This is a genomic window from Phytobacter diazotrophicus, from assembly GCF_052061655.1.
In the GTDB taxonomy this organism is placed as follows: Bacteria; Pseudomonadota; Gammaproteobacteria; order Enterobacterales; family Enterobacteriaceae; genus Phytobacter; species Phytobacter diazotrophicus.
This window is the reverse complement of sequence record NZ_CM125428.1, coordinates 228693-459378: the sequence shown is the minus strand read 5'-3', so window position 1 is coordinate 459378 and position 230686 is coordinate 228693. Positions and strand designations below refer to the sequence as shown.

Below are 230686 nucleotides of genomic sequence, written 5' to 3'. Positions count from 1 at the left end.
GATGTTGCAGGGTTCGTTCATTTCACACATGAATACGCTCGTGGTGCCTGGCGGCAAAATGGGGTTAGCAATGGAGCTGATCATGACACCGCTGGTCCAACGGCTGATGGAAGGGAAGAAGATTCAATAGGCCTCCAGCCGACACAACTTCTGCCTCCCTCTGAAGCCCCGGTAAACGCAGCGCCACCGGGGAATGTGTCGGATACGCGACGCTTATCCGACCTGTGTTCTCAGGCCTCAATCACCTCATATGAATGCGTGATTTTCACCGCTTTCTCCAGCATTAATGCCACGGAGCAATACTTCTCGGCAGAGAGATCCACCGCGCGCGATACCGCCGCCTCTTTTAGCTCTTTGCCGGTCACGATAAAGTGCAAATTGATATGCGTAAACAGACGCGGAGCCTCTTCACGACGCTCTGATGTCAGCTTCACTTCGCAATCTTTCACATCGTGGCGGCCTTTTTGCAGAATAGAGACAACATCGATAGCGCTGCATCCCCCTGCGGCCATCAGCACCATTTCCATCGGGCTTGGGGCTTTGTCGCCTGAGTTACCATCCATCAGGATCTGGTGCCCGGACGCAGACTCGCCAAGGAACGTTAAACCTTCTACCCATTTCACACGAGCTTGCATTTTTAATTCACTCCGGAGTTACAATTTTCTTTACAGATTACGCGCACATAAGAAAACTCGCAACGGAAGGCGACCTGCGTCAAGCTGAAGCGAGACACCAGGAGACAGGCGTTAAAAGCTATGCTAAAACAATCACGATGCTACAGTGATACATTGACGTTATGCATGTATGCAGAGGACATCACATATTACAGGCCGCAGGCATGTCTGACGGTCCACTTCCCAGGTATGGGGAAGATAGATTGCAACCCCGGACGCGATATGTGAATCCAGCGTCTGGAGCCAGCTTATAACAGAGGATAACCGCGCATGGTGCTTGGCAAACCGCAAACAGACCCGACTCTCGAATGGTTCTTGTCTCATTGCCACATTCATAAGTACCCGTCGAAGAGCACGCTGATTCACCAGGGTGAAAAAGCGGAAACGTTGTATTACATCGTCAAAGGCTCAGTGGCTGTGCTAATCAAGGATGAAGAAGGTAAAGAGATGATCCTCTCTTACCTTAACCAGGGAGATTTTATCGGTGAACTGGGTCTGTTCGAAGAGGGTCAGGAGCGCAGTGCATGGGTACGCGCTAAAACCGCTTGTGAAGTGGCCGAAATCTCCTACAAAAAATTCCGCCAGTTAATTCAGGTGAACCCGGATATTCTGATGCGTTTGTCTTCCCAGATGGCGCGTCGCCTGCAGGTCACCTCGGAAAAAGTCGGTAACCTCGCCTTCCTTGATGTAACGGGCCGTATCGCACAGACGCTGCTGAATCTGGCGAAACAACCGGATGCAATGACCCACCCGGACGGTATGCAAATTAAAATTACCCGCCAGGAAATTGGTCAGATCGTTGGCTGTTCCCGCGAAACCGTCGGCCGTATCCTGAAAATGCTGGAAGATCAAAACCTGATCTCCGCACACGGTAAAACCATTGTCGTGTACGGTACACGTTAATTCTCAAGCGGCGCATCGCCCTTAACGATGCGCCGTTTTTGTCTCTCTTCCCCATGTGGCGCAGGCTGATTTATCACCCCGAAATCAACTATGCACTGCGACAAACGCTGGTGTTATGCCTCCCTGTGACCGTGGGTCTGATCGCGGGTCGTCTCGATCTTGGTCTGCTGTTTTCTCTCGTTCCCGCCTGCTGCAATATTGCCGGTCTGGATACTCTGCATAAACGTTTCTTCAAACGCGTCATTATCGGCGGCACGCTCTTTGCGGGCAGTAGCCTCACGGTACAGCTATTACTGACGCAAAATATTCCGCTACCGCTGATTCTGAGCGGATTAACGCTCTTGCTCGGCGTCACAGCAGAAATCAGCGCATTACACGGGCGGCTTCTACCCGCCTCGCTCATTGCCGCCATCTTTACTCTCAGCCTCGCCGGTAACATGCCCATCTGGGAGCCGTTGCTGATTTATGGGCTGGGTACCCTGTGGTACGGCGCATTTAACGCCTTCTGGTTCTGGTTGTGGCGAGAGCAACCGCTGCGTGAATCCTTGAGCCTGCTGTATCGCCAACTGGCAGACTATTGCGAAGCGAAATACAGTTTACTGACGCAGCACGTCGATCCAGAAAAAGCTCTTCCGCCACTCCTGGCACGCCAGCAAAAGGCGGTGGATATGATTAGCCAGTGTTACCAACAACTGCATATGCTGGCGGCAAATAACAACAACGACTACAAGCGGTTACGCCGCGTCTTCCAGGTGGCGCTGGACTTACAGGAACATATTGCCGTCAGTCTCCACCAACCGCAGGAAGTGCAGGAGCTGGTCGAACGCAGCCATGCCGAGGAAGTTATCCGCTGGAATGCGCAAACCGTTGCCGCGCGGTTACGGGTCATAGCCGATGATATTCTTTATCACCGCTACCCCAAACGCTTCAATATGGATAAACAGATTGGCGCGCTGGAGAAAATTGCCCGCCAGCACCCGGATAACCCGGTTGGGCAGTTTTGCGCCTGGCATTTCAGTCAGATAGCCCGGGTTTTGCGTACCCAGCGCCCGCTCTATGTCCGTGATCTGATGGCGGAGAAGCAGCGCCGTTTGCCCCTGATCCCGGCCCTCAAAAGTTATCTGTCGTTGAAATCCTCCGCCTTACGTAATGCGGCACGCATTAGCGTCATGCTCAGTATTGCCAGCCTGATGGGTAGCGCGCTCCATCTGCCTAAACCTTACTGGATCATGATGACGGTGATGTTTGTTACGCAAAACGGTTATGGGGCGACACGCGTGCGCATCCTGCACCGGGCGGCAGGCACCATGGCCGGGCTGATCATTGCCGGCGCGACGCTGCACTACCACGTACCGGAAGGCTTCACGCTCACCGCGATGCTGATCGTCACGCTGGTTAGCTATCTGATTATCCGCAAAAGCTACGGCTGGGCGATGGTGGGTTTTACCCTCACCGCAGTCTATACGCTCCAGTTGCTTACACTGAATGGCGACCAGTTTATTGTTGCCCGTCTTATCGATACGTTGATCGGCTGCCTGATTGCTTTTGGTGGCATGGTCTGGCTGTGGCCTCAATGGCAAAGTGGTCTGTTGCGAAAAAATGCTCATGACGCGCTGGAAACTTACCAGGATGCCATTCGGCTGATCCTGAGCGATGATCCCCAGGCGACGCCGCTGGCCTGGCAGCGCATGCGGGTAAACCAGGCGCATAACGCGCTCTTTAACTCGCTTAATCAGGCCATGCAGGAGCCGGGTTTTGATACGCGTTATCTGGCAGACATGAAGCTGTGGGTCACGCACAGTCAGTTTATTGTCGAACATATTAATGCAATGACCACGCTGGCGCGGGAGCACACCATGCTCACGCCGGACCTGGCCCAGCGTTACCTGCAGTCCTGCGAAATTGCCCTGCAACGTTGTCAGCAACGGCTGGAGTATGATGGTCCGGGAAGTTCAGGAGATGTGAATATTCTGGAGGCGCCGGAGAGCATGACGCATGGCCCAATGAGCACGCTGGAGCAACATCTGCAACGGATACTGGGGCATCTGAACACCATGCACACCATTTCGTCGGTGGCATGGCGTCAGCGCCCACATCACGGCATCTGGTTAAATCGCCGCTTGCGCTCTTAAGGGTTAACCACTTTGGCTACTGCTTTGGCAAAGCGCAGCATACCTTCTGCGATATCGTTCTCTTCAATGATAAGCGACGGCGCAAAACGCATTACGTCAGGACCGGCATTAAGCACCATCAGCCCTTCATTTGCCGCCGCGTAGAGGAAATCACGCGCACGGCCTTTGTACTGCGGTTTCAGTTCCGCGCCAACCAACAGACCCATGCCGCGAATTTCGCTGAACAGGTCGTACTGCGCGTTAATGTCTTCAAGATGCTTAACGAACAGTTCGCGTTTCGCATTGACGCCATTTAAGACCTCTGGCGTATTAATGATGTCGAATGCCGCACCAGCAACAGCACAGGCCAACGGGTTACCGCCGTAGGTTGAACCGTGGGACCCCGGATGGAACGCGCTGGCGATCTCCTGAGTGGTGAGCATGGCGCTTACCGGGAAACCACCGCCGAGCGCTTTGGCGCTGGTCAGGATATCGGGGGTGACACCATAGTGCATGTAGGCGAAGAGATCGCCGCTGCGCCCCATTCCACACTGCACTTCATCAAACACCAGCAGCGCTTTGTGTTCATCGCACAGCTCACGCAAGCCCTGTAAAAACTCTGGCGTTGCCGCCGTCACCCCGCCTTCCCCCTGAATCGGTTCAACCACGACCGCACAGGTATGATCGTCCATGACCGCTTTTACCGCATGCAGGTCGTTATAGGGCACATGAATGATATCCGCCGGTTTCGGGCCGAAGCCGTCCGAGTATTTCGGCTGACCGCCCACGGTCACGGTGAACAGCGAACGGCCATGGAACGCGTTGTGGAAAGCGATGATTTTGGTTTTATGCGGACTGTGGCGGGTAGATGCATAATAACGCGCCAGTTTGAATGCCGTTTCGTTAGCCTCGGTGCCGGAGTTCATAAACACCACGCGCTCGGCGAAGGTGGCGTCGATCAGCTTACGCGCCAGGCGTAGTGCGGGTTCATTCGTAAACACGTTGCTGATATGCCACAGCGTTTCGCCCTGTGTTTTTAACGCTTCCACCAGCGCCGGATGGCAATGCCCCAGCGCGGTAACGGCGATACCACCCGCAAAATCAACGTACTCTTTACCCTGCTGATCCCACACGCGGCTACCTTTTCCTTTCACCGGAATAAATTCGGCCGGTGCGAAAATTGGTAGAATGACTTCGTCAAATGTTGCGCGCGTGATTGCACCCTGCTGAGTTGCCATGTAACCCCACCCTTTTTAAACAAGAAGTAGAAGTGAAAATATAATCACGAAATATGCATAAAAAATCACTCAATGGCAACTAAAAATCGGCGCGATGCAAAAAGTTATTCAATAACGCATGTCCCTGCTCGCTAAGAATACTTTCCGGGTGAAACTGCACGCCTTCCAGATCCCACTGACGATGGCGAATCCCCATGATCTCTTGCGTCTCGCTCCAGGCGGTCACCTCAAAGCAATCCGGTAATGAAGGCGGATCGATCAACAAAGAGTGGTAGCGCGTGACGGTTAACGGATTATTCAGGCCGCGAAAAACGCCCAGCCCGGTATGGGTTATCGGAGAGGTTTTCCCGTGCATAACCTGTTGCGCCCGGATAATGCGGGCGCCAAAGACCTGGGCGATGGCCTGGTGACCGAGGCAGACGCCGAGAATCGGCAACGAGCCAGCATAGTGGCGAATAACCTCCAGAGAGATACCCGATTCATCCGGCGTGCAGGGGCCTGGGGATATCACGATCTTTTTGGGGGCCATAATCGCAATATCCGCCAGGGTGATCTCATCATTACGCCTGACCTCGACCTGAGCCCCCAGTTCGCAAAAGTACTGATACAGGTTCCAGGTAAAAGAGTCGTAATTATCAATAAGCAGGATCATGGCGGCCTCATCATTTTAAGCCGCCCTATTCTACTCAGTTTCGACGGCTTCGCTTACCACTTTGCCGAAGATCTCGCACAGCGGTTTTAGGTCACCCATCGCCCCGGCCTGGTTCGCTTTACTCCAGTTTTCCGGGTCGACGCCACGCCAGTCCAGTCGGTATCCGGCATGCAGCGCAAGCTGCTCAAAGAAAATCCGTTGGGCAATGCCATTGCCAATACGAAATGGGTGCAGCACATTGATTTCACAGTAGTAATGCGCCAGTCGCTCAATAAATTCTTCCTTCCCAAGCTCCTGTAGCCACTCTTCGTCTTCAAGCGACTGCATTAACGCATTCCCCTCTTTTTCGATGTATTCGAAATGGCAGAAACGCGTATCTCCCTGATAGATATCCACTTCGCGTACCTGTCCCGCCCAGTCGAAGACATCCTGGTAAATATGACGGTGAATGGCGCACAGATGTGGCAGCCCACGGGCCAGCGGACCCAGTTCCAGCGTGGCGGCACGTAACGCCGTGAGCTCCCATGCCGCCTGTTCCAGCCGTTGCGCCTCGCGAATACCCAACCTGTTGCGCATAACATTGAGGCCAGAGTAGAAGTAAGGATCGCGACCGTCGCCGAATTTATCGCTCATAGTGCCTCCTTAGCTCTTCGATACGCGCCAGCGCTTCATCGGCTGTAAGCGTTACCAGCGGGCTTTCAACGCCTTCAAGACGCCTGCTGGCCTGAAAATTGACATTACGGTCTTGCTCCCAGAGACGGGATTTTTGTCGGTCGGTGAGTTTTTTGGTCATAACGCCTCCCTGATGTCTCGCTCATGTGCCACAAGTATAAGCAGCAATTTCGCGTCACGCAGGGAGGAGAACGCGCACAGACCGGGCGGCCCGTGCGAAAAAAAGATTATGGCAGTACTTTAGCAGAGAGGATAACAACCGGTTTTGTCGGCACATTCTGGTAAGGACCGACGTCGTGGGTTGGAACCTGAGAAATCTTGTCGGCGACATCCATCCCTTTGACAACTTTACCAAATACCGCATAGCCAAAATCACGTTGGCCGTGGTCCAGGAAGGCGTTATCAGCGACGTTAATGAAGAACTGGCTGGTGGCGCTGTCTTTATCTGCGGTACGGGCCATGGAGATGGTGCCGCGCGTATTGCGTAAACCGTTATCTGCTTCGTTTTTAATGGGCGGGTTAGGCTGTTTTTGCTGCATTTGCTCAGTAAAACCGCCACCCTGAACCATAAAACCCGGAATCACGCGGTGAAACGTGGTGTTGTTATAAAAACCGTTATTCACATAATCCACAAAGTTTTTCACCGACACGGGGGCTTTCTGACTGTTCAGCTCCAGTTCGATGTTGCCGGCTGACGTGGTGAGCAGAACATGGGGATCACCTTTTGCCGCCAGTGCGGAAGAGGAGATTGCAGAAAGGGCACAAACAGCCGCAATTGCCGCCAGAGTCGATTTAACCATGAGGTTTCCTTAACGAAATACAGGTAAGAAAGCGAGTGGCTTGATTCTAAAGAGCACTCCGCCACCAGGCCAGCCTTTTACTTAATTTTACGCAATTGAAACATATGTTACGCAGGCTGACCACGCATTGTGTGGTCATTCTGCTATCAGCTTCACTCACTCTTGCGATGAAACGCCACTTCTTCACCGCCGCTGTCCGTCTGAATCCAGGTTTGCGCAGGTTGCGTGGTAGCAATCACCCGCCCCTGGCGAATGGACCAGCGCACCGGCGACTGACATCGCACCGCGTCAAAACCACTCTCAACCGGCAAAATGATCATATTCGCCGGGTTACCCGGCTCAATACCGTAATCATCCAGACCAAAGGTTCTGGCGCTATTATCGGTAATTAACCGCAGGCCATCGTCGATTTGCTGATACCCCATCAACTGGCAAACATGCAGACCCATATGCAGCACCTGCAACATATTGCCCGTGCCGAGTGGATACCAGGGATCAAAGACATCATCATGGCCGAAGCAGACGTTAATCCCGGCGGCCAGCATCTCCTTCACGCGGGTGATCCCACGCCGCTTCGGATAATCATCAAAACGCCCCTGCAGATGGATATTCACCAGCGGATTGGCGACAAAGTTGATACCTGAGAGTTTCAGCAAGCGGAAAAGGCGAGAAGTATAGGCGCCGTTATAAGAGTGCATCGCCGTCGTGTGGCTGGCGGTAACGCGCGATCCCATTTCCATTTTCAGCGCCAGCGCGGCTACCGTTTCGACAAACCTCGACTGTTCGTCATCGATCTCGTCACAGTGAATATCCAGTGGTCGGTCATATTTCTGCGCCAGTTCAAAGGCGATATGCAGTGATTCCACCCCATACTCGCGAGTAAATTCAAAATGGGGAATCGCCCCTACCACATCCGCGCCAAGCTGTAAGGCCTCTTCCAGCAACGCTGCGCCGTTGGGGTAAGACAAGATACCCTCTTGCGGGAAGGCGACGATTTGCAGGTCTATCCAGGGGGCGACTTCCTGCTTCACTTCCAGCATTGCTTTGAGCGCTGTCAGCGTCGGGTCGGAGACATCGACATGGGTGCGTACATGCTGAATACCGTTCGCCATTTGCCATTTTAACGTCTGCCAGGCGCGCTTTTTCACATCATCATGGCTGAGTAATGCTTTGCGTTCCGCCCAGCGTTCAATCCCCTCAAATAGCGTTCCCGACTGATTCCAGTTTGGCTCGCCTGCGGTTTGGGTAGTATCCAGGTGAATGTGCGGTTCAATAAACGGCGGCAGCGCCAGCCCGCCCCTGGCATTTAAGACTTCATAACTTTCATGCTGTGGGGCGCTCATCGGGGTGATGTCACCGAAGTGGCCCTTCTCAATCGCGATTTGCCATAGCCCTTTTCGCCCAGGTAAATGAACGTTCTGAACCAGCCAAAGTGGTGTTGCCGTCATGCTTCTACCCCCTGGTTATCACTGAAACGTTGTTTCAGGCAATTGCCATAAATTCACATCTTTTTTTGTACACAATTTCCACAATTCTGAAAAGCCTGACAGATCCGCGACTTATAAAAAACCATCAAAATCAATTATCTACCCATTAAGTGGTAGGTGAAGATGTATTTGACCTGCATCAATAAGTGCCAGGGCTGAATCGTTAAGGTAGGCAGTAATAGAAAAGAAATCGAGGCAAAAATGAGCAAAGTCAAACTCGCTATAATCGGTAACGGCATGGTCGGCCACCGTTTTATTGAGGATCTCCTCGATAAAGCAGATGCCAGCCAGTTCGATATTACCGTTTTTTGTGAAGAACCCCGTAAAGCCTACGATCGCGTTCACCTGTCTTCCTACTTTTCGCATCATACTGCGGAAGAACTGTCGCTGGTACGTGAAGGTTACTACGAAAAGCACGGCGTTAATGTTCTCGTTGGCGAACGTGCGATTACCATCAACCGCCAGGAGAAAGTGATCCACTCCAGCGCCGGTCGTACCGTCTATTATGACAAACTGATCATGGCGACTGGCTCTTACCCGTGGATCCCGCCCATTAAAGGCTCCGAAACCCAGGATTGCTTTGTTTACCGCACCATTGAAGACCTCAACGCCATCGAGTCCTGCGCTCGTCGCAGCAAACGTGGTGCAGTGGTCGGCGGTGGCCTGCTCGGTCTGGAAGCCGCCGGCGCACTGAAAAACCTCGGCGTTGAAACACACGTTATTGAATTTGCTCCCATGCTGATGGCTGAACAGCTCGATCAGATGGGTGGTGAACAGCTTAAACGCAAGATAGAAAGCATGGGCGTGCGTGTGCACACCAGCAAAAACACCAAAGAGATCGTCCAGGAAGGGACAAACGCGCGTAAAACCATGCGCTTTGCCGACGGTACCGAGCTGGAAGTCGACTTTATCGTCTTCTCAACCGGTATTCGCCCGCGCGACAAACTGGCGACCCAATGTGGGCTGGATGTCGCGCAGCGTGGCGGTATCGTGATTAACGACACCTGTCAGACCTCTGACCCGGATATCTACGCGATTGGCGAATGTGCGAGCTGGAATAGCCATGTGTACGGTCTGGTCGCACCGGGCTACAAAATGGCGCAGGTCGCCGTGGATCATATCCTCGGCAATGCTAACGCCTTTGCGGGTGCAGACATGAGCGCCAAGCTGAAACTGCTGGGCGTGGACGTTGGCGGTATCGGCGATGCGCATGGTCGCACGCCGGGCGCTCGCAGCTACGTTTACCTCGACGAAAGCAAAGAAGTCTACAAACGCCTTATCGTTAGCCCTGACAACAAAACCCTGCTCGGCGCGGTACTGGTGGGTGACACCAGCGACTTCGGCAACCTGTTGCAACTGGTGCTGAACGCTATTGAACTACCGGAAAACCCGGATGCCTTGATCCTGCCAGCACACGCCAGCAGCGGCAAACCGTCTATCGGCGTGGATAAACTACCGGACAGCGCACAAATCTGTTCCTGCTTCGACGTCACCAAAGGCATGCTGGTCGCCGCCATCAACAAAGGCTGCCACACCGTTGCCGCACTGAAAGCAGAAACCAAAGCCGGTACTGGCTGCGGTGGCTGTATTCCGCTGGTCACCCAGGTGCTGAACGCCGAGCTGGCGAAGCAGGGCATCGAAGTCACCAATAACCTGTGTGAACACTTCGCCTACTCTCGTCAGGAGCTGTATCACCTGATTCGCGTTGAAGGCATTAAATCTTTCGACGAATTGCTGGCGAAATATGGCAAAGGCTACGGTTGTGAGGTGTGTAAACCGACCGTGGGTTCTCTGCTGGCCTCCTGCTGGAACGAATACATTCTGAAACCGCAGCACACGCCGCTGCAGGATACCAACGACAACTTCCTGGCAAACATCCAAAAAGACGGCACCTACTCCGTTATCCCGCGATCTGCCGGTGGCGAAATCACCCCGGAAGGGCTGATGGAAGTAGGCCGTATCGCCCGCGAATTTAATCTTTACACCAAAATCACCGGCTCGCAGCGTATTGGCCTGTTTGGTGCGCAAAAAGACGATCTGCCGGAAATCTGGCGTCAGTTGATTGAAGCAGGCTTCGAAACGGGTCACGCGTATGCTAAAGCGCTGCGAATGGCGAAAACCTGCGTCGGCAGCACCTGGTGCCGCTACGGCGTGGGCGACAGCGTGGGCTTCGGCGTTGAGCTGGAAAACCGCTACAAAGGCATCCGCACTCCGCACAAAATGAAGTTTGGCGTTTCCGGCTGTACCCGTGAATGTGCCGAAGCACAGGGTAAAGATGTAGGCATTATCGCTACTGAAAAAGGCTGGAACTTGTATGTTTGCGGCAACGGTGGGATGAAACCACGCCATGCGGATTTGCTGGCGGCGGATCTCGACCGTGAAACCCTGCTCAAATACCTCGACCGTTTCATGATGTTCTATATCCGCACGGCCGACAAACTGACCCGTACGGCCTCCTGGCTGGATAATCTGGAAGGCGGCATCGCTTACCTCAAAAGCGTCATCATCGACAACAAACTGGGTCTGAACGACCAGCTTGAAGCCGAAATGGCGCGCCTGCGCGACGCTGTTATCTGCGAATGGACAGAAACCGTCAACAACCCGCAGGCACAGGTTCGCTTCAAACACTTTATCAACAGTGACAAACGCGACCCGAACGTTCAGGTTGTGGCAGAACGCGAGCAACATCGTCCGGCAACGCCATATGAACGTATCCCGGTCAAAATGGTGGAGGAAACCGTATGAGCCAGTGGAACACTATCTGCAAAATTGACGATATCGTCCCGGCAACCGGCGTCTGTGCCCTGCTGAATGGCAAACAGGTGGCCATTTTCCGCCCGCGCCACGATGACCAGGTTTACGCGATCAGCAATATCGACCCGTTCTTTCAGGCAAGCGTGCTGTCGCGCGGCCTGATTGCCGAGCACAACGGGGAGTTGTGGGTCGCCAGCCCGCTGAAAAAACAGCGTTTCCGCCTGCGTGACGGCATGTGCCTTGAAGATGAAAGCCGCTCTGTCGACCATTTCGACGCGCGGGTTAAAGACGGTGTGGTGCAACTTAAAGCGTAATTTTCAGTGGGGGTGCAATGCCCCCGCTTTTTAAACCTTTTTCTTTTTTAACTTTGGGTAATCAACGCTATGTTTACAGACACCATTAATAAGTGTGCGGCTAACGCTGCACGCATTGCACGCCTCTCGACAAATAATCCTGTGGGTTTCTGGATAAGCTCCGCTATGGCTGGCGCTTATGTGGGCTTAGGGATTATTTTGATTTTTACCCTCGGTAACTTACTTGACCCGTCAGTGCGTCCGCTAGTGATGGGCGCAACGTTCGGTATCGCCTTAACACTGGTTATCATCGCAGGGTCCGAACTCTTTACCGGCCATACCATGTTCCTGACTCTCGGTGTGAAAGCAGGCACTATCACCCAGGGCCAGATGTGGACCATTCTGCCGCAAACCTGGCTGGGTAATCTGTTAGGTTCCGTTCTGGTTGCGCTGCTGTATAACTGGGGTGGCGGTAGCTTACTGCCGCTGGATACCAGCCTTGTGCATACCGTTGCACTGGCCAAAACCAACGCGCCCGCAGGCGTGCTGTTCTTTAAAGGCGCGCTGTGTAACTGGCTGGTTTGCCTGTCAATCTGGATGGCGATTCGTACCGAAGGCGCCGCAAAATTCCTCGCTATCTGGTGGTGTCTGCTGGCCTTTATCGCCTCTGGCTACGAGCACTCCGTTGCCAACATGACGCTGTTTGCCCTCTCGTGGTTTGGTCACCACAGCGAAGCGTATACCCTCTCTGGAATTGGTCATAACCTGTTGTGGGTAACCCTGGGCAATACTTTCTCCGGTGCCGTGTTTATGGGCCTGGGTTACTGGTATGCTACGCCGAAAGCGGAGCGTCCGTCTGCAACCCAGACAGCGAAGAGCCAACCAATAACAACCCATTAATAAAGACACAAATAATTCGAGTTGCAGGCAACGCACCTGCGGCTCGCAGAATGATGTGTATTTGAGGTGATGTCGTGGACCATTTACCCATTTTTTGTCAATTACGCGACCGCGCCTGCCTGCTGGTAGGCGGCGGGGATGTTGCCGAACGTAAAGCCCGACTTTTGATGGATGCTGGTGCACGGCTTACCGTTAACTCACTCACCTTCGTTCCCCAGTTTCATGTGTGGGCGAACGAAGGGATGCTGACGCTGGTAGAAGGCGGTTTCGACGAGCGCCTGCTCGACCCTTGCTGGCTGGTGATTGCCGCGACCGATGATGAAGCGGTTAACCAACGGGTCAGCGACGCGGCGGAATCCCGCCGTATCTTCTGTAACGTGGTGGATGCGCCGAAGCAGGCGAGCTTCATCATGCCCTCGATTATTGACCGTTCTCCATTGATGGTTGCCGTCTCTTCCGGCGGTACCTCTCCGGTGCTGGCGCGTCTGCTGCGTGAAAAACTTGAATCGGTTCTTCCCCAGCATCTTGGGTACGTTGCCAGCTATGCTGGCAAATTGCGTCGCCGCGTAAAAGAGCACTTTGCCAGCGTTGCCGAACGCCGACGCTTCTGGGAAAAACTGTTTGTTAATGACCGTCTCGCACAGTCGCTGGCAAATCAGGATTCTCCGGCTGTTGAAGCCATTACCGGGCAACTGCTTGCCGAGCCGCTGGATCATCGTGGCGAAGTGGTGCTGGTCGGCGCAGGCCCGGGCGATGCCGGTTTGTTGACGCTCAAAGGACTGCAACAGATCCAGCAAGCCGATGTGGTGGTGTATGACCGCCTGGTCTCAGATGAAATCATGAATCTGGTACGTCGCGATGCCGACCGGGTGTTTGTTGGCAAACGCGCGGGTTATCACTGTGTGCCGCAGGAAGAGATTAATCAGATTCTGCTGCACGAAGCGCAACAGGGCAAACGTGTAGTGCGCCTGAAAGGGGGCGATCCGTTTATCTTCGGACGCGGCGGTGAAGAGCTGGAAACCCTGTGCCATGCAGGTATTCCCTTTTCGGTTGTCCCAGGCATTACCGCAGCCTCAGGGTGTTCTGCTTACTCCGGCATTCCGTTAACCCACAGGGATTATGCCCAGAGCGTACGCCTGGTCACGGGGCATTTAAAAACCGGCGGCGAACTGGACTGGGCAAATCTGGCGGCAGAAAAACAGACGCTAGTCTTCTATATGGGGCTGAACCAGGCGGCGACCATTCAGGAAAAATTGATTGAGCACGGCATGCAGGCAGATATGCCCGTCGCGCTGGTAGAAAACGGTACCTCGGTAAAACAGCGTGTCGTCAGCGGAGTTTTGACGGAGCTGGGTGAACTGGCCCGGCAGGTCGAAAGCCCGGCGCTTATCATCGTTGGCCGCGTCGTCGCCCTGCGCGACAAGCTAAAGTGGTTTTAACATTTCCTTCCACAGGTTAGTCATTTCACAGAGGTAGATACTGTGAACGTCTTCAACCTTATTAGTCACGGCTGACTCATTTCCCCACATGACAACCACAGCGACATCTTTGTGCCCCATGGCGCAGAGCGTACAGCGAGGGGGTTGAGTCCCCGCTGAAATCGGTGAGACGAAGACCCGATGACAAGGGCAGGCCGCCAGGGATGGCGGACTGAGGTTTGTCGAGACAGGACGTCGAGTCAAACCGACCGCAGGCAGCGGGACGGGAGGCGAACGCAGTGCGAAGCACCGATTTTTTGCGGGGCCGCGGGGATTGTAAAGGGGAACGCGGTGTTCCCCTTTACCCGTTCACGTGTTCGGGAGGTCCATTTCGCCATGAACATAAGGGGAACGGAACCCTCCTCCTGTGCCGCATATTCCCCTTACCCCGTCCCTCTCCTGGGGGAGAGGGAGAAAACCGGTCGTAACCCGGATAGGCGCTTGCGCCGCATCCGGGCGTCCCGGCAGCCCAACTCCATAATTCCGGAACGCACCCGGATTATTTAAATATTAAAATCAATAAATTAAACATCATATAGCGTCACGATTGCTCTCTCGTCGCAAATTTGTGATCTCTCTCGCCAATACAATTCATCATGTGTTGTTATATTGATTATGTGTCGTCATATACTGAAATAAGCCGTTGGCTGTCGGCGGATTTCAGGCGACACCCTTTTGACCCTACATACAACATTCTAAGAAAGGTATTGATATGGAAAGCCAGGAACTTCAACGCAAGCTCGGCTTCTGGGCCGTGCTCGCTATCGCCGTCGGGACAACCGTCGGTTCCGGTATTTTCGTTTCAGTGGGAGAAGTTGCAAAAGCGGCAGGATCGCCGTGGTTAACCGTACTCGCCTTTGTGATTGGCGGTCTGATCGTCATTCCACAAATGTGTGTCTACGCCGAACTCTCAACCGCCTACCCTGAAAACGGCGCGGATTATATTTATCTGAAAAATGCGGGCAGCCGTCCGCTGGCCTTTCTCTCCGGCTGGGCCAGCTTCTGGGCCAACGATGCCCCCTCATTATCGATTATGGCGCTCGCGGTGGTCAGTAATCTCGGCTTCCTGATGCCGCTCGATCCGCTCACCGGCAAGCTGGTGGCAACGACGTTAATCATCCTGTTTATGCTGCTGCATCTGCGCTCCGTTGAGGGCGGCGCCGCCTTCCAGACGCTGATCACCATCGCCAAGATTATTCCCTTCACCATCGTTATCGGCATTGGCATTTTCTGGTTCAAAACCGACAACTTCGCCGCGCCAGAAACTACGGCCACCGTTACTGCGGCCTCCGGCATTATGGCACTGCTGGCGGGCGTATCGGCCACCAGTTGGTCTTATACCGGTATGGCCTCCATCTGCTATATGACCGGCGAAATCAAAAACCCCGGCAAGACCATGCCGCGCGCATTGATTGGCTCCTGCCTGCTGGTTCTGGTGCTCTACTCCCTGCTAGCGCTGGTTATTTCCGGTCTGATGCCTTTTGAAAAACTGGCGGCCTCCGAAACGCCCATCTCCGACGCCCTGACCTATATTCCGGCGCTGGGCAGCATGGCGGGTATCTTCGTGGCGATCACTGCGATGATCGTTATTCTTGGCTCGCTTTCCAGTTGCGTGATGTACCAGCCGCGTCTGGAGTATGCGATGGCGAAGGACAAGCTATTTTTCAAATGCTTCGCCCATGTTCACCCGAAATACAACACCCCGGATGTATCAATTATTTTGCAGGGAGCGCTCGGGATCTTCTTCATCTTCGTCTCCGATCTGACCAGCCTGCTTGGCTACTTCACGCTGGTGATGTGCTTCAAAAACACCCTCACCTTCGGCTCGATTATCTGGTGTCGCAAACGCGACGACTACAAACCGCTCTGGCGCACACCTCTGTTTGGCCTGATGACGTTCCTTGCCATCTGCTCAAGCCTGATCCTCGTCGCCTCTACCTTTGTCTGGGCGCCTATTCCTGGTCTGATCTGCGCCCTGATCGTTATCGCCACCGGTCTGCCCGCTTATGCCTTCTGGAAAAAGCGCAATCGTCGGCTGGCCGCACTTTCGTAAACCCGTCTGGAGAAACGTTACATGTTGGATATTGATAAAAGCACCGTGGATTTCCTGGTTACCGAAAATATGGTGTCGGAAGTGGAGAAAGTTCTGCAACAGGATGTTCCCCGCGTTCACGGCATCGTTGATGAAATGCTGCGTCGCGGCATTGACCGGATCTATTTCGTGGCCTGTGGCTCGCCGCTCAATGCTGCGCAAACGGCGAAGCATCTTGCGGATCGTTATTCCGATTTACAGGTTTACGCGATGTCTGGCTGGGAGTTTTGCGATAACACCCCGCACCGCCTGGACAACCGCTGCGCGGTGATAGGGGTATCGGATTACGGCAAAACCGAAGAGGTCATTAAAGCGCTGGAGCTAGGGCGCGCCTGTGGCGCACTGACCGCTGCCTTTACTAAAAAACCGGACAGCCCGATCACCGTCCCGGTGGAGTATGTTGTGGACTACCAGGCCGACTGCATCTGGGAAATCCATCTGCTGCTCTGCTACAGCGTGGTACTGGAGATGGTGACCCGCCTCGCGCCGCATGCGGAAATCGGCAAAATCAAAACCGATCTGCAGAAACTGCCGCAGGCACTGGGCTACCTGGTGCGTAACTGGGAAGAGAAAGGTCGTCAGCTTGGCGAGCAGGCAAGCTCATGGCCGATGATCTACACCGTTTCCGCCGGCCCGCTGCGCCCGCTGGGCTACAAGGAAGGGATTGTCACCCTGATGGAGTTTACGTGGACACACGGCTCGGTTATTGAGAGCGGGGAATTCCGCCACGGCCCACTTGAAGTGGTGGAGCCTGGCGTCCCCTTCCTGTTCCTGCTCGGCAATGACGAAAGCCGCCACACCACTGAGCGTGCCATCCGCTTCGTCAAAGAGCGTACCGATAACGTCATTGTGATTGATTACGCCGACATTGCCCAGGGCCTGCACCCATGGCTGGCACCCTTCTTGATGTTCGTGCCAATGGAGTGGCTCTGCTACTACCTGTCGATTTACAAAGATCACAACCCAGATGATCGTCGCTATTACGGCGGCCTTGTGGAGTATTGATTTCGCTATCCGGCCCGACCGGGCCGGTTTTCCTTAAAAGGAGCAGAGCAATGAAAACAGGCATGTTTACCTGCGGTCACCAGCGTTTACCGGTGGAAGAGGCGTTTCGCGACGCGCATGAGCTGGGCTATGACGGTATCGAATTGTGGGGCGGGCGTCCCCACGCTTTCGCCCCCGATTTGAAAGCGGGCGGGATTAAGCAAATCAAAGCACTCGCCCGCACATACCAGTTGCCCATTATCGGCTACACGCCAGAGACCAACGGCTACCCGTGGAATATGATGCTGGGCGATGAACGGATGCGCCGCGAAAGCCTGGATATGATCAAACTGGCGATGGATATGGCCAAAGAGATGGGCGCAGGCTTCACATTGATTTCCGCTGCCCATGCCGGCTATCTGACCACACCGGATGTTATCTGGCAGCGTCTGGCCGATAACCTGCACGAACTGTGCGAGTATGCGCAGGACGTTGAAATGGATCTGGTGCTCGAACCGCTTACGCCCTATGAGTCCAATGTGGTCTGCAATGCCAATGACGTACTACGCGCTTTCTCGCTTGTCCCCTCGCCACGCCTGTACAGCATGATTGATATCTGCGCCCCCTGGGTGCAAAGCGAACCGGTGATGAGTTACTTCAATAAGTTGGGGAATAAACTTCGCCATTTGCATATCGTCGACAGCGACGGCGCAAGCGACAGCCACTACATCCCCGGTGAAGGCAAAATGCCGCTGCGGGAGCTGATGCGCGACGTTATCACCAGCGGCTACAACGGTTATTGCACGATCGAGCTGGTGACCATGTACATGAACGAGCCGCGTCTCTTTGCCCGTCAGGCGCTGGAGCGCTTTCGCGCGTTGCTGCCGGAGGAAAGCGCATGAAACGGCTGGCGACCATTGGCGATAACTGTGTCGACATCTATCCGCATCTCGGTAAAGCCTTTTCCGGCGGCAATGCGGTGAATGTAGCGGTTTACAGCACCCGTTACGGCATGCAGCCTGGCTGCGTGACATGGGTTGGCGAAGACGACTATGGTCGGATGTTAAAGGACGACCTGGCAAAGATGGGGGTCGACACCAGCCATGTGCATGTCAAACGCGGCGTCACCGCGCAAACGCAGGTAGAGCTGAAAGGTAATGATCGGGTGCTGGGCGACTATACCGAAGGTGTCATGGCAGATTTCACTCTGCAGGAGAGTGATTTTGCCTGGCTTGATGGCTATGACATTATTCACTCCGCTATCTGGGGCCACGCTGAAAGCGCCTTTCCCCGGCTATATGCGGCGGGCAAGCTGACGGCTTTTGACTTTGCCGATAAATGGGACAGCCCGCTCTGGCAAACCCTGCCGCCGCATCTCGATTTTGCCTTCGCCTCGGCGCCGCAGGAGGACACGGCGTTAAGGGAGCGTATGCAGGCGATAGTTGCGCACGGCGCAGGCATCGCTGTCGTCACGTTGGGTGAAAATGGCAGCATCGCCTGGGATGGCGAGCAGTTTTACCGCCAGGCCGCGGCTTGCGTTGATGTCATCGATACCATGGGCGCAGGGGACTCGTTTATTGCAGGCTTCCTCTGCGCTGTGGCCTGCGGCAGGCCGCTGACTGTGGCGATGGAGCAGGGTACATTCAGCGCGGCGCGTACCATTCAATACCATGGCGCATGGTAATACTGTGCTGGCATGAGCCGCATCATGCCAGCGCTCTGTTACTCGCTGATAAACAACCCTATAATTCCCCTATTCCATTCTTTTCAGGGTTGAGCCATGCCAGCTACGGACCGCTATTCTCACCAACTGCTCTACGCCACGGTTCGCCAGCGCCTGCTGGATGACATTGCCCAGGGCGTCTACAAAGCCGGACAACAGATCCCCACCGAAAGTGAACTGTGCGCGCAGTACAACGTCAGCAGGATCACGATCCGCAAGGCCATAAGCGATCTGGTGGCAGATGGGGTGTTGATTCGCTGGCAGGGGAAAGGAACGTTTGTACAAAGCCAGAAGGTGGAAAATGCCTTGCTGACCGTCAGCGGCTTTACCGATTTTGGCGTCTCGCAGGGCAAACCGACGAAAGAAAAGGTGATTGAACAGGCGCGTATCTCTGCCGCGCCGTTTTGCGAAAAGCTGAACATTCCGGGTAATAGCGAAGTTTTCCACTTAAGCCGGGTGATGTATCTGGACAAGGAACCGCTATTTATCGACAGCTCATGGATCCCGCTGTCACGCTATCCGCAATTTGACGCGTATTACAGCGAGGGAGAATCAACCTATCAGCTATTTCAAAAACATTTTGACACGCGGGTAGTGAGCGACAAAAAGACGATCGATATTTTCGCCGCTACCCGTTCACAGGTGCAGTGGCTTAAGTGCGAACTGGGCGAGCCGCTGTTTCGCATCAGCAAAATCGCCTTCGATCAAAACAGTAAACCAGTCCATGTTTCCGAGCTTTTCTGCCGCGCGAACCGTATTACGCTAACGATTGATAACCAGCACGCGTAGCCAGAACATCCCGGATGCGGCGTAAAGACGCCTTATCCGGGCTTGTATTATTAAAAAATCCAGAGATAACCGGCCAGTTCTCTCTGGTGGTGGTCCGGATGCCGTATCCGGGCTCAGACTTTGAGTCTGTATCGTAGATCCCCGCACCGGACCACCGTTATCCACAAGTGATAAACCGAACAGTATCATGGACCGGATTACCCGGTACCCCGCATTTGCAAGGAGGGTTACACTATGGAGCACGAACTTCACTTTATCGGCATTGATGTTGCCAAAGCTAAACTCGATGTCGATATGTTGCGGCCTGATGGCCGTCACCGCAGCAAAAAATTTGCCAACACCCCCGGAGGGCATGACGAGCTCGTCAGCTGGTTGCAGGGACATCAGGTCAGCAATGCCCATATCTGCATGGAAGCGACCGGGACGTATATGGAAGATGTCGCCGCTCATCTCTCTGACGCAGGATATCAGGTCTCTGTTATCAATCCGATGCTCAGCAAAGCGTTCGTTCAGAGCCAGGGAATACGCAGCAAAACCGATACGGTGGATGCCCGCCAGCTGGCATATTTTTGCCGGGAGAAACGCCCGGCGATATGGGAAGCCCCCATCCGGTTGAACGTGCCCTGCGGGCGCTGGTGCTGCGGCATCAGGCGCTGACAGAGATGCATGTACAGGAGCAGAACCGGCGGGAAAGCGCGCGTGAGGTTCAGTTGCCGAGCATAGACATGCATCTGCTGTGGCTGGAGACGGAACTGAAACGTCTTGAAAAACAGATAAAAGACCTGACGGATGATGACCCGGATATGAAACAGCGGCGCAAACTGCTGGACAGTATCCCGGGCATAGGCCCGAAAACCGCAGCGGTGCTGCTGGCTTATGTGGGACTGAAAGACAGGTTCAGGGAGGCGAGGCAGTTCGCGGCGTATGCAGGTCTGACGCCCCGGCAACATGAATCAGGCAGCAGTATCAGGCGGGTGAGCAGGATGAGTAAACTGGGCCATGCGTCGCTGCGTCGTGCGCTGTACATGCCAGCGATGGTGACGCTGTACAAAACGGAATGGGGTCGGGTGTTCAGGGAACGGCTGGAGAAGAACGGGAAGAATGCGAAGCTGATAATCGGGGCGATGATGAGGAAACTGGCGCAGGTTGCCTATGGCGTCCTGAAGTCAGGACGCCCGTTCGATGCCACGTTACATCAGGGAAATGCTTGCGCGGCATAACAGTATCTACCTTATGGTTAGGGTGAAGGGTTCGTAGACTTACGGCTTCGCCACGAACCCAATAGCTTCGTAGACTTTTTTCAGCGTTTCAGACGCACGGGCGCTGGCTTTTTCCGCGCCCTCTTTCATGATCTTCTGCAAAAACGCTTCGTCATCGCGATAGCGGTGATAACGCGCCTGCAGCTCCGTCAACATACCGGACACGGCGTCCGCGACTTCGCCTTTCAGATGACCATACATTTTACCTTCGAAGTGCTGCTCAAGTTCCGGAATGCTCTGGCCGGTTACGGCAGAGAGAATATCCAGCAGGTTAGAAACGCCCGCTTTGTTCTGAATGTCGTAGCGCACGACCGGTGGCTCGTCACCGTCGGTCATCGCACGTTTGATTTTCTTCACCACTGATTTCGGATCTTCCAGCAGGCCGATAACGTTATTGCGGTTATCGTCAGACTTGGACATTTTCTTCGTCGGTTCCAGCAGGGACATCACGCGCGCGCCGGATTTCGGAATGAACGGCTCCGGCACTTTGAAGACGTCGCCGTAGATCGCGTTAAAACGCTGGGCGATGTCGCGGCTCAGCTCCAGGTGCTGTTTCTGGTCTTCGCCGACCGGAACCTGATTGGTCTGGTACAGCAGAATATCCGCCGCCATCAGTACCGGATAATCGAACAGACCGGCGTTAATGTTTTCGGAGTAACGCGCTGATTTATCCTTGAACTGGGTCATACGGCTCAGTTCGCCGAAATAGGTGTAGCAGTTCAGCGCCCATCCCAACTGTGCATGTTCCGGCACGTGTGACTGAACGAAAATGGTACTTTTCTCAGGATCGATACCGCATGCCAGATAGAGCGCCAGCGTGTCCAGGGTCGCTTTGCGCAGTTTTTCAGGATCCTGACGCGCGGTGATGGCATGCAGGTCAACGATGCAATAGATGCAATGGTAGTCATCCTGCATGTTTACCCACTGACGCAGCGCACCCATGTAGTTACCAATGGTCAATTCACCTGAAGGCTGTGCGCCACTAAATACGATGGGTTTAGTCATGTTTCACGTCCTGATTTTCACTGTGCGGGAGCCCGAGTGCGGGCAGTAGTTCGTTGAAGCGGTCATACACGTAGTCCGGCTCACTCAATGTAATGGCTTCGCCGTAATTGTAACCATAGGTCATGCCGACAGAGCAACAGCCAGCAGCCTGGGCGGCGAGAATATCATTACGAGAATCGCCAACGAACAGCAATTCGTTCGGCGCCAGACCCAGCTTTTCCGCCACCAACAGCAGCGGTTCCGGATGCGGCTTTTTGTTTTTCACGTCGTCACCACCGATGACCACGCTGAAATAGTGCGCAATACCCAGCGTTTCAAGGAGCGGAGCAACAAATGGCGTAGGCTTGTTGGTGACCAGCGCCAGCGGGAAACCTTTTTCGTGCAGTGCAGCCAGCGTATGGGCCACATCAGGGAACAGAAAACTGCCCTCTTCCACCGACTCAGCGTAGTAGCGGTCAAACAGCTTACGCAGCATCACGGCCTGCTCTTCCTGAGGAATATCCGCATGGTTAATCGCCGGTTTACCGGACGCAGCGCGTTGCGCGTTGCGCTCCTGCAGCGACCAGGTCAGAGCGCGTGACATCAGCACATCTGCGCCATTACCAATCCAGGTGATGACCCGATCTTCACCCGCCTGAGGCAGTTCCAGCGCATATAATGCGTTATCTACCGCTGCCGCCAGCCCCGGCGCGCTGTCCACCAGCGTACCGTCGAGGTCAAAGGCTATCCCACGAATTACCTGCATTTTATCCATGACTTACCTTTGCCAATTCACTGCGCATTTCATCAATGACTTTTTTGTAATCCGGCTGATCAAAAATCGCCGAGCCCGCCACAAACATATCTGCACCTGCGGCAGCTATTTCAGCGATGTTGCTGACCTTCACACCGCCATCCACTTCCAGGCGAATATCCAAACCGGATTCATCAATCCGACGGCGTACTTCGCGCAGTTTATCAAGCGTATGTGGAATGAAGGATTGACCGCCGAAGCCCGGGTTCACTGACATTAGCAAAATGACATCCAGCTTATCCATGACATAATCCAGATAACTCAGCGGCGTGGCAGGGTTAAATACCAGACCGGCTTTACAGCCGTTCTCTTTGATCAATTGCAGCGTACGATCAACATGCTCAGAAGCTTCCGGATGGAACGTAATAATGCTTGCCCCGGCGGCGGCGAAATCCGGCACCAGACGATCAACCGGTTTCACCATCAGATGCACGTCAATCGGCGCCGTAATACCGTACTTACGCAACGATTTCAGTACCATCGGTCCAATGGTCAGGTTCGGTACATAGTGATTGTCCATTACATCGAAGTGAACCACATCCGCACCGGCAGCCAGCGCACTGGCAGTGTCCTCACCCAGACGGGCAAAATCAGCCGACAGAATCGAGGGGGCGATCAAATACTGTGTCATCCGCATCTCCTTGAGAAGAATCTACATTCATTTTACAGGGTGTAGACAAACGCATTTCTGACGGCGAAGCCGCACTGGCTCAGACAGTTGCCGGGCGATAGAGCGCCAGCAGTTCATCCACCTTTTTACGTGTCCCACCGTTGCTGCTGATACTGCGTCGTACTTTCACAACGTGCAGTTTCGCCTGGCTATACCACTCACGCGTCAGCGCGGTGTCGTGGTTGGAAATCAGTACCGGGATCCGGTTATTCACGAGGCTCTCGGCAATGGCCGCCAGATGGGCCTGTTGCTCCAGGGTAAAGCTATTCGTATGGTACGCCGTAAAGTTCGCCGTGGCTGAGAGCGGAGCATAAGGCGGATCGCAATAGACCACCGAATTCGCATCCGCACGCGCCATGCTCTCGGCATAGGATTCGCAATAGAAGAAGGCATTTTGCGCCTTTTCCGCGAAATGGTACAACTCAGCTTCCGGGAAGTACGGTTTTTTGTAGCGGCCAAAGGGTACGTTAAATTCGCCGCGCAGATTGTAACGACACAGGCCGTTATAGCCATGGCGGTTAAGGTACAAGAATAACAGCGCGCGCCGGAAAAGATCCTGGCTCTGGTTAAACTCAGTGCGCAACTGATAATAAGTTTCCGACTGGTTCGTCGCAGGCGTAAAGAGCTCCCGTGCACCCTGAACATATTCATCCGCGCGTTCTTTGACGATGTTATAAAGGCCAATCAGATCGCTGTTGATATCTGCAAGAATGTAACGGGAAAATGAAGTATTGAGAAATACCGAGCCAGCACCAACGAAGGGTTCGATCAGGCATTCGCCTTTTGGCAAATGTCGTTCAATATCGGCAAGCAGAGGGTACTTTCCCCCTGCCCATTTCAGAAAAGCGCGATTTTTTTTCATGCTGGATGATTGATTACACTCTCTCCGGCTGTGGAGACAGCTCCGACAGCATCCTGCGCTTTATACACGTTATCATTCAGGCAAGGCCTGGGTGGCCTGCCTGAATGATGTTGTGACGTGAAATTATTTCAGGTCGGCCTGTACCTGATGAATAGGCTTGGCCCACGGGTTCTTAGCCTGAACATCTGATGGCAGTGCAGCAACGGCGCGTTTTGCATCATCCTTAGAGGCATACACACCGCTGACCAATACATACCACGGCTGGCCATTACGTGTTGTCTGATAAACCACGAAGTTTTTCAGATTTTCTTTTTTGGCCCAGGCATTCAGGTTGTTGTAATTAGAAGAACTGCTCAACTGCAGCGTGTAATGGTCGGCGGGCGCAGATTTCAGTGAGCCCACGTTACCCGTCGCCACGCTCGCGCTGGCTGCAGGTGCAGCAGCAGTAGCTGCCGGTGCCGCAGGTGCAGTCGTGCTGGTTGTCGCTTTCGGCGTCGTCGCGGCCACGGTCGGCGCTTTGACCGGCTCAGAGGCAACAACTTTCGGTTGCGCCGCCGGAGCCTGAACAACGGCTTTCGGCTCTGCCTTCACCACCGGCGGTTTAACCTGCTGCTGTGGTTTCGGTTCGACAACCGCTTGTTTGTGTTCCGGGCGAGTCGTTGCCGTATGGTTTTCTGCGGTTGCTGCGGTATGAGTCGGATTGCCGCCGCCATTACGTACTGGCGCAACGGTTGCAGGTTCCGTCGGCAGCGTGCTGTTTGCCACTGCGTTGTTGATCTGCGCCTGGTTTTGCGGCGAAGTGAGCGCGTTGTTCAAATCACCCTGCACTTCAAGACGCTGCTGGGCACCTGTGGTTGCAGGTGCCTGGCTTTGAGAAGGCGTAGAGGAGATGGGCGGCAGGGAAATATCCTGCGCTCCATTACCATTGCCCGTCGTCGGCTGTGCAGCACCCGCAGTTTGTTCTGCAGAGGTGGTGCCCGGCGCAGGCTGAGTGGCATTAGCCTGATCGGCAGCACCACCGTTCCCCGAAAGGTCGATGTTTTTGCTGCCAGATGAACTCTGTTGGGCCGTACTGTTGCTGGAAGGGGCTTTCAATGCGGAACCGATGCCGACAATCAGCAGCAGCAGCACCAGAACTCCGACCCCCATCATCACGTACTGACGTGATGCAGGTTTTGCGGCGGCTTTTTTACGCTTACGTGGGCGACGCTCTGCGCGCTCCTCGTCCAGTGAGTTTTCTTCCGCTTCATAATCTTCTTCTGCGTATTCTTCGCGATCATCGCGCGTCTTACGTGTTCTCGAAGGGCGACGCTCGTCAGCATCAAGTTCAACATCATCAAAATTGATCTGCGGCTCATCAACACGTTCAGAAGATTGACGAGAACGACCAGTACGACGATCGCTGGGATCGGGTTTCAGCTCGTCTTCTGGTTTGAATTCATCCATTTAACACCCCACTCAAAGGCTCATGCTAACAACAATTGCATTCGCCCGAAGTTAAACGCCACGCACGCGCAGCAAGACCTTTCTAATAAATTACGCCTGCTGACAATCAGCAATAGCGCCAAGTACAACGTCTTGTGACACTCCGCCACGAACTTCGCTTTTCCCTATTGCCAGCGGGAGCACCAAACGTAGCTCGCCGGCCAGAACTTTTTTGTCACGCAGCATGTGCGGGATATATGCCTGTGCGGTCATTTCCTTCGGTCCATGAACCGGCAGACCTGCGCGCTCAAGCAGGGTAATAATGCGTTGGGTATCATCTTTACTGAACTGCCCAAGACGCTCGGAGGCACGTGCTGCCATCACCATTCCAGCAGCGACAGCTTCACCATGCAACCAGTTGCCGTAACCCATCTCGGCTTCAATGGCATGCCCAAAGGTATGCCCCAAATTCAGTAAAGCACGTAAGCCTGTTTCCCGCTCGTCAGCCGCCACAACTTCGGCTTTCAGCTCACAACAACGGCGAATACAGTACGCCATTGCCGGGCCATCCAGACGCAACAGCGCGTCCAGATTTTGCTCAAGCCAGTCAAAAAATGCGCCATCAAGGATGATGCCGTATTTGATAACTTCGGCGAGACCAGAGGAAAGTTCACGCGCAGGCAGCGTTTTCAGGCAGTCGAGATCCACCACCACCGAGGCTGGCTGATAGAACGCGCCAATCATGTTTTTGCCCAGTGGATGGTTTACCGCCGTTTTGCCGCCAACAGAAGAGTCGACCTGCGAAAGCAACGTTGTGGGGACCTGAATGAAACGCACGCCACGCTGATAGCTGGCTGCGGCAAAACCGGTCAGATCGCCCACCACACCGCCACCCAGCGCGACAAGCGTTGTGTCACGACCGTGCGGTTTTTGCAAAAGCGCAGTGAAAACCGAGTCCAGTACCGTCAGGCTTTTATACTGCTCACCATCGGGTAAAACCACGCTATCGACTTTGATACCGGCCGTTTCAAGTACATGGCGAATCTTGTCGAGATAGAGTGGAGCCAGCGTTTCATTGGTGACCAGCATGACCTGGTCACCGGATTTCAGGGGCGAGAAGGAAGCTGGATCGTCGAACAAACCAGCCGCGATGGTGATAGGGTAACTACGATCCCCGAGAGTGACTGTGATCCTCTCCATGACGCGACATCCACCTTATTTGCTTAAACCCGCAGGCCTGTGTATTACGCCAGAATTAGTTGCTTTCCAGCATGTGAATAATCTGGTTTGCGACGACTTTCGCGCTCTGATCGTCTGTGCGAATGGTAACGTCGGCAATCTCTTCATACAGCGGATTGCGTTCATCAGCCAGCGCTTCCAGCACTTCACGCGGCGGCGTTTCCACCTGTAAAAGCGGACGTTTTTTGTCACGTTGAGTACGAGCCAGCTGCTTCTCGATAGTGGTTTCCAGATAAACCACTACGCCACGGGCGGAGAGACGATTACGGGTTTCGCGAGACTTCACAGAGCCACCACCGGTTGCCAGTACAATTCCCTGTTTTTCCGTTAGCTCGTTAATGATTTTTTCTTCGCGATCGCGGAAACCTTCTTCACCTTCTACATCGAAGACCCAGCCCACATCAGCTCCGGTTCGTTTCTCAATCTCTTGATCAGAATCGTAAAATTCCATATTGAGTTGTTGAGCTAACTGACGCCCAATAGTGCTTTTGCCGGCACCCATAGGCCCAACCAGAAAGATATTGCGTTTCTCTGCCATTTTTTCGGTACTACTAAGACTATTCGTTGATGATAAATCCGCTCCGTAGACACCGTGCGAAGCCGGACATGAACTGAAACCTCATATGCGATAGTGCGAGAGTCAGACCAAAAATTATCTCAGTACTGAGACTGGTTTGGCAACTGAATAAATTGCCGACCAGACGTTAACACTACTTATGGTAAGACGGAGATAGCTGACGCTCAAATCGGTACTCCTTGTAAGCTAAATCATCTCTCACGTCAAACACCTGTAGCGAGTTAGGCAGAAAAAGCGATACAGAATATGTATCGATCAACGAACTGGCACGAGCCTTGGTGTAATAAAGACCACCAGTTCACGGCGCTCATTATCTTTACCATCATGACGAAACAGTCGGCCAAACCAGGGTATCCCCCCTAAAATTGGTACACTGTCGGAACCGAGCTTGTTCTTTTGTGAGAAAATGCCTCCCAGCGCCAGGGTATCACCGCTTTTTATTTCGACCTGGGTTTCAATCTCCTGTTTATCAATCGCCAGTACCTCGCCATCAGCCTGCTGGAGCACCTGGCCCGGCATGTTCTGGGTAATACGCAACTTGAGACGCACACGGCTATCAGGCAGCACGGTCGGCGTCACCTCCATACCCAGCACCGCTTCTTTAAACTCCACCGACGTTGCACCGCTTTCGCCGCTGGAGACCTGGTACGGGATTTCGCTGCCTTGTTTAATGCTGGCAGGCTGCATGTGAGAGGCCAGTAATCGTGGACTGGCGATGATCTCCAGTTGCTGTTTTTGTTCCAGTGCGGATAACTCAATATCCAACAACCGCCCGTTAATACTGCCGATATTAAAACCAACCCGGGTGCTGGCACTTTCAACCGACAGATCGCTTGAAAGCGATGACACCTGCCCGCGTTTTCCGGGCTTTGTCGCCTCCCCCAGCCCCCACTTCACGCCAAGTTCACGCAGGCTCTTTTCATTTATGGTGACAATGTGTGCGGCCAGTTCAACCTGTTCAACGGGCAAATCCATCTGCGCAACCCACTTTTCCAGTACGTTAAGCGAGGCCTTATGATCGCGAAGCAACAGCCGGTTGAGCCGATTGTCTACCGTGATCGTTCCTTTTGGCCCAAGGAGCTTTTCGCCAGCCTTTGCCAACTCACTGGCCTGCGCATAACGCAGCGTCAGGCTACGCTCTTCCAGCGGCAGACTCTGTTTTTGCTTTTCCAGCGCCGCCTCACGCGCATCGTACTGTTGCTGTTGCCAGCTTGCAGAATGCACATACAGGATGTTGCCCTCTCTGCGTAGTGTCAGCCCTGCGCTGGCAATCACCGTGTTCAGTGCCTGCTTCCAGGGAACATCGACAAGATGCAAGGAGAGAGTCCCGCTGACGTCCGGCGAGATCACCAGATTATGTTTTTCCTGCCCGGCAAGCGCCTGTAGGACCTGGGTGACGGGAACATCATCCACCATTAATGTCACGGGGGCGGGTGTTGCCGCGCTCGCCGCCAGGCTACTGAGGCAAAGAGCCACCACTGCTGTTCTTTTCATGCTGAGATCCTTCTCGTTTCCAGCGCCAGTGCGCGGGTTCACAGCCTTCCCCTGTCGCGATGCGCATCTCTTCTTTATTAAATTCCACCACGCGCCAGCCTCCCGCAAGCGTTTCCCCCTTCTGCACGCGTCGCCATCTCCCGGCGGGATCGCGCACAATCCCTGTCGCGGCCTGAGACCTGCTTACCACGCCCTGGTAATGCCAAAGCGCAAGCTGGCTGACCATGCAGCGATCGGGAGGCGGCTTGAAAGGATCACGCATACCCGCCAGCATTAGCACCAGCAAACATGACGCTGCGATGCGTTTAGCCACCATCATCGCTCTCCACATGGAGCACAAAACGCAGCGCCTCGTCCTGCGCGGTGATGGAAAAAGCAGGCGCGAGCATTTGCCGTTCGGCAAGCCAGGAAAACGTCCGGGGAATCGATACCCACTGCGCCTCCAGCACCATCTCGCCCCCCCGATGGGCAGGACGCCAGCCAATCAGTTGGGCATCAGGAGTATGAAAATCCAGCGGTGAAAAAACCTTTGGGATATCTGCTTGAGAATGCGCTATCACCGGTGGTTTAAGGGCCAGGATCTCTGGCCAGCTTTCCTGCAATGCCGCCTGCTGCACAAGGCGCTGTTGCTCCCGTGCCGTTTGTTCACGCGTTATGGGCTGAATCTGCCACCACCACACCGCAAGCAGGAGAAAAACCATAAGCAACAATCCGTACCCGGCACGGGTTACGGGCGAGAGGGCGTACCAGAGATCAAGGCTGCGCGGCATGCTCATCTTCCTTATTAAGCTGATAGTGAAACTGCCAGCGCCCTTGCGCATCTCGCCCGGTCGAACCGGTTTGGCGAAGACGAAAACCGGCTGTGGTGTCCAGCGCCTTTTCCAGTTCGCTTAATGACTGAAACGTTCTGGCAATCCCCGACACGCTGAGTTGCCCTTGCTGAAAATGCATCTCCGTAAGCCAGGCGCTGTCGGGCATTTTTTCCGCCAGTTCTGCCAGCCGCTGCTGCCATTGACGGGTCTGGTTGTGCCGCTGCATTCTGGCCTGCTGTTTTAACCACGACAGGTGTTGCGCCTGGAAATGCGGCTGTTTTGCCTTTAGCGCTGACAGCATCTGCGCGTCAGATTGCAGCCACAACGTAGCGACCTGCTTGTCCTGGCCCGCCTTTACCTGAAACACCAGGGTAATCAGCGCCATCAGGCCCACAGCATACGCCAGCAGTTGCCCCCAAAAGCGCCGACATGCCTGTTGTCGCTGCTCTCGCCAGGGCAGCAGGTTGATCATTTGTTCCATTAGCGAACCGCTCCCAGGGCCAGGCCAATCGCTACTGCGAAACGCATGCCATTTGGCGGTAAAGGCGGTTGCCGCTGCACAAGGACGCTCCAGGGGTCAAACTCGGGCGTTGCCGCGGTGCATAGCGCAATATCGGCAATGTCCAGCCCGAGGCTTGCGCTTAGCTCGCTTACAGTGGGCTGATCTTCGTGCGACCGACGCCCCCATCCGGTGCGCGTTGCCCACAGCCATTGCGCGTCGCCTTCCCAAATAAGACAACGTGCCGGAGGCGGCAAAAAAGGGACAAGATGCTGTAACGCGCAGGCATCAGGAGTCAGGGAGGTCAAATTCAGGTGCAGAGAGGTTGCCAGTTCCAGCATTTCGGCCACGTCTTTATGCTGCGCCGCCGTCACGCTATAGGCCTGCGCCAGTGAATCTTCGGTATAGTCGAAACGCAAATCTGCCGCTGCCATTTCAAGTTCACGCGCCATGGCGTGAGAAACCCAGCTTGCCAGTTCGTTTTCCCGCAAGGCCATTGCCGGGCGGGGGAGCTTACGCTGCAATGTGCGCGCTGCCGGAAATGCCAGCCGTACCCGGTGGCGCTGCGGTAACGATTTTCGCCACGGTAAGAGCGTGGTCAACAACTGTTGTGGCGCCTTAAGCTGCCCGTTTTCAACTGTGCCCAATGGTAACGGGATGTGCCACCAACGGCGTAGCGCCCACCCTGTTCTGCCTGGGGTTAATGCGACGCTGAAAACGCTATCTTGCTGAATATGCAGTCCAATCTGCCAGTGCCCGAATGCCATAAATCGCGACCTCCTTATCGCCAGGAAAGATGACGGCTATATCAATGCATCAGGCTTGCATTTATACTACCGCGCGGTTGTTTATAAACTGCCCAAATGAAACTAAATGGGAATCCTCCGGTGAAGTTCGTAAAGTATTTATTGATCCTTGCAGTGTGTTGCATTCTGCTGGGAGCAGGCTCGATTTATGGGTTGTACAAATTCATTGAGCCGCAGCTACCTGACGTCGCGACGCTGAAAGACGTGCGACTACAAATCCCGATGCAGGTCTATAGCGCCGACGGCGAATTGATTGCGCAGTACGGTGAAAAACGTCGTATTCCGCTGACGCTGAATCAGATTCCGCCTGAAATGGTGAAAGCGTTTGTTGCCACAGAAGACAGCCGCTTCTATGAACACCATGGCGTTGATCCGGTGGGGATTTTCCGTGCGGCCAGCGTAGCGCTTTTCTCTGGTCACGCCTCACAGGGCGCCAGCACCATCACGCAACAGCTCGCACGTAACTTCTTCCTGAGTCCGGAACGCACGCTGATGCGTAAAATCAAGGAAGTGTTCCTGGCTATCCGCATCGAGCAGTTATTGAATAAAGACGAGATCCTCGAGCTTTACCTCAATAAGATTTACCTCGGTTATCGTGCTTATGGTGTGGGTGCGGCGGCACAGGTCTACTTTGGCAAACCCGTCGACCAGCTCACCCTGAGTGAGATGGCGGTCATTGCCGGGTTGCCCAAAGCGCCATCCACCTTTAACCCGCTCTATTCGCTTGACCGCGCAACGGCTCGTCGTAATGTTGTGCTGGCCCGTATGCTGAGCGAGGGCTACATCAGCCAGACGCAGTATGACCAGGCGCGTGGCGAAGCCATTGATGCGGATTACCATGCGCCGGAAATTGCCTTCTCGGCGCCGTACCTCTCAGAAATGGTGCGTCAGGAGATGGTGAATCGCTACGGCGATAAAGCATACGAAGACGGTTATCGTGTTTACACTACCATCACCCGTAAAGTGCAGTTGGCGGCGCAGGATGCCGTGCGCAATAACGTGATGGACTACGATATGCGCCACGGTTATCGCGGCCCGTCGAATGTGCTGTGGAAACCGGGCGAAAGCGCCTGGGACAGTAAAAAAATCACCGACACCCTAAAAGCGTTGCCGACCTATGGGCCGCTGGAGCCTGCTGTCGTGACGGCCGCCAATGCGCAAGAAGCCACCGCGATGCTGGGCGACGGGACCTCCGTATCACTGCATATGGACGGAATGCGCTGGGCACGCCCTTATCGTTCCGACACCGCACAGGGCCCAACCCCACGCAAAGTGACCGATGTGGTGCTGGCAGGTCAGCAAATTTGGGTGCGCATGGTAAATGAAGGCTGGTGGCTGGCCCAGGTGCCGGATGTTAACTCTGCCCTGGTCTCCATCAACCCGCACGACGGTGCCGTACTGGCGCTGGTTGGCGGCTTTGATTTCAATCAGAGCAAATTTAACCGCGCCACTCAGGCGCTGCGTCAGGTTGGCTCTAACATCAAACCATTCCTTTATACCGCGGCGATGGACAAAGGCCTGACGCTGGCCAGTATCCTGAACGATGTTCCTATCTCCCGTTGGGATGCAGGGGCGGGTTCCGACTGGCGTCCGAAAAACTCGCCAGATGAGTATGCCGGGCCAATTCGCCTGCGTCAGGGACTGGGGCAGTCGAAGAACGTGGTGATGGTACGCGCTATGCGTGCAATGGGGGTCGATTACGCCGCCGAGTATTTACAGCGATTCGGTTTCCCGGCACAAAACATCGTGCACACGGAGTCGCTGGCGCTGGGTTCCGCGTCGTTCACGCCCATGCAGGTAGCCCGCGGCTATTCGGTCATGGCGAACGGCGGATTCCTCATCGATCCGTACTTCATTACCAAAATTGAAAACGATCAGGGTAATGTCCTGTTCGAAACCCGGCCGAAGGTTGCCTGCGCGGAGTGTAATATCCCGGTAATTTATGGGGATACACCGAAGTCAGACGTGCTGGAAAACAAAGATATGGAAAACGTCGCTATCTCTCAGGAGCAGCAGAATCCTTCCATACCGATGCCGCAACTGGAGCAAGCCAATCAGGATCTGGTGGTGAAGAGCGGTGGTCAGGAGTATGCACCGCACGTGATCAGTACGCCGCTATCGTTTTTAATCAAGAGCGCGCTCAACAGTAATATCTTCGGTGAACCAGGCTGGCAAGGAACAGGCTGGCGCGCAGGCCGCGATCTCAAACGTAATGATATCGGTGGTAAAACCGGGACCACCAACAGCTCGAAAGATGCCTGGTTCTCCGGTTATGGTCCGGGCGTAGTGACGTCGGTCTGGATCGGTTTTGATGATCACCGTCGCGATCTGGGGCGCACCTCCGCGTCGGGCGCTATCAAAGATCAGATCTCGGGTTACGAAGGCGGCGCGAAGAGTGCGCAGCCAGCATGGGATGCTTACATGCAGGTTGTTCTTAATGGCGTACCGGAGCAACCGCTCACGCCACCGCCAGGAATAGTGACGGTAAATATCGACCGGAGTACAGGGCAACTGGCAAGTGGAGGCAGCAGCCGTCAGGAGTATTTTATTGACGGGACGCAGCCGACACAGCAGGCCGTGCACGAAGTGGGAACCACCATTATTGATAATGGCGAGACGCACGAATTGTTCTGATAAAAGCCTGCCTGGGCTTCCCGGATGGGACGCAAAAACGTTTTATCCGGGCTGGCCGCAGTTCTGACAGACATAAAAAAAGCGCTTACGCGCTTTTTTTATAACCTGCCCTGCCCTTTAAGCCACTCTCTTAACAAGAACAGCGCGCTTACATTGCGGGCCTCATTGAAATCAGGCTCTTCCAGTAAGTCCATTAAATGGGCCAGTGGCCAACGCACCTGCGGTAACGGCTCTGGCTCATCACCGGGCAACGACTCAGGGTATAAATCCTCAGCAACCATAATATTCATTTTGCTGGAGAAATAAGACGGAGCCATGCTGAGTTTTTTCAGGAATGTTAATTCCTTCGCGCCAAAACCCACCTCTTCTTTAAGCTCGCGGTTGGCCGCCTCATACATATTTTCACCGGGATCGATCAATCCCTTGGAAAATCCCAGCTCATAAGATTCGGTACCCACAGCATATTCGCGAATGAGAATGATATGATCGTCTACAATAGGCACAATCATCACCGCTTCACGTGACGAGGGACGCATACGTTCATAGACACGACGTACGCCGTTGCTGAATTCCAGGTCCACACTTTCGACGTTAAAAAGTCGTGAAGACGCGACGGTTTCAACGTTAAGAATGGTGGGTTTTTGCAATGATTCGCTCATTATTATCGGTCTTTCCAGAGATTACTGGCATTATTGTGCGACATGCGACACTGTTTCGGCAATGTTCTTCGCGCCTCATTTACATTCCTGTAACTTAGCAGAAGCTATTTCCCAAATAAACCTAAAAGTCAAGAGGTTGAAATAAAACTAAGAATTTGCTGATATTCGCTCTATTGTGGCTTTGCTACTATTTTGCATGTTGTCAGGCGCTCACCTATTAGACTAACGATTTGCCCGATAACGCTCCAGCCATATTCATTGAATTTACGGGAAAGGGTGCAACTGACTACACCTGCTAGTAAAAGTAAGATGGGGAAAGCATGAGCACCATTTTGATTTATTTCGCTGCTATGCTGGCCTGCGTATGCCTTGTTGGGTGGTTTTACAAAGCGCGATCGCAAAGACGATACCGCCTGCCACATCTGCAAGCTTTCGCTGGCGCGACAACCCGCAAATTAACTCCTGATGAGCGCAGCGCTGTTGAAAGCTATCTGGAATCGCTCTCCCGTACCCGTCAGGTACCGGGCCCGACCGGTGCGACGGCTGCCCCGATCTCCCTCACGCTCAACGCACAAAGTAATACCGTCATCAGCGTCACCCGTGCGATCACCCGCTACGGGATTACGACCGATGCCCCGAACAAATGGCGCTACTATCTCGATTCTGTCGAAGTCCATCTGCCGCCATTCTGGGAGCAGTATATCAATGACGAAAACAGCGTTGAGCTTATCCGTACCGACACTCTGCCGCTGGTCATTTCGCTAAATGGCCACGCCCTGAATGAATTCCGTCCGGAAGAACACAGCCTGGTGCCAGAACAGGTTCCCTCGTCGCACTCAGCTATCCGCGGCGAAGAGACGGAGCAAATTGAGCTACTTAATATTCGCCGTGAAACGGTGGAAGAGTATGCGCTGAGCCGCCCGGACGGCATGCGCGAGGCGTTACTGATTTCAACATCGTTTTTACTGTTCTTTTTCTGCCTGGTCGCCCCGGACGTGTTTGTCCCGTGGCTTGCTGGTGCCGGAATTATGCTGCTTGCGGCCGGGCTCTGGGGCATCTTCGCACCACCCGCGCAAACTGCGCTGCGCGAAATCCACTGCCTGCGCGGCACGCCCAAACGGTGGGGGCTTTTTGGTGAGAACAATCAGGAACAGATCAACAATATCTCGTTAGGCATTATTGACCTTATCTACCCAAAACACTGGCAACCTTTTATCGCCCAGGATCTGGGGCAACAAAGCGATATTGATATCTATCTCGATCGTCACGTGGTTCGACAGGGGCGCTTTTTATCGCTGCATGATGAGGTCAAGAACTTCCCCCTCCAGCATTGGGTGCGTAGCGCCGTGATATCAGCCGGGGCGATGCTGGTTCTGATTATGCTGCTGATGTGGGTTCCACTGGATATGCCCATCAAGTTTACCCTTTCATGGATTAAAGGGGCGCAGACCATCGAAGCGACGAAAGTTAGTCAGCTTGAAGCAGCTGGGCTGCGTATCGGTGACTCGCTAAAGATTCACGGCACCGGCATGTGTAGCATCCATTCGTCAAGCAACTGGAGCGCTCGCCAAAGTTCGCCTTTTGCGCCGTTCGACTGTTCACAAATTATCTGGAACGATGCGCCGCCGCTTCCCTTGCCGGAATCAGAAACCGTCACCAAAGCGACAGCACTGGTGGAAGCCGTCAACCGCCAGTTGCATCCAAAACAGGATGATGGCTCTCGCGTTAGCCCGGCACTGCGTACGGCAATCCAAAAATCAGGCATGGTCTTACTGGATGATTTTTCTGAGATTGTGCTGAAAACGCAGGATCTCTGTTCAGCAGAGGACGACTGTCTGCGGCTTAAAAACGCGCTGGTTAACCTGGGGAACAGTAAAGACTGGGATACGCTGACGTCGCGCGCCAGCGCGGGCAAACTCACCGGCGTGAATGTGTTGCTGCGCCCGGTCAGCGCAGAATCGCTGGATAACCTGGTCACCACCTCCACCGCGCCCTTTATTTTGCGCGAAACAACCCGCGCGGCACAGGCGCTTAACAGCCCGGCACCTGGCGGCTTTCTGATTGTGAGTGAAGAAGGTAGCGAGCTGGTAGATCAGCCCTACCCTGGCGTCTCGTTGTATGACTATCCGGCTGCCGAACAGTGGGCAGAGTTCCAGCGTCTGGCGGGAATGCTGATGCAAACTCCCTTCACCGCCGAGGGTATCATCACCAATATTTCGACTGACGCCAACGGTACTCGTCATATCAGCCTGCACCGTATGCCAAATAGCACAACGGGACTCTGGCGCTACGTCAGCACTGCGCTTCTGCTTCTGGCAATGATTGTCTGCTGCGTTTATAACGGCGTCCAGGCGCTGCGCCGCTACCATCGAAACCGCACGCGTCTGGCTGAAATTCAGCAATACTACGAAAACTGCCTGAATCCCGGGCTTATCCCCGCACCTGATAGCCTGACCTGATAAATGTCATGCGCGCCGGGTATGCTAACCTGTCGCGCATCGTTATTTCTGGCTGGAGTTTCTTATGCATTTTGATATCGACTGGCAGAACGTGGATACCGTTCTGCTGGACATGGACGGTACGCTGCTCGATCTCGCCTTTGATAATTATTTCTGGCAAAAACTGGTGCCGGAGACATTTGGCGCAAAGCAGGGCATTTCACCCGCAGAGGCTCAGGCCATTCTTCGTCAGGAATATCATGCCGTTCAGCATACGCTAAACTGGTATTGTCTGGATTACTGGAGCGAACGCTTAGGGCTGGATATCTGCGCGATGACAACGCAGCAGGGGCCGCGCGCCATACTGCGTGAAGATACTGTCCCTTTTCTTGATGCGCTGCAAAAAAGTGGTAAGCGGCGCATTCTGTTGACCAATGCGCATCCGCATAATCTCGCGGTGAAACTTGAGCACACCGGTCTGGCATCACACCTTGATTTATTACTTTCCACCCACACATTTGGTTATCCGAAAGAGGATCAGCGTTTGTGGCAAGCCGTGGCGCAAGAGACCGGCTTAAACGCCGACAGAACGCTGTTCATTGATGACAGCGAACCCATTCTGGATGCCGCCGCAAAATTTGGCATTCGTTACTGCCTGGGCGTAACCAACCCGGATTCAGGTCTGGCGGAGAAAAGCTATTTACGTCATCCCGGCATGAACGACTATCGCCACCTGATTCCCTCGCTGAGCGTGAAGGAGGGGTAATGAAAGAACAGTCAGCACCTGACGTTCGCCTCGATAAATGGCTGTGGGCAGCGCGTTTCTATAAAACACGCGCCTTAGCCCGCGAGATGATCGAAGGCGGCAAAGTGCATTACAACGGTCAGCGCAGCAAGCCGAGTAAAATCGTCGAACTGAATGCCACGCTGACGCTCAGGCAGGGCAATGACGAACGTACGGTGATTATTAAAGCTATTACCGAACAACGCCGCCCCGCCGCAGAAGCCGTCGAAATGTATGAAGAGACTGCGGAAAGCGTAGCGAAGCGCGAAAAAATGGCGCTGGCACGGAAGATGAATGCGCTTACAATGCCGCACCCCGATCGCCGTCCGGATAAAAAAGAACGCCGCGACCTGATGAAATTTAAATATGGTGACAGCGAGTAACGCGCACCCGCAAGAGAGAAAACTATGGCTCAACATGACCAATTACACCGTTACCTGTTCGAGAACTATGCCGTACGCGGTGAACTGGTAACCGTCTCCGAAACCTGGAAGCAGATCCTGGAAAACCATAGCTATCCGCAGCCAGTGAAAAACATTCTCGGCGAGTTGCTGGTCGCGACCAGCCTGCTGACTGCCACCCTGAAATTTGCGGGCGATATTACCGTTCAGCTACAGGGCGATGGCCCAATGAGCCTGGCTGTCATCAACGGTAACAACCGTCAACAGATGCGTGGTGTCGCGCGCGTACAGGGCGACATTGCTGACGATGCCGATCTGAAAACGCTGGTTGGCAATGGCTATCTGGTCATTACCATAACACCAGAAGAAGGTGAACGTTATCAGGGCGTCGTCGGTCTGGAAGGCGATACGCTGGCAGCGTGTCTGGAAGACTACTTCTTGCGTTCCGAACAACTGCCGACCCGCTTGTTCATTCGTACAGGCGATGTGGAGGGTGCACCGGCCGCAGGCGGTATGTTGCTGCAGGTTTTACCCGCTCAGGATACCCAGGCGGTGGATTTTGAACACCTGGCAACGCTGACTGAAACGATCAAAGCAGAAGAGCTGCTTACGCTTCCGGCGCAGGATGTTCTGTGGCGTTTGTACCACGAAGAAGAAGTCACCCTGTACGACCCGCAGGATGTGGAATTCAAATGCACCTGTTCTCGTGAACGCTGTGCTGGCGCATTAAAAACCCTGCCAGATGAAGAAGTTGACAGCATTATTGCCGAAGAGGGCGAGATCGACATGCATTGCGATTACTGCGGTAATCACTATCTGTTCAACGCCATGGACATTGCTGAAATTCGTAACAACGCCTCGCCTGCCGACCCGCAGGTCCACTAAGACCTTCCTTAATCGTCAGCAAAAGCGCCACCTTAACGGTGGCGCTTTTGCATAGCACGTCACGTTTCCGTTAAAATGTTTTCTGAAAGCCTTACGTAATTTACTTTCATGAAAGCGATTACAGTCACAAAGCTGCCGTTAAAAATATCGCTTTACGTCGCTTTAGTGACATTTTCTCGATTATTCTGGCTATTATTGCCAGAAACTGTGTCGCCACGTGACCCATGTCACAGCGTTTTCCGCGTTCCTGGGCTTGTCGAGATACGTAAATCTATGAGCCCCGTCGCGGTCAGGGAATGAGCAACAACCCTACAATTTCAGGCAGTACATATTGGCTAAGGAGTAGTGACATGCGCGTTAACGTTTTAACCCCGCAAGATCTCAAGGCTTATGGTATCAACGATGTTCAGGATATCGTCTATAACCCCGACTACGATACGCTGTATCAGGAAGAGCTCCGTCCAGACCTGGAAGGATACGAGCGCGGAGTATTGACGAATTCTGGTGCTGTCGCCGTCGACACCGGTATTTTTACCGGCCGTTCGCCGAAAGATAAGTATATTGTCCGTGATGACACCACCCGAGACACCGTCTGGTGGTCTGATAAAGGCAAAGGCAAGAACGACAACAAACCGCTCTCGCCCGAAGTCTGGCAACACTTGAAAGGGCTGGTGACGCAACAACTCTCCGGTAAACGTCTGTTTATTATCGACGCCTTTTGTGGCGCCAATGCGGATACCCGTCTCTCCGTTCGCTTCATCACAGAAGTTGCCTGGCAGGCGCACTTTGTGAAGAACATGTTTATCCGTCCGACAAATGAAGAACTCGCTGAGTTTAAACCTGATTTTATTGTCATGAACGGGGCGAAATGCACAAACCCGTTATGGAAAGAACAGGGATTGAATTCAGAGAACTTCGTTGCGTTCAACCTGACTGAACGCATTCAGTTGATTGGCGGTACCTGGTACGGCGGCGAAATGAAAAAAGGGATGTTCTCGATGATGAACTACCTGCTGCCGCTGAAAGGCATCGCATCAATGCACTGCTCGGCAAACGTCGGCGAGAAAGGCGATGTCGCCGTTTTCTTTGGCCTGTCAGGTACCGGGAAAACAACCCTTTCTACCGATCCGAAACGCCGCCTGATTGGCGATGATGAGCATGGCTGGGACGACGACGGCGTCTTCAACTTCGAAGGGGGTTGCTACGCCAAAACCATCCGACTGTCAGAGGAAGCGGAACCGGATATTTTCCACGCCATCCGTCGGGATGCTCTGCTGGAAAACGTGAGCGTACGCGCCGACGGCAGCATCGATTATGACGATGCCTCGAAAACAGAAAATACCCGAGTGTCGTACCCGATCTACCACATCGACAACATCGTTAAGCCCGTTTCAAAAGCCGGGCATGCAACAAAAGTTATCTTCCTGACCGCAGACGCGTTCGGCGTGCTGCCGCCTGTTTCCCGCCTTACCGCAAGCCAGACGCAGTATCACTTCTTGTCAGGCTTTACGGCTAAACTGGCGGGCACAGAACGTGGCGTAACCGAGCCTACGCCAACTTTCTCCGCCTGCTTTGGCGCAGCATTCCTGTCGCTGCACCCTACGCAGTACGCAGAGGTCCTGGTGAAACGTATGCAGGCCGTCGGTGCGCAGGCATATCTGGTGAATACCGGCTGGAACGGGACCGGCAAACGCATCTCCATTAAAGATACGCGCGCGATTATCGATGCGATTCTGAATGGCGAACTGGATAACGCCGAGACCTTCACCCTGCCGATGTTTAACCTGGCTATCCCCACAACATTGCCCGGCGTGGAGACAAAAATCCTCGACCCGCGTAATACTTACGCATCGCCGGAACAGTGGCAGGAGAAAGCAACGCAACTGGCTAAACTGTTCGTCAGTAACTTTGAGAAGTATACGGATACCCCTGCGGGTGCCGCACTGGTGAGCGCCGGACCGAAGCTGTAATTTTCCAACGCAAGCCAAACAAAACCCGCCTTCAATTCACTGAAGGCGGGTTTTCTGTTAGTTCTCTTTGCCCGGCGTGTTCAGGCGAGTAATGGGAATCGGCAGCCATGCACGGATCGACAAGCCTCCCCGCTCACTGGTACCAAGCTCAAGCAAACCGTTGTGGTTATCGACAATACGCTGAACAATCGCCAGCCCAAGACCCGTACCGCTGGTGCTACGCGCACTGTCGCCACGGACAAACGGCTGGAACAGATGTTTGCGCTGCTCCGGCTTGATGCCAGGACCGTCATCCTCCACCTGGAACCAGGCGCGATTAAGCTCTGTACCGCTACTGACCTTGATCCAGCCATTACCGTACCGGGCAGCATTCACCACCATATTGGCAACGGCACGCTTGATCGAAAGCGGGTGCATACGAACCAGAATTTCGCTGTCATTAAGCGCTGTATCAATTTCACGCTCATAGCCACTCTCGGCCGCCACCACTTCGCCCAGGACCGCGTTTAAATCGGCGATTTCCATCGGCATCTCCTGCCCGGTTCGCAGGTAGTCGATAAACTGCTCGATGATGGCGTTACACTCTTCGATATCTTTATTGATCGATTCCGCAAGGTAGCCATCTTCTTCGGCCATCATCTCTGTGGCCAGACGAATACGCGTCAACGGCGTACGCAAATCGTGGCTCACTCCGGCCATCAACAGGGTACGGTCATCCGCCAGTTGCTTGACCCCTGACGCCATCTGGTTAAACGCGCGCGTCACAGAACGTACTTCGGAGGCACCATATTCACGCAGCGGCGGCGGAATATGTCCTTTGCCCACTTTTAGCGCGGCATGTTCCAGGTCGACCAGCGGTCGGTTCTGTATTCGGATAAACAGCCATGCGCCCCCTATCGCCAGAAGCATAATAGCCAGCGTGTAGCGGAACAGCGGGGAGAAATCGCCCTGATGAATTTCCGTCAACGGCACGCGTACCCAAATATTGGGCGACAGCCAGGTTTTCAACCAGACAACCGGCGAGCTCTTGTTAACCTCAACGCGCACTTCCGTTGGGCCACCCAGTTGCTGCGCCATCTGCTGGCTTAAAAATTCATAGTGCTGTGCCCAACGCAGGCCTGCGTCTTCTGCGGCTTCATTGGAATAGAGTGAGATACCGAGTTCGCGATAAATTTCACGGCGAAATGCCGGAGGAACCACCAGTTGTGTGCCGTCCTCCAGTTGCAGTTTATCAGTCATCAACATACGAACTTCGTAGGCGAGAACCTTATTAAACTGCTGGAGGCTGGGCAAAATCGCGAAATTCAGCACCACGAGGTAGGTCGTCACAAGGCTGACGAACAGCAATGTGACGATCAACAACAGCGTGCGGGCAAAAGAACTGCGCGGTGAGAAGCGCATTCGCCTCATGCTTTAGAACCGTCCGGCACAAAGACGTAGCCCAGACCCCAAACGGTCTGAATGTAACGTGGGTGAGCCGGATCCTCTTCCACCATGCGACGCAGGCGGGAGATTTGCACGTCGATAGAACGCTCCATTGCGGAGTATTCACGACCACGCGCCAGATTCATCAGCTTATCGCGCGACAGCGGCTCACGCGGATGGCTCACCAGCGCTTTCAGCACGGCGAACTCACCGCTGGTCAGCGGCATCGGCTCATCTTCGCGGAACATCTCACGGGTACCGAGGTTCAGCTTGAACTTACCAAATGCGATAACCGCTTCTTCCTGCGAAGGCGCACCGGGCAGTTCATTTGCCTGACGACGCAGTACCGCACGGATACGCGCCAGCAGTTCACGCGGGTTGAACGGTTTTGGAATGTAGTCATCAGCACCGATTTCGAGGCCAACGATACGGTCAACTTCTTCCCCTTTCGCCGTCACCATAATGATCGGCATCGGGTTACTCTGGCTACGCAGGCGGCGACAGATGGACAGGCCATCTTCACCCGGCAGCATTAAGTCGAGAACCATCAAGTGGAATGATTCGCGGGTTAACAGGCGGTCCATTTGCTCCGCGTTAGCGACGCTACGAACCTGGAAGCCCTGCTCGGTAAGATAACGCTCAAGCAGCGCGCGCAGGCGCATATCGTCATCCACTACCAGAATCTTATAATTCTCTTGCATTGTTTTTACTCCCAAAGGTTCCGACAATTATGAATACGTATTCTAAAAAAGTGCGCGTCGAGGACCAGCTAAATCTGGTATAAATTCTAGTCGAAATTGTTACAAAGCATATTTAACAGTAGCTTATATGCACATTGCATCACAGAAATGATGATTAATCCGCACCTTAAGGGGCGGTGATTTGTAAAGAAATCAGAGAAAAAAGAAGGCCATGAAATGAAAACGCCCCTGATCACCCGAGAAGGCTACGACAAGCTGAAACAGGAACTGGATTTTCTCTGGCGTCAGGAGCGCCCGGAAGTCACCAAAAAAGTCACCTGGGCGGCGAGCCTCGGCGATCGCAGTGAAAATGCCGACTACCAGTACAACAAAAAGCGCCTGCGTGAAATAGACCGCCGCGTTCGCTATCTGACAAAGTGCCTGGAAAACCTGAAAATTGTCGATTACTCACCGCAACAGGAAGGCAAAGTCTTCTTCGGCGCGTGGGTGGAAATCGAAAATGACGATGGCAACACATTGCGTTTTCGCATTGTCGGTTACGACGAAATTTTTGGTCGCAAAGACTACATCTCCATCGACTCGCCAATGGCGCGCGCGCTGCTGAAAAAAGAGGTCGGTGATGTCGCAGTGGTGCAGACGCCCGCCGGGGAAGCCACCTGGTATGTTAATGAAATCGAGTATGTAAAGTAACGCACCAGGAACTATCCGGTAGCCCCCGGCGCGACTGGCATTTTTCTGTCTCAGTCCGTATAACTATCCCCTGATTTTGTTCAGAAGATGATATTGAAATGATGAATGATTCGCTCTGCCGCATTATTGCGGGTGAACTTCAGGCCAGAGCCGAACAGGTAGAAGCTGCCGTTCGCCTGCTTGATGAAGGGAACACCGTGCCGTTTATCGCGCGTTATCGTAAAGAAGTCACCGGCGGTCTGGATGACACGCAGCTGCGTAATCTGGAAACCCGCCTGGGGTATTTACGTGAACTCGAAGAACGCCGCCAGGCCATCCTGAAGTCGATTGGCGAGCAGGGCAAGCTCACCGATGAATTGAGCAAAGCCATCAACGGTACGCTCAGTAAAACCGAACTCGAAGATTTGTATTTACCGTACAAACCCAAGCGCCGCACCCGTGGGCAAATCGCCATTGAAGCAGGCCTTGAGCCGCTGGCGGATTTGCTATGGAACGAGCCTTCACACGACCCGGAAAGCGAAGCTGCAAAATATATCGATGCCGACAAAGGCGTTGCCGATGCCAAAGCAGCACTGGATGGCGCACGCTACATCCTGATGGAGCGCTTTGCAGAAGATGCGCAGTTGCTGGCGAAAGTGCGTGATTATCTGTGGAAAAACGCCCATCTGGTCGCCGCCGTAGTGAGCGGCAAAGAAGAGGAAGGCGCAAAATTCCGCGATTATTTCGATCACCATGAGCCGATTTCCACCGTGCCGTCACACCGCGCGCTGGCCATGTTCCGTGGCCGCAACGAAGGGGTATTGCAGCTCTCACTGAATGCCGATCCGCAGTTTGATGAGCCGCCAAAAGAGAGCCATTGCGAGCAAATTATTCAGGATCACCTTGGCCTGCGGCTGAATAATGCGCCGGCAGATAGCTGGCGCAAAGGCGTTGTCAGTTGGACGTGGCGCATTAAGGTGCTGATGCACCTGGAAACCGAACTGATGGGGACCGTGCGTGAACGTGCGGAAGATGAAGCGATCAACGTCTTCGCCCGTAACCTGCATGACCTGCTGATGGCCGCACCCGCTGGCCTGCGCGCGACGATGGGTCTCGATCCGGGTCTGCGTACCGGCGTGAAAGTCGCCGTTGTCGACGGCACGGGTAAGCTGGTCGCCACTGACACCATTTACCCACATACCGGCCAGGCAGCAAAAGCCGCCGTGGTGGTCGCCGCGCTGTGTGAAAAACACAATGTTGAACTGGTCGCTATCGGCAACGGAACGGCATCGCGTGAAACCGAACGTTTCTTCCTGGACGTGCAGAAACAGTTCCCAAAAGTCACCGCACAGAAAGTGATCGTCAGCGAGGCCGGGGCGTCGGTCTATTCCGCCTCTGAGCTGGCGGCGCTGGAATTCCCCGATCTGGACGTTTCCCTGCGTGGCGCGGTGTCAATCGCCCGTCGTTTGCAGGATCCGCTGGCAGAGCTGGTGAAAATCGATCCGAAATCCATCGGCGTGGGCCAGTATCAGCACGACGTCAGCCAGACGCAACTGGCGCGTAAACTGGACGCGGTCGTCGAAGACTGCGTGAACGCCGTTGGCGTGGACCTGAACACCGCGTCTGTTCCCCTGCTGACTCGCGTTGCCGGTTTAACCCGCATGATGGCGCAAAATATTGTCGCCTGGCGCGATGAGAATGGTCAGTTCCAGAATCGCCAGCAACTATTAAAAGTCAGCCGACTGGGGCCAAAAGCCTTTGAGCAGTGCGCGGGCTTCCTGCGTATCAACCACGGCGACAACCCGTTGGATGCCTCTACCGTGCACCCGGAAGCGTACCCGGTTGTGGAACGTATTCTGGCGGCGACAGAGCAGTCTCTGCGCGATCTGATGGGCAACAGTAGCGGTCTTAAGTCACTGAAAGCGTCCGACTTTACCGACGAGCGTTTCGGGGTACCGACCGTGACTGACATCATCAAAGAGCTGGAAAAACCAGGCCGTGACCCGCGCCCGGAGTTCAAAACCGCCCAGTTTGCTGACGGTGTTGAAACGATGAATGACCTGCTGCCAGGCATGGTGCTTGAAGGTGCGGTGACCAACGTTACCAACTTCGGTGCGTTTGTGGATATCGGCGTGCATCAGGATGGCCTGGTACATATCTCTTCGCTTGCCGATAAATTTGTTGAAGATCCGCATACCGTCGTGAAAGCGGGGGACATCGTCAAAGTAAAAGTGCTGGAAGTGGACCTGCAACGCAAACGTATTGCGCTGACCATGCGCCTTGATGAGCAGCCGGGAGACAGCAATTCACGGCGTGGTAATGGCGGCGCTCGCGAGGCAGGCAACCGCCCTGCCGCCCGTCCGGCCAAACCGCGCGGGCGCGAGTCGCAGCCTGCTGGCAACAGCGCCATGATGGATGCGCTGGCGGCCGCCATGGGCAAAAAACGTTAAACCCTTCGCCCTCTCTTTCGGGAGAGGGTACTCCCTCTTCCAGATGTTCAAATCTAAACAAACAGGTGTACTGCGTTATTTCTTACCTGCCAGTAACTCTTTGAATAATCTCCGGATTAATTTTCAAAATTATTAACTAATTTTATATTAGTTATATTTTAGTTAATAAAACCGCCTCATAACTCTTTATTATTTAAACTTTATTCTTATTATTAATTTAACCTTAAGTCCGGGTAATAAATTAAATATCCATTCACTGTTTCTTATTTGTTATTGCAAACGGGAAAGGCAAAACAACATAAATTTTGAGCCATATCAACAATGGCTCGGATTGTGGTTCCGCTTTGCGTAATATCGCGGTTTAATAGTGATGATAAAAACTATTCTCATTATCATTGTATGAGTGGAGTGACACTCATTGCTGTGCTGGCTAACTAACTGGTTTCATGCGCTTTACTGGCGCATGGTGGGAATGTTGTTTGCGATACAGATAAGTAGGTCCTATGCAATTCTCTCCTGACAGTGCGTGGAAAATAACGGGGTTCTCTCGCGACATTAGCCCTGCGTGGCGCCAGAAACTCCTCTCATTAGGCATGTTGCCCGGCTCATCCTTTAATGTCGTGCGCGTAGCCCCCCTTGGTGATCCTATTCACATTGAAACCCGACGCGTTAATCTGGTCTTGCGTAAGAAAGATCTCGCGTTTCTGGAACTGGAAGCCGTTTCCCGCTAATGGCCCGGCCATGAAAGAGAGAGAAGAACAATGAAAAAATTGACCGTGGGATTAATTGGTAATCCTAATTCCGGCAAGACCACATTATTCAATCAGTTAACTGGCGCGCGCCAGCGCGTGGGGAACTGGGCGGGTGTCACGGTTGAGCGCAAAGAGGGGCAATTCTCTACCACCCACCATCAGGTTACGCTGGTCGATTTGCCCGGTACCTACTCCCTGACCACTATCTCGTCACAGACCTCACTGGATGAGCAAATTGCCTGTCACTACATTCTGAGCGGCGATGCGGACATCCTGATTAACGTCGTGGATGCCTCAAACCTCGAGCGCAACCTCTATCTCACGTTGCAGTTGCTGGAACTGGGCATCCCCTGCGTGGTGGCGCTGAATATGCTGGATATTGCCGAGAAGCAAAAAGTCCGCATTGATATCGACGCCCTCTCCGCTCGCCTCGGCTGCCCGGTTATTCCGCTGGTGTCCACCCGTGGCCGCGGTATCGACGCGTTAAAAATCGCGCTTGATCGTCATCAGAAAAATAAACAAATCGAGCTTGTCCACTATGCCCAGCCGCTTTCGCGTGAAGCCGATGTACTGGCGCAAGGCATGGCCGCGGATATGCCCATCCAACAACGTCGCTGGCTGGGCCTGCAAATGCTGGAAGGCGATATCTACAGCCGCGCTTACGCTGGCGATGCCGCCCACAAGCTGGATATTTCACTGGCACGCCTGCAGGATGAAATCGACGATCCCGCACTGCACATTGCCGATGCCCGTTATCAAACCATTGCCGCCATTTGCGAGGCGGTCAGTAACACCCTGACGGCGGAATCCAGCCAGTTTACGGCAGCCGTTGACCGAATCATTCTGAACCGCTTCCTTGGCTTACCGATTTTCCTGTTTGTGATGTACCTGATGTTCCTGCTCGCCATTAACATCGGTGGCGCATTACAGCCGATTTTTGATGCGGGTTCAGTGGCGATTTTCGTCCACGGTATCCAGTGGCTGGGCTATACGCTGCATTTCCCGGAATGGCTGACCGTTTTCCTGGCTCAGGGGCTGGGCGGTGGTATCAACACGGTGCTACCGCTGGTACCGCAAATCGGCATGATGTACCTGTTCCTCTCATTCCTTGAAGATTCCGGCTATATGGCACGTGCGGCCTTCGTCATGGACCGTTTGATGCAGGCGCTGGGGCTGCCGGGTAAATCCTTCGTGCCGCTGATTGTCGGCTTTGGCTGCAATGTTCCCTCGGTGATGGGGGCCAGAACCCTGGATGCGCCACGTGAACGGCTGATGACCATGATGATGGCGCCGTTTATGTCCTGCGGCGCGCGTCTGGCCATTTTCGCTGTATTCGCGGCGGCCTTCTTCGGCCAGCAGGGGGCGTTACTGGTCTTTTCGCTATACGTGCTGGGCATTGTGATGGCAATCCTTACCGGCCTGATGCTCAAACACACCATCATGCGTGGCGAAGCGTCACCGTTCATTATGGAACTACCGGTCTACCACGTGCCGCATCTGAAAAGTCTGGTGCTGCAGACCTGGCAGCGTCTGAAAGGGTTTGTGCTGCGGGCCGGTAAAGTCATTGTGATCGTGAGCATTTTCCTCAGTGCTCTCAATAGTTTCTCTTTGAGCGGTAAAACGGTCGATAACATTAACGATTCTGCGCTGGCGTCAGTAAGCCGCGTCTTTACCCCCATACTGGAACCGATTGGCGTGCACGGTGACCACTGGCAGGCGACCGTTGGCCTGGTGACGGGGGCAATGGCGAAAGAAGTGGTAGTCGGGACGCTCAACTCACTTTATACCGCCGAACACATTCAGAAAGCGGAATTTAATCCCGCAGAATACAACCTCCCTGACGAACTTCTCGCCGCACTCAACGAGACCTGGAGCAGCCTGAAAAACACCTTCAGTCTGAGCGTACTGGCCAACCCTATTGAAGCCAGCAAGGGCGACGGTGAGATGGCAGAAGGCACTATGGGCGTGATGAGTGAGAAATTCGGCAGCGCCGCTGCGGCCTACAGCTACCTGATTTTCGTCCTGCTCTACACCCCGTGCATATCCGTAATGGGCGCCATTGCCCGTGAATCGAGCCGTGGCTGGATGGGGTTCTCCGTGCTGTGGGGGCTGAATATCGCCTATTCACTTGCCACGCTGTTCTATCAGACCGTGAGTTTTGATGAACACCCGGTTTACAGCCTCACCTGTATTCTCGCGGTGATCTTGTTCAATGTCATCGTGATTGGCGGTCTGCGTCGCGCCAGAAGTCGCGTGGATGTGAATCTACTGGCCAGTCGCAAAACCGTCGCCAGTTGTTGTGAAAGCCCGGCGGGTGATTGCCACTAAGGACACGAAAAATGGCATCGTTAATTGAGGTTCGCGATATGCTTGCTTTACAGGGTCGGATGGAAATCAGCCAGCTCTGTAACGCGCTGCATCTTTCCCGGCCAATGGCCGATGCCATGCTGACGCGCATGGAAGCCATGGGCAAAGCAGTACGTATTCAGGAAGAGGCGGACGGCTGTCTGAGCGGCGAGTGCAAACAATGCCCGGAAGGAAAATCGGCCTGTCAGCGTGAATGGTGGTCACTGACAGGATGTTGATAGCGGGTCAGGCGACCCGCTCATAACATTACTTATAGACATCCGCCGTAGCATGGATGTCTTTTTCATTCTTCTCGCCGCTGGTAACAACGAAATATTTGCCGCCCAGCTCATCCGCTTTTTTCGACAGCTCTTTTTTCGCGTCCATGGGTGCCGAGGTATCAGACGTGGTAATCGTCCCCACTTTTGTCAGATTCATACCCGCGACCTTATCTTTTTCGAGTTCCTGCGCCGCCATAACGCCAAACGACAGGGAGCCAATCACCAGAGATGCAACAATACCTGTAACAAGTTTCATAGACTTGATTCTCCTCGGTTTTTTAGATTGTGATGCTGCGGTAAAAAAGATAAGCCAACCGCAGCAACGTTCTGAGTATTGTCGTGAAACAGCATTTTTTCCAGGCGGCGCAATAATTACACGTCGAAACTATTAAATTCCGTCAATGCACTGCAGAAATCGTCCGGGTGAGAAATAAAAGGCGCATGAGCTGCTTTAGGAAAGATCAGCGACTGGCTTTGTGGCCAGCGCGCATCCAGTGCGGCAACAATTTTGCGCGGCACCAGCCCATCTAATCGCCCGTAAAGTCGCAAGAAGGGAATTTCCAGCCCTGACAGTGCATCGCGCAGATCTTCTGTTTTGAGGATCTCCAGCCCACCGTTCAGCACCTCTGCTGAGGGCATCGGTAACGACAATACCGCCTGCTTGAGCTGACGCGCATCCTGACGGGCTGTCTCCGTACCCATCGTCTGCAGAGCCAGGAAGCGCTCTACCGTACGTTGAAAATCCTCGCTGAGCTGTCGCTGGAAACCGGCCAGCACATCCGGTTTGATACCAGGCCATTCATCCTGCGCGCCAAAACAAGGGGATGAGGCGACCGTCACCAGTCCGCTAACACGCTCAGGCGCAAGAAGCGCAATCTTGCTTGCGACAAGCCCGCCGAGGCTCCAGCCCAGCCATACAGCGCGCTGCGGTGCCTGTGCCAACACGCGCTCCGCCATCTCTCGCAATGTCATTGCCGAAAATGCGCGACTGCGACCATATCCCGGCAGGTCCACCAGATGCAGTGTAAATTGCGAGCTTAGTTGCGGCACAATGCAATCCCAAACCTGCGCGTTCAGCCCCCATCCGTGCAGCAGCACAAGATGGCAATTTCCTTCGCCTTTGGTTTCCCACCAGATGTTGTTCATCAGTTATCGTTCTCTTTCTTAAAACAGGGAGGGTGAACATGCTAACAGCGCCGGGCTTGTGCTGGCTATGTCGAATGCCGCTGGCGGTAGCGCACTGGGGCTTGTGTTCCTGCTGCACTCGGGCGGTGGTAGCACCCCTGTCCGTTTGTCCAGCCTGTGGTTTGCCTGCCGCGAGCCGGACACTGCCTTGCGGCAGGTGCCTGCAAAAACCGCCGCCGTGGCAATGTCTGGTGGCGGTCAGCGATTACGCATTGCCATTGAGTATGCTGGTGCATCAGTTCAAATTCGTGCGACGACCCGAAATGGCAAATGCGCTGGCCCGGCTGCTGGTACTGGCAGTCATCAACGCACGCAGAACAACACGGTGGCAGAAGCCCGATATGCTTATCAGCGTACCGCTTTATCGGCATCGCCAGTGGCGCAGAGGATATAACCAAAGTGATCTGCTCTGTCGTGCCCTTGCCCACTGGTTATGCTGTCGCTATGAACCGGGCGCCATTGTCCGCATTCGGGCAACGTCCATTCAGCATCATCTCAGCGCCCGGCTACGCAAACGCAACCTGAAAAATGCCTTTCGCCTTGAATTGCCCGTCCAGGGACTCCATATGGTTATCGTGGATGATGTCGTTACGACCGGCAGCACCGTCGCGGAAATAAGTCGGTTGCTCCTGCGCAACGGCGCGGCGTCTGTTCAGGTATGGTGCCTTTGTCGAACCTTGTAGACCCTCGATGATGGGCGTATTATAACCAAGTAAAATAGTCAACTATTAGGCCATTGCTATGATCCGTATCTCTGATGCTGCGCAAGCGCATTTTGCTAAACTGCTGGCAAATCAGGAAGAAGGGACACAAATCCGTGTATTTGTGATTAACCCAGGCACACCAAACGCTGAATGCGGCGTCTCTTATTGTCCGCCAGATGCAGTGGAAGCAACTGACACCGCCCTGAAATTTGAACAACTGACCGCCTATGTCGATGAGTTAAGTGCACCGTACCTGGAAGATGCGGAAATTGATTTTGTCACCGATCAGTTGGGCTCCCAGCTCACCCTGAAAGCACCAAACGCGAAGATGCGTAAAGTGTCCGAAGACGCGCCGCTGATGGAACGTGTTGAGTATCTGCTGCAATCGCAGATCAACCCGCAACTGGCAGGTCACGGTGGCCGCGTCACGCTGATGGAAATTACGGATGAAGGCTATGCCATCCTCCAGTTTGGCGGCGGTTGTAACGGCTGTTCAATGGTGGATGTAACGCTGAAAGAAGGGATCGAAAAGCAGTTGCTTAACGAATTCCCGGAACTGAAAGGCGTACGCGATCTTACCGAACACCAGCGCGGCGAGCACTCCTACTACTAAGCTGCCTCTTATCCGATGCTCTCCCGATGCGGGAGAGCATGTTACCTGTATCTTTCCCCGCCATATCGCGCCTCTTTTTTGCACTCATTTCCAGCCTGGAATATGACCGGTATCTCACTTCGTAAATTTTGACCCGCAGGGTGATTCTCTTTTCACGAATGTTACCCGTATCATCTGTGCCAGTACCAAAAATATAAAAACATCCAGCTATCCTTTTAAAAAGTGGATGTAAGGCATATCGGTACTCCAGCGCTTCGTTTTTACAGGGCTAAAACCTGCAATAACCGCTGAAAACTGACGTTACCCATAACAAATTAAGGCCAGGTAAATCATGCCATTAGTCATCGTTGCTATCGGTGTAGTCTTGTTGTTGTTATTAATGATCCGCTTCAAATTGAACGGATTTATCGCTCTGATCCTGGTGGCACTCGCCGTCGGTATGATGCAGGGCATGCCTCTGGACGCAGTTATCAAATCTATCAAAGCCGGTGTGGGCGGAACGCTGGGCAGCCTTGCGCTGATCATGGGCTTCGGTGCCATGTTGGGTAAACTGCTGGCGGACTGCGGCGGCGCACAACGCATCGCCACAACGCTGATTGCAAAATTTGGCGAAAAACACATTCAGTGGGCCGTCGTACTGACCGGCTTTACCGTGGGTTTTGCGCTGTTCTATGAAGTGGGCTTCGTCCTGTTACTGCCGCTGGTTTTCACTATCGCTGCCGCAGCCCGTATCCCGCTGCTGTATGTGGGTGTCCCGATGGCGGCCGCGCTTTCCGTTACCCACGGTTTCCTGCCTCCACACCCTGGCCCGACCGCAATCGCTACCATTTTCCATGCGGACATGGGTAAAACGCTACTCTACGGTACGCTGCTCGGTATCCCGACAGTGATTCTGGCCGGCCCGGTCTATGCCCGTTTCCTGAAAGGCATCGACAAGCCGATTCCGGAAGGCCTGTATAATAAGAAAACCTTTACCGAAGAAGAAATGCCGGGCTTTGGCGTCAGCGTCTGGACCTCTCTGGTACCGGTGGTACTGATGGCGCTGCGTGCGGTTGCAGAGATGCTGCTGCCGAAAGGCCATGCGATTCTCCCTTACGCTGAGTTCTTCGGCGATCCGGTGATGGCGACCCTCATTGCGGTACTGATTGCCGTTTTCACCTTCGGCCTGAACCGTGGTCGTTCCATGGACGACATCAACGAAACGCTGACCAGCTCAATCAAAATCATTGCCATGATGCTGTTGATCATCGGCGGTGGCGGCGCATTCAAGCAGGTTCTGGTAGATAGCGGCGTGGATAAATACATCGCTTCGCTGATGCACGAAACCAATATTTCGCCAATCTTTATGGCGTGGTCAATTGCCGCCGTACTGCGTATCGCGCTGGGTTCTGCCACCGTTGCAGCCATTACCGCAGGCGGGATTGTTGCGCCGCTGATTGCCACCACTGGCGTGAGCCCTGAGCTGATGGTTATCGCGGTTGGTTCCGGTAGCGTGATTTTCTCTCACGTGAACGATCCAGGCTTCTGGCTGTTCAAGGAGTACTTCAACCTGACCATCGGGGAAACCATGAAGTCCTGGTCCGCACTGGAGACCATTATCTCTGTCTGCGGTCTGGTTGGCTGCCTGCTGCTGGGAATGGTGGTGTAAGCTCTACCGTTCAACTGGCTGTTAAAAGGAGAACCCGCCGGATGGCGGGTTCTTTGTATTTACTTCTTTACTTCTTTCCTGCCGCTTTCCGGCGTTTATCCAGGTCTTTAATCAGCTTGTTGACGTTCTCATCGGCAAACATTTTTTCCAGTGACACGGCGAGCTTACGCCGCCAGTTTTTGTACTGGTAGCTGGTGCCCGGAATGTTCACCGGTCCGGCCATATCCAGCCAGTCTTCCGGCTGCAGCCCCAGCAACGCACTATTACTGTCAGCGATATAGCGTTGCATACCACGATTCAGTACCGCACTCATCGGCATACGTGAGGCTTTATGCCCCACCCGTTTTGGCAAACAGCCATGGGCATGAAGCGCATCCAGCAGCCCCTGTTTTGCCAGTTCGCGATCGAGATACAGCCCACGTAGCACCACTTCATCCGGGTACAGACCCAGCGTTTTACCGAGCGTCAGGTCACCACTTTCCCAGTATCCCCGCAGCGTCGGCAAATCATGAGTGGTCGCCACCGCCATTGACTGGGCCGGGTAAGCTTTAGGGGCACGGTAACGCTTCTCGTGGTCATTTTCAAAATAGAGGACTTTGTAGGAGTAAACGCCGCTGTCACGCAGCTTGCTTACGATCTCCACCGGCACCGTCCCCAAATCTTCGCCAATGACCATGCACTGATGACGCTGACTTTCCAGCGCGAGGATCGACAATAGATCGTCCACCGGGTACTGCACATACGCTCCGTGATCCGCCGTTTCGCCATACGGGATCCACCACAGACGCAGCATCGACATCACATGATCGATACGCAGCGCGCCACAGCTTTTCATATTGGCGCGCAGCAGCTCAATAAAGGGTTCGTAAGCGCGCGCGGCGATAATGTGCGGGTCCATCGGCGGCAACCCCCAGTTTTGCCCCAGCGGGCCGAGAATATCCGGCGGTGCCCCCACAGAGGCTTTCAGGCAGTACAACTCACGATCGCACCAGGTTTCCGAACCGCCTTCGGCAACGCCCACGGCGAGATCCCGGTACAACCCAATGGGCATATTGTGACCCTGGCTCTCCTGCCAGCACTCGGCAAATTGCGTATACGCCAGCCACTGCAACCACAGGTAAAAGTTCACTTCATCGGCATGACTGTCGCAAAAGGCTTTAACCGCCGGGCTGTCGGTTGACTGAAAACCTTCCGGCCAGGCAGGCCAGCCCCAACGTAGCGGATCTTCTTTCACCTGGTTGGCATGTAGCGCATCAAATGCCGCCTGCCAGTACAGACTTTCCCCCTCTTCCTTCACGAAGGCGTGAAACGCAGCGCGCAAATCGTCATCATCTTTACGCTGTGAAAACTGCACCCAGGCCAGGCGTAATGCCGCCAGTTTGAGGGCGGTCACACCTGCGTAATCGACAAACTCCGCGTCGCGAGCGGCATCCAGCGCCTTGCGCGTCGTAGGGAGTTTCCACCACGCCTGCGCCTCTTTGCTCAACTGAAAATCTTCTACCGCATTAACATCGATATAAATGATATTCAGCCAGCGGCGAGAGGAAGGACTGTAGGGGCTGGCGCTTTCCGGGTTGGCCGGATAGAGGGCGTGAATAGGGTTCAGGCCGATAAACGCGCCACCGCGCTGCCCCACCTCGCCCAGCATGACTTTCAGATCGCCAAAATCGCCGATTCCCCAGTTACGCTCAGAACGCAAGGTATAAAGCTGTACACACGCCCCCCAGAGCTTTTTCCCTTCCAGCAGCGCCTGCGGTTCATAGCAGCGCTTTGGGGTAACAATTAAGCGACAATGCCAGCTCTGCTCACTTTGACGCAGCGTCAGGGTGTGATACCCCTGCGGCAACTTCGTTGGTAGGGTGAGGTTTTTCCCTGCGTCGACCAGACCTTTATGCTGCTGACCGTCTTCGGTAGTGATTATCCAGTTGAAAGTACCGTTTCCCTCAATCGGCAATGACTTCTTCTTTCCCTGGGTGTGCACCAGCACATTTGGGACCGGCGTTACCGCGACAGGTGTCGCGGTAACAGCGTGCATAGCGTCAAGCAAACGTCGTTTGGTTTCCGCACCAATAGACTGTGGTTTGCCATGCGCATTGATGTAATCCGGGCTAATTCCCGCCGCCAGCGCGGCATTATCAAGACGTTTGCTCACTATGGCTTTTCCTTAGCGTTTTGCCTGCCAGATACGGGTTTGGTAATCACGGATCGAACGATCCGAACTGAACATGCCGCAACGTGCGGTATTCAATATTGTAGCCCTCGTCCAGGCTTCTTCATCGCGATAGAGCGTATCAACCCGTTTTTGCGCTTCAACGTAGGCGGCGAAATCCGCCAGAACCAGATAGGGATCTCCGCCCTGCTTACCGATGCTGTGCAGCATCTGGTCGAACGCATGCTTGTCGCCCTCGCTGTATTTGCCGCTCTCAAGTTCTTTAAGCACCGCATCCAACAGCTTGTCTTTCTTACGCCATTTCACCGGATCATAGCCTTTGGCTTTCAACGCCTTCACCTCTTCCACGGTATGACCGAAGATGAAGATGTTTTCATCGCCAACCTGTTCGGCAATCTCCACGTTGGCACCGTCAAGGGTTCCGACGGTGAGCGCACCATTCAGCGCCAGCTTCATATTGCCGGTACCCGAGGCCTCTTTACCTGCGGTAGAAATTTGTTCAGACACATCTGCCGCCGGGATAAGACGTTCCGCCGCCGAAACGCAATAATCCGGCAGGAAAACCACTTTCAGCTTATCGCCCACCGTCTTATCGTTATTGATTACAGCGGCCACTTTATTGATGGCGTAAATGATGTTTTTCGCCAGGTAGTAGCCCGGCGCGGCTTTCGCACCAAAGAGGAATACGCGTGGTACGCGGTCTGCCTGCGGATTTTCACGAATCTCTTTATACAGCGCCACAATATGCAGCAGGTTCAGATGCTGGCGTTTATATTCATGCAGGCGTTTGATTTGAATATCAAACAGCGCATGCGGATTGATCTCAATGCCGGTACGCGCTTTGACGAACGCCGCAAGCTGCACCTTATTTTCCTGTTTTATAGCGCGATATTGCGCGCGGAATTTCGCATCGTCGGCAAATTTCTCCAGATTAATAAGCTGGTCGAGATCGTTCGCCCACTCATTTTTCAGCGACTTATCCAGTAATGCCGCCAGCGCCGGGTTGCACTGTTTAATCCAGCGACGCGGTGTAATACCATTAGTAACATTGTGGAATTTCGTCGGCCACAGTTGGTGATATTCCGGGAACAGATCTTTGACGACCAAATCTGAGTGCAGTGCCGCAACGCCGTTCACCGCAAAGCCGCCGACCACACACATATTGGCCATCCGCACCTGTTTGTTGTGCACCACCGCCAGTTTCGCCCACACGTCCTCATCGCCAGGCCAGGTTTGCTCAACCAGTACCTTAAAGCGATCGTTAATCTGTTTGATGATTTGCATATGGCGAGGCAGCAGCGCTTTTACCAGTTTTTCATCCCAGCACTCCAGCGCTTCCGGCATCAGCGTATGGTTGGTGTAGGCGAAGGTTTTGCTGGTAATAGCCCAGGCGTCATCCCAGCTCAGTTGATGTTCGTCTATCAGCACGCGCAACATTTCCGGGATCGCAATGGTCGGATGCGTATCGTTAAGCTGAATAACTTCAAAGTCCGGCAACTGGGCAATTTTGCGCCCGGCAAGGTGATGACGACGCAGAATGTCCGCCACGGAGCAGGCACACTGGAAATATTGCTGCATCAGACGCAGCTTCTTGCCCGCCTGGTGATTGTCATTCGGGTAGAGCACCTTGGTCAGTTTTTCTGCATCGATGCCCTGCTGCTCGGCACGCAGGAAATCACCGTCGTTGAATTTGGTCAGATCGAACGGGTGCGCATGGGTTGCCTGCCACAGTCGCAGCGGCTGCGCCACACTATTACGATAGCCCAGTACCGGTAAATCCCAGGCTTCGCCGACAATCGTAAATTCCGGCGTCCAGTGGCCGTCTTTACTCACTTTACCGCCAATCCCCACCTGCACGTTCAATTGCGCATTATGGCTAAACCAGGGGTAGCTGCGACGCTGCCAGTCATCCGGCGCCTCTTTCTGCTGACCATCGTCAAAAGACTGACGGAACAAGCCATACTGATAGTTCAGGCCATAGCCGGTGGCAGACTGGCCTACCGTTGCCATCGAGTCCAGGAAGCACGCCGCCAGGCGTCCTAACCCACCGTTACCCAGCGCCGGGTCGGTCTCTTCTTCCAGCAGATCGCTCAGATTGATACCGCTTTCCTGCAGAATATCGCTCACCTCTTGATACCAGCCAAGGTTGAGCAAGTTGTTACCCGTCAGGCGACCAATCAGAAATTCCATTGAAATATAGTTTACATGGCGCTGGTTTTTCGCCGGTTTAGCCAGCGGTTGTGCCACCAGCAATTCTGCCAGCGCGCCGCTAACGGCCTGCCACCACTGGCGAGATGTCATCTCCTGGGCTGTGTGCAAACCAAAATGTTGCCACTGACGCGTCAGGGCCGCCTCAAATTGCGCTTTGTTAAACGTGGGCTTTGACATAGAGAATTCGGATCCTGTAATTGAAAAAACAACGTTAGCGCTAGTGTGCCAGGCTCATGAAACGACTTCCTCATCCTGCCAGGGATTCAACGGGGAGGAGCAGCAGGGATGAGCGAAAAGTGTGATCTCTGCCACCTAAAGTTAGCTGTTTTTTTAAGCATTCTTCAAGCATTTACTGCCTCAAGCGGGAGGAAAAAACACGGCGATGCGTCGTTCACTTACCGTGGGGATAACGGGGGAGAATGTCAAAGAATTGAAATATTGTTTCAGGGAAATTATCACTCGCGACATCAACATAATTTGAGTAAATAATATTTTCTTAAATGATAATTTCGCCTTTTGCTATTTGTGCGATTACCTCGCCGTTTTGGGAAATATTTCACCAAAGCCCCCAAAAGATGCAAAACTATTTCGCCTTATTTTGACGCATTTTGCTGCAAATCGGGCTGCATGCCCTTTCGCCACGGGTGCTGTCTCTTTATTCACTACTCAAATAGAAATGTGACATAGTGCAAATTCACAATCGTCAGATCCGGACATAACTTGCAATAATTCGGAATTTATCCGACCTTATTTATATTAATTACGAAGCGCAAAAAAAATCGTTTTTCCCCTTTGTCCTCACAGTGAAGTGATAACTATGTTGATTCCGTCTAAATTAAGTCGCCCGGTACGCCTCGACCATACTGTCGTTCGTGAGCGTCTGTTGGCTAAACTTTCCGGCGCGAACAATTTTCGGCTTGCGCTGATCACTAGCCCTGCTGGGTACGGAAAAACAACGCTCATTTCCCAATGGGCTTCCGGTAAAAATGACGTGGGCTGGTTTTCGCTGGATGAAGGCGACAACCAGCAGGAACGTTTTGCCAGCTATTTCATTGCTGCTATTCAACAGGCCACGGGGGGGCATTGCGTCACCAGTGAGGCGATGGCGCAAAAACGCCAGTACGCCAGCCTCTCTTCCCTCTTTGCTCAGTTGTTTATTGAGCTGGCAGAGTGGCAACGCGCGCTCTATCTGGTGATAGATGATTACCACCTCATCACCAACCCGGTGATTCATGAAGCCATGCGTTTTTTCTTGCGCCATCAGCCGGAAAACCTGACGCTGATTGTGCTGTCGCGCAATTTACCGCAGTTAGGCATTGCCAATCTGCGCGTACGTGAACAACTGCTGGAGATCGGCAGCCACCAACTGGCCTTTAATCATCAGGAAGCGAAGCAATTTTTTGATTGCCGCCTGACTTCCCCCATCGAAGCGGCAGAGAGCAGCCGTCTGTGTGATGACGTTGCCGGCTGGGCCACCGCGCTCCAACTCATTGCCCTTTCCGTACGCCAGAATCACAGTGCCGCGCAGCAATCCGCTCGTCGTCTGGCGGGCATCAACGCCAGCCATCTGTCCGATTATCTGGTGGATGAGGTGCTGGATAATGTCGATGCCAGCACGCGTCTGTTCTTACTGAAAAGCTCGCTATTACGCTCGATGAACGATGCGCTGATTGTCCGTGTCACTGGCGAAGAAAATGGTCAGATGCGGCTGGAAGAAATTGAGCGTCAGGGGTTATTCCTGCAGCGCATGGATGACTCCGGCGAATGGTTCAGCTACCACCCGCTGTTCGGCAATTTCCTGCGCCAGCGCTGCCAGTGGGAACTGGCGACTGAACTGCCGGAAATTCATCGCGCGGCGGCGGAAAGCTGGATGGCACAGGGATTCCCCAGCGAAGCCATCCACCACGCGCTGGCGGCGGGCGACGGCATTATGTTACGGGACATTCTGCTGCATCACGCCTGGGGCTTATTCAACCATAGCGAACTCAGCCTGCTGGAAGCCTCGCTGAAAGCACTACCGTGGGAGAGCCTCCTGGAGAACCCGCGCCTGGTGCTGCTACAGGCCTGGCTGATGCAAAGCCAGCATCGCTACAGCGAAGTGAATACCTTGCTGGCCCGTGCTGAACAGGAGATGACCACCCAAATGGACGCCTCCCTGCACGGTGATTTCAACGCATTGCGCGCGCAGGTCGCGATCAATGATGGCGATGCCGCCGAAGCGGAACGCCTGGCGATGGTGGCGCTCGATGAACTGCCGCTTGCCAATTACTACAGCCGTATTGTCGCCACGTCGGTACACGGTGAAGTGCTGCACTGCAAAGGGCAACTGACCAACTCGCTGGCGTTGATGCAGCAAACCGAGCAGATGGCACGCCGCCATGACGTGTGGCACTACGCCTTATGGAGCCTGATTCAGCAGAGCGAAATTCTGTTTGCGCAAGGGTTCTTGCAGGCTGCCTGGGAGACCCAGGAAAAAGGCTTTGTCCTGGTGCGCGAACAGCACCTTGAGCAGTTGCCGATGCACGAGTTCTTACTGCGCATTCGTTCGCAACTGCTCTGGGCCTGGGCGCGTCTTGACGAATCCGAAGCCGCCGCTCGCCAGGGGATGGAGGTTCTCGCCTCCTTCCAGCCGCAGCAACAGTTACAGTGTCTGGCGCTGGTGATTCAAAATTCGCTGGCCCGTGGTGACCTGGATAATGCTCGCGCGCATTTGCACCGTCTGGAGAACTTGCTGGGTAACGGCCAGTATCACAGCGACTGGGTGTCAAACGCCGATAAAGTCAGGGTGATTTACTGGAACATGACGGGCGATCGCAAATCAGCAGCGCAGTGGCTTCGCCAGACGCCTAAACCCGAATTCGCCAATAACCACTTCCTGCAAGGGCAGTGGCGCAATATCGCCAGAGCGCAAATTCTGCTTGGCGATTTCGACCCGGCTGAAATGGTGCTTGAAGAGCTCAATGAGAACGCCCGCAGCTTGCGCCTGATGAGTGATTTGAACCACAACCTGCTGTTACTGAATCAGTTGTACTGGCAGTCCGGGCGTAAAAACGACGCACAGCGCGTGCTGCTTGAGGCACTGCAACTGGCCAACCGCACCGGGTTTATCAGCCACTTTGTTATTGAGGGCGAGGGCATGGCACAGCAACTGCGTCAGCTTATTCAACTCAATACACTGCCGGAACTCGACCAGCACCGCGCGCAGCGTATTCTGCGTGACATCAACCAGCATCACCGACATAAGTTCGCCCATTTTGACGAAAGCTTCGTTGAACGCTTACTGAACCATCCGGAAGTGCCGGAGTTGATCCGCACCAGTCCGCTAACCCAGCGAGAGTGGCAGGTACTGGGGCTAATCTACTCAGGCTACAGCAATGAGCAGATCGCCGGTGAACTCGCCGTGGCGGCGACCACCATTAAAACGCATATCCGTAATTTGTATCAGAAGCTGGGGGTTGCCCACCGTCAGGATGCCGTATTGCATGCCCAGCGGCTGCTGAAAATGATGGGGTACGGCGTCTGAGTATCAGGTCGGGCTGCGCAACGCCGCCCGACGCGACTGTTTAGCATAACTCTAACTGGACGTTATTACTGGTGATCACCTGCATGACGCCAGCGGGTGGCATGATGTCGGTGTAAACGGCATTGACCATACTGATACTGCCCATGTTGACCATCGCGTTGCGTCCAAACTTCGAGTGATCCACCACCAGCATCGCATGGCGCGAGTTTTCAATGATCGCCCGTTTGGTGCGCACTTCATGATAGTCAAACTCCAGCAGCGAACCATCAGCGTCAATGCCGCTGATGCCAAGAATGCCGAAGTCCAGACGGAACTGAGAAATAAAGTCCAGCGTGGCTTCGCCTACAATCCCACCGTCACGGCTACGCAACTCGCCGCCAGCGAGGATGACGCGGAAATCTTCTTTTTTCAGCAGCGTGTTCGCCACGTTGAGGTTGTTCGTCACCACGCGTAAATCGCTGTGATCGAGGAGCGCGTGCGCCACGGCTTCCGGGGTGGTGCCAATATCAATAAACAATGTTGCGCCGTTTGGGATCTGACTGGCCACTTTACGGGCAATCCGTTCTTTCTCTGCCGTTTGCGTCGCCTTACGATCGTGCCAGGAGGTATTAACGGAGCTTGAAGGTAGCGCGGCGCCCCCGTGGTGGCGCAGAATTTTGTTTTGATCGGCCAGATCGTTCAGATCGCGGCGAATAGTCTGCGGACTTACCGAGAATTGCTCTACCAGTTCTTCCGTGCTGACATATCCCTGCTGTTTAACCAGTTCAATGATCGCATCATGACGTTGTGTTTGTTTCATGAAATGTCTCTGGATAATTATGTTCGTTTTCGCGCATTCAATGTATCTACCAGCGCCATCGCAAGGCCAATCAACAGCCCACTGGTGTGTGCGCCGATAGCCGTATCCACTGCTGAGATGCCAAACCAGTCAGCAACCAGTAACACGACCGTAAAAATAGCCAGTCCACGAGGCAGCCAGACCGGGCGTTGCGGGTCCAGCTCACCACGTAGCCACACATAACCAATCAATGCATAGACCACACCTGACAGACCACCAAACCACGGGCCAGCCAGTTTGTACTGTAAAAAGCCGCTCAGTAACGCGCTGATAAGGGTAATCACCACCAGCTTGCCGCTTCCCAGGCGTTTTTCCACCGCTCCGCCAAGATACCACCACCAGAACAGGTTAAAGATGATATGAACCAGCGAAAAGTGCATTAGCGCATGGCTAAAATAGCGCCAGGCTTCAAATTGCACCGAGGCATCATAGGGCCAGGCAAGCCAGACCATCACATCCTGATCGCTATACAGATTCATCAGGATAAAGACCAGGACGCAGGCCGCAAAGACAGAGAGAGTCATTGGCCCACCCCGTTCCCTCAGCGCCGCGCGCAGGGTAAAACCACGGTACTGCAGACCGCTGCCCGTCTCGCCGGATTGCCAGCTTGCGGCGAGATAACGCGGATCGGTGGGGTTTTCCAGAAAACGCGCCAGTTCAGCTTTCACGCGCTCTGCCTGGCTTTCGTCCGCCAGCCAGATATCGCATTGTGAGTGGTGTTGAATCGTAAGAATGACGCCCTGGGTTTGCATGTAATCAACAAACGCCTGGGCGACACGCGGATTGGTAAATGATGTAATCATCAACATGGCAGGCGGTCGCTTTGTCTCTGGAAAAGAGCACAGTATAGCGGCAGAGTCTTCACTCTCTAAAGGGATCCCTGCTCGACTTCCGCTGGAAAATGACGGTGCCAGGCATCAAAGCCGCCATCAACACTGAATACCGCATCATAGCCTTGCTGGAGCAGGTATTGAGCCGCGCCTTTACTGCTATTGCCGTGATAGCACATCACCATCACCGGAGTATCGAAGTCGGTTTCGCGCATAAACGCACCGAGAGTATCGTTTGTTAAATGAAAAGCGCCCGGCGTATGGCCAATCGCGTAGCTTTGCGGGTCACGAATATCGACCAGTACCGCCTGCTTAAGCTGCAGTTTCTGGTGGGCTTCTTCAACATTAATACAGACAAAATGATCCATTCTGATCTCTTTTCTTTTTCGTATGGCAGGTGGTACGCCTGCTTCCTTTCTACACAATTAGGGAGGAAAAAACAGGCAACATAAGTTTACCGCTTAGTGTACGTCCTCCTGGCGGAGAAACACCATTATGTTATGTATATCACTCTAAATTGTTTTTCTGATGTTACCAAAAGCGCGATCCTTTGCTATTATGAGCGATATCGAACATTTGTGAGCTTTAACGAAAGCGCGTGAGGGCAGCATGGAAACCAAAGATCTGATCGTTATTGGCGGGGGCATCAACGGTGCCGGTATCGCGGCAGACGCCGCCGGGCGAGGTTTATCCGTGCTGATGCTGGAAGCCCAGGACTTAGCTTGCGCAACTTCCAGCGCCAGCTCAAAATTGATTCATGGTGGCCTGCGCTACCTTGAACACTATGAGTTTCGGCTGGTTAGCGAGGCGCTGGCTGAACGTGAAGTGCTGTTGAAAATGGCACCGCACATCGCCTTTCCGATGCGTTTCCGCTTACCGCATCGCCCGCACTTACGTCCGGCATGGATGATCCGCATCGGTCTTTTTATGTACGACAACCTGGGTAAACGCACCAGTTTACCCGGATCGCAAAGTTTGCGTTTTGGCTCAGAATCGGTCCTCAAACCTGAAATCGTGCGCGGTTTCGAATATTCTGACTGTTGGGTCGATGATGCCCGTATGGTCCTGGCAAATGCGCAGATGGTTGTGAAAAAAGGCGGCGAAGTACGTACCCGTACGCGTGCTGTCTCTGCAAAACGTGAAAACGGTCTGTGGATTGTTGAAGCGGAAGATATCGACACCGGGGAAAAATTTAGCTGGCAAGCACGCGGTCTGGTCAATGCCACCGGCCCATGGGTTAAACAGTTCTTTGATGACGGGATGCATTTGCCGTCTCCGTATGGCATTCGCCTGATTAAAGGCAGTCATATTGTGGTTCCGCGCGTTCATTCACAAAAGCAGGCCTACATTCTGCAAAACGAAGATAAACGTATCGTCTTCGTGATCCCGTGGATGGATGAGTTTTCTATCATTGGTACAACCGATGTGGAATATAAAGGCGACCCGAAAAACGTCGAAATCGATGAAAGTGAAGTGAATTACCTGTTGAAGGTCTATAACGCGCACTTTAAAAAGCAACTGACGCGCAATGACATTGTCTGGACTTACTCCGGTGTGCGCCCGCTGTGTGACGATGAGTCCGACTCTCCACAGGCAATCACTCGCGACTACACGCTGGATATTCACGATCAGGACGGTAAAGCGCCGCTGCTGTCCGTCTTTGGCGGCAAGCTTACGACCTACCGCAAGCTGGCTGAACATGCGATGGAAAAACTGGCCTCCTACTATGAAGGTATTGGCCCGGCCTGGACCAAAAACTGTGTATTGCCCGGTGGGGAGCTGGGGGGCGATCGCGATGACTACGCCGCGAAACTGCGTCGTCGTTACCCGTTCATTACCGAGTCGCTGGCCCGCCATTATGCCCGGACTTACGGCAGCAACAGCGAGCTGATTCTGGGGCAGGCAGGCTCAATTGAAGACCTGGGCGAGCATTTTGGCCACGAGCTTTACGAAGCCGAACTGCGTTACCTGGTTGAACATGAATGGGTGCGCCGTCTGGACGATGCTATCTGGCGTCGTACCAAACTGGGCATGTGGCTCAATGCCGAGGAGCAGTCACGTGTGGCGCAGTGGCTGACCCGCCACAGTAAAGCGGAATTATCGCTGGCCTCTTAATCTTGAATGCCCCCGCTGACGCACGTTCAGCGGGTTTCTTTTAGGATGCTAGTTTGCCGGACTGTGCAACGGCACGTAACCCACATCCTCCACCAGCGCCTGCCCCTGCGGACTTAAAAACCACGCCACCAGCTTTTGCGTTTCCGCCGTTGGGTTTTCACGCGTCACCATATAAACGTCCACAACGAAAGGGTATGTCTCGTTACGAATGTTCTCTTTCGTCGGCGCGACGCCATCGATGGCTAATAACTTGATACCCGCACTGGCATTCATCTTCGTGGCAAAGTAGCGGAAGGTGTAACCGATCGCCCCTTTGCTGTTTTGGTACTCAGCCACTTTACGGATCACGCCCCCCATCCCCCTCGCCACTTCGGTCTCTTTTGGCGGCAGCATGGGCGTCTCTTTCATCACTTTCGCCAGCATCGTGGACTGACTTCCGGAATCTTCCGGCCGTTGCCAGACTTCGATATCTCGCGCGTCACCGCCCACATCGCTCCAGCGTGTCGTTTTGCCACTGAAAATGTCGCGCACCTGCTGCTGAGTCAGACTGTCGACAGGGTTATCGGCATGTGTAATAAACACAAAGGCTTCGCGAGCAAACGGCGTGTAAGTCAGATTGACCTTCGCCGCCTGTGCCCGCTTTTTCTGCCCCTCAGAAGGTTGGGCGACAAAGATGATATCGGCTTTATCGGCAATAATATTTTTATAGGCATCTGGCGTGCGTGACAGGGACAGGCAGCAGGCCTGAACCTGATAAGAGGTCATGTCGTCCGGAAAACTGTTCAGCGCAAAGAAGGCCGAGGCGTATAGCGGGTAGGCTGCGGTCGCACCATCAAGGCGTGGGTGTTTGTCCAAAAATGTAAAGGGAGCGGCCCCGCGCAACGCCGTGAGTTTGTTATTGGGCCTGTCAGGGTAATAATCCCGGCGATCAAGAGATTCACTGACGGCAGGCTCACTTGTTAGCCGGGGAAATTTCTGCTGTCGTAACGCCGCCTGCCAGCAGGCCACCAGACTCAATATAATCAGCGCTAACACCAGTAGATTTCGCAAGCAAAGCGATGCGCGAGAATCGGGCGCGTAGCGATGACGCCAGTAACAGCCGAGGGTAAAGCAGGCCTGGGTACCCACCGGGATAATCACCATTGCCCAAAACCAGCCGGTTAATAGCGCAATAAGGTTAATGCCCATCCAGGGTAGACCGAGTTTCAACATTAGCCCGAACCAATGGCTGCTAAAGCTCAGGCCAGACCGTTGCATGATGACTATCCAGCACAGCAACACGAGCAGCGCAGGCAGCAGTAACAAACTCTGGCGTAAGGCATTGTTCTCTTTCGGTTGGGTAAAGCGCGCCCACAGCCAGCCCATAAGAAACATCATGACGCCACCCAATGCGTAAAACACGCATGTGGCGATATCACCGTTCGCAAATGAGCGTGGAAGATCCAGCGCAATAAGCGCTTTTTTGAGTAACTCCTGAACAAATAAACACGCCGCAGCCGCACCATGTGCTAACAACGGAACGCCAATAAACATCAATAAAAGCGATCTGACCCACCATCCGAATCCCATATCCTGCCACCTCATCCTTGTTTGTCGGCCAATTATAAAGGCGCGACCTGGTAGCTCATCCCCCTTCATATTCTGAAAAAAAACGGAGCCCTGAGGCTCCGTAAGATATTTATGGCGAAAACGAAGGTAACTTACAGGCGTACCGGATCGATATGCCAGATCTGCTCGGCATACTCCTGAATCGTTCGGTCAGACGAGAAGTAGCCCATATTAGCGATGTTGTGCATCGCCTTCGTAGTCCACTCTTCCGGGTTACGATAGAGCTCATCTACTTTGTCCTGACAGTCAACGTAGCTGCGGTAATCGGCCAGTACCTGATAATGGTCGCCAAAATTAATCAGCGAATCCACAAGGTCACGATAACGTCCCGGATCATTCGGGCTGAACAGGCCTGTCGCAATTTGCGTGAGTACCTGATGCAGCTCCTCATCTTTTTCGTAGTATTCGCGCGGTGAATAGCCTTTACGGCGCAGCTCTTCAACTTCTTCGGCGGTATTACCAAAAATGAAGATGTTATCCGCTCCCACATGCTCAAGCATTTCTACGTTCGCACCATCCAGCGTACCGATGGTCAACGCGCCATTGAGGGCAAACTTCATGTTACTGGTGCCGGATGCTTCCGTCCCTGCCAGCGAAATCTGCTCAGAGAGATCCGCCGCCGGAATGATCACCTGCGCGAGACTTACGCTGTAGTTGGGAATAAAGACCACTTTCAGCTTATCGCCAATCTGCGGATCGTTGTTGATCACCGCCGCCACATCATTGATAAGGTGAATGATGTGCTTCGCCATGTAATACGCCGACGCCGCTTTACCGGCGAAGATATTGACGCGCGGTACCCACTCCGCTGTCGGGTCTGCTTTGATACGGTTGTAGCGGGTGATCACGTGCAGCACATTCATCAACTGACGCTTATATTCGTGGATACGTTTAATCTGCACATCGAAGAGCGCTTTCGGGTTGACCACCACATTAAGCTGCTGACCTATTACCGCCGCCAGACGCTTTTTGTTCTCCAGCTTGGCATGGCGAATCGCCTGGTTTACCGTCGGGTAGTCGATATGCTGTTCCAGCTCGCTGAGCTGACTCAGATCGGTACGCCAGGTGCGGCCAATATTCTCATCCAGCACGCCTGACAACGGTGGGTTCGCCAGTGCCAGCCAGCGACGCGGTGTGACGCCGTTGGTCACGTTCGTAAAGCGCATCGGGAAAATGTTGGCGAAATCGGCAAACAGGGACTGCACCATCAGGTTGGAGTGTAATTCGGACACGCCATTCACTTTATGGCTCACCACCACGGCCAGCCACGCCATGCGCACGCGACGCCCGTTCGACTCATCAATAATCGACACACGACTGAGCAGGTCAATATCGTTAGGGTACTGTTCCTGAATAGTTTTCAGGAAGTAGTCATTAATTTCAAAGATGATTTGCAGGTGGCGCGGCAGGATCTTACCGAGCATATCAATCGGCCAGGTTTCCAGCGCTTCGCTCATCAGCGTGTGGTTGGTGTAAGAGAACACCTGGCAGGTGACTTCGAACGCTTCATCCCATGAGAATTTATGCTCATCAATCAGCAGGCGCATCAATTCAGGGATCGACAATACCGGGTGGGTATCATTCAGGTGAATCGCGGTTTTCTCCGCCAGATTGGCGTAGGTTTTGTGGAGCTGGTAATGGCGGCTCAAAATATCCTGAACGGTTGCCGACACCAGGAAGTACTCCTGACGCAGGCGCAACTCCCGGCCAGAATAGGTCGAGTCATCCGGGTAGAGCACGCGAGATACGTTTTCGGAGTGGTTTTTATCTTCCACCGCCGCAAAATAATCACCCTGGTTAAATTTACCCAGGTTGATTTCGCTACTCGCCTGCGCATTCCACAACCGCAGGGTGTTGGTCGCGTCGGTATCGTAGCCAGGAATAATTTGGTCGTAGGCCACGGCCAGAATCTCTTCGGTCTCCAGCCAGTTAGACTTTTTACCTTCCTGCTGCACGCGTCCGCCAAAACGCACTTTGTAGCGGGTGTTATGGCGTTTGAATTCCCATGGGTTACCGTATTCCAGCCAGTAATCCGGGGACTCTTTTTGCCGACCATCAACAATGTTCTGCTTGAACATGCCGTAATCGTAGCGAATACCATACCCGCGTCCAGGCAGCGCCAGCGTTGCCAGAGAATCCAGGAAGCAGGCCGCCAGGCGCCCTAACCCCCCGTTACCCAAACCTGGATCATTTTCTTCGTCAATCAGCTCTTCCAGATCCAGCCCCATCTCTTCCAGAGCGTTTTTGACATCGTCATAAATACCTAATGACAACAGTGCATTGGAAAGCGTGCGGCCAATCAAAAACTCCATCGACAGGTAGTAAACCTGGCGCATTTCCTGAGAGAGCTGTGCACGGTTGGAACGTAACCAGCGTTCTACCAGGCGGTCACGCACCGCAAACAGCGTGGCGTTCAGCCAGTCATGCTTGTTGGCGATAACGGGATCTTTACCTATGGTAAACATCAGCTTGTAGGCGATCGAATGTTTTAACGCTTCGATGCTCAGTGTGGGTGATGCATATGTAAAAGGTGCATTCATACAAGTGATTCCTGGAAAACTATTTCAACCGATAGTAAAGATCGCGATAGGATTGCGCGGCGACCTGCCAGCTAAAATCCATGCCCATCGCCTGGCGCTGAACAAAGCGCCAGAGAGAAGGGCGGGACCACAACACGAAAGCACGCCGAATCGCGCGAAGCAGCGACCAGGCATTACTGTCTTCAAATACAAAACCACTGGCGATTCCATCTGCCAAATTCTCCAATGAGCTATCGGTCACGGTATCCGCCAGCCCGCCCGTGCGACGAACTAGCGGCAACGTGCCGTACTTCAATCCATAAAGTTGCGTTAACCCACACGGCTCAAAACGGCTCGGGACCAGAATGACATCCGCCCCGCCCATAATGCGATGTGAAAACGCCTCGTGATACCCAATTTGCACGCCGACTTGCCCAGGATGCTCCGCTGCCGCCGCAAGGAAACCTTCCTGCAGAACCGGATCGCCCGCACCAAGTAGCGCCAGTTGCCCGCCTTGCTCCAACAAACCGGGTAATGCCTCCAGCACCAAATCCAACCCTTTCTGGCTGGTTAAGCGACTCACCACCGCAAAAAGCGGCGCTTTGTCGTTCACTTTCAGCCCCATGGCGATCTGTAGCTGGCGTTTGTTCTCCGCTTTTTCCTCCAGCGTATCCCGCGTATAACGCGATGAAAGCAGCAGGTCTGTTGCCGGATCCCAAATTTTTTCATCCACGCCGTTCAGAATACCGGACAGGCGCCCTTCAACTTGCCGCTGACGCAGCAGCCCCTCCATGCCGTAGGCAAACTGCGGCTCGGTAATTTCGCGAGCGTAGGTCGGGCTGACCGCCGTAATATGATCGGCGTAATAGAGACCGGCTTTCAGGAAAGAGATCTGTCCATTGAATTCCAGCCCATGCATATTAAAGAACGACGATGGCAACTGTATTTCACTCATGTGTTGCGCGTAATACATCCCCTGATAAGCCAGGTTATGTACCGTAAACACAGACTTCGCCGGTCTCCCCTTCGCCGCCAGATAAGCGGGTGCCAGCCCTGCATGCCAGTCGTGGGCATGGACAATATCGGGCCGCCAGAACGGGTCCAGCCCGCTGGCCATCTCAGCGCCGACCCAGCCAAGCAAGGCAAAACGCAGAACGTTATCGGTATAAGCAAAAAGATTGGTATCGTGATACGGGCTCCCGGGACGATCGTAAAGATGCGGCGCATCAATTAAGTAGATCCCCACCCCGTTGAAATGTCCGAACAGCAATGAAATACGACCAGCAAATGTATCCCGCCGCGAGACCACTTGAGCATCAGTGACGCCGCGACGAACATCCGGGAATGCAGGCAGCAAAACGCGTGTATCAACGCCATCGGCAATTTGCGCCGCAGGCAATGCGCCAATAACATCAGCCAGACCACCGGTCTTCAGCAACGGAAACATCTCAGAACATACATGTAAAACCTGCATTATCGCTCCTGTCAAAACCGCTAACACTTAGCGGGCGTTAGCGGGAAAAACAGCGCGCGGACCCCTTCCGCGCAAGGTTATCTCGATGCTGTTACTCTTGTTGCAATTTACGCAGCATTTCGCGCGTCACCAGTACAATGCCCTCTTCGGAGCGGTAGAACCGACGGGCGTCTTCTTCTGCGTTTTCACCAATGATCGTCCCTTCCGGGATGACACAGGCCCGGTCAATAACACAACGCCGCAAGCGACAGGAGCGTCCGACCCAGACCTCCGGTAAAAGAACGGCAGAGTCGATATTGCAGAACGAATTCACACGTACCCGTGAGAACAATACCGATTGCACCACTACCGATCCGGATATCACACATCCACCGGAAACCAGTGAGTTCAGTGTCATACCGTGACTTCCCGATCTGTCCTGAACAAATTTCGCCGGTGGTAAAGATTCATTATAGGTACGTATTGGCCAGTTACGGTCATACATGTCCAGTTCAGGTACAACTGATGCGAGATCGAGGTTTGCTTTCCAGTACGCTTCGAGGGTTCCTACGTCACGCCAGTAGGGTTCTGAGTCAGGGTCCGAATGCACACAGGATAATGGGAAGGGATGTGCATAAGCCATGCCAGACTTGGTTATCAGCGGGATGATATCTTTGCCGAAATCGTGACTGGAGTTTTCATTCTTGTCGTCTTGTTCAAGCAACTCGTAAAGGTACTCAGCATCGAAAACATAAATCCCCATGCTGGCGAGCGATTTCGTGCTGTCATTGGGCATACAAGGCGGGCTGGCGGGTTTTTCGACGAACTCGATAACTTTGTCGTTTTCATCCACAGCCATAACGCCAAACGCGCTTGCCTCTTCGATGGGCACCGGCAGACAGGCCACGGTGCAACGCGCACCTTTTTCGACATGATCAATAAGCATGCGTGAATAGTCCTGCTTATAGATATGGTCACCGGCCAGAATGACGATGTACTCCGCACCATAGCGGCGAATGATGTCGAGGTTCTGCGTGACCGCATCGGCGGTGCCGCGATACCAGCTCTCGCCATGCACACGCTGCTGCGCAGGTAGCAGATCGACAAATTCGTTCATCTCTTCGTTGAAGAAGGACCAGCCACGCTGAATATGCTGCACCAGCGTGTGGGATTGATACTGCGTGATCACACCAATACGACGAATACCGGAGTTAATGCAGTTGGATAATGCGAAATCGATAATACGGAACTTACCGCCGAAGTGAACCGCGGGTTTGGCGCGTTTTTTTGTCAAATCTTTAAGGCGGGTTCCGCGCCCTCCCGCAAGTATCAGGGCTACAGATTTTAATGGCAGCTGGCGCGCTAACATTAAGGGATCGTTCTTATCTAATCTAACCATGACTAACTCCTTTTTTATGACCTTTCAAAGACGCACACTCCGTGCGCGGGCCCATGCCAGACAGCCATCACTACCGGATTATCCTCACCGGCAAACGGAGGAACAGCACGCCATTCCCCTTCTGGTAGCGCAATCTCAGCCACTTCATGCGTGCCGTTAATCGCCAGCAGTACACGATCGGACAGCAGGATTTGCAGGCGGTGGACACCGCTTTGCCACTCCGCAACGCTGAGAGGTTGTGCTTCCTGATTAAGCCAACGCACGTTGCCATCGCCCTCTTCCCACCATGCATCCCGGGTTAAGGCGGGAATGCGCTGGCGAAGGTGAATCAACGCGGCGGTAAATGCCATTAGCCCACTGTTTGCGTTTTGCCAGTCAAGCCAGGTCAACGCATTGTCCTGACAGTAAGCGTTGTTATTACCGTGCTGGCTATGACCATGTTCGTCACCGGCCAACAACATTGGTGTTCCCTGGGAAAGTAGCAGTGTTGTTAACAGGGCATGGACGCTTGCTCGCCTCCTTTCTGTCACATCAAGACTGCTACTTAACCCTTCTATACCATGATTATTGCTATGGTTATTGTTAGTACCGTCGCGATTTTCCTCGCCATTCGCTTCGTTATGCTTATGGTTGAAACTCACGCAGTCACGCAACGTAAACCCGTCATGCGCCGTCACCAGATTGACCGACGCATGGGGCAGACGCCCTTCGCGACGGAACATATCGCTGGATGCGGCAAATCGCCCGGCAAATTCCCCAGGAGAGAGTGACTGCTCCAGCCAGAAGCGGCGGGCAGCGTCACGAAAATGATCATTCCATTCGGCAAATAAGGGCGGGAAATTACCCACCTGATAACCGCCTTCGCCAATGTCCCACGGCTCCGCAATAAGCTTCACCTGCGAAAGTAACGGGCAGTTTTTAATTGCGTCGAACAAGGGCGCCTGCTGGCTGAATCCCGGCGTGCGCCCCATAACCGTTGCCAAATCAAAGCGAAAGCCGTCGATATGGAACGTCTCAACCCAATATTTCAGGCAGGCCAGGGCATAGGCCACGCCGCTTGGGTTGTTCAAATTCAGGGTGTTACCGCAACCGGTCCAGTTTTCATAATCACCGTCGCCCCTTATCCAATAATAGCTACGGTTATCGATTCCGCGCAGGGAGAGCGTCGGACCATGCAGGTCAATTTCAGCGCTGTGGTTGAGCACAATATCGAGGATGACCTCAATACCGTTTTGATGCAGGGACTTAACTGCCTCACGAAACTCATTGATGGCTAACTCGGGAGCGGTGGCATAACGCGGGTCAAGTGCAAACAGCGCCAATGGGTTATAGCCCCAGTAGTTGCTTAACCCCAGACGTTGCAGACGCGGCTCGCTGATAAAATGCGCCACCGGCATCAGTTCCAGCGCCGTGATACCCAGCGTCTTGAAGTGGTTGATCATGACCGGATGACCAAGGGCTTTATAGGTACCGCGGATCTCTTCTGGCAAATCCGGGTGCAGCCAGGTCAGCCCTTTGACATGGGCTTCATAGATGACCGTATTGCCCCATGGCGTACGTGGCGCGGCATCATTCCCCCAGTCAAACGCGTCATCCACGACCACGCTTTTCGGCGCGATTGCCGCGCTGTCATGCGGATCAGGAGCGTCATAGCCCCCGTGTAACAATGGACTGTCTTTCACGTCACCGTCGACACGGCGCGCACAGGGATCGAGCAGTAACTTCGCCGGGTTAAAGCGATGCCCCTGCCCCGGTTCCCACGGACCGTGTACGCGATAGCCATAACGCGTACCAGGCCGCGCATCTGCCAGGAAACCGTGCCAGACATCGCCGCTGCGGGCGGGCAAGTCATAACGTTGTTCGTTGCCTTCGTCATCAAAAATGCACAGTTCGACTCGCTCCGCATGTGCCGAAAATAGAGTGAAATTCACGCCATTTCTCTCGACATGGGCCCCAAGTGGCATCGCGTTGCCTGCGGTCAGTTTGGTCATCACCCCTCCCGCACAAACCAGACGGTTGCCAGCGGCGGAATCGTCACAGAGAGAGAATGCGCCCTGCCGTTCACCGGGATCTCATCACTCTGTACACCACCGCCATTGCCGGCATTGCTGCCGTGGTAGTGCATCGAGTCCGTGTTCAGCTCTTCACGCCAGCGCCCCGGCTGGTTGATACCAAAGCGGTAGTTATGACGCGGAACCGGTGTGAAATTGCTGACGACAATGATCTCGTTGCCGGCTTTATCGCGACGTACAAAGACAAACACCGAGTTCTCATGGTCATCCACCACCAGCCATTCAAAGCCATACGGGTCGAAATCCAGCTCATGCAACGCTTTGTGATGACGGTAGACGTGGTTCATATCCCGCACCAGACGCTGCACGCCGTGGTGCCAGTTATCGCCCCCTTCAAGCAGGTGCCAGTCGAGGCTACTGTCATGGTTCCACTCACGCCCTTGCGCAAACTCGTTCCCCATAAACAGCAGCTTTTTACCGGGGAAGGCCCACATCCAGGCGTAGTACGCACGCAGGTTGGCAAACTTCTGCCACGCATCGCCGGGCATACGGTCAAGAATGGATTTCTTGCCATGTACCACTTCGTCATGGGAAAGCGGCAACACGAAATTTTCCGTGTAGTTGTAGAGCATGCCGAAGGTGAGTTTGTCGTGATGGTGTTTGCGATAGACCGGATCGAGCTTCATGTAATCCAGGGTGTCGTGCATCCAGCCGAGGTTCCACTTGTACCAGAAGCCCAGGCCGCCCAGTGATGGTGGACGCGAGACGCCGGCAAAGTCGGTGGACTCTTCCGCCATACTCACTGCGCCAGGAACCTGCTCGCCGAGGATACGGTTGGTGCTACGCAAAAATTCGATGGCCTCAAGGTTTTCCCGACCACCAAATTCGTTGGGGATCCACTCACCTTGTTTACGGCTGTAATCGCGGTAAATCATGGAGGCGACCGCGTCCACGCGCAGAGCGTCGATACCAAAACGCTCAACCCAGTAGAGCGCATTGCCCACCAGATAGTTGCTGACTTCGCGACGGCCGTAGTTATAAATCAGGGTATTCCAGTCCTGATGGTAACCTTCACGCGGATCGCTGTGTTCATAGAGCGCGGTCCCGTCAAACTCGGCCAGGCCAAAGTCATCGGACGGGAAATGACCGGGTACCCAGTCCAGAATCACATTCAATCCGGCAGCGTGAGCCGCTTTGATAAAGTAGATAAAGTCGTCGCGGGTGCCAAAGCGGCGCGTCGGGGCATAGAGACCCGTCGGCTGATAGCCCCAGCTTCCATCAAACGGGTGCTCATTAACGGGCAACAGCTCCAGATGGGTGAACCCCATCCATTTTGCATACGGCACCAGTTGGTCCGCCAGCTCACGGTAGCTCAGCCAGAAATTATTGTCCGTGTGGCGACGCCATGACCCCAAATGCACCTCATAGATGGAGATGGGCGCATCAAACTCGTTGGCCTTTTTACGCGCCTCTGTCTGCTCTACCTTTTCCGGTAGATCGCAAATCATGGAGGCCGTTTCCGGGCGCATCTGGGCTTCAAAGGCGTACGGGTCAGATTTGATCCGCAGATTGCCATGCGCATCAATCATCTCAAACTTATAGAGCTGGCCGTTGTGTGCACCCGGAATGAAAAGCTCCCAGATACCGCTTTCACGGCGCAGGCGCATCGGATGGCGGCGACCATCCCAGTAGTTGAATTGCCCGACCACGGAAACACGGCGGGCGTTTGGCGCCCAGACAGAGAAGCGAGTCCCTGTCACGCCGTCCATCGTATCCGCATGTGCGCCCAGCGTTTCGTAAGGCCTGAGGTGGGTACCTTCGGAAAGCAGCCAGGCGTCCATATCCTGAATCAATGGACCAAAGCGGTAAGGATCGTCGATAAGGTTTTGCTGGCCATGCCAGATAACGGCTAACTGGTAGCGAAAGGGGTTTTTGCGGCGCGGCATAACGCCACTAAAGAAACCGCGTGAATCAAGGCAGTCCAGATTGCCTACTTTGCGCCCGGTTTTGGGTTCAATGACCCAGACCTCGGTCGCATCAGGTAATAATGCGCGAACTTCCAGCCCGGCTTCCGTCTGGTGCATGCCGAGTACGGAAAAGGGGTCTGCAAAATGGCCTGCAATTAGTGCATTAATCACGTCTCTATCTACAAAAACAGACATGGTTTCATCCTTTTTATCTATGTCACACCTTTCCCGGCAAGGTTATACGCCCAGCTGTGACATTCTTTTTGACCTGAACGGCGCAAGCACATAATGTGCATCCTCTCTGCTCCGTCCCACCTTCAGGCAGAATGCGTAAACACCCCACTTAAAGCATAGCCAACGCTTTATCTGACTCCCGAGAAAAATATCAACATCTGCGTACACTCCGTTAATACGCAAAAAAAAGGGGTGACAAGCACCCCTTTTTAAATAAATTTTTGATTACGCCAGTTGGCGTAGTATGCGGCGTAGCGGCTCCGCTGCGCCCCACAGGAGCTGGTCCCCTACGGTGAATGCAGAGAGGAAGTCCGACCCCATATTCAGCTTACGCAGACGCCCTACAGGGGTCGTCAGCGTGCCGGTTACCGCCGCAGGCGTCAGTTCGCGCATGGTGATTTCACGGTCGTTCGGCACCACTTTCGCCCATGGGTTATGGGCCGCCAGCAGCTCTTCGATGGTCGGGATAGACACATCTTTTTTCAATTTAATGGTAAATGCCTGGCTGTGGCAGCGCAGTGCGCCAACGCGGACACACAGGCCATCAACCGGAATCGTGGTGTTTGTGCCCAGAATCTTGTTGGTTTCAGCCTGGCCTTTCCACTCTTCGCGGCTTTGGCCGTTATCGAGCTGTTTGTCGATCCACGGAATCAGGCTGCCTGCCAACGGCACGCCGAAATTGTCGACAGGCAGTTCGCCGCTGCGGGAAAGCTGGGTGACTTTGCGTTCGATATCGAGGATGGCAGACGCCGGATCTGCCAGTTCAGCAGCCACGAGGCCGTGCAGTTGCCCCATTTGCGCCAGCAGTTCACGCATATGACGCGCACCGCCGCCGGAAGCCGCCTGATACGTCGCCACAGAAACCCATTCAACCAGATCATTGGAGAACAGACCGCCCAGGGACATCAGCATCAGGCTGACAGTACAGTTGCCGCCAACGAAGGTTTTGATGCCTTTGTTCAGGCCGTCGGTGATGACAGCCTGGTTCACCGGGTCAAGAATGATGATGGCGTCATCTTTCATACGCAGAGAAGAGGCAGCATCGATCCAGTAACCCTGCCAGCCGCTTTCACGAAGCTTTGGATAAATTTCGTTGGTATAATCGCCGCCCTGGCAGGTGACAATGATGTCGAGGGCCTTCAGCGCTTCCAGATCGAATGCGTCCTGCAACGTACCGGTAGACTTACCGCCGAACGTCGGGGCTGCCTGACCAAGCTGGGAAGTTGAAAAGAAGACCGGGCGAATGGCGTCGAAGTCGCGCTCTTCTACCATGCGTTGCATGAGTACGGAGCCGACCATTCCGCGCCAACCGATAAAACCAACATTTTTCATAGCGTATTTCCTGCGAAGGTGTGTGCTGTTAGTGCGAGCCAGTATCCAACTGGCGCTAATAGTCCACCTTACAAAATGCACGCAAAGTCGCAAGTGAAATTAATCAATGATGGGCAAGCCATCAGAAATACCGCTAATCAGCGGCAAAATGGGTAATTGATAATGAGCGAAATCATTTCGGTGGCAGTGTTGTTGATCCTGATTATGGACCCTCTCGGGAACCTGCCGATATTTATGTCAGTACTCAAGCATACTGAGCCGAAGCGCCGCCGAAAAATCATGATTCGCGAGCTGCTCATCGCACTGGTGCTGATGCTGGTTTTCCTCTTCGCGGGCGAAAATATTCTGGCGTTTCTCAACCTACGCGCCGAAACGGTTTCGATTTCCGGCGGCATCATCCTGTTTCTGATCGCCATTAAGATGATTTTCCCCAGCGAGTCCGGCAGCAGCATGGGGCTGCCGGCGGGTGAAGAACCGTTTATCGTACCGCTGGCGGTTCCGCTGGTGGCCGGGCCAACGCTGCTTGCCACCCTGATGCTGCTTTCGCACCAGTACCCTAATCAGATGGGCCATCTGGTGATTGCCCTGTTGATAGCCTGGGGCGGTACCGTGGCGATTTTGCTGCAATCGTCGCTGTTCCTGCGTTTGCTCGGCGAGAAAGGGGTGAACGCGCTGGAGCGTTTAATGGGGCTGGTTCTGGTGATGCTCGCAACCCAGATGTTCCTGGACGGCATCCGCCTGTGGATGAAGGGCTAGGTAAAAGCAAAAAGGCAACGGGAACAAAAGCAAAAAGGCAACGCAAGTTGCCTTTTTTAGTTTTTGCTCCCTCTCCCCGTGGGAGAGGGCCGGGGTGAGGGCACCAAACCGCACCGTCTCCCTGCAATTCTTAACTCAACAACGTAAAGGCAATCATCCCGACAATCGCCCCTGTGGTGCCCAGAATCGTTTCCATTAACGTCCAGGTTTTCAGCGTCTGCGCTTCGGTGGCGCCGGTAAACTTACCGAACAACCAGAAACCCGCATCATTCACATGGCTCACCACAATGGAGCCACCCGCGATACAAATCGACAGGGCCGCCAGTTGCGCACCGGAAAAATGCAGTTGCTCAATCACCGGCATCACCAGACCCACCGCCGTCAAACAGGCAACGGTCGCCGACCCCTGAATAATGCGCACGGCGGCTGCCAGCACGAAACAGGTCACTGCAATCGGCAGCCCCATACCGGTCAGCGCTTCACCCAGCGCCGGGCCAACACCGGAATCCACCAGCACCTGCTTGAATACACCGCCCGCACCAATCACCAGCAGGATAATCCCGGCAGGCTGCAATGCCTGACCACAGATCTCCATGACCCGGTCTTTCGCCATGCCCTGGCGAATCGCCAGACCGTAGATTGCCACCAGGCAAGCCACCAGAATCGCGGTGAACGGGTGACCGATAAACTCCAGCCAGTTGTAGAGATCCGAACCCTCTGCCACAAAACGTGCAGCGATAGTTTTCAGCCCCACCAGCACCAGCGGCAGCAGAATCAGCGACAGGCTAAAGCCAAATGACGGCATTTTACCTTCGCCCAGATGCGGCTCAGTGATGTCGTCGGGGATATGCAGCTCGACATAGCGGCTGATAAAGTTGCCCCACAGCGGCCCGGCGATCAGCATTCCAGGAACGGCAGCGCACAGCCCAATCAGGATCATCCAGCCAAAGTCAGCGTGCATCTGGGAAGCCAGCAGCATCGGCGCAGGCCCAGGCAGCAGAAACGCTGCGGCTGCCGCCACGCCCGCAAACAGCGGAATCACCAGCTTCACAAGGTTAGTGCCGGTATGGCGTGCCATAGAGAAGGCAACGCTTATCAGCAACACCACCGCCACTTCAAAGAACAACGGCAGCGCGCAAATCAACCCCGCCAGGCCAATCGCGAAATGCGCGCGATTGTGACCAAAAGATTTGAGCATCTTCACGGCAATCTGATCGACCGCGCCGGTCTCATGCAGAATTTTGCCGAACATCGCCCCTAAAGCCACCACAATGGCGAGGAAGCCCAGCGTCCCGCCCATCCCTTTTTCCATGGTCGCCGCAATCTTGATCAACGGCATACCGGAAAAAAGCCCTGCACCAATAGAAACCACCATCAAAGCAACGAAAGCATGCATACGCGCTTTCATGACTAAAAACAGCAGCAGCAACACAGAGCCAACTGCTGTTAAAACAAGCGTCAATGTACTCACAACAAACTGCCTTTATTTGTTAATCACTTCAATTGTGCTGGCGACAACACCTTCCAGAGGCTGGTCAATGTCAACGATCAGTACGTCGCGCTCATCCGCACCCGGCTCTTCCAGGGTTTCAAACTGGGTCACCAGCATTTGCGTTTTAAAGAAGTGGCCTTTACGCGCTTTCAGGCGGCTTTCGATAACATCGAAGTCCCCTTTCAGGTAGATAAAGGAGAGGTTAGGGTTGCCGTCACGCAGCAGGTCGCGGTAACGCTTTTTCAGCGCCGAACAGACAATCAGCGACACTTTGTTGGTGCGCTGCATTGCAAAGGCCGCATCGTTGAGTGCCTGCAACCAGGGTTTACGGTCATCGTCATTCAACGGCTCGCCTGCGGCCATTTTCATGATGTTGGCGCGTGGATGAAGGAAGTCGCCGTCAAGAAACGCGGCATGGAGTTGATGCGCCACTTCACTGGCGACAGCGGATTTACCACTGCCAGATACGCCCATCAGGACATAGATGTGGTGATCATGGTTAGTCGTGCTCAAAGCGTAGCTCCCACAGGTACAAAGTGAATTGTTACGGGTAACAGTTATCGGTAACATTGTCCTGCCGGGGTAATGGATAAGCAATAACCATTCGTGCCAGAAGTGAATAAGTGTGAGCTACTTCAAATTTGTCAGACTAAATAGATCCACCCGGTGACAATGTGAAACCTAAATCTAACAATTTTGGCGTAACAGATTCACCACGAATGCGCGCCAGCAGGCGTTCTGCGCCAATACGCCCCATACGTTCACGCGGCGTAAGGACGCTCGCCAGACGCGGCTCCATTACCTGGCCAATGTCGTGACCGTGGAACCCGGCGATCGCCATATCATCAGGAACTTTGAGCCCCAAACGCTGGCATTCGAACGCCGCGCCGACCGCAAGGTCATCGTTGGTGCAAAAAATTCCGTCCAGTTGCGAGTATTCGCGACGTGCCTGCCGCATAAGCTCAATGCCCGCGGTATAGGACGACGACTGTTCTACCATCACGCTGTATGGCGTCAGACCCGCATCAAGCATCGCCTGCTCATACCCCTTCTGTTTGATGATAGTACGTTCGTCGAGACGTGCGCCCAGGTAGGCCACCCGGCGATGACCACGTTCAATAATGGCCGCCGTCATCTGCCGTGCCGCTTCAAAGTTGTCGAAGCCAACGGCGATGTCCAGGCAAGGAGACTTACTGTCCATCAGTTCAACAACAGGGATACCCGCCACTTCAATCATTTTCAGCGTGCGAGGCGTATGGGTACGTTCAGTGAGGATAAGGCCGTCAATATTCCACGACAGCATGGATTCAAGCCGCTCTTCTTCCAGCTCAGGTTTATAGCCGAAGTGCGCCAGCATGGTTTGATAGCCAAACGCATCCGTCACGCTTTCGATGCCGCGCAGGACTTCTGCGAACACCTGGTTGGTTAAAGAGGGAAGCAGCACGCCAACCGCACGGCTGGTGGCATTGGAGAGAATATCCGGAGCCCGATTCGGAATGTAGCCCAGTTCATCAAGTGCAGCCGCTATTTTAGACCGAAGCGCCACGGAGACTTGCTCCGGGTTGCGTAAAAATCGGCTGACCGTCATTTTGGTCACGCCAACGCGATCGGCCACATCCTGAAGTACGGGTCTTTTCTTTTTCATCGTCCTGAATTGATAAACGGGGAAACATCAGGCAAGTTTATCACGGACAGCACGCAACCTTCTGGTGTTAACCAGAAGGTTGCGTCATTTATTTAAGCCCGATCAAACTGGCGGCAGGTCGAAAAGTAAAATTTCGCTGTCGCTATCGGCATGAATGGACAGAGCCTGCTCGTCCCAGATAGCCAGGCCATCGCTGGTGGTCGCTTTCGTGCCGTTAATGGATACCTCACCTTTCACCACCTGAATCCAGATTTTGCGGTCTGCAGAAACCTGATACACAGACTGCTCATCTTTCAACAGCGCCCAGCGATAAAGCTCCATGTCCTGATGCACTTTCAGCGAACCGTCGCGAGCATCCGGCGACAGCACCAGTTGGCGGCCCTGCGTTGCATCAAAGCGGCGTTGTTCGTAACGCGGCGTGATACCATTTTCTTCTGGAATAATCCAGATCTGATACAGACGCAGCGGTTCAGTGGCGCTGGGGTTGTACTCAGAGTGCCGTACGCCGGTGCCGGCGCTCATAATCTGGAATTCACCCGCCGGAACCTGTTCTTTATTGCCCATGCTGTCCTGATGTTCGACCGCGCCTTGCAGTACATACGTCAGGATTTCCATATCTTTATGGGGATGGGTGCCAAACCCCTGCCCGGCATCGATCACGTCGTCGTTAATCACACGCAGTGCAGAAAAACCCATAAAGTTTGCATCATAATAGTTGGCAAACGAAAAGGTATGCCAGGAGTCAAGCCAGCCATGATTTGCGTGGCCACGGTCGTTTGCTTTGCGTAAATAAATCATGTTTTCACCCTCATGTTCGTTTCGATGGGGTAAGTGTGGACCCGATCGCTGATCAATCATAGAGGGTGAAAATTGACTCCTCTGTTCAAAAAAAATGAACGAGTTTTGTAACCTTAAGACCACTTATTTTGCGAGGGTTACCGTGGATGGAGAGGCCTGTTCGAAGGCGCGTTCCAGGATCTCCAGGTTGGTCAGAACATCAGATTCCTTGACGTAATTATCCGCCCCGGTGGTCAACGTGGCATAGAGCGCATCATAGACCCGGCCATAGTCACCAATTTCCGGTTTCAGCTCCTCACGCACCGTTTCACCCGCGTCATTCACATACTCCAGCACGCCGATACTGTCATCTGCCGCAAATCCCGCTTCACCAGGCATGATATTGGCCTTCAGGCTGGTCTCCTGCTGGTCGATGCCGTACTTGATAAATGATCCTCTGGTCCCGTGGACAATAAACTTCGGATAGTCGATTTTGACCAGATAGCTGGTTTTTACGATGGCTTTCAGATCGCCATAAAAGAGCTGCGCTTCAAAGGTGTCATCCGGGTTGGCCTTGTTGCGCAGGCTACGAATGTCATACGCCACATGGTCCGGGCGACCAAACAGTGAAATAATTTGATCCATCGTATGCACGCCAAGCCCGTAGAAGGATCCGTCCTGCGGCAGGCCCGGTTTCGTTTCTGCAACCGGGCGGTAGTAATCGAAGTGGCTCTCCACTTCAACAATTTCACCTAACTTGCCGCTCTCAATGGCTTTTTTGGCCATCAAAAAACAGGTGTCAAAGCGGCGATTCTGATACGGCGTGACGGTCAGGCCTTTGCTTTTTGCCAGTTCAAAGAGGGTGACGGCTTCGGCAATCGTTGGCGTGAATGGCTTTTCTACCAGCACGTTTTTCCCGGCTTCCAGCGCCCGTTTCGCGTACTCAAAATGGCTGTCCGCGTGGGTACAAACGATGACCAGCCTGACCTGCGGATCATTGAGCACCTCATCAAGATCGCTGGTGAAGTGAATATGCTGATACTGCGGATGCTGTTCTTCCGGTTTCGCATGGCGGCGAAAGATATGCGCCACATGCCAGGTATCTTTGCGATTCAGAACGTAAGGGAGGTGGTAGCGGGTGGTGCTTTTACCAAAGCCGATAAATGCGCAATGCAGAGTCATAATGCTGTCCTTGTTTAGCGTCGCAGCCTTAAACCTTAGCGCAAGACGCCCACCGATAAAAACCACTGTCATCAACGAACAAGACATACAGCCAAATCATTCTGAACTTACGATGCATTTACCGTGATTATAAAAGCAGAATAAACAACCACTTCCATTCTTAAAATCCTCTGACACGTCTTGATCTCATTGACCAAATTGCCGATAAAAGTGCCGCGAAAAGCAGGATGTTTCTCGCAATAACAGGTCAGCCACGCATCAGGCTGGCTGCCATGGAAAGCGGCTCAGGGAATTATGCATGGACAGAAAATATCTCCTGCTAAACCTCACCCTTCTGGTCTGGCTGTTTGCGCTGTTGGCCTGGTGCGTTGGCGCATCATCGCTGGCGCGTTACGCAGGACTACTGGCCTTTGCCACCTTTAGCGCTTTTATCCTGAGAGGATTCATAACAGGCATGTTCAAAAAACATAAAAACAGCGAAAACCCCGGCGCGATAGCTGCCACCCCTTCTACCGATAATCAACACCAGGCTGAGCTGGAAACATCTACGGTGATCGCCCGTGATGTTCATCTTGAAGGCAATATTGCTTCATCCAGCCCGGTGTACGTTTACGGCAGCGTACGAGGTGATATCGACGTGAAAGAGAGTCTGGTCAACGTCATGCGTGAAGGACGTGTCGAAGGCAACATTAACTGCCAGCAATTGATTATCGACGGCACCGTGACAGGCCAGTGTACGGGCGATGCGGTAGATATTGCCGAAAACGGTACGCTAACCGGCACGCTGGTTTATCGCACGCTGAGCATAAAACAGGGCGGCACCTTTACAGGCCATGCGGAACTGCGTGCCCCACGACAGGAGCAGACGAACGTTGTGGGGCTGGTGCTCGACACCACCACGGAGGCCACAAGCAAAAAGGCTGAGGGAAAACGCAGGTAAAAAAAAGCCAGCACCCGGCTGGCTAAGAAATACTGGAAGCAATGTGAGCAATGTCGTGCTTTCAGGATTACCGCATCGGTTTCCCTGAACGCATGGCAATAATAATCATTATCATTCGCACTTGTCTACCCTTTTTTGCAAAAAATGGCAGTTGACGCACTTTGCAAACTTCGTGATGTTGAAGAGGATATTTCACTAAAAGAGGAAAAAGGAATGAGTGACATTGTGATACGCCATATTGAAGCCAGCGATGCAGAAGCATTACGCCACATCAATTCACATCCTGGGGTGTATCACGACACGCTACAAATTCCTCATCCTTCCATGGCGATGTGGCAAGAAAGGGCCGCCGTCAAACCAGGCCGGCGCCACCTCGTCGCCTGTCTTGACGAAGAGGTCGTCGGACACCTGGCTCTGGATATCATGGAAAATCCCCGGCGCGGCCACGTTGCCACCTTTGGAATTGGCGTTTCAGCGGAAAAGCATGGGCGTGGCGTAGGCAGCGCGTTAATGCGCGAAATGGTGAACCTGTGCGACAACTGGCTGCGAATAGAACGTATTGAACTGACCGTCTTCGTTGATAATGCCCCGGCGCTGACGCTGTATCAGAAGTTCGGTTTTAAAATTGAAGGAACCGGAAAGCGCTTCGCCCTGCGCAACGGCGAATACGTGGACGCCTATTTTATGGCGCGGATAAAACAGTAAGTCTCCACGATTAACAAACCGCTCAACCTATCCCCTCTCCCTTTCAGGAAGAGGGGATTGAGAAACTCAATATCCCGCCGTTAAATCATCCACCGTACGCGGGTCAGACGCACCGTATAGCGTGCCGTCCGGGCCAACCATAATGCTCTGCGTACTGCCCATCGCCTCTTTCACAACAACCTTCTGCCCTTTCTGCTCAAGCAGCTTGAGGGTGTCCGGGCTAAAGCCTTTTTCGACGCGCAGCTCATCCGGTAGCCACTGATGATGGAAGCGCGGGGCATTGGTCGCCTCGGCGACGTTCATCCCAAAATCGATGCTGTTTACTACGATTTGCAGCACAGTTGTGATGATTCGGCTACCGCCAGGACTCCCCGTAACCAGCCAGGTTTTCCCGTCTTTCACCACGATAGTCGGCGACATGGAAGAGAGCGGACGCTTGCCCGGCCCTACCGCATTCGCATCGCCTCCCACCAGACCATAGACATTCGGCACGCCAGGTTTGGCCGAGAAATCATCCATTTCATTGTTCATCAGGATGCCGGTATTTCCCGCCACAATCCCGCTACCAAAGGTTGTGTTGAGGGTGTAGGTCACCGCGACGGCATTACCGTCTTTATCCACCACCGAATAGTGGGTTGTTTGGTTACTCTCGTAGGGCTCAAGCTTGCCCGGACGAATCTGGCTTGATGGCTTCGCTTTGTTGACGTCGATTTGCTGAGCCAGCGATTTTGCATAATCTTTGTTGGTCAACGCCTGCCAGGGCACCTTCACAAAATCCGGATCGCCAAGGTATTCAGACCTGTCGGCATAGGCGTATTTTTCCGCCTCCGCCATTACCTGCAAGGTATCCGCGCTGCCGAAGCCATATTTTGCGAGGTCAAAGTTCTCAAGGATATTGAGGATCTGAACGATATGGATCCCCCCGGAAGAGGGCGGCGGCATGGAGAAAACCTGGTAGCCGCGATAGTCGCCGCTGATGGGGGTGCGCTCGACGGCTTTGTAATTGGCCAAATCTTCTTTCGTAATCAGCCCGCCGTTTTTACTCATCTCCTGAGCAATCTGATCGGCAATCGAGCCTTTATAGAATGCGTCCGGCCCTTTTTCAGCAATCATCTCCAGGCTCTTTGCCAGGTTCGCCTGAACCAGTTTGTCGCCTTTTTTCAGCGGCTCGCCGTCTTTCCAGAAAATGGCTTTGCTGTTTTCATGGTTTGGCAGCACTTCACTGCCATAGGTTTTGAGATCGTCAGCCAGCGCGTCATTCACCACGAAGCCCTGCTTTGCCAGCTTAATGGCCGGCTGTACGACTTTATTCAGCGGCAATGTGCCATATTTTTCCAGCGCCAGCGAAAAGCCCGCCACTGTGCCCGGCGTACCGGAAGCTAAGTGTGACGTGAGGGACTTTTTGCTGTCCGGGTTGCCCTGGTCGTCAAGAAACATATCGCGCGTTGCTGCTGCCGGGGCCATTTCACGAAAATCAATTGCGGTCGTTTTGCCATCTTTGGTACGGATCATCATAAACCCGCCGCCACCGAGATTACCGGCCTGCGGGTGCGTTACGGCCAGCGCATAGCCAACTGCCACGGCGGCATCCACGGCGTTGCCCCCCTGTTTGAGGATATCGACGCCAACACGGGTTGCGGTTTCGTCAACGGATGCCACCATCCCCTGTTTCGCACGAACCGGATGAAAGACATCCGCCTCAACGCCATACGACACCGGAGCCGGTGCCGCAACGGGCGGAGGTGCCGCCGCAACGCTAAAACATCCTCCCGCCATCAGAGCGGCTATCGCCACCCAACGCGCAAACTTCTGTTTCATCATCGTCGTTCTCCTGAGAAGGGGCTACAGTCCCCGCTTAAGTCTGGTTCAGAACTCCTAAAAGATCATCGTAGTGCGTGAAACGGAGTAAACTTATAAGAACCTTCAGAAGGAGGAGAAGATGATGAAACGACTATTTATTCTGGCCGCGTTCTTACCATTGGCCGCTTTCGCACAGCCGCTCAATACCACCAATAACCCGAACCAACCGGGTTATCAGATACCGAGTCAGCAGCGAATGCAGACGCAAATGCTTAATCAGCAACAGCAGCAAAAAGGGATGTTAAATCAGAATTTGCAGACGCAAACGCGCCTGCAACAGCAGCATCTGGAAGCGCAGATTAATAATAATTCCCAGCGGGTAAGGCAGGCGCAGCCGGGGGAGCTCGATCCGGGTACCCAGCAGATGCTCCCCAATACAAACGGCGGCATGCTGAACCAAAGCGTTAACAACGATGCGACACTGGGTCAGCAGCAACATATGCTGCCCGCTAACCAGGCCGGCAGCAGCATGCTGAATCAAACCCATACCAGCACGCCGCAAGCGAATATCCCGCTAAAAACCGTTACGCCTTAAGGCTGAAAATCCGGCCCGATGACTTCAATATTGTCGGTACAGATGCAATCAACGCCCCAGCGTAGCAGTTGAGATGCGCGCTGCGGGCGATTGACGGTATAAACCAGAATGCGTAACCCGGCATCCCGCAGCATATCCACACGTTCTTCATCAAGAAGCGTGTGATTAAGATGGATGGAGAAACATTCCAGACGGGTAGTCAACTCCCGCCAGTCATCGCGCCATTCATCCAGCAGCAACCCACGCGGTAGTTCAGGTGCTGCCGCTTTCGCCGCCTCCAGCGCATCAATTTCAAACGACGACAGCAGCGGTGTTGGCATATCAGCCCAGAGTTCGCGCGCCGCCAGTGCCACTACTTTACCCGTCAGCGGGCCAGTGCCGGTCGTCGGTTTAATTTCGATGTTCGCCATCATGCCGTACTGACGGCAGCGGTCGGCAACCTGCGACAGCAGCGGCAGTGGTTCACCTTTGAATTCGCCGCCAAACCAGCCGCCTGCGTCTACTTTCAGCAGATCGTTCCATTCCAGATCCCCGGCAACACCCCAGCCGTTGCTGGTGCGCTCGAGATTATCGTCATGCAGCAGAAAAATATGCCCGTCTTTCGACAACTTCGCATCGAACTCGATCATCGTGTGACCGTAGCGAGCGCCCACATCAATTGCCGCCAGCGTATTTTCCGGGGCGAGTTTCCCACCGCCACGATGGGCGGCGACGTGGGGGTAAGGCCAGTTGCTCATACACGTTGTCCTGTTTCACCGTCAAAAAGGTGCAGGTGATTCTCCGGCAAATGCAGCCACAGCGTACTGCCCTGCTTGGGTCTGTCCTGATGTGCAAGGCGCACCACCAGCTTATGATCGCCCCAGCGACCGTGGGCCAGGTTGTCTGCGCCAAGCATCTCAAGCGTATCCATCACCAGCGGTACGCCACCTGCGGACTGTGAGCTTAACGCAATATGTTCCGGGCGGATACCCAATGTCATTTTACGTCCGGCATAGCCCCGGTAGTACCAGTTAATGGGCAGGGCCATGCCGCTATCCAATTCAAAATGGGTACCGGTGTGACTGATACGCCCATCCAGCAAGTTCATCGCCGGGCTACCGATAAAACTCGCCACAAAGCGGCTGGCCGGTTTTTCATACACTTCAACAGGCGTACCGATCTGTTCCGCCACCCCTTTATTCATCACCATCACGCGCTGCGCCAGCGTCATTGCCTCTACCTGGTCGTGGGTCACGTAGAGCGACGTCGTTTTCAGGCGACGGTGTAAATGCTGCAGCTCCAGCCGCATCTGGACGCGTAGTTTCGCATCCAGGTTTGATAGCGGTTCATCAAACAGAAACACCGCCGGATCGCGCACAATGGCACGCCCCATCGCCACACGCTGACGCTGGCCGCCGGATAATTCGCGCGGACGGCGCTTTAACAGACCATCCAACTCCAGAATACGGGCCGCCTCTTTTACGCGCTCGGCAATGTGCTCTTTACCCATGCCGCGAATTTTCAGCCCCCAGGCCATGTTCTCTTCCACGCTCATATGCGGGTAGAGCGCATAGTTCTGGAACACCATCGCAATACCGCGATCTTTCGGCTCTGTTTCCGTCACGCGCTGGCTATCAATCCAGATATCGCCCGTGCTGACGCGTTCAAGGCCAGCAACCATGCGGAGCAGCGTCGACTTTCCGCAACCGGATGGCCCCACCATTACAATAAATTCGCCATCCGCCACGTCCAGCGTCAGCGGTTGGATAACCTGCGTTTTGCCGTTATCCCAGCTCTTGGTTACGGACTGTAATTTTAATCCTGCCATCTTATTTCTCACTGTCGACCAGGCCACGCACAAAGGCACGCTGCATGGCAAAAACGATAACCACCGGGGGAATCAGCGTGAGCAGCATTGCCGCCATCACCTGGTTCCATTGTGTTGAGCCCTCACCTACGGCGATCATGCCTTTAATGCCCGCAACAGCCGTGCCCAGATTGACGTCGCTGATGATAAGCAGAGGCCACAAATACTGGTTCCAGCCGTAGATAAAGGTAATGACAAACAGCGCCGCCAGATTGGTTTTTGATAGCGGCAGCACAATGTCCCAGAAAAAGCGCATCGGCGAAGCACCATCAATACGTGCCGCTTCCATCAGTTCATCGGGAAGCGTCATAAAGAACTGGCGAAACAGAAATGTCGCCGTAGCGGAAGCCATCAGCGGTAGCGTTAACCCGGTGTAGCTGTCGAGCATTTTCAGGTTCGCAATCACTTCTACCGTCGGGAAGATACGCACTTCAACCGGCAGCATCAGGGTGATAAAAATCATCCAGAAGAAGAGGTTACGCAGCGGGAAACGAAACCAGACGATGGCAAAAGCGGATAGCATCGAAACGGCGATTTTCCCCACGGTAATGGCGAACGCCATAATGAAGCTGTTAAGCATCATCAGCCAGAATGGCGCACTGTTAGCCCCCACGCCGTTAATCCAAATCGCTTTCATGTTTTCCAGCAGATGCGTGCCGGGAATCAGGGTCATTGGCGTTTCAAAAACGGCTTTGTTATCCAGCGTTGCCGCCACAAAGGCGACATACAGGGGAAACAGGATCGTCACAATGCCCAGGATAAGCAGAAGGTGGCTGAAAAAAGTCAGCCCGGGACGATTCTCAATCATTGGTAGCGTACCTTGCTTTCAACATAACGGAACTGAACGACCGTCAGCACGATCACCAGGAACATCAGCACCACAGACTGTGCAGCGGATGCGGACAGATCCAGACCGGCAAAGCCCTCACGGTAAATCTTATAAATCAGCGTGGTCGTTGCCTGTACCGGGCCGCCCGCCGTCGCGGCATCAATCACCGGGAAGGTATCGAAGAAGGCGTACACAAGGTTGACCACCAGCAGGAAGAAACTCACCGGGGCAATCAGCGGCAGTGACAGCTTAAAGAAGCGGCGAATCGGCCCTGCGCCATCAATCGCCGCGGCTTCCACCAGGGAACGGGGGATAGATTGCAGCGCAGCGAAGAAGAATAAAAAGTTGTAACTAATCTGCTTCCAGATAGAAGCAAAAACCACCAGGAACATCGCCTGGCCACTGTTTTGCGCGTGGTTCCAGTTATAGCCAAATTGTTCAAGAACATGGGTAATCAAACCGCGACCGGGATTGAAGAGAAAGATCCACAACACAGCGGCGACCGCCGGGGCGACGGCATACGGGAGCAGCATCAATGTCTGGTATACACGGCTGCCGCGTACCACGTTGTCGACCAGCGCGGCAAAGAACAGGGAGGAGAACAGACCAAAAAAAGTGACCAGCGCGCTAAAACGCATCGTCGTCCAGAAGGACTCGAGGTAATAGCTGTCATGGAACAGGGCCACAAAGTTATCCAGGCCAACAAACTGGCTCGACAGGCCGAACGGATCAACGCTTTGAACCGAATACCACAGCGCTTCGCCCGCAGGCCAGATAAAGAAAATAATGGTGATAACCAGTTGAGGCGCGACCAGCAGGTAAGGCAGCCAGCGCGAACGAAACACCGGACGGGATGAGGACATGAGGTTACTCTTCGGCTAAACGGTGCTGAATGCACTCCCGGATGGCGGCGCAAGCGCCTTATTCGGGCTACTTAATGATGTAGCCCCGGTAAGCGCAGCGCCACCGGGGAACATCCAGCATCTTTACATTAAGACTTAGTCGACTGCTCGAAGCGGCGAAGCAGTTGATTACCACGCTCCACAGCCGAATCCAGTGCCTGCTGCGGCGTTTTCTTACCGGTCCAGACGCTTTCCAGCTCTTCATCCACAATGGTACGAATCTGCGGCATGTTGCCCAGACGCAGACCTTTGGTGAACGGCAACGGCGGCTTGTTCAACATCTGACGCGTTGCGATGTCCGCACCCGGGTTCTTGTCATAGAAGCCTTCTTTACGGGTCAGATCATATGCAGCGGTCGTAATCGGCAGGTAGCCGGTTTTCTGGTGCCATTCAGCAGCGATTTCCGGTTTAGCCAGGAACTCAAGGAACTGCGCAACACCGGTATAAGTCGGCTTATCTTTGCCCTGCATAACCCACAGGCTGGCCCCGCCGATGATGGCGTTCTGCGGTGCGCCTTTCACGTCAGCGTCGTAAGGCATCATGCCTACACCGTAGTTAAATTTGGCGTAATGACGGATATCCGCCAGCGAGCCAGAGGAGGCGGTAGTAATCGCGCAGTCACCGTTATAGAACTTCTCGGTAGACTCGTCTTTACGACCGAAGTAGCTGAAATCACCTTTCTTGTTCAGCTCTTCGAGCATGGCGATGTGTTTCACCTGCTCCGGTTTGTTGAACTCCAGAACCGCATCAGTACCGTCGAAACCGTTGTTTTTGGTCGCAACCGGCAGGCCGTGCCAGGCGCTAAAGTTTTCAATCTGAATCCAGCCCTGCCAGCCGCTGGCGTAACCGCACTTCATCCCTGTGGCTTTCAGTTTGGCCGTGTACGCAGCCAGATCCTGCCAGGTTTTTGGTGGCTGCTCCGGATCTAAGCCCGCTTTTTTGAAGGCATCTTTGTTGTAATACAGCACCGGCGTGGAGCTGTTGAACGGCTGAGACAGCAAGTGACCCGTTTTAGAATCGGTGTAGTAGCCGGCAACGGTCGGCACAAACTGAGACTCATCAAAGTTGATACCCGCGTCTTTAAATACTTCGTAGACCGGCTTAATAGCTTTCGATGCCATCATGGTCGCCGTACCCACTTCGTAAACCTGGAGCAGAGCGGGCGCATTACCGGTACGGAACGCAGCGATCCCCGCACTCAGGCTCTGCTCGTAGTTACCTTTGTACACCGGCACAATTTTGTAATCCGGGTGGGTGTCGTTAAAACGTTGCGCCAGGGAGTCGACTTCTTTGCCTAACTCGCCTTCCATGGAATGCCAGAATGGGATTGTCGTGACAGCCATTGCGTTGCCTGCAAAGATCAACCCAAGAGCCAGTCCTAAAGCTGTGTGTCGTAACGGTGTCATTCGGTTTTCTCTCTTGTTGTGCCGGATGCGCGATATCACGCGTTTTATGCTCGCGAGGTAACATGACATGCTCGAATGACAGAAAAATAACCTTTTAATTACAATAGAGTGACAGCCAGACGTCAGAGAGATGATGGATTGATGAAAGGAGAGGGGAAAATATATTAGGATGTGCGGCCTGATGCCCTCTCCCTCGGAAGGGGGAGAAAACACTAAAAACGACAGCCTGATGGCTGCCGTTTTGCTTTTATTAACCGCCCAGATAGGCGCTACGCACCGCTTCGTTCGCCAACAGCGCATCGCCAGTATCTTCCAGCACGACGTGACCGTTTTCCAGCACGTAGCCGCGATCGGCGAGTTTCAGCGCCTGGTTGGCGTTCTGCTCGACGAGGAAGATGGTCATCCCTTCTTTACGCAGTTGTTCGATAGTATCGAAAATCTGCTGAATGATGATCGGCGCAAGACCCAGAGAAGGTTCGTCCAGCAACAGCAGGCGCGGCTGGCTCATCAGCGCACGGCCAATTGCTAACATCTGCTGTTCACCACCGGACATCGTGCCCGCACGCTGAATACGACGCTCATGCAGACGCGGGAACAGTTCATAGACCCACTTGATGCGATCCTGGAACTGGTCGCGATCGGCAAAGAAGCCGCCCATCGCCAGGTTCTCTTCCACGGTCATACGGGAGAAGACGCGACGCCCTTCCGGGACAATCGCCACCGCTTCGCGCATAATTTTCGCCGTCTGCCAGTCGGTAATATCTTTGCCATCAAACACAATACGACCGCTGGTCGCGCGCGGATCGCCACACAGGGTTCCCAGCAACGTGGTTTTACCCGCGCCGTTGGCACCGATCAGGGTGACAATCTCACCCTGATTGATATGCAGGCTGACATCATGCAGCGCCTGAATTTTGCCGTAGTGAGCACTGACTTTGTCAAAGGACAACATGACTTTTTCCATTTTATGCCTCACCAAGGTATGCGCGGATCACGTCCGGGTTGTTTCGAATTTCTTCCGGCGTACCGTTAGCCAGTGGCGTGCCCTGGTTGACGACATAAATACGATCGGAGATCCCCATCACCAGCTTCATATCATGCTCGATAAGCAGGATGGTGGTGTTGTGGTTGTTACGCAGCTCAACGATTAACTCGTCCAGCTCTTTGGTCTCTTTCGGGTTCAACCCTGCCGCTGGTTCGTCCAGCATCAGGATTTCCGGCTGCGTCACCATGCAACGGGCAATCTCCAGACGACGCTGGTCGCCATAAGCCAGGTTACTTGCCTGACGGTTGGCATGCTCAAGCAGACCAATACGTTCAAGCCAGATGGCAGCACGATCCAGTGCTTCACTCTGCGCGCGGCGGAAAGATGGCGTTTTCAGCAGACCGGAGAAGACCCCGGTTTTCAGTTGCTGATGCTGTGCCACCAGCAGGTTTTCAATCACCGTCATTTCACGGAACAGACGCACATGCTGGAAAGTACGCACTACGCCCATGCGGGCAATTTGCTGGCCCGGCAGCCCTTCCAGATGCTGGTCACGCAGCATAATGGTGCCGCCCGTCGGTTTGTAGAAACCGGTCAGGCAGTTAAAGACGGTGGTTTTTCCCGCACCGTTAGGGCCAATCAGAGAAACGATTTCCTGCGGATGTAAATCCAGCGCCACATTGTTGACGGCCAGCAGGCCGCCAAAGCGCATCATCAGGCCGTTTACGGATAACAATGGCTGACTCATGCCTGTTCTCCCTTTGCCTGACCTTTTTTCAGTTTCAGTTGCGGACGGGTCATCGGCAGCAAGCCTTGAGGACGCCAAATCATCATCAGTACCATCAATCCACCCAGCATCAACATGCTGTATTCATTGAAATCGCGCATCAATTCGCGGGAAACCACCAGCAGAATCGCTGCCAGGATAACCGCAAACTGCGAACCCATACCGCCCAGCACCACAATGGCCAGCACAAAGGCAGACTCGGCAAAGGTGAAGGATTCCGGGCTGACAAAACCCTGGCGCGCGGCAAACAGCGTACCGGCAAAACCAGCAAACGCGGCGCTGATAGTGAAGGCAGTCAGTTTGATGCGAGTCGGGTTGAGGCCCAGAGACCGGCAGGCAATTTCGTCTTCACGCAGCGCTTCCCAGGCACGGCCGAGCGGCATACGCAGCAGACGGTTAATCACAAACAGGGTGAGTACGACCAGCAGCAGCGCAACCATATATAGGAAGACGACACGGTCGCTGGGGTCATAAGGCACGCCAAAGAAGTTGCTGAATGTATCCCAACCGCCCTCGCGCGCGGTGCGGCTAAACTCCAGACCGAACAGCGTCGGCTTCGGAATCTGGCTGATCCCGTTCGGGCCACCGGTAATTTCGGTATTGTTCAGCAGCAGGATACGGACGATTTCGCCGAAACCGAGGGTGACAATCGCCAGGTAATCTCCGCGCAGACGCAGTACCGGGAAGCCAAGCAGGAAGCCCGCCGCCGCCGACACCAGGCCCGCCAGCGGCAGACATGTCCAGAAACCGAGACCATAATAGTGGTTAAGCAGCGCGAAGGTGTAGGCGCCGATAGCGTAGAAACCGCCATAACCCAGCACCAGCAGACCGGACAGCCCCACCACCACGTTCAGCCCAAGGCCGAGGATGATGTAAATCATGGTCATGGTGGCGATATCCACCGTACCGCGCGACACCACAAACGGCCATGCCACGGCAGCCACCAGCAGGGCCACCAGGAAGAGTTTCTGTTTAACGGTCGAACCGTCGATCGCCGGCAGAATGAATTTCGGCCCCGAGACGTTTTTCAGCGTCTTCTGGTAAACAGGGCGCAGCAACTGGAAGAAAAAGACCACAGCCGTGCCAATGAACACCCATTCCCAGCGAATGCTCGCTGCGGTGTTAACCACCAGCTTCGTGCCATCCAGCTCTAACTGCACGCCCATAAAGACGCCCGCCAGCACGAAAAACATGGCGGCGGAGAGCAATGCCATCGCAAAATGCATCGGTTTCATACTTTTTCAACCTCCGGGCGACCCAGGATACCGGTCGGCATCACCAGCAGCACGACGATCAGCAGGGCAAAGGCCACAACGTCTTTATATTCCGTACTCAGGTACGCCGAGGAGAGTGCTTCGGTGATGCCCAGAATCAGGCCGCCGATCATTGCACCCGGAATGCTACCGATCCCGCCCAACACCGCTGCGGTAAAGGCCTTCATCCCCGCCATAAAGCCGATATAGGGGTTGATTACGCCATAGAACTGACCGAGCAACACGCCCGCCACTGCCGCCATCGCTGCACCAATCACAAAGGTCAGAGCAATCACGCGGTCAGTATTGATGCCAAGCAGGCTCGCCATTTTCAGGTCTTCTGAACAGGCGCGACAGGCGCGGCCCATGCGGGAATAACGGATAAACACCGTCAGGGCCAGCATCGAAACAAAGGTCACGATCCAGATAACCAGTTGCATGGTGGTGATGGTTGCCGCGAAATTATCACTGCTACCGACCGTCCACTGGCCGTTAAACAGGCTCGGCAACGCCACGTCACGTGAACCTTCGGTCAGGCTGACATAGTTTTGTAGGAAGATTGACATCCCGATGGCAGAAATCAGTGCAATCAGGCGCTTGGAGTTGCGCACCGGGCGGTAAGCCACGCGCTCAATACTCCAGCCATAAGCACTGGCAATGACGATAGCGCCGACAAAGCCTGCGGTAATCAACAGCCAACTGGCGTCGATTCCCATCATCATCAAAGCGGCAATAATCATAAAGGAGACATAACTGCCGATCATATAGACCTCGCCGTGGGCGAAGTTGATCATGCCGATAATGCCATACACCATGGTGTAACCGATGGCGATCAATGCATAGGTGCTTCCCAGCGTCACGCCGTTAAACATCTGCTGCAAGAAGTAGAGAAACTGCTCGGACATAACGTAACCTTTCTAAACCCGACAAGCCGGGATGTTGAACCCCCACTCTAAATAATTCGAGTTGCAGGAAGGCGGCAAGTTTGTTCATCCCCGGAAGCGTACAAGCTGTACGTGACCGGGGTGGATAAACGCAGCCAACGCATCTGCGGCGCGAAGTATGATGAGTGGTTGCCTTATTTGGCTACCGTGGACGAACCATCGGCGTGCCACTGGAAGACTCCGAAATCAAATCCTTTCAAATCGCCTTTCTCATCCCAGTTCAGCGGCCCAATCACGGTTTTAGCTCCGTTAGCTTTTAAATCTTTCACCAGCGCGAGCGGTTCATTACTGCCAGAACGCTCCATTGCCTGCGCCAGAGACTGCACTGCGGCATAGGTGATCCAGACATACGGACCACTCGGGTCTTTCTTCTCGGCTTTTAACGCGTCGACGATGGCCTGGTTAGCCGGATCCTGATCGTAGCGCTTCGGCATCGTTACCAGCATGCCTTCCGCCGCATCGCCCGCGATGTTGGAAAGGGATGCGTTACCTACGCCTTCCGGCCCCATAAACTGGGTCTGCAGGCCATTCGCACGCGCCTGACGCAGAATTTGTCCCATTTCCGGGTAATAACCACCGTAGTAGACAAAATCGATATTTTCTTTCTTAAGACGGGCAACCAGCGCGGAGAAATCTTTCTCACCGGCGGTGATACCGTCAAAGAAAACGATGTTCGCACCGCCAGCTTTCAGCCCTTCCTGAACGGAACGCGCCAGACCTTCACCGTACTGCTGCTTGTCGTGAATGATGGCAATACGCTGCGGCTTCACCGTGCCGAGGATATATTTCGCGGCGGTCGGCCCCTGAGAGGAGTCCAGCCCTGCGGTACGCATAATGTGCTGATAACCGCGCTGGGTGAGTTCCGGATTGGTCGCGCCGGGGGAGATCATCAGAATGCCTTCGTCTTCGTAGATGTCAGACGCAGGCTGCGTTGACGATGAGCAGAGATGTCCAATAACGTATTTGATGCCGTCGTTAACAACTTTATTCGCCACCGCAACGGCTTGTTTCGGGTCACAGGCGTCGTCGTATTCCACAGCGACCAGCTTGTCGCCCTTAACGCCGCCTTTAGCGTTGATATCTTTGATGGCCTGGCGCGCACCGTTGAATTCCATATCGCCCCATTGAGCAATCGGCCCGGACATCGCCCCTACAACCGCAACTTTTATATCCTTCGCCATGGCCGCGTGAGACATCGCAAGTGCAACCATCCCCGCGATTAATGTCTTCGCGTTCCTTCTCATTCTAAAATCCTCGTTCGTGATGTCGTGTGTAAATATATTGTTTTTTTATGGTTAAAAAGCATTCTGTACTTTTTATAGACAACGCTATTTTTACCAGTGCCATGAATGGTTTAGCGCAGTTTTTTGGCAAAAACCAGACTAAATACTCTATTTTTCAGGCGATTAAGCAGAGATAATATTCTGAATTCCGCTGGAGATAAACCAAAAAAGTTCAGTTTACAGCATAAAATAATGGCACAATGAGCGGAATAAAACGCTACCTTTCAGGGGAAAATGCTACCTGTTTTTCAATCCCTAATGTTTAAATCTGCCGCAACGCCTGCCTCAAAAGTAATCGCCTGCAAACCGAAAAATGAAAAAGTAACAGCCCGCGTCAGAAGAAATTGTTTACACTGCAGTTATCTTTTGAGACATGGACAAGCTGTGAATGAAATTGACCATTATCCGTCTGGTAAGTTTTACCGAGCAGGATCTTATTGATTTAGCTAAAGTCTGGCCGGAATACTCCCCTGCATCGCTGGAAGTTGACGAAACGCACCTTATTTATGCGGCGCGTTTTAACGACCGATTATTAGGCGCTGTTCGCGTGACCCTGAGTGGTACCCAGGCGGCACTGGATTCCCTGCGCGTACGTGACGTCACCCGTCGCCGCGGTGTTGGCCAATATTTGCTTGAAGAAGTGATCCGCGATAATCCATCGGTCACCACCTGGTGGATTACCGAAGCCGGCGTAGAAGATCGTAGCGTGATGGCCGCATTCGCTCAGGCGACGGGCTTTACCGCGCAGAATGATGGCTGGGTGAAGCATATAGACGCGTAACCGGATAAGCGCAGCGCATCCGGGAAAGCGCAAAGATGTAAAAACGGCAACCCTCAGGTTGCCGTTTGCATTTATCTCCGTGCGGCCTGATGCCCTCACCCCGCCCTCTCCCACGGGGAGTGGGAGATGAGTAAGTGACTGAGGTTAACGGATGCAGCCAACGCGCTTGCGGTGCGAAAGGCGACAAAGTTATCAGCTCACTTTTTTCGTTCTGCGCTGACCAAGAATTTCGTGCAGCAAGAAGGCGGCAAGGACGTTAATCCCCGGGAGCTTACATCAGTAAGTGACCGGGGTTAACGGACGCGACCAACGCACTTGCGGTGCGAAAGGCGACAGAGATACAAAGCTCACTTTTGTCGTTCTGCGCTGACCAAGAATTTCGTGCTGCAAGAAGGCGGCAAGGACGTTAATCCCCGGGAGCTTACATCAGTAAGTGACCGGGGTTAACGGACGCGGCCAACGCGCTTGCGGTGCGAAAGGCGACGGTCAGGGTTTATTTCGCGTCAGTCGCGGTACCATTCGCATGCCATGTAAACACGCCAAACTCAAAACCTTTCAGGTCACCCTTCTGATCCCAGGACAATGGTCCCATAACGGTCTCAACAGTGTTGCCTTTCAGCCAGGTTGCGATAGCCGACGGGTCAGAGGACTGGTTCAGGCCAGCCGCCAGAGACTGCAGCGCAGCGTAGGTGGTCCACACGAACGCGCCGCTCGGATCCTGTTTCTTCGCTTTGATCGCGTCTACGATAGGTTTGTTCGCCGGAACCTGATCGTAGTTTTTCGGTTTGGTTACTAACATGCCTTCGGCAGAATCGCCCGCGATGTTAGACAGGGAAACGTTCGCTACGCCTTCCGGCCCCATGAATTTGGTTTGCAGACCGGCAGCACGAGACTGACGCAGGATCTGGCCCATTTCCGGGTGGTAGCCACCGTAGTAAACGAAGTCGATGTTCTCTTTTTTCAGACGCGCAACCAGCGTGGAGAAGTCTTTCTCGCCAGCGGTGATACCGTCAAAGAACACCACGTTCGCGCCGCCTTTTTTCAGGCCATCCTGCACAGCACGCGCCAGACCTTCGCCGTACTGCTGTTTATCGTGGATAACAGCAATGCGCTGCGGTTTAACGTGTTCCAGAATGTATTTTGCAGCCGTCGGGCCCTGATCAGAGTCCAGACCGGTGGTACGCAGAGTCAGTTTATAACCGCGAGCGGTCAGCTCAGGTGCGGTCGCTGCTGGCGTAATCATCAGAATGCCTTCGTCTTCATAAATATCGGACGCAGGCTGAGTGGAAGAGGAGCACAGGTGACCAATAACGTATTTGATGCCGTCGTTAACCACTTTGTTCGCTACTGCAACGGCTTGTTTCGGGTCGCACGCATCATCATATTTGGTGATAACCAGCTTGTCGCCTTTGATACCGCCTTTGGCATTGATATCAGCAACAGCCTGCTCAGCGCCAGTAAACTCCTGATCACCGTATTGCGCAACCGGGCCAGACATCGCACCCACGACAGCAACTTTAATATCTTTCGCGAATGCCATGTTGCTCATCGCTAACGCGACACATCCTGCCAGTAACGCTTTACCCTTCATATTCATCCTGAGATTCCCCATTGTTTATGGTGATTGCATTTGTTGTGATGTTGTTGTTCGACACATTATTTTGCTGACGGTCATAAGCAAAGAATATGATAGTAGCCAGCACGGATGCCGCCCGTGTCTTGGCAGCATTCTCTGCTAAAACATACCCCATTTTCTGAAATTTGGAACAACAATTTTGAAGGTTATATAACAGGCGGATGACAGTGAGTAAGAAAGCCGCCAGGCGGCGGCTTTCATTGATCAGGTCAATTAGTGGGTCAGTGACTGGTAGATAATATCCAGCGCTTTACGGAACTGAACTTCCGGAATGGTCAGCGGATAGAGGAAGCGAATCACGTTACCGTAGACACCGCAACTCAACAGCAACAGCCCGGCGGCCAGCGCTTTATCCTGCACCTGTTTAGTGAATTCCGCCGACGGTTCACCACTTTGCGGATCGTTAAACTCCACGGCCACCATGGAACCCTGGGCGCGAATATCCGCAATGTACGGACAGTCCGCTTTCGCTTTGGTCAGCACTTCAACCAGATGCTTACCCAGGTGGTTCGCGCGTTCGCAGAGATTTTCCTCTTCAATCACATCCATCACGGCATGCGCAGCGGCAACGGCCAGCGGGTTACCGGCATAAGTACCGCCTAACCCCCCCGGCGCGGGTGCGTCCATCACCTCCGCACGCCCTGCTACTGCTGACAGCGGCAGGCCGCCCGCCAGGCTTTTCGCCATGGTGATCAAGTCCGGTTTAACGCTGTAATGTTCAACCGCGAAGAGTTTACCGGTACGTGCAAAGCCGGACTGCACTTCATCGGTAATCAGCAAAATCCCATGGGTATCACACAGCTTACGCAGCGCCTGCATAAAATCGTCAGGCGCGATATTAAAGCCGCCTTCGCCCTGTACCGGCTCGAGTAAAATGGCCGCAACCTGATCGGGGGCGATATCCGCTTTAAAAATACGTTCCAGGCTTTTCATCGCGTCGTCGGTACTGACGCCGTGCAGCGCATTCGGGAATTGCGCATGGAAAATGGAGCCAGGGAACGGGCCAAAACCGATTTTGTACGGTGCCACTTTGCCGGTCAGCGCCATGGTCATATAAGTACGTCCGTGGAAACCGCCGACGAAAGTAATCACACCAGGACGTTTGGTATAGGCGCGGGCGATTTTGACCGCGTTTTCCAGCGCTTCCGCCCCGGTCGAGAAAAAGGCTGTTTTGGCCGGGCCTTCTACCGGTACGCGTTCGTTAATGCGTTCCGCCAGCGAGACGTAGCTTTCGTAAGGGACAATCTGATAAGCCGTGTGGGTAAATGCCTGCAACTGCTTTTCCACTGCTGCGACAATTTTAGGATGGCGATGGCCGGTATTGAGCACCGCAATCCCGGCGGCGAAATCGATGACTTCGTTGCCTTCCACATCCCACAGAGTGGCATTTTCTGCTTTCTCGGCATAGAAGCCGCACATCACGCCAATACCACGCGGTGTCGCCTGTAAACGGCGTTGATGTAATTCGTTATTCTTCACCTTAAACTCCCCCGTCATTGATTCATTTCGCAGCAACCCTGTTTTGCAACAATGACACAAGCGGTCCTATAATCGAGTACCAGTTTTGAATAATTAAGGGATCCAATTTGCGTTCGCTCGTGTGTGATTTACTGCAGTTGCGTCTGGACGAACAAACCGAAGGCAAACTGCATAAGAAATTATATAACGCGATTCGCCTGTCGATCCTCGAAGGGAGCCTGCCCCCGCAAAGCCGCCTGCCGCCGAGCCGGGATTTAGCCGCAGAACTCCACCTTTCGCGCAACACGGTACTGACGGTTTACGAACAGCTTGTGGCGGAAGGATATGTCGTTTCCCGTGCCGGAAGCGGCACCTTTGTGGCACAGACGGTGCCGGACAGCCTGCTCACGGCGCCGCTGTCGCCAGCCGGACACGATGCGGGCGATCTTCCTTCTCATCTTTCCTCACGCGGTCAGGCGTTATTGCAAAAAAGCAGCGCCAGCCCACGTCAGTGGGGGGCATTTTTACCCGGCGTACCCGATGTCAGCGCCTTTCCACATGCCCTGTTTCGTAAAATCCAGGCACGTATCAGCCGCAAACCGCAGGCCAGCCAACTCTCCTACAGCGATGCAGGCGGTAGCCAGGCATTGCAGCAGGCGCTGGTGGAATATCTGCGCGTTACCCGCTCCGTACGCTGTAGCGCCGGGCAAATCCTGATAACTGAGGGTATTCACCAGGCCATCGATCTGGTATCGCGCATGTTGTGTAATCCCGGCGATAGCGCATGGATTGAAGAGCCAGCCTACTGGGGCATTCGTAACGTTTTGAAGATGAACGGTATAGAACTCCAGGCTATCGACGTCGATCTTTCCGGCATGCAGCCACCGGAGAGCGGAAACACGCCACCCAGGCTGATATTTGTAACCCCCTCTCATCAGTACCCGCTGGGCTGCGTCATGAGCCTGGAGCGACGCCAGCGCTTGCTGGCGCTCGCCCGGCAAACGGGAAGCTGGATTGTTGAGGATGATTACGACAGCGAATTTCGCTTTTCCGGTCAGCCGATCCCCGCACTCCAGGGGCTGGTTGATGACGCGCCGGTTATCTACACCGGGACATTCAGCAAAACGCTCTACCCCGGTCTGCGTCTGGGTTATCTGGTGTTGCCGCGTCCCCTGATGCAGGCGTTAAAGACGGCGCATGCAGAACTGTATCGCGGCGGCCGGTTGCTGGACCAGGAGGCGCTGGCGCAGTTTATTACCGAGGGGCATTACACGGCACATATCCGACGGATGCGTCTGCTCTATGCCCGCCGTCGCGCCCGACTGGCAAGCCTGATTGTCGAGGCGCTGGGTAAAGAGGCGCTGAGCGAATATAACGACAATGCCGGGCTGCATCTGGTGCTTTCACTGCCCGCAGAGTGTGATGATGTTGCCCTTGCCAGGCGCGCGAATGAACGAGGTGTTCTGGTGCGGGCACTGTCGCGGTACTACTCTGGCGATAAGCCGTTGAAAGGGTTGCTGATGGGGTTTGCCGCCATGGAGGAAGAAGAGATGGAATCGGCGTTCCAGATCTTGCTGGCCTGCCTGACTCCGGAGGTGGCGTCGCCTTATCCGGACTATATAAACCCGGCCCTGAAAGCAAAAAACGGAACGCCAGAAAACAAAAAGCCGGGTAGCTCTCGCTGACCCGGCCCATTCTTTAACGCACAGCGTTACGCTTCGATCGCGGCACGCAGTTTCTTCATCGCGTTCTTTTCCAACTGACGCACACGCTCAGCGGAAACACCGTAACGATCTGCCAGTTCCTGCAGCGTTGTTTTGTTCTCTTCATCCAACCAGCGAGCACGAATAATGGCCTGGCTACGCTCGTCGAGACCCTGCATCGCATCCGTCAGCTTATTAGCTGCCTGCTCTTCCCAGTTGTCGTCTTCAATGCCATCCGCAAAGTTAGACGATTTATCCTGCAGATAGAGTACCGGTGCCATAGGCTGGCTATCGGAAGATTCATCATCTGGCGACATATCGAAAGTCATGTCCTGCGCCGCCATACGTGATTCCATTTCACGCACGTCTTTGCTGGTCACGCCCAGTTCACGGGCAACCATTTCCACTTCGTCCTGGTTAAACCAGCCCAGACGCTGCTTGGTTTTACGCAGGTTAAAGAACAACTTACGCTGTGCTTTCGTGGTCGCGACTTTCACAATACGCCAGTTACGCAGCACGTATTCGTGAATCTCAGCTTTAATCCAGTGCACGGCGAAAGAGACGAGGCGCACACCCACTTCCGGGTTGAAGCGACGTACGGCTTTCATCAGGCCGATATTACCTTCCTGGATCAGATCCGCCTGCGGCAGACCATAGCCCGAATAGTTACGAGCAATATGAACAACAAAGCGCAGGTGTGACAGGATCAGCTTCTTAGCTGCTTCCAGATCGCCCTGGTAATGCAGCTTTTCAGCCAGTGCCCTTTCTTCATCAGCCGTCAACATCGGCCATGCGTTAGCGGCCCGGATATAAGATTCCAGGTTACCAACAGGGGCTAAAGCTAAAGTTTGCATTTCTTTGGTCATTCAAATCCTCTCAAATTACATTCGACTGGCGGCGGTCTGTCCCCATCAGGCAACACACATGCCAGCGTTAATGAGCAACGAGAATAGCATCCACTCTTGTATCAGACAGTGATTTTATCCACAAGTTCCAGGCTGGATTGTGAATAAATTAGGCACAAAATGTGACATAAGAATGAAAAACCGCGGCAGAGGAAAGGAGATATACGCTATACGCTTTCCCTGCGACGGGAATACTGCATTGCAGGGAAAGAGTATATCAGACTTTTTTTACTGCGGAGTAAAGTGACGTAAATGTTGCACAGTTGCCAGCCAGGCAGCAACCCAGCCAATCATTGAGCACACCAGCAGCAACAGCAGGCATTCATCAAACGACAGGCCGTTCAGATCGAACTTCGTTCCGAATACCTGCGCCACTTCGCTCACCGCAGAGGAGAGCCGTAGCACCAGAATCTCAGAAAGAATCAGTGACAGGAAGGCGCCACTAAAGCCCAACAGCGCTCCACCGTACAGGAAAGGACGCAGAATAAAACCGTCCGTTGCACCAATCAGTTTTTGCACGTTGATCGTATCGCGGCGGGCAAAGATGCTAAGACGCACGCTGTTGCCGATAACGAGGAACACCGCCGCTACCATCAGCACACCAATCATTGCCGATACCCGACCAACCAGCCCGGTTAGCGCCGCAAGACGGGCAAACCAGCTGTCGTCCATCCGCACTTCATCAATACCGTGCAGTTTCGAAATACGGTCACGCAGCGTGTTTAGCGCATTCGTGCTCTGGAAATCGAGTTTGGGGATCACCACCGCCACCGCAGGCAGCGGGTTCTCTTCCAGCATATCCAGCGCGCCGCCAAAACCAGACCAGTTGCGGAACTCGCCGAGTGCATCTTCACGGGACAGGTAGTTGACCTTCTCCACACCCTGCTCCGCCTGGAGCTGCCCTACCACCTGAGCCGCAGCGTCGTCATCCAGCGCCTTATCAAAATAGACTGTAATTTGCGGTGACGGATAATACTGCGAGGCGGCCTGGTTAACGTTTTTGTACACCATATAGCAGACACTCGGCAGCGTCAGGGAAATGGCAATCACCATTACCGTCAGGAACGTGGCAAAAGGTTTGCTTTTCAGGTCCTGTAACGCGCCCTGGAAGGCATAACGCACCTGTTCGTTGAAGACGTTGGTTTTACGCGAACTGACTTTCGGCGCACCTTTACCACGGCGCGGCGCGTTACGGCCTGCATCACCGGTACCGCTCGCCGATTTACGAAAACGATCCAGCTTGCTGCCAAACTGCCGCATTTGATTCAATGCATCACGCTTATTCACCCGCCAGGCCTCCATGCAAATGGCCATCGCTTAAAGTCAGCATGCGGTACGAACGCCGGGAAATCAGCCCCAGATCGTGCGTCGCCATTAACACAGTGACCCCAACACGATTGAACTCCTCAAACAGACGTAAAATCCCTTCGGAAAGGGCGTCGTCCAGGTTACCGGTCGGTTCGTCCGCCAGCAGTACCGCAGGTTTGTTCACCACTGCGCGGGCAATACCCACACGCTGCTGTTCACCACCGGATAGCTGAATCGGAAAACTCTTCGCTTTGTCGAGCAGACCCACCTTGTCCAGTGCTGCGGAGACACGGCGACGAATGTCGTCACCGCTGGCCCCGGCAATGATCAACGGGATAGCCACGTTGTCATAAACCGTCCTGTCCATCAGCAAATGGTGATCCTGGAAAATCATCCCGATCTGCCTACGCAGAAACGGCACTTCCCGGTTTTTCAGGCGTGTAATGTCGTGCCCGCCAAACAAGATTTTCCCGGCGCTTGGCCGCTCAATGCCACAGATAAGCTTGAGCAGGGTACTCTTCCCTGCGCCGGAGTGGCCGGTCAGAAAGGCCATCTCGCCCGGTTGCAGATGGAATGTCACCCCCTGCAACGCTTGTCTCCCACCGAGATAGGCTTTGCTGACGTGTTCAAAGCGAATCATTGTTAATCCTCTCGGGCAAAAAGTGCCTCTATAAAATCGCCCGCGTTAAACGGACGTAGATCCTCAATACGTTCGCCGACCCCGATGTAGCGGATAGGAATGCCAAACTGATCCGCTACCGAGAAAATCACACCGCCCTTCGCCGTACCGTCCAGCTTGGTAAGGGTGATACCCGTCAGGCCAACGGCTTCATGGAACAGTTTGGCCTGGCTTATCGCATTCTGCCCGGTACTGGCATCGATGGTCAGCATCACCTCATGCGGTGCGTCTTCGTCCAGCTTTTTCATCACGCGGACGATCTTTTTCAACTCTTCCATCAGGTGCGCTTTATTCTGCAAGCGCCCGGCGGTATCGGCGATGAGCACATCCACATGACGCGCTTTGGCGGCCTGGATGGCATCGAAAATCACCGAGGCGGAATCGGCCCCCGTATGCTGGGCGATAACCGGAATATTGTTACGCTGCCCCCACACCTGCAACTGCTCAACCGCCGCAGCACGGAAGGTGTCGCCAGCCGCCAGCATCACCGATTTACCCTGTTGTTCAAACTGACGCGCCAGTTTACCAATGGTGGTCGTTTTACCCACCCCATTGACGCCAACCATCAGAATAACAAACGGTGTTTTGCCTTCAACATTCAGCGGTTCATCAACTTTGGCAAGGATGTCACCCATCTCTTCTTTGAGCAAACCATACAGTGCCTCGGCATCACGCAGTTGTTTGCGCGACGCGCCTTCCGTCAGACTCGTAATGATTTTACGGGTGGTTTCCACCCCGACGTCGGCAATCAGTAACTGCTCTTCCAGCTCTTCAAAGAGATCATCGTCGATTTTTTTGCCACGGAACAGACTGATAAATCCGGAACCGAGATTCTCTTTGGTTTTCAGCAGGCTGCGTTTGAGTCGCGCGAAGAAACCCTCTTTGGTCGGCTTCTCTTGTTCAACAACGGTCTCTTCCACAACCTCTTCTGCTGGTTCGTCAACCGGCACCACCACCAGCGCTTCCTCAGCCGCGTCCGCAGCCAGAGCCTGTGCTTCCAGCTCTTCATCGCTGATTGGCGCGTCTTCGTCGACAGGCTCTTGCTCCGGCTGCCACTCTTGCGCGGCAATTTCCGGTTCGCTCACCTCTTCCGGCAGCGGCAGTTCTTCGCGCGCCGCGACCTCAGGTTGCGGTTCCTCTTCTACTGGCTGTGGCTTTTCGCTTTCAACCAGTTTTTCAGTAACCTCAACGACCTCTTCTGCAAAGGTTTCGCTCTCTTCCTGGGTATGCGGCGGCTGCGTTACGGCTGCCTGCTCCGCTTCTTTTTCTTTTACCTGATCTTTTTGCCCAAAGCCCAGCCAGGAAAAAAAGCCACGTTTCTTCTCATCTGCCATTTGCGACTACACTCCTCGCGGTTTATTCATGGCGCAGCCCGTACTGGCGCAACAGGGCTGAAAAATAGGGTTAATTAGAGAGATAGTCTATCACTTTCCTTAACTCGCATCACCGCCTGCGGATTAAGGTTTCGCGCCGCGCCGGGCGCCGCTAGAATAGCAGGCCGAAATGATGAGCTAAGCGATGACCATGAAGAAACCCAATCGGGCCGCCACCGGCCAGATACGTATTATTGGTGGGCAATGGCGGGGACGCAAACTCCCGGTGCCGGACAGCCCCGGATTGCGCCCGACAACTGACCGTGTGCGCGAAACCCTATTTAACTGGCTGGCGCCGTCCATGGTCGACGCACGTTGTCTCGACTGCTTTGCCGGCAGCGGCGCGCTGGGCTTAGAGGCCTTGTCACGCTACGCGGCCAGCGCCACGCTGCTCGAAATGGAACGCGCGGTCGCCCAGCAATTGCAGCAAAACCTGGCGACATTAAAAGCCGCCAACGGCAAAGTGGTCACCGGGAATACCCTGGCATGGCTGGCCCAAAGCGGCACGCCGCATGATATCGTGTTTGTCGATCCGCCGTTTCGCAAAGGGATGCTCGAAGAGACCTTAACCCTGCTGGAAAACAACGGCTGGCTGGCCAATGGCGCGCTAATCTATGTCGAAAGCGAAGTAGAGAATGGCCTGCCGCCGGTGCCTGCAAGCTGGAGTTTGCACCGGGAGAAAGTCGCGGGTCAGGTCGCCTACCGCTTATATCAGCGTGAATCACAAGGAGAGGAAAATGAACATACTGATTAATCTGGGACGGCTGTTAATGCTCTTTGTCTGGGCTTTTTTACTGCTGAACCTGTTTTCCCCGTTTCCTAAGCCGCTCAATATTTTCGTCAACGTGGCGCTGTTTTTCACCGTGTTTATGCACGCTATTCAGGCGACGATGATGAAAAAAACGCTGCCGAAAGACGGTCCGCAAATGACACGGTTCGAAGAGTTTCGCATCTTTGTCTTTGGCGTTTTTGAGCTGCTTATCTGGCTGAAAAAACTGAAAGCAAAAAAATAAATGGCACATTTTTAAGATTCCCCTGTCTTCCGTAACATTGTCATTCACCTGCTACGACCACTAAACTCATTAGTAGAGCCGTGGGCATGGTGCTCGCGATACAATAACGGATTCAGGGACTTATTATGCTTTGGTCATTTATTGCTGTCTGTTTTTCCGCCTGGCTGTATGTTGACGCTTCCTACCGTGGGCCTGTCTGGCAGCGTTGGGTATTTAAACCTGTCACGCTGCTGCTGCTGTTATTACTGGCCTGGCAAGCCCCGATGTTTGATGCCATTAGCTACCTTGTGCTTGCCGGGCTGTGCGCCTCGCTGATTGGCGATGCGCTAACCCTACTGCCGCGCCAGCAACTGCTCTACGCCATTGGCGCCTTCTTCCTCGCCCACCTGCTTTACACCATCTATTTTGCCACGCAGATGTCGCTCTCCTTCTTCTGGCCGTTGCCGGTGGTGCTGCTGATCGTTGGCGCCCTGCTGATTGCGGTGATTTGGTCGCGCCTGGAAGAGCTGCGTTTGCCTGTTTGCACATTTATCGCCATGACGCTGGTGATGGTCTGGCTGGCCGGTGAGCTGTGGTTCTTCCGTCCCACCAGCCCGGCGCTCTCTGCCTTTGTTGGCGCGGCGCTGCTGCTAATCAGCAACGTTGTCTGGCTGGGTAGCCATTACCGTCGCCGCTTCCGTGCCGATAACGCGATTTCCGCAGCCTGCTACTTTGCCGGGCACTTCCTGATCGTGCGTTCGCTGTACATTTAAAACACTTGACTCTGGAGTCGACTCCAGAGTGTATCCTCCGGTTAATGAGAAAATTATCATTCACCGGAGGATGCCATGACACCCCTCGATAATAAAAAACCCCCGCAGTTTGCGGCTATGAAACTTCGTCCATTGGCGGAGAAAACCGCGCCCTGCACGTGCGACCTCCCCTGTGAAACGCCTGAGGCGACCCTCGAAAGCGCCAACGGCGAACGTTATAGCTGGCTGGTGACAGGGATGGACTGCGCAGCCTGCGCCCGTAAGGTGGAAAATGCCGTTCGCCAGATAGCCGGGGTTAATCAGGTGCAGGTCGCCTTTGCCACCGAAAAACTCACGGTGATTGCCGATAACGATATCCGCAAGCAGGTAGAAAAAGCCGTGCAACAGGCCGGGTACGCCGTGCAGGATGAAAACGCCCCCAAAGCGGCTGCGCCGTCGCGCTGGCAGGAAAATATGCCGCTTCTGATCCTGATTGTGCTGATGGGTATCAGTTGGCTGCTGGAGCAGTTTAACCATCCGCTGGGCCAGACGGCCTTTATCGTGACGACCCTGGTGGGGCTCTTTCCCATTGCGCGCCAGGCATTGCGCCTGATGCGCAGCGGTAGCTGGTTTGCTATCGAAACCCTGATGAGCGTTGCCGCTATCGGTGCGCTGTTTATCGGTGCAACGGCAGAAGCCGCCATGGTGCTGCTGCTGTTCCTGGTGGGCGAACGGCTTGAAGGTTGGGCGGCCAGTCGCGCACGAAAAGGGGTGAGCGCGCTGATGGCGCTAAAACCCGACACCGCCACGCGCATCCACAAGGGTGAGCGGCAGACCGTTAGCGCTCAGGAATTGCGCCCTGGCGATGTTATCGAGGTCCCGGCTGGCGGGCGTTTACCGGCTGATGGCAAGCTTTTAACGCCGTTCGCCAGCTTTGATGAGAGCGCATTAACCGGTGAATCCCTGCCCGTCGAGCACAGCAACGGCGATAGTATTCCTGCAGGGGCGACCAGCGTTGACAGACTGGTGACGCTGGAAGTGGTTTCCCGCCCCGGTGAAAGTGCCATTGACCGTATCCTCAAGCTGATAGAAGAAGCCGAGGAGCGCCGCGCGCCTATTGAGCGCTTTATCGATCGCTTTAGCCGGATTTATACCCCGGTGATTATGGTCATCGCCCTGCTGGTCGCCGTACTGCCGCCGTTGCTGTTCGCGGCAAACTGGCTGGCGTGGATCTACAAAGGGCTGACGTTGCTGCTGATCGGTTGCCCGTGCGCGCTGGTTATCTCAACGCCTGCCGCCATTACCTCAGGCCTGGCAGCGGCGGCACGGCGTGGGGCGCTGATTAAAGGCGGCGCAGCGCTGGAGCAACTCGGTCGTATTCAGCATGTGGCGTTTGATAAAACCGGCACATTGACCGTCGGTAAACCGCAGGTTGTCGGCGTATATCCACTTGCCGGGGTTAAGGAAGAGACACTGCTGACATTGAGCGCTGCCGTGGAGCAGGGGTCGACCCATCCACTGGCGCAGGCTATTGTGCAGGAAGCCCTGACGCGCAAATGGGCGCTGCCGCAGGCTACCGAACAGCGCACGCTGACAGGTAAAGGTATTGAAGCGCAGGTGGAGGGCCAGCACATCCGCCTGAGCGCGCCGGATAAGCTGCCGCCAGAGGCGCTGGATGCCGCGTTATTGGCGGATATCAATGCCCGCGAAAGCCAGGGAGAAACGGTGATCGTCGCCCTGTGTGATGGCGTCGCTATTGGCTCCCTGTCGCTGCGCGATACCCTGCGAGAGGATGCGCGGGAAGCCATCGCCGCACTGCGTAATCTGGGCGTGGAGGGGGTGATGTTAACGGGTGACAACCCGCGTGCCGCTGCCGCCATTGCCGGAGAATTGCAGATGGACTTCCGCGCCGGGCTATTACCCGAAGATAAAGTGAGCGCAGTCACCTTGCTCAATAAGGATGCTCCGCTGGCGATGATTGGCGACGGCATTAACGATGCCCCGGCGATGAAAGCCGCGACGATAGGCATTGCGATGGGCAGCGGGACGGACGTGGCGCTGGAAACCGCCGATGCGGCATTAACCCATAACCGCCTCGGCGGACTGGCACAGATGATTCATCTTGCCCGCGCCACGCAGGCCAATATCCGGCAGAACATTGCTATCGCTCTGGGGCTGAAAGCGATTTTCCTGGTAACAACATTGCTGGGTATAACGGGCCTGTGGCTGGCGGTACTGGCAGATACCGGCGCGACGGTATTGGTAACCGCCAACGCACTGCGTTTATTACGCAAATAAAAAAATCCCGGATGTCGCTTCGCTAACCCGGGATACCACCGGTTTTCTCCCTCTCCCCCTGGGAGAGGGTTGGGGTGAGGGGAATATGCGGCTCGGGAGGTGGGTTCCGTTCACCTTATGTTCATGGCGAAATGTCACCTCCGGACACGTGAACGGGTAAAGGGGAACACCGCGTTCCCCTTTACAATCCCCGCGGCCCCGCAAAAAATCGGTGCTTCGCACTGCGTTCGCCTCCCGCCCCGCTGCCTGCGGTCGGTTTGACTCGACGTCCTGTCTCGACAAACCTCAGTCCGCCATCCCTGGCGGCCTGACCTTGCCATCGGGTCTTCGTCTCACCGATTTCAGCGGGGACTCAACCCCCTCGCTGCACGCTCTGCGCCAGGGGGGCACAAAGATGTCGCTGTGGTTGTCATGCGGGAAAACGAGTCAGCCATGGCTAACAAGGTTGAAGACGTTCACAGTATCTACTCTTTTACCGTAGCCCGGGTAAGGCATCAGCCGCACCCGGGAAGTTTTTACTGCATTCCCAACACTCCTGGCAGCCAGAGAGATATCGCCGGAATATAGGTCACCATCCCCAGCACAATCAGCAGCATCGCGTAAAACGGCAGCATCGCCTTCACCACCGTTTCAATCTTCTGCTTACTCACCGCACTGGCGACGAACAACACCGATCCCACCGGTGGGGTAATCAATCCGATCCCGAGGTTGACCATCATGATCATGCCAAAATGTACCGGATCGATCCCCAGCGCATTCGTTACCGGCAGCAGCACTGGCGTCAGGATCAAGATGATCGGCGCCATATCCATCAAGGTGCCAATCAGCAACAGCATGATATTGAGATACATCAGAATGACGTATTTATTGTCCGATAACGACGTGAAAAATTCGGTGATGCGCATCGGAAGCTGCATATAGGTCATCACGGCGCCAAAGGCGGCCGCAAAGCCGATAAGAATCATCACAATGGTGACCGTCTTCACGGTACGGCACATCAACTTCGGCAGCTCATTCCATTTGTAATCACGGTAGATGAACATGGTGACGAAGAAGGCCCACAGGCAGGCGACAGCGGCAGATTCTGTGGCGGTAAAAATCCCGGAAAGAATGCCGCCGAGAATAATCACTACCGTCATCAGCCCCCATAACGCATCAACGAACATCCTGATCGCCTGCTTAAACGGAATCCGCTCCCCTTTCGGGTAACCGCGTTTGTGGGCAAAACCCAGACATAACGTCATCAGGCTCACGCCCAACAGCAAACCCGGCAGAACGCCCGCAATAAACAGCGTCGCAATGGATACCGTGCCTCCCGCCGCCAGCGAGTAAATGACCGAGTTATGACTGGGCGGGATCAGGATAGCCTGCACCGATCCGCTGGCCGTTACCGCCGCCGCATATTCACGCGGGTAGCCCTTTTTTTCCATTTCCGGGATCATCACGCTACCGATGGATGCCGTATCGGCGACCGACGAGCCGGAAATCGCGCCAAAAAAGGTCGATGCGACAATGTTCACCAGGGACAACCCGCCGCGAATGAACCCGACAAACAGATAGGCAAAATTGACCAGCCGCCGCGCGATGCCGCCCTCCGCCATGATTGCTCCCGCCAGAATAAAAAACGGAATCGCCAGCAGCGTGAATTTGTTCACCCCGCTGGTTATCTGGATCATCAGCGCTTCCAGCGGAAGATCTATCCACAACGCGCCGGCAACGGCACTCAACCCGACGGCAAACGCCACCGGCATACCCAGCGCCAGCAGAATGGCGAGGGTGAATAACAATACAAATGCGTCCATTGTTCACCCCTTACCCATGGTTGCCAATCAGTACGACCGGGCGGTTTTCCTGCGAGCCGAACAACAACCGTTCGAGCACAAACAGGATCAGAATGGCCGAACCTATCGGCAACGGCAGATAACTTTCGCCTGAGGTCAGCAGGGGAAACTCCGCCACAGGTTGTTCCCACAGCTCAACGCACAGCCAGTAGCTGTACCAGCACATGATGAGAGAGATGAGCAGCATCAACAGATCGACAAGCCGCGCGCATACCATCTTTAGCGTGTCAGGCAGACGATCCGTGAGCATGTTAACCGCAATGTGGGAACCGGCGCGGTACCCCACCGCCGCGCCAATGAACGTAAAAGTGACCATACAGATGATGGCAATGGGTTCCGGCCATGACTCTCCGCGATTCAATACGTAACGCGAGAAAATGCCAATCGGAATAACAATCGTCATCACCAGCAGTGATATGCCGGCCACCGTCATAGCAAGCAGGTACAGGCGATCCATCCACTTTAAGTAGAGTTCTGACATACATTCTCCGCAGAAAAGTGGGGTTATTTAACGTCAGCGATAGCTTTCATCAGATCCTGATGCTTATCGCCATACTGGGCGCGCACCGGCTCTGTCGCTTTGATAAACACCGATTTATCAATGTCATGAAATTGCACGCCGCCCGCTTTCATTTTATCCAGCGCCTGCTGGGTATAGGCTTCCCAGAGTTTGCGCTGTTCGAACTGTGCTTCACGCGCCAGGGTGAGGATTTTTTTCTGATCATCGGCGCTGAGTTTGTCCCATTTCACTTTGGAGTAGAGCAGCATTTCAGGGGTGATAAAGTGACCGCTGAGGGTATAGTTTTTGGCAACCGGCATATAGTTATGGGCGATAAACGTCGGCGGGTTATTTTCCGCGCCATCAATTACCCCCGTTTGCATGCCGCTATAGACCTCGCTCACTCCCATCGCCACTGAGTTAGCGCCCATCTGTTTTAACGTTGCCAGAGCGACGGGGCTGCCCTGCACGCGAATTTTCATGCCGTTCAGATCTTCGGGCTTAACCACCGGTTTTTTTGTGATGAGATTGCGCGTACCGGAGTCCATCCAGCCCAGAAATACCAGCCGGGATTTCGGATTGGCCGTCAGCTTATCGCCAATCTGTTTACCGATATCGCCATCAATGACCTTGTGCATATGGTCTTCATCCCGGAAGACATACGGCAGGGTGAAAACTTCAATATCCGGGAGAATAGCGGCAACAGGGGCCATTGAGACGCGAATCATATCGATAGCGCCCATTTGCGCCTGCTCGATCATCTGTTTTTCATCGCCCAGAACGCCGCCGGGAAAGACTTTAATCTCCAGCTTGCCGTCCGTTTGTTGTTTGAGTTTTTCACCCATGTTCTGCACAGCAACAATATTGGGATAGCCTTCCGGATGCACATCGGCAGCTTTAATCGTCTGCGCATTAACGGCAGATACAGATAACAGTGACACGGTGGACAGGCACAACGCGGCCAGCAACGGCTTGAAAGTCGTTTTCATCGGGTCTTCTCCAGGGTAGTGAAAGGTAAATGTTAAAACAATGTTTTATTTTTACGCTTAAAAACTAGACTACCGCTGGAAAAGGGAGGGTGAAGCGCCTCACAAAAAGCGCTAAAAAATGAAACGGCGGTTTAAATTGGTGGCAAGGATCGCAAACTGCGTAAAAACGCGGCCTGAAATGGGGAGTTATTGCCCTTTACGCACCAGATAGCGATACGGCAGCGATTGCGTCTCATGGGCCACCAGTTCGTGTTCCATAAAGCGGCAGAACCCCGGAATGTCACGGGTGGTCGCCGGATCGTCAGCAATCACCAGCAGGGTTTCACCCGGCAGCATATTGCGTACGGTTTTGCGCACCATCATCACCGGCTCAGGGCAACGCAGGCCCAGCGCGTCAAGAGTATGGTCGGCGGTAGTAAAGAGGTCGGTCATTTTCGTCTCACACGGGAAAAAACGGCATTAGTTTACGCTGCCCATTTTGTGACGCAAGCCAGGTTAACGATTGCGTTAAAAATAACCATTGCATCGGCGTAATGTTGCAGTATCATTCTGCGGCTTTGCACAGTATCAACACGCGCTATTGGCGCAGCCGTTTGATTAAGGCCAGCGCGCAGGCACCCCGGCGTACATCGAGTACGTAAGGATGACGAGCACTGCCGATGTGAAAATGGCAAGAAAAATAGCGTGTTACATGCTTATTGGGTTCCCTCACCCCAAACACTAAAAAGGTCACAATATGACGCAGTTTTCACAAACTCAGCGCATGAAAGCGCTGTTCTGGCTATCCCTTTTTCACCTGCTGGTGATCACCTCCAGTAACTATCTGGTACAGCTACCGGTTAACATTTTCGGCTTCCATACCACCTGGGGCGCATTCAGTTTCCCGTTTATTTTCCTGGCGACAGATTTAACCGTGCGTATTTTTGGCGCGCCACTCGCCCGACGGATTATTTTCGCTGTGATGGTACCTGCGCTGGTTATCTCCTACGGCATCTCTTCCCTGTTTTACATGGGAAGCTGGCAGGGCTTTGAAGCACTGACTCATTTCAACCTGTTCGTCGCCCGTATCGCTACCGCCAGCTTTATGGCTTACGCGCTGGGGCAGATCCTCGACGTGCATGTCTTTAACCGCCTGCGTCAGAACAAACGCTGGTGGCTGGCGCCTGCGGCCTCAACGGTGTTCGGTAACGCCAGCGACACCCTCGCTTTTTTCTTCATCGCCTTCTGGCACAGCCCGGATCCGTTTATGGCCGAACACTGGATGGAAATCGCCCTGGTGGACTACGCCTTTAAGGTCATTATCAGCATCGCCTTCTTCCTGCCGATGTACGGTGTGTTGTTGAATATGCTGTTGAAAAGACTGGCAGACAAATCTGAAATATCAGCGTTACAGGCCAGTTAAGAGTACGCGATGCCAGTTGTGGTAAGATGGCCCGCATGAGCCGTTATGGCTGTTTATCGAAAGGAAGAAGTCAATGCGCAATCTGGTTAAATATGTCGGTATTGGCCTGCTGGTAATGGGTCTGGCGGCCTGCGACAACAGCGACAGCAAAAAAACACCCGCTCAGGGGGCATCTGCAGAAAGCAACGCGACCGGGCAACCGGTAACACTGCTTGATGGCAAACTCAGCTTCTCGCTGCCCGCAGACATGACCGATCAAAGCGGTAAACTGGGTACGCAGTCTAATAACATGCACGTTTACTCTGACTCAACCGGTCAGAAAGCGGTGATTGTGATTGTGGGCGACGACACTCAGGAAGGGCTGGATACGCTGGCAAAACGTTTGGAAGACCAACAGCGCAACCGCGACCCGCAGTTGCAGGTCGTAACCAACAAATCTATCGAGCTGAAAGGCCAGAAAATGCAGCAGCTCGACAGCATCATCTCTGCCAAAGGTCAAACGGCCTGGTCTACCGTAGTGCTGGGTAAAGTAGATAACAAACTGCTGACTTTGCAGGTGACGCTGCCGGCAGATAACCAGCAGCAGGCGCAGACCGCAGCGGAAAACATTGTTAACACCCTGGTCATCAAGTAATCAGGAAGCGGCCTCCAGCGGAGGCCGCTTTTTTAGCCGCCACGTCAGCACGAACGCTCCCGCTACCAGCACCGCCGTCAGCAGATACACCATCGATACTCCCGACCAGGCCATCAACAGCCCGGCAAGCGGCCCGGTAATTCCCAGCGACATATCCATAAACACCGTGTAGGTGCCCAGCGCCGCGCCCTGATTGTGCTGCGGCACCGCTTTGACCGCCACCACCCCCAGCGCAGGGAAAACCAGCGAGAAGCCTGCCCCGGTCAGGAATACCCCGATTTTCGCCACCAGCGGAGCATCGGCGATACCCACCAGAATCAGGCCGACCACCTCCACCGCCAGGCTTATCATCGCCACATTCAGGCCGCCCAGGCGGTTGATGCTGTTCGGAAACACCAGCCGCGAACCCACGAACGCCAGGCTAAACAGCGTCAGGGCGAAGGCCGCGCCATCCCACCCTTTCGCGTCATAAAAGAAGGTGATAAAGGTGGCAATAACCCCAAAACCAGCCGTACCCAGCGCCAGCCCCATCCCATAAACCCAGACATACCCGAGCACCGCACGAAATGGCAGTGGTTTACCTTTGCTGGCTTTTACTGCCGCACGCGGCAACGCGCAGGCAATCGCAATAAACGCCACTACCATAATGAACCCGCCCAGCCCGCTCAGCCCGGCGTAGTTGTAGCAAATCACGCCAAGCGGCGCCCCCAGCGCCATTGCGCCATAGGTCGCGATACCATTCCAGGAAATAACACGGGCAATATGCAGTGAACCGACCACCCCCACGCCCCAGAGCATCGACCCGGTCCCGGCGAAGCTTTGCCCGACACCGAGAATAATGCGCCCGACGCAGAGCAGCACCAGGCTGACCAGCGGCGAGCCGCTTTGCAGATCTGCCAGCAGATACCCCAGCCCACAAATAAACGCGCCGCAGAGACCAAACACCACCACTTTTTTCGGGCCGAGCATATCGGCGTAGCGTCCGGCGTGCGGACGACTGATAAGGGTGGCGAAGTATTGCAGGCTAATGACCAGCCCTGCCCAGAAGGCGCTATAGCCCAGCGTTTCATGGACATAGCCGGGCAAAACTGCCAGCGGCAAACCTATCGTGAGGTAACTTGCGAAGTTGAAGATAACGACGGAGAGAATCCGCAGATTAAGACGTAATCCGCTTAGCGCCGGTTCAGCGGCTTGTTCGGGCATGGGGGTTCACCAGATTTTCACAACGATGTTTCACTATTACCACGTCATGACCTGGAAATCAGCATGGAGATTAAGAATATGTGCCTCGGGCGAAGCGTCCGCCAGTGGCTACACTTATCGGGCGGTATAGAAAAAGGAATTGCCCATGACACAGCCCCAACCCGATCGTGCGGGTTTACATATTCTGCTTAAACTGGCCTCACTGGTCATTATTCTGGCCGGTATTCATGCCGCTGCCGATATCATTGTTCAACTGTTACTGGCGCTCTTTTTCGCCATTGTGCTTAATCCGCTGGTGACCTGGTTTATTCGCCGGGGCGTGAAACGGCCTGTCGCCATCGCCATTGTGGTACTGGTGATGCTTGTCTTCCTGACCGCGCTGATTGGCGTGCTGGCCGCCTCGGTGAATGAGTTCATGACGATGCTGCCGAAATACAATCGGGAGTTCACGCGTAAATTCCTCCAGCTTCAGGATGCGCTCCCTTTCCTGCACCTGCATGTTTCGCCAGAACGGATGCTGCAACGAATGGATTCCGAGCGCGTAATGAGTTTTGCCACGACAATGATGACGCAACTGTCTAATGCAATGGCGAGCATCGTTTTACTGGTAATGACCATGGTATTCATGCTTTTCGAAGTGCGTCATGTGCCCTATAAAATGCGTTTCGCGCTGAATAACCCTCAGATTCATATCGCCGGTTTGCACCGCGCGCTTAAGGGTGTGTCTCACTATCTGGCGTTAAAAACGCTGCTCAGTTTGTGGACGGGGGTGATCGTCTGGGCGGGGCTGGCCATTATGGACATCCAGTTTGCGCTCATGTGGGGGGTACTGGCGTTTCTGCTTAATTACGTGCCGAATATCGGATCGGTACTTTCGGCCATCCCACCGATGGTGCAGGCTTTGCTCTTTAACGGCCCGTATGAGTGGCTGCTGGTCGGCGGCCTGTTTCTCGTCGTGCACATGGTTATCGGCAATATTCTGGAACCACGCATGATGGGTCACCGACTCGGTATGTCGACACTGGTGGTTTTTCTTTCGTTACTGATTTGGGGTTGGTTGCTCGGTCCGGTGGGGATGCTGCTCTCTGTGCCGCTCACCAGCGTCTGTAAAATATGGATGGAAACCACCAGCGGCGGGAGCAAGCTGGCCATTATGCTTGGCCCAGGCAGGCCGAAAAACCGCCTGCCCGGCTAACCCTGCGTTAGCGCAGGTTGTTAGGAAAATCCGCCGGAAGCTCACTGGCCGCGCAGGCGATGACGCTGTCATTGTCTGCGCCGCAGTCGCGCACAAAGGTAATAGTCGCAAACTCATCAATCACCTCGGTCGGATAGGCCGGGCCCGCCGCACGATAGGATTCCATCAGCGGAATATGATCGTTCTGGAAGCACACGGTTTTTTCCGGATTGTTGATCACCCAGCGAGGGAAGAAGATCGTGCCATGGAACAGGCGATCGCCGAGGTTGACGATCAAACTCACGTCAGTACCGGTCGGCTCGGTCCAGGAGATTTTATAAATGCTCTCACCAACGCGTACAATGTAAGCCTGCTGGTTTTTCACCCAACGGTTTGCCACGATACCGCTATGAATACGGTAGTCCAGCGTGGTCTCGTTTTTGACATAAATCTCGTAGTTCCAGCCGTTATCGTAGGTATAAACCAGATGTTTGCCGACGAAACCGCTCAGATCATGTTTATCAAAGCTGCTCATAATTATTCTCCTCTTAATTGATGAGAAGATCGTACCGCTTCAAAAAATGAATGAATAACGCTATGTTTGAATTAAATTCATTCATTTTTTAGATGAGTCATGCATAAAACCACCCTCGAACAATGGTCGCTGCTGCAAAAAGTGGTGGAGCTGGGCAGTTTTGCGAAAGCCGCCGAAGAGACCCACCGCAGTCAATCGTCCGTGAGCTACAACCTGGCGCTCTTGCAGGAGCGTCTGGGCGTGGCGCTGCTGGTACAGGAAGGCCGCCGTGCGGTGCTCACCCCCTCCGGCGAACTGTTGCTTAACCAGGTAAAACCGCTGCTGAAAGCCTTCGACTACGTTGAAACGCGGGCGGCCACACTGCGCAACGGCCAGCGTACCCGGCTCGACCTGGTCGTAGACAGCATCTTTCCCCGCTCACGGCTGTTTGCCATTTTGCGCCAGTTCCAGCAGCGCTATCCGCAAACTCAGGTGCATCTGACCGAAGTCCTCGAAAACGCCTCCGTGGAGCGCCCCGCCTATGCCGAAGCCGACGTGATGGTGCTGACCCGTCGCCAGGACATGACCGGGCGCGGCGAATGGCTGATGAATATTGATTTTGTCGCTGTCGCCCACCGGGATCATCCGTTGTGCGCCGAAACCGCGATTACTGAGGATGTCCTCGCCGCCTGGCCATTAATTCGCATCGCCGACCGGGAGAATCGCCTGCCGCAGGAGAGCGGTGAGTCATGGACTTTTTCAACTATCGATGCCGCCGTGGAAGCGGTGCAGTATCAGGTGGGTTACGGCTGGCTGCCGGAGGAGCGCATCGGGTCTCTGCTTACCAGCGGCGTGCTGAAAATTCTGCCGCTCAGCCACGGTTCACGCCGCGCCACGCCGCTGCATTTGATTGTGAAAAAGGATCTGATGCCGCTCGATGAGCAGGTGGACACGCTGCTGCAACTGTTTAAGGGGCAGTAGTTAAAGATGGGGAGTTTACTGTCAGCGGAAAGGTTCCGCTGACCAGTACCCTTCGCTCGCTTCACGATTTCCACACTTTTATCATGCCTTTTTGATCCCGCGCACCGCATTCGTATGATGAATCAATAAAATCGTCATACTCCTTTTGTGGCAGATTTTCAGGGAAAACCATGTCGTCCTTTCGCTCTCTTAGTGCGTTACTGCTGGCCTGTACTGCGTTTTTTGCCCAGGCTTCATCCCCTCAGGAATTGACCACCGCATGGCCGGTCAACGTAGGACCGCTTAATCCGCATCTCTATACGCCAAACCAAATGTTCGCCCAAAGCATGGTCTACGAGCCGCTGGTAAAATATCAGGCCGATGGCACGGTAAAACCCTGGCTGGCTAAAAGCTGGACCTCCTCTGAGGATGGTAAAACCTGGGTCTTTACGCTGCGTACGGATGTCACGTTCTCCAACGGCGAGCCATTTAATGCCCAGGCCGCGGTGGAAAACTTCCGTGCGGTGCTCGATAACCGCCAGCGTCATGCCTGGCTTGAGCTCGCCAACCAGATAACTGATGTGAAAGCGCTTAGCGACAACGAACTGCAAATCACCCTGAAAAGCGCCTATTACCCGTTCCTGCAGGAGCTTGCCCTGCCCCGCCCGTTCCGCTTTATCGCCCCCTCCCAGTTTAAAAACCACGAGACCATGAACGGCATCGGGGCCCCGATTGGCACCGGGCCGTGGGTATTGCAGACATCGCGACTGAATCAGTACGACGTGATGGTACGTAACGAACACTACTGGGGCGAAAAACCGGCATTGAGCAAGATCACCATTAAAGTGATCCCGGACCCCACCAGCCGCGCGGTGGCCTTTGAAACTGGCGATCTCGATCTGTTGTACGGCAACGAAGGGCTGCTGCCGCTCGATACCTTCTCCCGGTTTAGCCAGAACCCGGCGTTACGCACCCAGCTTTCCGCCCCGGTCGAAACGGTGATGCTGGCGCTGAACTCCGCCAAAGCGCCGACCAATGAGCAGTCCGTCCGTGAGGCGCTCAACTACGCGGTCGATAAAAAGACGCTGATTGATAGCGCGCTGTACGGCACCCAGAAAGTAGCCGACACGCTGTTCGCCCCCACCGTGCCATACGCCAATATTGGTCTGAAAGCGCGTGAATACTCCCCGGCAAAAGCCCGCGCGCTGCTGGACGCTGACGGCTGGAAACTGCCGGATGGCAAAACGATCCGTGAGAAAGCGGGGCAGCCGCTGCATGTCGAACTTGCGTTTATCGGCACCGACGCGATGAGCAAATCAATGGCCGAAATTATCCAGGCTAACCTGCGCGATATCGGCGTGGACACGGCACTTGTGGGCGAGGAAGAGAGCAGTATTTATGCCCGCCAGCGCGACGGCCGTTTCGGCATGATTTTCAACCGCACCTGGGGCGCGCCTTATGATCCGCACGCCTTCTTAAGCTCCATGCGCGTCCCCTCTCACGCCGATTACCAGGCGCAGCTTGGCCTGCCGGATAAAGCGCAGATCGACAAAGAAATTGGCGAGGTGCTGACGACACGCGATGAAACCGAGCGCCAGGCGCTTTATCGCGACATCCTGACCCGCCTGCACGACGAAGCGGTCTATCTGCCCATCAGCTACGTCTCAACGCTGGTGGTGGCGAAGCCTGAACTGGGCGTCATTCCTTTCGCCCCTATCGCCAGCGATATTCCTTTTGAACACATTACCCCGGTGAAACCCTGATGCTGCGCTATGTCATTCGCCGTTTGTTACTGCTTATCCCGATGATCTTCGCCGCGTCGGTGGTCATCTTCCTGCTGCTACGCATGGGGGCGGGCGACCCGGCGCTGGATTATCTGCGCCTGTCGAACCTGCCGCCTACGCAGGAGATGGTGGCCTCAACGCGCATCATGCTGGGGCTGGATAAACCCCTGCCGCAGCAGTATCTGCACTGGCTGTGGCAGGCGCTGCATCTCGATTTCGGTATCTCGTATGCGACCCAGCGCCCGGTGCTGGAGGATGTTCTGCACTTCCTGCCCGCCACATTACAACTGGCGGGCGTCGCGCTGATATTGATTTTGCTCACCTCCGTACCGCTGGGCATTTGGGCTGCACGCCACCGCAACAGCCTGCCGGACTATATCGTGCGTCTGATTGCCTTTCTTGGCGTCTCGATGCCCAATTTCTGGCTGGCCTTTCTGCTGGTGATGTTCTTTTCGGTCTATCTGCAATGGCTACCGGCAATGGGTTACGGCGGCTGGCAACATATCCTGCTGCCCGCCGTGTCGATTGCCTTTATGTCACTGGCGATCAACGCGCGCCTGTTGCGCGCCAGCATGCTGGAGGCCGCCGGACAGCGGCACGTCATCTGGGCGCGGCTGCGCGGATTGAGTGAAAAGCAGACCGAGCGTCAGCATATTTTGCGTAACGCGTCACTGCCGGTGATCACCGCCCTCGGTATGCACGTGGGTGAACTGATTGGCGGTACGATGATTATCGAAAGCATCTTTGCCTGGCCGGGCATTGGCCGCTATGCCGTGTCGGCCATCTTCAACCGTGACTACCCGGTGATCCAGTGTTTTACGCTGGTGATGGTCATCGTATTCGCTCTGTGTAACCTGCTGGTGGATGTGCTCAGCGCTGCGCTCGACCCGCGTATTCGTCACCATGAAGGAGCGCACGCATGAATTTTCTGCGTTCTGCCCGCTGGTCGGTGCGCTTTGCCGTACTGATTCTGGCGCTGCTGTTGGTCATCGCTGTGACCTGCCAGTGGTGGCTGCCCTATGATCCGCAGGCGATTAACTTGCCCGCCCGCCTGTTACCCCCAGGCAGCGAACACTGGCTGGGTACCGACCATCTGGGGCGCGATATTTTCTCCCGGTTGCTGAGCGCCACCCGCGTCTCCTTAGGATCGGTCATGGCCTGTCTTCTGCTGGTGCTGACGCTGGGGTTAACGCTCGGCGGCTGCGCGGGGCTGGCCGGTGGCCGTATCGACCAGGCGATCATGCGCGTCGCGGATGTCTTTATGACCTTCCCCACCTCTATCCTGTCGTTCTTTATGGTCGGCGTATTGGGAACCGGGCTGACAAATGTGATTATCGCCATCGCCCTCTCCCACTGGGCCTGGTACGCCCGCATGGTGCGCAGCCTGGTTCTCTCTCTGCGTAGCCGCGAGTACATTCTGGCCGCCCGCCTGAGCGGGGCGAGCTATACGCAGGTGTTTATCGATCATCTGGCAGGTGCCGTGGTGCCTTCGCTGCTGGTGCTGGCGACGCTGGATATCGGCCACATGATGCTGCACGTGGCGGGGATGTCGTTCCTGGGGCTGGGCGTCAGCGCCCCCACCGCCGAATGGGGGGTGATGATTAACGATGCCCGGCAGTATATCTGGACGCAACCGCTGCAAATGCTGTGGCCGGGTCTGGCGCTGTTTGTCAGCGTGATGGCCTTTAATATGGTGGGCGATGCCCTGCGCGACCGCCTCGATCCACATCTGGAAACGGAGCATGCCCACTGATGCCTGCGCAACTTGAACTGCGAAATTTCACCCTTGAGGCGCAGCGCCCCCTCACCCATGACGTCTCACTCACCCTTCAGCGCGGGCGCGTGCTGGCGCTGGTCGGCGGAAGCGGCAGCGGGAAATCGCTGACCTGTGCCGCCGCGCTCGGCGTATTGCCTGCGGGTGTGCGGCAAACGGCGGGCACGCTGCTGGCAGATGGTCAGCCCATCTCGCCGCAGGCGCTGCGTGGGCTTAAAGTGGCGACCATTATGCAAAACCCGCGCAGTGCCTTTAACCCACTGCGGACCATGGCGGCGCACGCCAGGGAAACCTGCCGGGCGCTGGGCAAACCGGCGGATGACGCCACGCTTATCGCCGCCCTGGGCGACGTTGGGCTGGAGGCGCCGGAACGGGTACTGACGCTCTACCCGTTTGAGATGAGTGGCGGCATGTTGCAGCGCATGATGATCGCAATGGCGCTGCTCAGCGATGCGGCCTTTATTGTCGCCGATGAACCCACCACCGACCTCGACGCCGTGGCGCAGGCCAAAATTCTCGATCTGCTCGAACGTCTCTTACAAACCCGCCACTGCGGCATGTTGCTGGTTACCCATGATATCGGCGTAGTGGCGCGGCTCGCCGACGACGTGGCGGTGATGGAAGCAGGGCGTATTGTCGAGCAGGGCAGTGTCGATGTGCTGTTTCGCACCCCGCGACATCCGGTGACACGCAATCTGGTGGCGGCGCATCTGGCGCTGTACGGGATGGAACTTAGCCAATGAATTTACTCACGATATCTAACGTCACCCACCGCTATCACGCCCACCCGGTGCTGGAGAATATCTCCCTTTCTATCAACAGTGGGGAAAGCCTTGCGCTGTTAGGGCGTAGCGGGTGTGGCAAAAGCACGCTGGCACGCCTGCTGGTTGGGCTGGAAAGGCCTGTCAGCGGTGAAATCAGTTGGCAGGGAACCCCGCTTTCCCGCATGTCCGGGGCGATGAAAAAAGACTTCCGCCGGGATATTCAACTGGTCTTTCAGGACGCCATCAGCGCCGCCAACCCTCGCAAAACGGTGCGCGACATTCTTGCCGAACCGTTGCGCCATCTGTTCAGCTTAAGCAAAACGGAACAGCACACCCGCATCGAACAGTTGATGCGTGATGTGGAACTGGAAATCAGCCTGCTTGACCAGCGCCCACCGCAACTGAGCGGCGGGCAGTTACAGCGCGTCTGCCTGGCCCGCGCGCTGGCGACCCGCCCGACGCTGCTCATCCTTGATGAGGCCGTGTCCAGCCTGGATCTGGTCTTGCAGGCAGGCATCATCCGTCTGCTGAAAAAACTACAACAGCACTCGGGCATTGCCTGCCTGTTTATCACCCACGATTTACGTCTGGTGGAGCGTTTTTGCCAGCGCGTGGTGGTGATGGAGAATGGCCATATCAGCGAAGATATTGCCGTCACCCACCCCTTACGCTTTACCTCTCTCGCCGGACAGGCGCTGCAACAGGCCGTCTTGCCCGCCTATCCCAAAACCCGAACACCAGGAACACTGCCATGCAACGCGTAACTGTTACTCTTGATGATGACCTGCTTGTCACTCTCGACGATCTGAGCCAGCGCCGTGGCTATCACAATCGCTCCGAAGCGCTGCGGGATATTTTACGCGACGCACTCACCCAGCAAGCGGCCTGCGAGCAGGACACACGGGGCTATGCGGTGCTGTCATATGTGTATGAACATGAAAAGCGCGATCTGGCGAGCCGCATTGTCGCTACACAGCACCACCATCATGACCTCTCAGTCGCCACGTTACATGTGCATATCAACCATGACGACTGCCTGGAGATCGCCGTCCTGAAAGGTAAAATGGGCGATGTGCAGCAATTTGCCGATAGCGTCATCGCCCAGCGCGGTGTGCGCCATGGCCACCTTCAGTGCGTTACGGATGACACTACCCCGCCAGATCACGGGCATACGCACGGGTTGAAACATATTGTTCTGTAAGACGCAGCGCCTGCTCAATACGCGTGGGTTCGAGTGTGAACGGTAAATGCTCCAGAGCATCACGCGGGAAGGGAATACTGCGCGCCACCGCCTGGATGACCGCCAGGCGGATCTCTTTCAGCGGTGCCAGGGTTAGCGGCATCTCATACTGACGCAGCAGCGCCAGTAACACCGGGTCAGGCTGGCTATTTTCATTTTCCAGAATGGATTGCACCAGCAGACTGAATCCCACACGTTCACCGTGTAGCCACTGACGCAAAGCCGGCTCCTGGGTGAGGCGGTTATGAATCGCATGCGCCACACCCGGCGTGGGGATTTCGCCGCGCACGCTGTTTGCCATACCGGCCACGGCAATATTGGCGTCAATAACGTTGATCAGCGCATCCGACACTACCTGAGCTTTATTATCGCGAATAGCCTGTTGACCGTGTTTTTCATAAATTTCGACGGCCAGACGCGCGTTTTGCACTTTTAATTGCAGCCCGAGATTATCAGGATTTTTCTGCAAATAAGGACGAAACTCGTACCATTTCGCCAGCGCATCGACGATGCCCGCTTTTAAATAACGCACATCGCTGCGGGCAATGACTTCGCTGTCCACCAGCACCAGGCGCGGCAGTGTGCGTAAGGCCTGGCTACTGATTTGCGCGCCTTCATCCGTATAGAACACCGATAAAGGCGACCAGGCCGCACAGGTCGCTGCCAGTGTCGGAATGGTGATAGATTCGCCGCCCTCAAGGGTATCGGCGACGGCTTTGGCGGTATCCAGAACGCGCCCGCCGCCCACGCCGACAATAAACTGCACCCCCAGTTTTTTTGCCCGCTGCACATAGCGGGCAACGCTATCTTCGGTACAGTAACCGGTCATGATCTCCGTCTGCCAGCGGATACCGCTGGCGCGTAAGCTCTCTTCAAGCCCAGGGTTGACCTGCGCCCATGCCTTTACGCTGGTAATTATCAAAATATGCTGGGTAAGCGGCGCAATATATTTTCCTGCGTCATGACGAATACCAGACTGGTGAAACCAGGTCTGCGGAGTTTTTATCGCAAGCATTGGCATGTCCATGTGTGTGCGAATTATTTCGCTTTATCTCACCATGCTACAAAAATAAAAATTAAAAACAATAATCTCTATTTCTTCTATTTTCATATCGATAGAAGAATATTGGATAAGGCAATAAATACCTTGCCCCGCGATATATCCATCAATGAAGATACTTGCAGAAAATAGTGGTTCCCATTATTTCAATTTTCCCTTTCACCGACAGGCAAACGAAAAAAATGGCATCGCATCCTATCGATTTTGTAATTATTGGCAATAACTTCGCCACGCCGGAAATGCGTGCCGTCTGGTCGGAAGAAAATCGGCTTCATCAACAGGTGGCGGTCGAAGTTGCACTGGCTCAGGCCCAGGGCGAACTGGGGGTGATCCCGCAAGAGGCTGCCGAAGAAATCCTTCGCCGTGCTCAGCCAGAAAAACTGCTGCTAAGCGATATTGCCGCTCAGGCCGGATTGATGAAACACTCCTTTATGCCCACGCTGAGCGCATTGCAACAACAGTGCGGCCCGGCAGGGGAATATCTGCATTACGGTGCCACCACACAGGACATCGTTGACACCGCCACCATTTTGCAGTTGCGCCAGGCATTGACCATTATTCGTCGTGACACCCTGGGCGTTACCCGCGCGTTACGCCAGTTGTCAGCGCGCCATCAGCACACCCTGATGGTTGGCCGCACGCATGGTATGCAGGCACTGCCGACCACCTTTGGTTTTAAAGCCGCCGTCTGGCTGGATGAATTTTTGCGCCATCTGACACGCCTCGGTGAAATCACGCCACGCGTGCTCACCGGCAATATCAACGGCGCGATTGGCACCAATGCCGCGCTGGGCGCACAGGGCCCGGAAGTAGAGCGCAGAGCGCTGAGTCTGCTCGGCCTGAATAGCCCGACCATTGGCTGGCAGTCCGCCCGCGACAGGCTGAGCGAATTCGCGTCGGTTGCGGTGCTGATTAGCGGTTCACTGGGCAAAATCGGCAATGAACTTTATAACCTGATGCGCAGCGAAATTGGCGAAGTGGAAGAGCCGTTCAGCAAAGGTAAAATCGGCTCCACGACCATGCCGCATAAACGCAACCCGGCGGCCATCGAAGGGCTGGCAAGCCTGACGCCGCCGATTCGCAAAAGCGCGGCGCTAATCTACGAATCCATGCACGTTGAACATGAGCGCGACGCAATGAGTTGGCGCGCCGAATGGCTGGCCCTGCCGGAAATCTGCCTCTACCTCTCCGCCCAGTTGCAAAATGCCCAGGGTATCCTGAGCGGGCTGACGGTGAATGAAGCGAAAATGCGTGCCAATCTGGATATTCAGGCCGGGCTACTGCTGTCTGAAAAAGTGATGTTTGAGGCAGGCAAAACCCTCGGTAAGCAGACCGCTCATCATCTGGTCTACACCTGTGCCATGACGGCCTTTGAAACCGGACGTGACTTTAAGAGCGTGCTGGCGGAAACCCCGGCGTTTGCCAGTGCTTTCTCAAGCGCTGATCTGGATGCCTGGTTTGACCCTGCACGCTACCTCGGTAGCGCTGTGGAAAAAGTGTCAGATGTGCTGCGCGCCGCCGATGCTGCGCTGGAGCAGGCGTCGGTATGACCGAAAAATATCGTCAGCTCACCCTGGCCGATAGCGATGCCTATCTCGAACTCATGCTCGCCGCCTATGCCCCCTCGCTGGCGTTAGGTGTTCATTTCGATGCGGCCACCGCCACACCCGAGAAGGTCGAACGGCACCTGCGACAGCACGGCGTGTACGGCCTGTTTATTGAGGATGAACTGGCCGCGTCCGTCACCCTGCGATACCCGTGGGGGCCGCTCCCCGGTCCCTTTGGTTTGCCGCACATTGGCTGGTTCGGTGCGCACCCGCGCTTTCGTGGTCAACAGCGGGGACAGCAAATTTATGACTGGGTGGAAATCCATATCGTGCGCGACATGCTGCACGCCCCCGCGATTTCGCTAGGTACGGCTATCCACCATCCGTGGCTGATTGAGATGTATCAACACTGGGGCTTTACGCCGCAGCACAAAGCGGATCTGGGGAAAGGCCATATCACCCTGTTTATGAAAAAGATCCTTGATGAGGCAGCCCACACAAGCTGGCTAGCCCGCCAAACACCCTAATGAGTAAACCATGACAGATACCCATGATTTAGCCCTCTGGCTTACCGATTTTCGCCATGAACTGCACCGCTTCCCGGAACTCTCCAACGAAGAATTCGCCACTACCGCACGCCTGCGCAATGTGCTGGAGCAGTATCAGATTTCTGTTCTGCCGCTGGATTTACCCACCGGCCTGGTGGTGGAGATGGGCGGGCAAAACCCTGGTCCCCTGGTGGTGCTGCGTGCTGACATTGACGCGCTGCCCATTGAGGAAAAATCCGGCGTTGCGTATCGCTCAGAAAACCCTGGCGTAATGCACGCCTGCGGCCACGATTTCCACTCCTCGGCAGCGCTGGGGGCCGCTATTTTGCTCAAAGCGCAGGAAGCCACGCTAAAAGGCCGGGTACGTATTCTGTTCCAGCCCGCCGAAGAGACGGGCCAGGGCGCACCGGCGGTGATTGCCACCGGCGCGCTGGACGAGGCCATTGCTATTTTTGGTATTCACAATGACCCGGCACTGCCGGTAGGGGTGATGGGCAGTAAAGCAGGCGCGCTGACCGCAGGTGTGGATCGTTTCCGTATTGATATCACCGGCACCGGCAGCCACGCCGCGCGGCCTCATGAAGGTAACGATCCTATCGTGATTGCCGGGCAGTTGATTGGCGCGCTGCAAACGCTCATCAGCCGCAACGTCGACTCCAGTGAAAACGCCGTGCTCTCCATTACTCAGGTACATAGCGGAAGCACCTGGAATGTTATTCCCGACAGTGCCTGGCTGGAAGGCACCGTACGTACTTTTAGCCAGAGCGTTAGGGAAAACATCGAACGCCGTTTTCATGACGTTACGCGCGGTCTCGCCACCACCTTTGACGCGCAAATCGCACTCGACTGGCAGCCAGGCCCACCGTCGGTCGTGAACAGCGAAAGCTGGGTCGATCTGGCGCTGGAAACCGGTGAACAGGCAGGCTTCGAAGTGCGCCGCATCCCCGCCAACCCCATCGGTGAAGACTTTGCCTTTTACCAGCAGCGTCTGCCTGGCGCGTTTATCATGATTGGTTCCGGCGGGCCGTTTGCGCTGCACCATCCGCAGTTCCGTGTGGATGACGCCGCCTTGTTCCCGACCGCCGACTGGCTGGCACAACTGGCCATCGCCGCACTGACAAAGGCAACCGCATGAGCAACCTTACGGCGGAAGTCGCCCGGCTGGTTGCCACCCGACAACCCGACGAAGCTGCCCGTGAACAGGCGCGACAAGGCGTGCTGGATTTTTTCGCCGTCGCTTTCCCGGTGGTCAATGGCACCCTGCCGGATGCCACGCGGGAGACGATACGCGCAATCTGGCCCGGCGATGACCCGCAGTCACGCGCATTGCGTCTGGGCTACTGTGGACATGCCCTCGATTTTGATGATTTTCACCCGGACTTTCGCGGACATGCTGGCACGGTGATTTTACCCACACTCCTGGCGCTCGGTACGCAGACGCCCCCGCGTCTGCTGGATGCGTTTGTGGTGGGCGTCGAAATGGCGGGTAGATTAGGGCTGGCCGTCGGCGGCGGCCATTATGTTCAGGGTTTTCACAACACCAGCACGCTGGGGGTTATTGCCGCGGCGGCGGCAGGTGCGAGGCTTGTCGGGGCGACGCAAGAACAAACAGCCGCGGCGCTGGCTATCGCCGCTACCCAGTCAGCCGGATTACGGGTGCAGTTTGGCTCGGATATCAAACCGCTGCATGCCGGTTTTGCCGCACGAGCGGCGGTGACTGCCGTGCAGCTTGCGCAGCACAACACGAAGGCATCCATTACGGGCGCGCTGGAGAGTTTCCTCGCGGCTTACAGCCCCGCCACACAGCAGCCGCAAAAACTCACGCAGGACTGGGGTGCGCCGTGGCGCATTGTCACGCCGGGTCTGGAGTTCAAACCCTGGCCTACCTGCAGCGGAACGCACGGCGCGGCGCTGGCGGCGCTGCGGCTGCGCAAACAGTGGCTGGCAACCGGCAAAACATCCGACAACCTTATCGGGGCCATAGAACATATCGAGATAGCCTTCCCTCCTGGCGGCGATGTGGCAGCCTTTGTGCGTCAGCCTGTAACGGGAGTGGAAGCACGCTTTAGTCTCGAATATGTGATTGCCGAGTGCCTGCTGCGCGGAGAGCTTGCGCTGACCCGCTTTGACGCCCGTCCTGTCGACCCGCTTACCGCAGAACTGGCTGCACGGGTGACCCGCACGCCAGATGCCAGCGCACCGCCGGATGCACAAAATCCGAGTGCGCGTTTTCACCGCCTGACGCTGCAACTGTTTAATGGCGAGCAGCTTATCAGCCAGGTGACGCGCCAGGGGCTACTGACTCAGGGAGTGGATTTAGAAGAGAAACTACGCCAGTGCCTGCCCGGTGCGGATGCGCCCACCCGCGCACGCTGGCAGCAGCAGACGCGCCTGCACACCCTGGAGGATCTTGAGGCTATTCGCGGGTTGCTGCTAGGATAAGCGGTGAAAACGCCTGAACCGGCCCGGCATCACCGGTAAAACGGGTAGCCTGAATAACGGTAATCTGCCCGCTACAGCCCTGCGCAAGGGCAGATGTACCAATATCCCGCGTTAAGACATTCGGGTTACCGTGGCGGCACAGTGGACGCTCCGCCTTTGGATCTACCGGGTCATACCAGGCCCCCGTAGGTAGCTGCACCACGCCGGGCTTAATGTTCACTGAAACGCTCACGACAGCCAGCAACGCCCCGCGCGCGTTATGCAACATCACCACATCCCCTTCGCTAATTTCCCGCGCCGCAGCGTCTTGCGGGTGCATCAAACAGACCTCTTTCCCCTGCCGTTTATGCTTTGCGCTGTACCGGGCGTAGTCCAGTTGGCTGTGCAGACGGGTGGCGGGCTGGTTGGCGATGAGCCAGAGCGGATGCAGCGCATTCGGCTGCTCATCTGGCTCCCGCCACACCGGATGACCGGGGCAATCGGCATAGCCAAAACGGTCAATGACGGCAGAGAAGATCTGGATTTTTCCGTCCGGCGTGGGCAACGGATTTGCCTGCGGGTCGGCACGAAAACGGCGCATCAAACGCCCGCCGTCATCCACCTGGGGCAGGGTCAACACGCCCTGCTGCCAGAAGTGGTCAAAGTCAGGCACCGGGTGGTCTATCTCCGCCAGCTTTTGCTGCATCTGCTGGTAGAGATGTTGTAACCATTCGCGCACGCTGCGTCCTTCGGTAAACGCCTCTTCTTTGCCCAGGCGAGCCGCAATGTCGCGGAAAATAGCAAAATCATCCCGGGCCTCGCCGTGGGGTTTCGCCACCGGATGCATGGCAAAAAGATGGCGATCGGTAGGGGCGCCGCCCACATCTTCACGCTCCAGCGTCATGGTGGCAGGCAGTATGAGATCTGCATGACGTGCGGTAGCCGTCAGGCTGTGTTCATGGACGATTAAGGTATCGAGACGGCAAAACGCCCGCCGCAGTCGCGCCAAATCCTGGTGATGGTGGAACGGATTGCCTCCCGCCCACCGGGCCAGCCTGATATGCGGATAGCGCCGTTCGACGCCATTAAACTGAAAGGGTTCGCCGGGATGAAGCAGCATGTCGGCAATCCGCGCCACCGGAATCAGCGCCTCGACGCCATTTTTCCCCTGAGGCAGCGACGGAAAAGAGACCCGGTTAAATGCCTTACCATAATGCCCCAGCGCACCCAGTGCATAGGTATACCCGCCACCAGGCAGCCCCGGCTGCCCCAATGCGCAAGCCAGCACCAGCCCGAGCCATACCGGCTGTTCGCCATGCTGAGCGCGCTGTAAGGCATGGGCCACCGTGACCAGAACCCGCCTGCCGTGAAGCCGCTGCGCCAGGGCGATAATCTCGCCCGCCGGAATGCCACAAATTGCTGCGGCCCAGGCGGCATTGCGTACCGTGCCGTCCGCCTCCCCCTGAAAATAACGCACCAGCGTTGGCCAACCGGTGCAGTAACGGGCCAGGAAATCTTCATCCGTGCGCCCTTGCTGATAGAGGGTGTGGAGTAACGCCAGGATCAGCGCCGCATCGGTACCGGGCGTGATCGACAGCCATTCCCCGGCGGCCTCCTCCGGCAGATCGCTACGAAGTGGGCTGACGGAGATAAAACGCGCCCCACGACGGGCCGCCTGCTGCATATAACCGCGTTCGGTATGTTCACTCATCCCACCGCTGGCAACCTGGGCATTTTTCAGCGCCAGGCCGCCAAATGCGAGAACAATGTCGCTATGTTCGGCGATTTCCCGCCAGCTTACGCCGCACCGGGAGATCTCATCCTGGGGCGCGACAATATGCGGCAAGATCACCGATGCCGCCGCCGAGCTGTAGGACCAGACCGAGCGCACATAGCCGCCAATCGTCGTATTGAGAAAGCGGTGCACCTGACTTTGCGCGTGATGAAAACGCCCGGCGCTCGACCAACCATAAGAGCCGCCAAACACGGCTTGTGGGCCATGAAGCTCCGCCACCCGCTGTAACTCATTTGCTGCCAGACCGAGCGCCTGCTCCCAGCTAATAGCGATGTACTCGTCCGCGCCGCGCCGCTCATCCGGGCCGGGCCCGTCTTCCAGCCAGCCACGGCGCACCATCGGCTGAGTGACGCGCGCCGGGTGGGTTAAAGCATCGGTGAAGTTTTCCAGTAACGGGCTGGGATCGGGGTCGGCGGCAAAGGGGGTGATTTTCAGCGCGTTTGCCACGCGCCGGGCGGTAAAAGCTCCCCAGTGGGAGCTGTGAGGCACCGGCGCAGACATTTACAAAACCGTTGAGAGGAAGTGGGTTACGCGGGCGTTGGCATTCTCTTCCAGCACCTTGCGCGCCGGGCCAGAGGCAATGACTTTACCGGACTCCATAAAGACAATGTTATCAGCAACTTCGCGGGCAAAGCCGATCTCATGGGTGACAATCACCATGGTTATGCCTGAGTGAGCAAGCCCTTTGATGACCTGTAACACCTCGCCCACCAGTTCAGGATCCAGCGCGGAAGTGGGTTCATCAAACAGCATTACTTCCGGGTCCATCGCCAGCGCACGGGCAATAGCCACGCGCTGTTGCTGCCCGCCGGAAAGCTGCTGCGGCCAGTCATTTTCACGCCCGGAAAGCCCCACCTGCTGGAGCAACTGACGGGCTTTTGCTACCGCCACCGCACGCGGCTGCTTCTTCACCCGGATGGGCGCATCAATAATGTTCTGCAAAACGGTGCGATGCGGAAACAGATTAAACTGCTGGAACACCATGCCGATGCGGCTGCGTTGGGCAGCGATTTTGCTGTCGCCCACTTCATACAGCGCCTGGCCTTTTTGCACATAGCCTACCAGGTTGCCACCGATGCGAATGGTGCCCGCATCCAATTTTTCCAGGTGGTTGATGCAGCGTAGCAGCGTGGATTTACCTGAGCCAGAAGGCCCAAGAATCACCGTGACGGACCCGGCGTCGACGTCCAGGTCAACGGCATCTACCACCGTCTGCCCACCAAAACGTTTGGTGATGTTACGTAATTCGATGGTCTCAGCCATTGCTAACGCCCCTTGCATTGAACAGAAAAACCGGCAGTTTGCGGGCGAACCAGACTTTTGCTGTCTCACGTTTTACCCCACGGGCAAAGTAACGTTCGACGTAGAACTGACCGACAGAGAGCACCGAGGTCAACAGCAGATACCATAGCGTTGCCACCAGCAGCAGCGGAATCACTTCATAGGTGCGCTGATAGATGATTTGCGCCGAGTAAAGCACGTCCTGTAGCGAGATAACCGACACCACCGCCGTGGTTTTCAGTTGCCCGATGACCTCATTGCCCGCAGGGGGCAGAATGGCGCGCATCGCCTGTGGCAGAACCGTATGACGGAAGATCTGGCTGCGGGTGTAACCCAGCGCACGCGCCGCTTCAAGCTGACCGTTGCCGACGCTCTGGATACCGGCACGAATAATTTCAGCCGCATAGGCAGACTGATGCATCACCAGGGCAATCACGGCGGCGCTAAATGGGCTAATCAGCGCATTGGATGACGCACTAAAGAATTCGCCAATCCCTGGCAGGCTCAATGAGACGGTAGGATAAAGTGCGGCGATGTTGTACCAGAGAAACAGTTGTACCAGCATCGGCACACCCCGGAAAAACCAGGTGTATCCCCAACTGACGGCCACCAGCACCGGATTGGAGGAAAGCCGCATCAGCGCCAGTACCGTTCCCCCGGCGAAGCCCAACACCACCGAGATGGCGGTGAGCTGCAGGGTCATCAGAACGCCACTGATAATGGAGTCTTCGGTAAAGCTCTCTGCCACCACATGCCACTCAAAACGCGGGTTATTAAAGATAGAGTGCAGCAACCCGGCCAACAGCAGTAAAACGACCAGCGCGCTGAACCAGCGCCCGTAATAGCGCTTACCGATGATGCGCAGCGCGTCCTGAGAAGCGGGAGGTGTGGAGTGAGGCATTAGAAGATGTCCTGATTACGTTTCGACTCTTTCACTGCGCCAAAGCCAATCGACCAGTGATCCAAAATCTTCTGATAGGTCCCGTCTTTGATGAGCGAATTCAGTGCGGCCTGTACCGCTTCTTCCAGTTGCGAGTCTTTCGGGAAGGCGATAGAAACCGGCGCATCGTTGACGCTGATCTGCCCGCTCATGGTCAGCGGTTTGACGGTTTTAACCTGCCAGGTGAGCCCTTCATACGGGCCGAAGAACATCGGCACGCGACCACTCACCACCGCCTGCACACCTGCCGGGCGGTCCGGGAAAACCGCGACCTTGATCGGCGGTTTTCCCTGCGATTCACACGCCTTGCTGGCTTCGTTCAAACGGTTAATCTGCGTGGTACCCGCCCCCGCGCCAATCTCTTTTCCACACACCTGCGTGAGCTCGGTGAACTCGGGAATACTGGCATCTTTACGGGAGATAACCCCCAGACGGGAAGCATCGTAGTAGCTGACGAAATCGACCTGCTCGAGGCGTTTTTGCGTGGCGTTAATATTGGACAGCGCGACATCATAGCGACCGGATTTGAGGCCAGGGATAATATTGTCAAAGCCCCCGGTATCGTGCCATTGCACCTGTACACCCAGGCGCTCTGCCACTGCGCTCATAATATCGATTTCACGTCCGGCCAGCGTTTTATTATCTTCCTGATAAAAGGTGGTGGGCGGCGTATTCGGGTTTGTTCCGGCAACAATATACCCACGCTGCAAAATGTCTGCCGGAAGTTTGGCTTTTAATGTTTCATCTGCCGTAACAGTAAAATTATTTTTTGCCGGAACAGTTTGTTCAGCGGCAATAACCTGCTGCATGCCGCCCAGGGCCAAAAATAGCGCTAAAATGCTCTGTCTTTTCATTTCGTTTTTCTGTCCCCAAAATTAACCCCGTACGGGGTGGCAAAATAAAATCAGAAGGCGTAAGACGGAATATATTTTTATATTTTGTGATTGTTATTCTGGTTGAGTGGGTAATGTGAGGGAACCAATAAAACCAGAAAAGCAATGCCAGGAATTGCATAAGCCAGCCACCACGCGGAGCCCGTGACGAAAACACCCGCCCGCGAGCAGGCTGCTACGCTTAACGTTCTGTATGCATAAAGAGGAAGGAGCAGAGGATGAAAATTGATCTGAGTGGGAAAGTCGCACTGGTCACCGCCTCGACCGGTGGCATTGGTTTCGCCATAGCCACGGGGCTTGCCGAAAGCGGTGCGGAAGTGATCCTCAACGGACGTAGCGAGGCGTCAGTGAATAAAGCGCTCCAGGCGCTGAATGAGCGCGTACCGGGCGCAAAAGTGCGTACCGCCATTGCCGACCTGAGTTCGGCAGAAGGGGTTGAAACCTTACTAAGCGCGGCAACGGATGCCGATATCCTGGTCAATAACGCCGGGATTTACGGGCCGCAGGATTTTTATGCCACCGACGATGCGACCTGGGAAAATTACTGGCAAACCAATGTGATGTCGGGCGTGCGTCTTTCCCGTGCGTTGCTGCCAGCGATGGTGAAAAAAGGTTGGGGCCGCGTGGTCTTTATCTCCTCGGAATCGGCGCGCAACATTCCTGCCGATATGATTCATTACGGCGTGACCAAAACGGCCCAGCTCTCGCTGGCGCGCGGGCTGGCGAAGTTTGTCGCCGGTAGTGGCGTGACGGTCAACAGCGTGTTACCCGGCCCGACCCTTTCCGATGGCTTTGCCGCCATGATGCAGGACGAAGTGGCAAGAACTGGCAAATCACTGGAAACGCTGGCGAAAGAGTTTGTGATGGCTCACCGTCCCAGCTCCGTTATTCAGCGAGCAGCGACCGTTGAAGAAGTGGCGAACATGGTGGTCTACGTTTGCTCGACTCAGGCATCGGCAACCTCAGGCGCGGCGCTGCGCGTTGACGGCGGCGTGGTGGATGACATTCTTTAACGCGTTTCTGGCAGGGCACGCGGTGTGCCCTGCCGGGAGAGTTTACGGCCATGCCGGATAGAAGCGGCTCATCAGGATCATCAGCATTGGCGTGGTCAGGGTAGAAAGCAGGGTGGAAATCAACATGCTGGTTGCCGTCGCCCCTTGCAGCACTTTGAATTTCTGCGCCATCAGATAGACGTTTATCCCCACCGCCATTGACCCCAGTAAAACCACCACCTGGCTCTCCTGCTGCGGCAGATGCAGTGCGTAAGCGAGCGCCCAAATCAGCGCAGGCATCAACACCAGTTTAATCAGGCAGATAGCCGCGCTTTCCCGCAGCCCCTGGCTGATGTTGTAATGCGAGAGACTCATGCCCAGCGTGACCAGAGTTAACGGCGCGGCAATCTGCCCTAGCATGCTGACGGGACCATCAATAAATTGCGGCAAGGTGTGGTGAGTCATGCTCCAGGCAAAGCCAGAAAAAATGCCGATAATCAGCGGATTACGCAGCACGTTGACCAGCGTTTTGCCGATGCCTTTCCAGGAAAAACTGCCGCTCTGCGCCCACTCCACCGAGACAGTTACCAGCGTCCACAGAATCAGGCTGTTAAACACCAGTACCAGCGCGACCGAGGCGAGGCTGGCCTGCCCCAGAAGAATCACCGCGACCGGGATCCCGAGCATGACGTTATTGGAAAAAATACCCCCAAGGCCAAATACCGATGCCGAGATGGCATCAAGGCCAAACACGCTTTTTGCGACAATGCGCCCGACAATATAGATCAACAGGCAACTGCCGAAATAGGCGATCAGCAAGCGCATATCCACCGGCGGGCTTTGGTAGAACTTGCTCATGACTTTAAATAACATGCAGGGCAAGGCAATCGAAAAGCAGAAGCGGTTAAATACCCCGCTGGCGGCCTCCGGCCAGCCGGCAAAACGTCCAAGACAATAACCCAACGCAATTAAGGAAAATAAAGGCGCAGACAGGATCATCTGCTGCGTAAGCTGCCCCAGAAAATTCGTCGTTTCCATCCGTTACCCTGCCCGTATCACCGTAAAAATGAATGATTTTTTATGTTTTTTGGCAGTATAGGGGTTTTGCCATGAAGAGTCAGTCTGGCTGAAACGGTGTTAGTGCCTTATTACAACATTTACGCTTTCTAATGCGGCATTTGCACATCATTGTGCGCAGAATCTTGCCAGCGCGTTTTCAATCCTGCCGGAGTGGTGATTTAATATTTTCCACCTCATAGAGTACGTCCATAATCTTCGCCGATAACGCATAAAACTGTTTACCCTTTTCGGTTAATATCACCGATCGGATACTCCTTCCGCGTTGAATAAGCGTAAAACCAATATTATTTTCCAGCATTTGCAAACGTTCAGATAAACAGACCTGGCTAATACCTAAAAATCCGGCGGCGGCGGGTATGTTTCCACTACGCACCGCAGAAAGAAATGCATTCATTAATTCGAGAGTCATGATTTATTGCCATTACTGTTTACTCAATGAGCGAACCCGTTAGCCAGTATAATTATCAAGCAAAGTTTTCTTGTCAATATAATTAGCGCATAAAAGACGTCATCAAAAATAGTGTGATAACGCCGCGATCTGACATTTAAAAATGAAATTCATGCATTTCAAAATGAAATAGATGTGTTTTACACTGGCTTTAAATATGTGATTAGCATCACCAATAAGAATATCACACAAAAATAACAAAAAATAAAAAATACATAAACATCATACTGTTAAAAATAATTTACCTCATCAGGAACGCCCCTGGCACGCCATCTGCAATTATCAGTGCCAAACAACAATGGAGAGCGTCAGATGACTTATAAAATTTTACTTCCACAAGAAATCATGCAGGAAGGGAGAGAATATCTTGAGAGCCGGGGTTATGAGCTTATTACAGGTTCCGGGATGGAAGAAGAAGATATCATCCGTGATATTCCGGAGTGCGACGGTATTATTGTTCGCCTTTCAAAAATGTCCGATCGCGTATTTGAAGCCGCGAAAAAACTGAAAGTTGTTGCTCGCCATGGTGCCGGTTATGACACAGTCGATCTGGAGTCGGCCAAACGCCACGGTGTGACCGTATTAAACGCGCCGATTGCTAACAGTATGTCTGTTGCCGAGCTGGCCATTTTTTACATGCTGCATTGTTCACGTAATTTCAAGCTGGTCGAAGAGAAAATGCTTGAGGATTACTACTGGGCAAAACTGCGCACGCCAAAAGTAGAGCTGGACGGTAAAACCGTAGGCCTGGTAGGCGTGGGCAACATCGGTTCCCGTGTCGCCATCAAAGCCCTGCATGGCTTCAACATGAAAGTCATTGCGTATGACCCGTACAAAACGCAGGACCAGGTGCCGGAAGGCGTTGAGTTAACCAGCGACTTTGAGCGAATTTTCAAAGAGAGCGATTTTGTCTCCCTGCACTGCCCTACCACGGCGGAAACCACCGATTTTGTTGGCGAAAAGCAGTTCTCGCTGATGAAACCGACCGCGTATTTCATTAATACCGCACGCGGCAAACTGATCGATGAAAAAGCGCTATACCACGCACTTTCAACACACGCCATCGCCGGTGCGGGTGTCGATGTCCTGAAAAAAGAGCCGTTCGACCCCGCCGATCCGATTTTCACCCTCAGCAATATCGTTATTGGTCCGCATATCGGCGCGGCCACAAAAGAAGCGACCGACCGCGCCTCTTTGCACTCCGCTATTGGTATCGATGAAGTGTTATCAGGTAAAAAACCGTCCTGGCCGGTGCCGGGTTTTTAAGGAGAAAATCATGTCTATCGGTAATCGTATTTTCACCAAGCGTCCGGCATTCGACGTTGAGTTATTAAAACATTACGAGAAACTGCCCGCCGCAAATATCGCCGACACCATGAACCGTATTGCGGTCCTCGGCAACGGCATTAAACGTATTTCATCACCGAAGAAGCCGGTCATGGCGGGCTATGCCATTACGGTGAAAGCGCGCGCTGGCGACAACCTGATGTTGCACGCCGCGCTGGATATGGCAACTGAAAATGATGTCATCGTGGTCTCTAACGAAGGCGATCGCTCCCGTGCGTTGATGGGCGAAATCATGGTGGCTTATGCCCACTACACCAAAAAAATCGCCGGTATCGTGCTTGATGGTCCGATCCGCGATATCGATGCCCTGTCCGTACTGGACTTCCCTCTCTTCGCCACCGGTTCGAACCCGGCGGGTCCGTTTAAAGAAGGGCCGGGTGAAGTGAACACACCCATCGCCGTAGGCGGCGTGGCGGTCTGTCCGGGTGATTTAATTGTGGGTGATGCTGACGGCGTGATCGTCATACCGCTGAACGATGCAGCAGCCCTGCTCGACAAAGCCACCGACTACGCCAAATTTGATGCGGGCAAAGTGGAAGCGGCGAAGAACGGCACCGCCAACCGCGCATGGGTAAGAAAATCATTAGACGAAAAAGGCGTTGAGTTTATTGACGACGTCTACCGCTAATTCGTGCAAATAATGAAATGCTGCACGTCGTATGACGGCGTGCGGCTATTAAATACAGGTAATGTAAAATGCTTTATCTTAAACTCTTACCCATTATCTTTTTTCCCATTCTGTTTTGGGTTATTCCTCACCCGGAAGGCGTTTCTGCCCAGACCTGGGAAATGGTCGGTATCTATCTGGCGATGCTGTGCGGGCTGGTCCTGCGCCCGTTTACCGATGCTGTCATCATGCTCATCATCCTCGGTTTCGCCTCGCTGGTGATTGAACCAGGCCCGCTGTTCGCCGGATTCGGTAGCCCGATGGTGTGGTTTATCATCAGCGCTTTTATTATCTGTAAGGCCTTCGTGATTACGGGGTTAGGCAAACGTATCGCCTACCTGCTGCTTCAGCGCTATGGCAAAAATACCCTGACGCTGGGCTACCTGATGATGGTGACAGACACCGTGCTCGCTCCGGCAACCGGCTCGAACATGTCGCGTTCCGGCGGCATCACTTACCCCATTTTCCGTAATATCGCCGAAGCGCTGGGCTCAAAGCCGGATGATGGCAGCCGCAAGATTGGTGCCTATCTCACGATCCTGATGTATGTGGTGTCGATGGGTACCTCCAGCCTGTTTCTGACCGGGATGGCGACCAACTCCATTACCGTCTCGCTTGCAAACGAAATAATGCACGTCAATCTCGAGTGGATGGTGTGGTTCAAAGCCGCCATCGTACCGGCAGGCATTGTGCTGTTAGCCGCGCCCTGGATCCTCTATAAGCTCTATGCGCCTGAGCTGAAAACCATTACCAATGTTAACGAAATCGCGACCAAAGGGTTGCAGGAGCTCGGCCCGGTCAAGCGCGAAGAGAAGCTACTGATCGTCTTCTTTTTGCTGGGCATTATCGGCTGGATGACCGGCTCCCTTACCGGGATTGAGTTTATTCCAGTCGGTCTCGCCTTCCTTGCCTGCCTGTTGCTGTTCGGCGTATTGAGCTGGAACGATGTGGTCAGCGAAAAATCGGCCTGGCAGACCTTCGTCTGGTACGGCGCGTTTTACGGGTGTGCGGTCGCGCTCTCCAAAGGCGGTTTCTACGTCTACCTGGTGGATGTGATCAAAAACTACCTCGACCTGTCGCAACTGAGTGAAATAAGTGCCCTGGGTGTGCTGGTGTTTATCAGCCTCGCGGTGCGTTACTTCTTCGTGTCGAACAGCGCCTTCGTTGTGTCGTTCTATCCGGTGCTCTTTACCCTTGGGATGACCACTCAGGCACATCCGATGTATGTCGCGCTGTCCCTGGCCTTCTCTGCGGGGTACGGGGCGCTGCTCACCCACTACGGCAACGGTGCGGGGGTGTTTACCTTCTCCAGCGGCTATGTTCCGCAAAAAACCTTCTGGCTACTCGGCACCATCATGGTGCTGGTTAACGTCCTGGTCTTCTTCCTGATTGGTATTCCTTACTGGAAAATGATCGGTATCTGATTAAGGAGCGCGCGAAATGAAATTGGATATTCTGATTAAAAATGGTCTGGTGGCTGACCTGGATAGCGGCAGTTACATCAACCAGAACATCGGTATTGTCGGCAATCGTATTGTGGATTTGCATACCGCCGACAGCCAGGCGGAAACCGTCATCGATGCGGCAGGCTGTATTGTTCTTCCTGGGCTGATTGATTTCCATGCCCACGTTTTTCACGGCGGCACCGCCATCAGCGTTAACCCGGATGTGCTATGCCTGCCCAACGGCGTGACCAGTGTGGTGGACGCCGGGAGTAGCGGCTGGGTTAACTATAAACTGTTTCGCAACAGTGTCATTCATACGGCGCAGACGCGCATCAAAAGCTACCTGAATGTGGTGAATGTAGGGCTCTCCACGCTGGGCGGCGGGCCGACGGGGTATCTGGAAAATACCAACCCGGCGAACTACAACGTCGAGAAAATCAGCCAGACGCTGAATGAGAACCGCGACAACATTCTTGGATTAAAACTGCGTTACAGCCAGGATATCGCGACCGGGCGCAATTTTAGTAGCGATCCATTTTATGCCGCCGTGGCGCTGGCACGAGAGCTTAAAACGACCCTCTGTGTCCATGTGACCGACTCCCGGTTGCCCGCCGATGAGCTGATCGGCCATTTCCAGACCGATGATATTTATGCCCACTGTTTCCACGGCACGGGTAATGCCATCCTCAAGGAAAGCGGAGAGGTGTTCCCTGCCATCAAGGAAGCCAAAGCACGCGGCGTGATTTTCGACTGTTCTAACGGCGTGGCCCATTTTGACTTCACGGTAGCCCGCAACGCCATGGAACAGGGCTTTAACCCGGATATCATTAGTACCGACCTGACGCTACGTAATAGCCTGCGCACGGACAAGGTATTCAGCCTGCTGTTTATTATGTCGAAATATCTCAACATGGGGATGTCGTTCTTCGATGTGGTTCGCTCGGTGACCCGCACCCCCGCACGCCTGATGAAAATGGAAGGGCAGATCGGCACGCTTGCGCCGGGAGCCTTTGCCGATATCGCCATCGTGAAATTGCGTAAAGAAAAGATCGTGTTTGAAGATACCAAAGGCACACAACTGGAAGGTGACCGTTATATCGATAACTGCGCCACCATCAGTAATGGGCAAATAGTCTATCGCCGACAGCGTTTTTAAAAGAGAAGGCAGTGTGTCTGTCTTTTGCCTGCGCACCGCAAATGCGCAGGCTTTTTTCGTTTTGCCAGGCAGCGCTTTGTGGCGTGAAGAGCGTGAGGATATGATGACTCCCGCATAAATCGATCACTCTGGATAACCAATGAAAAATAACGAAATTGCGATTTTCTCGGTGTCAAAAACTATCACCCAGCGCATATCCAACGTGCTTATCGAAAGAAAGATCGACATCCCCGTTTACGAGTTTCACTATTTTGACGTGGTGGAAAAAGCGCAGCAGCTTGTTGCGGGTGGTACCAAAATCATCATTAGCCGGGGCGGTACGGCAGCGTTATTACGCAACAGTCTTTCTATTCCGGTTATCGAAATCACCCACGAGCTGCACGGTATTTATCGCATTCTGCAGGAGGCGCGGAAAAAATCGCAGAAGATTGCCGCCGTAGGCTTTCCGCAGTTCTGTAATGTGCTGCGTCGTTATCAAAATATGACGAACGAAGACTTCAAAATCTGTCAGGTTTACAACCACTATGATATCGAGAACGTCGTAAAAAACCTGGCGGATAACGATTACCAGTTGGTGATTGGCGGCCTGACCGTCGCAGAGATGGCGAAGAAGTATGATTTGAATGTCATCATGGGCGATACCGATAATATTTCTATTGAACAGGCGCTGGATGTTGCTGAAAGCCTGTTGAAGTACATTAACAATGAAAACATGAAGTTAACCATGTCCTGGTCTGCGCTTAATCAGTCGCACGAGGGCATTATGTGTCTGGACCAGTCAGGGGAAATTATCCATATCAATGCCCGTGGCTTTGCGTTATTCCAGTGCAATATTGGGGATAAAATCTTTAAAAAAGAGGCCTTCAAAAGCATTTATGGCAGCATCATCAATGAAATAGATATCAAAGAGCATGCTATCGAGATTGACGGCGAGACGGTCAATATTGCGGTGAAGCACTTTTCCAATAAGCACGGCTTTTATACCGTCATTACCGGTAGCAGACAGGAACATAACGGCTGGTCCTCTTCCCGCACCAGCAAAAAGAGTGACCACAAAGGCTTTACCACCACGTATTCATTTGCCGACATTATCGGGCAATCCCCGGTGATGGAAGCCGCGATAGCACGGGCCAAAATCTACGCCGCTCACGATCTTCCCATTAATATTCTGGGAGATACCGGCACCGGTAAGGAGCTGTTTGCGCAGAGTATTCACCACGCCAGTCCACGAAGCGCTGAACCCTTTATTGCCATTAACTGTGCCGCCATTCCTGAAAGTTTGTTAGAGAGCGAGCTGTTTGGCTATGCCGATGGCGCCTTCACCAATGCGCGTAGGGGCGGCAAGCCGGGTATTTTCGAGATGGCGATGAATGGCACTGTCTTTATTGACGAAATCAGCGAAGCGCCGCTCACGGTGCAAATCAAGTTACTGCGCATTTTGCAGGAAAAGCGGTTCAGTCGGGTTGGCGGCGACTCCCTCATCAGCGCCAGGTTCCGCTTAATTACCGCCAGTAATAAAGAGTTGGGCGCACAGGTGGCAGCCGGTGAGTTTCGCCAGGACCTCTGGTATCGCATTAATGTCCTTACGCTACAGTTGCCTGCACTCAGAGAGCGAACCGGCGATGTGATGCTGATTATTGAAGACCTGCTGGCAAAACATAACAAAGCACTGAGTTTCACTGATGAAGCGGTGGATTTTCTCAACAGCTACGCGTGGCCTGGCAATATCCGGGAGTTACAGGCGGTGATTTTACGGCTGATTGTATTGTTTGATATGCACGTTGTGGATGTCGATGCGCTGCAGTCGCTGTGTCATATGTCAGTGTCTGCTGATGATGATGAAGATATCGTCCCGCAGCCCGGTGACGTGGATTTGCTGAAAAAGCAGGAGCAGAAGCTGATTGGTGCGGTGATGAAACGTACCGGCGGCGATAAATCACAAGCCGCGGTGATGTTGGGGATAAGCCCGACAACGCTGTGGCGTAAGATGAAGGAATATGGAGTGGAAGGGGTTTGACATACTCCATACCGGGAGCAATTTCCGGATGGCGGCGCAAGCGCCTTATCCGGGAGACAGGGTGTAGCCCCGGTTAGCGCAGCGCCACCGGGGACAAAATCATAACCCACTCATTACGAATAGCTCTTCCGCGCATCCGAGAAAAACGCCAGCGTCTCCTCCAGACTCTTCGCCTGCTCCTCCAGCGACATGGCCGCCGCAGAGATCTGCTGCACCAGAGACGCATTCTGCTGGGTGGCGCTATCCATCTGATTGACCGCCTCGCTCACCTGACTCACGCCTTTCGTTTGCTCATCCAGCGCCTGCACAATCTCGGCAATCACCTGATGCACACTGGAAACCGAGGTAATGATTTGCTTCATCATCGCCCCCGTCTCATTCACCAGCGTAACCCCTTTACTGACGCGCCCGGACGACTCCTCAATCAGCGCTGAAATCTCTTTGGCCGCACTGGCGCTGCGCTGTGCAAGGCTGCGCACTTCACCGGCCACCACCGCGAAGCCTCTGCCCTGCTCACCGGCGCGGGCCGCTTCAACCGCCGCGTTCAATGCCAGAATATTGGTCTGAAAAGCGATGCTGTCGATGATGCTGTTAATATCGCCAATCTTGCCGGCGCTCTCATCAATCTTGCCGATGATATCCACCACTTGTGCCACCAGCGATTCACCCTGCCCGGCAATTTGCGCCGCGTTCTGCGTCAGTGATGTTGCCTTGTGCGCATTTTCCGCGTTGTTTTTGACGGTCACGGAAATCTGCTCCATGCTCGCCGCCGTCTGCACAATCGCCGCCGCCTGCTCTTCGGTTCGCGAAGCTAAATCGAGGTTGCCTGCCGCGATTTCGCTGCTTCCCGCCCGCACGGAATGGCTGGCATCGCTGATGCTGCCCACAATACGCCGGAGCTGGGCTTGCATGGTGTGCAGGGCATAAAAGATGCTGCTGCTATCGCCGTTACGTACCGCAATCTGATGACTCAAATCCCCTTGCGCCACGGACAGCGCAATCTCTGAGGCTTCCGTCGGCTCGCCGCCTACCGGGCGCGCAACCTTGCGGGTAAACACCATCGCTACCACCACGCTGACAATGATAATACTCAGGATCATCAGCAAGATGGCGTTACGCAGGTAGTGCCACGCTTCGGCCATGACGACGCTGACTGGCGTCACAATCGCCAGCTTCCACGGTGTCTGACTATTACCAATGTCGATGGTGCGCCAGGTCACAAACGCCGGTTCTTTTAGCAGGGCATCGTCGGTGCGCACCACCGCTTCCGCGCCGATTGTCCCCGTCCAGGGTTTACCCGTTGCCGCCTTATCAGGGCTGGAAACCACTTTGTTATCCGCCGAGAGCAACAGCGCGTAACCCGTCCCCTCCCACGGCTTGATGGCGCCAATCATTTTTTGCAGCGTTTCCAGCGAGAAATCCGAAGTCACAGAGCCCTGAAACTTACCGTCGCGGATAATCGGCGCCGCGATGGAGGTCAGCATCACATCCACACCGTTATAGGGGTAGATGTACGGCTCGATAATCACCTCTTTCTGGCGCTGACGCGGCAAAAGGTAGTAGTCGCCGCTGCCCGGTGTTTCATAATCCACCAGGTTGTGTAGCGCCGGGTTACCACTGTTATCACGGTCAACATAGCGGGCGTAGCGGCCAGCCGGATCCTGATCCGCTTTTCCCGCAAACTCCGCGTCTTTGCCGTCAAACGTATTGGCTTCAAAAGCCAGAGACATCGACAAAAAATCAGGGTGCTGATGCAGATAATCGGCCAATAACTGGTCCAGGCCACGCCGTTCTGTCAGCCCGGCCTGATGTAATGCCCAGGCGCTGTTGCCTAAATCGCGCGCGGCGTTCAGCGCAGAGTCGAGCTGTTGCTGAACACGTAATGATTCAGTGAGCGCAATTTGCTGGAGATGTCTTTTGGCGACCGCTTCCTGCTGGCCCATAGATTGCCAGAGCAACAGGCCAATGGTGACCAGGAACCCGGTGGTGATGGTGACAAAAATAGACGCCAGCATGAGTGTTCTGGCTGTGAGTTTTTTACGTGTGCTCATGTTTCCCCGCTCAGGCAATCGCCCTGTGGCAAATAACCCAATTAACTCATGCTTCATTTATCGGTAAAAACTGCTTAACACTTCACGGAAATTTGCATGAAATTTTTCTTACCCGGAAGGAGGTTCATTGAGCGTGCTGAGGAAATCAGAGGGTCTTTCCCTGATAGATTTGATAACCCAAATCGACAGTGTTGTGGTTGAGCGCGTCATTTTTTAGCTTATTCAATAACATCTGCGCTGCCATTCTGCCGATATCAAAGCGCGGCGTGATCACACTTGCAAGGCTTGGGATCATCTGTTTCCCCATTTCCAGGCCATGAAAACCGGCGATGGAAATGCGCTCCGGGACGGCAAGGTCGTGCTCGCGGCAGTAAAACAGCGCGCCCATCGCAATATCGTCATTCGTGCAAAAAACGCCATCCAGATCCGGGTGGGTTTTAAAGGCTTCGGCCATAAGTTGCGACCCAAGGTAGATAGACGAGCTCGCGCGGGGGTTGATACGGTAAGCCTCCAGTTGATGCTGATTCATGGCATCGCAATAACCGCAAAAGCGCTGCTCATCACGCATATCGTCTTTCGAACCCAGATAGATAATTTTGCGCCGCTGACGTTTAGCCAGCATGGTGCTCACCATGTCGAAGGCGGCCTGACGATTATCAAACCCCACTTCCATATCCATTTTGGCGCCCTGCACATCCATCAGTTCAACAATCGGGATTTTGGCGGAACGCAGGAACTTAACGGTACGAACGGTATGGTGCTTTTCGGAAAGAATAATGCCATCGATATTGTAGGAGAGCAGATTGATCACCGACTCCTCTTCGGACTCTTTGTTGTAATTATAGTTAGCGATAAGTGTCTGATAATTATGGTCAGATGTCACAGACTCAATGCCCGCGAGAATGTCAGCAAACAACTGATTCTGGAACGAGGGGATCAGCACACCCAGCGTATAGCTTTGCGCATTGAGCAACATGCCGGGCGCACGATTGGGTATGTAGTTGATCTCTTCCATGATCATCGCGATGCGCTCGCCGGTGGCCCTGGATACGGTTTTAGGCGAGCGGATATACCGGCTGACGGTCATTTTGGTGACCCCCGCCAGCGTGGCGATATCCTGAAGTGAAATTCTGTGATTTCTCATCGTCTCTCCCTCCTCAGGGGAAGCGGTTTATCCACTTCCCCCGGGAATACCGTCATTGCGAAAAATGAAGTTAATGCAGGATGGCGTTAAGCGTCAGCACACCCAGTAAACCCATAAACGAAATTAGCGTTTCCATTACTGTCCATGTACGCAGTGTCTCACCAACGCTGAGATTAAAGTAGCCTTTGAACAGCCAGAATCCAGGATCGTTGACGTGTGACGCAATTACGCTACCCGCACCGGTAGCCAGCACCATCAGCGCCGGATCGGCATGGGTAACATTGATTATTGGCAGCACAACGCCAGCGGTCGTGATGGCCGCCACGGTGGCAGAGCCCAGCGCGATACGCAGCACGGCGGCAACGGTCCAGCACATCAGCAGCGGCGAGAGGGTTGTGCCCGTCATCAATTGTGAGATGTATTTGCCTACTCCGCTATCAACCAGCACCTGTTTGAACGCCCCGCCACCCGCAATAATGAAGACAATCATTGCGATAGCGCCGATGGAGGCGCCGACCATTTCCATCACTTTTTCGAGATTACGGCCATTGCGCAACCCGAGAGTGAAAATAGCGATCACGATGGCGATAAACAGGGCCACCGCGGGGTTACCGACAAACTCAAAGAAGAGACGCGCGCTATTGCCTTTTGGCAGGGTAATTTCACAAACCGCGGCAATTGCCATCAGGATCACGGGCATTACCGCCGCGAAAATACTGTTCCAGAAGCCCGGCATTTCATGATCGGCAAAGATATGCGGGTTGAATAACCCCTCCGGCGGCGCTTTTTCAAAACGCGTCAGCAGTTTCGAAAACAGCGGCCCGGCGACAATAACCGTCGGAATAGTAATGATCATGCCATACAGCAGGGTTGTCCCCAGATTGGCCTCAAAAATGGTGGCGATAGCGGTCGGCCCCGGATGCGGCGGCAGAAAACAGTGGGTTACGGACAGCGCGGTCACCATCGGTACACCGACATAGAGCAGCGGCAGACCAGACGACGCCACCACGGTAAACACCAGCGGCAACAGCAGGACAAAGCCCACTTCGAAAAACATCGCCAGCCCCACGACCAGACCGGTAATCACCAGCGCCCATTGCACCCGTTCTTTGCCGAATGTCGCAATCAGCGTCGTGGCGATACGCTGAGCGGCACCGGTGTCAGAAATCAGCTTCCCCAGCATGGCGCCAAAGCCAAGAATCATCGCCAGGCCGCCTAACGTTCCGCCAATTCCCCCCTGAATGGAGTGCAGCACGGCCTGCGCATCCATACCTTCGGCAAATCCCACAACGGCGGCAACCAGCACCAGGGCGATAAACCCATTAACTTTAAAACCAATCATTAAGACCAGCAGCAGCGCTACGCCTGCCGCGATAATCAGTAATGGCATAATCTTGTCTCTTGTTATGTGCCGAACCAGCAGCGCCGTAGCGCTGCATCTTAGTACTAACGAGTCACACAGCGACCAGCATGCCGCCGTCAACAAACAGAAGATGACCGTTAACAAAATCAGAGGCTTTAGAGGAGAGGAACACCGCAGCGCCAATCAGCTCTTCCGGGTTACCCCAACGCGCCGCAGGCGTACGTTTGCAGAGCCAGCCGGTGAAGGCTTCGTCTTCGACCAGCGCTTTGGTCATCTCGGTTTTGAAATAACCCGGAGCAATACCATTCACCTGAATGTTGTGTCGTGCCAGCTCAACGCACATGCCACGGGTCAGCATTTTTACCGCGCCTTTGGAAGCGGCATACGGCGTGATGGTGTCGCGGCCCAGTTCACTCTGCATGGAACAGATGTTGATCACTTTCCCGGCCTGACGCTCAACCATGCGACGGGTCACCGCTTGCGATACCAGGAAAACCGCCGTCTGGTTAACCGCGATCACGTCATTCCACTCTTGTTCCGGGAAGTCATTAAACGGGTGGCGGCGCTGGATACCGGCATTATTGACCAGAACATCAATCGGCCCGGTTTGTTCTTCGATACGTGCAATGGCGGCATCGATTTCTGCTTTTTTGGTCACGTTAAACGGTGCGGCCACAGCGCGGATATCCGCTGCGCGCAATTTTTCAACAGCGGCATCAGCACGCTCCTGATTAATATCGTTAACGATGATTTGTGCGCCGTATTTCCCAAGGCCGGTTGCTAATAAGTAGCCAATACCCTGTGCGGAACCGGTAATCAGGACATTCTTGTCCGCCAGTGAAAAAAGGTCGTTCATGGTCTTATTCCTTATCACGATGCATTAAAAAACGAGTTGAACTTTGGCGGCCTGGGTTTTATCGCCCGCGAATTTCAGCGCCTGCTCCAGCTCGGTGAAGGGGTATTCGCCGCTTAATAACGGCAGGGGATCCACCACGCCATTCGCCAGCCAGGAGACAGCGGTATTGAATTCAGTGGTGAAACGGAAGGAGCCTTTCAGGGCAATCTCTTTGGCGATGAGCATCATCATCGGGAAATCCGCTACCGCGCCGCCCATCCCTACCTGAACCATCGCCCCTCTGGCGCGCGTCACTTCCAGGCAAGTGGTAATGGATGTCGGATTCCCCGACACTTCGAAGCTGACATCGAAGTAACCTTTTTCCGCTTTCCACGGTGTCAGATCGGCGCTACGCGGATCGATGAGCGTGTCGGCCCCCATTTTTTGCGCCAGTTCCAGCGAGCGAGGGCTGATATCCGCGCAGACGATTTCTGCCGCGCCCAGCGTTTTCACCGCGCTGACAATCAGGCAGCCAATTGGACCTACGCCTGAGATAAAGACACGTTTGCCTTGTAAGTCACCGGCCTGATGAGCAGCGTGAATAGCAACCGCCAGCGGTTCGGCAAAGGCCATGATTTTGGCATCGGCATTACTGGAGAAAGGAATGCATTGCGCGGTATCCACCACTTTAAAGCGGGTAAAACCACCGTCAACATGCGGGAAATACATGGCGCTGCCAAAGAAGCGCATTTCCGTACACTGATTTTCTTCTTTCGCCAGGCAATATTTACAATGACCACAGGGTTTTGATGGATTTACTGCAACAGTCTGGCCTTCTTGTAATTTTTCTGAATCTGAATGAACAATTTTGCCAATAACTTCATGGCCTAACACCATCGGTGCTTTAACAGCAAAATTACCGACCTTGCCTTCCTGATAATAATGCAAATCGGATCCACAAATCCCCCCTCGGGTTATTTGCACCAATGTACCCTTATTATTCCATTCAATTTCCTGGTCGGTAACGTCAACAGTTTGCTTTCCCGCTACAACGCAGGATTGAGTTTTAATCTTCATGTTTCCTCTCTGGTCAGGACGTGGCCTGGTGGGCATTTAAACGGTTTTCCCTGACCTGAATTGTGACGGATGTCACGCTCAAAAATTGTTACACTGCAATGTTACGCATAACGTGACGCGCTTTATAATTCTGCTTTTCATGTGCAGAAAAACATAAACGCATCGCTATTTGCACGGTAATATCCGCGTCATCAAAATGAGACAGGAGTAATTAAATGCGCGGTGAGAGTTATATTTTAATGGGGGTATCGGGAAGCGGAAAAACACTGATTGGAGCCAAAGCCGCCGCCGTACTTGGTGCGAAATTTATTGATGGGGACGATCTCCATCCGGCAAAGAATATCGATAAAATGTCAGCCAGTATTCCCTTAACCGATGAAGACAGATTGCCATGGCTGGAACGATTAAATGACGCGTCTTATAGTCTGTATAAAAAGAATGAAACCGGTTTAATTGTTTGTTCGGCATTAAAAAAACGCTACCGCGATATTCTGCGCAAAGGCAGTCCGAATGTGCATTTTCTGTGGCTGGACGGCGATTATGAAACCATTCTGGCGAGGATGGCGAAACGGCAGGGACACTTTATGCCGGTTGAATTACTGAAAAGTCAGTTCGCCGCGCTGGAACGCCCGGAACGGCAAGAAGATGACGTCATGCGCATAGACATCAACCATGAGGTCGATAACGTGGTGGAGCAGTGCGTGCAGGCAGTTGCTACGCTGCGGGCAAAAAAGGGATAACCCACTACAGCGTTATCAAGAGTGATAGCGGCAAGCCGCCACCACGCAACTGCCTCCATTTCAACGCGCCGTGGATGCCGCTGAGTGCAGAATCAACTCGGTAATTTCAGAAGGTCGGCCAAGCCGTAGCGGAAAACCGTTCCACAGCCCGGCACCGTTACTGACATACAGCGTCATTGGGCCGACCGCGTAACGACCAGAGATATAACCGTTGTTGAGGGGCTTCACCAGTTGGTCAAGCCCCAATACCATTCCACCGTGAGTATGGCCGGAGAGCTGCAACTTCACCCCCGCTGCGGCGTTATCATCGGCGCTACCTGGCCGGTGGTCGAGCAGGATAACGGTGTCATCGGGGCGAGTGCCCTCCAGCGCACGTTTCAGGTCCGGCCCATCAAAACCGTAATTTTCCGCCACTTTATCCGGCACGCCTGCCAGCACAAACGAGGCGTCACCGTGCGCAATACGTACATGCTGGTTGGTCAAAAAGGGAATGCTCAGCGTCTGCCAGGCTGGCACCCAGCTTGCGTAGTCGAAATAGTATTCATGATTACCGGTGATGGCATAGACGCCATCCGCCGCCCGCAGTTGTGTCAGCGGTTCGACATCCGGCAGGCGATCCTCTACGGAGCCGTCTGACATATCGCCGGTAATCGCGATGAGATCCGGCTGCAGGGCGTTGGTTCTGGCAACAATCTGCTGCACCCACTGACGGGGCAACAGGCGAGTGGCATGAATATCAGCCAGTTGTACCAGCCGGTAGCCATCAAAAGCAGGCGGCAGTCCGGGAATCGTCACATGGACGGTACGAACGTCAGGCACGCGCGTAGCCTGCCAAACACCAATTCCTGCCAGCACCACAGACAGGACCAGCAGGGGCAGCGTGATGGGCAAGCCGGGGAGGGTTTTATGGGTCAGCAGCCCGACAAGTAAAGCGAGCATATCGCGCAGCAGAAGGAAACTGGCGAACAGCACCACGGCGCCGAACAATCCGCCAGCCAGCATCACAACCGGGCGCGGCCATTCTGGTGAAAATGAACTCCCCCACAGCCAGCGGCTAAAAAAGCGGAACTCACAAATGCCCACCAGCACAAGGAACAGGCCAAAGCGGAGAACAGGAGACAGTGGAAGCCACCAGATAAAACGAGAACCAATATAGAGTGCCGGTAACAACATCCAGATAAAAAACATCATTATCTCCCTACCTGCGTTTGCATCACAAAGCGCGCGTAAATGAACCCTTTTAAAATTAGCACGTTGTTATAATGCGCCGGTTGCTGTTTTCTTAGGCGCTGCGGCAGCTAGTTGAGGTATTTACATAGATTGAAGCCGAACTGTACCTCAGCGTGGTTATCGGGGTCGAGGCCGCACCGGATAGTAAGAAAATCGAAGAAGTGACCGCCCGCGCAGTGACAGTTTTTCTGCTCGCTTATCGGGCCTGACTTAGGGCAAAAAAAAGCGTATGTCGCCATACGCTTTTATTCCTGTCACCGTGAATATCAGGCGCCGTAATAGGCGCTGGAATAGAGTGTTTTCACATCTTGTACTGTTGGCTGATTGGGATTAGTCAGGGTGCACGGATCATCCACCGCGTTGTGGCTCATCCGGTCGAGTACCTGCATAAATGCGGCCTCTTTAATTTCAACCTCGCCGCATTGCCCAAGGGTCTCTGGAATATTCAGACGCTTATTCAGGTCCTTAATGGCGGTAATCAGGTTGCCAATACCCAGCGCTTTCTCCAGTTTCTGGTATTTATTGGTATAGATAGAATTATATTGAATGATATACGGCAGCATAATGGCGTTTGCCAGACCATGCGTAATACCAAACTCCCCGCCAATCTTATGCGCCATAGAATGCACCAGCCCCAGAGACGCATTGGTGAACGCAATGCCCGCCAGTGCAGAGGCATTGTGCATATGCATACGCGCATTCAGGTCATTTGGCGACAAATAGGCGATTTCCAGATATTCGAACACCAGGCGAATGGCTTCAACCGCATAGGGATCGGTAAAGGAGTTGGCGGCAGTCGAGACATAGGCCTCAAGCGCATGTGTCATCACATCCATCCCGGTATGCACGGTAACATGCGGCGGCATTTTTGCCGGAATGGTCGGGTCCAGAATGGCGATATCCGGCACCAGATCTGCCGCCACAATCGGATATTTGATGTGATGAGCCGTATCGGTGATAACCGAGAATGCGGTGATTTCAGAGGCGCTGCCACTGGTGGACGGAATGGCGACAAAACGGGCTTTATTACGCAGTGCGGGCATTGAGCCGACGGGAATAATGTCTTCAAACGTCAGGTGCGGATGCTCGTAGAAACACCACATCACTTTTGCCGCATCCAGCGCGGAACCGCCGCCGAGCGCCACAATCCAGTCCGGTTCAAATGCCAGCATGGCTTTCGCCCCACGCCAGACCGTTTCAACAGAGGGGTTGGGTTCGACATTATCAATGACGGTGCATTCCATGCCAGCTTTCTTCAGCTCGCTTATGGCCCTGTCCAAAAAACCAAAGCGCTTCATTGAACTGCCGCCCGTAACCAGCGCGGCTTTTTTCCCTTTAAGGGTTGCCAGATGTTCTAATGCGTTTTCGCCATAAATAATACTGCGCGGAATAGAGAATGAAAGTGTCATAGAAGACTCCATAAATTTAAGATAAAAGATTGGGTTTTATTTTGCGCGCAGGCAGAAAAAGGAACGGGAAATAAGATGTGCGCAGAGTAAAAGCAAATCTTTGGCAGGACACCGGGCGATTGTGGCAGCAATGCCCGAAGGAATTTGTGATGAAAGCGGAGGAATTAGACCGTACCGTCCAGGGCGACTTTTTTCGCGTGCGCAAGAAGAAGATGGGCGTTAAGCAAAGTGCGCTAAAGCGCGGACAGGCGGTTCAGCGATTGTCTGCCCCGCCTGAAAAAAAGTGGCAATTAAAGCCCCGGATACTCGGGTGAAGGATCCGGCCAGGGTGTTAACAAATCAAAACCGCTGTCGGTAACCGCCACCATATGTTCCCACTGCGCCGAAAGAGAACGGTCTTTGGTGACCACCGTCCAGCCGTCGGACAGCACGCTTGTCGCGGCTTTACCGGCGTTGATCATCGGCTCAATGGTAAAAATCATCCCTTTTTTCAGTACCAGCCCTGTCCCCGGGCGACCATAGTGCAGGATCTGCGGTTCTGCGTGATATTCCTGCCCCACGCCGTGGCCACAGTACTCTTTCACCACTGAAAAACCGGCAGACTCCGCCACCTGCTGAATAGCCGCGCCGATATCACCCAGTGTCGCGCCGGGGCGTACGGCTTTAATCCCGGCAACCATCGATTCATAGGTGATATGGGTCAGTCTTCTGGCACGCACGGAGGGTTCACCCACAAAATACATGCGGCTGGTATCGCCGTACCAACCATCCTTGATGATCGCCACGTCAATATTGATGATGTCACCCTCTTTGAGGCGTTTCTCCGACGGAATGCCGTGACACACCACATGGTTGACCGAGGTGCAGACGGTGCGGGTATAGCCGTTGTAACCAATATTCGCCGGGATCACCTTTAATTCGTGGCGAATGAAATCATGGCACAGCTTGTCGATCTCATCGGTTGTCACGCCCACGCGAACGTGGGGTTTGATCATCTCCAGTACTTTTGCCGCAGCGTGGCCCGCCGCGCGGGCCATTTCAATCTCTTCCTGAGAGTGCAGTTTGATGTTTGTCATCTGGCTTCATGCTCCATTTGCAATGACAGCGGCTCATCGTCAATCAACTTATTGATATCTACGCCGCCCTTAAGCTCCGCCCGAACCAGCAGGCGAGAGAGTTCCTGATGCGTTAAATGCGGATACAGCTCTGAAAGCATGCCGATTTTCAGCCAGTGCTCTGCCTGTGAATTGATTGAACGGCTCAGTGCGTTACTGGCAAGACGCAGGTTTTCATGCATCAGGTCCGAGATTTTAACGATACCCATGGTCTATGTACCACCTTATACGAATCATATATGAAACGTATAATACATACTCTAAACCTGAAGGGGAATTTATTAATTCGCCTGCTAAAGACGGAAAAACACGCTTTTCCCTATGCAATTTGCCAAAAGCAGCCTAGATTTTGTGAACAAGGGGATTTTTCCGATTTACCGCTACAGTAGCAAAAGGAAGAGAGCACACATGGCCCTTCACCCGGCAACACAGTTTTTGAATTCGTCACAAACCATTCGGCTACCGGTTTTCAGCGCCGAGCTTGCTTTTATAAAAAACGTTGAAGAAAAACTGGCTTCGTTAAATTTACCGGTCAGTAACAAAGCGGTGATTCTGGCGATTATTCGCCACATCGAAGAGGAGCGAGACCCGGAAAAAACAAGGATGTACCGCAGTGCTCTGGAAATGGTTGTCAGTAGAACGCCTGACGATCTTTGAAAAGCGTGACGACAAAACCCTCACTTCGAAAAGTGAAAAACAACAGCTTTTCTGCTCAGGTATTTTTATCTGCGATCGTCACGGTTCAGCGGAAGCTGAAAAAGCCATAATAATTCGATAGTTAATGTTTTTTATCACCAATACCTGGCGAAACACTATTCATTTTTAGCAGTTTGCTATTTTTTACGGTTTGCTGGTTCCAGCCAGTTCCCTTATCTGCCGTATGGTCGACAAGTTTGATACTTTCCTGAACCTCTTTAATAGCAGCCAGAATGGCTTCCCGCCGTGATTCCCGCTGTTCTTGTTCGAGATTACGGGCAAGTTGAGCAATGAGTGCCTCGTGGGAAATAGGGGCATCCGCTTCAAGCAGCTCGAGAATGGCATCACCCATAACCAGTTCCACCAGACTCTCTTTGACATTTTTAATCATGCTGACTCCAGAATGCATTTCATGCGAATTAGCGATGACAGTAGCCGCAGATAATTAATCAGCCTCGCGGCTCAACAATACTCGCAAGATATCAGCATAATGCGCTTCAAGTTCGGGGCGAGTATTTTTTTCAATACATCCAGCAACGGCAATGCAGAGACTATGGCGAGTAATATACCGCCCTTCACGTAACATTTGGATAACAATAGCGCCTAATGTCTGCTCCAGACTAAGCTTCCCATTACCCGAGTCGCCCGCCGTCTCCTGCGGGCCGTCACTGTGTGAGTTATTCATATTTCACCTTACTTATGCATTCAGGAAAATACCTTACGGACAGTAACCATTAACAATGCTAAACAATAAGCATGGCGGGCATTGTGGCATTAGCCGCACATAATTGAAAGGATATCCGATCCTGTTAGCAAAGATAACTGCCCCGGAACAGTGACATTAAAAGCATGATACGTTAAAAAACAGTGTGTCTCACAATGTCAGGCGTTTAAGATTTTACTTATCTAATTAATATCAAAGCCAAATAACTTACTGAAACAACAACAATAAAAAAACCGAAGGTGAGTCATCACCTTCGGGGTGGTTTAATGAATCTGATATCTGCTGTGGTAAATTCCGCTGTGAGGTTGGGGCGAAAAATGCTGGTGCGTTCGCACCTCATCAATCGCCCGGGAATAACTCATTCGCAGGTTCCGGTCAGTTGCATTACCCCGTTTATCATCAAGAGTGTGAATTAGTGTGTCATGCGTTATTTCTGCGCCACACTCAAGTAATTGAATCAACGCCTCGCTAATAAGAATTTCTGTGGCTTTGTCGATTGTTTTTACTGTCATCATCGCCTCCTCATGATTTATATGTCAGGCTGCGGATATTATCAATGCGCGCAGCCTGGTACATTCATTTACTGCATTTTACGCAAAACCATTTTCCTGGCTTCCTGATAAATAGCCTTACGTTCTGCAATATTTGTTTTCTCCTCTTCCATCAGAAGAGTCAGGCTTAACCCGCGCGTGGTGACGGGTAAATTGTTTTTAATTAAATATGCTGCTGCGAAGCCTATCGCTTCACGAATCAGTTCATCCCGGGTCAAATTTACGTTACCGGATGGTTTAGTCATATAAACGAAAAAGTCTCCTGTTTCTTTTAGAAAGAAAAATTTACATATGTCAGATACAAGCAATCAGGCATGAATAATTAATGAGATTGGATGCGTAAATATCTCGCCACCCGTATTTCATAAAGAATCGGGGTATCCGGAAAATCATTATGAGCCGGATAAATAAAGGCAAAGCGTCCCCTTCCCTGTGCCAGTTAGCAAGGCAGAGTGTCAGGATATAAATGAAATCCAAACGCGATTCGCAACCCGATTAACGTGCCTGAACAAGACCCGTAAAAGAGTGCTTAGCCTTTCCCGGGGCTGTTTTAAAGCCGTTTTTTACGGCACGGGTACGTTACTGAAAACTAATTTTCAGTAAGTGAGCTATGGTCATGGCGGGCATTCTTGAGCAGCGAGTGCCCCAGCCAGATTTGAGATAATTGGTATTCATTCGTCACCTCCTCAGCGTGTTGCGTTAACATCATCATTAGTGACTCACGTGATATTTCCTTGTTACTGGTGATATGGCGCAGTACTGCTTCACCGATCGCGACATAACCTAACTCATGTTTATCAATGGTTTTTACCAAACCCACCTCCTTTATTTTCAGCCATAAATAATGTCTTGCATTTTTATTATAGCCAGGCGGTTATTCGCCAAATAATATTCAGGGGATTCTTAACAGGATAATTGAACGGATGAAAGGCTTGAACAGGCTGTGATCAGGGGGAATTATGTTGCGGGATATAAAGCGAGGAGCGGAACAGAGTGAAAGGATTATCACGTAGCGGTGGCTGAACAATGCGAGAAGAATAAGCGGAGGGTGGACGGAAGTGAGCGTCTCACTTCCAGCACCGGACATAGAACAGCATGTGCATTACATTTCGACACTATGCCCCATGCAACGCGATGGCAAATCCCTGCTCCCGCCAGTGGGTAAACTGTTCTTGCTGATGACGCGATAACGCTTTACCGGTCCAGACAAAAATGTGCAGGCCAGGAAAAAGCTCCGGACGAAGGGTTTCCAACGGCTCCGCGAGGACGTCAATATTCCAGTCATGCTGAGACAACCGCCAGGCTTCCAGCCACATCCGGGTGCGATCATCGCTGCCCCAACCAACAAACAGCGCATCTTTCCCCATCTTCTTACGAGAACGGGTAAGGCATAAGACGGCGTAATCAATTAAGACACCATCTAATAAACTACACATGGCGCGAGCAGTACTCTGATCGAGCGAAAGCCGTTGGCGTACAGGGACAAAGACATGATCGATAAGAACATCGGCGGTATGCTCCCGTCCCATCGCCATAATCAAGGCACGTAATTTTGCAGGGCGAACCTGCCTTAATACAGACATCACCTCTTCCTGAAGCGACTCCCAGCCATCATGGGAATCCACTTTTTTATCTTCAAGAAGCGCTTTGACTTTGCCGACCGGAACGCCGCTTTCAATCCAACGTTTAATTTCCTCAATCCGTTGAATATCTTCTTCGTCGAATTGTCGATGACCCCCTTCACTACGCTGAGGTTTCAACAATCCATAGCGACGCTGCCACGCACGCAGCGTGACAGGATTTATTCCACATCGTTCAGCGACATCGCCAATACTGTAAAAGGTCATTGCTTCCCTCAATTCAAACCCTATACGTTACACTTCACATTCACTCTTCTGTACAGATTGTACAATTTTCATAACTTGTACAAGACAGAACGTGCTCATGAGCAAGCATAACCGGAAATAGGCCATGTGCAAAAATGGATTTTGTTTCACCGAAGCCAACGCACAGAGAGAAAAGGCTGGCTTCCCCATACCGCCGGAAACACGTTGCGGCAAGGGAAAGCCAGTTGCTCACAGCAGATGGAATTTAAAGGCCACCTCTTTTTTCCGGCCACGCAATGGCAGGAATAGCCCCGGATGCAGGAGGGGCAAAAAGATAACCCTGGAATTGAGAGATACCCGCCGACTCCAGCCACATCCACTCTTCTGCCTTCTCCACCCCCACGGCCGAAACCATGATTTCCAGAGAAACGCAGCATTTGATGATGGCCTGAATAATGGCCTGCCGGGGACCGCTTTTATGGACATCTTTGATCAGGTCGCGATTAATTTTGATCCGCTCAGGCTGGAATTGCGCCAGCAACAGCAGGCCTGCGAATCCGGCGCCAAAGTGATCGATGGCCACCCGAAACCCGGCTGCTTTCAATAACCTAACGGCATTCGTAAACTCATCCAGGCGGGAAATAATTTCATTTTCGGTGAACTCAACAATGACCTGTTCAGGCACCAGACCGTTAGTTTTAATGGCATCTAAAAGAAAACTAACCGCTCCGGGAACATTCACCAGCGTCATTGGCAGCAGGTTCACGGAGAGTGTCTGAGTCCCCAGATTCAGTGCGGCCGCCATCGCAAACGCCACCTGTTTACTTTTGAGATCGGCCTCATAGATTTCATCACGGCCAAGCCCTTCGAACCAGGCTTGTGCCGAGTGGCCCTCAGGCGTACGGATCAGGGCCTCAAGTGAAACCACTTGCCGGGCGAAGGGATCGATAATGGGCTGGAAGGCAAAATAGCAGCCAGCCTCGCGATCAGGGGGCAAGATTTGAGAGAATGAATCGTTTTCATCCGTCACAAACTCCCAGGCATCACCCGGTGGAATCTCAAAATAGTTCTCTTTTTCCAGGTCTTCTACAAACGTGCGAAAGAACTGAAGTGCGCGATCTTCATAGGTCAGTTGGTATCTGGAGGTGCCTTTATCAAGCACATGCTGCAGAACTTCTTCTCTGTCATATTCACGTAAATCAAAGAGTTCCATTCCTGACTTACCAAATCGCCGCAGAGGGGCGTAGTCGCGCAACAACTCAACCAGGTTGTAGTGCCGCTTATCGTTACAAATATGCTGATAAATAGCAGAAACACTTTCCTCAGGGCCTTCAAGCAACTGGAAAAAGTGGGTGCCGTTGAAAAGCAAAATCCCGGTGATATCCGCCTCACCATTTTTGAGATTCGCAGCAGCAACCATCTCCTCCAGCACGCTAAAGGAGACGTTCTCGCAGATATGGCTGCGGTAAATAAGAGTTGTGAGCATGAGTAATCCGAGAGAGAGCGTTGTAAATGCCACAATGACAGCGTTTACACAGGCAACCTTGTAAACAATCATGACCAAAGGCGGGTATACAACAGGTGAATGTGGAGACGACAGTCCCAACATCCATGTGGTTTTTTATGTCATCGCAGATAAACGCGTCCCAAAAGTGTAGCCTGGAATAGTGAAATGTGCTGATTTTATGCTTCCTATCTTCTTGAAAATAAAGATATAGCATTTATTGTTTAAAATCATTGTCAAATTTGTACAATTTTTATGTACAGCTTTTCTATAGTTGTATAGCTTAACGCTTTCAATTATTGACAACGGGTTATACAGGAGTGATGTATGCACCAGAACGGCTACCTTCCGGACACAGCGAATGCCATCGCTCGCTATTTCAGCGCTGCGGATCTTCCGTCACAACAAGAAACGTTAGGGCAGATTGTGGTGGACATCCTGCGGGACGGTCGGCATCTGAACCGTAAATCACTTTGTACAAAGTTACTGAGCCGTCTTGAGCAGGCGTCAACGCCAGAAGAGGAACGCCATTATCAGGGGCTTATCAGCCTGCTTTTTGGTAATGATTAAGCCAAATGCAGTAAAAGTATCCTGATAAATCAAGTCACTTCTGAGGGTTAAGGTGTCAGCCTGATTCCTGTCGAGAAATGACTTCATGCCGCGTTTCATTCATGAACAGAGCGGCAAGCAGAGATGCAGTTATGAATAGTAGTGATAATGAACAACTGACAGATGAATTGATTGGAGAGGCGCTGCTTTTTCTTCTTAAAGAAAATGGCCCGATAAACACCCTGGCCCTCATTGCCCGGCTGCAAGAGATGGAGAGCAGCGAGCAGGATAGCCAGAGACGGGCGGTGCTTATACGTCTGATCGAGGAAATCAGCAGTAATAAATTTGCCTCATCCCGTGTTCAGAATGGGAATGAGCAATATGAGAACATCAGAGACGCCGGAGATAATGTCTATCCATTATTCGGCAATCGCCAACGGCAGGGCCGCAGTAAAAAGCAGTGATAGCTGATGGCCCCATTACAGAAAACTATACTAAGGCGTGAAAATGAACCAGGTGATGATTGAAAAATCAGAGCTTTATAAGAATTTGCCCAACAAGACATTGTCTGATTATTTTCGTAACGCTGGCGATTTATTGGCCGAAGAGGCGATTATTCTCGGGGGCGTGATCCGCAGCATTCTGGCTTACGATGGTCAAGTGACCAACAAAGCCATCATCCTGCGGCTGATTAACCTGATGGAAAATACAGAAGATGTCGTCAGAAAGGACATTCTTCGCAAAACCCTGGAGATCGTGGTCGATCATACGATGGACGATATCTGATCTTCGCAGGATCGGAAGGCACAACGGATCATGACCATCCAAAGACCGCTTATTCTTCAACCAGCGCCTGCGCACACGCCCAGGCGCTGGCCCATGCCCACTGAAAGTTATAGCCGCCCAGCCAGCCGGTAACATCCATCACTTCACCAATAAAATAGAGCCACGGTACCTTACGGGCTTCCATCGTGCGTGAAGAGAGTTCGTTGGTATCGACACCGCCGAGCGTCACCTCCGCCGTGCGATAGCCTTCGGTGCCGTTAGGCTGCACGCGCCAGTTCGTCAGGGTGTCGATCAACGTTTCCTGCTCGCGGCTATTGAACTGCTTAAGCGTGACATCCGGGATCTGCCCCAGTTGTTGCAGACACTCCACCAGCCGTTTCGGCAGTTGCATCGCCAGCGTGTTTTTCAGGCTTTGATTCGGGTGCGCCTGGCGCTGCTCGTTCAGCAGACTGTCGAGATCGCACTCCGGCAGCAGGTTGATAGTGACGAACTCCCCCGCCTGCCAGTAGCTGGAAATTTGCAGCACCGCTGGCCCGGAAAGGCCGCGATGGGTGAAAAGCAGGTTCTCTTTAAATACCGTGCCGTCTTCTGCGGTAATCACAGACGGCACCGAGACGCCGGAAAGCACCTGAAATTGTTCCAGCAAGGGTTTATGCAACGTGAACGGCACCAGTCCGGCACGTGTTGGCAGCACGTTCAGGCCAAATTGTTCAGCGAGCTTATAGCCAAACGGTGATGCGCCCAGACCTGGCATAGAAAGCCCGCCGGAAGCGACCACCAGTTTTTTCGCCGCCACCGTGTCACCATTCAATTGCAACGTGTAGCCATCGTCATCACGGGAAACACTCAGGACTTCGCTACGCAAACGCAGCGTCACCTTGCCTTTTTCACACTCTGCCACCAGCATGTCGACAATCTGTTCAGCAGAGTCATCACAAAAGAGCTGGCCCAGCGTCTTTTCATGCCAGGCGATCCCGTACTTGCCCACCAGGTCAATAAAGTCCCACTGGGTATAACGGGCAAGGGCAGATTTGCAGAAATGGGGGTTCTGGCTGAGATAAGCCGCAGGCTCGACATAAAGGTTAGTAAAGTTGCAGCGACCACCGCCGGACATCAGGATTTTACGGCCAGGCTTCTTGCCATTATCCAGTAATAGCACGCGTAACCCCGCCTGCCCCGCCTGAGCTGCACAAAACATTCCCGCCGCACCGGCACCGATAACAATGGCATCAAACCGTTCCACACTAAAATCCTCTTCATTATGTCGCGGCGGATTGTAAATAGTTCAGGGTGGTCACACCAGCACGAATACGCAGACCAATATCCATTATATTGAAAAATATAAGAATATGCTTAAAGCAAAGGAGGCGAACCAGAAAGAATGTCAAAAAAAGTCCATTTTTCACTTTGCCGATGCTGCCAAACTCCCTGATAATGCGCCGCGTTCATGTCCTCAAAATGGCGTAACGTCCTATGCTACATTTATTTGCCGGTCTGGATCTCCATACCGGGCTGTTACTTTTGCTTGCTCTGGGTTTTGTTCTGTTCTACGAAGCGATCAATGGCTTCCACGACACGGCGAACGCAGTGGCAACGGTTATCTATACCCGCGCTATGCGCTCACAGTTGGCTGTTGTTATGGCAGCGGTATTTAACTTCTTCGGCGTACTGCTGGGTGGGTTAAGCGTGGCCTATGCGATTGTGCATATGCTACCGACCGATTTGCTGCTTAACGTCAGTTCAGCACATGGCCTTGCCATGGTTTTCTCTATGTTGCTGGCTGCGATCATCTGGAACCTCGGTACCTGGTATCTCGGCTTGCCTGCCTCCAGCTCCCACACCCTGATTGGCGCGATTATCGGTATTGGTTTAACCAATGCCCTGATGTCCGGCACCTCGGTAGTGGATGCGCTTAACATTCCAAAAGTGCTGAACATTTTTGCCTCCCTGATTGTCTCGCCAATTGTTGGCCTGATTTTCGCGGGCGGGCTGGTGTTCCTGCTGCGTCGGTTCTGGAGCGGCAGTAAAAAACGCGCGCGTATTCACCTGACGCCCGCGGAGCGTGAAAAGCAAGATGGCAAAAGAAAGCCGCCTTTCTGGACGCGTATCGCGCTGATTCTTTCTGCTATTGGCGTGAGCTTCTCTCACGGCGCGAACGATGGGCAGAAAGGTATTGGTCTGATCATGCTGGTACTGATTGGCGTAGCACCTGCGGGCTTCGTGGTTAACATGAATGCCTCAGGTTATGACATCACCCGTACCCGTGACGCGGTGAACAACGTGGAAGTGTACTTCCAGCAGCATCCGGAGCTTCTGCAGAAGGCAACGGGCGTAGCGCAACAACCGCTGACGCCTGCGGAAACAGCGGCAACACCGGCACAGTTCCACTGTCATCCGAGCCGCGCCATTATCGCACTGGATCGTGCTAAAGAGATGCTGACCGGGATTGAAAGCTACGACAAACTCGGCGTGGAGCAGCGCAGCCAGTTGCGTCGCATCATGCTTTGTCTGTCGGATATCACCGACCAGGTCGCGAAGCAGCCTGACGTCAATGCCGACGACCAGCGTCTGCTTAAGAAACTGAAAAGCGACATGCTGAGCACCATCGAATACGCGCCTATCTGGATTATTATGGCCGTCGCGCTGGCATTAGGTGTGGGTACGATGATTGGCTGGCGTCGTGTGGCGACTACCATCGGCGAAAAAATCGGTAAGAAAGGCATGACTTACGCGCAGGGCATGTCCGCACAGATGACTGCCGCAGTCTCCATCGGTCTGGCAAGCTATACCGGTATGCCCGTCTCCACCACGCACGTACTCTCGTCCTCAGTAGCAGGGACGATGATCGTCGATGGCGGCGGTCTGCAACGTAAAACCGTCACCAGCATTTTGATGGCCTGGGTCTTTACCCTACCGGCGTCAATCATCCTTTCGGGCGTGCTTTACTGGTTAGCCCTCAAGCTGATTTAACAACGAAACGGGTCAGGAAACTGGCCCGTTTTTTTTGCTCAGTGCCAAATCATCAGAGCAATCAGGCTCACCAGAATCAGCCCACAGAGCGCGCTGGTTAAGATGAACTGCCCGCGTACTCGCTCACAGCGGCGAATAAACTCTTCATCATGATGGTCGCGATAGCGCTGGCCATAAATGTACCAGACTAAACGCATCTGCTTGCTGGGTTGTCCATGGGAGGTAAAAAAGCCTCCGCCATCAACATACTGGTAAAGCAAGGGGTCACAACCACGAAGTACCACTAACAATGCGCGCAATGACGAAAAATAACGCGCCATGTTAACCACACAAACGATGCACAAAGCCCAAAACAGCGCGACGGTGCTGATCATATCTCCTCCCCCGGCGAACCGCCCACGGAAACGTGATCCGGGATGACCGCTCCCAGATAATCAACCAAGTCATTCAGTGAAGAGTATTACCAATAGCCGATCGAGATCACAAACTGAAATCCAAACGGCTCATTAAATAGTGTAGGAGATTTGTTTATTTTTTTGCCACAACGTTAATCAATCTTGTGCATCTGGTTGTAAATATTGGTTAAGTGAATCGTGATCCAGGCAGATTGACGATAACTTCACAGAGTTATAAGGTAGAAATATTCCCAGACTCTACGTAATTCGGGTTGCAGGAAGGCGGCAAGAGAATGAATCCCCTGAGCATAGAAGACCGTGCGATGGGATAAACGAACGTAGCCAACACATCTGCGGCGTAAAGTACGAAGAGTATAAAATGAAATGCTTAAGGCCGGGCGCTACCCGTGCAGGTGGTACGCAGGACGCGGGAAACAGTGCTGTGTCAGGGGTGAATAACCCTATGGTCATCGACAACTTATGGAAGGAGTAACACTATGGCTTACAAACACATTCTCATCGCAGTCGATCTTTCTCCTGAAAGCAAATTGCTGGTCGAAAAAGCAGTATCCATGGCGCGGCCTTATAACGCGAAGGTGTCACTGATTCATGTCGATGTAAATTATTCTGATCTCTATACTGGTCTTATCGACGTTAACCTGGGCGATATGCAAAAACGTATCTCTGATGAGACACACCATGCGCTGACCGAACTGTCTACCAATGCGGGCTATCCGATCACGGAGACCTTAAGCGGTAGCGGTGATTTGGGGCAGGTACTGGTAGATGCCATTAAGAAATACGATATGGATCTGGTGGTTTGCGGGCATCATCAGGACTTCTGGAGCAAACTGATGTCCTCCGCACGTCAGCTCATCAATACTGTCCATGTGGATATGCTGATTGTTCCGCTGAAAGATGAAGACGAAGAATAACCGTCTCTCTTTTCTTGCCTGCTAACGCCCGCTGTTGCGGGCGTTTTGTTTTCTGGCGCTGATTTCCCCGCCAAAGACCGATAAAACCGCCTTGTGCAGTTACATGTATTCCCGGTACGCGCCCCACCACTGAGGGTTCCCGGACGGCGGCTATCGCCTTGTCCGGGCTACAAAACACCAGGCCGCTAAGCACCAAACTGTTCCCTCTCCCTGTGGGAGAGGGCCAGGATGAGGGCTGCAGACCGCACTGCCCTCACCAATTCACTCCGGCGTCCCGGAATAAATATCAAACCGATGCCCTTTGGTGACCACCGCATTGGTGGTCGCCACATCGGCGAGCGGTGGCGCATAATCCGGGCGCTTCACCACCACACGTTTCGTCGCCAGTTGACGCGCGGGCTCCAGCAGGCCATCCGCGTCCAGATCAGGCCCCACCAGCGACTGGAACACCCGCATCTCTTTCTTCACCAGCGCACTTTTTTGCTTATGCGGAAACATCGGATCGAGATAAACCACCTGCGGACGCGGAGTAATATCCGCCAGCCCGGTCAGGCTGGAGGCATGAATCAACTGCAACCGCTCCTGTAACCAGGCGCCAATTTCCGGGTCCGCGTAGCCACGCGCCAGGCCATCATCCAGCAGTGCGGCAACCACCGGGTTGCGCTCTAACATCCGCACCCGGCAGCCGACTGACGCCAGCACAAAGGCATCACGCCCCAGCCCCGCCGTCGCATCCACCACATCTGGCAGATAATCGCCCTTGATGCCAACGGCCTTCGCCACAGCTTCGCCGCGCCCACCGCCAAACTTACGTCGATGGGCCATCGCCCCACCCACGAAATCGACAAAAATACCGCCGAGCTTCGGCTCATCGCGCTTGCGCAGTTCCAGATGGGACGGTGTAAGTACCAGCGCCATCAGGTTATTTTCGTCATGTTCCAGGCCCCAGCGGGACGCAAGAACAGATAAGGCGCCGTCTCCGGCGCCTGTTTCATCTATCAAACAGATTTTCACTACATAAACCCTAAATAATTCAAGCGGCAGGAAGGCGGCAAGTGCGTGAATCCCCAGGAGCTTACAAGAGTAAGTGACTGGGGTGAGCAAACGTCGCCAACGCACATGCAGCTTGAAGTATGACGGGGATTAGCCTTCGATACCATAATGCTCCAGCATCGCATCCAGTTGCGGCTCACGGCCACGGAAACGCTTGAACAGCTCCATCGGCTCTTCGGAACCACCACGGGTCAGAATATTGTCGAGGAACGACTGCCCGGTTTCGCGGTTGAAAATCCCCTCTTCTTCAAAGCGTGAGTAGGCATCTGCCGCCAGCACATCCGCCCACAGGTAGCTGTAATAGCCTGCGGCGTAGCCCCCTGCAAAGATATGGCTGAACGCATGCGGGAAGCGGCCCCAAGTCGGGCTTGGCACCACGGCAACCTGTTTTTTAATTTCAAACAGCGTATCGAGGATTTTGGCCCCCTGCTCCGGGCTAAACTCGGCGTGCAGGCGGAAATCGAACAGGCCGAACTCCAGTTGGCGCAGGATAAACAGCGCCGCCTGGTAGTTTTTCGCGGCCAGCATTTTATCCAGCAAATCCTGTGGCAGCGGCTCGCCCGTTTCATAGTGACCCGAGATAAATGCCAGCGCTTCCGGCTCCCAGCACCAGTTTTCCATAAACTGGCTCGGCAGCTCGACCGCATCCCATGGCACACCGCTGATACCGGCAACCCCCGGCGTTTCGATACGGGTCAGCATATGATGCAGACCGTGACCAAATTCGTGGAACAGGGTGATCACTTCATCATGGGTGAACAGCGCCGGTTTGCCGCTGACCGGACGGTTGAAGTTACAGGTAAGGTAGGCCACCGGTTTTTGCAGCGAACCGTCTGCCAGGCGCATTTGCCCAACACAGTCATCCATCCACGCGCCGCCGCGTTTGTGCTCACGGGCGTAGAGGTCAAGATAGAAACTACCGCGCAGTTCATTGCTTTCGTCATACAGCTCAAAGAAACGCACATCCGGATGCCAGACATCAACATCGTGACGCTCTTTCGCGGTAATACCATAAATCCGTTTCACCACTTCAAACAGGCCGCTTACCGCTTTGTTTTCCGGGAAGTACGGGCGCAACTGTTCGTCGCTAATGCTGTACAGATGCTGCTTCTGTTTTTCGCTGTAGTAAGCGGTATCCCACGGTTGCAGCTCATCCACACCAAACTCTTTTTTGGCGAACGCACGCAGTTGTGCCAGTTCTCTTTCACCCTGCGGACGGGCGCGTCTGGCGAGATCGGTCAGGAAGTCGAGTACCTGCGCCGGGTTTTCCGCCATTTTGGTCGCCAGCGATTTATAGGCATAGCTTTCAAAACCGAGCAGTTGGGCCAGTTCGTGACGCAGGGCGAGAATTTCCGCCATCACCGGGCTGTTATCCCATTTACCTGCATTCGGCCCCTGGTCAGAGGCGCGGGTGCTGTAAGCGCGGTACATCTCTTCACGCAGCGGTTGGTTGTCGCAATAGGTCATCACCGGCAGATAGCTCGGAATATCCAGCGTCAGCAGGTAACCCTCTTGTTCTTTCGCTTCGGCCTGAGCTTTTGCAGCGGCCAGCGCGCTTTCCGGCATACCGGCCAGCTCGGCTTCATCGGTTACCAGCTTTGTCCAGCCCATGGTCGCATCGAGAACATTGTTGCTGTACTGATTGCCCAGTTCGGACAGGCGCGCGGCGATTTCGCCGTAGCGTTTTTGTTTCTCTTTTTCGAGGCCAATACCGGACAGTTCGAAATCACGCAGGGCGTTATCGACCGATTTCTTCTGCGCAATGTTCAGGGTGGCGTAGTGATCGCCATTGCGTAAGTCGCGGTAGGCGTTGTACAGCCCTTCATGTTGCCCAACCCAGGTGCTGTATTCCGACAGTAACGGCAGCGTCTGTTCATAGGCTTCACGCAGTTCCGGGCTGTTTTTCACAGAATTCAAATGGCTCACCGGGGAGAACAGACGCCCCAGCACATCGTCCACTTCCGCCAGCGGCTGGCACAGATTTTCCCAGGTGTACGGCGCACCATGGGCTACCACGCTTTCCACCGCGGTACGGCAATCATCCAGCGCTTTCGTCACGGCAGGCACGACATGTTCAGGCAGGATTTTTGAAAACGGCGGTAATTCGAAACGCGTGAGTAATGGATTGGTCATAAGCGCAGTCCTGTCCTGTTAAAAAGAGTGAGTGAAGCGCACGATCCGGCGCTCTGCATAACGTTGTAGCATGGGGTTAAGTGTAGAGGATTTCAATGGCAGGCGTTGCGCTGAACTGCTTATCGCTGCAATACCCATTTGCCCATACGATGTCGTTTCCGCTATGAAATCAAAGTAATAAGAACCGTCGTACAGGGCGTATACTCATCACAACGGCGAAAAGGAGACCGCATGTTGAATTTCATTATGACAATACTGCCGCTACTGGCGCTTATCGGGCTGGTACTTGTGTTTCCAAAATGGCGACATCGAAAAAACGACATACAAGCAAAGCATGGGTTACGAAAGATATCCATCACCACCAAAACCTTTCGGCCAGGTAAAGGGGGGCAGCTATTACCCACGGATTATTATTTCGATGAAGGGTATTTCTATGAAGTTCAGCTTGATGTGAAAAAATCTGTTCCACTGAGCGCGATAACAAAGATCGAGCGCGACAATATTAAAGTGAATAATCGTTCTTTCTGGATAGTGACTTACATGACTGACGGGCAGATGAAACAGGCAAGATTCCGCCATAACTACACCCTGTTTAACACCGACTTTGCCGATTTCCTGGAGGCGGTTAAACGCGCTAATCCTGCCGCCAGCGTGCGTAAACTGAACGCGCTGAGTCTGTGAATATCACGGTGCAGGCAACGCCCGCACCGTTGTCAAAACTTACTTCGCTTTATGCGCCGAGGCATAAGCCGCAGGCAGATTCAGGCGCTGCCAGAAGTTCTGATCGGCAGTTTCCCCAGAGAGCGGGTAACCGTCTGGCAGCGCGGTTTTCACCATCAATTCGCGCCGCGCTGCCGCCGACAGGTTTGGCAGCGCGGCCTCCAGCAGCACTTCCGCCCCTTCCGGTACTTTCACTGCCTGCGTCTTCCCTTTTTGCTGCGGCAGGTCGTAGGTCATGGTGAAGCGGTAAAATTCTTTCATCGCCGGATCGCGGTACGGATCGTCTTTACCCGCCGTTTTCGCACACTCGGCAAGCGACGCACCGCACTCTTTCTCCAGCGCCGTACGCAACTGATCGCGCGCTTCGTTGAACAGCTTGCGGTACGCCGGATCGTTGAGGTAATGCGCCACGTTACGCTGGGCCACCATTCTTGAACCCATCACATCCAGCGGATAGTGTACGCCAAGCACAATGCGTGAGTAACCATAGCGGGCACCGCGCTCCACCAGCGAATCAAAGCGCTCCGGGATCATCTCCGCCATCAACAGCGCATCGGTATAGCCGGTATTGGTATGGCCGCTTGGGAAGGAACCGCCATCGGCGGAGTACGGTTTGTTGTCTTTCACCACCACATCATCCGGCACCTGATGAATGGTGTTGCCCTGAATAAGGAACGGACGCTTGTAGTCGAAGTGCTTCTTCGCCGCGCCAGTGCTGACTTCGCTGGCTTTAATTAGCGCAGCCGCTTTGCCCAGCTCTCCCTTGTCATAGGCGTCAAGAAACGCTTTACCCAGACGCGGGCCAAGCGCGTCGGACAGGAAGTACAAGTAGCTGATACCTTCTGCGTCCGCCAGCGCCTGATGGCGCAGCCCCTGGGTGGCATCGAGATTAATCGTCTCAACGGTTTTCAGGTTGGCATCCAGCACAGGAGCAGGCAGCTTGTTGAACGAGGAGAGCAATTCAATGCCGGCCTGCTGGTTATCTTTTACTTTGAAATCATAGCCGCTGGCTTTCAACCAGGCGGTGTCGGCCTGTTTTGCACTTTGCGACGCTTTTTCCAGGTGCTCACGCTCTACCTTTGCACCGTCCCCTTTTAACGCAGCACGCAGCGCGGCCAGAGACTGGTTTTCCAGGCTATCAAACGCCTGGCTTTCCGAGGCCGGCGTGGTGGTATTGGCAATGTCGTGCGCAGTAGAGAGTGGCACATCTTTCGCCATCGCCTGATGAGCAAGCAGCAGTGAGACAGTTAACAGCGTTAAACGGATTTTCATTTTTTATCCTTTTATTCAAACGATTACCTTGCCTGCGCTCGACGCTAGCCCTGTAAGTTGACGCTTTTGTGACAGGGATAAATTTTGAAACGTTTTACGACTGCCTGAAACAACCGCAGGGTTCAACGACATTCCCGCGCAATCTACGGTAAACTGTGGCTAATCTCGTTCATATTCTGGAATTTCTATCTCCATGCTCAGTTATCGCCACAGCTTCCACGCAGGCAACCATGCCGACGTTCTCAAACACACCGTTCAGAGCCTGATCATTGAAGCGCTCAAAGAAAAAGAGAAACCGTTTCTCTATCTCGATACCCACGCGGGCGCGGGCCGCTATCAGCTTTCCGGCGAACATGCCGAACGTACCGGGGAGTATCTGGAGGGGATTGGACGCATCTGGCAGCAAGACGATATTCCGGCTGAGCTGGAGCCGTACATGAGCGTGCTGCGCCACTTTAACCGCAACGAGACGCTGCGTTACTACCCAGGCTCGCCGCTGATTGCCCGTCAGTTGTTGCGCGAGCAGGACAGCCTGTTCCTGACCGAGTTGCATCCGAGCGACTATCCACTGCTGCGTCAGGAGTTCCAGAAAGACGAACGTGCCCGCGTTGAGCGTGCCGATGGCTACCAGCAGTTGAAAGCCAAACTGCCGCCAGTTTCCCGTCGCGGCCTGGTGCTGATAGACCCGCCGTATGAAATAAAAACCGATTATCAGGCGGTGGTATCCGGCATTAGCGAAGGCTACAAGCGCTTTGCAACCGGCACCTATGCTCTGTGGTACCCGGTGGTGCTGCGCCAGCAAATCAAACGTATGGTGCATGACCTGGAAGCAACCGGCATTCGTAAAATTCTGCAGATTGAGCTGGCGGTACGCCCGGACAGCGACCAGCGCGGGATGACCGCCTCCGGTATGATCGTGGTTAACCCGCCGTGGAAATTAGAAGCACAGATGAATAACGTGCTGCCATGGCTGCACAGTAAACTGGTGCCCGCCGGAACAGGCCACACCCTCGTTAACTGGATTGTTCCTGAGTAATCGCAGCAATCGAAGGAACCTTGCTGGCTGCGCGTTACAATCGCGACACTTTCGACCTCGTTCAGGATTAAAAGCCTACCCAGTAGGCGTACATTGTTGCAGCGAGTTTGGACACGGACAGCGCGGAACAACCGGAGCGTACACGCAGTACGTGAGGATTGTGAGCACTGCCCAGGTCCAAAATGGCCAATAAAATAGCCTAATTGGATAGGCTCTAAGGAATTAACCATGAGCAAACATTACGACTATATCGCCATTGGCGGTGGCAGCGGTGGCATTGCCTCGATTAACCGTGCCGCCATGTACGGCCAGAAGTGCGCGCTGATTGAAGCCAAAGAGCTTGGCGGCACCTGTGTGAATGTGGGTTGTGTTCCGAAAAAAGTGATGTGGCACGCGGCGCAAATCCGCGAGGCTATTGATCTGTACGGGCCGGACTACGGCTTCGACACCACCGTCAATCATTTCGACTGGAATAAACTGGTTGCCAGCCGCACGGCCTACATTGACCGTATCCACACCTCGTATGACAACGTGCTGGGTAAAAACAATGTCGATGTGATTCGTGGTTTCGCCCGCTTTATTGACGCGAAGACTGTCGAGGTTAATGGCGAGACGATCACCGCCGATCACATCCTGATCGCAACCGGTGGTCGCCCGAGCCACCCGAAAATTCCGGGTGCGGAATACGGTATCGACTCCGACGGTTTCTTTGCCCTGCCCGCGCTGCCTGAACGCGTGGCGGTGGTAGGTGCTGGTTATATCGCCGTTGAACTGGCCGGGGTGATTAACGGGCTGGGCGCAGAAGCGCATCTGTTCGTGCGTAAGCACTCTCCGCTGCGCAGTTTCGATCCGATGATCAGTGAAACGCTGGTTGAGGTGATGGCCGCCGAAGGCCCGACGCTACATACCCAGGCAGTCCCCAAAGCCGTGGTGAAAAACGCCGACGGCAGCCTGACGCTGGAGCTGGACGATGGACGCAGCCAGACAGTGGATTGCCTGATTTGGGCGATTGGTCGTGAACCGGCGAACGACACCTTCAATCTGGACATCACCGGGGTGAAAACCGACGAGAAAGGTTTCATCGTGGTGGATAAATTCCAGAATACCTCTGTGCCGGGTATTTATGCTGTCGGCGATAACACGGGTGCGGTTGAGCTGACCCCTGTCGCCGTGGCCGCAGGCCGTCGTCTGTCTGAACGCCTGTTTAATAACAAGCCGGACGAGCATCTGGATTACAGCAATATCCCGACCGTGGTGTTCAGCCATCCGCCGATCGGCACCGTTGGTTTAACCGAACCGCAGGCGCGCGAGCAGTATGGCGATAGCGAAGTCAAAGTGTATAAATCGTCGTTTACCGCGATGTATACCGCCGTGACCTCTCACCGCCAGCCGTGCCGCATGAAGTTAGTCTGCGTTGGCCCGGAAGAGAAAATCGTCGGTATCCACGGCATCGGTTTCGGGATGGATGAAATTCTGCAAGGCTTCGCGGTCGCCCTGAAAATGGGAGCCACCAAGAAGGACTTCGACAATACCGTGGCGATTCACCCAACGGCGGCAGAAGAGTTTGTCACCATGCGGTAAGTCCCTCCCCCGGGTGGCGGCTGACGCCTTACCCGGGCTACGCGTCCGTATCCCGTAGCCCGGACAGGTGCGCAGCACCGCCTCCGGGAATTTCTCTCCCTCGCCGATCACTCCTGACACTATGCTGTCAGGAGGGGAGTGCCATTATCTCGTTGTCGAAAACACAACGAGGGCAAGAAAATGAGCAACGTTATCAACTGGTTTGAGATTCCGGTTCAAGATCTGCAACGGGCAACCGCGTTTTATGAACATTGCATCGACGCGCAATTTCGTCAGGAGCATGTCGCCGGTATGTCGATGGCGGTCTTTCATTATCAGGAGCCTGCAATCGGCGGGGCGCTGGTAAAATCAGAGGCGTTACAACCTTCCGCAAACGGCACCGTGGTTTATCTCTACACTGCAGATATCGCCGCGTCCCTCAAAAAAGTGGCGGAAAAAGGCGGCACCTGCTGCTTCGGGCCAGAAATTTTACCGGATGATATTGGCACCATCGCACTTATCATTGACAGTGAAGGGAATAAAGTCGGGCTGCATCAACCGGCCTGACAACATTAACCGCCCACTGACAGGAAATTTGCCATGAGCCGCCGTGCCGATCGTCTGTTCCAGATAGTCCAGATCCTGCGTACACGCCGTCGGGTCACGGCCGCTCTGCTGGCGGAGAGGCTGGAGGTGTCGGAGCGTACCGTCTATCGGGACATTCGCGATCTGTCGCTGTCCGGTGTGCCCATTCAGGGCGAGGCAGGGAGCGGCTATCGCCTGATGCCGGGGTTTGATATTCCCCCGCTGATGTTCACCGGTATGGAAGTGGAAGCGCTGATTGCCGCGATTGGCATGCTGCAAACCTGGAGCGGCGACACACTGGCTAAAGCAGCGGGTTCGGCACAGGAAAAGCTGCTGGCGGTACTGCCGACAGACCGGCGCATCCTGGCCGAACGAAACCGCATCCTGACCCCGGACTTTGGCAAGTACCCACAGACGCGGCGCTGGTTTGATGTCTTCCATCAGGCCATGCGCCAGCGCGATGAGGTCTGGATCCGTTATGAGAACGAGCAGGGTGAAAGTTCTGAGCGGGCGGTTCATCCGCTGGGCCTGTCGTTCTGGGGAGAAGTATGGGTACTGGTGGCCTGGTGCACGTTGCGTCAGGATTATCGCTGCTTCCGCCTCGATCGCTGCCAGACCGTGACCTTAACCGGGAAACAGTTTGCCGAACGGCACGACCGCTCGCTTGAGGATTTTATCCACCAGCAGAAGGCGAGAGCTAAGCGATACAGTGAAAAGCAGTAATAACAGTCGCACCGCCTGACATGGCACTCTCAGTCCGCCATCTCCCGGAATTCCCGCGCCGGAAAATTACCCTATTTTCCCGGCTCTGATGTTGATCGGCCATGTAAAGGTCCGCGTTTGTACCGGGTCGCCCCAGAGGTCGCGTACGTCGTCGTAAAAGCGGGTTAACAGCCCCTCCTGCCCGGCGTCACGTGCACGCTTCACCGCAGACCAGGTGGAGAGATAACCCATCAAGGCGTCGAGATCCCACTGCAAACGAATCGCCATTCCCGGGACAGGAATTTCCGTAAACGGGAAGGCGATGTCCGCATAACCGTTATCCACCAGTTGCCTTTCCGGGGGCCAGTAGGGGCCAATTTCGTCATAGTAGAACTGACGAACGCGCGCCCGGAGGGTCTCGTCAGGGTTGAGCACACCGTAGCTGATAATCGCAATCACCGCATTCGGCGCCGCAACCCGCCGGACTTCCCGGTAAAAGGCTGGTAAATCAAACCAGTGCGCCGCCTGGGCGACGGTAATCAGATTGATATCACGCAGCGCTTGCGCAAGCTGTTCCGCCGGGCCTTGCAGATATGTAATGCGGGCATGAGGTGTGGCGTTGTCGATTTGCGTCTGGCTGGGATCAATCCCCGTCACCTTGTCGAAGGCTGAGGCGAGTAACGTGGTCAATTGGCCGGTACCGCAACCGACATCCAGCGCATGGTGATGTTCCGGCGTTATCGAAAGCAGATAATCCAGCAAGACTGCGGGATATTCCGGGCGATAGCGGGCGTAATCGGCGCCGCCGCTTGCAAACCAGTTCGGCATGGGGTGTCCTCTGTTTAGTAAAAATACAGTAGTGCGAATGGCTTTTTGCGACAAGGGGAATACAAAGCGGGCATTAACGGGAAGGGTAAGTGGCGGACGCCAGAGAGAAGAAAGCCGACTCCGCAGAGTCGGCTATGTTGCCTGTCAGAGCTTGAAGCTACCGACGACGTTTTCAAGTTGCACGGTTTGTTCTTCCATCGACTGCGCAGCCGCCGCCACCTCTTCGACCAGCGCCGCATTCTGCTGCGTGGCGCTATCGAGCTGGTTGATGGCGATGTTGATCTGGGCAATCCCGCGGCTTTGTTCATCGCTGGAAGAGCTGATTTCTGAGATCAGCACGCCCACACCTTCCACTTTTTCCATCAGTCCGTCCATCGTCGTACCCGCCTGACGGACCAGCCCGCTGCCCTGCTCAATGCTGCTCACCGACTCTTCAATCAATTTCTTGATCTCCTGAGCTGAGCGGGCACTGCGCTGCGCCAGTGAACGAACTTCACCGGCTACCACGGCGAAACCACGCCCGTGCTCACCCGCCCTTGCCGCTTCGACCGCTGCGTTAAGCGCCAGGATGTTGGTCTGGAAGGCGATGCCGTCAATCACACTGATGATTTCCACCACTTTCGAGGAGGACTCGTTGATGTTATTCATCGTGGAGACGACTTTGTTCACCACATTAGCCCCTTGTTTTGCCGCAACGGAGGCCTCTTCCGCCAGCTTGTTTGCCTGCAACGCGTTCTCTGCGTTCAGGCGCACGGTACTGGTCAGCTCTTCCATTGATGCCGCCGTTTCCACAATCGAGGCCGATTGGTCTTCGGTGCGCGAAGAGAGGTTCAGGTTGCCGCTGGCAATCTGGCGCGAAGCCGAAGAGATCGCCATCGAGCTACTCCCTACCTGCTGCATCAGCTCATTAAGGAACGAAATGAACTTATTGAAGTTATTGATAATGGCATTAAATTCCGGACTCTTACTTTGTGCAAGACGCTGCGTTAAATCCGCACCGCCGCTGGACAGCGCTTCAATATTACGATTGAGCAAAGTCACATTATGGAAAATATTGCGCACAATAATCATCATGATAAGGACGATAAGTATGCCAATAATCGCCTGTACGATGGTCAGCTTGGTCATAATAGCATCAGACATTCTTACCAGATGGCTGCTCGGAATATCGACCGCCATAAACCACGGGCTGCCGCTGATCGGCAGAACGAACAGAGAATGCGCCCCATCTTCACCGTCATAGCTGCCACGCACTTCCGTTGTTTTCCCCTGGCCTAACAGGCTAACTAACGGTGCCGCCGCCGGAATCCCCAGATCGCGAACGTTCGACAGCGCCGGTTTATCCTGCACGGAGGAACCGTTACCGACGATTTTACCATCCGCCTCAACAATCAGTACGCTGCCGTTTACCGCTTTGCCCATGTCAACAGCAAGCTGGTTAAAGAAGCCCAGCGTCACGTCAATAGTCGCCACGCCCCAGGCTTTACCGTCTTTCCAGATCGCCATTGCACAGTTAGTACGCGGCTGCGGGCTGGCCGCATCCTGATAGGCTTTCGCCCACGCACACTCGCCTTTTGGCGCATTCATACCGTCTTTATACCAGGGTTGTTCCCAGTATTTTGCCGACTCGGGTTGGTTCCAGACGGTGTTGACCTGTAAATTGCCGCCCCCGTCGCGGGCATAAAATGTGCTGAATTTGTCCCGCGCCGGATCACGCTGACCAGGCAGAGGCCAAATCCCACCGCCGAAGACGTTTAAATCACCATATTGGTTTACCAGACGCGGTAATAATTCGTCGATTTGCTCACTTTGCAGCCCGACAACCAGTTCAGTGATGGAGCGTTGCTGAGCCTTAACACGGTTCATCTGCTCTTTTATGGCATTACTTTGTAATTCAACCGTCGCCTGAATATTTTTGGTTTCAGTCTCAATAATCTGTGGAGAAACAAATTGCTTGATAACAATATAGGTAACTATCAATAAGATAACGAAAAAGCTTATAAGCAACAGGCCTATTCGGCCCTGGGTATTTTTCCATGTCATAATGGCAGCACTCGATCTGGTTGAATTAGGGGTTATAACGACATTTATTTGAAATTCTTTAATCTAAATCGTGCTACGGTTTCATATAAAACGAATTTCATATTACAAAATGACGTTTTAAAAAAAATGCTCTACCGTTCACAATTTTTAAGTGCGATGCCTTGTTTCTATAAAAGATAATATGCCCGTATAAATCATTTCCCGTAGATGAACATACTTCAATGATATCAATGTTATTTTTATCAATATGCGAACATTCTCATGAAACAGAATAGTACGGGCAGCAATATGATCGTTCGTACACTTTTCAACCAAAAGAGATGTTTACGCTCTGGCACAGCAAAGCAACGTCTCTATGCGGTTCTGGCAGGGAGAAACTCAATCACATGTGAGTCAGTCGTAGACTTTTACTGCGCTTTTGCGCGCGATTATACGCCGCCTGCCGGGCTATGGATTTCGGTACCGTTTTAAATGCCAATGCATGGCATTCATCACATCAAGAAAGATATAAAAGCATTTTGATTCCCGTGAGTAACCTTATATTTCGTCAGGCAATATACTTAAATTAAATATTCGCAATGGTATCCGAAACGAATACCATTCCCATCAAGGCATTCACTCTTTAAAAAGATGTCTGCATCAAGTTAATATTAGCGGGTCGTCAGATTAAATATTTCCAGGTGAAGCATCGCCGGTCAGCAATTCATAGAGTAGTTGTCTGGTTGATAACGCGTACAAAATTAACGGCTGTTTATCGGAATGGAAAAATTTTGATTCACTCATAATACTGACGCTACACGAGTCTCATGCGCCCTTGCGCGTAAATTGCTGTTCCAGCATCTCGCTGCCCCACTGCGCCCCCTGCCACTCTTTTGTCAGCCGGAAACCAAAGGATTCGTAAAGTCGCCGCGCCGCATCAAGCCCGCTAAAAGTCCATAGTTGCACAGCCGCGAAGTTCTGGCTGTCGCAGAAATTCATCGCCTCAGTTAGCAACCGACGCCCCACGCCGCCGCCACGGCAATCGTCGTCGAGGATAAACCAGCGAAGATGCGCCTCGTTATTGCCGAGATCCTGCCCATCAATCGCGAGCGATCCCACAATCCGTCCATGATGAATGGCAAGCCAGATACGATTGCACGCAACATCCAGACGCCCGGCAAAGTCAGCCAGCCCGGCCGCCACTTTGCTTTCAAAAAAAGACCCGAAGTCATAATGACGTGAGTAGTAGCTGGCATGCATTTCGCTGATTCGGCCAATCATGCCGGGACGATAGCCAGCAACAATCTCAATCTCACCTTGTTGCAGCGGCGCTTCGCCGTTCCGGCAGGCTGCCAGCGCATACGCATACGCTGAAAGGCCCTCGGCAACCGCGTGCTGCCGGGAAGGGGTGAGATGCGCCAGCGCCTCGACCACCCGCATGCTGCCGTACTGGTTGATACGCGCGACGCTCTCTTTTCCCTGCGCGGTCAGTTGCAGCTCTTTAAAACGCGCATCGTCTTTGGACGGAACTTCCTGAATTTCTCCGGCGCGGACGAGCTTACCGAGCATACGGCTTACGCTGGATTTCTCCAGCCCCAGCATCTGTACCAGTTGCGCGGCGGTCATAGCCCCCTGATTTTCGATTTCTAACAGGGTATGCACCGCTGAGGGGGAATAGTCTGTGGCGGCAAGGGTGGCATTCATAAACCCTAGCTCGCGGACCATAAGGCGGGAGGCAACACGGATTTCGTTAATCAACCTGGCGTTTTGCATGCTTATGGCCCTTCGAATTAATAGTTGTACAATACAACCATCTAAGGGCATAGCTGTCAATATGAACTGACGCACTCTCCCCCGCGAGCGTAAGAAAGCTAAAAATAACCAAAAAAAAGCATAAGCCTTGCTGTGTTTGTTTTTTCACCACTAAAACAAACGAATAGCCCCGATACGGGCCTGCAAAGCGCTCTGCCTGCCGCTTCGCCTTTACAATCCTGTTCCCGCTAAGCCCTTCACAGGCCGCATTTTTCGGCGCATAGTTGAACAAATGTTCAGCAGAGGAAGAGAGTGGTTGTAATGACAGACCGTCCGTTAATTATCCTGCAAGTAGGTTTTCCTTCCGAGTCTATTCGTGAAGTCCACGGCGATATTCCCTCCTGGTTCTGTCGTGCCATCCAGCATCCTCTTGAGAAAACAGAAGTGATCCGCGTGTTTGAAGGCGAGGCGCTTCCGCCGCCGGATGCCAGCCGTGTGGCTGTGATTACCGGTTCATGGGCGATGGTGACGGACCGTCTCCCCTGGAGTGAAGCTGCTGCCGGATGGATACGGGAAGCCATGTCGATTGGTATGTCGCTGTTTGGCGTCTGCTACGGACACCAGTTGATGGCACATGCATTGGGCGGAGAAGTGGAGTGGCACCCGCAGGGGCGTGAGGTCGGCAGCCAGGCGATTCAACTTCATCCCCATGCCAGTAACGATGTGCTGCTGAGCACCTTGCCGCGTGAGTTTCCCGCGCATCTGACCCATATGCAGACCGTTTCTCGCCTGCCGGAAGGGGCACTGGCGCTGGCGTCATCCGCTCATGACCAGCATCAGATTGTGCGCTACGGGCCCAACGCCATGTCGACGCAATTCCACCCGGAGTTCACCCCGGAGATAGCCGCTGACATGATTCGCCAGCGCGAAACAGTGCTGACCGAAGAAGGTTTTGACCCGCTGGCACTGCTGTCCGGCGTGCTGCCCTCGCCGGAAGCCACAGAATTATTGCGTCGCTTTGTACATCAGGCGTTGAATCGTGCGGTACCACAGCAAGAAATGCTGGCGCAGAGTGCATAACAATAAAGAGGCATCACACGATGCCTCTTAGTTATTTTATTCGTAGGTAATAACAAACTCACTTTTAGCCCTTACCGTTCCGGGATTGATACTCCCATTCTTGGTAAAATAATGGGCTTTAAATTTTAGCTTCGTATTTTGAGAAGGCCACCATTTGACTAATACTTCTTTTCCTATTTCGAGAGGCGTATCATCAAACGTTATCTGAACGCCAACGTTTTCGTTTCCCGAATTCATATTCTTGAGAACATCATTGCTTCCCACGCCGGGCATTTTATCTCCATTGAAGGTAATATTCGCTTTAGAGACATTATTTATGCAATCTATAATAATGGAAAATTCTTGGTGTGCTCCCTCATAACGCCAAAGTGATCTCATTAAATCACTACGCCTTACCTCCGGTAACTCCACAGTACTATCATACGTTTGGACAGGCTTTGTTGAATAAATCGAACTTTTGCTGAGTTGAAGGATCAGATCACGCATCTTCCCGACAACGCAGACCGTTCCGTGGCAAAGCAAAAGTTCAAAATCACCAACTGGCCCACCTACAATAAAGCCCTCATCAACCGTGGCTCCATAACTTTCTGGCTGGATGATGAAGCTATTCAGGCCTGGTATGAGTCAGCAACACCTTCTTCACGAGGCAGACCTCAGCGCTATTCTGACCTTGCCATCACGACTGTGCTGGTCATTAAACGCGTGTTCAGGTTGACCCTGCGGGCTGCACAGGGTTTTATTGATTCCATTTTTACACTGATGAATGTTCCGTTGCGCTGCCCGGATTACACCAGTGTCAGCAAGCGCGCAAAGTCGGTTAATGTCAGTTTCAAAACGTTCACCCGGGGTGAAATCGCGCATCTGGTGATTGATTCCACCGGGCTGAAGGTCTTTGGTGAAGGCGAATGGAAAGTCAAAAAACACGGCAAAGAACGCCGTCGTATATGGCGAAAGTTGCATCTAGCCGTTGACAGCAACACACATGAAATCATCTGTGCAGACCTGTCGCTGAACAATGTGACGGACTCAGAAGCCTTCCCGGGTCTTATCCGGCAGACTCACAGAAAAATCAGGGCAGCATCGGCAGACGGCGCTTACGACACCCGGCTCTGTCACGATGAACTGCGGCGTAAGAAAATCAGCGCGCTTATCCCTCCCCGAAAAGGTGCGGGTTACTGGCCCGGTGAATATGCAGACCGTAACCGTGCAGTGGCTAATCAGCGAATGACCGGGAGTAATGCGCGGTGGAAATGGACAACAGATTACAACCGTCGCTCGATAGCGGAAACGGCAATGTACCGGGTAAAACAGCTGTTCGGGGGGTCACTGACGCTGCGTGACTACGATGGTCAGGTTGCGGAGGCTATGGCCCTGGTACGAGCGCTGAACAAAATGACGAAAGCAGGTATGCCTGAAAGCGTGCGTATTGCCTGAAAACACAACCCGCTACGGGGGAGACTTACCCGAAATCTGATTTATTCAACAAAGCCGATGGGAATAGTCTCATAGGGTGCAGTGCTATTTCTTAATAACCTGACCGAAATAGGCAGAGTTGGATAGTTTTTATATTCAACATTTCCCGCCAGGACTTTACAACTCCCATCAATCCAGACGCATTTTTGCGCTGCATCATTAGCATTAATCCAACCGGTGTTATTAATATTAACCTGTAAAGTAAAGCCACGATTGGCTAAATCAGGGTTAAAGTTTGCCCACCAAACCTTGACACTGTCCTTCGAAACAGAGTCTGGCCAACCGGTTACATTAATAGATGCGCCCGGGCTGGCAGGTGATGTTACATTTCCAAGTGTTTTGGGAAAACTTGCAGAATCCATATACACAGTGGTTTCAGTCTTATCCCAATAGAGTGCAAATGCCTGGTTGCTGATTAACCCCAAAAGCAGGCCTAATATTAGAAGACATTTCAACTTTACCTTTTTAATCATTACAATCCCTCCACGCCCCTGATCAATAAAAAGTTAGTTCCATTCTTACTTTTTGCTCCCGAATCCAATACGATTTTTCTGGATAAATACTTAATAATAGAAGTAGCATACTTAATCATTGAAAATATTTCACGGCGATTCATTTGAAATATGAATCAATGATAAAAACCAAACCAGTCAGAATACCTATGACATTATTTTACAGATTATGGAGATATGCCTGAGCGGTCAAGCGTTACATCCTTTCACAGAGAAAAAAAAGAATATATTTACTAAATTAAAACATATCACTTCAACATGAAGTTTTAAAAGCCACCTCTCCTTTATTATTTATATAGTTGATATTTTAATTAATTAAAATAGATGTCAATAATGTAGCATTATTAAAATAAGTCGCTTACCGCTCTCATTTCCTCAATCAACCACTGTAATGCCGACTGATAATCAAATAAACGATGCGTTAACAGGATTAAGTCATAAGATGGCGCCCCCTCGGGTAATGCCATAATCCGTAGCGGCATCATCGCGGCAAGCTCCTTCGCAATGCGATACGGCACACACATCAGATAACCCGACGCCACCGCGACTCGACCGCCCACCGCGTAACTCTGCACCACCGTCGTGAGAGGACGATAAAGGTGCTGCGTCAGCAGCCAGCTATCAATATGGTCCGCGCCGGAACTTACTGCCGGGAGGTGGATTTGCGCTTCCGTGACCAGGTGTTTGAGGGTCAGTTGTTCTGGCAGATCGCTACGCTCCAGCGAGGCAATCGCCACATAATGGTCGGAAATCAGCGGGTGTTTATTAAAATACTGAGGAATGTATTGCAGGTTATCCACGCCGATAAAGGCATCCAATTGTCCGCGCTCCACCCGTTCAAATTTAATGGTTTCAGAGAGAATATCGACGGACAAGCGGACATTCGGTGCAGTGTGTTTAAATTTCGCCGTCAGGGCGGGCATGTACATAAACTCGAAGTAATCCACCGCGCCAATATAGAAGGTGTGCGGGTCTTTGGCCGGATTGAAATTGCCTTTCCCCCGCGTGGCCGCTTCCAGTTTGCTCAGGGCATTTTCAATCACCGGGATCATCGACGCCGCATAAGGGGTCGGTTCCATGCCATTGCGGGTACGGACAAACATCTCATCATTAAGCTGCTCTCGCAGGCGATTGAGCGCATGGCTGAATGCCGATTGCGTAATATTGGCTTTACGCGCGGCCCGCGTGACGTTTTTTTCTTTAGCCAGAATCGGCACCAGGCGCAGCAAATTCAGATCCATCATGACTATGCACCTTGTTCATTATTTCATGCAAATAATACATTTTATGCATAACGCTGGAGATTGCTATAGTCATTGCAACGTAAAGTAAGCACGCCTGGTGTTTATAAACTGCACACTTCAACATCTGCTTTTATGGAGACGCTCATGAGAAATGTAACGGTTGCCGCTACTCAAATGGCCTGCACCTGGGAACTGGAAAAAAACGTTGCCAACGCTGAGCGTCTGGTACGTGAAGCGCACAGCAAAGGCGCGCAGGTTATCCTGATTCAGGAGCTGTTCGCTGCTCCCTATTTCTGTATTGATCAGAGCCCGGAACACTATGCGCTGGCGCAAGAAGTGGCCACCAGTCCGCTGATCAAACATTTCTCTGCCCTGGCAAAAGAGCTGGAAGTTGTGCTGCCGTTAAGTCTGTTCGAAAAACACAACAACGCGTACTACAACTCGCTGGTGATGATCGATGCCGATGGCACCGTGATGGAAACCTACCGTAAAACGCATATTCCGAACGGCCCGGCTTATCAGGAAAAACAGTTCTTCATCCCAGGCGACACCGGCTTCAAAGTGTGGAATACCCGCTACGCGAAAATCGGCGTGGGTATCTGTTGGGATCAGTGGTTCCCGGAAACCGCACGCTGCCTGGCACTGAACGGCGCGGAAATCATTTTCTACCCGACTGCGATTGGTTCTGAACCCGCTTACCCGGACATCGACAGCCAACCGCACTGGACGCGTGTTCAGCAGGGTCACGCGGCGGCAAACCTGGTGCCGGTTATCGCCTCTAACCGTATCGGTACCGAAGCGAGCAAATACATCGAAGGTCTGGAAATGACCTTCTACGGCTCATCGTTCATCGCCGATCAGACCGGTGAACTGGTCGCGCAGGCCAACAAAACTGACGAAGCCGTGCTGGTGCACACCTTCGACCTGGACGCGATTGCCGCACAGCGCGCATCGTGGGGCCTGTTCCGCGACCGTCGTCCGAACATGTACGGCACCATCGCCACCTCTGACGGCAGCGAAAGGAGCAAATAATGTCCGCGCTGATAACTCCACGTCAGGATGGCTTCGCCATGCCTGCAGAATGGGCACCGCATCAGGCAGTGTGGATGTGCTGGCCTTATCGCACTGACAACTGGCGCGCCAACGGTGCGCCAGCGCAAAAGGCGTTCGCCGCCGTGGCTGAGGCTATTTCCCGCAGGACGCCTGTCATTATGGCAGTGCCGCGTGCCGAAATGGAAAAAGCACGCAGCACCATGCCAGCCAGCGTGACGCTGGTTGAGATGGAAAGCGACGATGCCTGGATGCGCGACACCGGCCCAACCGTGGTGCGTAACCCGGCGGGAGAGATTCGCGCCGTAAGCTGGACGTTTAACGCGTGGGGCGGTCTACTCGGCGGCCTCTATGAAAGCTGGGATAAAGACCAGCAAGTAGCAGGCAAGGTGGCGCAGTATCACCAGATGCCGTGCTACAACACCGACCTGATTCTGGAAGGCGGCTCCATTCATGTGGATGGTGAAGGCACGCTGATGACCACCGCAGAGTGTCTGCTCAACCCGAACCGCAACCCGCACCTGTCGCAGGCGGAGATTGAGCAGCAGTTGCGTGAGTATCTGGGCGTTGAGACCTTTATCTGGCTGCCAGAAGGGGTATTTAACGACGAAACCGACGGTCATATTGATAACATGTGCTGTTTTGTCCGCCCAGGCGAAGTGGCGTTGCACTGGACCGATGACGAGAACGATCCGCAGTACGCCCGTTCCGTTGCGGCACTCAACGTCCTGGAAAACATCACGGATGCGCGTGGTCGCAAGCTGAAAGTCTGGAAAGTGCCATCACCGCAGCCGCTGTATGCCAGCGCAGAAGAGACCTGTGACGTTGAGAAAGGGACGGCGATTGAGCGCACCGAAGGTAATCGTCTGGCGGGCTCTTACGTGAATTATCTGGTCAGCAACGACCATATTATTTACCCGCTGCTGGACCCGGCCACCGATGCGCAGGCCGAAGTGCTGTTCCGTCAGATGTTCCCGGATTTCCTGATTACCGGCATCCCGGCACGTGAAATTCTGCTCGGCGGTGGCAATATTCACTGCATTACGCAGCAGATCCCGCGTTAATTCCGCAGCCCCTCACCCCAGCCCTCTCCCTAAAAGGGAGAGGGTGAAAAGCCAGCCCGCAGCCCGCATGATCGATCCCCTCTCCCTGCTCGATCGGTCCCCTCTCCTCTTTGGGGAGAGGGCCTGGGTGAGGGGAAAACGCCGCACCGCCGTGAGAACTCCCGGAAGCGGCGTAAACGCTTTATCCCGGCAACAAAACCCAAAGCCCGCTCGAACGGTCCCTTACCCCCGCACCATCCGCACGTACTCCACCCCTTTTTTGAAGAAGTGTTCGCCTTCGGGACGGAAACCGAACCTGTTGTAGAAGTTGACGGCCCCGATACGTGCATCCAGACACACGTCATGGACGCCGGCTGCCGCCATCTTTTCCAGCACCGATTGCAGCAAAAAGCCGCCAAAGCCCTGTCCCTGATACGCTTCCAGGGTAGCGAACTTACGAATCTGGCAAACCGAGGCATCCAGCATAAAAACCGACAGGCAGCTCACCAGCTTACCGTTATGCAGCACGCCAAAATGCAGTGCATCATCGTCACCCTCCACCCGTGATGCATCGCGGGGAAGGTGCGGCCATAAAATCGGATGGCGAATATCAAGGCAGTTGTCGAGGGTCGTCGTCACGAATTCCATTATCGTCTCACGCAAATATGGCGAAAACACAGACGATAACACGCAACGATATCAGCCAATCATTCGATAACCTGATGTACCGTTAATGTAGCGTCTCCCATAACAGCTTTATCAACAGCGTTGCGGCAAGAATCAGAAAAAGACGGCGAATCCACAGGTTTCCGCCGCGCAGGGCAACACGCACGCCTACCAGCGAACCACAAATAGCGGAAATCCCTAACGGTATTGCAATATCGTAATGAATAAGCCCATTAGGAATTAAAAAGAACAGCGTGGAAAAATTGGTGCCGAAATTCACCACTTTTGCGCAGGCCGTTGCACGTAAAAAATCAAAATGGAAAAAACGGATAAACAAAAAGAGCAGAAAACTGCCGGTACCCGGACCGATAAAACCGTCATAAAAGCCAATCGCAAAACCTAACAGTATTCCCTTCGCCAAATCACCTCGGGTGGGTTCCCTGCTGGTATCACTATGACCAAACTGCGGTTTAAACCAGGTGTACGCCAGCATGATCGCCAGCACCACAATCACTATCGGACGCATCCAGTCTGATGGCATAAAATCCAGTAATCTTATGCCCGTGTACGCGCCGATAACCGCACTTATTGCGGTCGGCAAAATCAATGACCACGGCAATCGCAGGCGCGCGGTGAATTGCTTGATAGACATCAGGTGCCCCATCACGGAGGAGCACTTGTCGATTCCCATTATTTCGGCAGGTGTGAACTGCGGCAGGGTAGAATAAAACGTCGGCATAGTAATCAATCCGCCCCCGCCCACCGCCGCATTGATAATTCCGGCAATAAACGCCACGGGTATTAATACCAATAACTCACTGCTCATCTGTTTTCCCTGGTATCAGCGCACAGCCCGCACGCGCGGTGCAGCCTTAAAAGAGTGGAATAGCGTTTTATTTATAATCTGGCAGCAATGGTAAGGTTGCGATGTATACCTGTCCAATATATAAATCTCTATATATTTATATATCTGGAAATATAAATGGAATTCCGTCACCTTCGCTATTTCCTGGCCGTGGCTGAGGAGCTGCACTTTACCCGTGCCGCAGAAAAGCTCAACATCGGCCAGCCGCCATTATCACTGCAAATTCAGGCCCTTGAAGAAGAGCTGGGTGTTCTGTTATTCAATCGCACCCGGCGCAAAGTCGCGTTGACAGAAGCGGGCGAGCATTTCGTGATTAAAGCCAGAGAGATGCTGCGACTCAGCAGCGACCTTCCCGCCGAGCTACAGGCCATCGCGCAGGGTAAAAGCGGCGAGTTACGCATTGGGTTTACCACCACCGGGCTGCTGGTCGATGAGCTCAGCGCGCCGCTCAAAGCTTTCCGCCGTCACTACCCCGAGGTTCGGGTCACACTCAGTGAGATGTACTCACAGCAGCAATTCACCGCTCTGCTCAATGAGGATATCGACGTGGGTTACATTCGCGTCACGCCGGGAACCACCCGCGATGGCCTGAATATCCGCGTGCTCAGGCACGACCAGCTCTGCGTCGTGCTGCCCGATGATCACCCCAAAGCCGCCTGTGAAACCCTGACCATTACTGATGTGAAAGATGAGCCCTTTATCTTTTATCCCGACACAGCCGGTGCATCGGTGCCGGATAAAGTCAGGCGCATGTGCCAGAAATCGGGCTTCACCCCCTATGTCGTCCAGGAGGCGGCGGAAGTGTTGACGCATATCGGACTTGTCGGCGCAGGTGTGGGTGTTTCCGTCTTACCCAGACCCATTGACCAGCTCAAGCCAAAGGGAGTGAAATTTATCCCGCTTGCCGAAGATGACGCAGAGTTATGCATGGCGATCGTGACCCGAGAGAGTGAAAATAACCCGCGAACGCTAAATTTTTTGCGGTTACTGACTGGCGTGAATGCGGGAAAGTCACCAGGCTAAAAGAGTTGCTCTGAATATTCATAACCTGTTGCATTTTGAATGTTCTGAATTCTGTCGTTTCGCTTTCGGAGGAGCGGCAATTAAGCGATTGAAATTATAAAAATTAATCGATTTCGCTCTTTTTCCACCCGCGCCTAAATGTGATCTAGCGCACGCTTTGCACCCCAAAGATCGAAGCGAATGTCTAAGCTTATAGATATGCCGGGAAACACCCGTAATCTCTTACGACGACCTCCGGAGGCCAGTATTATTATGTTCAACCAGAAACTTCACAGCGCTGAATCCGTAGAATTTGGGATCGCACAAGAACCCCGCTACGAAATCGATCCCTGCGAGTTAAAACTGGCTGAAATGATCGACGCGGAGCCGGAACCGGAAATGATCGAGGGGCTGCCTGCTTCGGACGCCCTGACTCCATCCGATCGTTATCTTGAACTGTTTGAACACGTGCAGTCATCGCGTATTTTTGCCGATAGCAAAACATTCCCGGACTGTGCACCGAAAATGGATCCGCTCGATATTTTAATCCGCTATCGCAAAATTAAGCGCAAACCCGATTTTGACTTGCGACTGTTTGTTCAGGCGCACTTCTGGATGCCGGAAACCTATGGCAGTGAATACGTTTCCGACCCGGAAAACTCCCTCAAAGAACATATCGACCAGCTCTGGCCGGTGCTGACGCGTGAGCCGCAGGACCATATTCCGTGGTCATCACTGCTTGCTCTGCCACAGGCCTATATCGTCCCCGGTGGGCGATTTAGCGAAACCTATTATTGGGACTCCTATTTCACCATGCTGGGGCTGGCGGAAAGTGGTCGCCACGACATGCTGAAATGTATGGCAGACAACTTTGCGTGGATGATTGAACGCTACGGTCATATTCCAAACGGTAACCGCACCTACTATCTCAGCCGTTCCCAGCCGCCGGTGTTCGCCCTGATGGTAGAACTGTTTGAAGAGGATGGCGTGCGCGGCGCGCGGCGCTACCTGGACCATCTGCTTATGGAGTATGACTTCTGGATGGATGGCGCGGAGTCGCTGCTGCCGAACCAGGCCTATCGCCACGCGGTACGTATGCCTGACGGATCCCTGCTCAACCGTTACTGGGATGACAGGGACACACCGCGTGATGAATCCTGGCTGGAGGATGTGGAAACCGCGAAGCACTCCTCTCGCCCGGCTAACGAGGTCTATCGGGATCTCCGTGCGGGTGCGGCTTCCGGCTGGGACTATTCGTCGCGCTGGCTGCGAGACGCCAATCGCCTGGCGAGTATTCGCACCACCCAGTTCATCCCTATCGATCTGAACGCCTTCCTGTTCAAACTGGAAAGCGCTATCGCCAATATTGCCGGCTTAAAAGGTGAACGGGAACAGGAGGCGGAATTCCGGCTCAAAGCCAGCGACAGACGGGCGGCGGTCAATCGCTACTTGTGGGATGAGGAGAAAGGCTGTTATCGCGACTATGACTGGCGTCGTGGCGAAATGGCGCTCTTTTCCGCTGCCAGCCTGGTACCGTTATATGTCGGCATGGCTACGCATGAGCAGGCAGATAAACTGGCAGAGGCCACGCGCACGCGCCTGATGACGCCTGGCGGTATCCTGGCGACGGAGTATGAAACCGGTGAGCAGTGGGATAAACCCAACGGTTGGGCTCCCTTACAATGGATGGCGATTCAGGGCTTCAAACTGTACGGCAACGACGCGCTGGGTGACGAGATTGCCCATAACTGGCTGCGCACTGTTAATCATTTCTACCAGCGTCACCACAAGCTTATCGAGAAGTACCATATCGCCAGTAGCACGCCGCGCGAAGGGGGCGGGGGTGAATATCCCCTCCAGGATGGCTTTGGCTGGACAAACGGCGTGGTTCGTCGCCTCATCGGGTTATACGGGGAGCCGTAGCTCCCCCGTTTATTCAGTCGATAGCGTCATAAATCGCCGACTGAATATCCGCCCATTTCTTCGTGTTATCGTCAGGCGCAGCCTCATATCGCAGTTGCGCCTGTTCCATTTCATAACGCTGACGTCTCACAACGGGTTCCGATGTACAAAACGCCTGCAGGTAGTTCTTACGCAGCGATGTCAGCTTCGTGCCGGAAGCCATCTCATGCCCCATGTTTTCGATAAACCGGCGGCATGGACGGTTTTCTTCCATCTGTAGCCGATAACGCAGCAACATCTCCAGCACATCCGTGTAATCGTTCGCCATCGCCTGCTCGGTCCACGACAGTTTCCAGCTCATGCCCGTACGTAGAAACAGCGACACGACGCGGGTATCGTTGCGGTCGATTGCGGAACGGAAGTTGCTCTCATCGCGGGGGATCCCCATTTTGGTCAACTCTTCTTTGGGCGTCGCTTTTTCCTTATCCTGAGAGATAGGCACCGTAATCCGCCCCTGCCCTGACACCGGTACCGATACTGATGAGTCGCTGAACAACCAGAATGCTCCCGCCACGATGACCAGCACCGCAACGCCGACTGCGCCCCACAGTGCTTTGGAAAGCATCTGTTCACGCTCCTCGCGGGTACGCGCGGCACGTTTTTCCGGCCTTTCAATTCCATCGCGAATTTGCATAGCATCACCTCCCGCCGCCCGATCTTTCTTGCGCGCCTGTTCCCAGAATGTATCTAAATCCTCTTCCGCCTCTCGCAGCAAGTTTGCGGGATTAACCTGTATGCGCCCGTCTTCCCATGCCCGCTGCACTGGCCCGGCAATCTGCGGGTAATAGTTCTCCAGTAGCATCAACTGGTTCGAGGTTAACGGTTGCCCCGCGACGACAGCGCTGCGTATTTGCCGAATATCGTCCAGAAAGGTTTGCAGTGTTTTGCGCGGCTCAAGAAACAGACTCAATACCGGTGAATCGTTAAAAAGCCGGGCATAATGCTGACTAAATTCTTTTTTATCAATTAATAACAGCGCCAGTTCGCTAAATAACATGCCGCTGAGTACGTCGTTGCGATCGCCGATTTTCAACCAGCGTCGAACACAATCGGCGCCAAATCGCGTTTTCAGGTGATTGCTAAGCCGCAACGCATCCGGCCAGGCATTCGTCACCAGCGATTTGAGCATCAACTCCAGCGCGCGTAACTGTTTTAACCCCTGCTGCTGCCCCTGGCTATCCGCATTGAGGGTTGTCGCATAAGTTAGCAACGGCTGCTTCGCCCGCAGATGTTCCAGCGTGCGCACGAAACGCAGTGCGACAATGAGTTGGTTCTCCGTAACGTTCTGCCCTTTTTCATAATATGGCACCAGTTGTTGCAAATGGCGTAGCTGTAAGGTGAATTGGGTTAATTCCGCATCATTAAGCCTTAACCGTTTTGCGACAGCGCCCCATCCGCCAAGGCTCAAACGTGCGATATCGAGTTGTTCAAGAAACCAGCGAGGATCCTTCCCTTCGTCAAAATGCACATTAAGCAGCATTAATATTTCTTTCGATGCCTGACGAATAATTCCTGTGCATTGCTCGAATTGTTCCCCCAGGTTCTGCGAGGATGTATGGGCCATTCTTTTCCTTTAAGTACAACCGGTGAAATAATTAACTGGAAAAAAAGAAACGTTAATTTTTCTTTATTTATGGATAGTTAAAACATAGACCAGTTAATGATTATTATCAGTGATTGCGGTTTTAACACGAAAAAAACAATGGGGCTATTCTTATGCCGATACTGGTCACTCCCCGGCTCATTTGCACGCCGATAACACCGCAAGACTGGCCTTTTTTCCTCGCATTGCAGCAGGATCAGCAGGTCATGCGTTATGTTGCCGAAGACCGTCCGCAGGAAGCCATCCGCGAAGCATTTGAATCCCGCCTGCCCGCCTGGTCGCCCGGTTGTGAGCACTGGTTATGTCTTGTGGTGCGCGACAGCACCACGCAAACCCCGCTTGGGGTGACGGGCTACCGCCATCACGAAGCAGACTGCGCCGAAGTCGGGTTTCTCTTTGCCCCCCAGGCGCAGGGAAAAGGTTACGGGCTGGAGTCATTACAGGCGGTTTGCCGCTATGCCTTCACCGAAGGGGGCATTCGTCGCCTTGTCGCGACCGTAACGGCAGGAAACGACGCCTCTAAACGTTTACTGGAAAAAGCAGGATTTGTGCAGGAAGGTGAACTACGCGAAGCCTTCTGGCTGGCGGGACGCTGGCATAACGACTGGCTGTTTGGTCTGCTGCACCATGAATACCGTGAAAGCAGATAATTCACCTGTCATCTTCCTCTCTCTGTGCCAGGCTTAGGCAGTGTTTTGGCAATAAAGAGGAGAGCATATGAAGAAGATTCTGCTGATAACAAGTTTTACAGCATTATTCTCCATGGCGGCATTCGCGCAGGATGCACCAGGTTTAAAGACGGACAAGGCGCCGCCGCCGCCGCATAAAATGGAAGATGGCTATCGCGGTATGGAAGATGCCCGTAGCATGACCATTAAACAGGCGAAAACCATGCATGACGGCGCTTCCGTTTCGCTCAAAGGGAACCTCGTGAAGAAAACGGGGGAGGATCTCTACCAGTTCCGCGACAAAACCGGGCAAATTGACGTGTATATCCCAATGGCCGTTTTCGATGGCAAAAATGTCTCCCCGGACGAACTGGTGGGCATTAGCGGGTCGTTAGACGCTAAACAGAAACCGGCCCGAATCAAAGTCACTCACTTTCAGAAGCAATAAGTCTCACCGCCCGGTGGCATAACGCCGCCGGGCAGCGGAGGATTCATAAGCCAGACGCAAGTTGACCCATAAATCACGCTAAACAATCTTCCTGCTACAGGAACATCCCGCCAGAGACTTCCACGCGTTGAGCATTCATCCACGCCAGATCGTCGCTCAGCAGAGCCGCCATCGCGCCGCCAATATCATCCGGCTTACCGACGCGCCCCAGCGCCGTTTGCCCGGCAATATGTTTATTAATTTGCGGGTTATCACGGACTTCACCACCGCGGAAATCGGTCTCAATCGCGCCAGGGGCAATGATATTGACGGAAATCCCGCGCGGGCCCAGCTCTTTGGCCTGATAGCGGGTCAACACTTCCATCGCCCCTTTCATCGCGCCATAGGTCGCGTATCCTGGCAGCGCAAAACGCGCCAGCCCGCTTGAGACATTGAGGATGCGTCCGCCATCTGCCAGCAATGGCAACAGGCGCTGTGTCAGGAAGAACGGCCCTTTAAAATGAATGTTCATTAATTCATCAAATTGCGCTTCACTGGCCTCAGCAAAGGGAACCGCGATGCCGACTCCGGCATTGTTTAATAAATAATCAAACGTATCCCGATTCCAGACGTTTTTTAGCTGATGCTGTACGTCCAGGGCGAAAGCCTCGAAGCTTGCGACATCGCCGACATTCAAGCGCAAAGCTACCGCTTTCACGCCTTTTCTCTCAATTTCTGCCACAACTTCATCAGCCGCCTGCTGATTGCTGTTGTAGGTCAGGATGACGGCGGTTCCGCGTTCTGCCAGCTTCAGCGCTGCGTTTTTCCCCAGTCCACGGCTGCCGCCCGTTACTAATGCGATACGTTGTGTCATAAGAAACCTCGTTTTGTTTGGTATTGACTGTGGAAAAAGCTTATTAGCTGGTGGTAAAACAATAAAGACACTGAATTACGCTTCACTGTTTCATTTACAACAACAATGGATGCGTTCGATGGATAAAATTTATGCAATGCAATTGTTCATCCGCGTGGCAGAACTGGAGAGTTTTTCCCGCGCGGCAGATTCATTAGGCCTCCCTAAAGGCAGCGTATCGCGGCAGGTCCAGGCGCTGGAAAATCACCTTGGTACACAGTTGCTGCATCGCACAACGCGACGGGTGCAGCTCACCCAGGATGGGATGGTCTATTACGAGCGGGCGAAAGATTTGCTCGCCAATATGGACGAACTTGACGGGCTTTTTCTGCACGATCCGTCGAGCATCAGCGGACGGTTGCGAGTTGATATGCCCGTGGCCGTGGCGAAAAACCTGGTGATTCCACGGCTACCGGCGTTTTTGCAGCAATATCCCGGTATTGAACTGGAACTCAGCAGCAGCGACCGGCTGGTGGATATTATTCGCGAGGGGTTTGACTGCGTGGTGCGCGTCGGCACGCTGAAAGATTCCGGCCTGATTGCCCGCCCGCTGGGTAAGCTTTCCATTATCAATTGCGCCAGCCCCGACTACCTGGCGCGTTTCGGCTACCCGGAAAGTCTGGACGATCTCTCTTCGCATGCGGTTGTGCATTACGCCCTCAACCTCGGCGCACGTCCGCAAGGCTTTGAAGTCTGCCTCGATAAGCAGACCACGTGGGTGAAAACCGGCGGCATTTTGACAGTCAACAGTACCGAGACCTATCACGCCGCCTGCCTCGCAGGGCTTGGCATTATCCAGGTGCCGCGCGTCGGTGTGCGGGAAGCGCTGCGCGCAGGAAAGCTGGTGGAGATCCTGCCGCAATATCGTGCAGAACCTATGCCGGTATCACTTATTTATCCCCATCGGCGTAATCTGTCGCGTCGCGTGCATCTGTTTATGGAATGGCTGGCCGCAGTGATGAAAGATTACGTTGGTTAGACGCAGTCTATAATTTTATTCACTGAGAGTTAAAAAGAAGGAAAATTGCCCTGATGACGCCGGAAAATAGCGAAAAACGTCCGACCCAGGATCTGGATTACGAGCCAGTCAGAAAAATGGATACATCGGGAACATCAACGAAAGACACCCCTCCCAACACTGATAACAACAAAGCGTCCTCACCGCTGGAAACGGTCACCCAGGTGGCGAAAAAAGTGCAGCGCCGTCCAATGATTGCGCACCTGATCCGCGCCACTGAACGCTTCAATGATCGTATGGGAAACCAGTTTGGCGCGGCCATCACCTATTTCTCATTTTTGTCGATGATCCCCATCCTGATGGTCTCCTTTGCCGCTGCCGGGTTTGTGCTGGCCTCACACCCCACGCTATTGCAGGACATTTTCACTAAGATCCTGACCAACGTTAGCGACCCGACGCTGGCGACAACCCTGAAAAGCACCATCAATACCGCCGTACAGCAGCGTACCACGGTGGGGATTGTCGGACTGGCGATTGCGCTCTACTCCGGCGTTAACTGGATGGGCAACCTGCGCGAGGCGATACGCGCCCAGTCGCGGGATGTCTGGGAGCGTAACCCACAGGACCAGGAAAAAATCTGGGTGAAGTACTTCCGTGATTTTATTTCGCTGATTGGTCTGCTGGTGGCGCTGATTGTTACGCTTTCCATCACCTCGATTGCCGGTTCGGCGCAGCAGATGATTATCTCCGCCCTCTATCTTGATAATATTGAGTGGCTGAAACCTGCATGGCGACTGATTGGTCTGGCGATCTCTATATTCGCCAACTACCTGCTTTTCTTCTGGATTTTCTGGCGGTTACCGCGCCACCGTCCACGGAAAAAGGCGTTGATTCGCGGTACGTTTATTGCGGCGATCGGCTTTGAGGTAATCAAAATTGTGATGACCTACATGCTACCCTCGCTGGTTCAATCTCCTTCTGGCGCCGCCTTTGGTTCTGTACTGGGCTTGATGGCGTTCTTCTACTTCTTTGCCCGGCTGACGCTGTTTTGCGCCGCATGGATTGCCACTGCGCACTACAAAGACGACCCACGGATGCCAGGCAAAACACACCGCTAACTCCATAATTGGGCTGAATATTTCAGCCCAATTCATCATTTCAGCATTAATATCCAAGTCGTAACTTTTATTTAACCTAAAACCAGTTTTAAATTCTATTATTGAAATTATGTGAAGCATTTCATAGAAGCGAAATCGCAGGTCTGAAAATTATCCGCTTTTTGCCTGGTTTTTGTACGTTTGCGCCCTTTGTTACAGATTGAAATGTCGCTTTTGCTGTGGCTAATATGGTCGTTCGTTCGCCAAAAAATAAGAAAATTTTATGCAAGCCACAGCCACAACCTTAGACAACGAGCAGGAAATCACGCCGGTAAACTCACGCAGTAAAGTCGTTATCGCTTCACTGATTGGCACCGCTATCGAGTTCTTCGATTTCTATATCTATGCCACTGCGGCGGTTATCGTTTTCCCGCATATCTTCTTCCCGCAGGGTGACCCGACCGCCGCAACATTGCAGTCGCTCGCCACCTTTGCGATTGCTTTCGTCGCGCGTCCCATTGGTTCCGCCGTGTTTGGTCACTTCGGCGACCGCGTAGGGCGTAAAGTCACCCTGGTGGCGTCGTTGCTGACGATGGGGATCTCCACCGTATTAATTGGCCTGCTGCCAGGCTATGAAACCATCGGCGTGATGGCTCCGCTGCTGCTGGCGCTGGCACGTTTTGGCCAGGGTCTGGGGCTGGGTGGTGAATGGGGCGGCGCGGCGCTTCTGGCGACCGAAAACGCACCGCCACGCAAACGCGCGTTGTATGGCTCTTTCCCACAACTGGGCGCGCCGATTGGTTTCTTCTTTGCGAACGGCACCTTCCTGCTGCTCTCCTGGTTACTGACCGACGAGCAGTTTATGAGCTGGGGCTGGCGCGTACCCTTTATCTTCTCCGCCGTGCTGGTGTTGATTGGCCTGTATGTTCGCGTGTCGCTGCATGAAACGCCGGTATTTGCGAAAATCGCCGCCGCGAAAAAACAGGTGAAAATCCCGCTGGGCACCCTGCTGACCAAACATGTCCGTGTGACCGTGCTGGGCACCTTCATCATGTTGGCCACCTACACGCTGTTTTACATCATGACCGTCTATTCCATGACGTTCAGCACCTCGCCTGGCGGGCTGGGTATGCCGCGAAACGAAGTGCTGTGGATGCTGATGATGGCGGTCATTGGTTTTGGTGTGATGGTGCCGGTTGCCGGGCTGCTGGCCGATAAATATGGCCGTCGCAAAAGCATGATCGCCATTACAACACTGATCATTCTGTTTGCGCTGTTCGTCTTCCCGCCGCTGTTAGGCTCCGGCAACCCGGCGCTGGTAATGGCTTACCTGCTGATCGGTCTGAGCCTGATGGGGCTGACTTTTGGCCCGATGGGTGCGCTGCTGCCGGAGCTGTTCCCGACCGAAGTACGCTACACCGGTGCATCGTTCTCGTATAACGTGTCCTCGATTCTGGGGGCGTCCGTTGCGCCTTATATCGCCACCTGGCTGCAGGCGAACTACGGTTTGATGTATGTGGGGATTTATCTGGCGGCGATGGCAGCCCTGACGCTGACCGCGCTGTTGTTGACTCACGAGACTAAACACCAGTCGCTGTAATGGTCATTACGTCTTTCCCGGATGCGGCGTCAACGCCTTATCCGGGCTACCGCCCCGTCATCTGATGCTCACTCGATCGGTCCCCTCTCCCTTTAAGGGAGAGGGTTAGGGTGAGGGGCAACCACCGCACCAATCTTTTACTTTTTCATCTGTGCCAGAATCGCCCGGCACTGGTTGGCTTCACCTTCCGATGGCGAAATCAATGCCAGCAGTGCAGCCGCAGGTGTCACCAGCGTTGCCAACGCTGCCGCCACAGCACCACGGGCAATCAGCGGCCCGGGTTTTACCCCCGCCTGCGGATTTTTAAATGTTCCGCGCACATATAAAGGTGAACGCAGCGTAACGATACGCACCCCTTTACTTTCCGGGTTAATAGTCAGGTCCAGTTGCTCCGAGGCGAAACTCGCCGTACCCGTCACATTCACCAGCGCGTTTTCGGTATCAAAAGCGAAGATTTGCGGACGCGCCACGCCATTAACCAGATCGAGATTCGCCGCCGCGCAGTTCACCCGCACCTCATCGTCGCCAAAGATCTTGCCGATAACGTAGTTACCCACATTCAGCCCGGCAATCTCCATCAGGTTACGGCTGATAAGCCCGTCATTCATCAACAGCTTAAGGTTACCGTTGCTGGTGCCCAGCAGCGCCGCTACGGAGTTGCCTGTCCCCCGGAAATCCGCATCGCCATTCATCTCACCGAGGGTTTTCTGCATCAGCTCGACATTTGGCATCAGTTGTTTCAGTTTTAACCGTCGCGCCTGGATTTCCGCGCGCCCCTGCATCGGCTTTTTATCCCCTTCAAGGCGAATATTGGATGAGATCGTCCCGCCCGCTAAGCCGAATTTCAACGGCTGCAGTTTCAGATCCGCATTCTGTAAAATGATATGGGTTGTAAGGTCGCTTATCGGTAATGTGCTGCCATGCTCAATGCGCTTCCCTTTAAAACGCACATCGGCATCCATCGTGTTCCATTTATCGGTTTCAAAGCGATCGTAAGGCAACACCTTCCCGGCAGGCTGGATATTTTTTTCACCCTTCTTCTGCTCTGCCTGTTTCGCTTTATCTCCCCCTTTACCGGAGTCCACGCCGATCAAAGGGCCAAGGTCGGCCAGACGAAGCTGACGAGACTCCAGATCGCCTTCCAGTTTCGGACGTGGTTTGCCGGTGGTATAGGTGAGTGAGCCATGTATGTCGCTTTCGCCGATACGCCCGTTAAAATCGCGATAATCATAGACGCTGCTTTTTTCGCTATCTATCTTCGCCACCAGATGACCATCCGTTTCAAACGGCGGGGTATCCGGCAGCAGCACGCCTGTCAGTTCGTAGAGATCCCCCAGGGTATCGCCAGCGAATTTCAACTGGAGGTCGACGCCGCCCATTTTCATCGGGTCGTTAACCTTGCCGACAAAGGCCACACGGGTGTTGCCGGAACGGAAATCTGCCTGCACCGGGAAAGGCGTGTCTTCGCTGCGTAGCGCCAGCATGCCACCGATTTTCCCCGTGCCTGTCAGCGGTTGGCCGTTATAACGCCCCTGGGCTTTCAGCCCGAAAACGTAATCTGCCACGCGCGTTTTATCTTTACTGTCGCCCGTGACTTCATTGAAAGGGAGCGGTTTGCCTAACGGATCGACGAGGATCTCGATATCCGCTTTGCTCACCTTGTCGTTAACAGCGATACGCCCTTGATCGAAGAGAATATTATCCAGGCGGAACGACCAGCCAGAAGGTTGCGCATTGGGATCGTTGTTTTCTGCACTGGCGAGCTTAAAGGTCCAGTTGTTGTTCTTTTCAGACAGGCGGATCAGGCGCGCATCCGGCTTTTGCAGTTTGATCCACGGCAGATAAACGGTTTTCGTTAATAGCGCCAGCGGTGCGAGAGTGGCTTCGACGCGCGGCAGGTGCACCATGGTGACGTCGGGGATCTCAGGTGGGTTACCGAGGACAATATCGTCGGCATGAATGTGCGGCCAGGGTATCCAGCTACGCCAGCCCGTCTCCTCTTTTTGTCGCTCCCACACCACGCCCAAATCACCGCGAATCGCAAAGGGGCGATTAAGTTCGGTAGAGACTTTCTGATTAATGGTCGGTTTGAGGCGGTTCCAGTCAAAGGTGGCAATGATAATGATGGCCACCACAATCAATAAAACCAGTGTTCCAGTGACAGCAATAATCGCTTTGCTTGTTTTTGTCATGCGGGCACCCTTTCTTTATTGCCTTGCCTGTCATAAAGATAGCCGAGGCTGGCAGAAAGGGGTGCCCTGCGATCAGAGTTCCAGCAGCACGTTTTCCAGCGTATTCAGTGGAACCGGGCGCGAAAGGAAGTAGCCTTGTGCGGCAAAAGCCGGAGAATTCTGAACGTCACGCCACTCGTCGAGGGTTTCAACACCTTCAACAATCACGCCCTGGCAGTAGCGATTCATCAACTGAATGAGCAGCGCGAACAGGTTGCGTCCTTCGGGCGTCTTGCGCAGCATAATAAACAGGTCGCGCGACACTTTAATGTAGTCATAATGCATTTCGCTGAGCGCCGAGAAGTTGGCCATTCCGGTACCAAAATCATCCAGCCACAGCGGTCCCATTTCACTGATCGTGGCGAACGTGGAGTCTTGCGGCAGGCGGATATGTTCCACCAGTTCAAAACGGATCCACGGCACGGTATCGATGAGGGCTTTTAATGCTTTATTCGAGCGCATGGCTATCAGCGTGGGCCCATCGACATTTACGGATGCCAGCACGCCGTGCTGCTCGAAAAAGTCTTTCTGTTTGGCCAGCAGAGCGATCTGTTCGTGTACCACGTCGACACGATGGCGCACCGCGACCTCGGAAAAGTAGCGGTCCGGTGGGATGCGCTGATCGGGCTGGCTCGGATGCGTCACAATGGTCAGCACCTCAACCGCCATCAGGCGACCATCGGTTTTGTAAATTGGCTGATAAGTATAAGCACGCTCACACTGCAGCCAAAAACGACGTTCCTGTAGGCTTTCTATGCTCGCCTCGGAGTAGTTCAGCCGCTGGATAACCTGCTTTAACTTCATTTCTTCTTCCTGTTGAAAATGAGTAGCCCCGGAGCTCTCGTCATTGGGTTATCGGCCCCTGAGGTGAGAACTTTACCTTCATGACCCACACAAAATGAAAAAGCACTTTGCGGAATCAACAGAGAATACGTTCTGTGTCAAAAAAATAATGGAACGTCGTTTTAATATAGTTGACCACGAAACGCGCACAACGCACACTACCGTTAATTCATCTGATTCAGGTTCCGGACTATGTCAAAGAAAATTGCCGTCATCGGCGAATGCATGATTGAACTGTCACAAAAAGGCGCGGAAGTGAATCGCGGTTTCGGTGGCGACACACTCAATACGTCGGTTTATATCGCCCGTCAGGTAGACGCTGCGGCGTTATCCGTGCATTACGTTACTGCGCTGGGTACCGACAGTTTCAGCCAACAGATGCTGGAATCCTGGCAGGCAGAAAACGTCGATACCACCCTGACTCAGCGCATGGAAAATCGACTGCCCGGCCTGTATTACATCGAGACCGATAACACCGGCGAGCGCACCTTTTACTACTGGCGTAACGAAGCCGCGGCAAAATTCTGGCTGGAAAGCGAGCAGTCTGCCGCCATTTGTGAAGAGCTGGCGACCTTTGATTATTTGTATCTCAGCGGTATCAGCCTGGCGATTTTAAGCCCGGCAAGCCGTACTAAGCTGCTGTCACTGCTGCAGGAATGTCGCGCAAACGGCGGCCAGGTGATTTTCGATAACAACTACCGCCCGCGTTTGTGGGCCAGCAAAGAAGAGACCCGTCAGGTCTATCAGCAGATGCTCGCCAGTACTGACATCGCGTTCCTGACGCTCGATGACGAAGATCTGCTGTGGGGCGCACAGCCGGTGGAAGACGTTATCGCACGCACTCAGCAGGCAGGCGTAAAAGAAGTGGTGATTAAACGCGGTGCGGATTCCTGCCTGGTCGCAATCCAGGGGGAAGCCCTGAAAGAAGTGCCAGCGGTGAAATTGCCAAAAGAGAAAGTGGTGGATACTACCGCAGCGGGTGATTCATTCAGCGCCGGGTATCTGGCCGTGCGCCTGACCGGTGGCGATGCCGAAGCGGCTGCCAGACGCGGCCACTTAACGGCCAGCACGGTGATTCAATACCGTGGCGCGATCATTCCGCGCGACGCCATGCCGAACTAAGGATTTTCCCTGCCTCCTGTCCGGGGCAGGTCTTTTTCCCCTCACCCTAACCCACAGGGAGAGGGGACTATTTCGTGCGGCCTGAACGTTTGGTAGCCCGGATCAGGCGTTTACGCCGCCATCCGGGAACACCCACAACGCTTACTGCTGCGGCGGAATATCCGACACATCCTGATGGGCATCATCCACGTTGGCTGGCGCGGCATTCTGCTCACCAGAAGACATCAGCTCTTCCCAGCTCGCCTGCAGATCCTTCATGTTGTACTCCGGCTCGCCTTTCGGCTGCAGCAATACCAACGCCATATCCTGCGAAAGCTGCTGACGTAAATCCTGATTCAGCATTTCTTTCGTCAGGCTACTCAGGAAGTTCTGGCGCAATTTTTGGTACTGCTCGGGCGCGATATCCACCACCTGGTTTTGCAGCGAACGCATCCGCTGGCTAATCAGGATGTCGGTATCCGTGCGGGCATAAGTGGCAAACAGCTTCTGAAGCTCAAGATTTTTTTGCGCCACCAGCGCATCAAACTCTTCTTGCGGCAGGCCGCGATCGCGCACTTTCGCCAGCTCGCGGGCCACGATATCCAGATTGCTGTTGAGCCTATCGTTTGGCGAGTCAAGATTGATGGCACACTGCGCACGCTGGAACAACACCCGACAGTCGAAGCTCAGACCAATGTCTTTCACGTTGGTCTTCGCCAGATACTGCTGCACGTGCCAGAACAGCGCCTCGCGGGCTAAATCAGCACGCCAGTAGCGTTGCAAGGCCGCAGATTCACGAATCGGCTGCCAGGCGGTATCCCACATGATGGAAAGACGATCCTGACGCACAGAATCCGTCATGATACTGACTGGCTGACGCGGTAGTGGCGATAAGGTTGGCACCGGGGCCGGTGTTTCGCGCTTGCCTTTCAGATCGCCAAACGCTTTGTTAATCTGCTCGGCAACCGCGCGGCTATCAACGTTACCCACCACAATCAGCGTCATCGCGTCCGGGGTGTACCATTTCTGATGGAAGGCCTGGAGCTTTTTCGCATCCAGCGGTTGTTTGAGCGTTTCAGCCGGATCATGGCCGAGCAATGACGACCCTTTCAGGCGATAGCGCCACCAGTTGTCTTTGGTGTTACCCGGCCAGGTCGCCACCATATCTTCGCTCGCCAGCGCATGGTTAATCGTTTCTGGCGTAATGGTGAGGCGCCCGGTGCTGTCTGACAGCCAGACCAGCGCTTCTTTGAGCAAATCGTTGCGGTTATTCGGCAGGCTCAGATTGAACATCGTGTATTCATACGAGACCAGCGCGGGAGGTAACGGACGCTTCGGGTCGATACCCTGCTGCCACAGTGAACGTACCTGCGCGGGTTGCAGGCTACCGCTTTGGGTCAGCGCAATACGTGGAAGAAAATGGCTAAAGCCGCTCTGTTGCGTACTCTCGGTGAGCGAACCGGTATTAATAGACAGACGTACTTCGATGCGATCGCTGGGGCGTTGTGGTGTGGCCAGGACTTGCCATTGCAAACCATTTGCCAGTGTCCCCTGTTGCCAGGCCGGGTCGGGCTGGAGCGCATCTGCCTGCACATAACCGACAGCCGCCATCATGAGCAAACCGCCTGTTAACAATCGAATTTTTGTGCCCTGCATGAGAACCCCTGATCAACGTTCCTGGTTAAAAAGTCAGCCCCGACATGTCTGGAGGCTAAAGATACTTTAACACTTCGCTGTTAGACCTCACGAATTGCAAAATGTCACACAGCGAAGTGAAAAATCCCGGGCAATTCGTTCTGAATTGTGACGGGCCAGGGGGTAATTATGCGCAGGCACCCGTAGCCCGACAAGGACTACGGGGCTAAGTAGCGAAATTAAGAGGAAATTTCGCCGGTTTTGCTGCTTGATGCACGATTATTCAGCGTATCCGTTAGCTTTTTCTGATCGAGCTCTTTTACCCATTTCGCCACGACCACGGTCGCCACGCCATTACCAACCAGGTTGGTGAGCGCACGCGCTTCTGACATAAAACGGTCGATACCCAAAATCAGCGCCAGCCCTGCTACCGGTAAATGGCCCACCGCGGAAATGGTCGCCGCCAGTACGATAAAGCCGCTCCCGGTCACCCCCGCCGCGCCTTTTGACGAGAGCAACAGGACCACCAGCAAGGTTATCTGATGGAAAATATCCATATGGCTGTTGGTGGCCTGGGCGATAAACACGGCCGCCATCGTCAGGTAAATAGAGGTTCCGTCGAGGTTAAACGAGTAGCCGGTAGGGATAACCAGCCCCACGACGGACTTACGACAGCCGAGGCGTTCCATCTTCTCAAGCATACGCGGCAGCGCAGACTCGGACGAAGAGGTTCCCAGCACGATCAGCAGTTCTTCGCGGATATACCGGATAAATTTGAAAATGTGAAAGCCCGTTGCGCGGGCAATCGAACCCAGCACCACCACCACGAACAGAATACAGGTGATATAGAAGCAGATGATGAGCTGCCCCAACTGGATCAGCGTGCCAACACCGTACTTACCGATGGTAAAGGCCATCGCGCCAAACGCACCTATTGGTGCAAGACGCATAATAAAGTTGATGATGCCGAAAATGACCTGCGAGAAACTTTCAATCACGTTGAAAATAAGCTGGCCCTTGTTGCCCAGACGGTGCAGCGCAAAACCAAACAGCACGGCAAACAGCAGCACCTGCAAAATGTTGCCGCTGGCAAACGCGCCAATCACACTGCCCGGGATAACGTCCATGAGGAAGGCGACGATACCCTGCTCTTTGGCCTGTTCTGCATACACCGCAACCGCTTTAGCATCCAGCGTTGAGGGGTCAACATTCATCCCCGCACCGGGCTGCACAACGTTGACGATAATCAGGCCGATAATCAGTGCCAGCGTACTGACCACTTCAAAGTAGAGCAACGCCACCGCACCCGTGCGGCCTACCGCCTTCATGCTTTCCATACCGGCGATACCTGTCACTACCGTACAGAAGATGACAGGGGCGATGATCATTTTAATCAGCTTAACGAAGGCATCACCAAGCGGTTTCATTTGAGCGCCCAGTTCCGGGTAGAAATGGCCGAGCAAAATACCGATAGCGATTGCCGTCAGTACCTGGAAATACAGACTTTTAAACAGAGAGGTTTTCATAGGGTGTCCTTGAGGTATAAAACCACAGGCTTTTTAGGGATTTCTCGCGCCTGCGGGTTAAAAATAACACCCAGAAAACATGACAGAAATATACTCACATCAAATTTGAAACAATGATGTTAAAAAATTAGAGCTGACTCGTACAAGCCAGCAACATTTCAACCCTTTTCAGCATTGTCTGACGGCGAAAAATAACGCGCTTCAAATGATTCCGGCGTCATGGCGCGATCGAACAAAAATCCCTGCACGATTTCCACACCCGCTTTTTGCAGCCATTCGCGCTGCGCTTCGGTTTCAACTCCTTCGGCGATAATGCTTAAATCCAGGCTTCGGGCCATGTGGATAATCGACGCCACCATGCTGCTGTCGTCAGGCAAGCCTTCAACAAAAATTTTGTCGATTTTAAGTACATCTACCGGCAGTGACTTCATATGGTGTAATTGACGTAACCCGGCATACCCCATGCCGAAATCGTCCAGCGCAATACGCACCCCCGCATTACGCAGCGGGCGCAGAATAGTCACCGCCGCCTGTGGGTCATCAATGCGACGGCTCTCAGTCACTTCAAGAATCAAGGTGTTGGGTTTAATTCGATAGCGATTGAGCAGTTCCAGCATGTCCGGCACCATATCGTGGTGCATCAGTTGCAACGCCGAGAGGTTCACCGACAGCGGCATCATCAGCCCGCGCTCTTGCCAGGCAGACAACAGACGGCACGACTCTTCCAGCACCCAATAACCCACGGTGACCATTAGCCCGCACGACTCGATACGTTCGATTAACCCTTCCGGCAGCTCCCAACTGCCATCCGGTTGCTCCATACGCAGCAATGTCTCGGCGCTCACCACCGCATTCGTGGCGAGGTCCACCTGCGGCTGAAGCCAGATGGCAAACTTGCGATTTTCAAGCGCGGTCAGGATATTGCTCTCTTCCGTCAGCCGTTTTTGCGCCTCTTCCATCTCTTTTGGATCGAAGAATTGAATCTGATTTTTCCCTTTGCGTCGCGATGTAAACGCCGCTGAAGCCGCACGTCGATAAAGTTGTTCCGCGCTCTGGTCGCCATGGAACATCGCCACACCGATGCTGGCACTCGGGCGCAACTGAATGCCGTGAATGGGCACGCGTTCATTAATAACAGTGAGTACTTGCTGACCTAATGTTATGGCGTGCCATGGCTCTTTCACCCCATGGGCGATAATGGCGAAGTCATAGGCACTGACCTGGGCGAGCACCATCCGCGGTGAAATGACAGATTTCAGCTTCTCCACCAGCGTCAACAGCAGCATCTCGCGCTGTGACTCTTTCAGCACACCCGCCGTATCCTGCAACGTTTCACAGGCGATAAACATCAGCGCGGTGGTCTTCTGCCGTGCCACCACCTGATCCAGCAGCGCCATCAGGAAAGCTTTGTTTGGCAGTTCCGATACCGGGAAGAGGGTCGACTGGGTGTTCAGCTCATCATGCTGACGCAGCAGGTTTTGTTGATTACGGTTATAGCTGCGAACCAGACTGCCAATCTCATCATCCTGATGGTGGCGCGGCAACGCCAGTTGGTGCCCGACCTGGTCCTGCTGCGGTACATCGCTCAGTTCGCGGGCGATTTTGCGCAGCGGATGGACGATCAATCGGTTAATACACCAGGTGATCGCCACCGTCATAATCAACGTCAAAAGTAAGTAAGCAGTTACCAACGTTGAAAGGGTGCTCATCACGAATTTATAGACGCGATAAGAGTCCGCTTCGAGCACCAGATAGGCAATCGGCTGTGGATTAGCGGGGCGCTGCAGGGAGTAAATGGGCAATGAAATCTGGATAGGGAGTTCAAACACCCGCGCGATCATCATAGGCACCGGGCGCTCGGGAATAAATCGCAGGCGCAACGCCTGAAACTGGTTTGGCAGCACCACATCCGCGCGGATAACCACCCCGGCAGGCTTAATTTGCTTAAGTACCGATTCCGCTTCTGGGAAATCGGCCTTTAATATGGCTTCGGACAGCGGTTCACGTACCGAACGGGCAATACTTTCCAGTTGCGTAGCCGTGTTGTAGCGATTCTGCTGCACAAAATGAAACAGCAAAATGACGCAAAAAATGAAAATAAACACCATCGCCACGGAAAAAACCGCAGTCATCTGTTTAATCGTTAAAGAACGGCTGACACGCAAAATCACTCTCCAGAGATACACAAGCGCAGGGCAATAAAATACAACTCCGCCGCCAGAGTATACCCTATCGTGACAGTTTGAGATAAAGGGGCGTCAAGATTGCCTCAGAGACAACGCAATGAGGGAAAAGCGTCAGCAATACAAGGAATAATAAGCACAAATTTCATGTGGCGGGCCATATCGCCCGCCACGCTTCCCCCAGGAATTATCCTCATTATTACCAGTCAGCGTATGGCGTCAGCGTCTGCGGCGGCATGTCCATATCGCCCTGCCACCCTGCGGCGGAATAACGGATAAAGAGCATTCCCTGGCTTGGCGTGTAATCTTTCGCCTGCTGAATATTCACGCCAAGGCCAACGGACCAGTTCGCGTTTATACGTCGTTCAACCAACGCCTGGGCGGTATAACCCACGCCGCTCGATGAACTCCCTTCCTCCAGCGCGGTGCTGGCGTCGGTACGATAATCCGCCGGGATCAAATTCAGTAACGGATAGCTTCGTTCCGTTTTCTTACGCGAATGTGACCAGGAGGCAGACCCACCCAACTCCCAGGACCAGTTCTCCGTACGTTGGCGCCAGGTGACGGGCACCGAAAATGACAAATATTCTTGCGGGCTATAATAGCCCCCTTGTCCCAGGGTGTAGTGGCTCAGGTCTTTGTCGTAGTGCCAAATCATATTATTAAGGCCAATGGTCAGACGGCGGTTATTCTCATTGATAAGCTTGTAGTAATACCCCGCCATCCAGCGCACTCGCCAGTTGTCAGCCACATTTTTCCCGGTCAACTGATCGGCGCCTAAAGAGGCCCAGACGCCGTGCGCCTCGCCACGGTCATAGCTCATGCTGGCGGTGGCGCCGTTCGCCCGCACGCCGCCCCATGTAGTACCAGGATGATCGCCATTGCCGTTATCTTTCTGCCCGCCAAACGCCAGTAAGGAGCTGGAGATCGGGCGACGGTGCACATTCAGCGTGTAGCCAATCGCCCCGATATCATTGCTGTAGCTCAGGCCACCGACGATATCCACCACGTTAAAACCAATCGGCGTGGTGCCAATATCCATATCCCAGGTCTTATTACGCCAGCCTACCGCAACGCTCACGCCGTTAGCCGTCTGGGTGCGGTCGCCACCCTCACAGGCCACTTCATTACAGGTACCCCAGTGCGGCGAATATGTCCCGTCATCTTTAAGCGAGAACTTTCCGGCATCCATATTCACCATATCGGTACGAAAGAACATCCTGCCGTCAGCCAGCGGCGCATCGGCCTGCAGCATCGTGGTGTGGGCTTTTAAATCTGAGTAGCCGCCCGTACCGCTCGATCCCCAGTAGTTATGCTCCAGCGTGACATTCACATCCTGCTGACGATAAAGTTCTGCGGCATCGTTGCGCACGCCACGTTTCAGCCAGTCATCTTTCTCGTTGTTACGGGTTTTATAGGTAAATTCGTCATTGCTGGCGGGACGGGTTGCCGCCACGCCCGATGCAACCATCGCGTCTTTATAGGTTTCCAGCGCCGCCTGCGGTTGCCCCTCCTGCACCTGGAAACGCGCCGCATCACGCAGCACCAGCGCGCTTTCCATCGAAGGCGGTAGCCCCTTCGCCTGCGGCACAATCTCGCTGAAAGTCTGACGGGCGGCATGATTATCACCCACCGCCGCCTGCACCATTGCCACCCGGCGTTGGGTATTGATCGTCCGTGGCGCAGTCGGGGTGGTGGCCGGTAATTTGGCCAGCATTTCACGCGAAGCCATGCGGTTGCCGTCGGCGGCATAAATTTCTGCCAGCCCCAGTACCGCATCTTCATTGGTCGGCTCGCGATTCAACACGCGCTGATAGGTCGATATCGCCGTGGGAGTATCGCCCCGCTGTTGCGCCCAGTCGGCGAGCGTCAAATCAATACGCGTCGACGCAGGCTGCTGTTGAAGAAAAGCGATTGCCTCTGGCTCATGGCCCGCATCGCGCAACTGATTAGCCCGCGCCAGGCGTTGATTGGCTTCCAGCCTGTCGGAGAGTTCCTGAATATTGCTGTTCCACTTGTCGCGCGCCAGCGTGTTGAGGTGCGCCAGCGCCGCGCTCTCCTGGTTATTGCCGGAAAGATAGAGGCCGTAAGCGTAAACCTGCTCAGGATCAGCCGGTTTATTGCGCGCCAGCGCGCGCATCTGCGCGTCGGCTTCAATCTGTTGACCGGCGGAGCGCAAATCACTGGCCAGACGGTAGGTCACCCAGACGCTATCCGGGTCCAGCGCCAGACGGCGCTTTTGCAATACGGCGGCCTGCGCCCAGTTGCCCTGATTTTCCAGCCGCTCCGCCTCCTGCGCGAGTCGGTCATTGGTCAGGCTGCGTTCAATATCGTTAATGCTGCGCCGCTGGCTGGCGCTCAGTGACTGAATAAAGGCATCGGCTTTTTCCGGCGACTGCGCGCGGTAAATATTCGCCAGACCACGTACCGCGTTGCTGTTGCCGCTATCCATACGCAGTGCCTGGTAATAGAAACGCTCTGCGGCGGCGGTATCCTTGCGGGCCATTGCCGCATCGCCCAGCCCCAACACCGCGTAGCTGTCGGTATTATCAATCGCACGCGCCTGCTGGTAGAGGCGTTCCGCCTGGGCCGGATTTTTCGCCGCCAGTTGCGCATCGCCTTGTTTAATCAACAACCAGTAACGGTTCACCTTGAGCAGGCTGTCCCATTTGCCGCGATTATCGCTATTGGGATCGAGGGCGATGGCCCGCTCAAACTGCGCCACCGCCCGGGCACGATCGCCCTTCTGGGAATAGGCCTGCCCCAGCGCCCCGACGGCTTCGCTGTCCTGATGATTTTTGCTTACGGCATCCTGCAATGCGCCAATCGCCGTGCCGCCCTTGCCCGCTTCCACGGCCGCCAGCCCGCTGGCACGCTCCCGAAATGCCGGGTCAGCCAACTGTTTCTGTTGTGCATCAAGCTGCTGGCGCGCCGTCACAACCGTATCCCCTTCACTGAACACGCTCAGGAAACGCTGGAGAGCCGCCACGCTTTTTTCGCTGACGGCCATGCCCTGAATCTGCTGATACCAGAGATTGGCTGCGGCATCGCGCCCGGTGTTGTTTTTCGCCATTTGCTCAAGAACGGCATAGCCTTCTTCGTTGCGCCCGTCGGCGATTAACAGCCGTGCCAGCGTACTTTGCAAATCGGCATTTCCCGGATTGCTGGCATTAAGGGCTTTCAACTGAGTAATGGCTTCGTTGTGTCGCGCCGGGACTTTCGCCACCTGAACCCAGTATTCCGCCGCCAGATCGCCTGCTGGCGCACTGCCGTTAAACATCTTTTCGTAGGCGGCAACGGCCTCCTGCGGATGCCCCGTGGCGGCCTGTAAACGCGCTTCCTGCAAGGCCTGTCGTCCTTCGGGTGTCGACAGCGCCATCGTGATACGCGACGCTTTGGTCGCGCTGGCGTTTGGTGCGAGAGCGTTCAGCCGCGCCATTTGCTTTTGCGCACCGGCACTATCACCCTGACGCAGCAGATAGCGCAGACGCGCGGCAATCACATCCGGGTCGTCGGGGGCCATTAATTCAAGGCGATATAACGACTGGCGTACCAAATCTTCACGTTTGGTGGTTTCGCCCAGGCGTACCTGTTCAAGCAGTTGTTGTTGCGCGCCCGGTGCCGCCTGCGCGAAAGGCATCACTGAGAAGCCGAGCGTGAAAGACAATAAACTTAATGTGAGCTTGCGCATTGCTGGCCCCAGTCAGGTTGTAACTCACCGCGAGGGGTGAAGCGGAAACGATGCTCGTCCCAACCTTGTCCGAAAAGGGTCAGAACATAACTGTAATACGCGTCTTTGCCGGGGAAGCGATCCGCCACCCGCTGACGCTGCGCCGCCTGAGCATCACGATCCTGTAAAAACGGCAGGAGTGCCGCCGAGAAACCCACAGGGCCATTACCCTGTACCTTGCCAGTCGCCACGTTGACTCTTTCTGGCGGCACACCCTGTTTCGCCGTCATGGTTTCCATGGGCTTGAGGCGCGCCAGCATACGCGCCTTTTGCGGGTCGCTGTCATGCATCATGCCTACCCATGCATACACGCGAATCGCATCGTAACCACCGATAACCGGCTTATCGGCGGTAAGCTGCCAGCCCTTATTTTTCTGATAACTCACCCAGTCAGGGGAGAACCCTTTCGGCGCGCTTTCCATAATTAACCGCAGGTTAGTCTCCCGTAGCGTCGTCCAGGGCGCGCCATAACGGGTAAAGTACTGGGCCAGTTGGGGCGGCAGATAGCCAGGGTTGAAGCGCCAGGTATCGTTATCAGCAAACCCGATCTTGCCGGGAAGCAGCATGGAGCCAAGGCCGGGCACCGTGGTCACCTCTTCTTTGGCAATGCGTGAGAGCAGCGCTTTTCCGATCCCGGTATAGTCCGGCATGTTCCACAGCCTTCCGGCTTCCAGCAGAGACCAGGCAATCCAGATATCCGCATCCGACGCGGAGTTGGTATCCAGTACCGTCCATTCGGTTTCGTTTTTCCGCCCCCACAGCCATGCGGGAAGCCGCGCGCTTAAATCCCCTTCCGCCAGGTTATTTTGCGTCCAGCTCAGCACCGTTTTAAAGGCATCGCGATCGTTTGCCGCAAGGGCAAAGAACAGGGCATAGCTTTGCCCTTCGGAGGTAGTTATCTGGCGGGCATCACTTGGGTCGATGACGCGTCCGCCATCGCTAATATAGTCCTGTTTAAAGCGCTCCCATGCGGGCCAGTTACAGGCGGCGCTTACCTGCGCCGCCGCCAGCATAAGCGCCGCCATGACTATCCAGCGTAGCGCTTTCATCACCGCTTACTCGTGATCCGGGTCGAGACGACGGCGGCTAATAATACGCAGCAGACGCCACAGCACCCATGCCAGCAATACCACGCTCACCGCGGCCAGAATCGCCAGCAGTACCGGATGGTTCGCCAGCGCATACCAGATACGTTCGAACCACGGCAGGTGGCCCACGTAGTAGATGTCACCCACACGCAGACCGTTCACCCCCGATTCGCGAATCACTGAGACGGAGCCGAAAATCGAGGCGCGTTTACCGCTGTCATTCATCGCGTCGTTTAACAACTCGTAGCCGCGCGGGCTGTCCGCCAGCAGTGCAACCACGCTGCGCTGATCGTTATAAGGCGACTGGAAGCCAATAATGGCCGCCATCGGGCCGCTGGACGACACCGAGGTCTGCGCATCCGCCTGACGATCAACATCATCAGGCATCACGCCAGGGAACGGCGTCTGGCGCAGCGGCGTTTTCACCCAGCTTTGCGCCGCGTGAACCAGCAGGTCGATACGCTTGTCGTCTTTCAGTTTTTCCGGGAGCGCGCCGATGATCATGATGTCGGCGTCTTTCCCCTGAATCTGCGTACCGTCATTGGTCAATGTCACGTTAATGGCCGGGAAGCCCGTTTGCGCACCGACGGTAGCCAGCGAGTCCAGCAGCGTGGTCAGTTGCCCCTCCGTCGGGGTTGGCGGCACCACAACAATGGTTTCAGACAGGTCAGCCATTCGGGTGAACGGGAAGCCTGCATTGGCAAACGCGCGCAGATCCGGCATCGCCAGGAAATGGTAGTACTTCGAGAAGTCGATAGTGGAATCGTCGCCAATCACCACACGGTTTTGCACCGGCTGGAAGGTGACGCAGTTGTCGATAGTGCCACCCGGCATGGGATTCATATACTGGAAGTCAAAGCGCAGTTGGTTAACCGCCCCCAGTTTCAGCGCCGGAATAGAAACATCGGTTTTACCATCCAGCAGCCCCTGTAACACTGGCAGGCGCAGCAGCAGTCGGTTGGTATCCTGATTGCTGACCAGACTGAAATATTGCAGGAACTGGTTGTTCAGGCTGATATCCATGCGCGAATTGTCTTTGGTCGGCGGCGCGGTATAACGATAGTTCAGGTGCATATCGATACCGTTGCTGCGCAAGAGATAGAGATCCGGCGGCAGGTTCAACGCGACATTGATCGACGCCGGTTGCAGGCCCGTGGACTGCAACTGCTCTTCATAGGTTTTCAGTTCACCAAAGGTGACCGCACGGTCAGTGCGTATCCAGTTCGGCGCATCATAGGGTTTGCGCGCCAGCAGTGGTTTCACTTCATCAACGGTGACACTGCTGCCACGGAACAACACGTTCCCCTGAGCGATACCTTTTGCCGCCTGTAACAGGTCTTTGTCATCGCGCCCAAATACCACCAGTAATTTCACATAAGGATTGTTCGGGTGGCTCATCATGGTGATGGTTGGGGCGTTCACCGCCGGTGCGTCACGCAGGAAATCCGGACGCTTGTCGTTGGTGGCGAAAATAATCGCATTACGATCCGGCAGACCGTTGTACATGACCGGGAAGTTCTGCCCCCGCCAGCCGGTACGTGAACCAAACCAGGAGGCAATGACCGCCGCCGCCTGCTGCTCTGCCAGATCCGGCGCACCGGCGAAGACCATCGGCAGCGTTAACGGACGAGTGTCACGCGGGTCGAAGAACGGGATCGGGAAGTGCGACAGGTCGTTTTGCACGGCCAGCGTCTGGTAAGAAAGTTCCAGCGAGCTACTGCGGCCAATATCCATCCACAGCGTCGTGCTGGCCGGGTTTTCACAGACATCGCGATAGTGACCGACAAACTCCAGCCGCACGCGGTTGAAGTCGGTAATGTAAAGCGGGTCGATGGGCACCTGCGCAAAGGTCTTTTTACCCAGTTGTTCTTTGGTGACCGGCAGCACGCCCATCAGTTCGTCATTCAGGTAGACCTTTAACTGCGACTGGACCGGCAGCAGCGACGGTGACGGGGTATATTCGAGATTGAGCAGCGCTTTCGACACCACTTCATCGCTGCGCGTGCCGAACTCAATGCCATTGTTCGGGTTGACACCGCGCAGAACCATACTGCCTGGCGGCGGCGCAATCTCAGCAAACGTCAGCTTGACCTCGCGTGATGGCGCATTTGAAAGCGTCACGCCCGGCGTCACCTGCCCTGTGGCATGGCTTCCGGTTGGGGGTGCCGGTTGCGTTTGTCCCTCTGTCGGGGTGGTAGGGACCAGCGTTTCCGATTGTGTCGGCGCAGGCGTCGCCACCGGCTGTGTCGCAGGCGCGACGGCAGGCACGGTGGGGGCCGCTTGCGCCGCCGGGTTACCGGGTGCCGCATACGTCATCAGGGAGGGTATAGCGCTCATCCCCACAGCCACTGCACAAATCCAGGAAAGTTTTCTTTTCATCGCGTTTTCATCATTGTTGAGCCAATCACGTCACGGGGTGCTGTATTACCGCTTCACGTTCCGGGCGACGCGGTATAAACGACACAATCCAGGCAACCAGCACGGTTAGCGACCGGAAAATCATTTTCACAGACGGTGGAGCAAATTCCGCGAGATGGCGATAACCACGGAAGCCCAGTTTTAAAATATCCATTAAGCTTTCCAGTGGCTTATCTTCCGGGAAGCTGTCCTGCCACAACGCCCATGTATCCGCACGGGCAAACGTACACTGCACAAAATCGATATGCTGTTTCGTGGTCAGCGGCATTAATTGCAGCCCCACCTCATTGCCGGAAACGCGCACGACCATTGTCGGGAAGACATACTCTTGTTGGCCGCGTTTTAAGAGCAGGCTGACTTTCTGCCCTTCCAGTACCTGGGCCTGGCCGTTGATTTTGATCCCCAGGCCGCCGTCGGAGAAATCATGCACGGTACAGGAGAACAGATGACCGTCTTCGCGGGCGATAGCCGCAGGCATGGCGATCTCCACGCGGTGCGCGCGACGAACCTGCTTGCTTTCCACCGATACCGCCACCGCGCCACCGAGAATAATCAGGTTGTAGAACACCCATGCGATACTGACGAAGACCGTTAAAATCTCGTTTTGCGGGCCGTAGAAATAACGCCAGATGCCTACCAGCACGCCGACGATGTTCAGCAAAACAAGGAAGATATAGGGCCGGGAGATAACCCAGTCGACATACTCTTCTTCGACCAGTCCCCCTTTTGCGGTGACGTTGAATTTGCCCTTGTGAGGGTTAAAGAGCGCCACCAGGGTCGGCGGTGCGATATACCAGGCCAGTACGGTTTCGTAGATTTCACTCCAGAACGAATGGCGATATTTACCCTGAATTTTGGAGTTTGTGAGGCTGGCGTGGATCATGTGCGGCAAAACAAACAGCGCAATCATGATGGCTGGCGCATAGATGATGTAGGCATGCAGCAGCAGGAACGCCAGCGGCGCGGTGAGAAACACCAGTCGCGGGATCCCGGAGAGGAAGTGCAGCATGGCGTTGACGTAACACAGACGCTGCGCCAGTTTCAGCCCTTTGCCGAGCAGGGGATTATCGAGACGGAAAATCTGAATCATCCCGCGCGCCCAGCGGATACGCTGGCCGATGTGCGCCGACAGACTCTCCGTTGCCAGACCGGCGGCCTGGGGAATACGCATATAGGCAGAAGTATGTCCTCTGCGATGCAGGCGCAGCGAGGTATGGGCATCTTCGGTGACCGTTTCCACCGCGATACCGCCAATCTCATCCAGCGGACCACGACGAATGACCGCACACGAGCCGCAGAAGAAGGTGGCATCCCACATATCGTTGCCGTCCTGAACCAGCCCGTAGAACAGAGTCCCTTCGTTTGGCGTTTTACGAAAACGGCCAAGGTTGCGCTCGAACGGGTCCGGCGAGAAAAAGTGGTGCGGCGTCTGCATCATCGCCAGATCTTTTTCTTTGATAAACCAGCCCATGGTCATTTGCAGGAAAGAGCGCGTCGGCACGTGGTCGCAGTCAAAAATCGAAACGAAATCGCCTTTGGCATATTTCAGCGCGTTATTGATGTTCCCGGCTTTCGCGTGCTCATGGGTGGTACGGGCGATATATTCCACGCCCACGGTCTGAGCAAACTGACGAAACTCTTCCCGGCCGCCGTCATCAAGGATCCAGATTTTGAGTTTGTCTTTCGGCCAGTCGATACCCATCGCCGCATAGATGGTGTTTTTCACCACATTTAAATCTTCGTTATAGGTGGGCACAAAAATATCGACCGACGGCCAGAGAGCCATATCTTTTGGCAGCGGCACCGGCTGGCGATTAAGCGGCCAGACCACCTGGAAATAGCCGAGAATGAGCACAATCCACGCATAAGTTTCGGCGAACAGCAACACGATGCCGCACACCAGGCTGACCGGATCATCCCAGTTCAGAGTCGAGGTATAGCGCCACCAGATATAGCGGCAGGAGACTGTTAGCGACAGAACGATCAGCATCAGCGCGGAGAAACGCCCCGGAATACGGCGGACCAACAGGGCCACACCCCATAACAGCAGCAAGAAGATCAACTGCGACAGTGGGTTAAACGGCTGGGTAATACAGACAATTGCCAGAATCAGTGAAAAGGTGATGATAATCCCCAGAATGAAACGTCGCGTTCCCCGGCTGAGATGCCCCAGTTCTTTTTGGTTGTCCAGGTGGCGGGTCTGGTCAGAAACGCGGGTGGGCAGAGAATCCAGCCAGCGATGGTAACGTTCGCGCAGCTTATGGACGCGTTCAGGTTTCTGCGCCTGCGCTGCCACATGCTGTGGCAAAGTTGCCAGCAGCCAGAGAACCTGCAACAGGTAACGTGCCGGGTCAAGCGGGCGCGGTTTGTCCGGATTAATGTGTGGAAACAGCGCCTGATGCTGCTCACGCACCCGCTGCCAGCGATCGTTTTCCAGCGGCAGAAACAGCCATGCCAGTGCTACCCAGAAACAGCCGCATGCCGCACTGAACCCCGACGCCTTATTCCGGCGATAAAAGCGGTAGCGCTCGCTTAAGCGGGCATATACCGGGGGGGTCAGAAACCAGGCGGCCAGACGACTCATTCAGGCACCCTCGCGTGTTGTTCCCCTGGCGTGACTGCGGGCGAACAGTGCAGCAGACACCAGTTTGCCAGCGTCAGGATCTCTTCCGCCGCCAGTGAATCACTCCGGTATTCCCCCAACGGTTGTTTGGCTGCCAGACATTCCACCATCGCTTCATCACGGTGGATGAGAACAGGCATCAGGTTGCGCTGGCTTTGAAGCCACACCTGATAAAGGTCATCCTGCAATTGGCTGCCAATACGTAAATCATTAATCAGGATGTGCGCGCCTGTCGGCAGCCGCTGCTGATGCAGGCGGACGTGGCAGTTGGTATCCGGTTTCACCACCGCCAGCGTGTGGTCGCAATATTCAAGAAACTGGCGCGCCAGCGGCGAGCAGCCGTGCGGTAAGTCAACCAGCACCCATTGGTAGCGCTGCTGTGTTTTCAGCGCCTGTAATAGCGTCGTTAGCTGACCAGGCGGATCATATAAGAGGTGCTGGTTTTCCCATTCGGCATCCGTCAGGCGGCCAAAGGGCAGAATGTCGATGCTGGAGGTATAACGCAGGCCCGCGTCGCGCCAGTCTTTGCCGTCGAGAAGCGCGCGCGCCCAACCATCGGGGTGGTCGAAATCAACATTAAATGAGAGGCGCAGGAGGTTATCGGGGCAGGCGTCAATAACAAGTACCGATTCCCCTAAAAGTTGTAATGCCCAGCCAAGCGCCGCGGTAATTGATGTGGTGCCCACACCGCCGCGTACCCCTTGTAACCCCAATACAGCCATCCACGGCTTCCTTATTGTTGACGAGCAAATTCTGCCAGCAGGGGCCAACGTTTAATAGCCGCCGCCAACTGTTCTCGTTGGGAAATATCGGCATAATCTATTTCGGGCAGAGAAAACACCTTACTGAGCGCCAAAAAATCATTTTGAAACGTATAACCCAGCGTCGAATCCATCTGAGTTTTAGGTTCATCGTTATGCATTCAGACACGATCCTTATAATCAGGAAAAGATTGCGTACATTCTTAGTAAGGTATTTGCGACGAAATTCGTTTACATGCTAAATCTGATGTTCTTTAATTTCAATGTTAGGTTTATTTCTCTGCTTTCGCTAGTAAACTGAGATACAGATAAATTACGCGTAGAGGGACACCGTGGACCCCATATTTTCTATTGGCATCCAGTCGCTATGGGACGAATTACGTCACATGCCTGCCGGCGGCGTCTGGTGGATTAACGCCGATCGCGAAGAAGACGCAATTAGCCTTGTTAATCAAACGATTACATCGCAATCTGAAAACGCGAAAGTCGCGGTTGCGGGTATGGGTTATGATTTGCAGAACATCCTCAGATTAGAATCCGATCACGGCCCCAAAAAAATACAACTTTTTTCCATGCCAAATCATGAAAAGGGTCTATACTTTTTCTCCCGCGATTTACTTTGCTCTATTGAACCGGAAAATTATTTACTCATTTTGCTATGCGCAAATAACGCCTGGCAGAATATTTCAGCGGATAATTTACACCGCTGGCTAATACGAATTCATGAGTGGACGAAATATCATAACTGCGCATTGCTGGTAATAAACCCTGCAAACAATAGCGACAGGCAATCATCAGTGTTGATAGGTAAATACCGTTCATTGTTTGGTTTGGCAAGTTTGCGTTATACAAGCGGAACACATCTTTATGATGTGGCCTGGTGGTGTAACGACAGAGGTGTGAGTGCTCAGCAACAACTTATTCTTGAACATCACGATGGTCACTGGCAATTAGCGAAGCAGGAAGAGGCCTCCGTCCAGCCGCGTAGCGATGAAAAGCGGGTGCTCAGTAATGTCGAGGTACTGGAAGGGGCGCCCGCGCTTTCTGAATACTGGACGCTATTCGAAACCAACGAACGCATGTTTAACGAGGCGCGAACCAGCCAGGCCGCGACCCTTATTTTCGCCCTGCATCAGAATAACCAAATCGCAACCATTGCCCGCCAGATTCATACCCTGCGCCGCCAGCGCGGAAGCGCTCTAAAGATTATCGTCCGTGAAACCAAAGCCAGCCTGCGCGCCACCGATGAACGTTTGCTACTGGGATGTGGTGCAAATATGGTCATATCCTGGAACGCCCCACTCTCCCGTTGCCTGACACTCATCGAAAGCGTGCAGGGGCAACAGTTTAAACGCCTGGTACCGGACGATATCTCTACGCTGCTCGCTATGACCTTGCCGCTCAAGCTGCGCGGCTTCCAGCCGTGGACCACGTTCTGCGAAGCGGTAGCCAATATGGTGAATAACACGCTGTTACCGCCAGACGGCAAAGGAGTGCTGGTGGCGCTGCGCCCGGTGCCTGGTATTCGCGTAGAACAAGCGCTGACGCTCTGCCGCCCGAACCGCGCCGGGGATATTGTCACCATCGGCGATAATCGCCTGTTGATGTTTTTGTCGTTCTGTCGTGTGAACGATCTCGACACCGCCCTCAACCACATTTTCCCATTACCTACAGCCGATATCTTCTCTAACCGCATGGTGTGGTTCGAAGACAACCAGATCGCGGCGGAGCTGGTGCTATTGCGGGAAGTCGGGCCGGAAAAATGGGGCAATCCGCTGGCGGGTACAAGCGATGAGCCGAAAATCATGAATGCCGAGCATGACGGGCAAGTCTGGCGACGTATTCCCCACCCCCTGCGACTGTTAAGTGAAGAGACGAGGAGCGCATCATGATGTCCATCGCCGATATTATTGAGCTCGTAATCTTTTGCGCGCTGATTTTCTTCCCGCTGGGCTATCTGACACGCCACTGGCTGTACCGCATTCGTCTTATTGCAAGAATAATGTTTATTAAACCTCGCTACGTTAAACCGGCCGGCATATTGCGTCGGGAATCGTTCGTCAAGGCAGACCGAAAACATGACTAATCAAACGCTGACGCCTTCCAGGCCCTCGACGCTGTGGCAACACTGGCGCGGTTTATCCGGCTGGAATTTCTATTTTTTGGTGAAATTTGGTTTGCTGTGGGCGGGCTACCTTAATTTTCATCCGTTGCTGAACCTGGTGTTTATGGCCTTTCTGTTAATGCCATTGCCCGGTCCGGGCCTGCACCGCCTGCGCCACTGGATTGCCCTCCCGATTGGTTTCGGCCTGTTCTGGCATGATACCTGGCTACCGGGTATCGATAGCATTATGAGTCAGGGCTCCCAGGTGGCAGGCTTTAGCGCCGATTACCTGCTCGATCTGGTAACGCGTTTTATTAACTGGCAGATGATTGGCGCACTGTTCGTGTTGCTGGTCGCCTGGCTGTTCCTGGCACAGTGGATCCGCGTCACGGTATTTGTCGTCGCCATCATGATTTGGCTGAACGTGCTGACGATTGTCGGCCCGGCCTTCACCCTGTGGCCGCAAAGCACCCAGCAAAATACCCTTGCCACAACGGGCGGTACAGTGGCGCCGACCGTCGCGAATACCGCAGCAACACCCGTGGTGGGCGATATTCCGGCACAAACCGCACCGCCAACTTCTGAGAACCTGAATGCCTGGCTCGCCAGTTTCTATGCCTCCGAAGAGAAACGCCAGACGCCGTTCCCGACACAGTTGCCGGCAGATGCACAGCCTTTTGATCTGCTGGTTATCAACATCTGTTCGCTCTCCTGGTCAGATATTGAAGCCGCAGGTTTGTCATCGCACCCATTGTGGTCACATTTCGATATTGTCTTTAAGCAGTTTAATTCGGCCACTGCCTATAGCGGCCCGGCGGCCATTCGTCTGCTACGCGCGAGCTGCGGTCAGACATCGCATAAAAATCTCTACCAGACAGCCGGCGCCCAGTGCTACCTGTTTGATAACCTGGCCAAACTGGGCTTCACCCAACAGTTAATGATGGATCACAACGGCGTGTTCGGTGATTTCCTCAAAGAGATCCGCGACAACGGCGGCGTGCAGGTGCCGTTGATGAATCAGGCAGGCTTGCCGCCGGTTCTGTTGTCGTTTGATGGCTCCCCGGTCTATGACGATACCGCTGTGTTGAACCGCTGGATGGAGAACGAGGCGAACAATAATGGTCAGCGTACCGCAACCTTCTATAACCTGCTGCCACTGCACGACGGTAACCATTTCCCCGGCGTGCGCCAGACGGCGGATTATAAAATTCGCGCCCAGAAATTGTTTGATGAGTTGGATGCCTTCTTCACGCAACTGGAGAAATCCGGGCGTAAGGTGATGGTGGTGATGGTGCCGGAACATGGCGCGGCGCTGCAGGGCGATAAGATGCAGGTTTCCGGCCTGCGTGATATTCCAAGCCCATCGATTACCCACGTCCCAACGGCAATCAAGTTCTTTGGTATGAAGGCACCGCATGAAGGACCTGCGATTGAGATCAATCAACCGAGCAGCTTTCTGGCAATATCAGAACTGGTAACGCGCGTGCTGGATGGCAAGATATTCACCGAAGATCGCGTGAACTGGGATCAGTTGACCAGCTCCCTGCCGCAGACAGCACCGGTTTCAGAAAATGCTAACGCCGTGGTGATTCAGTACCAGAATAAGCCGTATGTTCGTCTGAACGGCGGCGACTGGGTGCCCTATCCGCAGTAGGTTGTTTCCCCTCACCGAAGCAAGGGGGCAATTGTAGCCCGGAGAAGGCGCCTGCGCCGTCGTCCGGGAGGGGGGCTATTCGCGACCAGGCGAGAGGGTTTTCATACTCACCCTCAAGGGAGAGGGTGAGGAGACATCACCAGAAAAAGCGGAAAATTACTGTTGCTGCTGTGCCAGCCAGACCAGCATTTTCAGGCTGGCAGAATAATAATCATCCTGCGCGTTGATTTGCGGCTCGCCAGACGTTTGGCCCATCGTCAAATCACGTACCGCCAGCAAACCGCCATTCATATTGTACGGAGCGGTATCGTTGGTTGTAACGTTCACCCAGGCCGGGGTGCGGCTACGATCATAACCCTGCCACCAGTTGCGCCACGGTGTCAGCAGCGAACTCTGCGGGTTCCACCATGAGAGATACAACGGAATACGAATAGCGTCGAAACTCATGCGCGGCGGCCACTCTTTAGCAGGGCTCAGTTTGCCATCCGCCGACAGTGATACCCAGTCGGTAGGCAAATGCGATTGACCCCAGCCCATTTTGCCAAGCAGCGTGGTGCTATCACGGATCAGATCATTCCAGACCACCAGATGGCTACGGTTGGCGAACGCTTTCCATGCCGGGAAGATAAAATACGACGGGTTCAGGTTCACATAACTGTTGAGATTGAACCCCTTCGCCCCCGGCAGCATCACCCGATAACCCGCAAAATTGATCACCGTATGTTTAATCATCGCCTGGGTAATGGCATCCGATGCGGTGGCATAGCTGTTGTCATTCCAGCGCTGACTGGCTTTTAACAACGCCCATGCAATTAACGCATCGCCATCCGTTGCGTCATTCTTATCGGCAATCGGATCCGGCTCGACGGGATTAAAACGCCAGTAGAACAGGCCATTGTCCTTGTTCCTGAGCGTCTTATCTGTCCATCCCCAGATGCGGTCAAACGCCGCTTTATCATTGCTGGCCACCGCCATCAGCATGGCGAAACCCTGGCCTTCCGTGTGAGAGACGTTTTTATTGCCAGTATCAACAATACGGCCATCCGTCATCAGAAAGCGCGCTTTGTACGTTTCCCAGGCCTGTCCCGCCTGTGAAAACGAGGAAAAAAGCACACTCACCATCATCACCATCATGGCGAAAACACGTTTAAACATACTCAGACTCATTGTGGGTTAGCGTAGCGGAAAACAACGTCCGATACGGAGTAAAGCCGTTCGCGGCTAAAAGCGAGATGCGATTGTCCGCCCTGTCCCTGCAGCCAACGGGAATAAAGCCCTTCCAGTATGGCGCAAAATGCGTAACACCAACGCGTCTGGCTGTTCTCATCCCGGGAAACCGGTAACCCCTGATGGCGGAACGATAATCCCTCTTCGCTGGCATCAATATCAATATAGCCCCAATTAAACTCCGCAAGCAGCGCGTTGATGTTGGTTTCGAGTTCGCCAATGGTTTGTGAGGCAGGCAGAGGAAAACGTTCCGCCAGCGATGCCCCCATCTGGCGCAAAAAGGGTTGGCTTTCCGCTTCCCCTACGTTTCTCACCATGCCATCAACCATTACCGACAGCAGGTCAAACCAACCGGCCGGCGTTTGCTGCCGTTGAAAATAAGACAGCAGTAAAGGATTAGCCGTACTCGACGTCATTATTTATCTCCCAACATATAGCGGAACCAGATCCCGGCAGTACTTTCGTTATAGTCGCCAAAGGTGTCGTAACCGACCCTACCGCCGACGGTCATGTTCTTGTTCAGGTTGTAATCAATCCCTGCCCGGAAGGTGTAGCCAATCCCGTTTTGCGATTTGCTGCCATACTGCGCTTCTTTGGTAAAGCCCATATCAGCCAGTTGCTGCAACATTCTCTGTGCTTCGGGATCGTTCGGGAAATAATCGCTCTTATCCTGGGTGTAGGACTGATATCCCACCGATCCGCCCAGGCTCAGCTTCCAGTTATCGATTTTTTGTGAGAAATCGACAGGTAACGACACGCTGACATAGTTCTGTGGGCTAAAGTAGCCCCCCTGCCCATAGGTGAAGTAGCTGAGGTTTTTCGAGAAATTCATCCAACTGACGCTTAAGCCCGTCTGCAACTGACGGAAATCATCATGCCACGGACGCAGGTACACCCCGGCATTGGCGTTGGCGCTGGTGTTGCTCGCCACGTTATTGCCAATGTAGCTGTAACCGCCGCCCCCCACGAAGAAGCCCGCATCACCGTCGTCATAGCTCAGTTGTACGCTACCGCCGTTTTTCGTCACCTGGCCCCAACTGTCTCCTGAATATTTATCTTTCAGGCCAACATAGGAGAGCAGGCTATCGGTCACTGCGCGGCGTTCGCCGGTCAGAATTAACGTCAGGTAATTGGAGAGTTTCGGCGACCATTTCACCCCGCCCACCAGCGTACTCATGTCCTGACCGAGCGGCGTACTGCCGATATCCACACGGTAGCTATCGCCACTGAGCGCCATATTCAGCTCAACGCCGTTGCCGTTTTGCGAATCCGTTGAGGAGTTAATCGGATCGCTGGAACTCGCTTTATAGCTGGAGGTACTGAGCGCTTTCAGACGGCCTAAATCGGTACCTAACAACCGATCCAGACGTTCAAGGCCAGTATCGGTAAACGGCGACAATTTGTTCGCATCCGCATACCCGGACAGGTCGGTAAACTTGTCCGTCGCGTTGGTATCGGTCGTGGTATTGGCATTGGTGACAGACTGACTGATATTGGTTACCGCATTCGCCAGCGGGTTCGAGCCATAACGTCGCCAGGCATCGCCCGAAGCGGTTCCTGAACTCAAACTGATTGGCGTGGCGGTAAACTCGAAGCGCGACTCACCAAACGGCGAACTTGACCAGGTCAGCGGCGTTTTGGCTTCGGTCAGTTTACTGGTGCCCGACTCACCGTCACGGCCACGGATATCGACCTCGCCCTGCAACCACATCCCTTTCTTCTCATCAAGCTCCTGCATCATGTTATCAACCTGACGCAGCGTGCGGCTTTGCGCGGTCTCGACCGGCAAATCGGTACGGGTTGTGCCCGGTAAACTGCTCCCCGGCTCACGAGCTACTTGCGCGACCTGCCACGGCAGAATAGTGCCGTACAACGCCTGTGGAGAACTCGACTGCGGCGGCGTTTTACTGGTAGTGGTAAACGGATTATCTGCCAACAGTATGCCGCCAATCGTCGGCGTAGCCGCGCTGTTAGACGACTCCAGCCCCACCAGCTTGCCGCGTGCGCTACGTAAGTAGGTCATCGCCTGCTGGTGGTTGCCTTTTGCCTCTTCCAGACGCGCCAGCAACAGCATGCGTTCCGGTGAGCTGTCGCTACGCAGACCGCTGGCAAGGGTGGTGGCCTTCTGCACGTTATTCTCAGACAACGCAACGTCGATAGCCCCCACACGTGCCGCCTGATCCTCGGTATCACGGGTCATCAGATAGTCGTAGAGTACGCCCGCTTCTTTGTTCATTTTGCCTGTCTGGTACAGTCGGCCCATGGCGAACATCAAATCGGTGTTCTGCGGGTCGCTTTGCAGCGCACGGATCAGCTTGTCATACGCCGCGGCGTAGTTGCCCTCTTCACGCAGTTTGTCGGCTTCATTAATCACGTAGCCATTGCGGATCCCCGCAAGCTGAGCAGGCGTACTGCGCGCCTGCAGCTCCGGGTTCGACATCAGGGTTTGCGCTTCCTGAGTAAGCCCCGCCTGGTTCAGTACTGCTATCTGATCGGCATAATCCCCGGCGTTGCCTTGCACCCCATCTTTAATACTGTTGCGCACCAGCGATACGGCGGTGGTGATGTCACCCGAACGGGCAAGCATCCGCGCCAGTTTCCCTGCATCGACCGGGCTTTTCGGCGGCTGACTGGCCAGCGCTTTCAGCGTATTGGACGCCGCGGTCATGTTCCCTTGTGAAAGGTAACGTTCTGCCGTCGCCATTTGCAGGTTGTAATTCACACTTTCCGCCAGATCGCGCATCTGGCTATTACGGCTGGATGGCGGAATACGCGCCAGCAGAGAGTTGGCCTGCTGCCAGGCCCCGCTTTCGCTGGCATAGAGCGCAGCGGCGTACAGTGAGTTGCTGTTAGCACCATCGCGACCCGCCGGGATCATCACCGTGGCCGCTTCACCTTCCTGCCCGGATTTTTGCAGCAGGCGGGCAAGGTCAAGACGCAACCACGGATCATCCGGCACACGGGCAACGCCCTGGCGCAGCACCGAAATCGCCTGGTCAGTATTACCGGCCTGGACCAGTTGCTGTGCCTGACGGCGAATCGGATCGCCAGGCGCCCCCGCGACCACTCGCGGCTGCAGTTTTTCCTGCAGGCTGGCGGGTAAAGTGCGCAGCATCGCCTGCGCTTCTTCCGTTTTATTCTGGTCGCGCAGGACATAATAGAGGTTTTCCCTTGCCGGGGCGTTCTGCGGCTGCTCGTTGAGAAGACCTCGCAGGGTCTGTTCGGCCTGCGAAAAGTCTTTGTTCTGCCGCAGTACAGAAGCACGGAACAGTTTTCCTGCCGTGCCACGCTCCCCGCTCTCTTGTGCCAGCGGGGCCGAAAGCGCCAGCGCCTGGCTAATATTACCCTCTTTCAATGCCTGCTGGGCCTGGGCGAGCTGGCCGTAAAACGCCGCGTCTGCGGCCTGATTTTTACGCTCATCAGAAGCATCCCCACCCTGACTGGCTGCCCGATTCAGGTACTGTGCCGCCGCTTTGTAATCACCGCTACGCTGGGCGATGTAACCCATCCCGGCAAGGGCGTCAGCATCGTTAGGGTTGGTTTGCAGCACCTGCTCAAATTTATTTTTTGCCGCACTGTTATCACCGCTGTTCAGCGCGGTATAGCCCGCGCCTTTCGCCGCACCGCCAACATTTTTACGGTAATAGTTCTGGACATCAGTATCTTGCGGATGGCGCTGTAGCCAGGTGTCGTAGAAGCGCTCATCGCCTGCCTGCGGCCCCAGCCATAACAGCGCCTGACGCAACCCGTCATCAGCCTCTTTACTGCCACTGGCCATCGGTTCGAGCAACAAAATGCCGTCGCGGCGCGTCTCTTCACGCCAGGTCAGGATTTTGCCGAGTGCAATGCGCGCAGAGGTATCCTGCGGGTTATGCATCACGAAATTTTTCAGTTGCGATACGGCCTGCGGATAAAGGGTTTTGTCTCCCGCCATCGTCTGGTAGTACTCAGGGGCGAGGCTGGGTGGCGGCGTATCGCCGTTAAACATGCTGCGCCAGGTCGCCAGCGCCGCCGGTACGTTACCGCTGCGCGCCTGCTGGCGGGCAAGGCTCAATTGCCCCTGCGGAACCTGCGTCAGTTGTTTGGCATTATCCAGCGCCTGCAACCCCGGATCGTCAGGAGAAACCTGCGCCAGCCGCGAACGCCACTGGGACGAGACTTGCAGATCGCCATTTTGCTGCGCCCATAACGCCATCAGGTACATCGCCTGGGTGTTATTGGCATCCACCATCAACACTTTACGCAGCGACTCCATCGCCAGGTCATCGTGGGATTTCTCATGCCAGTAATTCGCCTGGTCAAATAAGGCTTTGAGCGCGGCATCATTCGCGGCGGCATAAGCCAGCCCAGGTATACCGAAAGTGAGCGCGCTGGACAGGCACAGCGTCGTCAAACGGCGGGCGGTTTTTATCATCATTCTTGTCACCCTCTTATTTGCGGTTGTCCAAATCCAGACGTCGTTTCGCGCGGTTTCTCAGCCAGACAAAGAGCACCGAGCCAACGATACAACCAAATAGCAGCCCTAAAATCGCCAGCAGCGCCGAGTGCTGATTTGCATACCAAATCACCCGCATTTGCGTTGGCATCTCGCCACTCGGGAACTGCTCACCCACGCGGAAGCTGCGCACACCGTTCTCATTGGTGATCACCGCTGCGTCGCCACGGATCCCGGCGTTAATTTTCGCTGAGGCGAGGTCACCGTGCAGACGTGAGAGCTGCTCGTCATTGCTGCCGATAGCCAGTACCACCAGACGATCGTTATTCCACGGTGAACGGAAGCTGACAAAACCGCGCCAGGCTTCGTTGGAGGAGAAGTAGCGATCAGCATCCAGCCCGTCTGATGCCCAGTCCCCTGCTATCCAGCGTTTGATACGCTCCCAGGTCGTTGGCTCACGTACGCCCAACGTAGAGTCGTGCATCACAAACGGCGAGGTATTGAGGATCGCGCGGTTAAAGTCATGCTGATCCAGGCCCGTGACCGCCAGCACATCGCGGTCGTTCAGCAGTTCAACACCCGCCCCGCCAGTGGGTACGCCGAGCAACACGCGGTTGCGGCCCAGCGCCGTTCCCGTCGCGTTACCGGAACGCGCCGCCATATCCAACAGCGTGGCAATCTGCGTTTCAGTCGGTTTTTCCGGCAGCATCAGCACCGTTTCCGAATAATCCGCAAGCCGGGTGAACGGGAAGGACGCACCCACAAAATAAGAGAGGTTCGGCAACAGCGCGAAGTGACGCGTATGGCTGAGATCAATCCACGAGTCGTCTTCGATACGGCTCTTAATGTTATTGTTCAGCAGCACGCTACACGGGGCGCTCGCCTTGGGTTGAATGTTGAAGTACAGCGAGAGCTGGTTGTCGCCATAGATCATGTACGGCTCCAGCGGCATATCAAACTTCTCCTGGCGCGCATCACCGCCAAGCTTATGCCACAACGTTTCCAGCGCCCCCTGCTTATTCACCGGCAGGTTATGCAGGAAGGTATCGTTCATGGTCATGCTGAGCCACGAACGGTCTTCATCAATCCAGCTTTCCGTCGGAAAACGGTAACCAATATGCAGAGGTATCGTTTCGCCATCCCACAGGAACAGATCCGGTGCCGCACGGAATGCCACGCGCAGCGGATCGTGCCACAGCCCCGTGGTGGTCAGGCTCTGATCTTTGC

203 protein-coding genes and 1 pseudogene (2 of these 204 only partly in view) are annotated in these 230686 nt (G+C 54.1%); 87 read left to right on the top strand and 117 right to left on the bottom strand.

Annotated elements, in window-relative coordinates; genetic code table 11:
- Positions 1-130: the 3' end of a phosphoribulokinase gene (locus ACS0RQ_RS02105; RefSeq protein ID WP_041851413.1), read on the top strand. 740 nt of this gene lie to the left of the window's left edge; 130 of the gene's 870 nt are visible here — the last part of the coding sequence; its start codon lies off the left edge, out of view; it ends in the stop codon at positions 128-130.
- Positions 131-230: 100 nt separating this feature from the next.
- Here the strand turns inward: ACS0RQ_RS02105 and ACS0RQ_RS02100 are convergent, their stop codons facing one another.
- On the bottom strand, positions 231-635 hold the full coding sequence (locus ACS0RQ_RS02100; RefSeq protein WP_041851412.1) for an OsmC family protein: 405 nt from the start codon (positions 633-635) through the stop codon (positions 231-233).
- Between the two features lie 309 nt (positions 636-944).
- On the opposite strand from ACS0RQ_RS02100, the gene crp reads away from it, so the two are divergent.
- Positions 945-1577 (top strand): cAMP-activated global transcriptional regulator CRP, encoded by a 633-nt coding sequence (gene crp / locus ACS0RQ_RS02095; protein ID WP_000242758.1) that lies wholly within the window; start codon positions 945-947, stop codon positions 1575-1577.
- 53 nt (positions 1578-1630) lie between these two features.
- The gene (locus ACS0RQ_RS02090; protein WP_271851112.1) at positions 1631-3709 is read left to right on the top strand and encodes a YccS/YhfK family putative transporter; all 2079 of its coding nucleotides are present in this window, start codon (positions 1631-1633) and stop codon (positions 3707-3709) included.
- Here the strand turns inward: ACS0RQ_RS02090 and argD are convergent.
- The 6 genes from argD to ACS0RQ_RS02060 all read right to left on the bottom strand — a co-directional run bounded on the left by argD (position 3706) and on the right by ACS0RQ_RS02060 (position 8498).
- Positions 3706-4926 (bottom strand): bifunctional acetylornithine/succinyldiaminopimelate transaminase, encoded by a 1221-nt coding sequence (gene argD / locus ACS0RQ_RS02085; RefSeq protein WP_271851101.1) that lies wholly within the window; start codon positions 4924-4926, stop codon positions 3706-3708. The two genes, ACS0RQ_RS02090 and argD, sit on opposite strands and share 4 nt — an antisense overlap.
- 79 nt (positions 4927-5005) lie before the next feature.
- Complete coding sequence (gene pabA, locus ACS0RQ_RS02080) at positions 5006-5578, bottom strand: aminodeoxychorismate synthase component 2 (RefSeq protein WP_271851102.1); 573 nt, start codon at positions 5576-5578, stop codon at positions 5006-5008.
- A gap of 30 nt (positions 5579-5608) precedes the next feature.
- Positions 5609-6211, bottom strand: a complete 603-nt coding sequence (locus tag ACS0RQ_RS02075; protein WP_271851103.1) for a putative adenosine monophosphate-protein transferase Fic — start codon at positions 6209-6211, stop codon at positions 5609-5611.
- The gene (gene ficA, locus ACS0RQ_RS02070; RefSeq protein WP_064572417.1) at positions 6201-6371 is read right to left on the bottom strand and encodes a FicA/YhfG family antitoxin; all 171 of its coding nucleotides are present in this window, start codon (positions 6369-6371) and stop codon (positions 6201-6203) included. The genes ACS0RQ_RS02075 and ficA overlap by 11 nt, the downstream gene beginning before the upstream one ends.
- Positions 6372-6477: 106 nt before the next feature.
- Positions 6478-7050, bottom strand: a complete 573-nt coding sequence (ppiA, locus tag ACS0RQ_RS02065; protein WP_041851407.1) for a peptidylprolyl isomerase A — start codon at positions 7048-7050, stop codon at positions 6478-6480.
- 152 nt (positions 7051-7202) lie between these two features.
- Positions 7203-8498: a cytosine deaminase gene (locus ACS0RQ_RS02060; RefSeq protein WP_132440284.1), complete on the bottom strand. Its 1296-nt coding sequence runs from the start codon at positions 8496-8498 to the stop codon at positions 7203-7205.
- A 240-nt stretch (positions 8499-8738) separates the two neighbouring features.
- Here ACS0RQ_RS02060 and nirB point away from each other — a divergent pair, with 240 nt between their 5' ends.
- The 10 genes and pseudogenes from nirB to ACS0RQ_RS02010 all read left to right on the top strand — a co-directional run bounded on the left by nirB (position 8739) and on the right by ACS0RQ_RS02010 (position 20770).
- Positions 8739-11282 carry a nitrite reductase large subunit NirB gene (gene nirB / locus ACS0RQ_RS02055; RefSeq protein WP_271851104.1) on the top strand — a complete coding sequence of 848 codons (2544 nt, stop codon included), beginning with the start codon at positions 8739-8741 and terminating at the stop codon, positions 11280-11282.
- On the top strand, positions 11279-11605 hold the full coding sequence (gene nirD, locus ACS0RQ_RS02050) for a nitrite reductase small subunit NirD (RefSeq protein ID WP_041851404.1): 327 nt from the start codon (positions 11279-11281) through the stop codon (positions 11603-11605). The genes nirB and nirD overlap by 4 nt, the downstream gene beginning before the upstream one ends.
- 69 nt (positions 11606-11674) lie before the next feature.
- On the top strand, positions 11675-12484 hold the full coding sequence (nirC, locus tag ACS0RQ_RS02045) for a nitrite transporter NirC (RefSeq protein ID WP_271851105.1): 810 nt from the start codon (positions 11675-11677) through the stop codon (positions 12482-12484).
- A gap of 74 nt (positions 12485-12558) precedes the next feature.
- Positions 12559-13923, top strand: coding sequence for a siroheme synthase CysG (gene cysG / locus ACS0RQ_RS02040; protein WP_271851106.1), 1365 nt, complete (start codon positions 12559-12561; stop codon positions 13921-13923).
- 751 nt (positions 13924-14674) lie between these two features.
- The gene (gene frlA, locus ACS0RQ_RS02035; protein ID WP_271851107.1) at positions 14675-16015 is read left to right on the top strand and encodes a fructoselysine/psicoselysine transporter FrlA; all 1341 of its coding nucleotides are present in this window, start codon (positions 14675-14677) and stop codon (positions 16013-16015) included.
- A 21-nt stretch (positions 16016-16036) separates the two neighbouring features.
- Entirely contained in the window at positions 16037-17059 is a 1023-nt protein-coding gene (frlB, locus tag ACS0RQ_RS02030) for a fructoselysine 6-phosphate deglycase (RefSeq protein WP_041851400.1), read from the top strand.
- Positions 17060-17109: 50 nt separating this feature from the next.
- Positions 17110-17940 (top strand): fructoselysine 3-epimerase, encoded by an 831-nt coding sequence (frlC, locus tag ACS0RQ_RS02025; RefSeq protein WP_271851108.1) that lies wholly within the window; start codon positions 17110-17112, stop codon positions 17938-17940.
- Positions 17937-18722, top strand: coding sequence for a fructoselysine 6-kinase (frlD, locus tag ACS0RQ_RS02020; protein WP_271851109.1), 786 nt, complete (start codon positions 17937-17939; stop codon positions 18720-18722). Before frlC ends, frlD begins: the two co-directional genes overlap by 4 nt.
- 96 nt (positions 18723-18818) lie before the next feature.
- Positions 18819-19550 (top strand): GntR family transcriptional regulator, encoded by a 732-nt coding sequence (locus ACS0RQ_RS02015; protein ID WP_041851397.1) that lies wholly within the window; start codon positions 18819-18821, stop codon positions 19548-19550.
- A 234-nt stretch (positions 19551-19784) separates the two neighbouring features.
- Positions 19785-20770 (top strand): annotated as a pseudogene (locus ACS0RQ_RS02010) (IS110 family transposase).
- A gap of 39 nt (positions 20771-20809) precedes the next feature.
- Here the strand turns inward: ACS0RQ_RS02010 and trpS are convergent.
- The 12 genes from trpS to ACS0RQ_RS01950 all read right to left on the bottom strand — a co-directional run bounded on the left by trpS (position 20810) and on the right by ACS0RQ_RS01950 (position 30952).
- Positions 20810-21814 carry a tryptophan--tRNA ligase gene (gene trpS, locus ACS0RQ_RS02005; RefSeq protein WP_041851396.1) on the bottom strand — a complete coding sequence of 335 codons (1005 nt, stop codon included), beginning with the start codon at positions 21812-21814 and terminating at the stop codon, positions 20810-20812.
- The gene (gene gph, locus ACS0RQ_RS02000) at positions 21807-22568 is read right to left on the bottom strand and encodes a phosphoglycolate phosphatase (RefSeq protein ID WP_041851395.1); all 762 of its coding nucleotides are present in this window, start codon (positions 22566-22568) and stop codon (positions 21807-21809) included. Before gph ends, trpS begins: the two co-directional genes overlap by 8 nt.
- Positions 22561-23238, bottom strand: coding sequence for a ribulose-phosphate 3-epimerase (gene rpe / locus ACS0RQ_RS01995; RefSeq protein ID WP_041851394.1), 678 nt, complete (start codon positions 23236-23238; stop codon positions 22561-22563). Before rpe ends, gph begins: the two co-directional genes overlap by 8 nt.
- A 79-nt stretch (positions 23239-23317) precedes the next feature.
- The gene (gene dam, locus ACS0RQ_RS01990) at positions 23318-24139 is read right to left on the bottom strand and encodes an adenine-specific DNA-methyltransferase (protein ID WP_041851393.1); all 822 of its coding nucleotides are present in this window, start codon (positions 24137-24139) and stop codon (positions 23318-23320) included.
- A 123-nt stretch (positions 24140-24262) separates the two neighbouring features.
- On the bottom strand, positions 24263-25585 hold the full coding sequence (damX, locus tag ACS0RQ_RS01985; protein WP_271849263.1) for a cell division protein DamX: 1323 nt from the start codon (positions 25583-25585) through the stop codon (positions 24263-24265).
- A gap of 90 nt (positions 25586-25675) precedes the next feature.
- Positions 25676-26764, bottom strand: a complete 1089-nt coding sequence (gene aroB, locus ACS0RQ_RS01980) for a 3-dehydroquinate synthase (RefSeq protein ID WP_047372833.1) — start codon at positions 26762-26764, stop codon at positions 25676-25678.
- Positions 26765-26819: 55 nt separating this feature from the next.
- Positions 26820-27341: a shikimate kinase AroK gene (gene aroK, locus ACS0RQ_RS01975; RefSeq protein ID WP_035892101.1), complete on the bottom strand. Its 522-nt coding sequence runs from the start codon at positions 27339-27341 to the stop codon at positions 26820-26822.
- 294 nt (positions 27342-27635) lie between these two features.
- A complete protein-coding gene (gene hofQ / locus ACS0RQ_RS01970; RefSeq protein WP_110295377.1) occupies positions 27636-28874 on the bottom strand; it encodes a DNA uptake porin HofQ in 1239 nt (412 codons plus the stop codon).
- On the bottom strand, positions 28837-29193 hold the full coding sequence (locus ACS0RQ_RS01965) for a HofP DNA utilization family protein (RefSeq protein WP_271849264.1): 357 nt from the start codon (positions 29191-29193) through the stop codon (positions 28837-28839). Before ACS0RQ_RS01965 ends, hofQ begins: the two co-directional genes overlap by 38 nt.
- Entirely contained in the window at positions 29180-29644 is a 465-nt protein-coding gene (locus tag ACS0RQ_RS01960; RefSeq protein ID WP_271849265.1) for a HofO family protein, read from the bottom strand. The genes ACS0RQ_RS01965 and ACS0RQ_RS01960 overlap by 14 nt, the downstream gene beginning before the upstream one ends.
- Complete coding sequence (locus ACS0RQ_RS01955) at positions 29628-30167, bottom strand: PilN domain-containing protein (protein WP_271849266.1); 540 nt, start codon at positions 30165-30167, stop codon at positions 29628-29630. Before ACS0RQ_RS01955 ends, ACS0RQ_RS01960 begins: the two co-directional genes overlap by 17 nt.
- Positions 30167-30952: a type IV pilus biogenesis protein PilM gene (locus tag ACS0RQ_RS01950; RefSeq protein ID WP_271849267.1), complete on the bottom strand. Its 786-nt coding sequence runs from the start codon at positions 30950-30952 to the stop codon at positions 30167-30169. The genes ACS0RQ_RS01955 and ACS0RQ_RS01950 overlap by 1 nt, the downstream gene beginning before the upstream one ends.
- Positions 30953-31072: 120 nt before the next feature.
- On the opposite strand from ACS0RQ_RS01950, the gene mrcA reads away from it, so the two are divergent.
- Positions 31073-33625: a peptidoglycan glycosyltransferase/peptidoglycan DD-transpeptidase MrcA gene (mrcA, locus tag ACS0RQ_RS01945; protein ID WP_271849268.1), complete on the top strand. Its 2553-nt coding sequence runs from the start codon at positions 31073-31075 to the stop codon at positions 33623-33625.
- Between the two features lie 98 nt (positions 33626-33723).
- On the opposite strand, the gene nudE is transcribed toward mrcA, so the two are convergent.
- On the bottom strand, positions 33724-34284 hold the full coding sequence (gene nudE / locus ACS0RQ_RS01940; RefSeq protein WP_041851386.1) for an ADP compounds hydrolase NudE: 561 nt from the start codon (positions 34282-34284) through the stop codon (positions 33724-33726).
- 320 nt (positions 34285-34604) lie between these two features.
- Here nudE and ACS0RQ_RS01935 point away from each other — a divergent pair, with 320 nt between their 5' ends.
- From ACS0RQ_RS01935 to pckA, 5 genes are all read left to right on the top strand, one after another.
- Complete coding sequence (locus ACS0RQ_RS01935) at positions 34605-36743, top strand: intracellular growth attenuator family protein (protein WP_334633412.1); 2139 nt, start codon at positions 34605-34607, stop codon at positions 36741-36743.
- Positions 36744-36807: 64 nt separating this feature from the next.
- Positions 36808-37488, top strand: a complete 681-nt coding sequence (gene yrfG / locus ACS0RQ_RS01930; RefSeq protein ID WP_271849270.1) for a GMP/IMP nucleotidase — start codon at positions 36808-36810, stop codon at positions 37486-37488.
- Positions 37488-37889, top strand: coding sequence for a ribosome-associated heat shock protein Hsp15 (gene hslR, locus ACS0RQ_RS01925; RefSeq protein ID WP_041851383.1), 402 nt, complete (start codon positions 37488-37490; stop codon positions 37887-37889). The genes yrfG and hslR overlap by 1 nt, the downstream gene beginning before the upstream one ends.
- Positions 37890-37913: 24 nt before the next feature.
- Positions 37914-38792 (top strand): Hsp33 family molecular chaperone HslO, encoded by an 879-nt coding sequence (gene hslO, locus ACS0RQ_RS01920; protein WP_041851382.1) that lies wholly within the window; start codon positions 37914-37916, stop codon positions 38790-38792.
- Positions 38793-39142: 350 nt separating this feature from the next.
- Positions 39143-40762, top strand: a complete 1620-nt coding sequence (pckA, locus tag ACS0RQ_RS01915) for a phosphoenolpyruvate carboxykinase (ATP) (RefSeq protein WP_041851381.1) — start codon at positions 39143-39145, stop codon at positions 40760-40762.
- Between the two features lie 57 nt (positions 40763-40819).
- Here pckA and envZ read toward each other — a convergent pair whose 3' ends face one another.
- Together envZ and ompR are read right to left on the bottom strand one after the other, a co-directional pair.
- Positions 40820-42172 (bottom strand): two-component system sensor histidine kinase EnvZ, encoded by a 1353-nt coding sequence (gene envZ, locus ACS0RQ_RS01910; protein WP_193794539.1) that lies wholly within the window; start codon positions 42170-42172, stop codon positions 40820-40822.
- Positions 42169-42888 (bottom strand): osmolarity response regulator transcription factor OmpR, encoded by a 720-nt coding sequence (gene ompR / locus ACS0RQ_RS01905; RefSeq protein ID WP_001157751.1) that lies wholly within the window; start codon positions 42886-42888, stop codon positions 42169-42171. The genes envZ and ompR overlap by 4 nt, the downstream gene beginning before the upstream one ends.
- A 216-nt stretch (positions 42889-43104) precedes the next feature.
- Between ompR and greB the strand changes: the two genes are divergently transcribed.
- From greB to feoC, 5 genes are all read left to right on the top strand, one after another.
- Entirely contained in the window at positions 43105-43578 is a 474-nt protein-coding gene (greB, locus tag ACS0RQ_RS01900) for a transcription elongation factor GreB (RefSeq protein ID WP_041851379.1), read from the top strand.
- A gap of 98 nt (positions 43579-43676) precedes the next feature.
- Positions 43677-46007: a Tex family protein gene (locus ACS0RQ_RS01895; protein ID WP_271849272.1), complete on the top strand. Its 2331-nt coding sequence runs from the start codon at positions 43677-43679 to the stop codon at positions 46005-46007.
- Positions 46008-46510: 503 nt separating this feature from the next.
- A complete protein-coding gene (feoA, locus tag ACS0RQ_RS01890; protein ID WP_193794541.1) occupies positions 46511-46738 on the top strand; it encodes a ferrous iron transporter A in 228 nt (75 codons plus the stop codon).
- 30 nt (positions 46739-46768) lie between these two features.
- The gene (feoB, locus tag ACS0RQ_RS01885) at positions 46769-49087 is read left to right on the top strand and encodes a Fe(2+) transporter permease subunit FeoB (RefSeq protein ID WP_271849273.1); all 2319 of its coding nucleotides are present in this window, start codon (positions 46769-46771) and stop codon (positions 49085-49087) included.
- A gap of 11 nt (positions 49088-49098) precedes the next feature.
- A complete protein-coding gene (gene feoC / locus ACS0RQ_RS01880) occupies positions 49099-49344 on the top strand; it encodes a [Fe-S]-dependent transcriptional repressor FeoC (RefSeq protein WP_271849274.1) in 246 nt (81 codons plus the stop codon).
- 28 nt (positions 49345-49372) lie between these two features.
- Here feoC and ACS0RQ_RS01875 read toward each other — a convergent pair whose 3' ends face one another.
- Positions 49373-49642, bottom strand: coding sequence for a YdgH/BhsA/McbA-like domain containing protein (locus ACS0RQ_RS01875; RefSeq protein WP_041851374.1), 270 nt, complete (start codon positions 49640-49642; stop codon positions 49373-49375).
- Positions 49643-49758: 116 nt separating this feature from the next.
- Positions 49759-50532: a pimeloyl-ACP methyl ester esterase BioH gene (bioH, locus tag ACS0RQ_RS01870; RefSeq protein ID WP_271849275.1), complete on the bottom strand. Its 774-nt coding sequence runs from the start codon at positions 50530-50532 to the stop codon at positions 49759-49761.
- A gap of 38 nt (positions 50533-50570) precedes the next feature.
- Here bioH and gntX point away from each other — a divergent pair, with 38 nt between their 5' ends.
- The 3 genes from gntX to gntT all read left to right on the top strand — a co-directional run bounded on the left by gntX (position 50571) and on the right by gntT (position 53536).
- A complete protein-coding gene (gene gntX, locus ACS0RQ_RS01865; RefSeq protein WP_271849276.1) occupies positions 50571-51254 on the top strand; it encodes a DNA utilization protein GntX in 684 nt (227 codons plus the stop codon).
- Between the two features lie 58 nt (positions 51255-51312).
- Positions 51313-51888 (top strand): Fe-S biogenesis protein NfuA, encoded by a 576-nt coding sequence (nfuA, locus tag ACS0RQ_RS01860; RefSeq protein WP_041851371.1) that lies wholly within the window; start codon positions 51313-51315, stop codon positions 51886-51888.
- Positions 51889-52219: 331 nt separating this feature from the next.
- Entirely contained in the window at positions 52220-53536 is a 1317-nt protein-coding gene (gene gntT, locus ACS0RQ_RS01855) for a gluconate transporter (RefSeq protein ID WP_041851370.1), read from the top strand.
- 67 nt (positions 53537-53603) lie between these two features.
- Here gntT and malQ read toward each other — a convergent pair whose 3' ends face one another.
- Both malQ and malP read right to left on the bottom strand, forming a co-directional pair.
- The gene (gene malQ, locus ACS0RQ_RS01850; protein ID WP_271849383.1) at positions 53604-55691 is read right to left on the bottom strand and encodes a 4-alpha-glucanotransferase; all 2088 of its coding nucleotides are present in this window, start codon (positions 55689-55691) and stop codon (positions 53604-53606) included.
- Between the two features lie 9 nt (positions 55692-55700).
- Positions 55701-58094: a maltodextrin phosphorylase gene (gene malP, locus ACS0RQ_RS01845; RefSeq protein ID WP_271849277.1), complete on the bottom strand. Its 2394-nt coding sequence runs from the start codon at positions 58092-58094 to the stop codon at positions 55701-55703.
- Positions 58095-58734: 640 nt separating this feature from the next.
- Here malP and malT point away from each other — a divergent pair.
- Positions 58735-61440, top strand: coding sequence for an HTH-type transcriptional regulator MalT (malT, locus tag ACS0RQ_RS01840; protein WP_334633421.1), 2706 nt, complete (start codon positions 58735-58737; stop codon positions 61438-61440).
- A 40-nt stretch (positions 61441-61480) separates the two neighbouring features.
- Here the strand turns inward: malT and ACS0RQ_RS01835 are convergent, their stop codons facing one another.
- Genes ACS0RQ_RS01835 through glpE form a run of 3 tightly spaced genes read right to left on the bottom strand, consistent with a single transcriptional unit; the run spans position 61481 to position 63476 of the window.
- A complete protein-coding gene (locus tag ACS0RQ_RS01835) occupies positions 61481-62239 on the bottom strand; it encodes a DeoR/GlpR family transcriptional regulator (protein WP_041851366.1) in 759 nt (252 codons plus the stop codon).
- Positions 62240-62256: 17 nt separating this feature from the next.
- Complete coding sequence (glpG, locus tag ACS0RQ_RS01830; RefSeq protein WP_271849279.1) at positions 62257-63087, bottom strand: rhomboid family intramembrane serine protease GlpG; 831 nt, start codon at positions 63085-63087, stop codon at positions 62257-62259.
- 59 nt (positions 63088-63146) lie between these two features.
- Positions 63147-63476 carry a thiosulfate sulfurtransferase GlpE gene (glpE, locus tag ACS0RQ_RS01825; protein ID WP_090083957.1) on the bottom strand — a complete coding sequence of 110 codons (330 nt, stop codon included), beginning with the start codon at positions 63474-63476 and terminating at the stop codon, positions 63147-63149.
- 241 nt (positions 63477-63717) lie between these two features.
- On the opposite strand from glpE, the gene glpD reads away from it, so the two are divergent.
- Entirely contained in the window at positions 63718-65223 is a 1506-nt protein-coding gene (gene glpD, locus ACS0RQ_RS01820; protein WP_041851363.1) for a glycerol-3-phosphate dehydrogenase, read from the top strand.
- 48 nt (positions 65224-65271) lie between these two features.
- Here the strand turns inward: glpD and ACS0RQ_RS01815 are convergent, their stop codons facing one another.
- From ACS0RQ_RS01815 to asd, 7 genes are all read right to left on the bottom strand, one after another.
- On the bottom strand, positions 65272-66792 hold the full coding sequence (locus ACS0RQ_RS01815; RefSeq protein WP_271849280.1) for a PstS family phosphate ABC transporter substrate-binding protein: 1521 nt from the start codon (positions 66790-66792) through the stop codon (positions 65272-65274).
- Positions 66793-66923: 131 nt separating this feature from the next.
- Positions 66924-69371, bottom strand: coding sequence for a glycogen phosphorylase (gene glgP, locus ACS0RQ_RS01810; protein ID WP_334633425.1), 2448 nt, complete (start codon positions 69369-69371; stop codon positions 66924-66926).
- Between the two features lie 19 nt (positions 69372-69390).
- Positions 69391-70824 (bottom strand): glycogen synthase GlgA, encoded by a 1434-nt coding sequence (glgA, locus tag ACS0RQ_RS01805; RefSeq protein WP_041851360.1) that lies wholly within the window; start codon positions 70822-70824, stop codon positions 69391-69393.
- A 91-nt stretch (positions 70825-70915) separates the two neighbouring features.
- The gene (glgC, locus tag ACS0RQ_RS01800) at positions 70916-72202 is read right to left on the bottom strand and encodes a glucose-1-phosphate adenylyltransferase (protein WP_193794550.1); all 1287 of its coding nucleotides are present in this window, start codon (positions 72200-72202) and stop codon (positions 70916-70918) included.
- 14 nt (positions 72203-72216) lie between these two features.
- Positions 72217-74193, bottom strand: a complete 1977-nt coding sequence (gene glgX, locus ACS0RQ_RS01795) for a glycogen debranching protein GlgX (RefSeq protein ID WP_271849283.1) — start codon at positions 74191-74193, stop codon at positions 72217-72219.
- On the bottom strand, positions 74193-76376 hold the full coding sequence (gene glgB / locus ACS0RQ_RS01790; RefSeq protein ID WP_271849284.1) for a 1,4-alpha-glucan branching enzyme: 2184 nt from the start codon (positions 76374-76376) through the stop codon (positions 74193-74195). Before glgB ends, glgX begins: the two co-directional genes overlap by 1 nt.
- 264 nt (positions 76377-76640) lie before the next feature.
- Positions 76641-77747 (bottom strand): aspartate-semialdehyde dehydrogenase, encoded by a 1107-nt coding sequence (asd, locus tag ACS0RQ_RS01785; protein ID WP_271849285.1) that lies wholly within the window; start codon positions 77745-77747, stop codon positions 76641-76643.
- A gap of 162 nt (positions 77748-77909) precedes the next feature.
- Here asd and ACS0RQ_RS01780 point away from each other — a divergent pair, with 162 nt between their 5' ends.
- Positions 77910-78503 carry a YhgN family NAAT transporter gene (locus ACS0RQ_RS01780; RefSeq protein ID WP_041851355.1) on the top strand — a complete coding sequence of 198 codons (594 nt, stop codon included), beginning with the start codon at positions 77910-77912 and terminating at the stop codon, positions 78501-78503.
- A gap of 130 nt (positions 78504-78633) precedes the next feature.
- On the opposite strand, the gene gntU is transcribed toward ACS0RQ_RS01780, so the two are convergent.
- The 5 genes from gntU to ACS0RQ_RS01755 form a co-directional block, all read right to left on the bottom strand.
- Entirely contained in the window at positions 78634-79974 is a 1341-nt protein-coding gene (gene gntU, locus ACS0RQ_RS01775; protein WP_132440226.1) for a gluconate transporter, read from the bottom strand.
- Positions 79975-79986: 12 nt separating this feature from the next.
- Positions 79987-80508 carry a gluconokinase gene (gene gntK, locus ACS0RQ_RS01770; RefSeq protein WP_271849286.1) on the bottom strand — a complete coding sequence of 174 codons (522 nt, stop codon included), beginning with the start codon at positions 80506-80508 and terminating at the stop codon, positions 79987-79989.
- Between the two features lie 136 nt (positions 80509-80644).
- Positions 80645-81640 carry a gluconate operon transcriptional repressor GntR gene (gene gntR, locus ACS0RQ_RS01765; RefSeq protein WP_041851352.1) on the bottom strand — a complete coding sequence of 332 codons (996 nt, stop codon included), beginning with the start codon at positions 81638-81640 and terminating at the stop codon, positions 80645-80647.
- 102 nt (positions 81641-81742) lie between these two features.
- Entirely contained in the window at positions 81743-82438 is a 696-nt protein-coding gene (locus ACS0RQ_RS01760) for a pirin family protein (RefSeq protein WP_041851351.1), read from the bottom strand.
- A gap of 123 nt (positions 82439-82561) precedes the next feature.
- Complete coding sequence (locus ACS0RQ_RS01755; RefSeq protein ID WP_071194959.1) at positions 82562-83599, bottom strand: oxidoreductase; 1038 nt, start codon at positions 83597-83599, stop codon at positions 82562-82564.
- Positions 83600-83897: 298 nt separating this feature from the next.
- Between ACS0RQ_RS01755 and ACS0RQ_RS01750 the strand changes: the two genes are divergently transcribed.
- Both ACS0RQ_RS01750 and yhhY read left to right on the top strand, forming a co-directional pair.
- Positions 83898-84539 (top strand): bactofilin family protein, encoded by a 642-nt coding sequence (locus ACS0RQ_RS01750; RefSeq protein WP_271849287.1) that lies wholly within the window; start codon positions 83898-83900, stop codon positions 84537-84539.
- Positions 84540-84752: 213 nt separating this feature from the next.
- Entirely contained in the window at positions 84753-85244 is a 492-nt protein-coding gene (gene yhhY, locus ACS0RQ_RS01745) for an N-acetyltransferase (protein WP_271849288.1), read from the top strand.
- Positions 85245-85310: 66 nt separating this feature from the next.
- On the opposite strand, the gene ggt is transcribed toward yhhY, so the two are convergent.
- A complete protein-coding gene (ggt, locus tag ACS0RQ_RS01740) occupies positions 85311-87065 on the bottom strand; it encodes a gamma-glutamyltransferase (RefSeq protein ID WP_079496994.1) in 1755 nt (584 codons plus the stop codon).
- Between the two features lie 121 nt (positions 87066-87186).
- On the opposite strand from ggt, the gene ACS0RQ_RS01735 reads away from it, so the two are divergent.
- Positions 87187-87639: a DUF2756 family protein gene (locus ACS0RQ_RS01735; protein WP_193796337.1), complete on the top strand. Its 453-nt coding sequence runs from the start codon at positions 87187-87189 to the stop codon at positions 87637-87639.
- Here ACS0RQ_RS01735 and ugpQ read toward each other — a convergent pair.
- From ugpQ to livK, 10 genes are all read right to left on the bottom strand, one after another.
- Entirely contained in the window at positions 87636-88376 is a 741-nt protein-coding gene (gene ugpQ, locus ACS0RQ_RS01730) for a glycerophosphodiester phosphodiesterase (protein ID WP_271849289.1), read from the bottom strand. The two genes, ACS0RQ_RS01735 and ugpQ, sit on opposite strands and share 4 nt — an antisense overlap.
- On the bottom strand, positions 88373-89446 hold the full coding sequence (locus ACS0RQ_RS01725) for a sn-glycerol-3-phosphate import ATP-binding protein UgpC (protein WP_271849290.1): 1074 nt from the start codon (positions 89444-89446) through the stop codon (positions 88373-88375). The genes ugpQ and ACS0RQ_RS01725 overlap by 4 nt, the downstream gene beginning before the upstream one ends.
- 1 nt (position 89447) lies before the next feature.
- Entirely contained in the window at positions 89448-90293 is an 846-nt protein-coding gene (gene ugpE / locus ACS0RQ_RS01720; protein WP_271849291.1) for a sn-glycerol-3-phosphate ABC transporter permease UgpE, read from the bottom strand.
- Complete coding sequence (gene ugpA / locus ACS0RQ_RS01715; protein WP_041851343.1) at positions 90290-91177, bottom strand: sn-glycerol-3-phosphate ABC transporter permease UgpA; 888 nt, start codon at positions 91175-91177, stop codon at positions 90290-90292. Before ugpA ends, ugpE begins: the two co-directional genes overlap by 4 nt.
- A 128-nt stretch (positions 91178-91305) precedes the next feature.
- Positions 91306-92622, bottom strand: coding sequence for a sn-glycerol-3-phosphate ABC transporter substrate-binding protein UgpB (ugpB, locus tag ACS0RQ_RS01710; RefSeq protein ID WP_041851342.1), 1317 nt, complete (start codon positions 92620-92622; stop codon positions 91306-91308).
- A gap of 250 nt (positions 92623-92872) precedes the next feature.
- A complete protein-coding gene (gene livF / locus ACS0RQ_RS01705; RefSeq protein WP_041851341.1) occupies positions 92873-93586 on the bottom strand; it encodes a high-affinity branched-chain amino acid ABC transporter ATP-binding protein LivF in 714 nt (237 codons plus the stop codon).
- Position 93587: 1 nt separating this feature from the next.
- On the bottom strand, positions 93588-94355 hold the full coding sequence (gene livG / locus ACS0RQ_RS01700; RefSeq protein WP_041851340.1) for a high-affinity branched-chain amino acid ABC transporter ATP-binding protein LivG: 768 nt from the start codon (positions 94353-94355) through the stop codon (positions 93588-93590).
- Positions 94352-95629 carry a branched chain amino acid ABC transporter permease LivM gene (gene livM, locus ACS0RQ_RS01695; RefSeq protein WP_271849292.1) on the bottom strand — a complete coding sequence of 426 codons (1278 nt, stop codon included), beginning with the start codon at positions 95627-95629 and terminating at the stop codon, positions 94352-94354. The genes livG and livM overlap by 4 nt, the downstream gene beginning before the upstream one ends.
- Positions 95626-96552 (bottom strand): high-affinity branched-chain amino acid ABC transporter permease LivH, encoded by a 927-nt coding sequence (gene livH, locus ACS0RQ_RS01690; protein ID WP_041851338.1) that lies wholly within the window; start codon positions 96550-96552, stop codon positions 95626-95628. Before livH ends, livM begins: the two co-directional genes overlap by 4 nt.
- Positions 96553-96725: 173 nt before the next feature.
- Positions 96726-97835, bottom strand: coding sequence for a high-affinity branched-chain amino acid ABC transporter substrate-binding protein LivK (gene livK / locus ACS0RQ_RS01685; RefSeq protein ID WP_041851337.1), 1110 nt, complete (start codon positions 97833-97835; stop codon positions 96726-96728).
- Between the two features lie 427 nt (positions 97836-98262).
- Between livK and panM the strand changes: the two genes are divergently transcribed.
- Positions 98263-98655: an aspartate 1-decarboxylase autocleavage activator PanM gene (gene panM, locus ACS0RQ_RS01680; RefSeq protein ID WP_041851336.1), complete on the top strand. Its 393-nt coding sequence runs from the start codon at positions 98263-98265 to the stop codon at positions 98653-98655.
- A 493-nt stretch (positions 98656-99148) separates the two neighbouring features.
- Here panM and ACS0RQ_RS01675 read toward each other — a convergent pair whose 3' ends face one another.
- Both ACS0RQ_RS01675 and ACS0RQ_RS01670 read right to left on the bottom strand, forming a co-directional pair.
- Entirely contained in the window at positions 99149-100252 is a 1104-nt protein-coding gene (locus ACS0RQ_RS01675) for a branched-chain amino acid ABC transporter substrate-binding protein (protein WP_271849293.1), read from the bottom strand.
- Positions 100253-100504: 252 nt separating this feature from the next.
- Positions 100505-101770, bottom strand: coding sequence for a 4-aminobutyrate--2-oxoglutarate transaminase (locus tag ACS0RQ_RS01670; protein WP_271849294.1), 1266 nt, complete (start codon positions 101768-101770; stop codon positions 100505-100507).
- A 107-nt stretch (positions 101771-101877) separates the two neighbouring features.
- Here ACS0RQ_RS01670 and pdxR point away from each other — a divergent pair, with 107 nt between their 5' ends.
- Entirely contained in the window at positions 101878-103434 is a 1557-nt protein-coding gene (gene pdxR / locus ACS0RQ_RS01665) for a MocR-like pyridoxine biosynthesis transcription factor PdxR (RefSeq protein ID WP_271849295.1), read from the top strand.
- Positions 103435-103460: 26 nt separating this feature from the next.
- Here pdxR and rpoH read toward each other — a convergent pair whose 3' ends face one another.
- From rpoH to ftsY, 4 genes are all read right to left on the bottom strand, one after another.
- Complete coding sequence (gene rpoH / locus ACS0RQ_RS01660) at positions 103461-104318, bottom strand: RNA polymerase sigma factor RpoH (RefSeq protein ID WP_041851334.1); 858 nt, start codon at positions 104316-104318, stop codon at positions 103461-103463.
- Positions 104319-104585: 267 nt separating this feature from the next.
- Complete coding sequence (ftsX, locus tag ACS0RQ_RS01655) at positions 104586-105644, bottom strand: permease-like cell division protein FtsX (protein WP_041851333.1); 1059 nt, start codon at positions 105642-105644, stop codon at positions 104586-104588.
- Complete coding sequence (gene ftsE, locus ACS0RQ_RS01650) at positions 105637-106305, bottom strand: cell division ATP-binding protein FtsE (protein ID WP_271849296.1); 669 nt, start codon at positions 106303-106305, stop codon at positions 105637-105639. The genes ftsX and ftsE overlap by 8 nt, the downstream gene beginning before the upstream one ends.
- A 2-nt stretch (positions 106306-106307) precedes the next feature.
- Entirely contained in the window at positions 106308-107678 is a 1371-nt protein-coding gene (gene ftsY, locus ACS0RQ_RS01645; protein WP_271849297.1) for a signal recognition particle-docking protein FtsY, read from the bottom strand.
- Positions 107679-107868: 190 nt separating this feature from the next.
- Between ftsY and rsmD the strand changes: the two genes are divergently transcribed.
- The 4 genes from rsmD (at position 107869) to zntA (ending at position 111759) form a co-directional block, all read left to right on the top strand.
- Positions 107869-108471: a 16S rRNA (guanine(966)-N(2))-methyltransferase gene (rsmD, locus tag ACS0RQ_RS01640; RefSeq protein WP_271849384.1), complete on the top strand. Its 603-nt coding sequence runs from the start codon at positions 107869-107871 to the stop codon at positions 108469-108471.
- Entirely contained in the window at positions 108455-108730 is a 276-nt protein-coding gene (locus tag ACS0RQ_RS01635) for a DUF1145 family protein (protein WP_271849298.1), read from the top strand. Before rsmD ends, ACS0RQ_RS01635 begins: the two co-directional genes overlap by 17 nt.
- A 125-nt stretch (positions 108731-108855) precedes the next feature.
- Positions 108856-109482 (top strand): lysoplasmalogenase, encoded by a 627-nt coding sequence (locus ACS0RQ_RS01630; RefSeq protein WP_041851329.1) that lies wholly within the window; start codon positions 108856-108858, stop codon positions 109480-109482.
- 75 nt (positions 109483-109557) lie between these two features.
- A complete protein-coding gene (gene zntA, locus ACS0RQ_RS01625; RefSeq protein ID WP_271849299.1) occupies positions 109558-111759 on the top strand; it encodes a Zn(II)/Cd(II)/Pb(II) translocating P-type ATPase ZntA in 2202 nt (733 codons plus the stop codon).
- Positions 111760-112274: 515 nt separating this feature from the next.
- Here zntA and ACS0RQ_RS01620 read toward each other — a convergent pair.
- The 4 genes from ACS0RQ_RS01620 to tusA all read right to left on the bottom strand — a co-directional run bounded on the left by ACS0RQ_RS01620 (position 112275) and on the right by tusA (position 115520).
- A complete protein-coding gene (locus ACS0RQ_RS01620; protein ID WP_079496990.1) occupies positions 112275-113561 on the bottom strand; it encodes a TRAP transporter large permease in 1287 nt (428 codons plus the stop codon).
- Between the two features lie 10 nt (positions 113562-113571).
- On the bottom strand, positions 113572-114081 hold the full coding sequence (locus ACS0RQ_RS01615; protein WP_041851326.1) for a TRAP transporter small permease: 510 nt from the start codon (positions 114079-114081) through the stop codon (positions 113572-113574).
- Between the two features lie 23 nt (positions 114082-114104).
- Positions 114105-115088: a TRAP transporter substrate-binding protein gene (locus ACS0RQ_RS01610; RefSeq protein ID WP_041851325.1), complete on the bottom strand. Its 984-nt coding sequence runs from the start codon at positions 115086-115088 to the stop codon at positions 114105-114107.
- A gap of 186 nt (positions 115089-115274) precedes the next feature.
- A complete protein-coding gene (gene tusA / locus ACS0RQ_RS01605) occupies positions 115275-115520 on the bottom strand; it encodes a sulfurtransferase TusA (RefSeq protein ID WP_041851324.1) in 246 nt (81 codons plus the stop codon).
- A gap of 304 nt (positions 115521-115824) precedes the next feature.
- On the opposite strand from tusA, the gene ACS0RQ_RS01600 reads away from it, so the two are divergent.
- Positions 115825-116490 carry a 7-cyano-7-deazaguanine/7-aminomethyl-7-deazaguanine transporter gene (locus ACS0RQ_RS01600; protein WP_041851323.1) on the top strand — a complete coding sequence of 222 codons (666 nt, stop codon included), beginning with the start codon at positions 115825-115827 and terminating at the stop codon, positions 116488-116490.
- A gap of 73 nt (positions 116491-116563) precedes the next feature.
- The gene (locus ACS0RQ_RS01595; protein ID WP_041851322.1) at positions 116564-117124 is read left to right on the top strand and encodes a DcrB family lipoprotein; all 561 of its coding nucleotides are present in this window, start codon (positions 116564-116566) and stop codon (positions 117122-117124) included.
- On the opposite strand, the gene ACS0RQ_RS01590 is transcribed toward ACS0RQ_RS01595, so the two are convergent.
- Positions 117125-118327: an MFS transporter gene (locus tag ACS0RQ_RS01590; protein WP_041851321.1), complete on the bottom strand. Its 1203-nt coding sequence runs from the start codon at positions 118325-118327 to the stop codon at positions 117125-117127.
- A gap of 145 nt (positions 118328-118472) precedes the next feature.
- Between ACS0RQ_RS01590 and ACS0RQ_RS01585 the strand changes: the two genes are divergently transcribed.
- On the top strand, positions 118473-119522 hold the full coding sequence (locus ACS0RQ_RS01585; RefSeq protein WP_271849300.1) for an AI-2E family transporter: 1050 nt from the start codon (positions 118473-118475) through the stop codon (positions 119520-119522).
- Between the two features lie 7 nt (positions 119523-119529).
- On the opposite strand, the gene ACS0RQ_RS01580 is transcribed toward ACS0RQ_RS01585, so the two are convergent.
- The gene (locus ACS0RQ_RS01580) at positions 119530-120036 is read right to left on the bottom strand and encodes a phenolic acid decarboxylase (RefSeq protein ID WP_041851319.1); all 507 of its coding nucleotides are present in this window, start codon (positions 120034-120036) and stop codon (positions 119530-119532) included.
- Positions 120037-120135: 99 nt separating this feature from the next.
- Between ACS0RQ_RS01580 and ACS0RQ_RS01575 the strand changes: the two genes are divergently transcribed.
- The 7 genes from ACS0RQ_RS01575 to nikR all read left to right on the top strand — a co-directional run bounded on the left by ACS0RQ_RS01575 (position 120136) and on the right by nikR (position 126498).
- Positions 120136-120996: a LysR family transcriptional regulator gene (locus ACS0RQ_RS01575; protein WP_079496989.1), complete on the top strand. Its 861-nt coding sequence runs from the start codon at positions 120136-120138 to the stop codon at positions 120994-120996.
- A 170-nt stretch (positions 120997-121166) separates the two neighbouring features.
- Entirely contained in the window at positions 121167-122738 is a 1572-nt protein-coding gene (gene nikA, locus ACS0RQ_RS01570; protein ID WP_271849301.1) for a nickel ABC transporter substrate-binding protein, read from the top strand.
- Entirely contained in the window at positions 122738-123682 is a 945-nt protein-coding gene (gene nikB / locus ACS0RQ_RS01565) for a nickel ABC transporter permease subunit NikB (protein WP_271849302.1), read from the top strand. The genes nikA and nikB overlap by 1 nt, the downstream gene beginning before the upstream one ends.
- Positions 123679-124512 (top strand): nickel ABC transporter permease subunit NikC, encoded by an 834-nt coding sequence (nikC, locus tag ACS0RQ_RS01560; RefSeq protein ID WP_041851315.1) that lies wholly within the window; start codon positions 123679-123681, stop codon positions 124510-124512. The genes nikB and nikC overlap by 4 nt, the downstream gene beginning before the upstream one ends.
- Positions 124512-125276, top strand: a complete 765-nt coding sequence (nikD, locus tag ACS0RQ_RS01555; RefSeq protein ID WP_271849303.1) for a nickel import ATP-binding protein NikD — start codon at positions 124512-124514, stop codon at positions 125274-125276. Before nikC ends, nikD begins: the two co-directional genes overlap by 1 nt.
- A complete protein-coding gene (nikE, locus tag ACS0RQ_RS01550; protein WP_271849304.1) occupies positions 125273-126061 on the top strand; it encodes a nickel import ATP-binding protein NikE in 789 nt (262 codons plus the stop codon). Before nikD ends, nikE begins: the two co-directional genes overlap by 4 nt.
- Positions 126049-126498 carry a nickel-responsive transcriptional regulator NikR gene (nikR, locus tag ACS0RQ_RS01545; RefSeq protein WP_132440189.1) on the top strand — a complete coding sequence of 150 codons (450 nt, stop codon included), beginning with the start codon at positions 126049-126051 and terminating at the stop codon, positions 126496-126498. Before nikE ends, nikR begins: the two co-directional genes overlap by 13 nt.
- Here the strand turns inward: nikR and ACS0RQ_RS01540 are convergent.
- Positions 126446-127552, bottom strand: a complete 1107-nt coding sequence (locus ACS0RQ_RS01540) for an iron-containing alcohol dehydrogenase family protein (RefSeq protein ID WP_079496985.1) — start codon at positions 127550-127552, stop codon at positions 126446-126448. The genes nikR and ACS0RQ_RS01540 overlap by 53 nt on opposite strands.
- Positions 127553-127779: 227 nt before the next feature.
- On the opposite strand from ACS0RQ_RS01540, the gene purB reads away from it, so the two are divergent.
- The 4 genes from purB to ACS0RQ_RS01520 are packed head-to-tail and all read left to right on the top strand — an operon-like array spanning position 127780 to position 132134.
- Positions 127780-129147 carry an adenylosuccinate lyase gene (gene purB, locus ACS0RQ_RS01535; protein ID WP_271849305.1) on the top strand — a complete coding sequence of 456 codons (1368 nt, stop codon included), beginning with the start codon at positions 127780-127782 and terminating at the stop codon, positions 129145-129147.
- Positions 129144-129671: a GNAT family N-acetyltransferase gene (locus ACS0RQ_RS01530; protein ID WP_271849306.1), complete on the top strand. Its 528-nt coding sequence runs from the start codon at positions 129144-129146 to the stop codon at positions 129669-129671. Before purB ends, ACS0RQ_RS01530 begins: the two co-directional genes overlap by 4 nt.
- Positions 129672-129681: 10 nt before the next feature.
- A complete protein-coding gene (locus ACS0RQ_RS01525) occupies positions 129682-130827 on the top strand; it encodes an amidohydrolase (protein WP_271849307.1) in 1146 nt (381 codons plus the stop codon).
- A complete protein-coding gene (locus ACS0RQ_RS01520) occupies positions 130824-132134 on the top strand; it encodes an MmgE/PrpD family protein (RefSeq protein WP_271849308.1) in 1311 nt (436 codons plus the stop codon). Before ACS0RQ_RS01525 ends, ACS0RQ_RS01520 begins: the two co-directional genes overlap by 4 nt.
- Here ACS0RQ_RS01520 and ACS0RQ_RS01515 read toward each other — a convergent pair.
- Genes ACS0RQ_RS01515 through ACS0RQ_RS01500 form a run of 4 tightly spaced genes read right to left on the bottom strand, consistent with a single transcriptional unit; the run spans position 132109 to position 136983 of the window.
- Positions 132109-134409, bottom strand: coding sequence for a molybdopterin-dependent oxidoreductase (locus ACS0RQ_RS01515; RefSeq protein ID WP_271849309.1), 2301 nt, complete (start codon positions 134407-134409; stop codon positions 132109-132111). The two genes, ACS0RQ_RS01520 and ACS0RQ_RS01515, sit on opposite strands and share 26 nt — an antisense overlap.
- A complete protein-coding gene (locus tag ACS0RQ_RS01510; protein ID WP_103278435.1) occupies positions 134410-135171 on the bottom strand; it encodes an amino acid ABC transporter ATP-binding protein in 762 nt (253 codons plus the stop codon).
- The gene (locus ACS0RQ_RS01505) at positions 135164-136090 is read right to left on the bottom strand and encodes an amino acid ABC transporter permease (RefSeq protein ID WP_103278436.1); all 927 of its coding nucleotides are present in this window, start codon (positions 136088-136090) and stop codon (positions 135164-135166) included. Before ACS0RQ_RS01505 ends, ACS0RQ_RS01510 begins: the two co-directional genes overlap by 8 nt.
- Positions 136090-136983, bottom strand: coding sequence for an ABC transporter substrate-binding protein (locus ACS0RQ_RS01500; protein WP_271849310.1), 894 nt, complete (start codon positions 136981-136983; stop codon positions 136090-136092). The genes ACS0RQ_RS01505 and ACS0RQ_RS01500 overlap by 1 nt, the downstream gene beginning before the upstream one ends.
- 257 nt (positions 136984-137240) lie before the next feature.
- Here ACS0RQ_RS01500 and ACS0RQ_RS01495 point away from each other — a divergent pair, with 257 nt between their 5' ends.
- On the top strand, positions 137241-138035 hold the full coding sequence (locus ACS0RQ_RS01495; protein ID WP_079496984.1) for an SDR family NAD(P)-dependent oxidoreductase: 795 nt from the start codon (positions 137241-137243) through the stop codon (positions 138033-138035).
- A gap of 42 nt (positions 138036-138077) precedes the next feature.
- On the opposite strand, the gene ACS0RQ_RS01490 is transcribed toward ACS0RQ_RS01495, so the two are convergent.
- A complete protein-coding gene (locus ACS0RQ_RS01490) occupies positions 138078-139052 on the bottom strand; it encodes an AEC family transporter (RefSeq protein WP_271849311.1) in 975 nt (324 codons plus the stop codon).
- A 178-nt stretch (positions 139053-139230) separates the two neighbouring features.
- On the bottom strand, positions 139231-139503 hold the full coding sequence (locus ACS0RQ_RS01485) for a LysR family transcriptional regulator (protein ID WP_271849312.1): 273 nt from the start codon (positions 139501-139503) through the stop codon (positions 139231-139233).
- Positions 139504-139854: 351 nt separating this feature from the next.
- Between ACS0RQ_RS01485 and ACS0RQ_RS01480 the strand changes: the two genes are divergently transcribed.
- The 5 genes from ACS0RQ_RS01480 (at position 139855) to ACS0RQ_RS01460 (ending at position 146174) form a co-directional block, all read left to right on the top strand.
- Positions 139855-140808 carry a hydroxyacid dehydrogenase gene (locus ACS0RQ_RS01480; protein WP_271849313.1) on the top strand — a complete coding sequence of 318 codons (954 nt, stop codon included), beginning with the start codon at positions 139855-139857 and terminating at the stop codon, positions 140806-140808.
- Positions 140809-140818: 10 nt separating this feature from the next.
- Complete coding sequence (locus ACS0RQ_RS01475) at positions 140819-141517, top strand: RraA family protein (protein ID WP_071194983.1); 699 nt, start codon at positions 140819-140821, stop codon at positions 141515-141517.
- 68 nt (positions 141518-141585) lie between these two features.
- A complete protein-coding gene (locus ACS0RQ_RS01470; RefSeq protein WP_079496980.1) occupies positions 141586-142980 on the top strand; it encodes a DASS family sodium-coupled anion symporter in 1395 nt (464 codons plus the stop codon).
- 16 nt (positions 142981-142996) lie between these two features.
- Positions 142997-144157: a metallo-dependent hydrolase gene (locus tag ACS0RQ_RS01465; protein WP_271849314.1), complete on the top strand. Its 1161-nt coding sequence runs from the start codon at positions 142997-142999 to the stop codon at positions 144155-144157.
- Positions 144158-144296: 139 nt separating this feature from the next.
- Positions 144297-146174 (top strand): sigma 54-interacting transcriptional regulator, encoded by a 1878-nt coding sequence (locus ACS0RQ_RS01460; protein ID WP_271849315.1) that lies wholly within the window; start codon positions 144297-144299, stop codon positions 146172-146174.
- A gap of 113 nt (positions 146175-146287) precedes the next feature.
- Here the strand turns inward: ACS0RQ_RS01460 and ACS0RQ_RS01455 are convergent, their stop codons facing one another.
- The 5 genes from ACS0RQ_RS01455 to idnD all read right to left on the bottom strand — a co-directional run bounded on the left by ACS0RQ_RS01455 (position 146288) and on the right by idnD (position 152644).
- Positions 146288-148225, bottom strand: a complete 1938-nt coding sequence (locus ACS0RQ_RS01455; protein ID WP_071194986.1) for a methyl-accepting chemotaxis protein — start codon at positions 148223-148225, stop codon at positions 146288-146290.
- 145 nt (positions 148226-148370) lie between these two features.
- Entirely contained in the window at positions 148371-149369 is a 999-nt protein-coding gene (idnR, locus tag ACS0RQ_RS01450) for a DNA-binding transcriptional regulator IdnR (RefSeq protein WP_041851308.1), read from the bottom strand.
- A 70-nt stretch (positions 149370-149439) separates the two neighbouring features.
- Positions 149440-150759, bottom strand: a complete 1320-nt coding sequence (locus ACS0RQ_RS01445) for a gluconate:H+ symporter (RefSeq protein WP_041851307.1) — start codon at positions 150757-150759, stop codon at positions 149440-149442.
- A 64-nt stretch (positions 150760-150823) separates the two neighbouring features.
- Positions 150824-151588, bottom strand: a complete 765-nt coding sequence (gene idnO / locus ACS0RQ_RS01440; protein ID WP_271849316.1) for a gluconate 5-dehydrogenase — start codon at positions 151586-151588, stop codon at positions 150824-150826.
- 24 nt (positions 151589-151612) lie between these two features.
- Positions 151613-152644: an L-idonate 5-dehydrogenase gene (idnD, locus tag ACS0RQ_RS01435; RefSeq protein ID WP_271849317.1), complete on the bottom strand. Its 1032-nt coding sequence runs from the start codon at positions 152642-152644 to the stop codon at positions 151613-151615.
- A 215-nt stretch (positions 152645-152859) separates the two neighbouring features.
- Between idnD and idnK the strand changes: the two genes are divergently transcribed.
- The gene (gene idnK, locus ACS0RQ_RS01430) at positions 152860-153384 is read left to right on the top strand and encodes a gluconokinase (protein ID WP_103245162.1); all 525 of its coding nucleotides are present in this window, start codon (positions 152860-152862) and stop codon (positions 153382-153384) included.
- Positions 153385-153444: 60 nt separating this feature from the next.
- Here idnK and ACS0RQ_RS01425 read toward each other — a convergent pair whose 3' ends face one another.
- Positions 153445-154575 (bottom strand): metallophosphoesterase, encoded by a 1131-nt coding sequence (locus tag ACS0RQ_RS01425; protein WP_271849318.1) that lies wholly within the window; start codon positions 154573-154575, stop codon positions 153445-153447.
- 152 nt (positions 154576-154727) lie between these two features.
- Here ACS0RQ_RS01425 and ACS0RQ_RS01420 point away from each other — a divergent pair, with 152 nt between their 5' ends.
- Entirely contained in the window at positions 154728-154823 is a 96-nt protein-coding gene (locus ACS0RQ_RS01420) for a hypothetical protein (RefSeq protein WP_499079257.1), read from the top strand.
- Between the two features lie 57 nt (positions 154824-154880).
- On the opposite strand, the gene ACS0RQ_RS01415 is transcribed toward ACS0RQ_RS01420, so the two are convergent.
- The 3 genes from ACS0RQ_RS01415 to ACS0RQ_RS01405 all read right to left on the bottom strand — a co-directional run bounded on the left by ACS0RQ_RS01415 (position 154881) and on the right by ACS0RQ_RS01405 (position 157347).
- Positions 154881-156023 (bottom strand): iron-containing alcohol dehydrogenase, encoded by a 1143-nt coding sequence (locus ACS0RQ_RS01415; RefSeq protein WP_075203625.1) that lies wholly within the window; start codon positions 156021-156023, stop codon positions 154881-154883.
- 290 nt (positions 156024-156313) lie between these two features.
- On the bottom strand, positions 156314-157099 hold the full coding sequence (map, locus tag ACS0RQ_RS01410) for a type I methionyl aminopeptidase (RefSeq protein WP_271849319.1): 786 nt from the start codon (positions 157097-157099) through the stop codon (positions 156314-156316).
- Positions 157096-157347: a ParD-like family protein gene (locus tag ACS0RQ_RS01405; RefSeq protein ID WP_271849320.1), complete on the bottom strand. Its 252-nt coding sequence runs from the start codon at positions 157345-157347 to the stop codon at positions 157096-157098. Before ACS0RQ_RS01405 ends, map begins: the two co-directional genes overlap by 4 nt.
- Before the next feature lie 112 nt (positions 157348-157459).
- Here ACS0RQ_RS01405 and ACS0RQ_RS01400 point away from each other — a divergent pair, with 112 nt between their 5' ends.
- Entirely contained in the window at positions 157460-157795 is a 336-nt protein-coding gene (locus tag ACS0RQ_RS01400) for a biofilm development regulator YmgB/AriR family protein (protein ID WP_271849321.1), read from the top strand.
- 121 nt (positions 157796-157916) lie between these two features.
- On the opposite strand, the gene ACS0RQ_RS01395 is transcribed toward ACS0RQ_RS01400, so the two are convergent.
- The 7 genes from ACS0RQ_RS01395 to ACS0RQ_RS01365 all read right to left on the bottom strand — a co-directional run bounded on the left by ACS0RQ_RS01395 (position 157917) and on the right by ACS0RQ_RS01365 (position 162421).
- On the bottom strand, positions 157917-158225 hold the full coding sequence (locus tag ACS0RQ_RS01395; protein ID WP_271849322.1) for a hypothetical protein: 309 nt from the start codon (positions 158223-158225) through the stop codon (positions 157917-157919).
- Positions 158226-158279: 54 nt separating this feature from the next.
- Positions 158280-158519 carry a hypothetical protein gene (locus ACS0RQ_RS01390; protein ID WP_071194997.1) on the bottom strand — a complete coding sequence of 80 codons (240 nt, stop codon included), beginning with the start codon at positions 158517-158519 and terminating at the stop codon, positions 158280-158282.
- 302 nt (positions 158520-158821) lie between these two features.
- Positions 158822-159073 carry a hypothetical protein gene (locus tag ACS0RQ_RS01385; protein WP_271849323.1) on the bottom strand — a complete coding sequence of 84 codons (252 nt, stop codon included), beginning with the start codon at positions 159071-159073 and terminating at the stop codon, positions 158822-158824.
- 65 nt (positions 159074-159138) lie between these two features.
- The gene (locus ACS0RQ_RS01380) at positions 159139-159354 is read right to left on the bottom strand and encodes a hypothetical protein (RefSeq protein ID WP_041851293.1); all 216 of its coding nucleotides are present in this window, start codon (positions 159352-159354) and stop codon (positions 159139-159141) included.
- 344 nt (positions 159355-159698) lie between these two features.
- Complete coding sequence (locus tag ACS0RQ_RS01375) at positions 159699-159923, bottom strand: hypothetical protein (protein ID WP_271849324.1); 225 nt, start codon at positions 159921-159923, stop codon at positions 159699-159701.
- Positions 159924-160224: 301 nt separating this feature from the next.
- Positions 160225-160956, bottom strand: coding sequence for a MerR family transcriptional regulator (locus tag ACS0RQ_RS01370; protein ID WP_271849325.1), 732 nt, complete (start codon positions 160954-160956; stop codon positions 160225-160227).
- 244 nt (positions 160957-161200) lie between these two features.
- Positions 161201-162421: a diguanylate phosphodiesterase gene (locus ACS0RQ_RS01365; RefSeq protein ID WP_271849326.1), complete on the bottom strand. Its 1221-nt coding sequence runs from the start codon at positions 162419-162421 to the stop codon at positions 161201-161203.
- A gap of 345 nt (positions 162422-162766) precedes the next feature.
- Here ACS0RQ_RS01365 and ycgZ point away from each other — a divergent pair, with 345 nt between their 5' ends.
- From ycgZ to ACS0RQ_RS01350, 3 genes are all read left to right on the top strand, one after another.
- The gene (ycgZ, locus tag ACS0RQ_RS01360; protein WP_041851289.1) at positions 162767-163009 is read left to right on the top strand and encodes a regulatory protein YcgZ; all 243 of its coding nucleotides are present in this window, start codon (positions 162767-162769) and stop codon (positions 163007-163009) included.
- Positions 163010-163140: 131 nt separating this feature from the next.
- Positions 163141-163452: a hypothetical protein gene (locus ACS0RQ_RS01355; protein ID WP_334633457.1), complete on the top strand. Its 312-nt coding sequence runs from the start codon at positions 163141-163143 to the stop codon at positions 163450-163452.
- A 55-nt stretch (positions 163453-163507) separates the two neighbouring features.
- Positions 163508-163774 carry a biofilm development regulator YmgB/AriR family protein gene (locus tag ACS0RQ_RS01350; RefSeq protein ID WP_041851440.1) on the top strand — a complete coding sequence of 89 codons (267 nt, stop codon included), beginning with the start codon at positions 163508-163510 and terminating at the stop codon, positions 163772-163774.
- A 49-nt stretch (positions 163775-163823) separates the two neighbouring features.
- On the opposite strand, the gene ACS0RQ_RS01345 is transcribed toward ACS0RQ_RS01350, so the two are convergent.
- On the bottom strand, positions 163824-165017 hold the full coding sequence (locus tag ACS0RQ_RS01345) for a BaiN/RdsA family NAD(P)/FAD-dependent oxidoreductase (protein ID WP_271849328.1): 1194 nt from the start codon (positions 165015-165017) through the stop codon (positions 163824-163826).
- A 230-nt stretch (positions 165018-165247) separates the two neighbouring features.
- Between ACS0RQ_RS01345 and pitA the strand changes: the two genes are divergently transcribed.
- Complete coding sequence (gene pitA / locus ACS0RQ_RS01340; RefSeq protein ID WP_041851286.1) at positions 165248-166744, top strand: inorganic phosphate transporter PitA; 1497 nt, start codon at positions 165248-165250, stop codon at positions 166742-166744.
- Between the two features lie 38 nt (positions 166745-166782).
- Here pitA and uspB read toward each other — a convergent pair whose 3' ends face one another.
- Positions 166783-167118, bottom strand: coding sequence for a universal stress protein UspB (uspB, locus tag ACS0RQ_RS01335; RefSeq protein WP_041851285.1), 336 nt, complete (start codon positions 167116-167118; stop codon positions 166783-166785).
- 518 nt (positions 167119-167636) lie between these two features.
- Between uspB and uspA the strand changes: the two genes are divergently transcribed.
- The gene (gene uspA / locus ACS0RQ_RS01330) at positions 167637-168074 is read left to right on the top strand and encodes a universal stress protein UspA (protein WP_041851284.1); all 438 of its coding nucleotides are present in this window, start codon (positions 167637-167639) and stop codon (positions 168072-168074) included.
- 261 nt (positions 168075-168335) lie between these two features.
- Here uspA and rsmJ read toward each other — a convergent pair whose 3' ends face one another.
- Both rsmJ and prlC read right to left on the bottom strand, forming a co-directional pair.
- Entirely contained in the window at positions 168336-169088 is a 753-nt protein-coding gene (gene rsmJ / locus ACS0RQ_RS01325) for a 16S rRNA (guanine(1516)-N(2))-methyltransferase RsmJ (RefSeq protein ID WP_271849329.1), read from the bottom strand.
- A gap of 129 nt (positions 169089-169217) precedes the next feature.
- The gene (gene prlC, locus ACS0RQ_RS01320) at positions 169218-171260 is read right to left on the bottom strand and encodes an oligopeptidase A (RefSeq protein ID WP_271849330.1); all 2043 of its coding nucleotides are present in this window, start codon (positions 171258-171260) and stop codon (positions 169218-169220) included.
- Between the two features lie 231 nt (positions 171261-171491).
- Here prlC and ACS0RQ_RS01315 point away from each other — a divergent pair, with 231 nt between their 5' ends.
- Positions 171492-171941, top strand: coding sequence for a hypothetical protein (locus ACS0RQ_RS01315; protein ID WP_271849331.1), 450 nt, complete (start codon positions 171492-171494; stop codon positions 171939-171941).
- Between the two features lie 39 nt (positions 171942-171980).
- Here ACS0RQ_RS01315 and ACS0RQ_RS01310 read toward each other — a convergent pair whose 3' ends face one another.
- Complete coding sequence (locus ACS0RQ_RS01310) at positions 171981-173252, bottom strand: acid phosphatase (RefSeq protein WP_271849332.1); 1272 nt, start codon at positions 173250-173252, stop codon at positions 171981-171983.
- A 193-nt stretch (positions 173253-173445) separates the two neighbouring features.
- Between ACS0RQ_RS01310 and ACS0RQ_RS01305 the strand changes: the two genes are divergently transcribed.
- From ACS0RQ_RS01305 to ACS0RQ_RS01290, 4 genes are all read left to right on the top strand, one after another.
- The gene (locus ACS0RQ_RS01305) at positions 173446-174288 is read left to right on the top strand and encodes a 23S rRNA (adenine(2030)-N(6))-methyltransferase RlmJ (protein WP_041851280.1); all 843 of its coding nucleotides are present in this window, start codon (positions 173446-173448) and stop codon (positions 174286-174288) included.
- Between the two features lie 228 nt (positions 174289-174516).
- Complete coding sequence (gene gorA, locus ACS0RQ_RS01300) at positions 174517-175869, top strand: glutathione-disulfide reductase (protein ID WP_271849333.1); 1353 nt, start codon at positions 174517-174519, stop codon at positions 175867-175869.
- Between the two features lie 180 nt (positions 175870-176049).
- Positions 176050-176415 (top strand): VOC family protein, encoded by a 366-nt coding sequence (locus tag ACS0RQ_RS01295; RefSeq protein ID WP_039080253.1) that lies wholly within the window; start codon positions 176050-176052, stop codon positions 176413-176415.
- Positions 176416-176448: 33 nt separating this feature from the next.
- Complete coding sequence (locus ACS0RQ_RS01290) at positions 176449-177156, top strand: helix-turn-helix transcriptional regulator (RefSeq protein WP_271849334.1); 708 nt, start codon at positions 176449-176451, stop codon at positions 177154-177156.
- 66 nt (positions 177157-177222) lie between these two features.
- Here the strand turns inward: ACS0RQ_RS01290 and ACS0RQ_RS01285 are convergent, their stop codons facing one another.
- The 3 genes from ACS0RQ_RS01285 to ACS0RQ_RS01275 form a co-directional block, all read right to left on the bottom strand.
- Entirely contained in the window at positions 177223-177963 is a 741-nt protein-coding gene (locus tag ACS0RQ_RS01285) for a class I SAM-dependent methyltransferase (protein WP_271849335.1), read from the bottom strand.
- 144 nt (positions 177964-178107) lie between these two features.
- Positions 178108-180006, bottom strand: a complete 1899-nt coding sequence (locus ACS0RQ_RS01280) for a methyl-accepting chemotaxis protein (protein ID WP_271849336.1) — start codon at positions 180004-180006, stop codon at positions 178108-178110.
- 804 nt (positions 180007-180810) lie between these two features.
- On the bottom strand, positions 180811-181758 hold the full coding sequence (locus tag ACS0RQ_RS01275) for a bifunctional helix-turn-helix transcriptional regulator/GNAT family N-acetyltransferase (RefSeq protein ID WP_271849337.1): 948 nt from the start codon (positions 181756-181758) through the stop codon (positions 180811-180813).
- A gap of 300 nt (positions 181759-182058) precedes the next feature.
- Between ACS0RQ_RS01275 and ACS0RQ_RS01270 the strand changes: the two genes are divergently transcribed.
- The gene (locus ACS0RQ_RS01270; RefSeq protein WP_271849385.1) at positions 182059-182817 is read left to right on the top strand and encodes a glutamine amidotransferase; all 759 of its coding nucleotides are present in this window, start codon (positions 182059-182061) and stop codon (positions 182815-182817) included.
- A gap of 36 nt (positions 182818-182853) precedes the next feature.
- Here ACS0RQ_RS01270 and ACS0RQ_RS01265 read toward each other — a convergent pair whose 3' ends face one another.
- On the bottom strand, positions 182854-183195 hold the full coding sequence (locus ACS0RQ_RS01265) for a fimbrial protein (RefSeq protein ID WP_499079256.1): 342 nt from the start codon (positions 183193-183195) through the stop codon (positions 182854-182856).
- 87 nt (positions 183196-183282) lie between these two features.
- Between ACS0RQ_RS01265 and ACS0RQ_RS01260 the strand changes: the two genes are divergently transcribed.
- Positions 183283-184251 carry an IS5 family transposase gene (locus ACS0RQ_RS01260; RefSeq protein ID WP_023279773.1) on the top strand — a complete coding sequence of 323 codons (969 nt, stop codon included), beginning with the start codon at positions 183283-183285 and terminating at the stop codon, positions 184249-184251.
- A 41-nt stretch (positions 184252-184292) separates the two neighbouring features.
- Here the strand turns inward: ACS0RQ_RS01260 and ACS0RQ_RS01255 are convergent, their stop codons facing one another.
- The gene (locus ACS0RQ_RS01255; protein ID WP_334633990.1) at positions 184293-184763 is read right to left on the bottom strand and encodes a hypothetical protein; all 471 of its coding nucleotides are present in this window, start codon (positions 184761-184763) and stop codon (positions 184293-184295) included.
- Positions 184764-185146: 383 nt separating this feature from the next.
- On the bottom strand, positions 185147-186046 hold the full coding sequence (locus ACS0RQ_RS01250) for a LysR family transcriptional regulator (RefSeq protein ID WP_271849341.1): 900 nt from the start codon (positions 186044-186046) through the stop codon (positions 185147-185149).
- Between the two features lie 144 nt (positions 186047-186190).
- Here ACS0RQ_RS01250 and aguB point away from each other — a divergent pair, with 144 nt between their 5' ends.
- Both aguB and aguA read left to right on the top strand, forming a co-directional pair.
- Positions 186191-187078, top strand: coding sequence for an N-carbamoylputrescine amidase (gene aguB, locus ACS0RQ_RS01245; protein ID WP_039080240.1), 888 nt, complete (start codon positions 186191-186193; stop codon positions 187076-187078).
- On the top strand, positions 187078-188160 hold the full coding sequence (aguA, locus tag ACS0RQ_RS01240) for an agmatine deiminase (RefSeq protein WP_271849342.1): 1083 nt from the start codon (positions 187078-187080) through the stop codon (positions 188158-188160). Before aguB ends, aguA begins: the two co-directional genes overlap by 1 nt.
- A 222-nt stretch (positions 188161-188382) precedes the next feature.
- On the opposite strand, the gene ACS0RQ_RS01235 is transcribed toward aguA, so the two are convergent.
- Both ACS0RQ_RS01235 and ACS0RQ_RS01230 read right to left on the bottom strand, forming a co-directional pair.
- Complete coding sequence (locus tag ACS0RQ_RS01235; RefSeq protein WP_271849343.1) at positions 188383-188787, bottom strand: GNAT family N-acetyltransferase; 405 nt, start codon at positions 188785-188787, stop codon at positions 188383-188385.
- Positions 188788-188869: 82 nt separating this feature from the next.
- Complete coding sequence (locus ACS0RQ_RS01230) at positions 188870-189631, bottom strand: sulfite exporter TauE/SafE family protein (protein WP_271849344.1); 762 nt, start codon at positions 189629-189631, stop codon at positions 188870-188872.
- 156 nt (positions 189632-189787) lie between these two features.
- Here ACS0RQ_RS01230 and ACS0RQ_RS01225 point away from each other — a divergent pair, with 156 nt between their 5' ends.
- Together ACS0RQ_RS01225 and ACS0RQ_RS01220 are read left to right on the top strand one after the other, a co-directional pair.
- Positions 189788-190693 carry a LysR substrate-binding domain-containing protein gene (locus ACS0RQ_RS01225; protein WP_271849345.1) on the top strand — a complete coding sequence of 302 codons (906 nt, stop codon included), beginning with the start codon at positions 189788-189790 and terminating at the stop codon, positions 190691-190693.
- Positions 190694-190945: 252 nt separating this feature from the next.
- The gene (locus tag ACS0RQ_RS01220; protein WP_039080235.1) at positions 190946-192595 is read left to right on the top strand and encodes an alpha,alpha-trehalase; all 1650 of its coding nucleotides are present in this window, start codon (positions 190946-190948) and stop codon (positions 192593-192595) included.
- Between the two features lie 13 nt (positions 192596-192608).
- Here the strand turns inward: ACS0RQ_RS01220 and ACS0RQ_RS01215 are convergent, their stop codons facing one another.
- Complete coding sequence (locus ACS0RQ_RS01215; RefSeq protein WP_271849346.1) at positions 192609-194198, bottom strand: STY4199 family HEPN domain-containing protein; 1590 nt, start codon at positions 194196-194198, stop codon at positions 192609-192611.
- A gap of 152 nt (positions 194199-194350) precedes the next feature.
- Here ACS0RQ_RS01215 and ACS0RQ_RS01210 point away from each other — a divergent pair, with 152 nt between their 5' ends.
- Complete coding sequence (locus ACS0RQ_RS01210; protein WP_271849347.1) at positions 194351-194887, top strand: GNAT family N-acetyltransferase; 537 nt, start codon at positions 194351-194353, stop codon at positions 194885-194887.
- 67 nt (positions 194888-194954) lie between these two features.
- Entirely contained in the window at positions 194955-195353 is a 399-nt protein-coding gene (locus ACS0RQ_RS01205) for a YdeI family stress tolerance OB fold protein (protein ID WP_039080232.1), read from the top strand.
- Positions 195354-195447: 94 nt separating this feature from the next.
- On the opposite strand, the gene ACS0RQ_RS01200 is transcribed toward ACS0RQ_RS01205, so the two are convergent.
- On the bottom strand, positions 195448-196206 hold the full coding sequence (locus ACS0RQ_RS01200; RefSeq protein WP_271849348.1) for an SDR family NAD(P)-dependent oxidoreductase: 759 nt from the start codon (positions 196204-196206) through the stop codon (positions 195448-195450).
- A gap of 118 nt (positions 196207-196324) precedes the next feature.
- Between ACS0RQ_RS01200 and ACS0RQ_RS01195 the strand changes: the two genes are divergently transcribed.
- From ACS0RQ_RS01195 to ACS0RQ_RS01185, 3 genes are all read left to right on the top strand, one after another.
- Positions 196325-197224, top strand: coding sequence for a LysR family transcriptional regulator (locus tag ACS0RQ_RS01195; RefSeq protein ID WP_271849349.1), 900 nt, complete (start codon positions 196325-196327; stop codon positions 197222-197224).
- A gap of 53 nt (positions 197225-197277) precedes the next feature.
- Positions 197278-198321 (top strand): inner membrane protein YhjD, encoded by a 1044-nt coding sequence (gene yhjD / locus ACS0RQ_RS01190; RefSeq protein WP_271849350.1) that lies wholly within the window; start codon positions 197278-197280, stop codon positions 198319-198321.
- A gap of 262 nt (positions 198322-198583) precedes the next feature.
- Positions 198584-199900, top strand: a complete 1317-nt coding sequence (locus ACS0RQ_RS01185) for an MFS transporter (protein WP_271849351.1) — start codon at positions 198584-198586, stop codon at positions 199898-199900.
- Positions 199901-200037: 137 nt separating this feature from the next.
- Here ACS0RQ_RS01185 and ACS0RQ_RS01180 read toward each other — a convergent pair whose 3' ends face one another.
- Together ACS0RQ_RS01180 and pdeH are read right to left on the bottom strand one after the other, a co-directional pair.
- Positions 200038-202092, bottom strand: coding sequence for an AsmA family protein (locus tag ACS0RQ_RS01180; RefSeq protein ID WP_271849352.1), 2055 nt, complete (start codon positions 202090-202092; stop codon positions 200038-200040).
- A gap of 72 nt (positions 202093-202164) precedes the next feature.
- A complete protein-coding gene (gene pdeH / locus ACS0RQ_RS01175; RefSeq protein WP_039080226.1) occupies positions 202165-202935 on the bottom strand; it encodes a cyclic-guanylate-specific phosphodiesterase in 771 nt (256 codons plus the stop codon).
- A gap of 231 nt (positions 202936-203166) precedes the next feature.
- Between pdeH and kdgK the strand changes: the two genes are divergently transcribed.
- Positions 203167-204096, top strand: coding sequence for a 2-dehydro-3-deoxygluconokinase (gene kdgK / locus ACS0RQ_RS01170; protein WP_271849353.1), 930 nt, complete (start codon positions 203167-203169; stop codon positions 204094-204096).
- Positions 204097-204237: 141 nt separating this feature from the next.
- Here the strand turns inward: kdgK and ACS0RQ_RS01165 are convergent, their stop codons facing one another.
- The 9 genes from ACS0RQ_RS01165 to bcsR all read right to left on the bottom strand — a co-directional run bounded on the left by ACS0RQ_RS01165 (position 204238) and on the right by bcsR (position 220200).
- Positions 204238-205731 (bottom strand): M16 family metallopeptidase, encoded by a 1494-nt coding sequence (locus ACS0RQ_RS01165; protein ID WP_271849354.1) that lies wholly within the window; start codon positions 205729-205731, stop codon positions 204238-204240.
- 218 nt (positions 205732-205949) lie between these two features.
- Positions 205950-207236, bottom strand: a complete 1287-nt coding sequence (locus tag ACS0RQ_RS01160) for a dicarboxylate/amino acid:cation symporter (RefSeq protein WP_334634000.1) — start codon at positions 207234-207236, stop codon at positions 205950-205952.
- 158 nt (positions 207237-207394) lie between these two features.
- Positions 207395-209401 carry a biofilm formation regulator HmsP gene (gene hmsP, locus ACS0RQ_RS01155; protein ID WP_271849355.1) on the bottom strand — a complete coding sequence of 669 codons (2007 nt, stop codon included), beginning with the start codon at positions 209399-209401 and terminating at the stop codon, positions 207395-207397.
- A 217-nt stretch (positions 209402-209618) separates the two neighbouring features.
- Complete coding sequence (bcsC, locus tag ACS0RQ_RS01150; protein ID WP_271849356.1) at positions 209619-213110, bottom strand: cellulose synthase complex outer membrane protein BcsC; 3492 nt, start codon at positions 213108-213110, stop codon at positions 209619-209621.
- The gene (gene bcsZ / locus ACS0RQ_RS01145; protein ID WP_271849386.1) at positions 213092-214198 is read right to left on the bottom strand and encodes a cellulose synthase complex periplasmic endoglucanase BcsZ; all 1107 of its coding nucleotides are present in this window, start codon (positions 214196-214198) and stop codon (positions 213092-213094) included. The genes bcsC and bcsZ overlap by 19 nt, the downstream gene beginning before the upstream one ends.
- A gap of 6 nt (positions 214199-214204) precedes the next feature.
- Positions 214205-216616, bottom strand: coding sequence for a cellulose biosynthesis cyclic di-GMP-binding regulatory protein BcsB (gene bcsB, locus ACS0RQ_RS01140; protein WP_271849357.1), 2412 nt, complete (start codon positions 216614-216616; stop codon positions 214205-214207).
- A 25-nt stretch (positions 216617-216641) separates the two neighbouring features.
- A complete protein-coding gene (bcsA, locus tag ACS0RQ_RS01135) occupies positions 216642-219239 on the bottom strand; it encodes a UDP-forming cellulose synthase catalytic subunit (RefSeq protein ID WP_271849358.1) in 2598 nt (865 codons plus the stop codon).
- Positions 219236-220000, bottom strand: a complete 765-nt coding sequence (bcsQ, locus tag ACS0RQ_RS01130) for a cellulose biosynthesis protein BcsQ (RefSeq protein WP_271849359.1) — start codon at positions 219998-220000, stop codon at positions 219236-219238. The genes bcsA and bcsQ overlap by 4 nt, the downstream gene beginning before the upstream one ends.
- Positions 220001-220011: 11 nt before the next feature.
- Positions 220012-220200 carry a cellulose biosynthesis protein BcsR gene (bcsR, locus tag ACS0RQ_RS01125; RefSeq protein ID WP_039080217.1) on the bottom strand — a complete coding sequence of 63 codons (189 nt, stop codon included), beginning with the start codon at positions 220198-220200 and terminating at the stop codon, positions 220012-220014.
- Positions 220201-220371: 171 nt separating this feature from the next.
- On the opposite strand from bcsR, the gene bcsE reads away from it, so the two are divergent.
- From bcsE to bcsG, 3 genes are read left to right on the top strand one after another with little or no spacing between them, the layout of a single operon-like run.
- Positions 220372-221931: a cellulose biosynthesis c-di-GMP-binding protein BcsE gene (gene bcsE, locus ACS0RQ_RS01120; RefSeq protein ID WP_271849360.1), complete on the top strand. Its 1560-nt coding sequence runs from the start codon at positions 220372-220374 to the stop codon at positions 221929-221931.
- Entirely contained in the window at positions 221928-222125 is a 198-nt protein-coding gene (gene bcsF, locus ACS0RQ_RS01115) for a cellulose biosynthesis protein BcsF (RefSeq protein WP_271849361.1), read from the top strand. Before bcsE ends, bcsF begins: the two co-directional genes overlap by 4 nt.
- Positions 222118-223797, top strand: a complete 1680-nt coding sequence (gene bcsG, locus ACS0RQ_RS01110; RefSeq protein ID WP_334634006.1) for a cellulose biosynthesis protein BcsG — start codon at positions 222118-222120, stop codon at positions 223795-223797. The genes bcsF and bcsG overlap by 8 nt, the downstream gene beginning before the upstream one ends.
- 156 nt (positions 223798-223953) lie before the next feature.
- Here the strand turns inward: bcsG and ACS0RQ_RS01105 are convergent, their stop codons facing one another.
- The 4 genes in view from ACS0RQ_RS01105 to bcsB (ACS0RQ_RS01090) are tightly spaced (at most 13 nt apart) and all read right to left on the bottom strand, a layout consistent with a single transcriptional unit that may run on beyond the window.
- Positions 223954-224952 (bottom strand): family 8 glycosyl hydrolase, encoded by a 999-nt coding sequence (locus tag ACS0RQ_RS01105; RefSeq protein WP_271849363.1) that lies wholly within the window; start codon positions 224950-224952, stop codon positions 223954-223956.
- 8 nt (positions 224953-224960) lie between these two features.
- Entirely contained in the window at positions 224961-225440 is a 480-nt protein-coding gene (bcsD, locus tag ACS0RQ_RS01100) for a cellulose biosynthesis protein BcsD (protein WP_025760132.1), read from the bottom strand.
- Positions 225440-229441, bottom strand: a complete 4002-nt coding sequence (locus ACS0RQ_RS01095) for a cellulose biosynthesis protein BcsC (RefSeq protein ID WP_271849364.1) — start codon at positions 229439-229441, stop codon at positions 225440-225442. Before ACS0RQ_RS01095 ends, bcsD begins: the two co-directional genes overlap by 1 nt.
- A 13-nt stretch (positions 229442-229454) precedes the next feature.
- Positions 229455-230686: the 3' portion of a cellulose biosynthesis cyclic di-GMP-binding regulatory protein BcsB gene (gene bcsB, locus ACS0RQ_RS01090; protein ID WP_271849365.1), read on the bottom strand. 1063 nt of this gene lie beyond the right edge of the window; the window shows 1232 of its 2295 coding nt (coding positions 1064-2295); its start codon lies beyond the right edge, outside the window; it ends in the stop codon at positions 229455-229457.

Excerpts from the sequence above, each read along its gene's own strand:
- ACS0RQ_RS02100 (WP_041851412.1), bottom strand. The coding sequence starts at position 635 with ATGCAAGCTCGTGTGAAATGGGTAGAAGGTTTAACGTTCCTTGGCGAG.
- crp (WP_000242758.1), top strand. The coding sequence starts at position 945 with ATGGTGCTTGGCAAACCGCAAACAGACCCGACTCTCGAATGGTTCTTG.
- ACS0RQ_RS02090 (WP_271851112.1), top strand. The coding sequence starts at position 1,631 with ATGTGGCGCAGGCTGATTTATCACCCCGAAATCAACTATGCACTGCGA.
- argD (WP_271851101.1), bottom strand. The coding sequence starts at position 4,926 with ATGGCAACTCAGCAGGGTGCAATCACGCGCGCAACATTTGACGAAGTC.
- pabA (WP_271851102.1), bottom strand. The coding sequence starts at position 5,578 with ATGATCCTGCTTATTGATAATTACGACTCTTTTACCTGGAACCTGTAT.
- ACS0RQ_RS02075 (WP_271851103.1), bottom strand. The coding sequence starts at position 6,211 with ATGAGCGATAAATTCGGCGACGGTCGCGATCCTTACTTCTACTCTGGC.
- ficA (WP_064572417.1), bottom strand. The coding sequence starts at position 6,371 with ATGACCAAAAAACTCACCGACCGACAAAAATCCCGTCTCTGGGAGCAA.
- ppiA (WP_041851407.1), bottom strand. The coding sequence starts at position 7,050 with ATGGTTAAATCGACTCTGGCGGCAATTGCGGCTGTTTGTGCCCTTTCT.
- ACS0RQ_RS02060 (WP_132440284.1), bottom strand. The coding sequence starts at position 8,498 with ATGACGGCAACACCACTTTGGCTGGTTCAGAACGTTCATTTACCTGGG.
- nirB (WP_271851104.1), top strand. The coding sequence starts at position 8,739 with ATGAGCAAAGTCAAACTCGCTATAATCGGTAACGGCATGGTCGGCCAC.
- nirD (WP_041851404.1), top strand. The coding sequence starts at position 11,279 with ATGAGCCAGTGGAACACTATCTGCAAAATTGACGATATCGTCCCGGCA.
- nirC (WP_271851105.1), top strand. The coding sequence starts at position 11,675 with ATGTTTACAGACACCATTAATAAGTGTGCGGCTAACGCTGCACGCATT.
- frlA (WP_271851107.1), top strand. The coding sequence starts at position 14,675 with ATGGAAAGCCAGGAACTTCAACGCAAGCTCGGCTTCTGGGCCGTGCTC.
- frlB (WP_041851400.1), top strand. The coding sequence starts at position 16,037 with ATGTTGGATATTGATAAAAGCACCGTGGATTTCCTGGTTACCGAAAAT.
- frlC (WP_271851108.1), top strand. The coding sequence starts at position 17,110 with ATGAAAACAGGCATGTTTACCTGCGGTCACCAGCGTTTACCGGTGGAA.
- frlD (WP_271851109.1), top strand. The coding sequence starts at position 17,937 with ATGAAACGGCTGGCGACCATTGGCGATAACTGTGTCGACATCTATCCG.
- ACS0RQ_RS02015 (WP_041851397.1), top strand. The coding sequence starts at position 18,819 with ATGCCAGCTACGGACCGCTATTCTCACCAACTGCTCTACGCCACGGTT.
- trpS (WP_041851396.1), bottom strand. The coding sequence starts at position 21,814 with ATGACTAAACCCATCGTATTTAGTGGCGCACAGCCTTCAGGTGAATTG.
- gph (WP_041851395.1), bottom strand. The coding sequence starts at position 22,568 with ATGGATAAAATGCAGGTAATTCGTGGGATAGCCTTTGACCTCGACGGT.
- rpe (WP_041851394.1), bottom strand. The coding sequence starts at position 23,238 with ATGACACAGTATTTGATCGCCCCCTCGATTCTGTCGGCTGATTTTGCC.
- dam (WP_041851393.1), bottom strand. The coding sequence starts at position 24,139 with ATGAAAAAAAATCGCGCTTTTCTGAAATGGGCAGGGGGAAAGTACCCT.
- damX (WP_271849263.1), bottom strand. The coding sequence starts at position 25,585 with ATGGATGAATTCAAACCAGAAGACGAGCTGAAACCCGATCCCAGCGAT.
- aroB (WP_047372833.1), bottom strand. The coding sequence starts at position 26,764 with ATGGAGAGGATCACAGTCACTCTCGGGGATCGTAGTTACCCTATCACC.
- aroK (WP_035892101.1), bottom strand. The coding sequence starts at position 27,341 with ATGGCAGAGAAACGCAATATCTTTCTGGTTGGGCCTATGGGTGCCGGC.
- hofQ (WP_110295377.1), bottom strand. The coding sequence starts at position 28,874 with ATGAAAAGAACAGCAGTGGTGGCTCTTTGCCTCAGTAGCCTGGCGGCG.
- ACS0RQ_RS01965 (WP_271849264.1), bottom strand. The coding sequence starts at position 29,193 with ATGATGGTGGCTAAACGCATCGCAGCGTCATGTTTGCTGGTGCTAATG.
- ACS0RQ_RS01960 (WP_271849265.1), bottom strand. The coding sequence starts at position 29,644 with ATGCCGCGCAGCCTTGATCTCTGGTACGCCCTCTCGCCCGTAACCCGT.
- ACS0RQ_RS01955 (WP_271849266.1), bottom strand. The coding sequence starts at position 30,167 with ATGGAACAAATGATCAACCTGCTGCCCTGGCGAGAGCAGCGACAACAG.
- ACS0RQ_RS01950 (WP_271849267.1), bottom strand. The coding sequence starts at position 30,952 with ATGGCATTCGGGCACTGGCAGATTGGACTGCATATTCAGCAAGATAGC.
- nudE (WP_041851386.1), bottom strand. The coding sequence starts at position 34,284 with ATGAGCGAATCATTGCAAAAACCCACCATTCTTAACGTTGAAACCGTC.
- ACS0RQ_RS01935 (WP_334633412.1), top strand. The coding sequence starts at position 34,605 with ATGAGCACCATTTTGATTTATTTCGCTGCTATGCTGGCCTGCGTATGC.
- yrfG (WP_271849270.1), top strand. The coding sequence starts at position 36,808 with ATGCATTTTGATATCGACTGGCAGAACGTGGATACCGTTCTGCTGGAC.
- hslR (WP_041851383.1), top strand. The coding sequence starts at position 37,488 with ATGAAAGAACAGTCAGCACCTGACGTTCGCCTCGATAAATGGCTGTGG.
- hslO (WP_041851382.1), top strand. The coding sequence starts at position 37,914 with ATGGCTCAACATGACCAATTACACCGTTACCTGTTCGAGAACTATGCC.
- pckA (WP_041851381.1), top strand. The coding sequence starts at position 39,143 with ATGCGCGTTAACGTTTTAACCCCGCAAGATCTCAAGGCTTATGGTATC.
- envZ (WP_193794539.1), bottom strand. The coding sequence starts at position 42,172 with ATGAGGCGAATGCGCTTCTCACCGCGCAGTTCTTTTGCCCGCACGCTG.
- ompR (WP_001157751.1), bottom strand. The coding sequence starts at position 42,888 with ATGCAAGAGAATTATAAGATTCTGGTAGTGGATGACGATATGCGCCTG.
- greB (WP_041851379.1), top strand. The coding sequence starts at position 43,105 with ATGAAAACGCCCCTGATCACCCGAGAAGGCTACGACAAGCTGAAACAG.
- ACS0RQ_RS01895 (WP_271849272.1), top strand. The coding sequence starts at position 43,677 with ATGATGAATGATTCGCTCTGCCGCATTATTGCGGGTGAACTTCAGGCC.
- feoA (WP_193794541.1), top strand. The coding sequence starts at position 46,511 with ATGCAATTCTCTCCTGACAGTGCGTGGAAAATAACGGGGTTCTCTCGC.
- feoB (WP_271849273.1), top strand. The coding sequence starts at position 46,769 with ATGAAAAAATTGACCGTGGGATTAATTGGTAATCCTAATTCCGGCAAG.
- feoC (WP_271849274.1), top strand. The coding sequence starts at position 49,099 with ATGGCATCGTTAATTGAGGTTCGCGATATGCTTGCTTTACAGGGTCGG.
- ACS0RQ_RS01875 (WP_041851374.1), bottom strand. The coding sequence starts at position 49,642 with ATGAAACTTGTTACAGGTATTGTTGCATCTCTGGTGATTGGCTCCCTG.
- bioH (WP_271849275.1), bottom strand. The coding sequence starts at position 50,532 with ATGAACAACATCTGGTGGGAAACCAAAGGCGAAGGAAATTGCCATCTT.
- gntX (WP_271849276.1), top strand. The coding sequence starts at position 50,571 with ATGCTAACAGCGCCGGGCTTGTGCTGGCTATGTCGAATGCCGCTGGCG.
- nfuA (WP_041851371.1), top strand. The coding sequence starts at position 51,313 with ATGATCCGTATCTCTGATGCTGCGCAAGCGCATTTTGCTAAACTGCTG.
- gntT (WP_041851370.1), top strand. The coding sequence starts at position 52,220 with ATGCCATTAGTCATCGTTGCTATCGGTGTAGTCTTGTTGTTGTTATTA.
- malP (WP_271849277.1), bottom strand. The coding sequence starts at position 58,094 with ATGTCAAAGCCCACGTTTAACAAAGCGCAATTTGAGGCGGCCCTGACG.
- malT (WP_334633421.1), top strand. The coding sequence starts at position 58,735 with ATGTTGATTCCGTCTAAATTAAGTCGCCCGGTACGCCTCGACCATACT.
- ACS0RQ_RS01835 (WP_041851366.1), bottom strand. The coding sequence starts at position 62,239 with ATGAAACAAACACAACGTCATGATGCGATCATTGAACTGGTTAAACAG.
- glpG (WP_271849279.1), bottom strand. The coding sequence starts at position 63,087 with ATGTTGATGATTACATCATTTACCAATCCGCGTGTCGCCCAGGCGTTT.
- glpE (WP_090083957.1), bottom strand. The coding sequence starts at position 63,476 with ATGGATCATTTTGTCTGTATTAATGTTGAAGAAGCCCACCAGAAACTG.
- glpD (WP_041851363.1), top strand. The coding sequence starts at position 63,718 with ATGGAAACCAAAGATCTGATCGTTATTGGCGGGGGCATCAACGGTGCC.
- ACS0RQ_RS01815 (WP_271849280.1), bottom strand. The coding sequence starts at position 66,792 with ATGGGATTCGGATGGTGGGTCAGATCGCTTTTATTGATGTTTATTGGC.
- glgP (WP_334633425.1), bottom strand. The coding sequence starts at position 69,371 with ATGAATGCACCTTTTACATATGCATCACCCACACTGAGCATCGAAGCG.
- glgA (WP_041851360.1), bottom strand. The coding sequence starts at position 70,824 with ATGCAGGTTTTACATGTATGTTCTGAGATGTTTCCGTTGCTGAAGACC.
- glgC (WP_193794550.1), bottom strand. The coding sequence starts at position 72,202 with ATGGTTAGATTAGATAAGAACGATCCCTTAATGTTAGCGCGCCAGCTG.
- glgX (WP_271849283.1), bottom strand. The coding sequence starts at position 74,193 with ATGACCAAACTGACCGCAGGCAACGCGATGCCACTTGGGGCCCATGTC.
- glgB (WP_271849284.1), bottom strand. The coding sequence starts at position 76,376 with ATGTCTGTTTTTGTAGATAGAGACGTGATTAATGCACTAATTGCAGGC.
- asd (WP_271849285.1), bottom strand. The coding sequence starts at position 77,747 with ATGAAAAATGTTGGTTTTATCGGTTGGCGCGGAATGGTCGGCTCCGTA.
- ACS0RQ_RS01780 (WP_041851355.1), top strand. The coding sequence starts at position 77,910 with ATGAGCGAAATCATTTCGGTGGCAGTGTTGTTGATCCTGATTATGGAC.
- gntR (WP_041851352.1), bottom strand. The coding sequence starts at position 81,640 with ATGAAAAAGAAAAGACCCGTACTTCAGGATGTGGCCGATCGCGTTGGC.
- ACS0RQ_RS01760 (WP_041851351.1), bottom strand. The coding sequence starts at position 82,438 with ATGATTTATTTACGCAAAGCAAACGACCGTGGCCACGCAAATCATGGC.
- ACS0RQ_RS01755 (WP_071194959.1), bottom strand. The coding sequence starts at position 83,599 with ATGACTCTGCATTGCGCATTTATCGGCTTTGGTAAAAGCACCACCCGC.
- ACS0RQ_RS01750 (WP_271849287.1), top strand. The coding sequence starts at position 83,898 with ATGGACAGAAAATATCTCCTGCTAAACCTCACCCTTCTGGTCTGGCTG.
- yhhY (WP_271849288.1), top strand. The coding sequence starts at position 84,753 with ATGAGTGACATTGTGATACGCCATATTGAAGCCAGCGATGCAGAAGCA.
- ggt (WP_079496994.1), bottom strand. The coding sequence starts at position 87,065 with ATGATGAAACAGAAGTTTGCGCGTTGGGTGGCGATAGCCGCTCTGATG.
- ACS0RQ_RS01735 (WP_193796337.1), top strand. The coding sequence starts at position 87,187 with ATGAAACGACTATTTATTCTGGCCGCGTTCTTACCATTGGCCGCTTTC.
- ugpQ (WP_271849289.1), bottom strand. The coding sequence starts at position 88,376 with ATGAGCAACTGGCCTTACCCCCACGTCGCCGCCCATCGTGGCGGTGGG.
- ACS0RQ_RS01725 (WP_271849290.1), bottom strand. The coding sequence starts at position 89,446 with ATGGCAGGATTAAAATTACAGTCCGTAACCAAGAGCTGGGATAACGGC.
- ugpE (WP_271849291.1), bottom strand. The coding sequence starts at position 90,293 with ATGATTGAGAATCGTCCCGGGCTGACTTTTTTCAGCCACCTTCTGCTT.
- ugpA (WP_041851343.1), bottom strand. The coding sequence starts at position 91,177 with ATGTCCTCATCCCGTCCGGTGTTTCGTTCGCGCTGGCTGCCTTACCTG.
- ugpB (WP_041851342.1), bottom strand. The coding sequence starts at position 92,622 with ATGACACCGTTACGACACACAGCTTTAGGACTGGCTCTTGGGTTGATC.
- livF (WP_041851341.1), bottom strand. The coding sequence starts at position 93,586 with ATGGAAAAAGTCATGTTGTCCTTTGACAAAGTCAGTGCTCACTACGGC.
- livG (WP_041851340.1), bottom strand. The coding sequence starts at position 94,355 with ATGAGTCAGCCATTGTTATCCGTAAACGGCCTGATGATGCGCTTTGGC.
- livM (WP_271849292.1), bottom strand. The coding sequence starts at position 95,629 with ATGAAACCGATGCATTTTGCGATGGCATTGCTCTCCGCCGCCATGTTT.
- livH (WP_041851338.1), bottom strand. The coding sequence starts at position 96,552 with ATGTCCGAGCAGTTTCTCTACTTCTTGCAGCAGATGTTTAACGGCGTG.
- livK (WP_041851337.1), bottom strand. The coding sequence starts at position 97,835 with ATGAGAAGGAACGCGAAGACATTAATCGCGGGGATGGTTGCACTTGCG.
- panM (WP_041851336.1), top strand. The coding sequence starts at position 98,263 with ATGAAATTGACCATTATCCGTCTGGTAAGTTTTACCGAGCAGGATCTT.
- ACS0RQ_RS01675 (WP_271849293.1), bottom strand. The coding sequence starts at position 100,252 with ATGAATATGAAGGGTAAAGCGTTACTGGCAGGATGTGTCGCGTTAGCG.
- rpoH (WP_041851334.1), bottom strand. The coding sequence starts at position 104,318 with ATGACCAAAGAAATGCAAACTTTAGCTTTAGCCCCTGTTGGTAACCTG.
- ftsE (WP_271849296.1), bottom strand. The coding sequence starts at position 106,305 with ATGATTCGCTTTGAACACGTCAGCAAAGCCTATCTCGGTGGGAGACAA.
- ftsY (WP_271849297.1), bottom strand. The coding sequence starts at position 107,678 with ATGGCAGATGAGAAGAAACGTGGCTTTTTTTCCTGGCTGGGCTTTGGG.
- rsmD (WP_271849384.1), top strand. The coding sequence starts at position 107,869 with ATGAAGAAACCCAATCGGGCCGCCACCGGCCAGATACGTATTATTGGT.
- ACS0RQ_RS01635 (WP_271849298.1), top strand. The coding sequence starts at position 108,455 with ATGAACATACTGATTAATCTGGGACGGCTGTTAATGCTCTTTGTCTGG.
- ACS0RQ_RS01630 (WP_041851329.1), top strand. The coding sequence starts at position 108,856 with ATGCTTTGGTCATTTATTGCTGTCTGTTTTTCCGCCTGGCTGTATGTT.
- zntA (WP_271849299.1), top strand. The coding sequence starts at position 109,558 with ATGACACCCCTCGATAATAAAAAACCCCCGCAGTTTGCGGCTATGAAA.
- ACS0RQ_RS01620 (WP_079496990.1), bottom strand. The coding sequence starts at position 113,561 with ATGGACGCATTTGTATTGTTATTCACCCTCGCCATTCTGCTGGCGCTG.
- ACS0RQ_RS01615 (WP_041851326.1), bottom strand. The coding sequence starts at position 114,081 with ATGTCAGAACTCTACTTAAAGTGGATGGATCGCCTGTACCTGCTTGCT.
- ACS0RQ_RS01610 (WP_041851325.1), bottom strand. The coding sequence starts at position 115,088 with ATGAAAACGACTTTCAAGCCGTTGCTGGCCGCGTTGTGCCTGTCCACC.
- tusA (WP_041851324.1), bottom strand. The coding sequence starts at position 115,520 with ATGACCGACCTCTTTACTACCGCCGACCATACTCTTGACGCGCTGGGC.
- ACS0RQ_RS01600 (WP_041851323.1), top strand. The coding sequence starts at position 115,825 with ATGACGCAGTTTTCACAAACTCAGCGCATGAAAGCGCTGTTCTGGCTA.
- ACS0RQ_RS01595 (WP_041851322.1), top strand. The coding sequence starts at position 116,564 with ATGCGCAATCTGGTTAAATATGTCGGTATTGGCCTGCTGGTAATGGGT.
- ACS0RQ_RS01590 (WP_041851321.1), bottom strand. The coding sequence starts at position 118,327 with ATGCCCGAACAAGCCGCTGAACCGGCGCTAAGCGGATTACGTCTTAAT.
- ACS0RQ_RS01585 (WP_271849300.1), top strand. The coding sequence starts at position 118,473 with ATGACACAGCCCCAACCCGATCGTGCGGGTTTACATATTCTGCTTAAA.
- ACS0RQ_RS01580 (WP_041851319.1), bottom strand. The coding sequence starts at position 120,036 with ATGAGCAGCTTTGATAAACATGATCTGAGCGGTTTCGTCGGCAAACAT.
- ACS0RQ_RS01575 (WP_079496989.1), top strand. The coding sequence starts at position 120,136 with ATGCATAAAACCACCCTCGAACAATGGTCGCTGCTGCAAAAAGTGGTG.
- nikA (WP_271849301.1), top strand. The coding sequence starts at position 121,167 with ATGTCGTCCTTTCGCTCTCTTAGTGCGTTACTGCTGGCCTGTACTGCG.
- nikB (WP_271849302.1), top strand. The coding sequence starts at position 122,738 with ATGCTGCGCTATGTCATTCGCCGTTTGTTACTGCTTATCCCGATGATC.
- nikC (WP_041851315.1), top strand. The coding sequence starts at position 123,679 with ATGAATTTTCTGCGTTCTGCCCGCTGGTCGGTGCGCTTTGCCGTACTG.
- nikD (WP_271849303.1), top strand. The coding sequence starts at position 124,512 with ATGCCTGCGCAACTTGAACTGCGAAATTTCACCCTTGAGGCGCAGCGC.
- nikE (WP_271849304.1), top strand. The coding sequence starts at position 125,273 with ATGAATTTACTCACGATATCTAACGTCACCCACCGCTATCACGCCCAC.
- nikR (WP_132440189.1), top strand. The coding sequence starts at position 126,049 with ATGCAACGCGTAACTGTTACTCTTGATGATGACCTGCTTGTCACTCTC.
- ACS0RQ_RS01540 (WP_079496985.1), bottom strand. The coding sequence starts at position 127,552 with ATGCTTGCGATAAAAACTCCGCAGACCTGGTTTCACCAGTCTGGTATT.
- purB (WP_271849305.1), top strand. The coding sequence starts at position 127,780 with ATGGCATCGCATCCTATCGATTTTGTAATTATTGGCAATAACTTCGCC.
- ACS0RQ_RS01530 (WP_271849306.1), top strand. The coding sequence starts at position 129,144 with ATGACCGAAAAATATCGTCAGCTCACCCTGGCCGATAGCGATGCCTAT.
- ACS0RQ_RS01525 (WP_271849307.1), top strand. The coding sequence starts at position 129,682 with ATGACAGATACCCATGATTTAGCCCTCTGGCTTACCGATTTTCGCCAT.
- ACS0RQ_RS01520 (WP_271849308.1), top strand. The coding sequence starts at position 130,824 with ATGAGCAACCTTACGGCGGAAGTCGCCCGGCTGGTTGCCACCCGACAA.
- ACS0RQ_RS01515 (WP_271849309.1), bottom strand. The coding sequence starts at position 134,409 with ATGTCTGCGCCGGTGCCTCACAGCTCCCACTGGGGAGCTTTTACCGCC.
- ACS0RQ_RS01510 (WP_103278435.1), bottom strand. The coding sequence starts at position 135,171 with ATGGCTGAGACCATCGAATTACGTAACATCACCAAACGTTTTGGTGGG.
- ACS0RQ_RS01505 (WP_103278436.1), bottom strand. The coding sequence starts at position 136,090 with ATGCCTCACTCCACACCTCCCGCTTCTCAGGACGCGCTGCGCATCATC.
- ACS0RQ_RS01500 (WP_271849310.1), bottom strand. The coding sequence starts at position 136,983 with ATGAAAAGACAGAGCATTTTAGCGCTATTTTTGGCCCTGGGCGGCATG.
- ACS0RQ_RS01495 (WP_079496984.1), top strand. The coding sequence starts at position 137,241 with ATGAAAATTGATCTGAGTGGGAAAGTCGCACTGGTCACCGCCTCGACC.
- ACS0RQ_RS01490 (WP_271849311.1), bottom strand. The coding sequence starts at position 139,052 with ATGGAAACGACGAATTTTCTGGGGCAGCTTACGCAGCAGATGATCCTG.
- ACS0RQ_RS01485 (WP_271849312.1), bottom strand. The coding sequence starts at position 139,503 with ATGACTCTCGAATTAATGAATGCATTTCTTTCTGCGGTGCGTAGTGGA.
- ACS0RQ_RS01480 (WP_271849313.1), top strand. The coding sequence starts at position 139,855 with ATGACTTATAAAATTTTACTTCCACAAGAAATCATGCAGGAAGGGAGA.
- ACS0RQ_RS01475 (WP_071194983.1), top strand. The coding sequence starts at position 140,819 with ATGTCTATCGGTAATCGTATTTTCACCAAGCGTCCGGCATTCGACGTT.
- ACS0RQ_RS01470 (WP_079496980.1), top strand. The coding sequence starts at position 141,586 with ATGCTTTATCTTAAACTCTTACCCATTATCTTTTTTCCCATTCTGTTT.
- ACS0RQ_RS01465 (WP_271849314.1), top strand. The coding sequence starts at position 142,997 with ATGAAATTGGATATTCTGATTAAAAATGGTCTGGTGGCTGACCTGGAT.
- ACS0RQ_RS01460 (WP_271849315.1), top strand. The coding sequence starts at position 144,297 with ATGAAAAATAACGAAATTGCGATTTTCTCGGTGTCAAAAACTATCACC.
- ACS0RQ_RS01455 (WP_071194986.1), bottom strand. The coding sequence starts at position 148,225 with ATGAGCACACGTAAAAAACTCACAGCCAGAACACTCATGCTGGCGTCT.
- idnR (WP_041851308.1), bottom strand. The coding sequence starts at position 149,369 with ATGAGAAATCACAGAATTTCACTTCAGGATATCGCCACGCTGGCGGGG.
- ACS0RQ_RS01445 (WP_041851307.1), bottom strand. The coding sequence starts at position 150,759 with ATGCCATTACTGATTATCGCGGCAGGCGTAGCGCTGCTGCTGGTCTTA.
- idnO (WP_271849316.1), bottom strand. The coding sequence starts at position 151,588 with ATGAACGACCTTTTTTCACTGGCGGACAAGAATGTCCTGATTACCGGT.
- idnD (WP_271849317.1), bottom strand. The coding sequence starts at position 152,644 with ATGAAGATTAAAACTCAATCCTGCGTTGTAGCGGGAAAGCAAACTGTT.
- idnK (WP_103245162.1), top strand. The coding sequence starts at position 152,860 with ATGCGCGGTGAGAGTTATATTTTAATGGGGGTATCGGGAAGCGGAAAA.
- ACS0RQ_RS01425 (WP_271849318.1), bottom strand. The coding sequence starts at position 154,575 with ATGATGTTTTTTATCTGGATGTTGTTACCGGCACTCTATATTGGTTCT.
- ACS0RQ_RS01415 (WP_075203625.1), bottom strand. The coding sequence starts at position 156,023 with ATGACACTTTCATTCTCTATTCCGCGCAGTATTATTTATGGCGAAAAC.
- map (WP_271849319.1), bottom strand. The coding sequence starts at position 157,099 with ATGACAAACATCAAACTGCACTCTCAGGAAGAGATTGAAATGGCCCGC.
- ACS0RQ_RS01405 (WP_271849320.1), bottom strand. The coding sequence starts at position 157,347 with ATGGGTATCGTTAAAATCTCGGACCTGATGCATGAAAACCTGCGTCTT.
- ACS0RQ_RS01400 (WP_271849321.1), top strand. The coding sequence starts at position 157,460 with ATGCAATTTGCCAAAAGCAGCCTAGATTTTGTGAACAAGGGGATTTTT.
- ACS0RQ_RS01395 (WP_271849322.1), bottom strand. The coding sequence starts at position 158,225 with ATGATTAAAAATGTCAAAGAGAGTCTGGTGGAACTGGTTATGGGTGAT.
- ACS0RQ_RS01390 (WP_071194997.1), bottom strand. The coding sequence starts at position 158,519 with ATGAATAACTCACACAGTGACGGCCCGCAGGAGACGGCGGGCGACTCG.
- ACS0RQ_RS01385 (WP_271849323.1), bottom strand. The coding sequence starts at position 159,073 with ATGATGACAGTAAAAACAATCGACAAAGCCACAGAAATTCTTATTAGC.
- ACS0RQ_RS01380 (WP_041851293.1), bottom strand. The coding sequence starts at position 159,354 with ATGACTAAACCATCCGGTAACGTAAATTTGACCCGGGATGAACTGATT.
- ACS0RQ_RS01370 (WP_271849325.1), bottom strand. The coding sequence starts at position 160,956 with ATGACCTTTTACAGTATTGGCGATGTCGCTGAACGATGTGGAATAAAT.
- ACS0RQ_RS01365 (WP_271849326.1), bottom strand. The coding sequence starts at position 162,421 with ATGCTCACAACTCTTATTTACCGCAGCCATATCTGCGAGAACGTCTCC.
- ycgZ (WP_041851289.1), top strand. The coding sequence starts at position 162,767 with ATGCACCAGAACGGCTACCTTCCGGACACAGCGAATGCCATCGCTCGC.
- ACS0RQ_RS01355 (WP_334633457.1), top strand. The coding sequence starts at position 163,141 with ATGAATAGTAGTGATAATGAACAACTGACAGATGAATTGATTGGAGAG.
- ACS0RQ_RS01350 (WP_041851440.1), top strand. The coding sequence starts at position 163,508 with ATGATTGAAAAATCAGAGCTTTATAAGAATTTGCCCAACAAGACATTG.
- pitA (WP_041851286.1), top strand. The coding sequence starts at position 165,248 with ATGCTACATTTATTTGCCGGTCTGGATCTCCATACCGGGCTGTTACTT.
- uspB (WP_041851285.1), bottom strand. The coding sequence starts at position 167,118 with ATGATCAGCACCGTCGCGCTGTTTTGGGCTTTGTGCATCGTTTGTGTG.
- uspA (WP_041851284.1), top strand. The coding sequence starts at position 167,637 with ATGGCTTACAAACACATTCTCATCGCAGTCGATCTTTCTCCTGAAAGC.
- prlC (WP_271849330.1), bottom strand. The coding sequence starts at position 171,260 with ATGACCAATCCATTACTCACGCGTTTCGAATTACCGCCGTTTTCAAAA.
- ACS0RQ_RS01315 (WP_271849331.1), top strand. The coding sequence starts at position 171,492 with ATGTTGAATTTCATTATGACAATACTGCCGCTACTGGCGCTTATCGGG.
- ACS0RQ_RS01310 (WP_271849332.1), bottom strand. The coding sequence starts at position 173,252 with ATGAAAATCCGTTTAACGCTGTTAACTGTCTCACTGCTGCTTGCTCAT.
- ACS0RQ_RS01305 (WP_041851280.1), top strand. The coding sequence starts at position 173,446 with ATGCTCAGTTATCGCCACAGCTTCCACGCAGGCAACCATGCCGACGTT.
- gorA (WP_271849333.1), top strand. The coding sequence starts at position 174,517 with ATGAGCAAACATTACGACTATATCGCCATTGGCGGTGGCAGCGGTGGC.
- ACS0RQ_RS01295 (WP_039080253.1), top strand. The coding sequence starts at position 176,050 with ATGAGCAACGTTATCAACTGGTTTGAGATTCCGGTTCAAGATCTGCAA.
- ACS0RQ_RS01290 (WP_271849334.1), top strand. The coding sequence starts at position 176,449 with ATGAGCCGCCGTGCCGATCGTCTGTTCCAGATAGTCCAGATCCTGCGT.
- ACS0RQ_RS01285 (WP_271849335.1), bottom strand. The coding sequence starts at position 177,963 with ATGCCGAACTGGTTTGCAAGCGGCGGCGCCGATTACGCCCGCTATCGC.
- ACS0RQ_RS01280 (WP_271849336.1), bottom strand. The coding sequence starts at position 180,006 with ATGACATGGAAAAATACCCAGGGCCGAATAGGCCTGTTGCTTATAAGC.
- ACS0RQ_RS01275 (WP_271849337.1), bottom strand. The coding sequence starts at position 181,758 with ATGCAAAACGCCAGGTTGATTAACGAAATCCGTGTTGCCTCCCGCCTT.
- ACS0RQ_RS01270 (WP_271849385.1), top strand. The coding sequence starts at position 182,059 with ATGACAGACCGTCCGTTAATTATCCTGCAAGTAGGTTTTCCTTCCGAG.
- ACS0RQ_RS01265 (WP_499079256.1), bottom strand. The coding sequence starts at position 183,195 with ATGAGATCACTTTGGCGTTATGAGGGAGCACACCAAGAATTTTCCATT.
- ACS0RQ_RS01255 (WP_334633990.1), bottom strand. The coding sequence starts at position 184,763 with ATGATTAAAAAGGTAAAGTTGAAATGTCTTCTAATATTAGGCCTGCTT.
- ACS0RQ_RS01250 (WP_271849341.1), bottom strand. The coding sequence starts at position 186,046 with ATGATGGATCTGAATTTGCTGCGCCTGGTGCCGATTCTGGCTAAAGAA.
- aguB (WP_039080240.1), top strand. The coding sequence starts at position 186,191 with ATGAGAAATGTAACGGTTGCCGCTACTCAAATGGCCTGCACCTGGGAA.
- aguA (WP_271849342.1), top strand. The coding sequence starts at position 187,078 with ATGTCCGCGCTGATAACTCCACGTCAGGATGGCTTCGCCATGCCTGCA.
- ACS0RQ_RS01235 (WP_271849343.1), bottom strand. The coding sequence starts at position 188,787 with ATGGAATTCGTGACGACGACCCTCGACAACTGCCTTGATATTCGCCAT.
- ACS0RQ_RS01230 (WP_271849344.1), bottom strand. The coding sequence starts at position 189,631 with ATGAGCAGTGAGTTATTGGTATTAATACCCGTGGCGTTTATTGCCGGA.
- ACS0RQ_RS01225 (WP_271849345.1), top strand. The coding sequence starts at position 189,788 with ATGGAATTCCGTCACCTTCGCTATTTCCTGGCCGTGGCTGAGGAGCTG.
- ACS0RQ_RS01220 (WP_039080235.1), top strand. The coding sequence starts at position 190,946 with ATGTTCAACCAGAAACTTCACAGCGCTGAATCCGTAGAATTTGGGATC.
- ACS0RQ_RS01215 (WP_271849346.1), bottom strand. The coding sequence starts at position 194,198 with ATGGCCCATACATCCTCGCAGAACCTGGGGGAACAATTCGAGCAATGC.
- ACS0RQ_RS01210 (WP_271849347.1), top strand. The coding sequence starts at position 194,351 with ATGCCGATACTGGTCACTCCCCGGCTCATTTGCACGCCGATAACACCG.
- ACS0RQ_RS01205 (WP_039080232.1), top strand. The coding sequence starts at position 194,955 with ATGAAGAAGATTCTGCTGATAACAAGTTTTACAGCATTATTCTCCATG.
- ACS0RQ_RS01200 (WP_271849348.1), bottom strand. The coding sequence starts at position 196,206 with ATGACACAACGTATCGCATTAGTAACGGGCGGCAGCCGTGGACTGGGG.
- ACS0RQ_RS01195 (WP_271849349.1), top strand. The coding sequence starts at position 196,325 with ATGGATAAAATTTATGCAATGCAATTGTTCATCCGCGTGGCAGAACTG.
- yhjD (WP_271849350.1), top strand. The coding sequence starts at position 197,278 with ATGACGCCGGAAAATAGCGAAAAACGTCCGACCCAGGATCTGGATTAC.
- ACS0RQ_RS01185 (WP_271849351.1), top strand. The coding sequence starts at position 198,584 with ATGCAAGCCACAGCCACAACCTTAGACAACGAGCAGGAAATCACGCCG.
- ACS0RQ_RS01180 (WP_271849352.1), bottom strand. The coding sequence starts at position 202,092 with ATGACAAAAACAAGCAAAGCGATTATTGCTGTCACTGGAACACTGGTT.
- pdeH (WP_039080226.1), bottom strand. The coding sequence starts at position 202,935 with ATGAAGTTAAAGCAGGTTATCCAGCGGCTGAACTACTCCGAGGCGAGC.
- kdgK (WP_271849353.1), top strand. The coding sequence starts at position 203,167 with ATGTCAAAGAAAATTGCCGTCATCGGCGAATGCATGATTGAACTGTCA.
- ACS0RQ_RS01165 (WP_271849354.1), bottom strand. The coding sequence starts at position 205,731 with ATGCAGGGCACAAAAATTCGATTGTTAACAGGCGGTTTGCTCATGATG.
- ACS0RQ_RS01160 (WP_334634000.1), bottom strand. The coding sequence starts at position 207,236 with ATGAAAACCTCTCTGTTTAAAAGTCTGTATTTCCAGGTACTGACGGCA.
- bcsC (WP_271849356.1), bottom strand. The coding sequence starts at position 213,110 with ATGCGCAAGCTCACATTAAGTTTATTGTCTTTCACGCTCGGCTTCTCA.
- bcsZ (WP_271849386.1), bottom strand. The coding sequence starts at position 214,198 with ATGAAAGCGCTACGCTGGATAGTCATGGCGGCGCTTATGCTGGCGGCG.
- bcsB (WP_271849357.1), bottom strand. The coding sequence starts at position 216,616 with ATGAAAAGAAAACTTTCCTGGATTTGTGCAGTGGCTGTGGGGATGAGC.
- bcsA (WP_271849358.1), bottom strand. The coding sequence starts at position 219,239 with ATGAGTCGTCTGGCCGCCTGGTTTCTGACCCCCCCGGTATATGCCCGC.
- bcsQ (WP_271849359.1), bottom strand. The coding sequence starts at position 220,000 with ATGGCTGTATTGGGGTTACAAGGGGTACGCGGCGGTGTGGGCACCACA.
- bcsR (WP_039080217.1), bottom strand. The coding sequence starts at position 220,200 with ATGCATAACGATGAACCTAAAACTCAGATGGATTCGACGCTGGGTTAT.
- bcsF (WP_271849361.1), top strand. The coding sequence starts at position 221,928 with ATGATGTCCATCGCCGATATTATTGAGCTCGTAATCTTTTGCGCGCTG.
- bcsG (WP_334634006.1), top strand. The coding sequence starts at position 222,118 with ATGACTAATCAAACGCTGACGCCTTCCAGGCCCTCGACGCTGTGGCAA.
- ACS0RQ_RS01105 (WP_271849363.1), bottom strand. The coding sequence starts at position 224,952 with ATGTTTAAACGTGTTTTCGCCATGATGGTGATGATGGTGAGTGTGCTT.
- bcsD (WP_025760132.1), bottom strand. The coding sequence starts at position 225,440 with ATGACGTCGAGTACGGCTAATCCTTTACTGCTGTCTTATTTTCAACGG.
- ACS0RQ_RS01095 (WP_271849364.1), bottom strand. The coding sequence starts at position 229,441 with ATGATGATAAAAACCGCCCGCCGTTTGACGACGCTGTGCCTGTCCAGC.